Annotated in this window: 183 protein-coding genes, 6 tRNA genes, 1 other RNA gene and 1 pseudogene (1 of these 191 only partly in view); 90 read left to right on the top strand and 101 right to left on the bottom strand. The window is 57.4% G+C overall.

The genetic code is table 11. The annotated features are described in order from the left end of the window. Positions 1 to 2,014, bottom strand: a 2,014-nt coding sequence (locus E8K88_RS03940) for an Ig-like domain-containing protein (RefSeq protein ID WP_136405339.1), incomplete at its 3' end; no start/stop codon positions are given. A 473-nt stretch (positions 2,015 to 2,487) separates the two neighbouring features. On the opposite strand from E8K88_RS03940, the pseudogene E8K88_RS18560 reads away from it, so the two are divergent. After that, positions 2,488 to 2,744, top strand: a pseudogene (locus E8K88_RS18560) (IS481 family transposase); the annotation flags it as partial. A gap of 562 nt (positions 2,745 to 3,306) precedes the next feature. Here the strand turns inward: E8K88_RS18560 and E8K88_RS03935 are convergent. Next, positions 3,307 to 4,242 (bottom strand): DMT family transporter, encoded by a 936-nt coding sequence (locus E8K88_RS03935; RefSeq protein ID WP_136405338.1) that lies wholly within the window; start codon positions 4,240 to 4,242, stop codon positions 3,307 to 3,309. 133 nt (positions 4,243 to 4,375) lie between these two features. Here E8K88_RS03935 and E8K88_RS03930 point away from each other — a divergent pair, with 133 nt between their 5' ends. Next, positions 4,376 to 4,855, top strand: a complete 480-nt coding sequence (locus E8K88_RS03930) for an Lrp/AsnC family transcriptional regulator (RefSeq protein WP_276606648.1) — start codon at positions 4,376 to 4,378, stop codon at positions 4,853 to 4,855. 58 nt (positions 4,856 to 4,913) lie between these two features. Here E8K88_RS03930 and E8K88_RS03925 read toward each other — a convergent pair whose 3' ends face one another. Continuing rightward, positions 4,914 to 5,978 carry a helix-turn-helix domain-containing protein gene (locus E8K88_RS03925; protein ID WP_205880017.1) on the bottom strand — a complete coding sequence of 355 codons (1,065 nt, stop codon included), beginning with the start codon at positions 5,976 to 5,978 and terminating at the stop codon, positions 4,914 to 4,916. Between the two features lie 338 nt (positions 5,979 to 6,316). Between E8K88_RS03925 and E8K88_RS03920 the strand changes: the two genes are divergently transcribed. Then, positions 6,317 to 7,120, top strand: coding sequence for a crotonase/enoyl-CoA hydratase family protein (locus E8K88_RS03920; protein ID WP_136405337.1), 804 nt, complete (start codon positions 6,317 to 6,319; stop codon positions 7,118 to 7,120). A gap of 288 nt (positions 7,121 to 7,408) precedes the next feature. On the opposite strand, the gene ccsB is transcribed toward E8K88_RS03920, so the two are convergent. From ccsB to E8K88_RS03885, 7 genes are all read right to left on the bottom strand, one after another. After that, positions 7,409 to 8,752 carry a c-type cytochrome biogenesis protein CcsB gene (gene ccsB, locus E8K88_RS03915; protein ID WP_136405359.1) on the bottom strand — a complete coding sequence of 448 codons (1,344 nt, stop codon included), beginning with the start codon at positions 8,750 to 8,752 and terminating at the stop codon, positions 7,409 to 7,411. Positions 8,753 to 8,789: 37 nt separating this feature from the next. Further along, positions 8,790 to 11,024 carry a cytochrome c biogenesis protein ResB gene (locus tag E8K88_RS03910; protein ID WP_136405336.1) on the bottom strand — a complete coding sequence of 745 codons (2,235 nt, stop codon included), beginning with the start codon at positions 11,022 to 11,024 and terminating at the stop codon, positions 8,790 to 8,792. 623 nt (positions 11,025 to 11,647) lie between these two features. Beyond that, a complete protein-coding gene (locus E8K88_RS03905) occupies positions 11,648 to 12,811 on the bottom strand; it encodes a CaiB/BaiF CoA transferase family protein (protein WP_136405335.1) in 1,164 nt (387 codons plus the stop codon). 58 nt (positions 12,812 to 12,869) lie between these two features. Next, positions 12,870 to 13,298: a PaaI family thioesterase gene (locus E8K88_RS03900; RefSeq protein WP_136405334.1), complete on the bottom strand. Its 429-nt coding sequence runs from the start codon at positions 13,296 to 13,298 to the stop codon at positions 12,870 to 12,872. A 111-nt stretch (positions 13,299 to 13,409) separates the two neighbouring features. After that, on the bottom strand, positions 13,410 to 14,432 hold the full coding sequence (locus tag E8K88_RS03895) for a tripartite tricarboxylate transporter substrate binding protein (protein ID WP_136405333.1): 1,023 nt from the start codon (positions 14,430 to 14,432) through the stop codon (positions 13,410 to 13,412). 40 nt (positions 14,433 to 14,472) lie between these two features. Next, positions 14,473 to 15,459 carry a Bug family tripartite tricarboxylate transporter substrate binding protein gene (locus tag E8K88_RS03890; protein WP_136405332.1) on the bottom strand — a complete coding sequence of 329 codons (987 nt, stop codon included), beginning with the start codon at positions 15,457 to 15,459 and terminating at the stop codon, positions 14,473 to 14,475. A 30-nt stretch (positions 15,460 to 15,489) separates the two neighbouring features. Further along, positions 15,490 to 17,214, bottom strand: coding sequence for an acyl-CoA dehydrogenase family protein (locus E8K88_RS03885; RefSeq protein ID WP_136405331.1), 1,725 nt, complete (start codon positions 17,212 to 17,214; stop codon positions 15,490 to 15,492). A 162-nt stretch (positions 17,215 to 17,376) separates the two neighbouring features. Between E8K88_RS03885 and E8K88_RS03880 the strand changes: the two genes are divergently transcribed. Continuing rightward, complete coding sequence (locus E8K88_RS03880; protein WP_240754299.1) at positions 17,377 to 18,336, top strand: LysR family transcriptional regulator; 960 nt, start codon at positions 17,377 to 17,379, stop codon at positions 18,334 to 18,336. On the opposite strand, the gene E8K88_RS03875 is transcribed toward E8K88_RS03880, so the two are convergent. After that, complete coding sequence (locus tag E8K88_RS03875) at positions 18,305 to 18,706, bottom strand: RidA family protein (protein WP_136405330.1); 402 nt, start codon at positions 18,704 to 18,706, stop codon at positions 18,305 to 18,307. The genes E8K88_RS03880 and E8K88_RS03875 overlap by 32 nt on opposite strands. 166 nt (positions 18,707 to 18,872) lie before the next feature. Between E8K88_RS03875 and E8K88_RS03870 the strand changes: the two genes are divergently transcribed. Next, on the top strand, positions 18,873 to 19,796 hold the full coding sequence (locus tag E8K88_RS03870; protein ID WP_136405329.1) for a LysR family transcriptional regulator: 924 nt from the start codon (positions 18,873 to 18,875) through the stop codon (positions 19,794 to 19,796). A gap of 168 nt (positions 19,797 to 19,964) precedes the next feature. Here E8K88_RS03870 and E8K88_RS03865 read toward each other — a convergent pair whose 3' ends face one another. Beyond that, positions 19,965 to 20,960, bottom strand: a complete 996-nt coding sequence (locus tag E8K88_RS03865; RefSeq protein ID WP_136405328.1) for a Bug family tripartite tricarboxylate transporter substrate binding protein — start codon at positions 20,958 to 20,960, stop codon at positions 19,965 to 19,967. Positions 20,961 to 21,094: 134 nt separating this feature from the next. Further along, positions 21,095 to 22,093, bottom strand: a complete 999-nt coding sequence (locus E8K88_RS03860; protein WP_136405327.1) for a Bug family tripartite tricarboxylate transporter substrate binding protein — start codon at positions 22,091 to 22,093, stop codon at positions 21,095 to 21,097. A gap of 263 nt (positions 22,094 to 22,356) precedes the next feature. Here E8K88_RS03860 and E8K88_RS03855 point away from each other — a divergent pair, with 263 nt between their 5' ends. The 7 genes from E8K88_RS03855 to E8K88_RS03825 all read left to right on the top strand — a co-directional run bounded on the left by E8K88_RS03855 (position 22,357) and on the right by E8K88_RS03825 (position 27,958). Next, positions 22,357 to 23,280, top strand: coding sequence for a LysR family transcriptional regulator (locus E8K88_RS03855; protein ID WP_136405326.1), 924 nt, complete (start codon positions 22,357 to 22,359; stop codon positions 23,278 to 23,280). 148 nt (positions 23,281 to 23,428) lie between these two features. Beyond that, positions 23,429 to 23,938: a GNAT family N-acetyltransferase gene (locus tag E8K88_RS03850; protein ID WP_136405325.1), complete on the top strand. Its 510-nt coding sequence runs from the start codon at positions 23,429 to 23,431 to the stop codon at positions 23,936 to 23,938. Positions 23,939 to 24,050: 112 nt separating this feature from the next. Continuing rightward, positions 24,051 to 24,377 carry an ArsR/SmtB family transcription factor gene (locus E8K88_RS03845; RefSeq protein ID WP_136405324.1) on the top strand — a complete coding sequence of 109 codons (327 nt, stop codon included), beginning with the start codon at positions 24,051 to 24,053 and terminating at the stop codon, positions 24,375 to 24,377. Between the two features lie 118 nt (positions 24,378 to 24,495). Beyond that, positions 24,496 to 25,785 (top strand): arsenic transporter, encoded by a 1,290-nt coding sequence (locus E8K88_RS03840; protein WP_136405323.1) that lies wholly within the window; start codon positions 24,496 to 24,498, stop codon positions 25,783 to 25,785. Positions 25,786 to 25,810: 25 nt separating this feature from the next. Continuing rightward, entirely contained in the window at positions 25,811 to 26,242 is a 432-nt protein-coding gene (gene arsC / locus E8K88_RS03835) for an arsenate reductase (glutaredoxin) (RefSeq protein WP_136405322.1), read from the top strand. Next, entirely contained in the window at positions 26,229 to 26,945 is a 717-nt protein-coding gene (arsH, locus tag E8K88_RS03830) for an arsenical resistance protein ArsH (protein WP_136405321.1), read from the top strand. The genes arsC and arsH overlap by 14 nt, the downstream gene beginning before the upstream one ends. Before the next feature lie 551 nt (positions 26,946 to 27,496). Beyond that, a complete protein-coding gene (locus tag E8K88_RS03825; RefSeq protein WP_136405320.1) occupies positions 27,497 to 27,958 on the top strand; it encodes a hypothetical protein in 462 nt (153 codons plus the stop codon). 176 nt (positions 27,959 to 28,134) lie between these two features. Here the strand turns inward: E8K88_RS03825 and E8K88_RS03820 are convergent, their stop codons facing one another. The 8 genes from E8K88_RS03820 to E8K88_RS03785 all read right to left on the bottom strand — a co-directional run bounded on the left by E8K88_RS03820 (position 28,135) and on the right by E8K88_RS03785 (position 39,966). After that, positions 28,135 to 29,376, bottom strand: coding sequence for a CaiB/BaiF CoA transferase family protein (locus E8K88_RS03820; RefSeq protein WP_136405319.1), 1,242 nt, complete (start codon positions 29,374 to 29,376; stop codon positions 28,135 to 28,137). 42 nt (positions 29,377 to 29,418) lie between these two features. Next, positions 29,419 to 30,231 (bottom strand): oxepin-CoA hydrolase, alternative type, encoded by an 813-nt coding sequence (locus tag E8K88_RS03815; RefSeq protein ID WP_136405318.1) that lies wholly within the window; start codon positions 30,229 to 30,231, stop codon positions 29,419 to 29,421. Between the two features lie 74 nt (positions 30,232 to 30,305). Beyond that, positions 30,306 to 31,442 carry an acyl-CoA dehydrogenase family protein gene (locus E8K88_RS03810; protein ID WP_136405317.1) on the bottom strand — a complete coding sequence of 379 codons (1,137 nt, stop codon included), beginning with the start codon at positions 31,440 to 31,442 and terminating at the stop codon, positions 30,306 to 30,308. A gap of 21 nt (positions 31,443 to 31,463) precedes the next feature. Beyond that, positions 31,464 to 32,669: an acyl-CoA dehydrogenase family protein gene (locus tag E8K88_RS03805; protein WP_136405316.1), complete on the bottom strand. Its 1,206-nt coding sequence runs from the start codon at positions 32,667 to 32,669 to the stop codon at positions 31,464 to 31,466. Between the two features lie 68 nt (positions 32,670 to 32,737). Then, positions 32,738 to 33,922: an acetyl-CoA C-acyltransferase gene (locus tag E8K88_RS03800; RefSeq protein WP_136405315.1), complete on the bottom strand. Its 1,185-nt coding sequence runs from the start codon at positions 33,920 to 33,922 to the stop codon at positions 32,738 to 32,740. 243 nt (positions 33,923 to 34,165) lie between these two features. Further along, positions 34,166 to 36,238 (bottom strand): 3-hydroxyacyl-CoA dehydrogenase NAD-binding domain-containing protein, encoded by a 2,073-nt coding sequence (locus E8K88_RS03795; RefSeq protein ID WP_420813557.1) that lies wholly within the window; start codon positions 36,236 to 36,238, stop codon positions 34,166 to 34,168. Between the two features lie 359 nt (positions 36,239 to 36,597). Next, positions 36,598 to 39,747 (bottom strand): efflux RND transporter permease subunit, encoded by a 3,150-nt coding sequence (locus E8K88_RS03790; RefSeq protein ID WP_136405313.1) that lies wholly within the window; start codon positions 39,745 to 39,747, stop codon positions 36,598 to 36,600. A gap of 9 nt (positions 39,748 to 39,756) precedes the next feature. Next, complete coding sequence (locus tag E8K88_RS03785) at positions 39,757 to 39,966, bottom strand: hypothetical protein (RefSeq protein ID WP_136405312.1); 210 nt, start codon at positions 39,964 to 39,966, stop codon at positions 39,757 to 39,759. 396 nt (positions 39,967 to 40,362) lie between these two features. Between E8K88_RS03785 and E8K88_RS03780 the strand changes: the two genes are divergently transcribed. The 4 genes from E8K88_RS03780 to tpx all read left to right on the top strand — a co-directional run bounded on the left by E8K88_RS03780 (position 40,363) and on the right by tpx (position 44,425). Continuing rightward, positions 40,363 to 41,016, top strand: a complete 654-nt coding sequence (locus tag E8K88_RS03780) for a TetR/AcrR family transcriptional regulator (RefSeq protein WP_136405311.1) — start codon at positions 40,363 to 40,365, stop codon at positions 41,014 to 41,016. 414 nt (positions 41,017 to 41,430) lie between these two features. Further along, positions 41,431 to 42,228: a response regulator gene (locus E8K88_RS03775; protein ID WP_136405310.1), complete on the top strand. Its 798-nt coding sequence runs from the start codon at positions 41,431 to 41,433 to the stop codon at positions 42,226 to 42,228. A gap of 29 nt (positions 42,229 to 42,257) precedes the next feature. After that, positions 42,258 to 43,715 (top strand): ATP-binding protein, encoded by a 1,458-nt coding sequence (locus E8K88_RS03770; protein ID WP_136405309.1) that lies wholly within the window; start codon positions 42,258 to 42,260, stop codon positions 43,713 to 43,715. Positions 43,716 to 43,924: 209 nt separating this feature from the next. Further along, positions 43,925 to 44,425 (top strand): thiol peroxidase, encoded by a 501-nt coding sequence (gene tpx / locus E8K88_RS03765; protein WP_136405308.1) that lies wholly within the window; start codon positions 43,925 to 43,927, stop codon positions 44,423 to 44,425. Between the two features lie 266 nt (positions 44,426 to 44,691). Here the strand turns inward: tpx and E8K88_RS03760 are convergent, their stop codons facing one another. The 5 genes from E8K88_RS03760 to trhP all read right to left on the bottom strand — a co-directional run bounded on the left by E8K88_RS03760 (position 44,692) and on the right by trhP (position 50,408). Next, the gene (locus E8K88_RS03760; RefSeq protein WP_136405307.1) at positions 44,692 to 45,333 is read right to left on the bottom strand and encodes a DUF2239 family protein; all 642 of its coding nucleotides are present in this window, start codon (positions 45,331 to 45,333) and stop codon (positions 44,692 to 44,694) included. Positions 45,334 to 45,722: 389 nt separating this feature from the next. After that, positions 45,723 to 46,916: a deoxyguanosinetriphosphate triphosphohydrolase gene (locus E8K88_RS03755; protein ID WP_136405306.1), complete on the bottom strand. Its 1,194-nt coding sequence runs from the start codon at positions 46,914 to 46,916 to the stop codon at positions 45,723 to 45,725. Between the two features lies 1 nt (position 46,917). Continuing rightward, a complete protein-coding gene (gene aroB / locus E8K88_RS03750) occupies positions 46,918 to 48,051 on the bottom strand; it encodes a 3-dehydroquinate synthase (RefSeq protein ID WP_136405305.1) in 1,134 nt (377 codons plus the stop codon). Position 48,052: 1 nt separating this feature from the next. Continuing rightward, positions 48,053 to 48,640: a shikimate kinase gene (locus E8K88_RS03745; protein ID WP_136405304.1), complete on the bottom strand. Its 588-nt coding sequence runs from the start codon at positions 48,638 to 48,640 to the stop codon at positions 48,053 to 48,055. A gap of 361 nt (positions 48,641 to 49,001) precedes the next feature. Beyond that, positions 49,002 to 50,408 carry a prephenate-dependent tRNA uridine(34) hydroxylase TrhP gene (trhP, locus tag E8K88_RS03740; RefSeq protein WP_136405303.1) on the bottom strand — a complete coding sequence of 469 codons (1,407 nt, stop codon included), beginning with the start codon at positions 50,406 to 50,408 and terminating at the stop codon, positions 49,002 to 49,004. Between the two features lie 433 nt (positions 50,409 to 50,841). Here trhP and E8K88_RS03735 point away from each other — a divergent pair. Next, a tRNA-Val gene (locus E8K88_RS03735) sits at positions 50,842 to 50,918 on the top strand. A gap of 287 nt (positions 50,919 to 51,205) precedes the next feature. Here E8K88_RS03735 and E8K88_RS03730 read toward each other — a convergent pair. The 7 genes from E8K88_RS03730 to E8K88_RS03700 all read right to left on the bottom strand — a co-directional run bounded on the left by E8K88_RS03730 (position 51,206) and on the right by E8K88_RS03700 (position 59,924). Next, entirely contained in the window at positions 51,206 to 51,805 is a 600-nt protein-coding gene (locus tag E8K88_RS03730; RefSeq protein ID WP_136405302.1) for an SOS response-associated peptidase, read from the bottom strand. 296 nt (positions 51,806 to 52,101) lie between these two features. After that, complete coding sequence (gene ppsA, locus E8K88_RS03725; protein ID WP_136405301.1) at positions 52,102 to 54,498, bottom strand: phosphoenolpyruvate synthase; 2,397 nt, start codon at positions 54,496 to 54,498, stop codon at positions 52,102 to 52,104. A 537-nt stretch (positions 54,499 to 55,035) separates the two neighbouring features. Beyond that, entirely contained in the window at positions 55,036 to 56,175 is a 1,140-nt protein-coding gene (locus E8K88_RS03720; RefSeq protein WP_240754298.1) for an EI24 domain-containing protein, read from the bottom strand. A 439-nt stretch (positions 56,176 to 56,614) separates the two neighbouring features. Next, positions 56,615 to 58,036 (bottom strand): NAD(P)(+) transhydrogenase (Re/Si-specific) subunit beta, encoded by a 1,422-nt coding sequence (locus tag E8K88_RS03715; protein ID WP_136405299.1) that lies wholly within the window; start codon positions 58,034 to 58,036, stop codon positions 56,615 to 56,617. Next, positions 58,033 to 58,362, bottom strand: a complete 330-nt coding sequence (locus E8K88_RS03710) for an NAD(P) transhydrogenase subunit alpha part 2 (protein ID WP_136405298.1) — start codon at positions 58,360 to 58,362, stop codon at positions 58,033 to 58,035. Before E8K88_RS03710 ends, E8K88_RS03715 begins: the two co-directional genes overlap by 4 nt. 63 nt (positions 58,363 to 58,425) lie before the next feature. Beyond that, positions 58,426 to 58,797, bottom strand: a complete 372-nt coding sequence (gene panD, locus E8K88_RS03705; RefSeq protein WP_136405297.1) for an aspartate 1-decarboxylase — start codon at positions 58,795 to 58,797, stop codon at positions 58,426 to 58,428. Continuing rightward, positions 58,794 to 59,924, bottom strand: a complete 1,131-nt coding sequence (locus E8K88_RS03700; RefSeq protein ID WP_136405296.1) for a Re/Si-specific NAD(P)(+) transhydrogenase subunit alpha — start codon at positions 59,922 to 59,924, stop codon at positions 58,794 to 58,796. The genes panD and E8K88_RS03700 overlap by 4 nt, the downstream gene beginning before the upstream one ends. A 673-nt stretch (positions 59,925 to 60,597) precedes the next feature. Between E8K88_RS03700 and gspF the strand changes: the two genes are divergently transcribed. From gspF to E8K88_RS03685, 3 genes are all read left to right on the top strand, one after another. Then, complete coding sequence (gspF, locus tag E8K88_RS03695) at positions 60,598 to 61,815, top strand: type II secretion system inner membrane protein GspF (protein ID WP_136405295.1); 1,218 nt, start codon at positions 60,598 to 60,600, stop codon at positions 61,813 to 61,815. Between the two features lie 3 nt (positions 61,816 to 61,818). Continuing rightward, positions 61,819 to 62,766, top strand: coding sequence for a purine nucleoside phosphorylase YfiH/LACC1 family protein (locus E8K88_RS03690; protein WP_136405294.1), 948 nt, complete (start codon positions 61,819 to 61,821; stop codon positions 62,764 to 62,766). A gap of 292 nt (positions 62,767 to 63,058) precedes the next feature. Continuing rightward, a complete protein-coding gene (locus E8K88_RS03685) occupies positions 63,059 to 63,802 on the top strand; it encodes an SDR family NAD(P)-dependent oxidoreductase (protein WP_136405293.1) in 744 nt (247 codons plus the stop codon). 187 nt (positions 63,803 to 63,989) lie between these two features. Here E8K88_RS03685 and E8K88_RS03680 read toward each other — a convergent pair whose 3' ends face one another. The 3 genes from E8K88_RS03680 to E8K88_RS03670 form a co-directional block, all read right to left on the bottom strand. Next, positions 63,990 to 64,481: a hypothetical protein gene (locus E8K88_RS03680; protein WP_136405292.1), complete on the bottom strand. Its 492-nt coding sequence runs from the start codon at positions 64,479 to 64,481 to the stop codon at positions 63,990 to 63,992. Positions 64,482 to 64,688: 207 nt separating this feature from the next. Further along, entirely contained in the window at positions 64,689 to 66,269 is a 1,581-nt protein-coding gene (locus E8K88_RS03675) for an aldehyde dehydrogenase (NADP(+)) (RefSeq protein ID WP_136405291.1), read from the bottom strand. A gap of 170 nt (positions 66,270 to 66,439) precedes the next feature. After that, the gene (locus E8K88_RS03670) at positions 66,440 to 67,312 is read right to left on the bottom strand and encodes an IclR family transcriptional regulator (RefSeq protein WP_136405290.1); all 873 of its coding nucleotides are present in this window, start codon (positions 67,310 to 67,312) and stop codon (positions 66,440 to 66,442) included. Between the two features lie 351 nt (positions 67,313 to 67,663). Here E8K88_RS03670 and E8K88_RS03665 point away from each other — a divergent pair, with 351 nt between their 5' ends. The 6 genes from E8K88_RS03665 to E8K88_RS03640 all read left to right on the top strand — a co-directional run bounded on the left by E8K88_RS03665 (position 67,664) and on the right by E8K88_RS03640 (position 72,571). Next, the gene (locus tag E8K88_RS03665) at positions 67,664 to 68,410 is read left to right on the top strand and encodes an SDR family oxidoreductase (protein ID WP_136405289.1); all 747 of its coding nucleotides are present in this window, start codon (positions 67,664 to 67,666) and stop codon (positions 68,408 to 68,410) included. A 24-nt stretch (positions 68,411 to 68,434) separates the two neighbouring features. Next, positions 68,435 to 69,292 (top strand): fumarylacetoacetate hydrolase family protein, encoded by an 858-nt coding sequence (locus tag E8K88_RS03660; protein WP_136405288.1) that lies wholly within the window; start codon positions 68,435 to 68,437, stop codon positions 69,290 to 69,292. 221 nt (positions 69,293 to 69,513) lie between these two features. Further along, positions 69,514 to 70,185: an amino acid ABC transporter permease gene (locus E8K88_RS03655; RefSeq protein ID WP_136405287.1), complete on the top strand. Its 672-nt coding sequence runs from the start codon at positions 69,514 to 69,516 to the stop codon at positions 70,183 to 70,185. Further along, the gene (locus tag E8K88_RS03650; RefSeq protein WP_136405286.1) at positions 70,186 to 70,836 is read left to right on the top strand and encodes an amino acid ABC transporter permease; all 651 of its coding nucleotides are present in this window, start codon (positions 70,186 to 70,188) and stop codon (positions 70,834 to 70,836) included. Positions 70,837 to 70,891: 55 nt separating this feature from the next. Then, a complete protein-coding gene (locus E8K88_RS03645; protein WP_136405285.1) occupies positions 70,892 to 71,716 on the top strand; it encodes a transporter substrate-binding domain-containing protein in 825 nt (274 codons plus the stop codon). Between the two features lie 108 nt (positions 71,717 to 71,824). Further along, positions 71,825 to 72,571 carry an amino acid ABC transporter ATP-binding protein gene (locus E8K88_RS03640; protein ID WP_136405284.1) on the top strand — a complete coding sequence of 249 codons (747 nt, stop codon included), beginning with the start codon at positions 71,825 to 71,827 and terminating at the stop codon, positions 72,569 to 72,571. 214 nt (positions 72,572 to 72,785) lie between these two features. Here E8K88_RS03640 and E8K88_RS03635 read toward each other — a convergent pair whose 3' ends face one another. From E8K88_RS03635 to E8K88_RS03605, 7 genes are all read right to left on the bottom strand, one after another. Continuing rightward, positions 72,786 to 73,601 (bottom strand): SDR family oxidoreductase, encoded by an 816-nt coding sequence (locus tag E8K88_RS03635; protein WP_420813555.1) that lies wholly within the window; start codon positions 73,599 to 73,601, stop codon positions 72,786 to 72,788. A gap of 91 nt (positions 73,602 to 73,692) precedes the next feature. Further along, complete coding sequence (locus E8K88_RS03630) at positions 73,693 to 74,709, bottom strand: TRAP transporter substrate-binding protein (RefSeq protein WP_136405283.1); 1,017 nt, start codon at positions 74,707 to 74,709, stop codon at positions 73,693 to 73,695. A gap of 86 nt (positions 74,710 to 74,795) precedes the next feature. After that, positions 74,796 to 76,073: a TRAP transporter large permease subunit gene (locus tag E8K88_RS03625; protein ID WP_136405282.1), complete on the bottom strand. Its 1,278-nt coding sequence runs from the start codon at positions 76,071 to 76,073 to the stop codon at positions 74,796 to 74,798. Next, complete coding sequence (locus tag E8K88_RS03620) at positions 76,070 to 76,615, bottom strand: TRAP transporter small permease (protein WP_136405281.1); 546 nt, start codon at positions 76,613 to 76,615, stop codon at positions 76,070 to 76,072. Before E8K88_RS03620 ends, E8K88_RS03625 begins: the two co-directional genes overlap by 4 nt. 136 nt (positions 76,616 to 76,751) lie before the next feature. Then, on the bottom strand, positions 76,752 to 77,963 hold the full coding sequence (locus E8K88_RS03615; RefSeq protein WP_136405280.1) for a fumarylacetoacetate hydrolase family protein: 1,212 nt from the start codon (positions 77,961 to 77,963) through the stop codon (positions 76,752 to 76,754). Between the two features lie 118 nt (positions 77,964 to 78,081). Next, positions 78,082 to 78,810: a FadR/GntR family transcriptional regulator gene (locus E8K88_RS03610; protein WP_136405279.1), complete on the bottom strand. Its 729-nt coding sequence runs from the start codon at positions 78,808 to 78,810 to the stop codon at positions 78,082 to 78,084. A gap of 37 nt (positions 78,811 to 78,847) precedes the next feature. After that, positions 78,848 to 80,317: an FAD-binding oxidoreductase gene (locus E8K88_RS03605; protein WP_205880015.1), complete on the bottom strand. Its 1,470-nt coding sequence runs from the start codon at positions 80,315 to 80,317 to the stop codon at positions 78,848 to 78,850. 523 nt (positions 80,318 to 80,840) lie between these two features. Between E8K88_RS03605 and E8K88_RS03600 the strand changes: the two genes are divergently transcribed. Then, positions 80,841 to 82,625: an IlvD/Edd family dehydratase gene (locus E8K88_RS03600; RefSeq protein WP_136405278.1), complete on the top strand. Its 1,785-nt coding sequence runs from the start codon at positions 80,841 to 80,843 to the stop codon at positions 82,623 to 82,625. 138 nt (positions 82,626 to 82,763) lie between these two features. Here the strand turns inward: E8K88_RS03600 and E8K88_RS03595 are convergent, their stop codons facing one another. Beyond that, on the bottom strand, positions 82,764 to 83,510 hold the full coding sequence (locus tag E8K88_RS03595) for a sulfite exporter TauE/SafE family protein (RefSeq protein ID WP_136405277.1): 747 nt from the start codon (positions 83,508 to 83,510) through the stop codon (positions 82,764 to 82,766). Between the two features lie 93 nt (positions 83,511 to 83,603). On the opposite strand from E8K88_RS03595, the gene E8K88_RS03590 reads away from it, so the two are divergent. Together E8K88_RS03590 and E8K88_RS03585 are read left to right on the top strand one after the other, a co-directional pair. Continuing rightward, positions 83,604 to 84,518, top strand: coding sequence for a LysR family transcriptional regulator (locus tag E8K88_RS03590; RefSeq protein ID WP_136405276.1), 915 nt, complete (start codon positions 83,604 to 83,606; stop codon positions 84,516 to 84,518). 246 nt (positions 84,519 to 84,764) lie between these two features. After that, positions 84,765 to 85,778 (top strand): hypothetical protein, encoded by a 1,014-nt coding sequence (locus E8K88_RS03585; RefSeq protein ID WP_136405275.1) that lies wholly within the window; start codon positions 84,765 to 84,767, stop codon positions 85,776 to 85,778. Between the two features lie 243 nt (positions 85,779 to 86,021). Here the strand turns inward: E8K88_RS03585 and E8K88_RS03580 are convergent, their stop codons facing one another. Both E8K88_RS03580 and E8K88_RS03575 read right to left on the bottom strand, forming a co-directional pair. Then, positions 86,022 to 86,771 carry an SDR family oxidoreductase gene (locus E8K88_RS03580; protein WP_136405274.1) on the bottom strand — a complete coding sequence of 250 codons (750 nt, stop codon included), beginning with the start codon at positions 86,769 to 86,771 and terminating at the stop codon, positions 86,022 to 86,024. A gap of 229 nt (positions 86,772 to 87,000) precedes the next feature. After that, positions 87,001 to 88,941, bottom strand: a complete 1,941-nt coding sequence (locus E8K88_RS03575) for a choice-of-anchor I family protein (RefSeq protein WP_136405273.1) — start codon at positions 88,939 to 88,941, stop codon at positions 87,001 to 87,003. Positions 88,942 to 89,128: 187 nt separating this feature from the next. Here E8K88_RS03575 and recJ point away from each other — a divergent pair, with 187 nt between their 5' ends. The 7 genes from recJ (at position 89,129) to E8K88_RS03540 (ending at position 98,136) form a co-directional block, all read left to right on the top strand. After that, the gene (gene recJ, locus E8K88_RS03570) at positions 89,129 to 90,835 is read left to right on the top strand and encodes a single-stranded-DNA-specific exonuclease RecJ (RefSeq protein WP_420813554.1); all 1,707 of its coding nucleotides are present in this window, start codon (positions 89,129 to 89,131) and stop codon (positions 90,833 to 90,835) included. 209 nt (positions 90,836 to 91,044) lie between these two features. After that, positions 91,045 to 91,911 (top strand): tryptophan 2,3-dioxygenase, encoded by an 867-nt coding sequence (gene kynA / locus E8K88_RS03565; protein ID WP_136405272.1) that lies wholly within the window; start codon positions 91,045 to 91,047, stop codon positions 91,909 to 91,911. 151 nt (positions 91,912 to 92,062) lie between these two features. Then, the gene (locus E8K88_RS03560; protein ID WP_136405271.1) at positions 92,063 to 92,830 is read left to right on the top strand and encodes an SDR family oxidoreductase; all 768 of its coding nucleotides are present in this window, start codon (positions 92,063 to 92,065) and stop codon (positions 92,828 to 92,830) included. 112 nt (positions 92,831 to 92,942) lie between these two features. Further along, positions 92,943 to 94,196, top strand: a complete 1,254-nt coding sequence (locus E8K88_RS03555) for an MFS transporter (RefSeq protein ID WP_136405270.1) — start codon at positions 92,943 to 92,945, stop codon at positions 94,194 to 94,196. A 450-nt stretch (positions 94,197 to 94,646) separates the two neighbouring features. Continuing rightward, complete coding sequence (locus E8K88_RS03550; RefSeq protein ID WP_136405269.1) at positions 94,647 to 95,768, top strand: acyltransferase family protein; 1,122 nt, start codon at positions 94,647 to 94,649, stop codon at positions 95,766 to 95,768. A 442-nt stretch (positions 95,769 to 96,210) separates the two neighbouring features. Further along, the gene (locus E8K88_RS03545; RefSeq protein ID WP_136405268.1) at positions 96,211 to 97,491 is read left to right on the top strand and encodes an MFS transporter; all 1,281 of its coding nucleotides are present in this window, start codon (positions 96,211 to 96,213) and stop codon (positions 97,489 to 97,491) included. A gap of 312 nt (positions 97,492 to 97,803) precedes the next feature. Further along, on the top strand, positions 97,804 to 98,136 hold the full coding sequence (locus tag E8K88_RS03540; protein WP_136405267.1) for an SMR family transporter: 333 nt from the start codon (positions 97,804 to 97,806) through the stop codon (positions 98,134 to 98,136). Between the two features lie 20 nt (positions 98,137 to 98,156). Here the strand turns inward: E8K88_RS03540 and E8K88_RS03535 are convergent, their stop codons facing one another. The 4 genes from E8K88_RS03535 to tadA form a co-directional block, all read right to left on the bottom strand. Then, positions 98,157 to 99,506 (bottom strand): nucleoside recognition domain-containing protein, encoded by a 1,350-nt coding sequence (locus E8K88_RS03535; protein WP_136405266.1) that lies wholly within the window; start codon positions 99,504 to 99,506, stop codon positions 98,157 to 98,159. 50 nt (positions 99,507 to 99,556) lie between these two features. Beyond that, positions 99,557 to 100,624, bottom strand: a complete 1,068-nt coding sequence (gene aroC / locus E8K88_RS03530) for a chorismate synthase (protein WP_136405265.1) — start codon at positions 100,622 to 100,624, stop codon at positions 99,557 to 99,559. 226 nt (positions 100,625 to 100,850) lie between these two features. Then, positions 100,851 to 102,293, bottom strand: a complete 1,443-nt coding sequence (gene cls, locus E8K88_RS03525; RefSeq protein ID WP_136405264.1) for a cardiolipin synthase — start codon at positions 102,291 to 102,293, stop codon at positions 100,851 to 100,853. Positions 102,294 to 102,376: 83 nt separating this feature from the next. Beyond that, positions 102,377 to 103,633, bottom strand: a complete 1,257-nt coding sequence (gene tadA / locus E8K88_RS03520) for a tRNA adenosine(34) deaminase TadA (RefSeq protein WP_136405263.1) — start codon at positions 103,631 to 103,633, stop codon at positions 102,377 to 102,379. Positions 103,634 to 103,813: 180 nt separating this feature from the next. On the opposite strand from tadA, the gene E8K88_RS03515 reads away from it, so the two are divergent. Next, the gene (locus E8K88_RS03515; RefSeq protein WP_136405262.1) at positions 103,814 to 105,094 is read left to right on the top strand and encodes a mechanosensitive ion channel family protein; all 1,281 of its coding nucleotides are present in this window, start codon (positions 103,814 to 103,816) and stop codon (positions 105,092 to 105,094) included. 137 nt (positions 105,095 to 105,231) lie between these two features. Here E8K88_RS03515 and E8K88_RS03510 read toward each other — a convergent pair whose 3' ends face one another. Continuing rightward, a complete protein-coding gene (locus E8K88_RS03510; protein ID WP_136405261.1) occupies positions 105,232 to 106,476 on the bottom strand; it encodes a branched-chain amino acid ABC transporter substrate-binding protein in 1,245 nt (414 codons plus the stop codon). A gap of 300 nt (positions 106,477 to 106,776) precedes the next feature. Here E8K88_RS03510 and bktB point away from each other — a divergent pair, with 300 nt between their 5' ends. The 6 genes from bktB to E8K88_RS03480 all read left to right on the top strand — a co-directional run bounded on the left by bktB (position 106,777) and on the right by E8K88_RS03480 (position 112,512). Next, positions 106,777 to 107,961 (top strand): beta-ketothiolase BktB, encoded by a 1,185-nt coding sequence (bktB, locus tag E8K88_RS03505; protein ID WP_136405260.1) that lies wholly within the window; start codon positions 106,777 to 106,779, stop codon positions 107,959 to 107,961. Between the two features lie 426 nt (positions 107,962 to 108,387). Next, positions 108,388 to 109,320 (top strand): ABC transporter substrate-binding protein, encoded by a 933-nt coding sequence (locus tag E8K88_RS03500; RefSeq protein WP_136405354.1) that lies wholly within the window; start codon positions 108,388 to 108,390, stop codon positions 109,318 to 109,320. A 175-nt stretch (positions 109,321 to 109,495) separates the two neighbouring features. Further along, complete coding sequence (locus E8K88_RS03495; RefSeq protein ID WP_136405259.1) at positions 109,496 to 110,383, top strand: ABC transporter permease; 888 nt, start codon at positions 109,496 to 109,498, stop codon at positions 110,381 to 110,383. A 22-nt stretch (positions 110,384 to 110,405) separates the two neighbouring features. Beyond that, a complete protein-coding gene (locus E8K88_RS03490; protein WP_136405258.1) occupies positions 110,406 to 111,200 on the top strand; it encodes an ABC transporter ATP-binding protein in 795 nt (264 codons plus the stop codon). Between the two features lie 394 nt (positions 111,201 to 111,594). Continuing rightward, an RNA gene (gene ffs, locus E8K88_RS03485) (signal recognition particle sRNA small type) lies at positions 111,595 to 111,690 on the top strand. Between the two features lie 414 nt (positions 111,691 to 112,104). Continuing rightward, positions 112,105 to 112,512, top strand: coding sequence for a PaaI family thioesterase (locus E8K88_RS03480; RefSeq protein WP_136405257.1), 408 nt, complete (start codon positions 112,105 to 112,107; stop codon positions 112,510 to 112,512). A gap of 22 nt (positions 112,513 to 112,534) precedes the next feature. On the opposite strand, the gene E8K88_RS03475 is transcribed toward E8K88_RS03480, so the two are convergent. The 3 genes from E8K88_RS03475 to E8K88_RS03465 form a co-directional block, all read right to left on the bottom strand. Beyond that, positions 112,535 to 113,365: a sulfite exporter TauE/SafE family protein gene (locus E8K88_RS03475; RefSeq protein WP_136405256.1), complete on the bottom strand. Its 831-nt coding sequence runs from the start codon at positions 113,363 to 113,365 to the stop codon at positions 112,535 to 112,537. A gap of 124 nt (positions 113,366 to 113,489) precedes the next feature. Beyond that, on the bottom strand, positions 113,490 to 114,608 hold the full coding sequence (locus tag E8K88_RS03470; protein ID WP_240754296.1) for an HPP family protein: 1,119 nt from the start codon (positions 114,606 to 114,608) through the stop codon (positions 113,490 to 113,492). A gap of 144 nt (positions 114,609 to 114,752) precedes the next feature. Further along, positions 114,753 to 115,967 (bottom strand): SAM-dependent methyltransferase, encoded by a 1,215-nt coding sequence (locus tag E8K88_RS03465; protein WP_136405254.1) that lies wholly within the window; start codon positions 115,965 to 115,967, stop codon positions 114,753 to 114,755. 338 nt (positions 115,968 to 116,305) lie between these two features. Between E8K88_RS03465 and E8K88_RS03460 the strand changes: the two genes are divergently transcribed. Together E8K88_RS03460 and E8K88_RS03455 are read left to right on the top strand one after the other, a co-directional pair. Further along, positions 116,306 to 116,638, top strand: coding sequence for a hypothetical protein (locus tag E8K88_RS03460; RefSeq protein WP_136405253.1), 333 nt, complete (start codon positions 116,306 to 116,308; stop codon positions 116,636 to 116,638). A 667-nt stretch (positions 116,639 to 117,305) separates the two neighbouring features. Continuing rightward, positions 117,306 to 118,643: a GntP family permease gene (locus E8K88_RS03455; RefSeq protein WP_168797238.1), complete on the top strand. Its 1,338-nt coding sequence runs from the start codon at positions 117,306 to 117,308 to the stop codon at positions 118,641 to 118,643. A 111-nt stretch (positions 118,644 to 118,754) separates the two neighbouring features. Here E8K88_RS03455 and E8K88_RS03450 read toward each other — a convergent pair whose 3' ends face one another. Then, positions 118,755 to 119,666, bottom strand: coding sequence for a plasmid replication/partition related protein (locus tag E8K88_RS03450; RefSeq protein ID WP_136405251.1), 912 nt, complete (start codon positions 119,664 to 119,666; stop codon positions 118,755 to 118,757). A 222-nt stretch (positions 119,667 to 119,888) separates the two neighbouring features. On the opposite strand from E8K88_RS03450, the gene rarD reads away from it, so the two are divergent. Both rarD and E8K88_RS03440 read left to right on the top strand, forming a co-directional pair. Further along, entirely contained in the window at positions 119,889 to 120,818 is a 930-nt protein-coding gene (rarD, locus tag E8K88_RS03445; protein ID WP_136405250.1) for an EamA family transporter RarD, read from the top strand. A gap of 153 nt (positions 120,819 to 120,971) precedes the next feature. Then, positions 120,972 to 121,688, top strand: coding sequence for an SDR family NAD(P)-dependent oxidoreductase (locus E8K88_RS03440; RefSeq protein WP_136405249.1), 717 nt, complete (start codon positions 120,972 to 120,974; stop codon positions 121,686 to 121,688). 23 nt (positions 121,689 to 121,711) lie between these two features. Here the strand turns inward: E8K88_RS03440 and earP are convergent, their stop codons facing one another. Continuing rightward, a complete protein-coding gene (gene earP / locus E8K88_RS03435; protein WP_136405248.1) occupies positions 121,712 to 123,037 on the bottom strand; it encodes an elongation factor P maturation arginine rhamnosyltransferase EarP in 1,326 nt (441 codons plus the stop codon). A 206-nt stretch (positions 123,038 to 123,243) separates the two neighbouring features. Between earP and uvrC the strand changes: the two genes are divergently transcribed. Together uvrC and E8K88_RS03425 are read left to right on the top strand one after the other, a co-directional pair. Further along, complete coding sequence (gene uvrC, locus E8K88_RS03430) at positions 123,244 to 125,379, top strand: excinuclease ABC subunit UvrC (RefSeq protein WP_240754294.1); 2,136 nt, start codon at positions 123,244 to 123,246, stop codon at positions 125,377 to 125,379. A gap of 105 nt (positions 125,380 to 125,484) precedes the next feature. Further along, positions 125,485 to 126,663 (top strand): phospholipase A, encoded by a 1,179-nt coding sequence (locus E8K88_RS03425; protein ID WP_136405247.1) that lies wholly within the window; start codon positions 125,485 to 125,487, stop codon positions 126,661 to 126,663. A 90-nt stretch (positions 126,664 to 126,753) separates the two neighbouring features. On the opposite strand, the gene E8K88_RS03420 is transcribed toward E8K88_RS03425, so the two are convergent. From E8K88_RS03420 to E8K88_RS03375, 10 genes are all read right to left on the bottom strand, one after another. After that, positions 126,754 to 128,004, bottom strand: coding sequence for a D-amino acid dehydrogenase (locus tag E8K88_RS03420; protein ID WP_136405246.1), 1,251 nt, complete (start codon positions 128,002 to 128,004; stop codon positions 126,754 to 126,756). 178 nt (positions 128,005 to 128,182) lie between these two features. Next, positions 128,183 to 128,599: a F0F1 ATP synthase subunit epsilon gene (locus tag E8K88_RS03415; RefSeq protein ID WP_136405245.1), complete on the bottom strand. Its 417-nt coding sequence runs from the start codon at positions 128,597 to 128,599 to the stop codon at positions 128,183 to 128,185. A gap of 82 nt (positions 128,600 to 128,681) precedes the next feature. Then, on the bottom strand, positions 128,682 to 130,088 hold the full coding sequence (gene atpD, locus E8K88_RS03410; protein WP_136405244.1) for a F0F1 ATP synthase subunit beta: 1,407 nt from the start codon (positions 130,086 to 130,088) through the stop codon (positions 128,682 to 128,684). Between the two features lie 21 nt (positions 130,089 to 130,109). Continuing rightward, positions 130,110 to 130,982, bottom strand: coding sequence for a F0F1 ATP synthase subunit gamma (gene atpG / locus E8K88_RS03405; RefSeq protein ID WP_136405243.1), 873 nt, complete (start codon positions 130,980 to 130,982; stop codon positions 130,110 to 130,112). Between the two features lie 34 nt (positions 130,983 to 131,016). Further along, positions 131,017 to 132,570: a F0F1 ATP synthase subunit alpha gene (gene atpA, locus E8K88_RS03400; RefSeq protein ID WP_136405242.1), complete on the bottom strand. Its 1,554-nt coding sequence runs from the start codon at positions 132,568 to 132,570 to the stop codon at positions 131,017 to 131,019. A 47-nt stretch (positions 132,571 to 132,617) separates the two neighbouring features. Next, on the bottom strand, positions 132,618 to 133,151 hold the full coding sequence (locus E8K88_RS03395; protein ID WP_136405241.1) for a F0F1 ATP synthase subunit delta: 534 nt from the start codon (positions 133,149 to 133,151) through the stop codon (positions 132,618 to 132,620). Positions 133,152 to 133,162: 11 nt separating this feature from the next. Beyond that, positions 133,163 to 133,633, bottom strand: a complete 471-nt coding sequence (locus tag E8K88_RS03390) for a F0F1 ATP synthase subunit B (protein ID WP_136405240.1) — start codon at positions 133,631 to 133,633, stop codon at positions 133,163 to 133,165. A gap of 33 nt (positions 133,634 to 133,666) precedes the next feature. Beyond that, positions 133,667 to 133,918 carry a F0F1 ATP synthase subunit C gene (gene atpE / locus E8K88_RS03385; protein ID WP_136405352.1) on the bottom strand — a complete coding sequence of 84 codons (252 nt, stop codon included), beginning with the start codon at positions 133,916 to 133,918 and terminating at the stop codon, positions 133,667 to 133,669. Between the two features lie 106 nt (positions 133,919 to 134,024). Beyond that, positions 134,025 to 134,903: a F0F1 ATP synthase subunit A gene (gene atpB, locus E8K88_RS03380; protein ID WP_136405239.1), complete on the bottom strand. Its 879-nt coding sequence runs from the start codon at positions 134,901 to 134,903 to the stop codon at positions 134,025 to 134,027. 21 nt (positions 134,904 to 134,924) lie between these two features. Beyond that, the gene (locus E8K88_RS03375; protein ID WP_136405238.1) at positions 134,925 to 135,389 is read right to left on the bottom strand and encodes a hypothetical protein; all 465 of its coding nucleotides are present in this window, start codon (positions 135,387 to 135,389) and stop codon (positions 134,925 to 134,927) included. A 710-nt stretch (positions 135,390 to 136,099) separates the two neighbouring features. On the opposite strand from E8K88_RS03375, the gene E8K88_RS03370 reads away from it, so the two are divergent. Together E8K88_RS03370 and E8K88_RS03365 are read left to right on the top strand one after the other, a co-directional pair. Next, entirely contained in the window at positions 136,100 to 137,002 is a 903-nt protein-coding gene (locus E8K88_RS03370; RefSeq protein WP_240754293.1) for a Bug family tripartite tricarboxylate transporter substrate binding protein, read from the top strand. 25 nt (positions 137,003 to 137,027) lie between these two features. Beyond that, positions 137,028 to 138,221 (top strand): isochorismate synthase, encoded by a 1,194-nt coding sequence (locus tag E8K88_RS03365; protein WP_136405236.1) that lies wholly within the window; start codon positions 137,028 to 137,030, stop codon positions 138,219 to 138,221. A 67-nt stretch (positions 138,222 to 138,288) separates the two neighbouring features. Here E8K88_RS03365 and E8K88_RS03360 read toward each other — a convergent pair whose 3' ends face one another. Then, the gene (locus E8K88_RS03360; protein ID WP_168797237.1) at positions 138,289 to 139,281 is read right to left on the bottom strand and encodes a LysR substrate-binding domain-containing protein; all 993 of its coding nucleotides are present in this window, start codon (positions 139,279 to 139,281) and stop codon (positions 138,289 to 138,291) included. 149 nt (positions 139,282 to 139,430) lie between these two features. On the opposite strand from E8K88_RS03360, the gene hmgA reads away from it, so the two are divergent. From hmgA to E8K88_RS03330, 6 genes are all read left to right on the top strand, one after another. Continuing rightward, complete coding sequence (gene hmgA / locus E8K88_RS03355) at positions 139,431 to 140,750, top strand: homogentisate 1,2-dioxygenase (RefSeq protein ID WP_136405234.1); 1,320 nt, start codon at positions 139,431 to 139,433, stop codon at positions 140,748 to 140,750. A 17-nt stretch (positions 140,751 to 140,767) separates the two neighbouring features. Continuing rightward, a complete protein-coding gene (gene fahA, locus E8K88_RS03350) occupies positions 140,768 to 142,051 on the top strand; it encodes a fumarylacetoacetase (RefSeq protein WP_136405233.1) in 1,284 nt (427 codons plus the stop codon). Between the two features lie 258 nt (positions 142,052 to 142,309). Further along, on the top strand, positions 142,310 to 143,038 hold the full coding sequence (locus tag E8K88_RS03345) for a ZrgA family zinc uptake protein (RefSeq protein WP_168797236.1): 729 nt from the start codon (positions 142,310 to 142,312) through the stop codon (positions 143,036 to 143,038). A gap of 18 nt (positions 143,039 to 143,056) precedes the next feature. Beyond that, a complete protein-coding gene (locus E8K88_RS03340) occupies positions 143,057 to 143,671 on the top strand; it encodes an ATP-binding cassette domain-containing protein (RefSeq protein WP_338092863.1) in 615 nt (204 codons plus the stop codon). Between the two features lie 165 nt (positions 143,672 to 143,836). Continuing rightward, positions 143,837 to 145,102 carry an ABC transporter permease gene (locus E8K88_RS03335; protein ID WP_136405231.1) on the top strand — a complete coding sequence of 422 codons (1,266 nt, stop codon included), beginning with the start codon at positions 143,837 to 143,839 and terminating at the stop codon, positions 145,100 to 145,102. A 101-nt stretch (positions 145,103 to 145,203) separates the two neighbouring features. Continuing rightward, positions 145,204 to 145,806: a DUF3299 domain-containing protein gene (locus E8K88_RS03330; RefSeq protein ID WP_240754292.1), complete on the top strand. Its 603-nt coding sequence runs from the start codon at positions 145,204 to 145,206 to the stop codon at positions 145,804 to 145,806. 91 nt (positions 145,807 to 145,897) lie between these two features. On the opposite strand, the gene E8K88_RS03325 is transcribed toward E8K88_RS03330, so the two are convergent. After that, positions 145,898 to 146,338, bottom strand: a complete 441-nt coding sequence (locus E8K88_RS03325; protein ID WP_240754306.1) for a nuclear transport factor 2 family protein — start codon at positions 146,336 to 146,338, stop codon at positions 145,898 to 145,900. A 336-nt stretch (positions 146,339 to 146,674) separates the two neighbouring features. On the opposite strand from E8K88_RS03325, the gene pncA reads away from it, so the two are divergent. The 4 genes from pncA to E8K88_RS03305 all read left to right on the top strand — a co-directional run bounded on the left by pncA (position 146,675) and on the right by E8K88_RS03305 (position 151,473). Then, entirely contained in the window at positions 146,675 to 147,319 is a 645-nt protein-coding gene (gene pncA, locus E8K88_RS03320) for a bifunctional nicotinamidase/pyrazinamidase (RefSeq protein ID WP_136405229.1), read from the top strand. A 314-nt stretch (positions 147,320 to 147,633) separates the two neighbouring features. Beyond that, the gene (adhP, locus tag E8K88_RS03315) at positions 147,634 to 148,674 is read left to right on the top strand and encodes an alcohol dehydrogenase AdhP (protein WP_136405228.1); all 1,041 of its coding nucleotides are present in this window, start codon (positions 147,634 to 147,636) and stop codon (positions 148,672 to 148,674) included. A gap of 1,088 nt (positions 148,675 to 149,762) precedes the next feature. Next, positions 149,763 to 150,317, top strand: coding sequence for a regulatory sequestration protein YfiR (gene yfiR, locus E8K88_RS03310; RefSeq protein WP_136405227.1), 555 nt, complete (start codon positions 149,763 to 149,765; stop codon positions 150,315 to 150,317). A gap of 43 nt (positions 150,318 to 150,360) precedes the next feature. Further along, complete coding sequence (locus E8K88_RS03305) at positions 150,361 to 151,473, top strand: hypothetical protein (RefSeq protein ID WP_136405226.1); 1,113 nt, start codon at positions 150,361 to 150,363, stop codon at positions 151,471 to 151,473. A 236-nt stretch (positions 151,474 to 151,709) separates the two neighbouring features. On the opposite strand, the gene E8K88_RS03300 is transcribed toward E8K88_RS03305, so the two are convergent. Further along, on the bottom strand, positions 151,710 to 152,804 hold the full coding sequence (locus E8K88_RS03300; protein ID WP_136405225.1) for a linear amide C-N hydrolase: 1,095 nt from the start codon (positions 152,802 to 152,804) through the stop codon (positions 151,710 to 151,712). 491 nt (positions 152,805 to 153,295) lie between these two features. Here E8K88_RS03300 and E8K88_RS03295 point away from each other — a divergent pair, with 491 nt between their 5' ends. Continuing rightward, the gene (locus E8K88_RS03295) at positions 153,296 to 154,273 is read left to right on the top strand and encodes an NADPH:quinone oxidoreductase family protein (protein ID WP_136405224.1); all 978 of its coding nucleotides are present in this window, start codon (positions 153,296 to 153,298) and stop codon (positions 154,271 to 154,273) included. Positions 154,274 to 154,470: 197 nt separating this feature from the next. Here E8K88_RS03295 and thiC read toward each other — a convergent pair whose 3' ends face one another. The 3 genes from thiC to folE form a co-directional block, all read right to left on the bottom strand. Further along, positions 154,471 to 156,447, bottom strand: coding sequence for a phosphomethylpyrimidine synthase ThiC (thiC, locus tag E8K88_RS03290; protein ID WP_136405223.1), 1,977 nt, complete (start codon positions 156,445 to 156,447; stop codon positions 154,471 to 154,473). A gap of 806 nt (positions 156,448 to 157,253) precedes the next feature. After that, positions 157,254 to 157,673: a BLUF domain-containing protein gene (locus E8K88_RS03285; RefSeq protein WP_136405222.1), complete on the bottom strand. Its 420-nt coding sequence runs from the start codon at positions 157,671 to 157,673 to the stop codon at positions 157,254 to 157,256. A gap of 19 nt (positions 157,674 to 157,692) precedes the next feature. Further along, complete coding sequence (gene folE / locus E8K88_RS03280; RefSeq protein ID WP_205880012.1) at positions 157,693 to 158,424, bottom strand: GTP cyclohydrolase I; 732 nt, start codon at positions 158,422 to 158,424, stop codon at positions 157,693 to 157,695. An 84-nt stretch (positions 158,425 to 158,508) separates the two neighbouring features. Here folE and E8K88_RS03275 point away from each other — a divergent pair, with 84 nt between their 5' ends. The 3 genes from E8K88_RS03275 to E8K88_RS03270 are packed head-to-tail and all read left to right on the top strand — an operon-like array spanning position 158,509 to position 161,765. Next, positions 158,509 to 160,014, top strand: a complete 1,506-nt coding sequence (locus E8K88_RS03275; RefSeq protein WP_136405221.1) for a DUF2868 domain-containing protein — start codon at positions 158,509 to 158,511, stop codon at positions 160,012 to 160,014. Positions 160,015 to 160,064: 50 nt separating this feature from the next. After that, entirely contained in the window at positions 160,065 to 160,211 is a 147-nt protein-coding gene (locus E8K88_RS17985) for a hypothetical protein (RefSeq protein ID WP_168797235.1), read from the top strand. A gap of 21 nt (positions 160,212 to 160,232) precedes the next feature. Further along, on the top strand, positions 160,233 to 161,765 hold the full coding sequence (locus E8K88_RS03270; protein ID WP_136405220.1) for a DUF3482 domain-containing protein: 1,533 nt from the start codon (positions 160,233 to 160,235) through the stop codon (positions 161,763 to 161,765). A 159-nt stretch (positions 161,766 to 161,924) separates the two neighbouring features. On the opposite strand, the gene dxs is transcribed toward E8K88_RS03270, so the two are convergent. The 3 genes from dxs to xseB all read right to left on the bottom strand — a co-directional run bounded on the left by dxs (position 161,925) and on the right by xseB (position 165,353). Next, a complete protein-coding gene (gene dxs, locus E8K88_RS03265) occupies positions 161,925 to 163,847 on the bottom strand; it encodes a 1-deoxy-D-xylulose-5-phosphate synthase (protein WP_136405219.1) in 1,923 nt (640 codons plus the stop codon). A 109-nt stretch (positions 163,848 to 163,956) separates the two neighbouring features. Further along, entirely contained in the window at positions 163,957 to 164,997 is a 1,041-nt protein-coding gene (locus E8K88_RS03260; protein ID WP_136405218.1) for a polyprenyl synthetase family protein, read from the bottom strand. Between the two features lie 128 nt (positions 164,998 to 165,125). Further along, positions 165,126 to 165,353 carry an exodeoxyribonuclease VII small subunit gene (xseB, locus tag E8K88_RS03255; RefSeq protein ID WP_136405217.1) on the bottom strand — a complete coding sequence of 76 codons (228 nt, stop codon included), beginning with the start codon at positions 165,351 to 165,353 and terminating at the stop codon, positions 165,126 to 165,128. 368 nt (positions 165,354 to 165,721) lie between these two features. Here xseB and E8K88_RS03250 point away from each other — a divergent pair, with 368 nt between their 5' ends. Continuing rightward, positions 165,722 to 166,852: an aromatic ring-hydroxylating oxygenase subunit alpha gene (locus tag E8K88_RS03250; protein ID WP_136405216.1), complete on the top strand. Its 1,131-nt coding sequence runs from the start codon at positions 165,722 to 165,724 to the stop codon at positions 166,850 to 166,852. 60 nt (positions 166,853 to 166,912) lie between these two features. Here the strand turns inward: E8K88_RS03250 and E8K88_RS03245 are convergent, their stop codons facing one another. Then, positions 166,913 to 167,881, bottom strand: a complete 969-nt coding sequence (locus E8K88_RS03245) for a DNA ligase (protein ID WP_240754290.1) — start codon at positions 167,879 to 167,881, stop codon at positions 166,913 to 166,915. Between the two features lie 188 nt (positions 167,882 to 168,069). Here E8K88_RS03245 and E8K88_RS03240 point away from each other — a divergent pair, with 188 nt between their 5' ends. Further along, positions 168,070 to 169,797, top strand: a complete 1,728-nt coding sequence (locus E8K88_RS03240; RefSeq protein ID WP_136405215.1) for an alkaline phosphatase D family protein — start codon at positions 168,070 to 168,072, stop codon at positions 169,795 to 169,797. A 75-nt stretch (positions 169,798 to 169,872) separates the two neighbouring features. Here E8K88_RS03240 and hisC read toward each other — a convergent pair whose 3' ends face one another. The 11 genes from hisC to E8K88_RS03185 all read right to left on the bottom strand — a co-directional run bounded on the left by hisC (position 169,873) and on the right by E8K88_RS03185 (position 180,252). Next, positions 169,873 to 170,961: a histidinol-phosphate transaminase gene (hisC, locus tag E8K88_RS03235; protein ID WP_136405214.1), complete on the bottom strand. Its 1,089-nt coding sequence runs from the start codon at positions 170,959 to 170,961 to the stop codon at positions 169,873 to 169,875. Positions 170,962 to 171,078: 117 nt separating this feature from the next. Next, positions 171,079 to 172,095 (bottom strand): CobD/CbiB family protein, encoded by a 1,017-nt coding sequence (locus E8K88_RS03230; protein WP_136405213.1) that lies wholly within the window; start codon positions 172,093 to 172,095, stop codon positions 171,079 to 171,081. After that, on the bottom strand, positions 172,092 to 172,862 hold the full coding sequence (locus E8K88_RS03225; RefSeq protein WP_240754289.1) for a CoA pyrophosphatase: 771 nt from the start codon (positions 172,860 to 172,862) through the stop codon (positions 172,092 to 172,094). Before E8K88_RS03225 ends, E8K88_RS03230 begins: the two co-directional genes overlap by 4 nt. Positions 172,863 to 173,165: 303 nt before the next feature. Continuing rightward, positions 173,166 to 173,546, bottom strand: a complete 381-nt coding sequence (gene rplS, locus E8K88_RS03220; protein WP_136405212.1) for a 50S ribosomal protein L19 — start codon at positions 173,544 to 173,546, stop codon at positions 173,166 to 173,168. A 192-nt stretch (positions 173,547 to 173,738) separates the two neighbouring features. Beyond that, entirely contained in the window at positions 173,739 to 174,533 is a 795-nt protein-coding gene (gene trmD, locus E8K88_RS03215; RefSeq protein WP_136405211.1) for a tRNA (guanosine(37)-N1)-methyltransferase TrmD, read from the bottom strand. A 58-nt stretch (positions 174,534 to 174,591) separates the two neighbouring features. Then, the gene (gene rimM / locus E8K88_RS03210) at positions 174,592 to 175,272 is read right to left on the bottom strand and encodes a ribosome maturation factor RimM (RefSeq protein ID WP_136405210.1); all 681 of its coding nucleotides are present in this window, start codon (positions 175,270 to 175,272) and stop codon (positions 174,592 to 174,594) included. 168 nt (positions 175,273 to 175,440) lie between these two features. Beyond that, entirely contained in the window at positions 175,441 to 175,698 is a 258-nt protein-coding gene (gene rpsP, locus E8K88_RS03205) for a 30S ribosomal protein S16 (RefSeq protein WP_136405209.1), read from the bottom strand. 339 nt (positions 175,699 to 176,037) lie between these two features. After that, complete coding sequence (locus tag E8K88_RS03200; protein ID WP_136405208.1) at positions 176,038 to 177,432, bottom strand: GntP family permease; 1,395 nt, start codon at positions 177,430 to 177,432, stop codon at positions 176,038 to 176,040. Between the two features lie 639 nt (positions 177,433 to 178,071). Continuing rightward, the gene (locus E8K88_RS03195; protein WP_168797234.1) at positions 178,072 to 178,959 is read right to left on the bottom strand and encodes an NAD-dependent epimerase/dehydratase family protein; all 888 of its coding nucleotides are present in this window, start codon (positions 178,957 to 178,959) and stop codon (positions 178,072 to 178,074) included. Between the two features lie 25 nt (positions 178,960 to 178,984). Beyond that, entirely contained in the window at positions 178,985 to 179,578 is a 594-nt protein-coding gene (locus E8K88_RS03190; protein ID WP_168797233.1) for a thiol-disulfide oxidoreductase DCC family protein, read from the bottom strand. Positions 179,579 to 179,715: 137 nt separating this feature from the next. Further along, positions 179,716 to 180,252 (bottom strand): GbsR/MarR family transcriptional regulator, encoded by a 537-nt coding sequence (locus E8K88_RS03185; protein ID WP_136405205.1) that lies wholly within the window; start codon positions 180,250 to 180,252, stop codon positions 179,716 to 179,718. 100 nt (positions 180,253 to 180,352) lie between these two features. Here E8K88_RS03185 and E8K88_RS03180 point away from each other — a divergent pair, with 100 nt between their 5' ends. The 5 genes from E8K88_RS03180 to E8K88_RS03160 all read left to right on the top strand — a co-directional run bounded on the left by E8K88_RS03180 (position 180,353) and on the right by E8K88_RS03160 (position 183,766). Continuing rightward, complete coding sequence (locus E8K88_RS03180) at positions 180,353 to 181,204, top strand: TatD family hydrolase (RefSeq protein ID WP_136405204.1); 852 nt, start codon at positions 180,353 to 180,355, stop codon at positions 181,202 to 181,204. Further along, the gene (locus E8K88_RS03175; protein WP_240754288.1) at positions 181,201 to 181,725 is read left to right on the top strand and encodes a DNA-deoxyinosine glycosylase; all 525 of its coding nucleotides are present in this window, start codon (positions 181,201 to 181,203) and stop codon (positions 181,723 to 181,725) included. The genes E8K88_RS03180 and E8K88_RS03175 overlap by 4 nt, the downstream gene beginning before the upstream one ends. A 126-nt stretch (positions 181,726 to 181,851) precedes the next feature. Further along, positions 181,852 to 182,613: a class I SAM-dependent methyltransferase gene (locus tag E8K88_RS03170; RefSeq protein WP_136405202.1), complete on the top strand. Its 762-nt coding sequence runs from the start codon at positions 181,852 to 181,854 to the stop codon at positions 182,611 to 182,613. Between the two features lie 84 nt (positions 182,614 to 182,697). Further along, positions 182,698 to 183,087 carry a HEAT repeat domain-containing protein gene (locus E8K88_RS03165; RefSeq protein ID WP_136405201.1) on the top strand — a complete coding sequence of 130 codons (390 nt, stop codon included), beginning with the start codon at positions 182,698 to 182,700 and terminating at the stop codon, positions 183,085 to 183,087. A gap of 253 nt (positions 183,088 to 183,340) precedes the next feature. Next, positions 183,341 to 183,766 carry a PaaI family thioesterase gene (locus E8K88_RS03160; protein ID WP_136405200.1) on the top strand — a complete coding sequence of 142 codons (426 nt, stop codon included), beginning with the start codon at positions 183,341 to 183,343 and terminating at the stop codon, positions 183,764 to 183,766. Between the two features lie 304 nt (positions 183,767 to 184,070). Here the strand turns inward: E8K88_RS03160 and ilvC are convergent, their stop codons facing one another. The 3 genes from ilvC to E8K88_RS03145 form a co-directional block, all read right to left on the bottom strand. Next, on the bottom strand, positions 184,071 to 185,123 hold the full coding sequence (gene ilvC / locus E8K88_RS03155) for a ketol-acid reductoisomerase (RefSeq protein WP_276606647.1): 1,053 nt from the start codon (positions 185,121 to 185,123) through the stop codon (positions 184,071 to 184,073). A gap of 80 nt (positions 185,124 to 185,203) precedes the next feature. Further along, complete coding sequence (gene ilvN, locus E8K88_RS03150; protein WP_136405198.1) at positions 185,204 to 185,695, bottom strand: acetolactate synthase small subunit; 492 nt, start codon at positions 185,693 to 185,695, stop codon at positions 185,204 to 185,206. Between the two features lie 195 nt (positions 185,696 to 185,890). Further along, complete coding sequence (locus E8K88_RS03145) at positions 185,891 to 187,684, bottom strand: acetolactate synthase 3 catalytic subunit (RefSeq protein ID WP_136405197.1); 1,794 nt, start codon at positions 187,682 to 187,684, stop codon at positions 185,891 to 185,893. 427 nt (positions 187,685 to 188,111) lie between these two features. Here E8K88_RS03145 and E8K88_RS03140 point away from each other — a divergent pair, with 427 nt between their 5' ends. The 5 genes from E8K88_RS03140 to E8K88_RS03120 all read left to right on the top strand — a co-directional run bounded on the left by E8K88_RS03140 (position 188,112) and on the right by E8K88_RS03120 (position 191,283). After that, positions 188,112 to 188,681: an RNA polymerase sigma factor gene (locus E8K88_RS03140; protein WP_136405347.1), complete on the top strand. Its 570-nt coding sequence runs from the start codon at positions 188,112 to 188,114 to the stop codon at positions 188,679 to 188,681. Continuing rightward, positions 188,678 to 189,139 carry a DUF3619 family protein gene (locus E8K88_RS03135; protein WP_136405196.1) on the top strand — a complete coding sequence of 154 codons (462 nt, stop codon included), beginning with the start codon at positions 188,678 to 188,680 and terminating at the stop codon, positions 189,137 to 189,139. Before E8K88_RS03140 ends, E8K88_RS03135 begins: the two co-directional genes overlap by 4 nt. Positions 189,140 to 189,219: 80 nt before the next feature. Next, positions 189,220 to 190,146, top strand: a complete 927-nt coding sequence (locus E8K88_RS03130; RefSeq protein WP_136405195.1) for a DUF3106 domain-containing protein — start codon at positions 189,220 to 189,222, stop codon at positions 190,144 to 190,146. Between the two features lie 163 nt (positions 190,147 to 190,309). After that, positions 190,310 to 190,690 carry a diacylglycerol kinase gene (locus E8K88_RS03125; protein ID WP_205880011.1) on the top strand — a complete coding sequence of 127 codons (381 nt, stop codon included), beginning with the start codon at positions 190,310 to 190,312 and terminating at the stop codon, positions 190,688 to 190,690. Beyond that, positions 190,687 to 191,283, top strand: a complete 597-nt coding sequence (locus E8K88_RS03120) for an LOG family protein (protein ID WP_136405193.1) — start codon at positions 190,687 to 190,689, stop codon at positions 191,281 to 191,283. Before E8K88_RS03125 ends, E8K88_RS03120 begins: the two co-directional genes overlap by 4 nt. A 295-nt stretch (positions 191,284 to 191,578) precedes the next feature. Here E8K88_RS03120 and E8K88_RS03115 read toward each other — a convergent pair whose 3' ends face one another. The 3 genes from E8K88_RS03115 to E8K88_RS03105 form a co-directional block, all read right to left on the bottom strand. After that, entirely contained in the window at positions 191,579 to 194,125 is a 2,547-nt protein-coding gene (locus tag E8K88_RS03115; protein WP_136405192.1) for an ABC transporter permease, read from the bottom strand. A 266-nt stretch (positions 194,126 to 194,391) separates the two neighbouring features. Beyond that, entirely contained in the window at positions 194,392 to 196,623 is a 2,232-nt protein-coding gene (locus tag E8K88_RS03110; protein ID WP_136405191.1) for an NADP-dependent isocitrate dehydrogenase, read from the bottom strand. Between the two features lie 454 nt (positions 196,624 to 197,077). Then, the gene (locus tag E8K88_RS03105; RefSeq protein WP_136405346.1) at positions 197,078 to 197,788 is read right to left on the bottom strand and encodes a pirin family protein; all 711 of its coding nucleotides are present in this window, start codon (positions 197,786 to 197,788) and stop codon (positions 197,078 to 197,080) included. A gap of 396 nt (positions 197,789 to 198,184) precedes the next feature. Here E8K88_RS03105 and pgsA point away from each other — a divergent pair, with 396 nt between their 5' ends. The 8 genes from pgsA to E8K88_RS03065 all read left to right on the top strand — a co-directional run bounded on the left by pgsA (position 198,185) and on the right by E8K88_RS03065 (position 200,282). Next, the gene (gene pgsA, locus E8K88_RS03100; protein WP_136405190.1) at positions 198,185 to 198,754 is read left to right on the top strand and encodes a CDP-diacylglycerol--glycerol-3-phosphate 3-phosphatidyltransferase; all 570 of its coding nucleotides are present in this window, start codon (positions 198,185 to 198,187) and stop codon (positions 198,752 to 198,754) included. Between the two features lie 178 nt (positions 198,755 to 198,932). Then, entirely contained in the window at positions 198,933 to 199,205 is a 273-nt protein-coding gene (locus E8K88_RS03095; RefSeq protein WP_136405189.1) for an HU family DNA-binding protein, read from the top strand. Between the two features lie 13 nt (positions 199,206 to 199,218). Continuing rightward, positions 199,219 to 199,294: transfer RNA gene (locus E8K88_RS03090), tRNA-Val, on the top strand. Between the two features lie 93 nt (positions 199,295 to 199,387). Then, positions 199,388 to 199,463 (top strand) — tRNA-Val (locus E8K88_RS03085). 88 nt (positions 199,464 to 199,551) lie between these two features. Continuing rightward, a tRNA-Val gene (locus tag E8K88_RS03080) sits at positions 199,552 to 199,627 on the top strand. A 93-nt stretch (positions 199,628 to 199,720) separates the two neighbouring features. Then, a tRNA-Val gene (locus E8K88_RS03075) sits at positions 199,721 to 199,796 on the top strand. Positions 199,797 to 199,884: 88 nt separating this feature from the next. After that, positions 199,885 to 199,960, top strand: a tRNA-Val gene (locus E8K88_RS03070). A 139-nt stretch (positions 199,961 to 200,099) separates the two neighbouring features. After that, positions 200,100 to 200,282 carry a hypothetical protein gene (locus E8K88_RS03065; RefSeq protein WP_136405188.1) on the top strand — a complete coding sequence of 61 codons (183 nt, stop codon included), beginning with the start codon at positions 200,100 to 200,102 and terminating at the stop codon, positions 200,280 to 200,282. A gap of 12 nt (positions 200,283 to 200,294) precedes the next feature. Here the strand turns inward: E8K88_RS03065 and E8K88_RS03060 are convergent, their stop codons facing one another. The 5 genes from E8K88_RS03060 to aceE form a co-directional block, all read right to left on the bottom strand. Then, the gene (locus E8K88_RS03060; RefSeq protein ID WP_136405187.1) at positions 200,295 to 201,512 is read right to left on the bottom strand and encodes an MFS transporter; all 1,218 of its coding nucleotides are present in this window, start codon (positions 201,510 to 201,512) and stop codon (positions 200,295 to 200,297) included. Further along, positions 201,509 to 202,183 carry a cupin domain-containing protein gene (locus tag E8K88_RS03055; protein ID WP_136405186.1) on the bottom strand — a complete coding sequence of 225 codons (675 nt, stop codon included), beginning with the start codon at positions 202,181 to 202,183 and terminating at the stop codon, positions 201,509 to 201,511. Before E8K88_RS03055 ends, E8K88_RS03060 begins: the two co-directional genes overlap by 4 nt. Before the next feature lie 467 nt (positions 202,184 to 202,650). Then, positions 202,651 to 204,462, bottom strand: a complete 1,812-nt coding sequence (gene lpdA, locus E8K88_RS03050; RefSeq protein ID WP_136405185.1) for a dihydrolipoyl dehydrogenase — start codon at positions 204,460 to 204,462, stop codon at positions 202,651 to 202,653. Positions 204,463 to 204,479: 17 nt separating this feature from the next. After that, complete coding sequence (gene aceF / locus E8K88_RS03045; protein ID WP_136405184.1) at positions 204,480 to 206,177, bottom strand: dihydrolipoyllysine-residue acetyltransferase; 1,698 nt, start codon at positions 206,175 to 206,177, stop codon at positions 204,480 to 204,482. A 34-nt stretch (positions 206,178 to 206,211) separates the two neighbouring features. Next, the gene (gene aceE / locus E8K88_RS03040; RefSeq protein ID WP_136405183.1) at positions 206,212 to 208,923 is read right to left on the bottom strand and encodes a pyruvate dehydrogenase (acetyl-transferring), homodimeric type; all 2,712 of its coding nucleotides are present in this window, start codon (positions 208,921 to 208,923) and stop codon (positions 206,212 to 206,214) included. Between the two features lie 672 nt (positions 208,924 to 209,595). On the opposite strand from aceE, the gene E8K88_RS03035 reads away from it, so the two are divergent. The 5 genes from E8K88_RS03035 to E8K88_RS03015 all read left to right on the top strand — a co-directional run bounded on the left by E8K88_RS03035 (position 209,596) and on the right by E8K88_RS03015 (position 217,167). Further along, a complete protein-coding gene (locus E8K88_RS03035) occupies positions 209,596 to 212,139 on the top strand; it encodes a PAS domain S-box protein (RefSeq protein ID WP_136405182.1) in 2,544 nt (847 codons plus the stop codon). Positions 212,140 to 212,217: 78 nt separating this feature from the next. After that, entirely contained in the window at positions 212,218 to 212,853 is a 636-nt protein-coding gene (locus E8K88_RS03030) for a response regulator transcription factor (RefSeq protein WP_136405181.1), read from the top strand. A gap of 197 nt (positions 212,854 to 213,050) precedes the next feature. Continuing rightward, positions 213,051 to 213,896, top strand: a complete 846-nt coding sequence (gene folD, locus E8K88_RS03025; protein WP_136405180.1) for a bifunctional methylenetetrahydrofolate dehydrogenase/methenyltetrahydrofolate cyclohydrolase FolD — start codon at positions 213,051 to 213,053, stop codon at positions 213,894 to 213,896. Positions 213,897 to 214,043: 147 nt separating this feature from the next. Then, positions 214,044 to 216,089 carry a M3 family metallopeptidase gene (locus E8K88_RS03020; protein WP_136405179.1) on the top strand — a complete coding sequence of 682 codons (2,046 nt, stop codon included), beginning with the start codon at positions 214,044 to 214,046 and terminating at the stop codon, positions 216,087 to 216,089. A gap of 454 nt (positions 216,090 to 216,543) precedes the next feature. Continuing rightward, entirely contained in the window at positions 216,544 to 217,167 is a 624-nt protein-coding gene (locus E8K88_RS03015; RefSeq protein WP_168797232.1) for a glutaredoxin family protein, read from the top strand. A gap of 335 nt (positions 217,168 to 217,502) precedes the next feature. Here E8K88_RS03015 and E8K88_RS03010 read toward each other — a convergent pair whose 3' ends face one another. The 3 genes from E8K88_RS03010 to E8K88_RS03000 form a co-directional block, all read right to left on the bottom strand. After that, positions 217,503 to 218,459: an alpha-E domain-containing protein gene (locus E8K88_RS03010; RefSeq protein ID WP_136405177.1), complete on the bottom strand. Its 957-nt coding sequence runs from the start codon at positions 218,457 to 218,459 to the stop codon at positions 217,503 to 217,505. A gap of 15 nt (positions 218,460 to 218,474) precedes the next feature. Then, positions 218,475 to 219,965 (bottom strand): circularly permuted type 2 ATP-grasp protein, encoded by a 1,491-nt coding sequence (locus E8K88_RS03005; protein WP_136405176.1) that lies wholly within the window; start codon positions 219,963 to 219,965, stop codon positions 218,475 to 218,477. 500 nt (positions 219,966 to 220,465) lie between these two features. Continuing rightward, positions 220,466 to 222,521, bottom strand: partial view of a DNA internalization-related competence protein ComEC/Rec2 gene (locus E8K88_RS03000; RefSeq protein ID WP_136405175.1) — the 3' portion only. The gene runs 665 nt beyond the window's last position; the window shows 2,056 of its 2,721 coding nt (coding positions 666–2,721); its start codon lies off the right edge, out of view — the gene reads right to left on this strand; its stop codon occupies positions 220,466 to 220,468.

The following is a 222,521-nucleotide window of genomic DNA, read 5'->3' as shown; positions in this document are numbered from 1 at the left end:
CGCCATCGAGCACGCTACCTGCTGGTGTGTCTTGTGGACTTGCAGTCGTTGTCATCACTGGCGCTGGCAAGGCCAGGTCACCTGCGCTGACATGCACCGTCACGGTCTTGGTTTCGCAGTTGCTCGGATCATTGATCTCGCACACTTCGTATTCCAAGGTGTGCTCACCTGGAGGCGTACCACCAGCGACGATCACATCACCCGTTGTCGGATCCACCGTCAGCGCTGGGCTGTTGTTTGGATTGTTCGTCGGAGTAATCGTCACGTCACCTGGGGTGACTGGATTGGGACCCAAAGTACCATCAATGAGCACGTTGCCCACTGTCGTGTCTTGATCGCCCACCGGAGTGGTAATCACTGGATCGACCAGAACCAGATCACCAACGCCCACCTTCACCGTTACAGTCTGTGTCTTGCAGTTTGTAGGTGCATTGATCTCGCACACCTGGTACTCCATGGTGTATGAACCAGGAGGCGTGCCACCAGCCACTGTCACTACACCCGTTGTTGGATCCACCGTCAGCGCTGGGCTGTTGTTTGGCTTGTTCGTCGCAGTAACCGTCACATCACCTGGGTTAATTGGATTGCCACCCAGTGTGACGTCATTGAGCACGCTACCTGCAGGTGTGTCTTGAGGACTTGCAGTCGTTCTCTGTAAAGGAGGCGCTGGCACGACCAGATCCCCCGCACTCACATAGGTTGTTGCTACTGCACGATCGCAGTTGGTAGGCACTGCAGCCTCACAGAGTTCGTATTCGACAGAATACACACCAGGAGGAGTTCCAGCCGCAAGAACGAGTGCACCCGTGCTGGTGTTAAGGGTCAGCTCGGGACTATTATTAGGATTGGACACCACCGTCATGCGAGTATTCTGCGCGGTCGCGGCACTGCTTCCCAGCATGTCACCTTGCAACACGTTCTTGACTGTCTGCGCAGTGGCACTTGTCTTGACAGTGACAAAATCATCATTTGCCACAACCACGCCTGCACTGACATCCACAGTTACAATTGCTGTATCGCAAACAGGGTTAGGGGCATCATTACAAACTTGATAGCTAAAGGTGTCTCGACCCGTAAGGCCGGGTTTCGGCGTATAAGCGATTACCCCTGTAGTCCTGTCAATTGTAATAGATCCACGAGCTGGTGCGGCTACCTGGGCCAAAGAGGGCAAATGGATTTCATTACCAGGTGAGCCCAGGCCCAAAATGGTGGAATCATTCGCTGTAACAGGAATCAAGACTTGCGTATCGCGCAGTGTGGTAGCACTATCGTCCCGGGCATCTACGGCAAACTCACGTTCCGTTGGGCACTCCACTATAGTTCCAGGAGTGCCGGATACGGTAACGGAAAAGTCATCGATATAGATGTCGTTGCCATCTCTCTCAGCAGTGAGGTTACGCAGAGCAATCACAGACTGCAAAACGCCACCATCCGGCGCGACGCAATTATCCGGAATGGTGAAGACCCAGGACGATTGCTCCCAATTTAATAATCCTTTGCTTGCAATTTTTGGCGACGTAGCCAGCTTATGTTCGCTATTGACGTTTTGCAGCTCAAAACCCCAATGAACAGGACCTTGTGGCGACGTGGCTTTACTGGCGTTGACAAGATAGCGCCATACGCTGACTTTATAACTTTTGCCTGCTTCAACCGGAAACGCGCGGCGGTATAACTGGTTGAGTCTGTCTCCAACGTTGAACACCGCCACTGCCCCGTTTGTACTGCCCGAGTGATCCGTGCTAAGGGGTTTCCAGAAATCTTGCTGCGTATTAGCCATCGTCAATTGCGACGGCCGCATGAGCGCGTACGTATAGATTGGAATCTTGCCAGAGGCTGCATATTTATAGAACGCGTCCGGCCCTAAAGAGCTGTCCGCTCCCTTCGAGGGAACGTAGGGGGATGACCGCCGCCCAGTCCCCGAGCCGAAATCATCGAAAAAAACAGTTTGTCCGATTGCGTCTTTGGCGCCTATAACCGCGCCAAGGGCAACGACCGACAAATGTATCAAATGCAATTTTTTTCATACTATTTTTAACAAAATGAAACGAATGTAAATAATACTTCAAAAAGAAACTTTTCTCCATCTTTTCGATCAGGCTTTTTTTCTATGCATGAAAGGCGTTGCTGCATCAATGATCGATGCGACCTTGCCGCCAACAATGCCGCTCTCAGCTTCGCTTAAAATATAGGCAAAAGTTCAGCGCCAATTCACCATCAGCAGGCAGCCGCGGTCAAGCCCAAATGGATGCAATGCGCGGCAAAACCGCAGTCGGGCTACTTGCCCGGCGAGGACGTTGAACAAAAAAGTGCGCCTTGTGGGCTTCAACACCAAGGGCCAGGCCCACAAAAGCGCATTGCGGCGCTGCCCGTTGAGCTCATGCAGACGCATGCGCTGCAACAGGCGCCTTGCACTGACTCTTTGTTGTGTTGTGCGCGACTGCGTGGAAATGATGAACAGGCTCTCACGTTCTTACACGCAATGAAGCGGCCTCTATCGTGGCCTTTCGCAAACATACATTGCGGCCACTGGATGCTTGTCTGTATGCGCTACAGCCAAGGATCCCAGTCCTGGCACGCTCATCGCTGCACCCATGCGTGCGGCGCCGTGGGATTTCTGGACTGCCCGAAGTTCAGGGCAGTAACCCGATCATGAAAAATTCAAAAGTTATCCGGTTGGCCACTTCCACATCGACATTGCAGAGGTGCAAACAGCCCAGGGCGGGCCTTACCTCCTGGCGCCAATCATTTGATCCTGTTCATCACCTCGGCGCATTTTTTACGCAATTCGATTGCTGCTACGCCCGATGGCATCCATACCGTCTAAACTGACAGCGGCATCCAGTTCAGCACGGCTGGCATGAAACAATTACACACTTACACACGCTTTTTCTCGGTTCTGTGCTGATAGTGGTGTTCGGCATCACCACACCGAAGCCAAGCTCAGCACCCATCGACCAAAAGCCAGGTTGAGCGAATGAATCTCACCACCGAGGATGGCCACAGTCAAACACTTGCATTACGACGATCATGCTCAGTTGCGTCAACACCAGGCTGACTGCATCAACGTCGACAACTGTGGGCAAAGGTACACAAAAATCTCAAGGGCCTGACACCAGTCGAATTCGTCTATGCGCAGTAGACAACTGACCCTGATCGATTCAGAGTAGCCCGCCCCAGCAAATGCTTGGACCAAACATCAAAGCACCAAAGCACCAAAGCACCAAAGCACCAAATGGTGTTGCGGTCAGGCTGCGAGCTTTTGTCAAGCATTGCTCGGCCTGCTCACTTGGAGGTATGCGACAGCAATCAGCGCGCGCGCACCATCGCCGTCGCAGCCAGCACCATGCCAGCGACAACCAAACCCAAACCGGCGGCGAACAGCACGGTGAGTTGGTTCCCCAGAAACAGCACGGAAGCCAAAATGCCAATCAAGGGCACGCCCAAGGTGAAGTTCGACATCGCGAAGGTGCTGACGCGCCGGCCGTGTTCGGCCGAAATCACAAAACAGGCCGACGTGGCAATCGGCCCGATGAACACCAACAGCTCAACCAGGCGCAAATCCCATGCAATCTCGGTGGGCGCGCCCTCTAGCCCGTAGGCAATCGCCGCCAGCGGCACCGTAGCGAGCAGCATCTGCCAAGGTGCCAATGCCAAGGGCGAAGCACTCCAGCGATGGCGCTTGATGTGCAAGATCACCACCGACCAACTGATTGCGCCTACCAGCAAGAATGCCGCGCCCATCACAGCGCCGGGCGCCGACCAATCCATCTCCCAGGGTGAGCAGATCAAACCAATGCCAGCCAAGCCCAGCAGCAACGCGGCCAACTGCCAGCGCGTAGGCGTTTGGCGCAAGGCCAACCACCCAACCACCACGCCCCACAACGGGGTCGTGTAGGCCAACAGCACGGCACGGCTGGTATCTACATGCACCATCGCAATCATGCCCAAGCCGGTGAACACCATCATCTGCAAGAAACCGATGCTGGCCACAATCGGCCAATCGACTCTCGTTGGCAGCACCAGCTTACCGCGCACGGCCAGCAGCCCAAACAAACACAGTGCTGCGCTACCAAAGCGAATTGCAGCCAGCCACAAAGGCGGCACGGTGTTCAAGGCCAGCTTGGTCGCGGGCCAGCTCAGACCCCATAACAGCACCATCAGCGCCAGCCACAACAGGCTTTTAAACCCAGTCATCTGGGCGGGTTGGGCACGCAATGCTGCGGCAGCTTGAGAGGCGGTCATGGCGTCATTCGGAACAATTTTGGCCAGCAATGGTACTCATGGGTGGCGGAAATAGGTCTTCTACTTTTCCTCTATTTCGCGATAAAATGACCAATTCAAACCGCCATTTAACAAAAACCAGGAAATTCTCACCTTGAGCACGATTGAGATGGATGAAGCCAGCTTGCGCATCCTCGATGAGCTGCAAAAAAACTCCGAGCTGAGCAACGCAGAACTGGCTGAGCGCGTGGGCCTGTCGGCCTCGCCGTGCTGGCGCCGAGTCGCCGATTTAAAGCACAGTGGCGTGCTGCGGGGTTCGGTTGCGCTGGTCGATCCACTCAAACTAGGCCTGGCGGTCAACGTGTTTGTGCACGTCACACTGAAACAGCAGGACAAGGATTCGCTGGAAGTGTTCACGCGCGCCATTGCGATCCGGCCTGAGGTCATGGAATGCTATTTAATGAGTGGCGAGGCCGACTTCATGCTGCGAGTGGTCATCGAGGACTTGATCAAATACCAAACCCTGCTGCTGGAGTGTTTGACACAAATCCCTAGCGTAGCCAGCATCCGCTCGAGCTTTGCGCTCAGCCAAGTCAAATACACAACCGCACTGCCAACCGACCATTTGCGTTGAGATCGCAAACAGGCTCTAAGGGGAAAGGCTCCAAACCGACACCCCGATTACTGCCGCCTCACTCGCAACGCCCAATCGTTTGTTGCGCAGCTCGGTACGCGCCCGGCGTCATGCCCATCCAATGCTTAAACGCGCGCTGGAACACGGCGGTTGAGCTAAAGCCCAATGCTTCTGCAATGGCAGTCAAAGATACCGCATTGCGCGCCAAATACAGCAGTGCCAAATCGCGGCGCAATTCATCCTTGATGCCCTGAAATGACTGGCCTTCTGCCTGCAACTTGCGAATCAGGGTGCGCGGCGACATGTGCAGCCTGGCGGATACATCGTCCAGGCCGCGCCCCAGATCGGTCGACAATAATTCACGCACCCTCAGCGGCATGGCGTGCGCATGCGATGCGGTAAAAATCCAGTCACGCGGTGCACGAGTCAAAAACGCCTGTACTTGCGCGGCATTGCGGCTAGAGCGCAGCTTGCCCAATTCGGCAGGAAAAACAATATGCGAGTGCGCACAAGCAAAGGCCACTGGCGCTGGGAACAAAACCGGGTAATCCGCTGCAAAATGCGGGCGCGCAAACGCAAAGCCCACGCTGGTCACTGGCACCTCACGCCCTACCAGCCAAGAGACAATCCCGTGCGTGAGCTTGAGCAGCAATGCATGGCCAAAGCGGTTCAGGCTCTGTGCGCGTGTGCGTGGTATCAAAGCCATCTGCAAGACCTGCTCGCTGTGTGTGAACTCGAGGCGGTAATCGTCCAGCAGCAAGTTCCAAAACTGCATAAAGCGGTACAAGGCCACCTGAATCGATGGCGCGCCCATCACCGCACGCATGATGTACTTCAAGGAACCAGTGCGAATCGGGCGACTCCACAGCCCCATCATTTCATCGCCAGTGGCCCGGGCACTGTGTTGGTACAAACCAACCAACTGGTCGTGCGTCACGCGTGCGCCGGGCTTGGCAATGAAGTCCTTGACTATCCCAGCCTGCTGCAGACATTGGTCCAGCACCGCCTCTGTGCACAAGCGACTGAGGCTTTGCAGCAGCTCTTGCACCAAATCCACCGACACCGTGGCGGTCAAGCCATCAACTGGCGTCGTAGCAGGGGAAACAGAAATTGCAGATGTCATCAATCAATGTCAGTTTTTGCAAATTACAGGTCGGTATTGGCTATTGAGAGCAGTGCCGGGACTGGCTATTCTAAGCACCTAGAACCCAACACCGTATGCGCAAGTGCGTGAAGGATTGTCTCAATTCAAACCAGCAGCCCTGCAGCCCAGAAACGGTAGAGAGCGCAGCCTATTCAGTTTTTCCTGATGCGCTGTCCAGGTACCTCACTGTAACGCATGGGCTTGCCAACCAGCGCATACGGCGAAGCCGGTAGTTGGCAGTTTTTGCATGTTCGCATGCCCAAGCCTTGCCAATTGCCTTCGTTCCAATCGTCTCTTATTTCCCACCATTTCAAGCCATGAATACCTCCCCCATTTTGCTGACCTCAGAACAAGACCATGTTGGCATCGTCACGCTGAACCTCGCGCACAAGCGCAATGCGCTCAATGAAGAAGCAATTGCTGCGATTGACCATTATTTCTCCCACATTCCCAGCCACATCCGTGCGATTGTGCTGAAGGCCGAAGGCGACCACTTCTGCGCCGGGCTGGATTTGAAAGAGCACCATGACAAGGAACGCAGCGGCGTCGAGTTCATGCGTGTCTGTCAAGGCTGGCACCGGGCGTTTGACAAAATCCAGCACGGCGGCATTCCGGTCGTTGCCTGCCTGCAAGGCGCTGTCGTAGGCGGTGGCCTGGAGCTGGCCAGCGCAGCCCATGTGCGGGTGGCTGACAGCGGCACCTTTTTTGCGTTGCCAGAAGGCACACGCGGTATTTTTACTGGCGGTGGTGCAACGGTACGCACCGCCCGCATCATTTCTGCTCCACGAATGGTGGAGATGATGCTGACAGGCCGCGTCGTACAGGCACAGGAAGGCCTGCAACTGGGTCTGGCACACTATGTCTGCGACACAGCCAAAGGCGATACTCCAGCACCCGAGCTGGCCTTGTCTTTAGCCCACAAAATCGCCAGCAATGCCGCGCTGTCAAACTACGCAATTGTCACTGCGATCAGCCGCATAGCCGATATGTCAGCCACCGACGGGCTCTACACCGAAGGCCTGGTGATGGCAATGATCCAGCAAGGCCATGATGTGCAGCAGCGCCTGGGCGAATTTGTGCAAAAAAAGGCGCACAAGGTCATGCCTGGCCAGGCCAGTTGATGAGCACCAGTGCCGCCGCTCAATAACAGCTAAGCCGCAAAGCCCACCAGGACAGGCGCTCGGCTGCACCAAAGGCACAGGCGCGTCTGTGCCTTTTTTGCGCAAATGCACATGTGCCGCCTCTGCTTTTTACCTAGTCGTTTGCCTGGCCTTTTGCCTGGCCTTTAACCAGGCAAGCCGGCGACCTCGACCGGCGGGGTGCTTCACCCAACGTGTTTGCGCAGCCATATTGGTGGGGCCCACGCGGCTGCATGGTCAGGAGCACTCCAGGAGCTGGCCAAGCCATTTTTACAGCTCGCCATAACTGTGCAAACCAGATAGAAACAGATTCACGCCGACAAAGGCAAACGTCGTCACCACCAGGCCCAGCACCGCCCACCACGCCAGCCATGCACCACGCATGCCCTTGATCAGGCGCATATGCAACCAGGCCGCGTAGTTCAACCAGACAATCAGTGCCCAGCTTTCTTTTGGGTCCCAACTCCAGTAACCGCCCCAGGCCTCGGCAGCCCACAAAGCGCCCAGCACGGTGGCAATGGTGAAAAACGCAAAGCCCATCGCAATGGTTTTGTACATCCAGTCATCGAGCACAGCCATGCTGGGCAGCTGCTGCGCCAGCGGCTTGCGCAAGGCCACAAGCAGTGACACCAGCAAGATGACCACGCCGCCATACACCATCCAGTACGGGCTCACCGCCAGCCCACTGCCCTGGGGGCTTGCGCTGCGCAATAACCAGGGCTCCAAACACAGCACCAGGCCCAGCAGCCACAAAGGCGCCAATTGCCACCACCGCCCAGCTTGCGCGTAATGCTGCAGCAGCCATGCGAATGCCACCATTGCGGCAATTGCAAAGCAGCCATAGCCGATGAAATTGGCCGGCACATGCACTTTCATCCACCAGCTTTGCAAGGCCGGCACCAGCGGCTCAATCACCTGGCCTTGGCGGGCCACGACATACCAGAGCAAGAAGCCCACGGCGGCGCTGACCAGCAGCATCACAAAACCACCCAGGCTGCGGGTTTGGTAGCGCTGCTCGTAGTACAGGTAGAACAAGGCGGTGACCCAGCAAAACAGCACAAACACTTCGTACAAATTGCTGATGGGGATGTAGCCAATGTCCGCGCCCAACAAATAGCTTTCATACCAGCGCACCAGTGTTCCAGCCAAGGCCAGCGTGCTGGCCGCCCAGGCCAGGCGTCTACCCAAACCTGCCAAGCTATGCGGACTGCGCGGGCTCAGCAGGTCCAGCCAGTAAAACACCGTGCTGAGCACATACAACACACACATCCACAAAATCGCGGCCTGACTGGACAAGGCGTATTTCAAGACAAACTGCGTTTGTGCACGCGCCAAATCCGCACCAGCGGGCCCCTGGTACAGGCCAATGGCCAGCGCGGCCAACAGGGCCGCCGAGATGCTAAACCACTGCAGCGGCCGCCAGTACCAGCCCACCGCGATCAAGGCCAGCGCAGCGCCAATTGCAATGGCCTGTTCATAGACATCCATATGCGCAGGCAAGCCCAGCAACGCCACCAGACAGGCCAAGGCCACCACGGCAGCGAATCCATAATCGGTCCATGGCCGCGCGCAAGCACGGCGCGGTGTGCTGGCAGGCACAGGCGCTGCAGGCATAAGCCTGCGCACAGGCGGCTGGTTCATCATCATGTCCTTATTTCTGCTCCCGGTCGCCCGCATGGTGCGTAGCCCCCGTCTGGTTCACACCGAACAAAGTCCGGGCCAAGTCGTGGAATTCTTGCTCGGCATCGATGGTTTTGCGGTTGCTGGACAAGGCCATCAAGACCACGTTCTGCGGTGCTTGTTCAGTGCCGCTGTGCCCCAGCCAAATCCATAATCTGCGCTCACGAATAAACAGCATCGCAAACACCCCAACAATCAAAGCCAATGCGCCACTGTATACAAGCAAGCGCCCAGGTGCTTTGCTGACCTCGAACACACTGGCCTGCACCTGCTCAAAGCCCGTCAAGATGAAAGTGAGTGGCACCGGGTAATAAAAAGCCTGGTCCAGTGCCACCAGCGTTTGCTGCGCAAAGGCCTGGGCACTGGCATCGCCCGCATCCAGCGCAGGCCAACCTTGCAAGGCCAGTTGCTGCTCAATCAGTGCCCAGACAATGCCTTGCAGAATGCGGGTGACGGCTTCGCTGGCCTGGGACTGCTGCGCAGCGCTGAATTGCTGCTCAATAAACGCTTGCACAGCGGCCAAGCCCACGGGCACCGGCTCAAGCGCATCCGCTGTTTGGGCCAAGGTTTGGGCGCCCTGGCCTAAAAAAATCGCCATGATATGGGCGGCAAACTGCTGGGTTTGCTGCTGCACATCGGCTGTGCCGGCCTTGGCACTGGCTGCGGCGTAGCTGTCGATGGCCGCTTGCAGGCGTGCGGGTTCATTGATGGCATGCAGCACCTCGACAAAGGTCTGCATGCTGCCTTGCGCATCTTGCGGCACGCGCCAATAAGCAAACTCCTGGCCTTGCTGGCCGCGCATGCCCAGCAAATACACCGGCACGCCATCGCCTACGTCCACCGGCTGCATGAAATTGCGAAATTGCTGCGTCTGGCCAGCGGGGTCGCGCAGCAGGTAGTCCACGCTGGGGCCAACATTGCGCAAATCCAGCTCGCGGCGAATGCGCTGTGCGTCTTGCCACTGGTTGTGCCATTGGCTGCCAAGGCCTGCTGGGCGCACATCGGCCACAACAGCCAGCCGACTGTCTGCCGTTTGCGTCAAATCCTCGACATTGAGCACACGTAAATCAAGCACCTCCAACTCGTAACCAGGCAGGCCCAAAGCAGCTGGCAAAACCACGGTGTCCCTCACCTTGGCTTGCAGCTGGGCAGGTGCTGCGCTTTGCCCATCAAAACGTCCCAAACGCTGGGGCAGCAATTGCAGCATGGAGCCGCCATCGGCAAAGCTCGACTGGTAAATATCCACACCATGCACGCGCAACGGGTGGTTGACTGCAATGCGCTGCTCGGTGCTCTCACCTGTGGCGCGGTCATGAACAATGACCTCACTGGCAAACAGCTTGGGCATGCCGGTGGAATAGTAGTCCACCTCAAAACGCAGCAACTCCAGCGTAAACGGCAGCGTTTGCAGCAAAAAACCGCTGCTTTGCGGCAGAATCGCCGTGCCTGTTTGCGCGCCTTCTGAGACGATCACACTGCCACGGTAGGCAGGCGTGGCTGCAGACAGCGTATTGCCCGCTTGCGCATCCGCCAGCTGGGCAGCCGAGATGGCCGGCAGCGGCGTTTTCCAGCCCAGCCAGACTGGCACACGCGCCCAGATCCCGCTGTCGAGCAAACCACCCAGACAAATCAAGACAATCGCGCAGTGCGAGGCGATGTAGCCAAGTTTATTGCTGCCACCTTTGCGAGCGGCCAGCATCGTGCCGCCCCTATCTGCCTGGGCGTGCGCCTGTGGCGCAACCGCGTCCACTGCCGCACCCTGCCCGCGCTGCTGCACGCGCACGCGCCAGTGCTGGGCCTGCAAATCGTGCTGCAGGCGCGCTATGCCAGCTTGTGGCTCCTCTTGCAGCGGCAGCTCCATATGCAAAGGCATGGCGCGTAAATGGCCCAGGCGCACATGCTCTTTGTAACGCCGCATCTCACGCAGGTATTTGGGCGCATTGCGCGCCACACATATGCTGGTGCTGAGCACCAGGAACGCCAGGATCAGCACAAACCACCAGGCGCTGTAGACCGCATTGAGCTGCAAGGCCAGTGCCAGCTCGGCCCCCCACGCACCCAAGCGCTCGACATACACGGCCTTGGTCTCGTTTTGCGGCAGCAAAGTGCCCACCATTGCCGCCAACGCGACCACCAGCAGCAAGCCAATGGCAAAGCGCATCGACGACAGCAGTGCATAGCCGTCTCTTAGAGCCTGTTCACTCACTTCACGCAGCCGCGTTGAAGCCCAAAAGGATGCAATGCGCGGCAAAAACCGCAGTCGGGCTAGCTGCCTGGCGAGGATTTTTAACAAAGCAGTGCGCCTTTTGGGCTCCAACCCGAAGGGCAAGGCACAAAAAAGCGCATTGCGGCGTTGCCCGTTTTGCTCATACAGACGTATGAGCGGCAACAGGCGCCTTGCACTGCCTCTTTTTTGTGCCTTGCGCGGCGGCGTGAAGTGAGTGAACAGGCTCTTAAATGGGCGCGAAAGCGTTCAGCAAACATGGGAGAAAAAAAGATCAACGAACGGGAGGACGTTTCAATGGTGCTTGGATTGCAAAGCGTTGAAAGATACCACCAGTTCCTTTGCCCCTGTCTCAGCCAGGCTGTTTATGTGCATTCGTAGAAATCACACGATGCACAAATAATGCGCCGCAAAACTTCCTATTGCGGCCTGAACGCAGTCTGCGGCGATCGGCTGCGCACGCCTTAGAGCCTGTTCATAATCTTCACGCAGTCGCGTTGCAGCCCTCCTCGTTGCGGGCTGCCCCCCACAAAGTTCGAAGTATTGCAGTGCCAAACCCACTGGAAACACCAGCACCAGCCGCACTGCAAGTGCACCCAAGCGTTTTAAGCGCTGCTCTCTGGGCCCATGTCATCCGCGCCAGCCTCTAAAAACTGCTCGCCTGGGTGCAAGGGGGCATAGCGGTAGCTCGCGGGGGTTTTGCTGAGTTTGACTGGCGCGCCCAAGCCACGGTAGCTGCCCATGCTGACGACCATTGCACGGTGGGCTGTATGCGGGTGCGACAGCGCCTGCGGCACGTCCTGCACCGGTGCAGCGGGCACGCCATGGTCCATCAGGGTTTGTGCCATCTGCTGGGCATCGGCGTTTGCCAAAGCCTCACTGAGCAGCGCTTTGAGTTGCACGCGGTGGGTGGAGCGGGCGCCATTGGTGGCAAATTCTGCCTGCTCTGCCCATTCGGGATGGCCTAGCACGGTGCACAGCGTGGCAAACTGCCGGTCGTTGCCAACGGCCAGAAAAATCGGGCCGTTGGCGGTATTCACCGTGTCATAGGGGTAGATATTCGGGTGGGCATTGCCCGTGCGCTGCGGTGTTTTGCCACTCATGAACCAGTTGGCCGCATGCGGGTGCAGCAGCGACAGGCCGCTGTCGTAGAGCGCCGCTTCTACCAACTGGCCCTGGCCAGTGCGCTCCCGCGCTTGCAGCGCCAGCAACACGCCAATCACTGCATTCAAACCGGTGACCATGTCCACCACCGGCAAGCCCACACGCAGCGGCTCGCCATCGGCCTGGCCATTGATGCTCATCAAACCGGACATGGCCTGAATGGCAGCGTCATAACCGGGCTGCGCACCCAAGGGGCCATCGCTGCCAAAGCCGCTGACGCGGCACCAGATCAGACGCGGAAACCGCGCTGCCATTTGCTCGTAGCCAATGCCCCATTTCTCCATCGTGCCTGTTTTGAAGTTCTCCACCAGCACATCGGCCTGCCCCATCAAGGCCAGCAACTGCGCACGCCCAGCCTCGCTGGCAAAGTCCAGCCGCTGCACGCGCTTGTTGCGGTTCAGGCCCATGTAGTAGGACGCCACGCCATCTTGAAACGGTGGCCCCCAGGTGCGCGTGTCATCGCCTTGCGGTGGCTCAATTTTCAGCACGTCTGCGCCGTGGTCGCCCAGCACCTGGCCGCAAAACGGACCGCCCAAAATGCGTGATATATCCAAGACCCGAATACCGGCCAAGGCCGAGGGGTTCACTACACGGTTGTCCATCATCACCTACTCTCTGATAAAAAAAGCCTGGCATCACGCGGCAGACTGTGCGTGTGCCAGCCTATGCCGCTGGCTTTTGCCGCTCGACCAACTTGAATGTGCCGGTCGCCAGCGCCAGCAACTGGCCTTGCGTGTCATGGATTTCACCGCGGGCGAAACACATCGCCCGGCCACGGCGCTCGCACACGGCAGTCGCAATCACATCGCCCTTACCGGGCGCCAAAAAATGCACGGTCAAATCCAGGGTCACGACCCCATACACATTCGGATCGTGGGCACGGCAGGCGCTGGCAAGCGCGCAATCAAACAAAACCGACAGCGAGCCACCATGCACTTCGCCTCGGCTATTGGTAAACGCCGGCGCATACGGCATCAGCACTTTGGCCCGCATGCCGCCAATCTCCAGGCCTTGCAAGGCATATGCGCCAGCCATCGGCATGGGCAGTTGAAACAGTTCGCCAGGATGGGTTGGTGTGGTCTGAGAATTCATGACTTCAATGAAGAAAATAACAAAAACCGCAAGCATAACTGGCTTGGTGTCATAAGCCGCTTGCCACACTTGATGGCTGTTTGAGCACCTGCGGTCTGTTCTTCCATGCTTTCAATTCAATACCCCCACCGCCTTGAGCTGCTCAATGCGTGACCTTTCATGCGCCAAGGCCTGTTTGGCGTAGGCGGCAAAATCTGCTGCGCTGCGGTAGTTCACTGGTTGGTTGAGCTGGTCCAGCACTTTGCGGCCGGGCTCTGACTCCAGCGCCGTTTTGAACGCATCGTGCAGCACTTGCAGGCGTTCAGGCGCCAGGCCTTGTGGCGCCGCAATGCCATAGGGCGACTCAATCACGGCATTCACGCCCAGTTCGCGCAAGGTCGGCACATCAGCAAACTGCGGCACCCGCTCGGGCGTGAACATGACCAGGTAGCGCAAGCACCCAGAGTGGATATAGGGCGAGGCCACGCCCGACAAAATACCTGCATCCACATGCCCGCCAAGCAAATCGGCGGCCAAGTCCGAATCGCCTTTGTACGGAATCGGGTTGAATGGCAGCCGCTCCATCTCCATCACCTCGCGCAGCACGATGCTGGGTGTTTGCACTGGCCCAGCTGCGCCAATCGTGACGGTATCTGGCGCGGCCTTGGCTGCTGCCACCACGTCCTGCCAGCTTGTCCATGGCGAGTCCTGTGGCACTGCCAAGCCAAAGCTGTAATCGGTCAGGCCAATGATGTAGCTCAGCGTCAACGGGTCGTAGCTGACCTTGTTGAGCAGCGGTTCGCGGTACACACTGGCAGGCAATACCGCCAGCGTGTACCCATCGGGCTGCGCGCGCGCCAGGGCTGCTGCGCCAAAGGTGCCATTGGCACCGGGCTTGTTATCAAGCACCACGCTTTGCCCCAGTATCTGCGACGCTTGCTGGGCCAGTACACGCAGATGCGTATCAGTAGGACCGCCAGCGCCATAAGGCACGATCAACTGAATGGGCTTATTGGGAAAGTCGCCGCTTTGGGCATGGGCCAGCGCCAGCGGCCCTGCGATGCACGCACCAGCCAAAGACATGGCCAATGTGCGCAGTACGCGTCGCCAGTCCAGCACCGGTGCTGGTCCCAAAATGCTTGTTTGCTCGGTCATGGTTTGTCTCCTGCATGGTTTTCGTTTTTAATCCTACGGCCTAGTCAAGCTGGGCGCCTGCCGCTTTGACCACCGCTGCCCACTTGCTGACCTCCGACCCAATGATTTGGCTCAGGTACGCAGCGCTGGTGTCGTCGGTCATCTCCAGGCCTTGCGCCTCGAGCTTGGCACGCACTTCTTCGTTGTTCAGCACTGTGGCAAATGCCTGGTTCAGCCGCGTCAAGCGGTCTTGCGGCACGTCTTTGGGGGCGACCACGCCAAAGAACACGCTGACGTCATAATCAGGCAAGCCTTGCGATGCAATGGTTGGCACGCTCGGCACTGCTTGCGATGGCTTGGCGGTCGCCACGCCCAGTGGCTTGACCTTGCCCGACTGGATATATGGCAGGGCCGTGAGCACGTCGGTAAACGTCATATCGACCTGGCTGCCCAGCAAATCCGCCAGTGCTGGACCGGTGCCACGGTACGGCACGTGCTGCAATGTGGTGCCTGCCATGCCGTTGAACAGCACACCGGCCAGGTGCGACGATGCGCCATTGCCAGAAGATGCAAAATTCATGTGGCCTGGGTCTTTTTTGTCCAGCGCAATCAGCTCTTGCACATTGCTGGCAGGCAATTCATTGCGCACCAGCAGGATGTTGGGCAAATAACCGACATAGGCAATGGGCGCAAAGCTGGTGCGTGGGTCGTAGTCGAGTTTGGAGTACAGGCTTTGGTTGATCGCCAATGGCCCCGAGGTACCAAACATGATGGTGTAGCCATCGGGTGCGGCACGCGCCACCATCGATGCGCCAATATTGCCGCCTGCGCCGTTTCGGTTGTCGACCACAATGGTTTGCCCCAATTCTGCGCTGACCTCGCTGGCCAGCAAACGTGCCATGGCGTCCGTAGGGCCACCCGGAGGGAATGGCACTACAAAGGTGATGGGCTTGGCCGGATAAGTCTCGGCCAGGGCCACACCGTGCTGGCTCAGGCCCCAGGTCAGGGCCAATGCCACGGCGATAGAGGTGCGTCTGGTCATCTGCATGCTTGTCTCCTGTTTTTGTCGTCCATCGTCTCAAACGGCTGCTGGGGCGGCGGCCCGCAGCGCGGCCTGCTGCTGGCGATTGAGCCACTCCTCAGGAATAACCTGCTGCTGCAGCGGATCGCGTGGCAGTACCCGGTGCACTAGCACCAGCTGGGCCAGGCGCATGCGCTCTTGCGCTGCCGCACCCTCCATGTGGCAAGCCTCCCAGGCCATGGCAATTGCGCTGGTGCAGTGGTAGAGGCCTGAGGCAACCTGGCGGGCCAGCACTTCGCTGCTGTGTTCGGTGGTTTGCCCGGCCCATTCGGCCGCGCGGGTAAAGGCCTTGCGCAATGCCGCGGCAAAACCGGGGCTGATGCCGTGGGCATCGTCCAGCAACGCCATGCAGTGCTCGCTCAACACCGGCAGCGAGCCTTCACGACGGATGGCGCGCAGCACATCAAGGGCGACGATATTGCTGGTGCCTTCCCAGATCGAGCCCAAATGTGCATCACGCAGCAAACGCGGATCACTCCACTCTTCGATGTAACCGCAGCCGCCGCGCACTTCCATGGCATCACCTGTGACTTTGCGCGCATCACGGCAGGCGCGGAACTTGATCATCGGCGTCAAAATGCGCAGCAAGGCATAGGCGTTTGGCTCACCCGCGTCAGAGCGCTGCAGCGCAGATGCGGTCTGAAACACCATCGTGCGCGCCTGCTCGGTGGGCACGCGCAGCTTGTCGAGCTGGCGCTGCATCAGCGGCATGTCTTGCAGGGCTTTGCCAAATGCATGGCGCTCTTGGGCGATGTATTCGGCCTCGGCGACTGCGCGGCGCATCATGCCCGATGAGCGCACGCCGTTGGACAGACGCGAGTTATTGACCATATCTGCCATTTGCACAAAACCGCGCCCAGGCTCGCCAACCAAATAAGCGATCGCGCCTTCCAGGCGGATTTCGCCACTGGCCATCGAGCGCGTGCCCAGCTTGTCTTTCAGACGCACAATGCGGTAGTGGTTGTGGCTGCCATCGTCCAAGTCGCGTGGCAGCAAGAACAGCGACACGCCCTTCATACCGGCCGCGCCGCCTTCCATGCGTGCCAGCACCATGGCAAACTCGGCATCGGGGTTGGAGCAAAACCATTTGTCGCCATACAAACGCCATTGCCCATTGGCGTCTTGGCTGGCATGGGTTTCGGTGTTGGCAATGTCAGAGCCAGCCGCCTGCTCGGTCATGAACATCGCGCCCTGGGCCATGTGGTCCACATCCGTGTCGATCAGGCGTGGCAAATAGCGCTCGACCAACTCTTTGGAGCCGAATTTCTTCAGCGTTCTGGTTAAAGAATCGGTCATGGACAGCGGGCAGCACAAGCCAAACTCGGCCTGCACAAACAAATAGGTCAGTGCATATTTGACCAACGGCGGCAGCTGGCCTTGCCAGCCCAGCACGTCCTGGCGGTGCGATAGCACCGACAGGCCAAAGCGGTTCCAGGCAATCTGCTCCATCTCGACATAGGCTGGGTGCTTGAGGATTCGCTGCGCATCCTGACCGCTGCGGCTGCGGTACTGCAACTCGGGCGGGTTGCGGTCTGCCAGCGCCGCCAACTCATCAAGACGGCCACCAGCGAGCTGCCCCATCTCCTGCAGCAACGGCTCAATGTGCTTGCACACGGCCGCGGGTAAATACAGTTGCAGCAACTGCTGCAGTTGCACATCATCGCTGTAGAGGCTGCGGCCCTGGCGGTCGGGCACTGGGTGGGATTTGCGAAGCTCTGTCATCCATTGTCTCCTTCGTGCAGCACGTACTGCTGCTTCAGCACCTATTGTGCTCACCCATCAATTCATGTCCAATATCGTTTAAGTCATATCTGATACTTTAAAAATATCATTTATCAGCACTTTCCCTGAGAAAATACGGCCAAAAACAGGCAAAGAGGGCCATTGCTACAACCCCACGACGACGATCACACCATGGAACTCAGACAGCTGCGTTACTTCACCATACTCGCGCAAGAGCTGCACTTTGGCCGTGCAGCACAGCGCCTGGCCATTTCACAGCCGCCACTGTCGGTGGCCATCAAACAGCTAGAAGAAGAGCTGGGTGCACAATTGTTCGAGCGCAATAGCAAGGAAGTGCGCATCACACCGGCTGGTGAGCATTTGTTGCCACGCGCTTTGCAATTGCTGGAGCAATCGCAGCAATTAGCAGGCGAAGTACAAGGCGTTGCCAAAGGACAATTTGGCCATTTGCGCATTGGCTTTGTGGCCTCGTCCATCTACCGTGGCCTGCCCCAGGCGCTGTTGGAAATGCAGGCCAAGCTGCCGCAAGTGCAGTTGGAGATCAGCGAGCTCAACACCAGCGAGCAAGTCACGGCTGTCTCGGCCGGGCGTCTGGATTTGGGCTTGATTCACGGCCAACCCTTGCCCAGCAACCTCTCTAGCCGCGAGCTGCAGAGAGAGCCGTTTGTCTGCTGCATGTCCAACCAGCACCGCCTGGCCAAACAAAGCACGCTGGAGCTGGGCCAATTAGAGGGCGAGACATTGCTGCTGTTCTCGCGCCAGGCCTCGCCTGCCTACCACGAACAGATTTTGGGTTTGCTGCGCAATGCCAAAGTCGAACCCCAGCATGTACACGAGGTGCGCCACTGGTTAACCGTGGTCGCGCTAGCCTCCAAAGGCATTGGCGTGGCCTTGGTGCCTGCGGCCATGCAACGCACCAAATTGCCCGGGACAGTCTTTTTGCCCTTGGCGGGCAAGCACCCGGCGTCCACCACGCTGGCTATTTGGCGCAAAGCACCTGCCAATCCGGTAAAACGGCTGTTTTTGCAATGCCTTGGCAATGCCTTGCGCACCATGGAAGAAGCAGAATCTAAGAGCCTGGCAGCTTGGCCACCACCTTGATCTCAAACTGAAAGCCGTATAGCCAAGTGACCCCCACGCCAGTCAAGGTCGGGTGTGGTGCCTCACCCCAATAATCAGGCAGCACCTTCCAGAACGTGTCCAACATGGCCTCTGGGTTGACCAGGTACACCGTCACATCCACGACATCGTCAAACGTGCAGTGGGCCGCGGCCAACACCGCATTGAGGTTCTCAAAAGCCAGCCGCACCTGGGCCTCTGGATCGGGTTCAGGTGAGCCATCCTCGCGGCTGCCAACCTGGCCTGAGACAAACAAAAAGCCATTCGACGCAACAGCGGGTGAATAGCGGTTTTGTTCATACAAGGCCTGGCGTCCTGCAGGAAATACGGCGTGCCGAACAACTGCGTTCATACAATTTCTTCCAAAAAAACAAGGGAAGTGGCACTATGCGGGAAAGTTGTTGCGGCATCATCCCCCAAAACGCTGCAACACTGTTTGCGCTGCGCAAACAATCAACGCGCACCAAAGCCAGTACGCTGCGCCACGCTCTCAAAAACTACTAGCCAAAGGACTTTTCTTGGACCGCATCGACGCCATGCACGCGTTTGTCAAAGTCGTGGAAACAGGCAGCTTCACCAAAGCCGCCGATGCGCTGCACATCAGCCGCACCTCGGCCACCCAACTGGTGCAACAGCTCGAAGCGCATTTGCGCGTGAGCTTGCTGCACCGCACGACACGCACAATCACCCTTACCCAGGCCGGCAGCCTGTATTACGAGCAGGCGGTGCAATGGCTCGATGGCCTGCACCGCATTGAGAGCGACCTACCCCATCTGCAAGGCACCCCCAAAGGCCGCCTGCGCGTCGATGTGCCTGCGCCTTTGGCCAGCATGGTGCTGGTGCCCGCACTGGGCGATTTCTTTGCGCGCTATCCTGGCGTTGAATTGCACATGGGGGTGAGCGACCGGATTGTGAATTTGCTCCATGAAGGCATCGATTGCGTGGTGCGTGGCGGCCCGATTGAGGACCAATCCCTGACCGCAAAAAAACTCGGCCACTTGCAACTGGCAGCCTACGCCGCACCCGCCTATGTCGCCCGCCAGGGACTACCCGAGCACCCACGCGATCTTGAAGGGCCAACGCATTCGATGGTGGGCTTTTTATGGGAATACCGCAACCAGCCGCAGCCTTATGCAATGCACCGCCAGACCGGGCCAACCGGGCAAACAGCCGAAGTGCAGCAGGTGCTTGGCCATTACACACTGGCCCTGAACGACGGCAACGCCTATCTGGCTGCAGCCCAAGCCGGTTTGGGTGTGGTGCTGCTGCCGCACTATATGGCCCGCGAGGCGCTGGCCGCTGGCCGCCTACAACCGGTGCTGACCGACTGGCAGGTCGCACCGATGCCTATGCATATAGCCTTTCATCGCACCAAGCACCATAACGCAGTGCTGCGCGCCTTTATCGACTGGCTGGCGGAGTTGCTCACAGACATTCGCTGATACAGCCACAACGGCGCCTTGGCCAGTCACACCCCACATGAAAATGGCCTCAACCTGCACGCCTCGCACCTGGTGCGCGAGTGCGCAAGTGAACGAGTGCGACTGAGGCCGGACTGAGGCCGGACTGAGGCCGTTTACGCCGATGGCAGCTGTGGCACAGCGGCGGACTCAATCCACCAAGCCTTTTGAGCGCAGATATTCCACGCGGCCCTTCTCACGCTCCAGGCTTTGCGCTGCATAGTCTTGGTAGGTTTTAGAGTCCATGTAGTTGACCGGCTGGTTCAGGCCATTGAGCACTTCCAGCACCTGTGGTTGCTCCAGCGCCATCTTGAACGCGTCGTGCACCAGCTGGACATGCTCGGTCGGCATATTTGGAGGGCCGGCAATGCCAAACGGCGAATCGACCCAGGACGCAAAACCCAGCTCTTTGAAAGTCGGCACCTGTGCTGAACGTGCGGCACGCTCTTCCGTCAGCATGACCAGGTAACGCATACGGCCAGAATCAATGTACTGCACGGCTGTGCCAGTCAATGCCGCAGCATCAACGTGGCCGCCCAGCAAATCAGGCGTCAGCTCACTGTCGCCTTTGTAGGGAATAAAGTTCAAATCGATCTTGGCCGCGTCGGCGATCTCGCCCATCACAATGCGCGCCGTGCCAGTGGCGCCAGCCAATCCGACCGAGATCTGTCCTGGCCGCTTGGCCGCATCAGCAGCAAACTCGGCCCAGGTTTGCCAAGGCGCGTCCTGGCGCACTGCCAGACCAAACACATAATCAGTCAGCCCAATGATGTAGGTCAGCTTGTTGGCGTCATAAGCGACCTTGGTCAGGTACGGCTCACGGAACACCGTGGCAGGAAGCATTGCAATCGTGTAGCTGTCACGTGCACGGGCCAGGTTGGCAGCACCAAAGGTGCCATTGGCGCCTGCGCGATTCTCAACCACAATGGTTTGCCCCAGTTTTTCACTGGCATGCGTGGCCAAGGCACGCATGAACGTATCCGTAGGACCGCCAGCGCCGTACGGCACGACCAGCGTGATGGGCTTGTTCGGGAAATTGTCGGCTGCCATTGCAGCAGGTGCCAGCCCCAAACCCAGCACCGCAGCGCCAACAGCGGCCACACCCTTGCCCAGCAGGCCACGGCGGCTCATCAATGAAAATAGCATGTACTCAATCCTCTTTCTATCCTCAACAGGAACAATAGTTGCCCAGGCTTTGTTCATTGCGGCCCGACCCAGGCTGCGAGCCTGCACACGAGCGAGACAGCACTGGGCAGACCTCGCGCTTGATGCCATGGCATTCAATCCAAACGGATATTGGCTTGCTGGATCACCTGCGCCCACTTGGCAGTTTCGTCGGCTATAAACGCATCGGTCTGGGCTGGGTTGCGGCCTTCAGGAAAGGTGCCCATGCGCTGCAAGGTGGCCTGCGCAGCTTCGCTCTGCACAATTTCAGCAGCCACTTGCGAGACCTTGTTCATGATCTCTGGCGGCACGCCTTTGGGTGCAATCAAGGCCGCCCAGGTGCTGCCATCGGCCCCTTCAATGCCCTGCTCAGCAAAGGTCGGCACATCAGGAATAGCGGGCAGGCGCGTTGGGCCAGCCACGCCAATCAATTGCACACGCCCTTTGGGCCCGCTTTGCTCAATCAAGGTGGTCGGCGCATCCAGCGCCAGTTGGATATGGCCACCCATCAAATCAGCCAAGGCCAGCGCCGCACCTTTGTATGGCACATGCACCATGTCCACGCCCGTGCGCAGCTTGAGCAACTCGGTGGTCAAATGCACCGACGAGCCATTGCCCGAAGAGCCATAGCTGAGCTCACCCGGATGGGCTTTGGCATACTCAAGCACTGCGGGCAACGTTTGGTAAGGCGCGTTTTTGCCAACGCCCGCGACCAGCGGCGAAATACCCAGCAAGGACACGCCAGCAATCGAGTTGGCAGGGTCATAAGGCAGCTTGTCATACAGGCTGGTATTGGCCGCGTAGGCCGCAATCACCACTGCAAACGTATAGCCATCGGGCGCAGCGCGGGCCATCTCGCCCACACCAATCAGGCTGTTACCACCTGGGCGGTTGTCCACCACCACCGGTGTGCCCAAGGCTTGTTGCAAGCCCGGCTGAATCAGCCTGGCCATCTGGTCGGTAAAGCCACCAGGTGCATACGGCACGATAATGCGGATCGGTTTGGCCGGCCAATCCTGGGCTTGGCCGGCCAGCGGCCATGCGGCAGCGGCCAGCAATGCGGCGCTGGCCAGTGTCAATTGCAACCAGTTGCGGCGTGGGAATGGGCTTGGCATGTCTGTTTTGTCTCCTGTACTGGCAAAGACGGGGCTTTGCAGATTCGGCCCGTGACTGGGCCATTTGCTTGAGAGCCTGTTCACCATCTTCGTGCAGTCGCCTTGCACTGCCTCTTTTGTGCGCCTTGCGCGACTGTGTGGAGATTTTGAACAGGTTCTTAGTACACCGGAGTCTAGGTGCGCAAACAAAACTTGACAATCCACGCCCATATTGACATGGTGTCAATATTTTTTTTACATCGAACAATAAGGAAAGCGACGTTATGGATCCCGCCTCACTGGTATTGCTGGCCGACATCATCGAAGCCGGCAACTTGAGCCGTGCGGCCCGCAAATTGAAAATGACGCGCGCCAATGTCAGCTACCGGCTCGGCCAACTGGAAAAAGAGGTCGGCTCGCAACTGCTGCGCCGCACCACGGTGCAGGTCGAACCCACCGAAATTGGCAAACGCCTGCTGGAGCACGGCAGCGCCATCCGCAATGAAATGCTGCAAGCACAGGAAAGCGTGCAACGCCTGGGCCAAGGCCTGCATGGCCGCGTGGGTCTTGGCGTGCCCAGCGGCTATGGCCAGATGGTGATGACACCCTGGCTGCTGGCCTTTAAACGCCAGTACCCGGACATTGTGCTCGATGTGGTGTTTGAAAACCGCGTCGACAACCTGATTCGGGACGAGATCGACATTGCGATCCGCATCATGCCAGAGCCACCAATGCAATTGGTGGCACGCGACATGGGCCGCGTGCGCTATGTGGCCTGCGCCACCCGAGCATGGGCCACTGCCCATGGCATGCCCAAGGCCCCACAGGCGCTGAGCCAGTTGCCGGTGATCACCTCGTCAGTTGTGGGCGAACAAGTGCGCCTGCGCGCCTACCGCAGCGACGACAGCTTTGAAGATGTACCGCTCTACCCCACGGTGATTTCTGAGCATTTCCCTTTTTTGCGTGAAGCGATTCTGGCTGAGCTGGGCATTGGCATCGTGCCCGATTATGTGGTGCAGGCGGAGATCAATGGCGGCTCAGTCGTCACTGCATTGGATGATTACCGCTTGAGTATTTTTGGCGGCCAGATGTTTATGCTGTATATGCCAGGGCGGCACCAAACCAAGGCGATGCGCACTTGTATTGAATTTTTGCTGGAGTGCAGCGCTGCAGCGCGGCAAGAGCAAGCGAGCAGCAGCCGTGCATAAAAATTGAAAAGCGGGGTTTCGATTCCTCCAGCCAAGTCGCATAAGAGCCCACATATGCATGCATATTGCTTCACCACCATGCAGGTCGTTGATGCCTGATCAGGCCCTGCTGCATACCGAAGATGCAACAACCTATCGGAGCTGATGTTTGATTTCAACCCACACCATTTCGCCTCAGCAATGGGCTGTTTATAAAGAAGCTCGCCTAAAAGCACTCAAAGATTCGCCAGATGCATTTGGCAGCACTTGGCAGGCGGAGTCCGCGCGGTCGGACGAAAGCTGGTTTAACCAGGTCAGTGGTGCCTTTTCTGGCAGTACCGACCGTGGCATATTCGCCTTCAAAGATGCGCATGTGTGCGGCCTGGTTTGGTGCCAACTGTCAATGGCGCAGCCCGGCATTGCCAATCTCTACCAAATGTGGGTCGACCCACAGGCCCGTGGCTGTGGCATTGGTCGGACATTGCTGAACGAAGCGACAGCTTGGGCGCAAAACAAAGGCGCAACGCATATACGGCTTACAGTCACGGTCGCGCAATCTCCTGCAATGCAACTGTATAGATCATATGGCTTCTATCCTGTTGGTGAGCCCACAGCCATGCGCGATGGCTCAGAGCTCATGGTCCAAACCATGGAAGTGGCACTAGTGCATGGCGTTTAAGCGCCAAACCCCCTGCAAAAACCTGGTTTTTTCGCAAGCATTTTCAGTTCGATGCACATGGAGTGGGTTGCAAAATAATTCATTAATTCAATAATTGTTGTATTATTGAGTTATGCAAGAAACCCAAGTCATACGCTCCCTCTCCGCACTGGCACATGAAGCGCGCTTGCGTATTTTTCGTGCCTTGGTCGTCGCCGGACCTGAAGGACTCACACCCACGGCATTGGCACAGCAGCTGAGCATCGCGGCAAATGCGCTGTCGTTTCACCTGAAAGAGCTCAGCCATGCGGAGCTCGTCAGCCAGGAGAAACAGGGTCGCCATGTTCTGTACCGAGCGGAATTTCCTGCGATGCATGGACTGCTGAGCTACCTCAGCGACAACTGCTGCCAAGGCGCAGCCTGCGCGGTGGAGCCCAACACGCAGCCCTGCAAGTGCTGACCAAACAGCCCCCGCCCCGTTCACAGTGAAAGACGCGCCAGCTTGGCGCACCCAGTTCAGCCACACACGCAGTGGGCCGCAGAAGTGCCCAATCACGGTTTTATAGGATGTATTTGCCATGTTGACGGCCCTTTCGATTTTCATCTTCACGCTGGCACTGGTGATCTGGCAACCGCGCGGCCTAGGTATCGGTTGGAGCGCATCTATTGGAGCGGCTCTCGCGTTGCTTGTCGGAGCCGTCCATTGGAGCGACATTCCGGTAGTTTGGGCGATTGTCTGGAACGCCACTGCAACCTTCGTGGCCATCATCATCATCAGCCTTGTATTGGACGAGGCTGGTTTCTTCGAGTGGGCGGCACTGCATGTTGCCCGCTGGGGTGGTGGCAGCGGCATCAGGCTGTTTGCGCTAATCGTGCTGCTTGGCGCGGCGGTATCAGCCATTTTTGCCAATGACGGCGCAGCCCTGATCCTCACGCCCATCGTGATGGCCATGCTGGTGGCGCTGGGCTTTACTGCGGCGGCAACGCTGGCGTTTGTGATGGCCGCCGGTTTTATTGCAGACACGGCCAGCCTGCCGCTGATTGTCTCCAATCTGGTCAATATCGTCTCTGCCGACTTCTTCCAAATTGGCTTCAACGACTATGCGTCTGTCATGGTGCCTGTGAACTTGGCAGCCGTCCTCACCAGTCTTGCTGTGCTGGTGTTGTTCTTTCGGCGCGGTATCCCAAAAGCGTACGACCCAGCCCAGCTCAAACGGCCAGCGCGGGCCATCAAGGACGCTGCGACCTTCCGCGCTGGCTGGGTGGTTTTGCTGTTGCTGCTGGCCGGTTTTTTCGCGCTTGAACCGCTGGGTGTGCCAGTCAGTGCAGTCGCCGCTACAGGGGCTGCGGTCTTGCTGGCAGTGGCCGCGCGTGGGCGTGTGATCAGTACGCGCAAGGTCTTGCAGGGCGCGCCCTGGCAGATCGTGGTGTTCTCGCTGGGCATGTACCTGGTGGTGTATGGACTGCGCAACGCCGGCCTGACAGACCACATCGCGGTCTTGCTGAATCAATTGGCCGCAGGTGGTGTCTGGAGTGCCGCTTTGGGCACAGGCATTCTCTCGGCCTTGCTGTCCTCGGTCATGAACAACATGCCCACCGTGCTGATTGGCGCCCTGTCCATTGATGCCTCGTCTGCCAGCGGCGCAGTCAAGGAGGCCATGGTGTATGCGAATGTGATTGGCTGCGACCTCGGGCCCAAGATCACGCCAATCGGCAGTCTAGCCACCCTGCTGTGGCTGCATGTACTGAGCCAAAAGGGTCTGCGCATTGGCTGGGGCTACTATTTCAAAGTCGGCGCAGTCCTGACCATGCCTGTGCTGCTGGTCACGCTGGCTGCACTGGCCCTTCGCCTCAGCGTAGCGGCATGACTTTTCACAACATCAATCAAACGCTATGAGCGACATCACGATCTACCACAACCCTGCTTGCGGCACATCGCGCAACGTACTGGCCATGATTCGAAACAGTGGCGCAGAGCCCACCGTCATCGAGTACCTCAAGACGCCCCCAGATCGCGCAACGCTGCTGGGCTTGATTCAAGCGATGGCCATCCCCGTGCGCGATGTGTTGCGCCAACAAGGCACGCCCTATGAGGCGCTCGGTTTGGCAGACCCCAAATGGACAGACCAGCAGTTGATTGACTGCATGCTAGCGCATCCGATATTGATCAACCGGCCGATTGTGCAAACACCTCTGGGCACGCGCTTGTGCCGCCCTTCTGAAACCGTGCTGGACATCCTGGCGCAGCCGCAACAGACCGCGTTCTTCAAAGAAGATGGCGACGCGGTCATTGACCCGAAAGGACACCGCATTGAGCCACTCTGAACTGCCCAACCTGGACGAACAAGCCTTTGCAAAACCCAGCCTGGAAGGCTTATTGCCTGCACATCGCACGGTGCATGCACCTCGCATACTGCTGCTCTATGGCTCGGTGCGTGAGCGCTCCTACAGCCGCCTTCAGACTGAGGAAGCCGCACGGCTGCTGCGCAGGATGGGGGCCGAAACCAGAATCTTCGATCCCCACGGCCTGCCGCTGCCAGATGGCGCGCCAGACGAACACCCCAAAGTCATGGAGCTGCGCGAGCTGGCCCAATGGGCCGAAGGCATGGTCTGGACCTCGCCAGAACGCCACGGCGCAATGAGCGGCATTCTCAAGGCGCAGATCGACTGGATTCCGCTGTCCGTCGGCGCTGTGCGGCCGACCCAGGGCAAGACGCTGGCGCTGATGCAAGTCTCGGGCGGCTCTCAGTCCTTCAATGCCGTCAACCAGATGCGCGTACTGGGGCGCTGGATGCGCATGCTCACCATCCCCAACCAATCCTCTGTTGCCAAGGCATTTGCAGAGTTTGATGAGGCGGGCCGCATGAAGCCCTCCTCCTACTACGACCGGGTGGTCGACGTGATGGAGGAGCTGGTGAAATTCACGCTGCTGACCAGAGACTGTGCAGATTATCTGGTAGATCGCTATAGCGAGCGCCGTGAAAGCGCAGAAGCGCTCTCCAAACGGGTCAATCAACGGAGCATTTAAGCGGTCTGCCCACAACCACGCCGCAGACGGAGTTGGCACTCAAAAGGCGACTGTGCGGGGCCAACTCGTGTGCGAACTACCACCATTGTTGTGATGGACGCCTTGCCGGGTCAGCATCTGGATGCTGTGATGGCGTCCATGCTGCCCCCTATTCAGAATGCAGGAAAACTCTTGCAATAAACGCTTGCAACGCTGCATTTGCGAACGGCAACTGGCGTGGGCAGCAAAGCTGCGCCACCCTGGCTTGGCGCCACTGGCGCTTATACTTGCACGGCGAGCTGCTGGGCAAATCGCCGTGTAAAGGCTTGCTTGGCACCTTCAGCAGCCCATGGTCTTGCCTGCCAACTGACCGCCCAGCCATCTACAACGCCCAGACAGCCGACAGCCACAGGCTTTCCAGCTCGCCTAAAACCGAATTCCAAACCTCAACGTTCACCGCACAGACTCCGTTCGTCTGAGCCAGACAAGCCCCTTACTGCCTCACTCGCTTGGATGATTAGGCTGGCACTGCGCAGCCAACGGCGGCCCCATACCATGCCCCCATGCCTACAATGAATGACGAACAAAAATCTCTTATTCAACAATACTTCGCTTGTACTGCACGCCTTCTAGACATGGAAATGATCCGCTCGGACAAAGTTCTTGGAGACCTTGCGGAATGGATTTGCGTGCAAAGTTATGGATTGGAACTTGAGGCAAGTGGCCGTCATCCTGGCTATGACGGGGTGATCGACAACCGCAAGGTGCAAGTGAAAGCTCACAACTCACCGAAAGGGACAAATTTGAGCGTGGGCAACCCAGAACAGTACGATGAGCTCTTCGTGCTGATCGGGCCGCGAAGCCGTCTGCGCGTTGGTCCTGCAGGACAGAGCTTCCACGTATACCGATTCACGAGTGACCAAGTGGACTTAAGATTCCGACGTGCCTCTGGATACTATTGCGCAAAGAAGACCTTGGCTAAGGAGCCATACGAAGTAATCAGCATAGACCAAGAACCAGTTTGTTGTCAGTAAGCTAGGGTGGGCAGGTGGCCTGCCCACGCGCATGGAGCAAGCACAAAACAGCCAATGGTTTTTCTCAGATGCACCTAGCAACGCTGCATCTCTGAACACCCGCTGGCGTGAGCAGCAAAGCTGCGCCACCCTACGCCCCAACGCCTCAACATTTGCGGTAGGTTGATTGCGGATGATTAGAACTTCAATTCAGGCAAGGTCAGCACCCCGCCTTGCTGCAGGACTTGCAGTTGCTCGTCGCTCATGTTCAGCAGTTGCTGCAAAACTTCGCGGGTGCCTTCGCCCAAGGTTGGAGGGGCGTTGCGGATGGGCAGGCGTTGGCCGTCCAGGCGGTATGGCGGGGCGAATACCGGTGTTGTGCCTACTACTGGGTGGGGCATGTCTTGGATCAGGCCGCTGCGTTGGGTGCGGTCGCTGGTCAGGGCTTCGTGCAAGCCTGCTACGTGGCCGCAGGGGATGCCAGCAGCTGTCAGGCGCTCTAGCAGCACGTTGCGCTCAAAGGTGCTGATCAGGTCTTTGAGCATCGGGCCCAATTCCAGGCGGTTTTTGGCGCGCTCGACGTTGGTGGCAAAGCGTGGGTCTTCGACGATGTCGGGGCGTTCGATCACTTGGCGGCAGAATTTGTCGAACTGCGCGTTGTTGCCTACGGCAATGATCAGTGGTCCATCGGCGGCTTCGTACATGCCGTAGGGCACGATGGACGGGTGGGCATTGCCATAGCGGGCCGGGTCGTGGCCCAGTTGCAAGGCATCCAGGCCGTAGTAGCCGGTCACCATCAGGCCGCAGTCGTACAAGGCCATTTCAATCAAACGGCCCTTGCCGCTGCGCTCGCGGCGCAGCAAGGCGGCCAGCACGGCCTGGGCGGCGTACATGCCGGTCATCATGTCGACTACGGCCACGCCAAATTTCAATGGCGGTGTGTTGGCTTCGCCGTTCAAAGCCATCAGGCCGGCTTCGCCCTGTATGACCAGGTCATAACCTGGCCGGGTCGCTTCCGGGCCGCTGCTGTCGTAGCCGGCCACGGCGCAGTAGATCAGATCGGGTTTGATGGCCTTGAGCTGCTCGTAGCCCAGGCCCAGTTTTTCCGCACCGCCGGTTTTGAAGTTGTGGATTACCACATCGAACTGCGGCAGCAGCTCGCGCACGATTTGCACGCCCTGCTCGCTTTGCAAGTCCAGCGTGATCGAGCGCTTGTTGCGGTTCATGCTGTTGTAGTAGGTCGTCTCGGTCTTGCCGATGCGCAGGCCCCAGTCGCGCGTGTCGTCGCCGCGTTTGGGGTGCTCGACCTTGATCACTTCGGCACCAAAGTCAGCCAGCACCTGGCCACACAAAGGGCCAGCAAATACACGCGAAAGATCAAGCACGCGAACGCCCTGCAAGGGCAGGTCCACATCTTGGCCGGTGGTCTGGTTGGTCATTCAATGTCTCCTAGCTGTTACATGGGGTTGTGATGCCGTGCCTCACAGTGGCCCTGTTGTCGGCTTGCGCAGCCGCACAAAGTCGGCTGGACGTTTTTCTAAAAAGGCGGCAATGCCTTCACGCGATTCCTCACTGGCTTGGGCTTGCACCATCAAGGCCGCTTCCATCGCCATTTGGTCAGCGACGCTTTGGTGCGGCGCTTGCAGGCACAGGGCTTTGATCGCTGCCATTGCCTGGTGCGGGCCCCCGCTGCATTGTGCGGCCAGCTCCAGCGCCTGTGCCAGGGCCTGGCCCGGTTCTGCCAAGCGGTTGACTGCGCCAAAGCCATGCAATTGGGCGCCGCTGATGCGCTCACCGGTCAGGCACCACTGTGTCATCAACTGGCGCGAGACGCGCTCGGCCAGAAATGCCGTCGCGCCACCATCGGGCGACAAGCCGACTTTGACATAGGCTGCGGAAAACACCGCGTTCGTTGCTACCACCAGCATATCGCAAGCCAGGGCCAGCGACATGCCCGCGCCTGCGGCTGCGCCCTCCACGGCGGCAATCACCGGCTTGGGGCAGGCTTGCACGCTGCGAATCGTTGCATGCAGGGCTTCAATTTTCTGCAGGCGTTCGGCTTCGCTGAGTGTGCGGCGCAGTGCCAGTTGGCGCAGGTCGCCGCCGGAACAAAAATGGCCGCCCTCACCAGTCAAAATGATGGCATCGATCGCATCGTCTTGCGCGGCGGCTTGCAAAGCCTGTTGCAAAGCGGCGTAAAACGCTGGCGATAAGGCATTGCGGCTGGCCGGGTTGTTGTGCGTGAGCACCAGCACCGGGCCTTGGCGGCGTTGCAGCACAATGGATTCGGTCATGCGCTATTCCTTTTCTGGGTGGTCAAGCCAAACGACTGCACTTGCATCAGATCGCTTGGCACGTGGCACGGAACTCAAGCCGCTTGGCTCAAGGCAATAAAGCGCTGCAAGTGGTGGTCTTCATCGCCAAATTGGTGGTCAATCATCACCAGGCGCTTGGCGTAGTGGGCCAGTGGCAGCTCCCAGGTCATACCAATGCCGCCATGCAACTGGATGCTGTCTTCGGCCACCAGCGCGCCAATGCGCCCGACCGTGACTTTGGCCGCCGACAAGGCTTTTTGGCGCGTGAGCGCATCTTCGTCGTCAATCGCCGCAGCAGCGTTGATGACTGAGGAGCGGGCTTGTTCGACCTCCAGCAGTAAATCGGCCATGCGGTGCTGCAAGGCCTGGAAGCTGCCAATGGCCACGCCAAACTGTTTGCGGGTGCGCAGGTATTCCAGCGTTTGGTCTTTGGCCACATCCATGGCGCCTACGCTTTCAGCGGCCAGTGCCAGCAGTGCGTAGCCGCTGATGCGTTCCAGCAAAGCCAAACCCTCGCCAACTGGGCCCAGCAAGGCGTCAGGGCCGACGCGCACTTGCTGCAAATGCAGCTCGGCCGCGTGGCCACCATCGACCAATGGGTAGCTGCGCGCCTCAATGCCTGCGCTTTTGCCAGGCACCAGGAACAGGCTGATGCCAGCTGCATCGAAAGTCTCACCGGCTGTGCGGGCACTGACCAGCAACCAGTCGGCCTGCGTACCAAAGGCCACAACGGCTTTGGCACCGCTGAGCAGCCAGTCCTGACCATCACGCTCGGCGCGTGTGGCCACGCGTTGCAGCTCGTAGTGGCTGCCGGGCTCGTCGTGTGCCAGTGCAGCGACGGCGCTGCCAGCGATCAAGGCCTCCAACAATTCGCGCTGCGTAGCATTGCCCCCTGCGATCAGGGCCTGGCCCACGACCAAGGCGCCCAGCAATGGCTCGGCAACCAGGCCACGGCCCAGGCACTCAAACACCACGCTGATGTCAAAACCTCGCCCGCCAAAGCCGCCTGCGTCTTCGGGGAATAAGGCGCCAATCACGCCCAGTTCGGCCAGTTGCGCATACAGCTGGGCGCTATGGCCTTCGGCACCGTAAGCAGTGTGGTTGCGTTGCTCAATCGGGTACTGCTCAGCGATACAACGGTTGAGCGTGTCGGCCAGCATGCGGCGGTCTTCGGTGTGTTCAAAATTCATGGCTTGCTCCTTGCGCGCGCTTTACAGGCCCAAGATCATCTTGGAGATGATGTTTTTCTGGATTTCATTGGAGCCGCCAAAAATCGACAGCTTGCGGTAATTGAAGTAGTTGGTTGCCGCTGTGGCCGCCTCTGGCAGACCCACCGGCTCTTCGACTGGGCCGTATTGCGCCTCTTCAATAAAGGGCGCGGCATACGGGCCCATGGCACGGCGAATCAGCGAATGGATTTCCTGGCGGATCTCCGTGCCCTTGATTTTGAGCATCGAGCTTTCGGCGCCCGGCACGCCGCCACCAGCCACCGCTGCAATCACGCGCAGGTTGGTGGTTTTCATGTTCTCCAGCTCGATCTCAACCTGGGCGATGCGGGCGGCAAACAGCGGGTCACGGTCCAGCGGCTGGCCGTTTTTGCTGACTTTGGCAGCGATGACTTTGAGCTTGGCCAGCGCGGCAATGCAAAAGCCCACGCCCGCAATGCCAGTGCGCTCGTAGGTCAGCAGGTATTTGGCGTAAGTCCAGCCCTTGTTTTCTTCACCCACCAGGTTCTCAACCGGCACTTTGACATCGGTGAAAAACACTTCGTTGACTTCGCTGTCGCCATCGAGCGTTTTGATTGGGCGCAGCTCGACACCGGGGGTGTTCATGTCGACCAGAATAAAGCTGATACCTGACTGGGCCTTGACTTCCTTGTTGGTGCGCACCAGGCAGAAAATCATATTCGCGTGCTGGCCTTGCGTCGTCCAGGTTTTTTGGCCATTGACCAGGTAGTAGTCGCCCGCCGGGTCGGCCACACGCACGGCCGTGGTTTTGACCGAGGCCAAATCCGAGCCTGCGCCCGGCTCGGAGTAGCCCTGGCACCACCAGTCCTGACCACTCAAAATGCGCGGCAACCAGTACGATTTTTGCGCCTCACTGCCGTATTTGATCAGCACAGGCCCCAGCATATTGACGCCAAACGGCACAATGCGCGGCCCACCGGCCAGTGCGCATTCGGTATCGAAAATGAATTTTTGCACCGCGCCCCAGCCCGGCCCGCCATACTGCTCTGGCCAGTGGTTGGCCAGCCAGCCTTGCCCATTCAAAATGGCGTGCCATTGCTCTTGGTCTGCTTTGGTCAGGCGCTGACCGGCTTTGGTTTTTGCCGCAATTTCTGCAGGCAGCTTGGCTTGCAAGAATGCGCGAACCTCATCGCGAAAGGCCAGCTCTTCGCTGGTGAAATTCAAATCCATATCGTCCGTCCTTGTGGGCCGGTGCCTGTGCAGCGCAGCCCCGAAAATACCGCTCATGCGCGGCGTGATCAATAAATTTCAAACAAGCCAGCCGCGCCCATGCCTGCGGCAATGCACATCGAGACCACCGCGTACTTGGCCTTGCGGCGGCGGCCTTCGAGCAGCACATGGCCAGCCAGGCGCGCACCGGTCATGCCAAACGGGTGGCCAATCGAGATCGCGCCACCGTTGACGTTGAGCTTTTCATGCGCAATGCCCAGCTGCTGCTGGCAGTACAGCGCCTGCGAGGCAAAGGCTTCATTGAGCTCCCACAGATCAATGTCATCAACCGTCAGGCCATGGCGCGCCAGCAGCTTGGGCACGGCGTAGACCGGGCCAATGCCCATTTCATCGGGCTCGCAGCCAGCGACGGCAAAGCCACGGAACGCACCCAGAGGGCTCAAACCCAGGCGCTCGGCTTCCTTGGCTTCCATCAGCACGCAGGCCGACGCACCGTCTGACAATTGCGAGGCATTGCCTGCAGTAATGCAATGGCCAGGGCCGCGCACCGGGTCCAGCTTGGCCAGACCTTCATAGGTCGTGCCGGGACGGTTGCAGTTGTCGACCGTGGCCGTGACTTCACGGTAGGTGACTTCCTTGGTTTCTTTGTTGGTGATGGCCATGGTTGTCGTGCAAGGCACGATTTCATCGGCATAGAGGCCCTCTTTTTGTGCACGCTCGGTACGCAGCTGGCTCTCCAGCGAGAAGCGGTCCTGCGCTTCGCGGCTGATGCCGTAGCGGCTGGCCACGATGTCGGCCGTCTCAATCATCGGCATGTACAGTGCCGGCTTGTGCTCCAGCAGCCAAGGGTCGATGGTCGGGTCTGCGCCCTCACCTGCGCGTTGGCGAATCTGTGAAATGCTCTCGACCCCACCGGCGACCACCACTGGCGCGCCAGCGACAATCGCGCCCGCCGCACTGGCGATCGCTTGCAAACCAGACGCGCAAAAGCGGCTCACGGTCTGCCCGGCCACGGTAATGGGCAGGCCAGCGCGCAATGCCACCTGGCGGCCAATATTGCGCCCGGTAGTGCCCTCTGGATAGCCGCAGCCCAGCACCACGTCTTCGATCAGGCCGGGGTCGACTTTGGCGCGCTCAACAGCGGCCTGCACGGCAAACGCCGCCAATTGCGCGCCTGGCGTGATGTTGAATTCACCACGGTGGGATTTGGTCAGTGGCGTACGGGCGGTTGAAACGATGACGGCTTCACGCATACAAATGTCTCCTTCATTGTGGGGGTTGCAATGGCCAGCCATCGCGCCCTAGGGCGCACTAGGTCGCACCAGGGCGCAGCCCAGCTGGCAGTGCGCGCTTGCGCCTGCCGCATTGCAGTTTTAGGATTTGCCGCTGGCCGCTCAGCCTGGTAGAGCAGGTTGGCAGATCAGCGGCGGTGTTCTATACAAAGGACTGCGCGGACACCGGTTGAGTTTGGCGCAGACCGCAGCTCAATCAGCGACTCAGGCGCGGTTGAGGCTGCTGAAGTTCTTGCCTTCTGCAACCAATTGCTTGAGCAGTGGTGCAGGCTGCCAGAACAGCGCGTCTTCCTTGGCAAACTCTTCGATATCGGCCAGCAGCTTGTCCAGGCCGACCATATCAGCCCATTGCATTGGGCCACCGCGCCAGCGTGGGAAGCCGTAGCCGTACAAGAAGGTCACGTCCACATCCAGCGGGCGCAGTGCAATGCCTTCGGCAACCACCTTGGCGCCCTCATTGACCATTGCGGCCATGTAGCGGCGCATGATCTCGTCGGCGCTGAAGCTGCGTGTCTTGATGCCTTTTTTCTGGCGTTCGGCATCGACAATGGCCAGCACTTCAGGATCAGGCTGGCCTACGCGTGCACCTTCGGGGTACAGGTACCAACCTCGGCCGGTTTTTTGGCCAAACCAGCCGCGCTCGCAAATGCGGTCGGCGATCTCTACGTAACGCGCCTGGGGGTCGCGCGTGGCAGCGCGGCGCTTGCGCGTGGCCCAGCCGATGTCGCCGCCTGCCAAGTCCGTGACCTGGAACGGCCCCATCGGGTAGCCAAACTGGCGCACGGCTTCGTCGACTTCGTAAGGGCTGGCACCGTCTTCGACCAAAAAGTCGGCCACTTGCTTGTAGACTGCCAAAATGCGGTTGCCAATAAAGCCGTCGCAAACGCCTGCGCGCACGGGGACCTTCTTCAGGCGCTTGGCCAGTTCAAAAGCGGTGACGACCACATCCGGCGACACCTTGGCGGGCACCACAATTTCCAGCAGCTTCATGATGTTGGCTGGGCTGAAGAAGTGCAGGCCGATCACGTCTTGTGGGCGTTTGGTCGCCGCAGCAATCGCATCGATATCCAGGTAGGAGGTGTTGGTGGCCAGCACTGCGCCTGCTTTGCAAACACGGTCCAGTTCAACGAAAACGGCTTTTTTGACTTCCAGATCTTCGAACACGGCCTCGATCACCAGGTCGACATCGGCAATCGCCTCGTACGAAGTGCTGGGCGTGTAGCGCGCCATCGTTGCCGCCTTGGCCTCTGGCGTCAGGCGGCCTTTGGCGATCAGGCCGTCGTAGACTTTTTCGACATTGGCCTGACCGCGCTGGATCGAGGCTTCATCGCGCTCAACCATCACCACGGGCAGGCCCGCATCCAAAGCGGCCACGGCAATGCCTGCGCCCATCGTGCCACCACCGATGATGGCAATGCGGCTCAAGGCACGCGGCTTGGCGCTTTGCAGCTCGGGAATTTTGGTCGTTTCGCGCTCGGCAAAAAACGCATGGACCAGGCCTTCGCGCTGCGGGCTGCTCAGGCATTCAACGAACAGGCTGCGCTCAAGCGCCAGGCCCTGGTCGAATGGCAGCTCAATCGCAGCACGCACACATTCAATGATCTTGGCTGGCGAGAACAGGCCGCGTGTTTTCTTGGCAGTCGCTGCGGCCAAGGCGTCGAGCTCGGCCAGTGCCGCGGCTTTTTGCGTGGCATCGCTGGCGACGGTGAAGTCACGCGTGCGGCGCACTGCTGCGCCTTGGGCCAATAAGGCCTTGGCATAGGCCAGGCCTGCGGCAGTCGGGTCTTCACCCTGCTCCAATTGGTCAACCAGACCTGCGGCCTGTGCGGCTTTGGCAGAGATATGTTTGCCGCTGAGCATCAAGTCCGCGGCAGCGGCAGCGCCCATCAAGCGCGGTGCGCGTTGTGTACCGCCGGCGCCGGGCAGCAGGCCCAGGTTGACTTCTGGCAGGCCAAACTTGGCCATTGGCAAGGCCAGGCGGTAGTGCGCGGCCATCGCAACCTCCAAACCACCGCCCAAAGCCGCGCCATGAATCGCTGCGATGACGATCTTGCGCGAGGCTTCAATGCGGTTGCACACGTCAGGCAAGGCAGGCGCCTGGGGCGGCTTGCCGAACTCGCGGATGTCAGCACCGGCAATAAACGTCTTACCTTGGCCTACCAGCAGCACGGCAGTCACGGCCGGGTCTTGCTCGGCCTGCTCCAACGCAGCCAACAACCCCGCGCGCACGGCTTGACTCAAGGCATTCACTGGCGGATTGTCAATACGCACCACCATCACATTCTCTTGCACTGCAGTGACCACTGCAGGCGCTGAACTCTCGGTCAACATCTTTCGGCTCCATACATACACGTGGGTGTCTATTCTCAATCCGCCAAGGAAACTTTACAATCGCATTGCGACTGGACAATTTGTCAAATGGAACTTGACACACCTACCACCACCCTGCTCAGAGCCTGTTGAATCGCGTTAGGCATAAGCAGCACTTCTGTGCTGAGGCGCATTGCACGTGCACTTCCACCTCTTTTTGCTGCCGTCACAGCCTGCAGCAATGCGGCACGGTCAAAAGCGTGCGAGCACGGCTCGCACGCGGGCTTTACACGGCCTTTGAAAGGGCGCGCAGATGCGCCAGTCAGCTAGACGCTGCCTGCAGTCTGGCCACCGGAAGACTGCGGGTTTTTTTGCTGCGCCGACGCGCCAGAAAAGATGCGCCGCACCAATAAGAAAAACAGCGGCACAAAAAATATAGAGAACAAGGTGCCAGAGACCATGCCGCCAGTCACGGCCACACCGATCTCACGCTGGCTGACTGCCCCAGCCCCAGTCGCGATCGCCAATGGAAAAACCCCGGCCACAAAGGCCAATGAAGTCATCACAATCGGGCGCAAGCGCAGGGTGGCGCCTTCGATCACGGCCTGCATCAGAGGCGTTCCAGCCGCTTGCTTGGCAGCGGCAAACTCAACGATCAAGATCGCATTTCTGGCAGACAGACCAATCGTGGTCAGCATCGCAACCTGAAAGAAGATGTCATTCGCAAAACCAGCAAGCCCCGCTGCAGTGACCGCCCCGATCAAGCCCAGCGGAATCACCAGCAACACAGAAAACGGAATCGACCAGCTTTCATACAAAGCAGCCAGACACAGGAAGATGAAGGCAATCGAGATCAAATACAGCCACAGCGTCTGACCGCCTGCCAACTGCTCCTGGTAGGACAGGCCACTCCAGAGCAAATTAAAACCCGGTTGTTGGTCGACCAGGTTCTGCATCACATCCATTGCCACGCCTGAGCTCACGCCCTGCACCGCCGAGCCTTGCAATTGAAGTGCGGGCAAGCCATTGAAGCGCTGCAGCATTTGCGGCCCCATTTGCCAATCGCTGGAGGCAAAACTAGAGAAAGGGGCCATCGATCCAGACGCACCCCGAACATACCAATTGTCCAGATCTTGCGGCACTGAGCGATAAGGGGCATCGGCTTGCAAATACACCCGTTTGACACGGCCTCGGTCAATGAAATCATTGACATAAGAGCCTCCCCATGCAATGGAGACTGTGCTGTTGATATCGGCTTGCTCCAACCCCAATGCACTGGCTTTGCGCTGGTCAATGTTAATTTGCAGCTGCGCCTTGTCTTCCAAGCCGTTCAAACGCACTGCCGTAAGCCGTGCATCGGCATTGGCGCTGCTCAGGACCTCGCGTTGGGCATTGAGCAATGCCTCCCGTCCTGCGTTGGTGCTGTCTTGCAGCCACATCTCAAAGCCACTGGACTGCCCCAGCCCGCGCACCGTTGCAGGCGCGATCACTTGCACCCGGCCCTCACGCATCGATCGAAAATGCGCATTCGCACGTGCGATGATGCTTTGGGCCGTGTTGTCCGAGCCTTTGCGCAAATCCCAATGTTTGAGATCCACAAACGCCATGCCAACGTTTTGACCGTTGCCAGCGTTGTTGCGGCCCATGATCATGAAAACCACATTCAGATTGTCTTTTTCTTCCGTCATGAAGTAGTCGGCAATGGCGTTGCCAACACGCGTGGTCTCAGACAAAGGGATGCCAACGGGCGTGGAGAACTGCACAAGCACTGCGCCCTGGTCTTCGGTGGGAAGAAAGCCGGTGTTCATGCGCATGTATTGCCAGCTCAGCAGCGTTGTAATACCCGCAAAAATCAGCATGAACACCACTGGCCTGCCAAGCACGACCGACAAACCACGCTGATAGCGCGCCTGACTGCGCTCAACGCCGCGGTTGAACCAGCGAAAGAAACGCCCTTTGGGGCGCTCTTGGTTGGCCGGCTTCAACAGTGTTGCACACAGCGCTGGTGTCAGTGTCAACGCCACCAGAACGGACAGCACCATTGCCGAGACCAGGGTCACCGAGAACTGGCGGTAAATCATGCCGACCGAGCCACCAAAAAAGGCCATCGGCAAGAACACCACCGAGAGCACCATAGCGATGCCCACCAAGGCACTGGAAATCTCGCGCATCGAGATCAAGGTCGCCTCCTTGGGACTCACGCCTTGCTCGTGCATGACTCGCTCCACGTTTTCAACCACCACAATGGCATCATCAACCAGCAAGCCGATTGCCAGCACCATCGCAAACAGCGTCAGTGTGTTGATGCTGTAACCCAGCGCTGCCAACACTCCAAAAGTGCCCAGCAACACCACTGGCACGGCAATCGTTGGGATCAGCGTGGCGCGCCAGCTTTGCAGGAACAAAAACATCACGATAACGACCAGCACAATTGCCTCTGCCAAGGTGGTTATCACGCTTTGAACAGAGGCTTCGACAAACGGTGTACTGTCGCGCGGAAAGGCCACGTTCAAGCCAGCGGGCATATCGCTGCGCAGGCGTTCGATTTCGGCTTTGACGCGCTCGGCTGTCGCCAGTGCATTCGCTCCGGATGCCAGCTGGATCGACATACCCATGGCAGGCTTGCCATTGAGCTGGGCAAAAGTCTGGTAGCTCTCCGCCCCCATCGCCACTCGCGCCACATCACGCAGCAACACCACGGCGCCACTGGGATCACTGCGCAAAATGATATTTTCAAACTGCTCGACTGTCTGCAGGCGCGACTGCACAGTCACGGTGGCATTGAGCACCTGGTCGTCCAAGGTCGGCAGCCCGCCCAATTCACCGGCTGTGACCTGGATGTTTTGCGCCAGGATGGCGCTGCGCACATCGCTGGGCATCATCGCGAAGCTATTGAGCTTGAAAGGATCAAGCCAGATGCGCATCGCATACTGCGAGCCATAAACCGTGATCTCGCCCACCCCATCGATGCGGCTGATCGGGTCTTGCATGTTACTGGCCAGGTAATCTGCGATGTCCGTCCCTGACATGGTGGCAGTCTCATCGTACAAAGCCACCACCATCAGGCTATCGCCTTGCGACTTGGTCACCGTCAGGCCCTGCTGCTGGACTTCTTGTGGCAAGCGACTGATGGCCTGGTTGACCGCATTCTGGACCTGGACCTGTGCGGTATCCGGATTGGTGCTCTGTTCAAAACTGAGGCTGATGCGTGCCTGGCCGTTGGAGCTGCTGGTTGAAGAAAAATACAGCAAACCATCAATGCCTTTGATTTGCTGCTCCAGCACCTGTATCACGCTGTCTTCTACCGTTTTCGCTGAAGCACCAGGATAAGTCGCAGAGATATTGACGCCTGGCGGGGCAATATCCGGATACTGTTCAACCGGCAGTGTGAAGATCGACAAAGCGCCTATGGCCATCACGCAAATGGACAACACCCAGGCAAAAATGGGGCGAGCGACAAAAAAACGAGCAAGCATGGCAAATCCTTAGCGCTGGGCAATGGGTTGAATGAACACACCTGCGCACAGACCTTGCACGGTCGTTTGATTCTGTCGTAGCAACGTATGCGGCCATTCGCCGTTGCTTGCCACTGGCCAAGGCGACACATGGGAGCCATGTGGCGCCTGCATCGCGTAGCGCAACCAATCGGGTGTGAGCCGCCACGCCATCGCATATACAAATTGATTATTTGACATTTTTAATAACTGCTGATTAATAAGTTGACACAGACAGTGGCCACGGATTGTTGCTACATGGCGCAAAGCGATCCATAGGCAAAGTCCAGCCAGAAAGTAGATAGATTGGTGACGCAGTGGCAAGAATTGGTGCTGCATACGATACAGATGGCCGCCATACACAATTGCAAATCCACGCGATAGCTACCGTTATCGCGTGGATTCACGCCTTGCCTGGCGCTGATTGTGGTCATGCTGATCTGTTCAATGAACCTCTTTATTCATCACACCAACGAGCTTGTGTAGGCCGCTCTAAAACGCCTTACCCCAAGCCCTATGCCTCAAGTCTGAGGTATGCCTGCTTTTATTTAACGATTAATTGATATTTTTTTTACTTTACAGTAAAGTAAAAATACTATGAGTCGAGTTTATCAAAAAAAATTCCATAAGCACCCTGGCCGTCCGATGCATGCGCGCGCAGAATTAGTAGCCTGTGCACGTGAGCTATTCATTGAACAGGGTTTGGACATTAGCCTGGACACCATTGCCAGCAAAGCGGGGACTACGCGCCAAACACTCTATAACCACTTCACCAGTAAAACGCTGTTGTTAGCAGAAGCCTTGGAAAGCATCCAAGGCGACTTGGAGGCCCCATTTATAAATGCTTACAAGCACCACTTGGCGCTGGATCAACGCCTGCTGGAAATGGGCCGTGCCATCCAGCTGCACTTCTACGATCCACGCGTGATCCAATTGCAGCGCCTGCTGATTCTTGCATTGGTACAAATGCCTGAGGTCCTGCCCGACTGGCAGCAACGCCGCACCGGCCATGCCAGTGCCATGCTCACAAGCGCCTTGGCGCAGGAGCAGGCACGAGGCACGATCCATATTGAGCAGCCCGAACACGCAGCCAACGCCTTTCTTGGTGCGGTAATGGGCCCGATGTACCCCGGCGTGCTGCTTGGAGACAAAGTGCCAAGCGCGCCAGAGCTGGAGCGTTTGAATCAGGAGGTGTGCAGAACGTTCATGCGCGCCTGGTCAGCCCAAACCAGCACTGCATGCGCTGTCTGATAAAGACCCTCCTCAAGCCACACGCGAACAGACAGCCAATAGGAGTTCGGCCTGAACACGCCAGCACCGCAGCCCCATCACCGGCGAACACAACAGACACCGGCAAACGACTGCGCAACTCTTGAGCCGCCAGTCATTGCACGATCTTTGTCATAATGCCTACTGACAAAAAAGGCACGGAAAAAAGTACCAACAGGATGTAAGAGCCTGATCATCCATGGGCTGCAACAAGCGCCTTGTGCGGCCTCGTTGAAGCCTTGCGCGACTGCAGTGAACATGCACGAAAGAGCGACAAGGTGGGCATCGCGCCAACAGCGCACCATCCAAGGCAGGTCCACTTATCCAATTTTTTCAGGGCATTGCAAGGGCTCTCAACCGCATCTTTTTTCTTTTCACACCACAGCACTCCAACCCATGTCTTTGCGCCACCATATTCTTGTTGTTGAAGATGACTTCGACATGCGTCAACTCATCGCGACGTTTTTACAGAACGCGCAATTCAATGTCAGAGTCGCAGACAACGGCCAAGCCATGCGTGAGGCCTTGCTACAGGGTCCGACCGATTTGATCGTCATGGACTTGATGCTGCCCGGCGTCGATGGACTGGACCTGTGCAAAGAGCTGCGCAGCCATGCCAGCTACGCCCATATTCCCATCATCATGCTAACGGCTCGCAGCAGCACCCTTGATCGCGTGCTGGGACTGGAGCTGGGGGCGGACGATTACCTGGCCAAGCCTTTTGAGCCGGTGGAGTTGCTGGCGCGCATCAAGGCGGTGCTGCGCCGTAGCCCACAAGAGCAGCTCCATGCGTTGCCAAGCGGCGCAGCAACGGACGCCGATGAGACGCCAGCGACCTATTACTTCGAGGGGTGGCAGCTCAATACCAGGGCCAGGCAAATGCACTCACCCGATGGCGTGGTCATCAGCCTGGCCAACTCGGACTACCAGATCCTGCAATTGCTGCTCAGCCGTCCACACCGCCCAATCAGCCGCGATGAGCTGCTGGAGCACGCCTTTGGCCGAGAGCGCTCGCCCAATGACCGCACGGTCGATGTCTGCGTATCCAGGCTGCGCGGCCACTTAGAGTCCGATAGCCGCCAGCCCCGCATGATTCGCACCATTCGCCACGAAGGCTATATGTACAACGGCGAATTGCCACGTGCCACCAGCCACACGCCTTCGCCCCTGCCGCTGCATCCGCCAACGCCTTGAATCCAGCGCGCGTGTAGCACCTAAGCGCCATGACTACCCATCCCAATTTTTCGGCCCTGCAGCACCGCTTCTCGTGGCTGTGGCCCGACTCGATTTTTGGACGCATGGTGCTGGTCTTGGTCGCCGGCATGTTGGCCGCGCAATTTCTCACCAGCAGTATTTGGCTCGGTGTGCGCCATGCGCAGTTGCTTGAAGCGCCAACACGCCTGGCGGGCCAGCGCATCGCAGATATTGTGGAGCTGCTCGACGGCGGCTACCCTTATGACGAAGCGATGGAGCTGGCCTCATACCTTGGCCAGGATGCCGAAATCCGCCATCAGCCCGAGCCCGAGCCACCGCGACGCTCACAACGGGCACAATCGACTGCCAAATTGCTCGAGCGGGTCTTCCATGAACGTATCCCGGATGCGAGGCAAGTGCAGCTGCTGGATATGGCCTTACTCGACAGTCGAGGACGCAATGCCGACTGGTTCACGCTCTCGGGCTTTAACCCCTTGACCGTGGTCTACACCATGCAGCTGGAATATGCGCCTGGCACGTGGCTGCATGTCACCTCGCAAGTGCGTCCAGGCTGGCAAGAAGGCAATCCACTGCAAGTCATAGGCGATTTGATTTGGCGTGTGTATGCAATCCGCATTCTGATTGTCGTGGCTCTGGTGGTGCTGGCCGTCAGGTGGGTGGCCGAGCCTTTATCGCGGCTGGCCAAAGCGGCTCAGGGTCTGGAGCGCAATGTGACAATGGCCACCCCCCTGAGCGAACAAGGCCCGACTGAAGTGCGCCATGCCGCCCATGCGTTCAACCAGATGCAAAAACGCATCGTCATGCAGCTGGAAGAGCGCGACCGTTTTCTGGCCGCAGTCTCACATGACCTGCGCACACCGATGGCACGCATGCGCTTGCGACTAGCCCTGCTGGATGCCAGCAACCATGCCAGCAGCATTGAAAAGCTGCGCGCCGATCTGGATGATATGCAGTCCTTGGTGGAGAGCACGCTGAGCTATCTCCAGGCTGAGCAACATGCGACTGCACTGCAAAAAATTGACCTGGACTCCTTGGTCAGCAGCCTGTGTCAGGACCTGCAAGAGCTTGGCCACGACATTGCGATCAGCGGCAGCACCGGCGCCCCGATTGAAGCCGATAGCCTCAGCCTTAAACGCGCATTGGGCAATCTACTGGAGAATGCGCTGCGCTATGGCCACCACGTTGAAGTGGTGCTGGAAGGCACGCCAACGCACGCCAGTGTGACGGTGCTCAACCAGGGCCCTGGCATCCCTGAGGCGCTGCTCAACTGCATAACCCAGCCGTTCATACGGGGCGAGCCCTCGCGCAACCACAGCACTGGAGGCTACGGTTTGGGACTGAGCATAGTGGAGGCAATCGCCCGCAGCCACCAAGGCCGATTGCGCATGAGCAACCGCCCCAATGCGGGCGGCGTCAGTGCCTGCTTGCAACTGCCGCGCCGCCGCAAGCCCCCACCCAAGGCATAGGGGTGAAGCCAAGGCCCCCAAGCGCAAGCGGCCTCAATAGCCCTGACCGTTGCACGACACTGCAACGCCAGGCAGCGCAAGCCAGAGGCCAATGCGACAATGGCGCGCTTGCACATCGCCTTGGCACAACTGCCTTTGAACAGGCTCTTAGAACCGTGCGCACAGGCGAGCAAGATGATGAGCAACCCATTAACCCATAAGGAGCACCCATGTCACAAGTCACCCTCAAAGGCAACCCCGTTGAAGTCGCCGGCAATTTCCCACAAGTTGGCCAAAAAGCCCCTGCGTTCTCGCTGGTCGCCAAAGACCTGGCCGACACCACGCTGGAGCAATTTGCTGGCAAACGCAAAGTGCTGAACATTTTCCCAAGTGTGGACACGCCTACGTGCGCCACGTCTGTGCGCACATTCAACCAGGAAGCCAATGACTTGAACAACACCGTAGTACTGTGCATTTCGGCCGACCTGCCATTCGCGCAAAACCGCTTTTGCGGCGCTGAAGGCCTGAGCAATGTGGTCAGCCTGTCGACCATGCGCGGCGCGCAATTCCTGCAAGACTACGGCGTCGCCTTGCGTTCTGGCCCACTGGCTGGTCTGGCCGCTCGCGCAGTCATCGTGCTGGATGAAAACAACACCGTATTGCACAGCGAATTGGTCAGCGAAATCGCCCAGGAGCCGAACTACGCTGCTGCCAAAGCCAGCCTGGCTTAAGCGCAAGCGCACCCTGGCTTTGCAACAAGCCAGGGGCGACAACAACCGGTGAAGCAGGCAGTGCCAAGCGGCATAGCGCACATTGCACACCCGCTCTGCCCTGCAAGGCCCAGCGCCCTGATGGGCCCCACCTCAGTCCACGCCAGCCAACGCGCAAAGCCTTGCCGCGGCTGGCACCGCCTGGCAACGCAGCAGACAGGTTCGCTCGCTGACAGCCCCCTTTTACAGTGCAAACGGCGGTGGCCACCTCTGGTGTTGGCGTATGTCTACGCCGCCTCGTGCTGCGCCAGCAGCAGCGCATGCGAGCGCACATCAGCCGGCCATGACGCCATGCATTGCTGTAGCCGATCAAGATCATTGGCAAACAGCGCCCGACTGGCCTCTTCAAACCCTGGCAAATCACCCGCAATGGTTTGCATGAAGTAGTAGCTGCGCTCTTGCGCCTTGCGTTGGCGATCCTTGTCGCTGCCGGCGCGGCGCGCCTCTTCGACCAATTTTCTCAACGCCACCGAAGCGCCACCAGGCTGCATTGCCAGCCATTCCCAGTGGCGAGGCAACAAGGTCACCTCGCGGGGCACCACGCCTAATTTGGGTCGCCCTCGCCCGCGGGGTTCGGCATCCTGTGCCGTTTGTTCTGCTGGGCTTGCTTGGACGCGAGTCTTGGCCTGCACCATGCCCGCTGCGAGCAATCGCTCCAGCACGGCCTCATCAGAGCCGCGCGTGTCGATATCGAGCGTACGCCCCGTCGCATCATCAAAGACCAGGACCGCATCCGCATCGCGGCTCTCACGGGCGTGTTTGACTGCAAGCGCATTCGCTTGCAGGCTGCCTGTTGCAATGCGCTGGTACCCCGCAAAGCTGGTGTAGGTGGGCGGATATATTTCTGTTGAATCACTGGTGGTGATCATGGCTATCTTTCAAAAAATGGTTGGTTTGTGCAATCTGCAATACCACGCGTTGTCTGCCTGCTTGGCCTGCGCCAATGACACCGCTGCAACCCATACCGGCGGTTCGCAGAAGAATTCGCGTGAACAAACAAATAATACCCGGATAAAATTAACTCGTCAATTTAATCCGGGTAAAATATCCGAACAGCCATATACACCACCAGGCTTAGCGCCTGTTCACCATCTCCACGCAGTCACCCAACGCACAAAAAGAGGCAGTGAAAGCCCCTGTTGCCGCTCGTACCTCTTTGTGATCAGCCTGCTAGGCATAGGCCCATGAAAAAAGCCCTGTTGAGCGGCAGCGCAACAGGGCTTGGCAATCGCACAGCGACCATGCGCTGGGCAGTGACTCACTGGTAAACAGTCAAAGCCCCGTCCATGATGTGCACGCCTGTCAAGCGCTGGTGCGCGCGCAAGGCGTAGCGGTCGGTCATGCCTGCAATGAAATCCGCAACGACTCGCGCCTGTTCATCCTGACTTTGTGCCTGGGCAGCGCGCACTGCAAAATCAGCGGGCATGTCCTGCTGCGCTGCAAAGTAATACGTAAACAGCGCTTGAATGACTTGCTTGGCACGCCCCGTGGTGTCTTCAACCACCGGGTGGCGGTAGAGATTGGCAAACAAAGCACGTTTGAGCTCGACGGCCTGCTGGTGCATGGCGTCACTGAAGCGCACCAGCAGCGGCAGACGGCGCACGGCGTCGGCACTGTCCGGTGCATGCGCACGCAACTGCGCTTGCGTGGTCTCAATCACATCGTAGATTTGCGCGCTGAGCATTTCACGCAAGGTCGCATACAACCAGCGCTTGGGCGCGGCTTGCAAGTGCGGGTGTTGCGCCAGTGTGGCGCGGCGGTACACAGAAAACAGCGGCACCTCTTCAAGCTGGGCCTCGGTCAACAAACCCGAGCGCACGCCATCATCAATGTCGTGGGCGTTGTAGGCAATCGAGTCGGCCAAATTGCACAGCTGGGCTTCCAAGCTCGGGCTGGGTTGCGAGGGGTCGAGAAAGCGCCGCGCAATGCCGCCGGGCTCACGGGCTTCAATCAAGCGGGCATTGGTTGCCGAGGAGTGCTTGAGAATCCCTTCGCGGGTTTCGTAAGTGAGGTTCAAGCCATCGAAATCGGCATAGCGCTGCTCCAGCACATCGACCACACGCAGGCTTTGCATATTGTGCTCAAAGCCGCCGTAGTGGCGCATGCAGTCGTGCAAAGCGTCCTGCCCCGCATGGCCAAATGGCGTGTGACCCAAATCATGGGCCAGTGCAATGGCCTCGACCAGGTCTTCATCCAAGCCCAGTGGCCGCGCGATGGAACGGGCCACTTGCGCGACCTCCAGCGAGTGCGTCAGCCGGGTGCGGAACATGTCCCCTTCGTGGTTGAGGAACACCTGGGTTTTATAGACCAAACGCCGAAACGCCGAGGAGTGCACGATGCGGTCGCGGTCGCGCTGAAACTCACTGCGCGTCGGCGCTGGTGGCTCAAACACGCGCCTGCCACGGGTGTGTGAGGCATCGCTGGCATAGACCGCCAAAGCAGACTTGCGCATCTCAGAGATGGGCGTTGAGTAGCTCGGCCACCGTCGCATCATCGACCTTCTCGGTGACGGCCTTGCCTGCGGGCTTGAGCACGACAAAGCGGATCGCGCCACCCTGGGATTTTTTGTCCACACGCATCAAATCCAGGTAGCGCTGCGCGTTGTTGTGGGTGTCCAGTACCGGCGCTTGCACCGGCAGGCCTGCACGCTGCAGCAAAGTGACCAGGCGTGGATGGAATTGTGCGTCCTGCACATAGCCGAGTTTGGTTGACAGCAAGCTGGCCAGCACCATGCCGGCAGCAACCGCGTGGCCGTGCAACCATGCACCATAGCCTTTGCCGGCCTCGATCGCATGGCCAAAAGTGTGTCCAAAGTTGAGAATTTCACGCAGGCCACTCTCTGTCTCATCCGCACTGACAACGGCGGCTTTGATCTCGCAACTGCGGCGCACTGCATAACGCAACGCATCCACATCCTGGGCAACCAAGCGCTCTACGTTGGCTTCCAGCCAATCAAAAAACGCCATATCATAAATTGGGCCGTATTTAATGACCTCGCCCAAGCCTGCGCTCAACTCAGCAGGCGGCAGGGTTTTGAGCGTATCCAGATCACAAACGACCAGCTTGGGCTGGTAGAACGCGCCAATCATGTTTTTGCCCAGCGGGTGGTTGATCGCTGTTTTGCCACCGACCGACGAATCGACCTGCGCCAGCAAAGTCGTTGGCACCTGCACAAACGGCACGCCCCGCATATAGGAGGCAGCAGCAAAGCCGGTCATATCCCCAATCACCCCGCCACCCAAGGCGAACAACACGGTTTTGCGGTCGGCCGCATGGGCCAGCAGTACATCAAAAACCTGGTTCAGCGTTTCCCAGTTTTTGTACTGTTCGCCATCGGGCAACACCACTTCCAGCACTCTGGGGTAATGCGCCAGCAAACGTTGGCGCAGAGCTTGCGAATACAGCGGCGCAACGGTCTCGTTGGTCACAATCACGGCACTCGTGCCTTTGGGCAAGAGGGTCAGGGCTTGCTGCCACAGGCTCTCGCCTTGGCCAATCAAAATCGGGTAGGAGCGCTCGGCCAGGTCAATCTTGACGACATCAAGAGCGTGGAGATCAGTGGCTTGTTCAGGAGAGGCGATGGTCATATTAGAAGGAAGATGGGCAATTCAAATGCGAGGATTCGCTGCTGCTCATGGGCACTTGAGGCTCAATGCCATGTCCCTGCAAGGCTTGCTGGATGCTTTGCAGCACTGCACGCATGCCGGTATCAGCGGCAATGCGGTGGTCGGCCACGCCGCAGTAGAGCGGATGGCGCACTTCATACAGCTCCTGCAAGCGCTTGAGCGGATCGGCGACCTGCAACAGCGGCCGCGTGCGGTCGTTGCGCACACGCTTGAGCAGCATTTCAGGCTTGGCCGTCAAATACAGCACATGGCAGTGGGTGCGCAACTGGGCGCGGTTTTCCTCGCGCAACACAATGCCACCGCCGGTGGAGAGAATCAAGGGCTCAGTGCGCGCGACTTGCTGGGCCAGCACACGCGCTTCCATGTCCCGAAAAGCGGCTTCGCCCATGCGCTCAAAATACTCGGCAATGCTGCAGCCAATAAACTCTTCAATCGCATGGTCCAAATCGACAAAAGGCCGAGCATAGACTCTTGCCAACTTGCGCCCAATCGTGGTCTTGCCGATCGCGGGCATACCAATCAGGGCAATGTGCGGCGTTGCTGTTCTCATTCAACTGGTTCTTTTTTCTTGAATTGATGTATGCAGCCATCATGCCATGGCTTGGAGCCTGTTCAGAATCTCTGCGCAGTCGCGCAAGGCACTCAATGAGGCAATGCAAGGCACCTGTTGTCGCACTTTCGTCTGTATGAGCAAAACGGGCAACGCAGTCATGCGCTTTTTTGCGCCTTGTCTTTTGGGCTTCAACACGGCTGCACAGAGATTTTTGAACAGGCAACTTAGATGCCCGTTCATCATCTCCGCGCTGGCATTGGCCCCAAGCCACACTCGCATCAACACAAGCAACACACAACGCACATCCACCAGGCCCGCGTGTGCAATGCGGCCGCAGGCCTGGCCAGCGCAAGCGCGCTTAGGCAGGCACGGCTTCAACGCTGGCGGCCGCCTCAGGCAGCAGGCGTGCCACCAAGGCCCCTTCAACCGGCCCCTGCACAGGAATCCAGACACGCAGCGGATTGCCCGAAGCCACATCGATGGCTGCGCCGTCTTGGTTTTGCATGTTTTCCAGTTTCACGTAGCGGTTGCCTGTGGGGTGGATGATCTCCAGCGTATCGCCAACCGCAAAGCGGTTTTTGGTTTCCACCTCGACCCAACCATCGGCGCGCACGCCACGCACCTCGCCCACGAACTGGCTGCGGCTGGCCACCGAGTGGCCGGTTTCGTAGTTTTGGTAGTCATTGGCCGGACGGCGCTCCAGCAAGCCGCCGGTGTAGCCGCGGTTGGCCAAGCCTTCGAGCTCGGTGATCAGTGCAGGATTGAACGGGCGGCCCGCGACAGCATCGTCAATCGCGCGGCGGTACGCCTGTGCGGTGCGCGCAACGTAATACAAGCTCTTGGTGCGGCCTTCAATTTTGAGCGAGTCAACACCAATTTTGGTCAGCTTCTCGATATGCTCAATCGCGCGCAAGTCCTTGCTGTTCATGATGTAGGTGCCATGCTCATCTTCCATGATCGGCATCAAGGAGCCTGGGCGACCGATCTCTTCAATCATGTAGACCTGGTCGGCCTTGGGATGGCGCTGGCCATCGCCGCAGGCAGAAAACGCCTTATCGCTCTCTTCTTGCTGGTGCTGGAAGTTAAAGCCTGAGTCCATCTTCTCCACGGCCAGCGCTTCACCGGTATTGGGGTCGACTGCCGCATCATGGGTTTTGTAGTCCCAGCGGCAGGCATTGGTGCATGTGCCCTGGTTGGGGTCGCGGTGGTTAAAGTAGCCCGAGAGCAAGCAGCGGCCCGAGTAGGCAATGCACAAAGCGCCATGCACAAACACTTCGATTTCCATGTCTGGACAATCCTGGCGAATTTGCTCAATTTCTTTCAGGCTCAATTCGCGCGACAAAATAATGCGCGAGACACCGACTTTTTGCCAAAACTTGACGGTGGCCGAGTTGGTCGTATTGGCTTGCACCGACAGGTGGATTGGGATGTGCGGCCATTTTTCATGCACTTGCATGATCAAACCAGGGTCGGCCATGATCAGGGCGTCGGGATTGAGGTTGATCACCGGCTCAATATCGCGCAAGTAGGTGCGCACTTTGTCGTTGTGGGCCAGCAAGTTGCTGGTGACAAAGAATTTTTTGCCCCGCGCATGCGCCTCTTCCACACCTTGCTTGAGTTGCTCAATCCCAAAAGCATTGTTGCGCGCACGCAAGGAGTAGCGTGGCTGGCCTGCATAGACCGCGTCGGCGCCAAAGTCGTAGGCAGCGCGCATTTTTTCCAGCGAGCCCGCTGGCAATAAGAGTTCGGGGCTAAAAGTCGTCATGATTTATCTCGTAGTGGCATGCTTTGGCAGGCACGGGGTTGCCAGACACACCGCATGAGCGGCCTGATCAAGCAACAAGCCATCGAAGTGGCTACAGCATCAAAAACCGCAATTATCCCAGTCTGGCGCCAACCTTTCCAGCCCCTTGTCAAAAAGCCCGCGATTCGCATCGCCTACGCCCAAGCTATATACACAACACATATGACATGAGAGCACGCCAGAGCAGATAACGCCAGGCTGCAACGGCAATCAGCCAGGCTTGCCTCAGAGCCTGCTCAACACAGCCACAGCCGCTGTCAATACCGCTGATACGCTCTGCCAATCAATGCTTGCGCGGCGCCCCGCCCTATGGACGATCAAATATTTTGCAAATAACGCAGCATTCTGCCAAAACTCGCCCAAAAGTCCTATACAATGCGGCCTTCGCTTCTTCAGGCGCGTAGCTCAGTTGGTTAGAGCACCACCTTGACATGGTGGGGGTCGTTGGTTCGAATCCAATCGCGCCTACCAATGAATTGTGTGATTTTTCGGAAAATGTCCAAAAACACGCACACATTGGTACATGCAAAGCCGCACATGCACAGTGCGGCTTTTTTGTTGCCGCATTGCTTTCGCCCCTAGGCCATTCAAGCCTCCGGCTTTGCAATGTGCAGCTGGTCGATGCACAGGCATGACCAGCCCACATCTCAAAAACCTGGGTAGGCACCCTCCATGGGGCCAGCCGATCGGCTACACGGGCCCGGTGACACCCACTTCCTGAACGCGACTGCCGGCAAGGCCAGAGTCGCACCACTTGCTCAGACCTGAACCTGCAACCGCTCAGCTGGATATTGCAGCATGAATGCCTGCGCATCGGTAGCAGGATTCAACCAGTCACGGTAAGCCCCCATCGGCAAAATCACCACCATGCGCTTCTCATCTTGGGGCTTGTGAAAATGGCGCATGAATGCATGGTCGTCCGCATTCACGGTCAGCATCGTAAAACTCAGCTTGTCCTGCCATTGCGACCACAGGCCCGCAATGCCCATCGGGTAGCCATCGGCCCTGGCAATCGCTGTTGATTGGGCTTTGCCGCCTTGCCACTGCGGTTCGTAAATGGCTTCGGCGGGAATAATACAGCGCTGGCCACGCAACCAGGCATCGCGGAATGAGGGCCTCTCGGCCACGGTTTCGCTGCGAGCGTTGTAGGTATGGCGCCCAAATGTGCTGTCCTTGGCCCAGTGCGGCAGCAGGCCAAATTGCCCCAGCTGCACCCGCCGCGAGCCTGCGCCATCGGCGACGATGTAAGCACTCTCATAGGTCGGCCAAATATCTGCACGCACACCATCGGGCATGGCGGCCTTGAAAAACTGGGCCATCCGGTTGGCATCGGTGACCGACTTAAAGCGACTGCACACGCGAACACCCTCCTTCACACAACAATGCAGCTTATCAGCCACTGGAGTACGGCGTTCAACCGCACCAGCACCCTTAAAGCCTGTTCAAAGTCTCGACGCAGTCGCGCAAGGCACACAAAAGAGGCCGTGCAAGGCGCCTGCTGCGCGCATACGTCTGTATGAGCAAAACGGGCAATGCGGTCTGCGTAAAGAATCGCAAACAGGTTCTTGAATGCAAAAAGACCACTGTAGGGTGGTCTTTTTGCTGTGCAGTGCGGCGTGTACGCCGCACCCTGCCCTTTAATCGGGCGCAGGTATTAGGCTTTTTCGGCCAGCTTCTGCCAAGTCGCCACCACGCTGTCCGGGTTCAGCGAGATCGAAGAAATGCCTTCTTGGGCCAGCCATTCGGCAAAGTCTGGATGGTCGCTAGGGCCTTGGCCGCAGATACCCACGTATTTGCCCTTGGCCAAGCAGGCAGCAATGGCGCGTGACAGCATGAATTTCAATGCCGGATCACGTTCGTCAAAGTCAGCTGCCAGCAATTCCAAACCGGAGTCACGGTCCAGACCCAAAGTCAGCTGGGTCAAGTCGTTGGAGCCGATAGAGAAGCCGTCAAAATACTCCAGGAATTGCTCAGCCAAGATCGCATTCGATGGCACTTCGCACATCATGATCAGGCGCAAGCCATTCTCACCGCGCTTCAAGCCATTTTTCGCCAGCAGCTTCTCCACCGCAGCGGCCTGGCCCAAGGTACGCACAAATGGCACCATGATTTCGACGTTGGTCAGGCCCATGTCTTCACGCACACGCTTCAAGGCTGCGCATTCCATCTCAAAGGCTTCACCGAAGTCTTCGCTGATGTAACGGGTCGCACCACGGAAGCCCAGCATGGGGTTTTCTTCTTCTGGCTCATAACGGCTGCCACCAATGAGTTTGCGGTACTCGTTGGATTTGAAGTCTGACAAACGCACGATGACTGGTTTTGGCCAGAACGCGGCAGCAATAGTGGCCACGCCTTCGGTGACCTTGTCGACGTAGAACGCGCGTGGTGACGCATGGCCACGGGCCACGGACTCAACCGCCTTCTTCAGATCAGCATCGATATTCGGGTAGTCCAAAATCGCTTTTGGATGCACACCGATATTGTTGTTGATGATGAACTCCAAACGCGCCAGGCCCACGCCTTCGTTCGGCAATTGCGCAAAATCAAAGGCGAGCTGGGGGTTGCCCACGTTCATCATGATTTTGGTGTCAATTTTGGGCATTGTGCCGCGCTGCACTTCGGTCACTTCGGTTTCCAGCAGACCGTCGTAGATCTTGCCGGTATCGCCTTCCGCGCAGCTAACGGTCACCAAGGCGCCGTCTTTCAGACGGGCGGTGGCGTCGCCTGTACCGACCACGGCAGGAATACCCAATTCACGCGCGATGATCGCAGCGTGGCAGGTACGGCCACCACGGTTGGTGACGATGGCGCTGGCGCGCTTCATCACCGGCTCCCAGTTCGGGTCGGTCATGTCGGTCACCAGCACGTCACCGGGCTGGACTTTGTCCATCTCGGCAATGTCAGACACCAAGCGCACTGGGCCTGTGCCAATTTTCTGGCCAATCGCACGGCCTTCGGACAGCACATTGCCAGAACCCAGCAGCTTGTAGCGCTGCTCGGCCTTGCCTTTTTGCTGGCTTTTCACGGTTTCTGGACGCGCTTGCAAGATGTACAGCTTGCCATCAGTGCCATCACGGCCCCATTCAACGTCCATCGGACGGCCATAATGCTCTTCGATCACCAAGGCGTAGCGGGCCAATTCGGCAATGTCTTCGTCGCTCAGCGCGTAGCGGTTGCGCAGCTCGGCTGGCACATCGACGGTTTGCACCAGCTTGCCAGTGGCCGCTTTTTCTTCAGGTGTCGCAAACACCATCTGAATCAGCTTGGAGCCCAGATTGCGGCGAATAATCGATTTCTTGCCGGCTTTGAGCGCTGGCTTGTGCACGTAGTACTCGTCAGGGTTCACTGCGCCTTGCACGACCGTCTCGCCCAGGCCATAGCTGGCGGTGATGAACACCACATCTTCAAAACCGGATTCGGTATCGATCGTGAACAGCACGCCTGCAGCGCCTGTATCAGAGCGCACCATGCGCTGCACACCCACGGACAAGGCCACGACGTCGTGCGCAAAGCCTTTGTGTACGCGGTAGCTGATCGCGCGGTCGTTGTAGAGCGATGCAAACACTTCTTTGGCCTTGGCCAAAATGTCGTCGATACCGACCACGTTCAGGAAAGTCTCTTGCTGACCGGCAAACGATGCGTCTGGCAGATCTTCAGCGGTAGCAGACGAGCGCACCGCAAACGAGGCCTGGTCATTGCCTTCGGACAGCGTCGCAAACGCTTCACGAATGGCTTTTTCCAGCTCTGGTGGGAATGGCTGGGATTCAACCATATGGCGAATCTCGGCACCGGCTTCAACCAGCGCGCGCACATCGTCCACATCCAAAGCGGCCAGGCGTTGGCTGATTTTCTCGGCCAAGCCGTTGTGCTTGAGGAATTCACGGAACGCATGGGCGGTGGTGGCAAAGCCGGTTGGCACACGCACGCCTTGCGGCAATTGGGAGATCATTTCGCCGAGCGAGGCGTTCTTGCCGCCTACGACCTCGACGTCGCTCATTCTCAGATTTTCAAACGGTACGACCAGGGCGGTCGCATCAAAACGTTCAGACATGGGAAGACTCCAGAAGTAAAAAACCGGCATCGACTCCAAGCACTCCAGACCGCCTGCGTGGGCCTGCAAATGTGTGGGTCGCGTCTTCCCCGCTTCGCTATAAATAGCAAGCTGCGCTTTGGTTGTTCTTGAATGTGATCAGCAAGCCACATATCGAGGGGGGAAGCAAATATTGGTGCAGAAGGAGGTAAAGGACGGCTCACACCAGTCTGGCGCAGGCCGTGGTACTGCTCTCTCATGCTGACTACAAGGTGTTTTGACACTCACATGAGCGCCCATTCCAAACGGGCCCGGCAGACAGCTGGCAGATTATATCCCTCGATCTGAGCGCTTGCAGCAGCGCATACATTTCATCAAAAAAAGAAACAATTGACGATTGAGCGGTCCACCAACAAAGCCCACGGCAGGATCTCCATGGGCTGCACCAAGCGGCAACAGGCGGCAACAGGCGCCTTGCCTTGCCGCTTTTTTGTGCCTTGCGCGACTGCGAAAGGATCGTAAACACGCTCTTAGCGAGATTGCGAAGCGTCAGCGCCTTCACTCCCGTGGGCTTGGACTGTCGCTGGAGCTGGTGTTGGGGCCAGTGCTGGAAGCATCGGCCGCACTGTGCGAGGACGCATCCTGCGATGTGTTGGTGCCTGCATCGGGCGCCGGTGTATCCACAGGTACATCCGTCGCAATCAGCCGCTGCGAAGAGCCTTTAACCACAGATTTTTCATCTACGGCTTGCACAGCATCGACCACCTCCACAGCAACCACACTGGCTTTTGCAGCACTGGCCACCTCATCGCTACTGCTGCTGGAAGTTGCCGCAGCAGGAGATGCTACGGCATCAGCGACAGGCGCCACACCAGAGGCTGGCGCGCTGGGCACTTCTGGCTCAGCCACCAAAGCCTGCGCGCCCCTGCGCTCTGCGACCACGGCCAGGCAATAATGGGCATACCACAGCGACGTCAGTGCAAAGACCCACGTGAACAGCCAGACCGCCGCCGGGATCAGCACAAAAAAGGCCAGCGCAAAAATCAGCCCGGAAGCCCAGACAATGCTGGGCATTGCCCCTAAAAAGCCGCAAATGATGCCAATTACCAGCAAGGGCCAGCGGTGCTGCTCCAAAATGGCTTTGCGCTCTGCGCTGCTGGTGTATTCGACCAGCGCATCAAAGCTCATCACGCGGTAAGCCAGCCAGCCCCAAATCAGCGGTGGCAGGATCAAGGCCATCGGCGGGATGAGCCACAGCGGCAAGGTCACGACCAAAGCCAGCAGCGCCATCACAGTAGACGACAGCGACCAGCCCAGGCTGCGCCAAAACGTCGAGCCGGCTTGCGGCTTCAGGCCGGGAAAACGCTTGGTCGCCACTTGCTTGGCCATTGCAGGGGTCATCAGCATCGTGACCAGCAGCAAGCTGAGGATCACCAAAATCGGGCTGACCAGCAGCACGACCAGCAAAGGCGCAAAAATAGCGGTGACGTTTTGCGCGCCCAGCTCGCTGAGGCGGCCATCCACCCAAGTCCAGATGACGCTGGCATGCATCCAGTCTGTCACCGTCATCACGGCAGCACCCCAATAGAAATAGCCAAGCACCAGCGCAGCCACCACAATCAACAGCAGCGGCAGAAATGACAGACCAATGATTTTGGGGCGAAAGCTGTCAAGCAGCGCGCGCCAAAACGATTCCATGATCAGTTGCATCGGGTTCCTTTCTTTGTCTTCGACAGCCCTCTTGCTTCGCACTGCCGTGCACGGCAGGCAAGTGCCCGGTGCATGGCCCACGCGCAAAGCGCTCTGGCTGCAGGCACCTATTTTAGTGAGGGCCTGCAAAGCTTGTGCAATTTCAAGCAAGAGGCCTTGAGCAAACGCTGCAAAACTCCCGGCTGTGGCCTGAGCGCAGCCTCAAACTGCCTTTTGACAATTTTTTCGCAGTGCAAGTCCTTTTCGCCGATAGCGGTCGACTATGGCTTTCAAATAACGCCTTGCTGCCCATGCTGATGCCGCATTCTTGCCAACAACGAAGGTGGTGCAGAGCGTTCTTGAAATTGGCAACACACAGCAATAAAAAAAGCCCTGATTGACACCAGGGCCTGTAGGCAATGATGACGCAACTGGGCAAGCAGTGCGTTTACTCAACCGCCTTGGTCATGTCTTCAACGACTTTCTTGGCATCGCCAAAGACCATCATGGTTTTGTCCATGTAAAACAACTCATTGTCCAGACCGGCATAGCCCGCTGCCATCGAGCGTTTGTTGACGATCACCGTTTTGGCCTTATAGGCCTCCAAGATCGGCATGCCATAAATCGCCGTGCCTTTGACGTGCGCTGCCGGGTTGACCACGTCGTTGGCGCCCAAAATGATCGCCACATCCACCTGGCCAAACTCGCCGTTGATGTCCTCCATCTCGAACACCTGGTCGTAGGGCACCTCGGCTTCGGCCAGCAACACGTTCATATGGCCTGGCATGCGCCCGGCCACCGGGTGAATCGCATACTTCACATCAATGCCTTTTTCAGTCAGCTTCGCAGCCAACTCTTTGACCGCATGCTGGGCGCGCGCCACAGCCAAGCCGTAACCGGGCACGATCACCACGCTTTCGGCATTGCCCAGAACAAAGGCCGCATCATCGGCACTGCCGCTTTTGACGTTGCGCTGCTCTTGCGCACCGGCTGCCGCGGTCGCTGCATCGCCACCAAAGCCGCCCAGGATCACGTTGAAGAAACTGCGGTTCATGGCTTTGCACATGATGTAGCTCAGGATCGCCCCCGAGCTGCCCACCAGCGAACCGGCAATAATCAGCATCGCATTGTTCAGAGAGAAACCAATGCCCGCAGCGGCCCAGCCCGAATAGCTGTTGAGCATCGAGACCACCACCGGCATATCAGCGCCACCAATCGGGATGATCAGCAGCACGCCCAGCGCAAAGCCCAGGGCAATGACCAAGATAATGTCCAACCAGCTCTGGCTGTGCCAGAAACCGACAATAAAGAACACCGCCAGCAAGCCCAGGCCCAGATTGAGCCAATGCTGGCCAGCGAACTGCACCGGACGGCCCTGGAACAAGCGGAACTTGTATTTGCCAGAGAGTTTGCCAAAGGCAATCACAGAGCCCGTGAAGGTAATTGCGCCAATGAAAGCGCCCAAAGCCAGCTCAACACGGTTGCCGCCAGGGATCGGCTGGCCATGGCCAGAGATGCTGAATGCCCAAGGCTCTGCCACAGCAGCCACGGCAATGAACACCGCAGCCAAGCCGATCATGCTGTGCATGAAGGCCACCAGCTCGGGCATTTTGGTCATTTCCACGCGCTGCGCCATCACCGAGCCAGCGGTGCCACCCACCAGCAAGCCCAGCAAGACCCAGCCCAAACCCAGCGCACCACCGGCAAGCTGCACAATCAGTGCGGCCGTGGTCAGCACCGCAATCAGCATGCCGACCATGCCAAACACATTGCCGCGAATCGAGGTGGTCGGGTGCGACAAACCCTTGAGTGCCTGGATAAAGCAAACACTGGCGACCAAATACAAAATGGTGACGAGATCCATGCTCATGGCGCACTGCTCCCTTGTGCTTTAGGCGCGGCTTTGCGCTCTTTTTTCTTGAACATCTCCAACATGCGGCGCGTGACCAAAAAGCCACCGAACACATTCACTGCCGCCAAGGCCACCGCAAGCACGCCCATGACCTTGCCCAGCGGCGTCTCAGTCAGGGCAGCAGCGAGCATCGCGCCGACAATCACAATCGCAGAAATCGCATTGGTCACGGCCATCAACGGCGTGTGCAGCGCTGGCGTGACAGTCCATACGACGTGGTAGCCGACATAAATGGCCAACACAAAAATAATCAAATTGGTCACGATGGGGGATATGAATTCCATCTGAGTCTCCTTATTTCCTGATGAAGAGGAAAACTTACTTGTTATGGAGGCCGATGCATTGCATCAACGCCCCGCTGGTGGCTTGATCGAGCTGATCCGGTTGTTCTCCCCCAAGAGCACAATCTTGGGCTCATACACGGCAGCGGCCTCTTCGCTCATAGGCGCGTAGGTGCAAATGATCAGCAAATCGCCGACATGGGCGCGGCGCGCGGCTGCCCCGTTCAGGGAAATCGCCCCCGAGCCACGCGCGGCCTTGATGATGTAGGTCGAAAAACGCTCGCCGTTGTTGACGTTGTAGAGTTCGATCTTTTCAAACTCCCGCATATCGGCAGCATCCATCAGGTCTTCGTCGATTCCGCACGAGCCTTCGTAGTGCAAATCGGCTTCGGTGACTGTGGCGCGGTGCAACTTGGCACGCAACATGACGCGGTTCATGGTTTTGTTACCTTTCCATCTCGGGTGACCAAGCAGGCGGCCACAATATCGTCTTCCAAATCGATTTTTAAGCCTTCGTCCTTGGGCAGAATCAGCTTCAAAAAATCCAGCACATTGCGCGCATACAGCTGCGAGGCGTCCGCCGCCACCAAGGCAGGCAAATTGCTGTGGCCAATCAGGGTCACGCCGTGTTTTTGCACCACCTGATCGGTCTCGGTCAGCGGGCAGTTGCCGCCTACGCCATTGGCACCGCGACCGGCTGCCAAGTCAACAATCACCGAGCCGGGCTTCATCGCTGCGACCATTTCTTCGGTCACCAGCGTTGGCGCGGCACGGCCAGGAATCAACGCGGTAGTGATCACCACATCGGCAGCGGCCACACGCTTGGCCACTTCGACTTTTTGGCGCTCCAGCCAGCTCGCTGGCATCGGTCGTGCATAGCCTCCCACGCCTTCGGCCGCTTCCTTTTCTTCTGCGGTCTCGTATGGCACGTCAATGAACTTGGCCCCCAGGGACTCCACCTGCTCTTTGACGCTGGGGCGCACATCACTGGCTTCAATCGTCGCCCCCAGGCGTTTGGCAGTCGCAATCGCCTGCAAGCCCGCCACGCCCACGCCCAAGACCACGACCTTGGCGGCCTTGACGGTACCGGCGGCTGTCATCAGCATCGGAAAAAAACGTTGGTACGCATTGGCAGCCATCACCACCGCTTTGTAGCCGGCGATGTTGGCCTGAGAAGACAGCACGTCCATGCTTTGCGCACGTGTCGTGCGTGGCGCAGCCTCCAGGGCAAAACCCGTTACATTGGCCGCAGCCATACGCTGCAGGCCCTCGGCATCGAACGGGTTGAGCATGCCGACCACCACTGCGCCAGCGCGCACATGGGCCAGCTCGGCCTCAGAAGGTGGGCGCACCTTCAGCACCAGCTCAGCGCCCAGCGCGCCCGCTGCGTCCACCACGTCCACGCCTACAGCCTGGTAGGCCGCATCTGTGACCGAGGCGGCCAGGCCCGCACCGCTTTGCACGCGCAGCGTATGGCCTTGCGCAATCAATTTTTTGGCCGTCTCGGGCGTCAGCGCGACACGGCTCTCACCTTGGCTGGTTTCCAGCGGAACACCAATCAACATAGTTGTCTCCTCGTCATCTGTTCGCGATCCTTTGGGAAGTGCAATGCAATAGGGTCATTCAAGTGCGCGAATATAGTGCAAGTTGAATGGGGTTAAATAAATATTTATTGAACTATTTTTGACGGCAGGCCAGCTCAACACCTGAGCACTGCCATGGCCTCAAGGCATCAAACCCTGTAAAAACACACTCACTGCATCTGCGCCGCAGGCTGTCAGCGCAGACACCAAACACGCGCCACCTTACGCAAGCCCCTATTCAGCAACCAATTGAGGCCCAGGCCATATGGTCTGCCATCACACCATTACTCCCCAATAAATGCCAGTCGCATGTGATTCCAATGCGACAAACAATGGCAGCGCAATAGCAGCGCATTGCATGATCCATCTTCAATCAAGACGCCAAACATCGCCACCCATCATGGCTGAATGCCGATTTTCAGCCGCGCATCGCAGCAGTGCATGGCAATTGCTTGTCACCCGCAAGCAACACCCGCTGCCGCACTGACCAGCCTAAGAACGTGTTTACGATCTTAGGCACTGGGAACTGACACCACGCCACACACACGAAAGTCACAGTGGGCGTGCACAATCATGCACAATGCCACAGGCGATTGCCACGATGGGCCACTGGCCTGACCGCCCCGTTTCTTTCCGAAAATCCAACGACCACTTCATGCCAGCCTATTCTTTTGACGCGATTGATGCCCAAGGCCAATCCCGCAAAGGCACTCTCGAAGCCGACTCCGCCCGCTCAGCCAGAACCCAATTGCGCGGCCAAGGACTTGTTCCGCTCAGCGTCGAAGCCGTCTCACAAGGCAATGCCAGCGCCAGCAACACTGGCCGTTTTGGCCGCCGCGTCTTCAACTCCACCAACCTGACGATCTGGACACGCCAAATGGCGGGCCTGGTCAACTCCGGCCTGACCCTGGAGCGGGCACTGGCCATGCTGGCTCAGGAAGCCGAAGACGACAAGCAGCAGCGCCTGGTTGCCAGCCTGCGCGCAGAAATCAATGGTGGCACCAGTTTTGCACGCGCCTTGAGTGCCTGGCCCAATGAATTCTCAGACGTCTATGTGGCCGTCGTTGGCGCTGGCGAGCAAAGCGGCGAACTGGGCCAGGTACTGGAGCGTTTGGCCGACGAGCTGGAAAACCGCCAGGCACTGCAATCGCAAATCGTAGGAGCGGCACTCTACCCGGCCATCGTGACCCTGGTCGGCATCGTGATCGTCACCTTCTTGCTCAGCTACGTCGTACCGCAAGTGGCCAATGTGTTCTCTGGCGGCAACCGCCAACTGCCGATGCTGACTGAAATACTGATGCAAATCAGCGGCATGATCCGTGACTACGGCGTGTGGATACTGGTGACTCTGGTGGTGTTTGCCTTTGGTTTTACGCGCTGGCTGCGCATTCCCTCGCAGCGCGAAAAATTCGATGCTGCCTGGCTGCGTATGCCCATCATTGGCAAACTCAGCGCGCAATTCAATGCCGCGCAGTTTGCCTCGACACTGGCCATGCTCAGCGGCGCAGGCGTGCCCATTTTGAAGGCCTTGCAGGCAGCGGCTGAGACCGTCAGCAACCGCTCCATGCGCAGCGACGCGATGGATGCACTGGTGCTGGTGCGCGAAGGTGCGCCACTGGCCGCCGCAATGGGCCAGAAAAAACGCTTTCCCGCGCTGCTGGCCATGTTTGCCCGGCTGGGCGAGCAAACCGGCGACCTGCCCCTGATGCTGGAGCGCGCCTCCAAGCAAATGCAAAGCGAAGTGCAGCGCCGCTCAGTGCGCCTGGCCACGATGCTGGAGCCCCTGCTGATTGTGGCCATGGGCGTGGCCGTGATGGTCATTGTGCTGGCCGTGTTGCTGCCAATCATTCAAATGAACACCTGGGTGCAATAAGCGATGTCCGAAGCGCAGCCACAAGCCCTCCCATTACAAGACCGGCAAGTCTGGATTCTGCAGCCGCAATGGCCTGCCCCCTCGTCGGTCAAAGCCTTGTTCACCACCCGCCAAGGCGGCGACAGCGCCGCACCTTGGGACAGCTGGAATATGGGCGAATTCGTCGGCGATGCGCCCCAACATGTGGCCGCCAACCGCGCCTTGCTACAAGCGAGCATCACCGCACTGAGCAGCCACAAGAACCAGACCCAGCCGGTGTACTTGAAACAAGTGCATGGCTGTGAAGTGGCACCACTGAACCACAGCGCACTGCAAGCCCAAGCCGAGGGCGCAGCACTGCCCCATGCCGATGCTGCCATCAGCACCGAGCCAGGCGTGGCCTGCACCATCATGGTCGGTGATTGCCTGCCTGTGCTGTTTGCCCACAAACGCGCACCCGTCGTAGCAGCCGCCCATGCCGGTTGGCGTGGCTTGGCTGGTGAAGATGGCACAGGTGTGCTGGAGGCGGCATTTACCCAGTTCAAACGGGAAGTGAAAAAATGGTACCAACGGCAAAGCCAAACGCTGACAGACGCCGAGCTGGCGCAAGAGTGCCTGGCTTGGCTAGGTCCGTGTATCGGGCCTGATGCGTTTGAAGTGGGCGACGAGGTGCGGGCTGCTTTTTTAGGCCAGCCTGCAGCGGGTGCTGCGCCATTGAGCCGAACTGACATTCAAACTTGCTTTTTGCCACACCCTCAGCAGCGTGCTGGGCATTGGATGGCGAATTTGAGTGGCTTGGCGCGGCTGCGTTTGCGGCAAATGGGCTTGGAGCGGGTTTATGGCAATGATGGGGGCATGGACTGGTGCACGGTGACGAACGCGCAGTGGTATTACTCGCATCGGCGGGATGCTCGGGTGTTGGGGACGAGTGGGCGGATGGCCGCTTGTGTTTGGTTGGATTTGCCGGGGTGAGAGGCTCAGGACATATTTACGATCTTTGAGTAAACCGCGCTGGAATCCCGAATGAAGCGATGCGCGGCTAAAAGCTGCTCCCCTGCTATCAATCCTGCAAGGATTTTTAACAAAATAACGTGCCTTTTGCCTAATAGTCCCACTCGGCCAACGCAAAACGTGCAGGCTGACTTCAAGCTCGTTGACTCAAATCCGTTATTTGAGCTGCATCATTGACGATGCACTGCTTGCCGAGAGACAAACTATGGCTGCCACCTCATACTGCATGCCTATTCAATTTTTTTGACTCTTTATGCTTCAACTCCAACGCGTCGCCCTTGTTACTGGATCCACATCTGGTATTGGAGAAACAATAGCCAAGCGGCTTTCGAAGGATGGATACGCAGTAGTTTTACACTCGCGCAGCTCAGTGGACATTGGTATGTCCATGGCGCGAGAATTGGGGGCAGCTACTTATGTGCAAGCGGACCTCGCGGTCGATGCAGACAGAGTCAAGCTGGTGCAAGAAGCTGTTGCGTACAGAGGCCGTCTAGACGTCATTGTGAATAATGCGGGAATCAGCCATGTGATCCCACACGCCAATATGCAAGCAGCAACGCCTGACATATGGCGTGCTTTGCATGAAGTCAATGTCATTGCTCCATTTCGCATCGTTGCAGAAGCGGAAGCCGCACTGAGGGCATCAGCATCAGACGGGGTCCCCGCTTGTGTGATTAATGTGAGTTCGCATGCAGGGGTACGCCCCAAAGGGGCTTCTATCCCTTATGCAGCAACGAAGGCGGCGATCAATCACATCACCCGCTTATTGGCGCTTTCACTAGCGCCACATATTCGTGTGAACGCGGTCGCCCCTGGGCTTGTGGATACACCGTTGACGGCCAACTGGACTCAAGCACAGCAATTGTGGCGAGAGCATGCGCCCATGCGCCGAGCAGCAAGCCCGCAAGATATTGCACAGGCCGTTTCCTTGCTCATTGAGTCCAATTATCTGACCGGAGAAATCCTTCTTTCGGATGGCGGCCTCAACCTTACTTAAAACGTGTTGACGTTCTAACATTCTGCACAGCGACTTTGAGTCACGAGCCAGCGAGGTAGGGTGGGCAGATGTCTGCCCACGCGGATGGCATCTGCTCAAAACAACCAACTAATTTAAAAAAACCGTTTGCAACGCTGCATGTCTCTGCGCAACTGGCGTGGGCAGCACAGCTGCGCCATCCTACGCTTTAATCCTCGCTGGCACGTGGATAGCCTGCGTCAGCCCATTGCTGTGCAGAGCGGCGGGTGAGGTTGAAGTCGGGGCGAGCAGCTACTTTGGCCAACTCGCTGCCGTCTTCTGCCGTGGCTGTCAGAGTCGCAGTGGGCATTTCTTCATCGGGCTCAATATCCAGTGCCACGGTCACGCGCTCGCCGCGCACTTCAATCTCGACCTCTTTGTGCAGCAGCGCAGCCAGGTGCTGCTCATGCCGGCGGATGATTTCGCTGGCAGTTTTCACCAGCGTATTGAAGGCCGACATATCCAGTGGCTTGGGATTTTTCTTATCGCGGCCCATGGTCCAGGGGCCGACCAAGGCGGGTTCGGCTTGGCCATCCAGGGTCATGGCCACAGCCCAGCCATCGTCGTCTTCGTTCTTGATGACGCGGGCTTCCCAGCCCTTATGGTGCCACAGGCGATCTTCAAAAATAGACGGGATTTCTTGTTCGAACTCTTCAGACATGCTTGGTTGTGTTGACAGATACAAAGTCCGAGTCTACTGGGTTTTGGGCGGGGAGGTAGGGTGGCGCAGCTGTGCTGCCCACCCTCCCCTTTAAACGACTGCTGCAGACGCAAAAAAGCCACTCGCACAAAGTGAGTGGCTTGAATGGAACATTGATTCAGTGCCATGCCTTGCGGGGAGCGAGGCATGGCCTGAGAGCTATCCCAATTAAGGCAATGTGATCACGCCATCAACCAAACGCGCAATCGCATCTGGGTTGGCTTGTTGCAAAGCCGTTGGCAGCAATGCATCTGGGAAGTCCTGGTAGCAGACTGGGCGCAAGAAGCGGTCAATCGCCGATGTGCCAACCGATGTGAATGCACCGTTCGATGTCGCTGGGAATGGGCCGCCATGCACCATCGCATGCGACACCTCAACCCCTGTTGGAAAGCCATTGACCAGAATACGGCCCACTTTGCGCTCCAGTACGGGCACCAAGGCAGCAGCGGCTGCATAGTCGGCGTGGTCCAGTTGCAAGGTGGCGGTCAGTTGGCCTTCGAGTTTTTCGGCAAATGCCACAAACTCCTGCACATCACGCACGGTGACGACCACCGAGGCTGGGCCAAACACTTCAGCTTGCAGCGCGTGGTTGGCCAGGTAATTCTCAGCGGTGGTGACGTACAAATTGGCTTGTGCGGTATTGGGCTGGCCTTCGGTTGTGCCTTGCGCTACGCGCTCTAGCTCAGCCGCACTGTCCAAAGCGGCAATACCACTGGTGTAGGCCTTGTGGATGCCAGGCGTCAGCATGACCGACGCAGGTTTTGTCTCCAGCGCAGCGCTGGCTGCTTGCAAGAAGCTGTCAAAACCTGGGCCTTCAACGGCCACGACCAGACCGGGGTTGGTACAGAATTGGCCTGCACCCATGGTCAAAGAATCGGCAAAACCTTTGCCAATGGCTTCGCCACGTGCTTGCAGCGCTGCCGGAAACAGGAACACCGGGTTCACTGCGCTCATTTCCGCGTAAACAGGAATCGGCTCAGGGCGTGCATTGGCAGCAGCCACCAGCGCCAAACCGCCATTGCGTGAGCCGGTAAAGCCCACGGCTTTGATCGCTGGGTGTTTGACCAAGGCGTCACCGACTTTGCCACCGGCACCAAAAATCAGCGAGAACACACCTTCAGGCAAACCGCTGGCCGCAACGGCTTTTTGAATCGCTTGACCGACCAATTCGGAGGTGCCCAAATGCGCGCTGTGGCCTTTGACGACCACCGGGCAGCCAGCTGCCAAAGCAGAAGCGGTGTCGCCACCAGCGACCGAGAACGCCAATGGGAAGTTGCTGGCACCAAACACGGCGACCGGGCCCAGCGCCACTTTGGCCAGGCGCAAGTCAGAGCGTGGCAGTGGCTGGCGTTGCGGTTGGGCCGGATCAATCGTGGCAGTCAGAAAACGGCCCGAGCGCACCAGCTCAGCAAACAAACGCAACTGGCCCACTGTGCGGCCGCGCTCGCCAGTCAAACGCGCCAATGGCAGACCGGTTTCAGCGTGCGCGCGCTCAAGCAAGACATCGCCAATGGCCATGATCTCGTCGGCAATGCGCTCCAAAAATGCAGCACGATCGGCCAGCGAGGTGGCACGGTAGCGATCAAACGCCTGCTCAGCCAGCGCTGCAGCTTGGTTGACTTCTGCAGCGCCGCCAAAACCAAAGCTCGGCTCCAGCTCAGCATTGGTGCTGGGGTTGAATGCCTTTTGGCTGCCTGCAGTGCCTTTGATGGCTTGCTGCCCAATCAGCATTTCGCCTCGAATTGTCATGACCTGGTATCTCCTGTGGTGATCTGAAAAAAAGCCATTGCTGCCCAGGCTGCGCTAGAGAGGCACAGACAGCGGCAATGGCAGTGTGAAAACGGCAGCTTCTTAGAACGTGTTTACGATCTTACAAAGTGCCGCTGGTAAACAATGCAGTCCATCAACGGCGCACGGGCTCAAGGCGCCAGCCAAGTCGCAATGTCTGGCTGGGCGCTGCCCTCTGCAGCCTCTTCGTCAAAACCCAGCTTGATCGACAAGCGCCTGCAAATATCGGCTTGCATCTGGCGCACCTCTTCAATCGACGGCCCCGGGGCTTTGTCAATCCGCGCGATATACGGAATATTGATGGCCGCAACCACGCGCGCGCCACTGCCACGCACCGGCTGGGCAATATTGGTCACGCCATGGATTTGGATGCTGGGCATCACTGAGCCACCATCGCGGCGCACCTCGGCCAGCAATTCCAGCAAATGGCCGGGGTCCATGTCCTGCTCGCCATCGACCTTGACACGGCTGTTGAGCATGCGCGTGCGCCCTACTTCATCCTGGTAGGCCAGCAGCACATGGCCCGAAGAGGTATCGGTCAAACCCATCACCGCACCGACCTTCAGGCCCAGTGACCAGCGCTCTGGGCTGTCGGCCTGGCTGACCACGACCATGCGCCCTTGTTCATATACCGCCAAATGGCAGGATTGCTTGGAGCGTTCGGCCAGCTCACGCAGCAGTGGCTGGGCCAACTCAATCATCAGCTTGAGGGGCGGCTGGCGGTGGGCCAGTCTGAAAATTTTCAGCGTCAGCGAATAGCGGTCATCGCTGCCTGTCTGGATGTAGCCGCGCTGGTGCAAGGTCGCAACCATGCGAAAGATCTGGTTGACGTTGCGCCCCAGCATGCCAGCGAGCTGGTTGAGCGTCACGCCTTCAGTGGTGGTGGCGAGCGCCTCCAGAATGTCCAGGCCTTTTTCCAGCGCTGGCGCGCTGTAGCGATTGCCTGCGGATTCATCTTCGGCAACCTCGGCCACTTCCGCCATTTTTTCAGGACTCAATTTCATACAGCAATAGATGGAATGGATTGGATGTATTTAGAACGTGTTCCACGCCCCCTGCACGCATGGCAGTGGCAAGGCCTTCTCTACAGGCAAGCAATTGCACCCGGGCTATCACTTGAATTTAGCTTGAATATGGCTTGAAACGCTTAGATAGGCAAATTTTTCAAGCTTTTATTTTATATACGAAATTAGTTTTTTCAAAAATTAGATGGTTTTTTGCGCAAATCAAGGGAAAGCACCTAGAAATTTGTCTGACAAGTCATTGAAAACTGCAAAAAATCGCGTCAAAATCACTTCGAAATTTATGAAATTAATTTTCATATATAAAACAATTTCAAACCACTGGAGATTCACATGACAGGTCGCTTAGCAGGAAAAATCGCATTGATCACCGCCGCCGGCAACGGGATTGGTCGGGCCTCTGCGGAGCTTTTCCTCAAAGAAGGCGCACGCGTCATCGCCACCGACATTGACACCAAAGCCTTGGCAGAACTGCAAGGCATGGAGACACGGCAGCTGGACGTCACCGACTCTGCGGCCATTGCCGCGATTGCCGCAGAATTCCCACACATCGATGTGCTACTCAACTGCGCCGGCTTTGTTGACAGCGGCTCAATCCTGGAGTGCAGCCGCCAGTCGTGGGACCGCTCGTTCGCCATCAACGTCACCGCCATGTACGAGCTGAGCAAAGCCGTGCTGCCCGGCATGCTTGAGCGCGGCAAGGGCTCGATCATCAATGTGGCCTCGGTAGCGTCCAGCATCAAAGGCGTGCCAAACCGCTTCGTCTACGGTGCCAGCAAGGCCGCCGTGATTGGCATGACCAAAGCGATTGCCGCCGACTACGTCAACCGTGGCATTCGCTGCAATGCCATTTGCCCAGGCACGATTGAGTCGCCTTCGCTGCGCCAACGCATTGAAGACCAGGCCGCTCAGCAAAACGCCTCTTTGGACGATGTGCGCAAAGCCTTTATCGCACGCCAGCCGGTCGGCCGCCTTGGCACCCCAGAAGAAGTTGCCGCACTGGCGCTGTATTTGGGCAGCGACGAATCGAACTTCACCACTGGCCAGACCCACATCATCGATGGCGGCTGGCTCAATTAATCCCACACATTTCAGGAGAATCCCATGAAATTATTCCGCCATGGCCCAGTCGGCCAAGAGCGCCCCGCCTTGCTGGATGCGCAAGGCCAGGCCCGCGATTTGTCGGGCGTTATCAGCGACATCACAGCTGACACACTGACCCCAGAGAACCTGCAAAAACTGCGCGCACTGGACACCAACACGCTGCCAGTGATCGAGCCGGTCGGACGCATTGGCACGCCGTTGCAAAATCCTGGCAAATTCCTGTGTGTGGGCCTGAACTACAGCGACCACGCGGCTGAGACCAACTCACCCGTGCCTGCCGAGCCAATTCTGTTCACCAAATGGTCCAAGCCCAGCGGCCCGAATGACCCCATCGTGCTCCCACAGAACTCGGTCAAAACCGACTGGGAGGTGGAGTTGGGCATCATCATCGGCAGCAAAGCCCGTTATGTGGAGAAAGACGATGCGCTGTCTTATGTCGCCGGTTACGCCGTCATCAACGACGTCTCTGAACGTGAATACCAACTGGAGCGCAGCGGCACCTGGGACAAGGGCAAGGGTTGCGACACTTTCGGCCCGATCGGTCCTTGGTTGGTGACTGGCGACGAAATCGCCGATCCGCAAAACCTGGGCATGTGGCTGGAAGTCAACGGCAAGCGTTTTCAAAACGGCAGCACCAAAACCATGATTTTTGATGTGGCGACTCTGGTGTCCTACATCAGCCAATTCACCACGCTGTACCCAGGCGACATCATCTCGACCGGCACGCCACCAGGCGTGGGTCTGGGCCAAACGCCTCATGTGTTTCTCAAAGCGGGTGACACCGTCAAGCTGGGCATTGAAGGCCTGGGCGAGCAAACCCAACAGGTGTTTGCCTGGGACCCAGCGCTGCTGGACTAATCCCCGGTCCACCACTTTCTGACAGAACGCACTCTGATGAAGAGCCGTTCTGTGGCCCTTGACATGGCGGGCGTCGCCTTGGCGCAGCACACGGTGCTGCTGCCTATGCGGCCTCGGTCAATCGGCCTATCGGGTGCGAGGAGACATACGCAACCGGTCCATGCAAAAGACTCTTAGAACGCCCAGACGTTCTTGTTTATTTGAGCCGCAAAGCGACCTTCATGAATTACGATTTTCAATTTGATGCGGTGTACGCAGCATGGCCCATGCTGCTAGAAGGCACGCTGCGCACCATCGAGCTGTCGATGGCCGCGATGGTGATTGGCTTGCTGATCGCCATTGTCTGCGCCTGGGGCAAAACCAGTGGCATCGCGCCACTGCGCTGGGCCATCGATGCCTATATCGAGATCATCCGCAACACCCCGTTTCTGGTGCAGTTGTTCTTCTTTTATTTCGCCCTGCCCTCACTGGGCGTGCAATGGTCAGCGACCACTGCGGCCTTGGTGGCGATGTTTGTGAACCTGGGCGCATTCTCGACCGAGATTTTGCGCGCAGGCATTGAGTCCATTCCCAAAGGCCAGGTTGAAGCCGGTCTGGCGCTGAACCTCAAACGCTACCAGGTGTTCATGCACGTGGTGCTGCGCCCGGCCCTGAAAACCATTTTCCCGGCGCTGTCGAGCCAGTTCATTCTGATGATGCTGACCTCCAGCGTAGTGTCTGCGATCTCTGCCGATGACCTGGCCTCTGTGGCGGCCAACATCCAGTCCGACACCTTCCGCAGCTTTGAGATCTACATCGTCGTCACCGTCATTTACTTCCTGCTGTCACTGGCGTTCATGGGCCTGTTCAAGCTGCTGTGGCAACGTTTTCTTTACTATCCAGAGGGTCGATAAATGCGTGAATTTACCTATATCGACGTGATCCTGCTGGTCGAAGCGGCCCGCTGGACCCTGGCACTCGCAGCCATTGCATTGGTAGGCGGCAGCATTGGCGGCCTGATCATCGCGCTGATGCGTACTGCGACTTCGGCCTGGCTGGTGCGCCCTGCACAAGCCTTCATCGTGGTGTTCCAAGGCACGCCACTGCTGATGCAGCTGTTCCTGATCTTCTTTGGCGCGCCAGTCATGGGCCTGCATATCAATCCGTGGATTGCTGCCAGCATTGCCTTGATTCTGAACACCAGTGCGTTTTTGGGCGACATCTGGCGCGGTTGCATCCAAGCCATTCCCAAAGGCCAGACCGAAGCGGCATTGGCGCTGAACCTGAGCACCTTCCACCGCATTAAAGAGGTGATCCTGCCGCAGGCTTTCAAGGTCGCCGTGCCGCCCACTGTGGGCTTCATGGTGCAAATCATCAAGGGCACGTCGCTGACCGCAATCATTGGTTTTACCGAGCTGACCCGCACAGGCCAGATCATCAACAACGCTACGTTTGAGCCGGTGTTGGTGTTCTCCCTGGTGGCCGCTTTGTACTTTTGCATGTGCTGGCCACTGTCACGGCTGGCCACCCATATGGAGCGGCGCCTGGCGCGCTCCGCACGGTAAGTTTTTTTTCAATCACAGACAACGTGATGTCCACGTTCAACAACAGGAGACGAGCATGCGCACCCCTTTCCAATTAGGCAAATTCCTCAGCACCAATCTGGCCCTGTTTGGCGCCGCTTTGGCAATGGCAGCAGCTGCTGCACCGGCGATGGCCGACAACGCCTTGCAAGCCATCAAAGACCGTGGCACGCTGCGTGTGGGCATCATGGTCGACTGGCCACCATACGCAACCTCGAACGCCCGCAATGAGCCAGCCGGCTACGACGCCGATGTCGCGCAATTGTTGGCCGACCATTTGGGCACTAAACTCGAATACGTGGTCATGACTGGCCCAAACCGCATTCCGTTCTTGTTGACAGACAAGGCCGACGTGCTGATTGCTTCGCTGGCCATCACGCCAGAGCGCCAAAAGCAGGTTGACTTCTCCAACCCTTACTCGGCAGCCAGCATGGTCTTGCTCGGTCCTGAGAAAAACACCATCGAGAGCCCACAAGACTTCCTCAAATACAACATTGGTGTACCACGCGCCAGCACGACCGATCTGGGTGTGACCAAGGTCGCACCAGAAGGCACACGCCTGCGCCGCTTTGACGACGATGCATCCGCACTGCAAGCGATGTTGGTGGGCCAGGTCGATGTGGCTGGCACCTCTTCGGTGATTGCCGCTGACACGCAAAAACGCTTCCCAGGCAAGTACAAGGTGCAATACATCATCAACGAGCAGGCGATGGGCATCACGATCCAGAAAGACCGTCCGGAACTGCTGGCTGAGCTCAACGAGTTCATCGCCACCAACGTGGCCAACGGCAAGCTCAATGAGATCTTTGAAAAGCGCGTAGGCATGAGCCTGCCACCTTCTGTGACCAACCCACAAAAATAATTGACCCAATAGAACGTGACTGCGGTCTTCTCACAGGCCGCAATCACGTTCTTAGACATCAGCGGCCAACTCACCAGCTTAGGCCCCGCACTGTAAGAATGGACAAGCATGACCGAGACGAACCACCTCATCACCTTCTCACAAGTAGAGAAATGGTATGGCACTTTCAAAGTGCTCAACGGCATCGACCTGCAGGTGCGCAAGGGCGAACGCATTGTGATTTGCGGCCCGTCCGGTTCTGGTAAATCCACGCTGATTCGCTGCATCAACGGGCTCGAAAGTATCCAAGGCGGCCATATTCACGTCGCTGGTATTGACATGACGGCGAATAAACACAACGCCGAAAAAATCCGCCAGCACGTGGGCATGGTGTTCCAGCAGTTCAACCTGTTTCCGCACCTCACGGTGTTGCAAAACTGCACTTTGGCGCCCATCAAAACGCTGGGCCTGAGTAAGGCAGAAGCCGAAGCCACGGCGATGCAGTTTCTGGGCAAAGTCCGCATCCCCGACCAGGCCCACAAATACCCCAGCCAATTGTCTGGCGGCCAGCAGCAACGGGTGGCGATTGCACGCGCGCTGTGCATGAAGCCCGAGATCATGCTGTTTGACGAGCCGACCTCGGCACTCGACCCCGAGATGGTCAAGGAAGTGCTGGACACGATGATTTCGCTGGCCAATGATGGCATCACGATGCTGTGCGTCACGCACGAAATGGGCTTTGCGCGCAGCGTGGCCGACCGCGTGATTTTCATGGCAGATGGCAACATCGTCGAGCAAGCCGCGCCCGATCTGTTCTTTGACTCGCCGCAGCACCCCAAAACACGCAGTTTCCTGGGCCAGATTCTGAACCATTAAATGCACAAGCGCTGTTGATACAGCCGCCTAGCACCCACCCCCTGCACACCCCAGGGGGTGTTGGCATTGGCAGCATGCAATGCCAACGTTTGCCGCGTTGCGACCTTGCCCCCCAGTTGCAAGCCACAACACAGCGCTGATGTTTTAAGAACATGTTTACGCTCTTATAAAAAAACCGCTCGGCCGAGCGGTTTTGGTGTGGCTAGTGCATGCCTTAAACGCTGATCGTCATGCCGCCGTCAACATGGATCAACTGGCCATTGACGAAGCTCGATGCATCGCTGGATAGAAACACTGCAGCGCCTACCAGCTCATGCACATCGCCCCAGCGCCCAGCCGGTGTGCGCTTGGCCAACCAGGCCGAGAAATCGGCGTCATTGACCAACTGCTCAGTCATCTCGGTGCGGAAATAACCCGGTGCAATGCCATTGACTTGCAGGCCTTTGCGGGCCCAGTCGGTGGCCATGCCGCGCGTGAGGTTGCGCACCGCGCCTTTGCTGGTCACATACGGTGCAATACCGGGTCTGGCCAGCTCGCTTTGCACCGAAGCGATATTGATGATCTTGCCCTTGCCACGTGCCAGCATGTGCTTGGCAGCGGCTTGGCTGACGTAAAAAATGCTCGACACATTGAGCTGCATCAATTGCTCCCAGCGCTCAATGGGAAACTCTTCCAAGGGTGCGCGAAACTGCATGCCGGCGTTGTTGATCAGGATGTCAATGGGCTGGCCATTGGCCTCAATCGCATCAATCGCTGCTTGCGCGGTCTGGGCATCGGCGACATCAAAGCAGCTGCCGCTGACGCTCAAGCCTTCTTGCTGCAATTGGGCAATGGCCGCTGCCAAGCGCGTTGCATTGCGGCCATTGAGAATCACATGCGCGCCATGCTCGGCCAGACCGCGTGCCAGAGCCAAGCCAATGCCTTGGGTGGAGCCAGTCACCAAGGCATGGCGGCCTGTCAAATCAAACAGTGCAGCGCCCTTTGGGTGGGCGGTTGGCGCAGCTGCCTGCGCTATAGAAGGGTTTGTCACATCCCACTCCTTGTGGTGTTGCTAATCTGAAAACAAAAAAACCCATAACCCAAGGCGAGTCGGCCTTGCGCTATGGGTTGTGGGGACGTGATTACTTGGCTGCTTCTCTGGACGCGCGGATACTTTCCTGCACGCGGGCAACGACATCAGCACCAATGGTGGGGGTGTGCTTGTCATACACGACTTGCGCTTTTTCACGCATTCTTTGTTTTTCTTCAGTACTCAGCTCATTGACCTCCAAGCCAGCGGCCTTGATGGCGGCCAGCGAGCGCACCGACAGGTCACGCTGCACTTCACGCTGCTTGGCGCCGCCCACTTGTGCGCATTCGCGCAATGCGGCCTGCTCTTCTGGGCTGTAGCGGTCAAAAATGCGCTTGGAGAACAGCACCAGGAATGGCGTGTACGCATGGTTGGTGGCCGAGACGTATTTTTGCACTTCGTAGAACTTGGAGGTGTCGATCGTCACGTACGGGTTCTCTTGCGCATCAATGGCCTTGGTTTCCAGCGCCGAGAAGATTTCGCTAAAGGCCATGGGTGATGCGTTTGCACCCATGTTCTGGAAGGTGTCCAGGAAGATGTTGTTTTGCATCACACGGATTTTCAGGCCTTCCATGTCTTCCCATTTGGTCACTGGGTGCTTGGAGTTGCTGACCTGGCGGAAACCGTTTTCCCAGTATGCCAGGTTGATGATGCCCACTTCTTCAAACTTTTTGTTGATGAACTCGCCAAACTCGCCGTCCAGCACTGCATCGGCCTGGGCTTCGCTCTCAAACAGGAATGGCAGGTCAAACACGCCAAGCGCTGGCACCAGGCCCACCAGCGGCGAAGACGATGGAATCACCGCCTCTTGCACACCCGATCGCAGCGCTTGCACGGCTTGGATGTCATCGCCCAGCGAGCCGCTCCAATACGCTGTGATCTTGGTTTTCCCGCCGGATTTTTCGCTCAGGCAGGCATTGAAGGCTTTGACACCATCGGCTACCGGATGGTCGGGTGCCAGGCCGTTGGAGAGGCGGATGTTGCGGGTTTTGAAGTCCGCCATTGCAGGAGTGGACAAGAGCGCCAGGCCCACAGAGGCGAGCAACGCGGCAATCAGTGTTTTTTTCATAGTTGTCTCCTAGGAAGGGAATGTAGAAATACGAAAGGAAAAATAGCAGCCTGACCTCAGGGAGATCAGCCAGGCTGCTGCGAAACTCAATACAGCCAGCCCAGTGGCACCATGACCAGTTGTGGGAACAGCACCAGCAGGAACATCACAAAAATCTGTGCGAACAGGAACGGGGCAACACCCCAGATCACCTTGCCCAGCGGCACTTTGGCCACCCCACTGACCACGTTGAGCACGACCCCGACTGGCGGCGTCAACAAGCTGATGCAGGTGTTCATCACAAACATCACGCCGAAGTAGATTGGGTCAATGCCAGCTTGCATGACCACAGGCATCAGCACAGGCGTCAGAATCAGAATCGTTGGCGCCAAGTCCAAGGCCGTACCGATGATCAAAACCAGCACCATGATGGTGAACATCAACAGTTTTGGACGCTCAATCAGTGGCGAGATCAGCTCACCCAATTCACCTGGAATGTCGGCAGCGGTAATCAGCCAGGCAGTCACCAGCGCAGCGGCCACCAGGAACATCACAACCGAGGTGGTCTTGGCTGCTTTGAGCAGCACATGGTAGAGATCCTTGAGCTTCAACTCGCGGTACACACACACGCCAACAAACAAGGCGTAGACCGCAGCCACAACAGCAGCTTCAGTTGGTGTCACGATGCCAAAACGGATACCACCCAGGATAATCACCGGCATACCCAATGCCCAGGCCGCACGGCCAGAGGCACGCAGACGGGTTTTCATATCCGCACGTGGCAGTGGTTTGACATCCATCTTGCCGCACAGAATCAGCCAGGTGATCAGCAAGGCAATGGCCATCATCAGGCCAGGTGCAATACCGGCCATGAACAGTTTGCTGATCGAGACGTTCGCAGCCACACCAAAGATGATGAAGGCCAGCGAAGGCGGCAGCACGGGCGCAATCACGCCACCAGCAGCCATCAAACCGGCTGCGCGCGGCACGTTGTAGCCCGCTTCACGCATCATCGGAATCAAAATCGCGGCCAGTGCGGCCGAATCCGCTGCGGCGGAGCCGGACAAGCTGGCCATGATGACAGCTGCCAAAATCGCCACAATGCCCAAACCACCACGGATGTGACCGACGCAGGCCAGCGCAAAATCAATGATGCGGCGCGACAAGCCCCCGGCATTCATCAATTCCCCGGCCAGCAAGAAAAACGGAATCGCCAGCAAGGTGAAGGTGTTGGCGCCTGTGACCATTTGCTGGGCCACGATTTGCGTGTCGAACATGTCCAGATGGAACATCAGGACCAGCGAGCAGAACATCAGCGAGAACGCCACCGGTGTGCCAATGGCCATGGCCGCCAACAGGGCCACGATAAAAATCAACAAGGTCATTTGCTCACCTCACGCACGGCATCCATGATTTCTTCATTGTGGTACTCGCCTGCAAAACGGGCGATTTCTTCTTCAGTCACTTTGCCTGTGACGACATCCCAGACGCGCCCCAACGCAATCAGGAACACACCAGCGCCGGTGAACATGCCAATGCCGTACACCCAGGCCAGCGACAAGCCGGTCACTGGGGCAAACATCGTGGCGTTGATGTCGTGCTGCTCCCAGGCACCCATTGCAAACACCGCGCCGCACACCATCACCACGATATTGGCCATGAACATGCACACCAGTCGCCCTTTGCGCGAGAGACGCTGCACCAGTGTTTCAATGCCAATGTGGGCGTTTTCACGGAACGTCAGCACGGCCCCCACAAAGGTCATCCAGACAAAGAAAAAGCGCGCCATTTCCTCGGAGACGACCAGGCTCTGGTTAAAGCCGTAGCGCAGCACCACGTTGCCAAACACCATCACGCACATGGCTGCCAAGGCAAACACCAGCAAAAAGCCGAGCAGCCGGTAAAAAAGATCTTGTAGGGCTTTCATCCCATCTGTCTCCTAACGCATTTTTGAAAGTTTTGGGGTAGGCTGCGCCCACAGCAAAGCTTCATCTGTGATGAAAAGGCTTTGCCGTAGGTCACAGCCCGCAGGCTGTGGAATCAATCAGTCAGTAGTTGCGGTGTTAGGCCGCTTGTGCCGTTTTCGCGCGTTGCAACAGATGGGCAAACAAGTCACCGAGGCCGTATTCCCATGGTGGGCACACATCGGTGCGTGCAACCCAGTTCACCAGCGCACCGACGGTGGGCGTGGCAATCACCACCCGGTCGTCGATCGCATGGGTAAAGCCCAGACCTGGGCCATGGCGGTCTTTGACGGGCGCGAACATCGTGCCCAAAAAGAACAAAACGCCATCAGGGTATTGGTGGTTGCGGTTGAGCAGTTGGCCCACCAAATTCTCTGGGCTGCGGCTGATCGCAGCCATCGGGCTCACGCCCTGCATCTCAAAACCGTCCGTGCCTTCAACCAGCAAGGACACTTCCAGAGAGGCGACCTGTTCAAGACCAAAATGGCCATCGAGCAAGCGAATGAAAGGACCAATCGCGCAAGAGGCGTTGTTGTCCTTGGCTTTGCCCAGCAGCAAGGCCGAGCGCCCTTCAATATCACGCAGGTTCACGTCATTGCCCAGCGTCATGCCGATGATGCGGCCACGCGAGTTGACCGCCAGCACGACCTCAGGCTCGGGGTTGTTCCACTGCGAGTTGGGGTGGATGCCAATTTGCTCGCCGCAACCAACGGCCGACATCGGCTGGGACTTGGTGAAGATCTCCGCATCGGGGCCGATGCCCACTTCCAGGTACTGCGACCACAGGCCCATGTCCTGCAGCAGACGCTTGACTTCGGCGGCTTTCTCTGAGCCAGCTTCGACGCCACGCAAGCTGTCACCCAGCACTGGGGCCAAGCGCTCACGAATGGCCTGGGCACGTTGCGGATCGCCCTTGGCCTGCTCCTCAATCACGCGCTCAAGCATGCTGTCAGCAAAAGTCACGCCAGCGGCCTTGATCGATTGCAAATCGGCAGGGGCCAGCAAGCGGCCTTTGGCGCCGCTGAGGTAGTCATCGACCGAGCCAATGTCTTGCAGATTGGCGCGGCTGGCACAAATGGCCAGCAGGTCTTCGCGCTCGAGCAGCGCCGACAGCGTCCACTCCACGGCCGAGGCGTCATACACCACGCCACCTAGCACCAGCACAGGCACTGGGCCATTCACGTCATTGCGCCACACGCGTCCGGCGAGTTGTGCGCGCTGCCAATCGGTTGGCAGAATTTCAGCGGCTGTTAACCGTCTTTGTGCCGCTTGATTGCTTGCGGCCTTGTTGTCGATGTTTGTCTCCGACATCTCGTCTCCTAAATTGCACTGTCATGTGATGCATGCGCTGCCAGCTGTGTCGCTGCGGCTAGCGCTGCCAATTGTCATCTTTACCCGTTGGCCCGCACTCTGGCGGCACCCTTGCTTTTCATTTGCGGTTCACACCCTCCAGCTCCAGATTCAAACGGCTGGCGGCATTGGCGATGTGCACCCCCATGGCTGCACGGGCCGCCTGGGGATCACGCGCTGCCACTGCATCGCGAATGGCCGCATGTTCGGCAATCGTCAACTCGACAATCTGCTCCAGCTTGGACTCTGTGCGCCCGGCGCTGATCGACTGGCTCAAATGCCCGCCAATAAAACCCAAGAAGGTGCTGAAATACTCATTGCCTGTGGCCCTGGCCAAAATGGTGTGAAACAACAGATCGGCTTCAATCCACTCGTCGGCCCAGTACGGACAGCCCTCCATACGCAGCTGCGCCTGGTCCATTTGGCGCAGTTGCTCGGCATCGTGGTGCAGCGCAGCCAGACCAGCCGCTTCAATCTCCAGCGGCACGCGCAGCTGGAACAGGCTGCGGAAATGGTCGGGGCGATTCAAGGCTTCGGCACCAATCTGAATCAAGCGGCGCTTGTCAGGGTCGATCACAAACGCGCCCACGCCTTGTTTGGACTCGACCAGCCCTTCATTGCGCAGCTGCGCAATCGCCTCGCGCACCACGCTGCGACTCACACCAAACATGTCCGAGAGCTTGAGCTCAGTGGGCAAACGGCTGCCGGGCACGAGCTTTCCGAGCGCAATCTCATGGCGGATCTGGTCCGCGATGCGCGACGGAAAGTGCTCCGATCTGGCCATTTGCTTGAATTCAGGGGCTGTCATTCATTGATCTCGCATATAAAAACCGAATGCAACCACACTACACAGCCGACTCTGGGCTGCTGGCATCGCTCAGAATGCAGCGGGGGTTCATCAGCCCTGCGGGATTGATGACCTGTCGCAAACCTTCGAGTACACGGCGTTGCGCAGCTGGCAGGCGCGCCTCAAAATCGGCGAGTTTCAAACGCCCAATACCGTGCTCTGCACTGATGCTGCCGTCGTAACGGTCGATCCATTCGTTGATAATTTTCTTGCCAGTCGCAATCACGCGCTGGCGCTCTTGCAGCCCATAGGATGCAGGCGGCAGCACGTTCAAATGCACATTGCCATCGCCCACATGGCCATAGGCCAGCGACTCACATTCTGGCAGGGCCAGTGTCAGCGCAGCCGAAGTATCGTGCACAAATGCCGCCAGTTTGGACAAAGGCACCGATACATCGGTGCGCAAATGCAGGCCGCGTTTGGCCTGGCCTTCGTTCATGCCTTCGCGAAAACTCCACAACTGCGCGCTTTGTGCCTTGGTGCTGGCCATCGTGCCATCGATCACCAGGCCCTCTTCCATCACTGCTTCCAAAAAGCCTTCAAGCAAGGCACGCACATCGACGCGTCCGGAACCCGAGACCTCCATCAGCACATATGCGGGCGCGCCGGCTTCGAGCGGCATGACCAATTCGGGCATGGCCTCAATCGCCAGATCAAAAGCCAACGGCGGCATGAATTCAAAGGCCGAGAGCAAATCGCAGCACTCATAGCGGGCGCGGCGGTACAAAGCAATCGCATCATCGAGCGAATGCAAGCCGAGCAGCGCGGTCTCTACCTGCAATGGCTGCGGAAACAGCTTGATTGCAACGGCCGTCACAATGCCCAGCGTGCCTTCAGCGCCAATGAACAACTGCTTCAAATCAATGCCGCGGTTGTCCTTGCGCAAGGTGCGCAACAGGTTTAGCACTGAGCCATCGGGCAGCACCACTTCCAGGCCCAGCACCAAATCACGTGTCATGCCATAACGCAGCACATTGATGCCCCCCGCATTGGTGCTGACATTGCCGCCAATGTGGCAGCTGCCTTGCGCCCCCAGCGACAGCGGGAAAAACAGGCCTTGCTCGGCCACGGCGTCTTTGAGCACTTCCAGAATGCAGCCGGCATCCACGACGGCGGAAAAATCCTCCGCATCGATGTGGCGAATGCGGCTCATGCGCTCCAGGCTCAGCACAACCTGGCTGGCTGGCGCATCGGGAATGCCGCCCAGCACCAGGCCCGTATTGCCGCCTTGCGGCACGATGGACAGGCCCAGCTGCGAGCAGGTTTTCACGCAGTGCGCAACTTCTTCGGTATTGGCTGGACGCAGCACGGCAATTGCGCTTGCCTCTACATCGCCATGCCAATCGCGGCAGTAACTGGCCATATCGGCTTCTTGCATCAAGGCATTGATGCCACCCAAGGCTTTGTGCAGCGCTTGGCGCAGTGATTCGATGGATGGACTGGCCTCAACCAGATCAGCGGTATTCACCACAGGTCTCCTTGTTGTTGTGATCTATGTGCAGAAGTGCTTTAGCGCCCTGTTGTGAGGCCTTCAGCTTATCTGCTCATCATGCTGTCATATTGTCAGACAAGTTATGATACAGTATCCAAACTGCCTGGCTACACAACATCAGGCAAACACCTAGAAAAAAAATCAGGAGACAAACATGCACATCAGCGCCACACACAGCGCAAGCATGGGCCGCGCATGGCAACCAACGTTGGCAACACGTTGGCATCGAGCCATGGTGAGGTCCTGCCCCTTCAGCGCACCAACAGCACAAGCAAACAGCCGCCGCACAGGCATCGTCCTGCGCGGCATGCCTTTGCGCAGCTAACACCGCCAGCGCTTGGCAAGCCATTGCGTGCCTGCCAAACACAGCGATTCGTTTTAGAACGTGTTTACGATCTAAGAGCCCAAGCTGCGCCAGGCCAAGACGGGTGCCTGCCCAACTGAGCCCAACGCATGCCGCAGGCAGACCAGCCCCCCTCCCCTTCCGATGAGTCACACCATGGATCAAAAAACCAACGCCCCTCGCCGTCTGCGCTCGCTCGACTGGTTCGACAACCCAGACCACATCGACATGACCGCGCTGTATTTGGAGCGCTTCATGAACTACGGCATCACGCCCGAGGAACTGCGCTCAGGCAAACCCATCATCGGCATTGCCCAAAGCGGCAGCGATTTGACGCCATGCAACCGCGTGCACGTCGATTTGGTGCGCCGCGTCCGCGACGGCATCCGTGACGCCGGTGGCATCCCCATCGAATTCCCAACCCACCCAATCTTCGAAAACTGCAAACGCCCCACAGCCGCATTGGACCGCAATCTCGCCTATTTGGGCCTAGTGGAAATTCTGTACGGCTACCCGATTGATGGCGTGGTGCTGACCACCGGCTGTGACAAAACCACGCCGTTTGCCTTGATGGCCGCTGCGACCGTGAATATTCCGGCGATTGTGCTCTCAGGCGGCCCGATGCTCGATGGCTGGCACGAGAATGAGCTGGCGGGCTCTGGCACAGTGATCTGGCGCTCACGCCGCAAACTGGCAGCTGGGGAAATCAACGAAGAACAATTCATGGATGCGGCGCTCGGCTCGGCACCCTCAGTGGGCCACTGCAACACCATGGGCACCGCCTCGACAATGAATGCGATGGCCGAAGCACTGGGCATGTCGCTGACAGGTTGCGCTGCCATTCCTGCACCATACCGCGAGCGCGGCCAAATGGCCTACCGCACGGGCCGCCGCGCAGTCGAGATCGTGCACGAAGACATCAAGCCCTCAGACATTCTCACCCGCGACGCCTTCATCAACGCGATCCGCGTCAACACCTTGATCGGCGGCTCGACCAATGCCCCCCCGCACCTGATGGCGATGGCCCGCCACGCTGGTGTCGATCTGCACCTGAATGACTGGCGCGAGCATGGCTACAAGCTGCCATTGCTGGCCAATGTGCAGCCCGCTGGCGCGTACCTGGGCGAGCGCTTTCACCGCGCCGGTGGCGTACCGGCGATCCAGTGGGAATTGCTGCAACAAGGCCTGCTCAACGAAAACTGTCTGACCGTCACTGGCCGCACCGTGGCTGAGAACGTCGAGGGCCGCGAATCCACCGACCGCGAAGTGATTCGCCCGTTTGCAGAGCCACTTAAAGAGAATGCGGGCTTTAGCGTGATGCGTGGCAATTTGTTCGATGCCGCAATCATGAAAACCAGCGTGATTTCGGAAGAATTCCACAACCGCTACCTGCGCCAGCCTGGCAAGGAAGGCGTGTTTGAAGGCCGCGCGATTGTGTTCGATGGCTCGGAAGACTACCACCACCGCATCAATGACCCAGCGCTGAACATCGACGAACACTGTGTGCTGGTCATTCGCGGTGCGGGCCCAGTGGGCTGGCCAGGCTCTGCCGAGGTCGTCAATATGCAACCACCAGACGCTTTGCTGAAAAAAGGCATCACCAGTCTGCCCACCATCGGCGACGGCCGCCAATCGGGCACTGCCGACAGCCCATCGATTCTGAATGCCTCGCCTGAAAGCGCCGTCGGCGGCGGTCTGGCCTGGATCCGCACTGGCGACATCGTGCGCATCGACCTCAACGAAGGCCGCTGCGACATGCTGGTCGATGATGCCGAGATCGAGCTGCGCAAAAAAGACGGTATTCCAGCCGTGCCTGCCAGCGCCACCCCATGGCAGCAAATCTACCGCGCCACTGTCGGCCACCTGTCAGAAGGCGCTGTGATTGAGCAGGCCGTGCAGTTCAAAAACGTCGCAGCAACGATGCCGCGCCACAACCATTGAGCTGGACATACAAGCCCAAGGCCTCAGCGCAGCGACTGGCGCGCTGAGGCCTTGGCTGGCACGAAAGCAGCAAATGACATGCCTTTGCTGCTTTTTTTGTCTCTGCGATACAGCGCCCCATTGGCTGCCAGCCTGCATTTACAACCAAGGGCCCAATGCCAATTGCAAGCCCAGCAAACTCAGAAAGACCAGAAAAATCTGCTTGAAGCGCTTGGCACTGATGCGCGCGCGAAGCAGCTGCCCCAGCCACATGCCAGCCAAAGCCGGCGCAATGGCCCAACTCGAGACGCCGAACAGCCCCAGCTGCCATGCGCCTTGCCAGTACAGGCCAGCCCCCAGGGCCAGGGTCGAGATCGTGAATGACAAGCCCAGCATTTGCACCAACGCGTCTTTGTCCAAATTCAAAGCCTGCAAGTACGGCACAGCCGGCATCACAAACACCCCTGTCGCACCAGTAATCAAGCCAGTCAGCAAGCCAATCACGGGTGACAACAGCCGCTCCCAACGCGCCGGCACCTGCACACTGGGCGCCAGCAAGGCGTACAAAGCGTACAGCAGCAAAGCCACGCCCAGCGCAAAGCCAGTTTTCGTGGGGTCGGCATACACCAATACGCCCATGCCAAAGGTGGTGGCCAAGGCAATGGCCAGCAGCATGGGCCAAAAACGCCGCAGCAATGGCAGCGCATGCCCGCCCGACGCGCATTGCCAGACATTGGTCACCAGCGAAGGCATCAACAACATCGCCACAGCCTCTGCGGGCGACATCAGCAGGCCCATCAAACCCATCGCGACCGTGGGCAAGCCCATGCCAGTGACGCCTTTAACCAGGCCAGCCAACAGAAACACCAGGACCAGGACAGTCCAAAAGAAGAAAGAATCATACATGCCGCTATTGGAGCCTGGCCAGAGAATGTGCACAATGCGGATTTGTCCACCAGCCTTCGGATTTGCCGAAGGCCATCACCAAAAGCAGACACCATGCATTTTGATTTCACCGACCTGCATTTATTCATCAACGTCGTCGATGCTGGCAGCATCACACAAGGTGCAGCGCGCGTGCATCTGGCACTGGCCTCTGCCAGCGAACGTCTGCGTAATATGGAGAGCAAGGCCGGCCTTCCCTTGTTGGTGCGCCATGCACGCGGCGTCACCACCACCGAAGCAGGTGAAGCCCTGGCCCACCATGCACGCCTGATTGGTCAGCAGCAAAGCCTGCTCAAAGCGCAACTGCATGACTATGCGAATGGTGCATGCGGCCGCTTGCACTTGCACGCCAACACAGCCGCTTTAGCCCATTTTTTGCCGCCACGCCTGGCACCTTGGCTGGCCCAGCGCCCGCGTTTGCAACTGGATCTGCAAGAGCGCACCAGCAGCGATATTGTGCGCAGTGTGCGCAGCGGCTTGGTCGAGGCCGGCATTGCCTCAGACGCTGTGCAAGCGCCTGACCTGGTCATGCAGCCAGTCGCGCCAGACCAATTGGTGCTTATTGTGCCTGCCAGCCACGCACTGGTTGGCAGCAAACAGGTGCGCCTGGCGCAGCTGCAACAGGAACAACTGGTCGGGCTCTCGCTCGGCAGTGCGCTGCAAAACCATATCGATGAGCAGGCACGCGCAGGCGGCCAGGTACTGCGCTGGCGTATCCACATGACCAGCTTTGAAGGCCTGAGCGAAATGGTCGCACACGGCGTTGGCCTGGCCATCGTGCCGCATGCGATTGCCAAACTCTACCGCCGCCGTCTGGGCTTGCGCACCGTCCGCCTCAACGAGCCCTGGGCCCAGCGCCAGCTGTGCCTGTGCTTTCAATCCTGGACATCCTTGAGCGCGCCGATGCAATCCTTGCTGCAGCACTTGGGAGGCAGTCCAGAAGTTCATTCAAGCCAACCCTGTATCTAAATGATGCGGCCATTGGACAGCAATGAAAGCTGCATTGAGCGCTCACAGCGCAAGCGCATTTACAATGCGCTGTTGCCCATGTGCATGCGCACGGCCATTGTCCACACCAGCATGCTACGCCATGCATTCCCCACAATAACGACTGGCCGATCTTCTCGCACAACGTGCACAATTCGCCCATCTGTTTTGCACCACCGACGCTGTCTGGCAGATTCATAGCAGCGGTCTTTCAGGCGATCTTTTGTCATGCTCAGCTCTTCCCACATCGTCCCCTTTGCTGCCATTAACGGCATGCAAGACTTCTTACAGGCCACCAAGACCACTCTGGCTTTACCTGCCTTGCAGTCTTGGCTGACCTCGCAAACACTTGCGCCCAGCCATTGGCTGCGCCTGCCTGAAGACAGTTTCAGCGCCCCCCATGAGTTGGCCTTACTCAACACCGCCTGGCCAAGCACCGCATTCAACGGCTCGCAAGACAGCCACACACAAGCGCCACCCTCTCTGGCAGCCTGGGTTGCCGCCCAGCACGGCCATACGCTACAAGCTGGCCAGGGCTGGGCCTTGATGGCACCGGCCCACCTGCACATCACCACCGACGCAATTACCCTACTCAACCCGGCCGCGCTGGCAGTGAGCAGCACGCACAACCAGCAACTGCGTGATGCCGTGCTCAGCCTGTGGGCCGAAGACGGCCTAGAAATTCATTTGCTGCCAAACGGCATCTGGTTGGCCAAAGCCGATTGGTTGCATGGCCTGGCTCTACCCTCGCTTGACAAAGCCATCAACCGCGATGTTCGCGCCTGGATGCCTAATTTTCGGCAAACGCAAACACTGCAGCGCCTGCAAACCGAAGCACAAATGCTGCTCTACAACCATGCGGTCAACGATGAGCGCGAAGCGCAAAGACAACCCGCCGTGAATGCACTCTGGGTGTGGGGCACAGGCACCACACCTGCAAGCCCAGCAGCCCAGGCCGGTGCACCTGCCAACACCATTGTCGTGCACGACGCACTCAGAATTGCCGCGCTACAAGGCGATTACTACGCCTGGTACAGCGCATGGCAGGTGCTGGACCAAGCGCTGGACAAGATCTTGCGTCATGCCTCGCAACAAGGCCAAGCGGTGCAGCTGATTCTGTGCGGTGACCAGCAAGCGGTCACGTTAGAGTTTCACAAGCCTTCCCTGTGGCGTCGCCTTTCTCAGACTGCGACCCACTGGCGCAGAAAAGACCCATTGCTTGCGTTGTTACAGCAACTTTGAACATCCCTACATGGCAGAGATTAAGCAGGTTTTCCACAACCACCTTCCAAAGCAGGCAGTGACAAGCATGTCGATATGAACGGGCATCCAAAACAGACATGGGCAAACAGACTGGATCTGATCATTCGTTGCCTTGGCTGTGCAGATGTCCGGATGTATTGAAGAAAAAATCAACGAAAGCACGAACCTGCTCATTAAGGGCTACTGGCAAACCACTCCAAATCCATCAGACGCCACGCTGCGTCACTTCACTGCTGCGTTACCACCATCTGCATACAAGGCTGACCCTGTCACAAAACTCGACATAGGGCTTGCAAGAAAAAGCGCAGCGGACGCAATCTCTTCTGGTCGAGCGAGCCGCTTCATGGCGTGCAACCCTGCAGCCCAGTCCTTGGCGCTCTTGTCCCCTGCTATCTCGGTATCGGTTCCGCCTGGCAAAAGCGCATTCGCCCGTATGCCTTGAACTGCATATTCAGCAGTGATCCCCTTTACCAAGCCCATTAACCCCGCTTTCGAGGCGCCATAGGCCGTCATACCGGGGAGTCCTGCGCTGGTGCCCACGAAGCTCGATATAAAGACAATCGAACCGCCACCGCGATTGAGCATGGCCGGAATCTGGCTGCGAGCGCCAAGGAAGGCCGCCGTAAGATTGGTCTCCATTGTCTGCTGCCATTCCTCTGGCGTTATCTCGGTCAGCGGTTTGAAGGCACCGACAATACCGGCGTTGTTGACCGCAATGTCCAGTCCTCCAAACTTGCTGATTGCAGCGTCCATCACTTGCTCGTGGGTCTCAGGACGACCAATATCCCCCACCACAACCTCGGCGCGACCACCGTTTTGCCCAATCATGCCCGCGACTTCGTTGAGCAGTGCTTCGCGCCTTGCGGTGAGAATGACCGCCGCGCCGTGCGCGGCAAACAGCGTTGCGATGGCGCGTCCAATACCGGAAGATGCGCCAGTGACAACAGCAACTTTTCCATCAAGCAAAACCATAAATGCAATTTCCTTCGTGTTTCATTAAGGATTCGCATCGTATTTGTTCCTGCATCGCCCAGAACTCCGTTTCTTGCCCTCAAATCAGCGCAGAAGCATTCAATGGTGGCAAGGGTGCAGGAGCGCTTGCTCAAACGGGCATGTCTTGATGGGCCAGTGGCTGATTTCAGCACCATCTGCCGCAGACAAAAAAACTTACAGATGTGCTGGCAATCGCAGCGGGCATGACTCAGTACGCGAGGTTCAACTGAAATACTGTTGTCGTGCCGCTGACTTCATTGCCAACCAGCAACAACGGCTTGCCATTGGGCGAATCGGCGGCAGACACAAATGCCAAACCTTCTGGGCCCAGGTCGCCCACAGCCGCCAGATTCGTCTCAGGGTCGCTGGCCCATTCGGTGCGGGTGTTCAGATAGTCTTCCAGCGTAGGTTGTTTCGGGTCGGTGATGTCATACACAACCACGCCACCAAAGCGCTCAAGACCTATGAAGGCAAAAGTTTTCTCGCCAATCGTGCCCACCGTCAGGCCTTCAGGCTCGGGGCCTTTGGCATCGCTGCGGCTGTCAAAGGCATCGCCCTCGTCATGGCCGGAGTTGAAGTAGCTTGCGCAGTTGACCGTAGCGGCACCGTCTGTGATCGTGCAGGATTTACCTGTGCGGGTTGTGATTTGGTTGGCAATGAATTGCTCCAACTGCGCGCCTGAATCCCATACTTGCGCGCCGTTCTCGTCCCAGATCGAGATCGAGCGTGCCCCATAGGAATGCAGCGTGTCGTACATCAGGCGGTCGCCATTGGCATCCACCACACCGGCTGCGTTGTAGAGCCTTGGCGTGCCGTCGGCGTTCTTTTGGAAGCCTTCGGTCCAGCTGATGTTCAAGCGGCCCAGCACAGCGTCTGAGCGGCAATCGCCCGGTTCACCGGCAGTGGCGCCGCAGTAATTGAAAATGCTGGGATTGAGCAATGCGCCAGCGGCCAGGTCGCGCAATTGCGGCGGCAGGTCGTCATTGGCTCGGCGGTCAAAGCCGCCCTTGTGCACCAGGTGCTTGACGCGGAATTCTTCGACAAAGCCTTTGCTGCGGTCCCCCGCCCAGTACGCGTCATCGTCCTCGCCCCAGGCGCGTGAGTCGCCTTCGTTGGCCGTCACCAAATAGGTTGTACTGCCAGCGGCGAAAGACGCAATGGTGTCGGGGTGGTACATGCCCACCACACCTGGCCAAGTCTTGATATGGATGCCCGCTGGGTTATCAGAGGCATCGATTTCGTTGCCCACTTGGCCGTAATCCTTGTAGCCCAGCGGCAGAATCGCTGTCACAGTCGCGCTGGCGATGTCGATCTTGGCCAATGCATTGTTTTCCTGCAGCGTGGCCCAGGCAGTCTTGCTGTCCGAGGAAACGGCTATGTACTCTGGCTCAAAATCCTTGGCTGCGCTGCTGAGGTTGCCTGCGCCATAGGTTTGCTGGTTGCTCGCCGGGCCAAAAATACGCACGCCCTGGGCGCGCAAAGCGCGCTCTTGGCCATTAAAAGCGGTGAAGGCGGCCGTGCGAACTACAGGCTTGGTCGGATCGGCCACGGCGATGATGCTGATCGAGCCTTCAGGATCGACCGAGTAATCGTTGTTGGGCTCGCCTTCATTGGGCGTCAGTACATGCTTGCCATCGGGTGTGAAGACGATGCTGTCAGGCTGCGCGCCCACTTGCACGTCAGCCAGCTTGGCCAGGCTATTGGCGTTGAGCAAGGCTACGCGACCAGGATCGGTTTTGGGATTGGCCTCGATAGCCAGCGCCACCACATCGCCATGCACAGCCACGCTGTTGATTTGCGCGCCGGCCATGTCGACTGCCACCACGTCCTTGGTGCTGAGCGTCTGGATTTTGCGTGGCTGGCTTGGGTTACTCAGGTCCAGCACATCCAGGGCGCCGGCTTCGGCATTCACAACGAACGCGCGCTTGCTGGTTTTGTGGAAAGCGACGATTTCCGCTGCGCTTTGCCCAAACACACCGGCTGAATAGGAGCCGATTTTTTCCAGTGACACCGTGGCAGGGGTCACAGGCAAGCTGGCATCATCGCTGTCACTGCCGCCGCATGCGGCCAGCACCGCAGCGGTAAGCACCACCGTCAGGCTGCGCAGTTGGAACGGAAAAGGTGCTTTTTTCGCAGAGAAAGTCGTCATGGAAATATTTCGTTATATTGTAAAAAGTGCTTTTATAGACAGCAAAAGTGACGAAGAGATGACAATTGACTTCAGCCCCACAGGCAGCCGAACCTATGCGCGCAAAGCCCTTTGGCTGCATCTCCAAACGAAGCGTCTATCATTGGCGCGCAGGCCTTGCCCCTACCGTTTTGAATTTGATTGATCCGTGAAATTTCGCCAACGCTCCCCTCTCCCTGACGCAATGCAAACGCTGGTGCAAACCGGCACCCATCCTTTTTTGGCTCAGCTATTTGCCGCCAGAGGCATTGATTCCCCCCAGCAGCTCGACGCCCGCCTGCAAGCCTTGATCCCGCCCAACCAGCTCAAAGGCACGGAGCAAGCCGCTCACTTGCTGGCCGATGCGATTGCCAGCCAAGCGCGTATTTGTGTGGTGGCCGATTACGACTGCGATGGCGCAACGGCCTGCACCGTCGCTCTACGCGGTCTGCGCATGCTGGGCGCGACCAACCTCGATTATTTGGTGCCCAACCGGATTGAAGACGGCTATGGTTTGACCCCCAAATTGGCCGAGCGCGTCAAACAAACAGGCGCTGAACTGCTGGTCACGGTGGACAACGGCATTGCCAGCATTGAGGGAGTGGCCCACGCGCAGGCGCTGGGCATGAAGGTGCTGGTCACCGACCACCATTTGCCCGGCGCGGTCTTGCCAGCGGCTGACGCCCTGATCAACCCAAACCAGCCGGGCTGCAACTTCCCGAGTAAAAACCTGGCCGGTGTGGGCGTGATCTTCTACGCCTTGCTGGCGCTGCGCAGCCTGCTGCGCGAGCGCGGCGTGTTCACCCCCCAATCGCAACCCCGCCTTGATGCGCTGCTGCCGTTGGTGGCGTTGGGCACAGTGGCCGATGTGGTGCCGCTGGATGCGAACAACCGGCTGCTGGCCAGCCAAGGGTTGGCACGCATTCGTGCGGGCCAATTGCCGCCTGGCATGGCGGCCTTGTTCGAGATCAGCCGCCGCAACCATGCCCGCGCGCACGCCAATGACCTGGGCTTCGCCCTGGCACCGCGCCTCAATGCGGCAGGCCGTTTGACCGACATGACGTTGGGCATTGAGTGCCTGCTGACCGACGATCCACACAAAGCCGAGGAACTGGCCCAGGCGCTGGACGACATCAACAAGCTGCGGCGTGACCTCGAAGCCGATATGAAGCAGGTCGCGATTGGCAGCGTGTTGCAGAAACTCGCCCGTAATACCCGCATGCCAGCGGCCATCACGGTATCGGACGAAGGCTTTCACGAAGGCGTGGTCGGCATTGTCGCAGCCCGCATCAAAGAGCAGTTCCACCGCCCCACGTTCGTATTCGCGCCAGGCGCCAGCAGCGACAACGCCGGCTTGCTCAAGGGCTCAGGCCGCTCGATTGCGGGCTTCCATTTGCGCGATGCGCTGGACCTGCTGGCCAAACGCCACCCCGAGGTGCTGGAAAAATTTGGCGGCCACGCCATGGCTGCAGGCTGCACGATTCGCGCCGAGCATTTACCGCTGTTCCAGCAAGCCATGCAAACGATTGCGCAAGAGTGGCTCGATGATGCGGCGCTGCAAGGCGAGGTTTGGGTGGATGGCCCTTTGCCCGCGCAGTTTCGCTCGATAGAAACCGCCGAGGCGCTGCAAATGCAGGTTTGGGGCCAGGGCTTCGCTGCGCCGCTGTTCATGGAGTCGCTGCACGTGCTGGAGCAGCGTGTCGTCGCCGGCAAGCACCTGGCCATCAAAGTGCTGCACCATGGCCAGGTGGTCGAAGGCATTTGGTTTGGCCGCACCGAGCGCGTGGCCGCGCAAACCGAGCTGGCCTACCGGCTCGAAACCGACGAGTGGATGGGCCGTAAACGCCTGCGTTTTCTGGTGGAAGCACAGGCTTAACAACGCATCAGGACTGGCGCTGGCTATGGCGCTGGCGATGCCATTGGCAGTCCATGCCTGCCTCGGACTTTTCCTCATCTGTTAGAAAAAACCGACACCACTGGCCGTTTGGCGGTGATAACTTCTGCGCACTCTTGAAAGAGCCTGTCGCTAGCGCATTGCACTGACGCTCGACTCCTTCGCTCCATTGATCGCAAAAGATTACCGCCATGACTTGCCCCCACCACACGCCCGCGGCTGGCCGCACCGAGACCATTGTTCATCAAGAAGGGGCGCAGCTCGACTTCAGCAAAGACATGAGCTATGGCGACTACCTGCAGCTCGACTCGATTCTGAATGCGCAAAAGCCGCTCTCACCCAACCACAATGAACTGCTGTTCATCGTGCAGCACCAAACCAGCGAGCTGTGGATGAAGCTGATGCTGCACGAGCTGCATGGCGCCATGCAGGACTTGCGCAGTGATGGTTTTGCCCCGGCGTTCAAAAAGCTCGCCCGCGCCTCGCGCATCATGGAGCAATTGGTGTCCGCCTGGGACGTGCTGGCCACCATGACCCCCCCGGAGTACACCGCGATTCGCCCGTATTTGGGTTATTCCAGCGGCTTCCAAAGTTACCAGTACCGCTGCATCGAGTTCAGCCTGGGCAATAAAAACGCGGCGATGCTCAGGCCCCATGAACACCGCGCAGATTTGCTCGCCATGGTGCAGGCCAGCTATGAGGCGCCCTCACTGTACGACCTTGCCATTGCAGCACTCGCCAAAAACGGCCTGCCGATTGACGCCGCGCATTTGCAGCGCGATTGGCGCGCACCGTATGAGGCCAGCGCCGAGGTAGAAGCTGCCTGGTTGGCGGTCTACCGCAACTCCGAGCAATACTGGAATCTCTACCAATTGGGCGAAAAACTGGTGGACCTGGAAGACGCGTTCCGCCTATGGCGCTTTCGCCATGTGACCACCGTCGAGCGTGTGATTGGCTTTCGCCGTGGCACGGGCGGCACCGGCGGCGTCAGCTATTTGCGCAAGATGCTCGATACCGTTCTGTTCCCTGAGTTGTGGAGTTTGCGCACGGCGCAGTAAGCGCCGACTGGCAGACCCAGTCTGAATCTCGCATGGGACAGGGCCCCTTGGCCGTTCATGGTATTTCTACATCTTGGCACAGCCAGCGCTGGTTGCAACCGGTCGCTGCGCTGCCCGTCACTGGTAGACATGAACAACTCCGAGGAGACTTATGAGCTTATTTTCCCTGACCGGCAAAGTCGCACTGATCACCGGCTCCACGCGTGGCATTGGCCGCGCGATTGCCGAGCGCATGGCCGAGCAAGGCGCGCGCGTAGTGATTTCTTCGCGCAAGCAAGACGCCTGCGACACCGCTGCCGCTGAGATCAACGAACGCTATGGTGCAGGTCGCGCCATAGCGATTGCCGCCAATATTTCCTCCAAAGAAGGCTTGACCGCGCTGGTGCAGCGCACCCAAGAGGAATGGGGCAGCATCGACATTCTGGTCTGCAATGCTGCATCAAACCCTTATTACGGCCCAATGGCCGGCATCAGCGACGAGCAGTTTCGCAAAATTTTCGACAACAACGTGCTGTCCAACCATTGGCTGATCAGCCTGGTCTCACCAGACATGGTCAAGCGCAAAGCCGGTGTAATCATCATTGTCTCGTCGATTGGTGGCCTGCACGGCTCGCCCATCATCGGAGCCTACAACGTCTCCAAAGCCGCTGACTTCCAACTGGCGCGCAATATGGCCGTCGAATTAGGCCCCCACAATGTCCGCGTCAACTGCATTGCTCCCGGTCTGATCCAAACCGACTTTGCCCGCGCGCTGTGGGAAAACCCAGACACATTGGCCCAGGCGACCTCGACCACGCCGCTGGGCCGCATCGGCCAGCCCGATGAAATTGCTGGTGCTGCGGTTTTCCTGGCCTCCGATGCCGGATCTTTTATGACAGGACAGGCCATGGTGATCGATGGCGGTGTCACAATCGCATAACACACGACGTCGACACACCCTGCGGCGCATCTGCATCCTCGCCCGGATGCGCCCTAGCGGCCTGCGCCACAGTGCCACTGGCCGCTGACCGCCTTTTAAAGAACCACTCCTGATGACTGCTGCCCCCTCCTCCATCACGCTGCGCACGGCCTGGGTCATGCTGCTGACTTTGATTCTTGGCTTTGCTCTGAGTCAGGCCTACCGCACGGTGGCGGGTATTTTGTCCGTACCACTGATTGCCCAGTTTGGCCTGAGCCCGCAAGAAATGGGCGCGGTAGCGGCCGCTTTTCACTTCGCGTTTGGCGGCATGCAATTGATCATGGGCGTGGGCATTGACGTCTACGGCATACGGCGCACGATTTTGGCGGGCTTTCCAATGACGGTGCTGGGCAGCCTCGTCTCGGCCATTGCGCCCAACGCGGGCGTATTGATCTTTGGCCAGGCGCTGATTGGCATTGGCTGCGCGCCGGCCTTTTTGGTCTGCACGGTGTTCATTGCCCGCTATTTTCCCGCCCACCGTTTTGCGGCCATTTCTGGTCTGGCCCTGGGCATGGGCGGGCTGGGCCTGATTTTCACTGGCACGCCGCTGGCCTGGCTGGTCGAGCAATCGAATTGGCGCGCGGCTTTTTGGATTCTGTCGGCGCTGAGTCTGGCCGCCTGGCTGGCCATTTTTGCCAAAGTGCATGAACCCGCCAGCCCCACGCCTGCAAGCCCCCGCTGGACCATGCTGTGGCCCGCCCTCAAAGGCTACGGCGCACTGCTGCGCCTGCCCCACACCGCAGGTATTTTGTGCCTGGCCTTTGTCTGCTATGCCTCGTTCATCACGCTGCGCGGCTTGTGGCTGGCACCATACCTGGTCGACCGCTTTGGCGAAAGTCTGATTTTCAGCGGCAATATTGCGCTGGTTTTGTCTATTATTTCGCTGTTTTCACCCTCATTGTTTGGCCGACTTGACCCGGGCAATGCCAAGCGCCGCCTGGGTTTGATTCTGCTGCCCTGGACCCTGGTGCTGTTTTTCACCACGATGGCTCTGACCCACCAGCTGTGGCTGGCCGTCACCTGCCTGCTGCTGATTGCGATTTTCATGGGCTGTGCGGTGTGGCAATACTCGGATGTGCGCAATGCCTACCCGAACCACATGACCGGCCGCGCAATGGCCTTGTTCACGATGTCGATGTTTTTGGGCGTGGCCGTCATGCAATCGCTCTCTGGCTTTGTGGCGCAGTGGGCATTGGCCTCTGGTTATGACAAATACAGCGCGGTGTTTATTAGCGTGGCCATGATGCTGGCCCTGGGCTCAATCGCCTTCATGGTCCTGCCCAGTCCGCCCAAAGATGCAGCGCAAACACCTGAGGCGGCAGACTGACATTCATTGGCTTTGCCTTATCACCCAGTTGTCACAAAAACGGCTCAATGCCTAGGTGCTATTTGCCACCACTGGCGTCGGCACTAAATGTTGTACTTCTTGGTTTCTTCACTCATCTGCGCACTAAAAAAATGCCCGCGGAGTCGGCCAGTATGTGCTGGCTTCATAGTACAACGACAAACCAGACTCTTTTTCCACATCTGAAAATGTGTGGTTACTCCCACGTTTTACCAGTGAGCGAATCCAGCTATTGCTTGATTTTATTCAGCCTAAGACGCAAATTTTCCACGCACCTTCAATGCTGACAATTACGCCTTTCAGTTCGTCGCCCGATAGTTCATGAAATTTTACTGACATTCCTCGCTTTACTCACCTTCCAATACCTACCTGCTATCGGAGGGCATTGACACAAAAACACTTTATAATTTTAAAAAAACAATTTTTAACCATATGTCAAATACAAGTCAGAAAAAAATTGAATTAATCGAATGCATTCGAGGAATTGCAGCCTTGGCCGTTGTACTGTGTCACACCAGATATTACGTCAAAGACTTACCAAGCGGATACATAGCCGAGGCATTATTCTATCCAGGCGCCATGGGTGTTGATATTTTCTTCATTATCAGCGGATTCATAATAACTCACACAACAATCAATTCGCCCGGCGGAACTAACAGCGCCCTATCATTTATCACCAAGAGAATCATAAGAGTTTGGCCGTCTTACACGTTGGCAACCCTTGCCTTTCTTATTATCCTCTACAACGGCTTCAGTTTTTTTAGTACATCCGAAAACATTAAATCGTTTATCAAGTCCATATTCTTTCTCCCTGTAGACGTCAGCAACTCTCCATTTTATTTCGGCATGCCATTTGGCATTGCATGGACATTGATTTTTGAATTTTACTTTTACAGTATATTTGCAATTTCACTTTTATTTGGCAGATTCCGTTATTTAGCATTGGCAAGCTGGATCACTGTATCGCTCATACTAATCCCACTCTACAGAAACAATTTTTCCTTTGATGCATTCAATCAAGCTGCATCAATTAAATACCCTTATATTAGCGTCATGACAAGCCCAATGGTATGGGAGTTCATTGCAGGAATAATCATTGCACTCATCTACCACTCAACAATAAGAATAAAAAGCACCGTGGTTCTCTACAATATTGTCTTCCTCTCTTTTGGTCTAGCTCTATGGGCTTTTTCATCTGGACTCTCTTGGAACCATGGCCCTGCCAATTGGGGCTGGCCTTTAATAATTTTATTTTTAAGTTTAATCTTCTTAATTAAAGAGGTAGACATCAAAACACCAGCCGCATTAGTATGGATGGGAAAAATATCCTTCTCCTTATATTTAACGCATATGATTGTACTGACAATCACCCAAAGGCTAATGACCAGCCTGGGAAGTTCCTTTTACAACTCTTGGTCACATATCGTGATAGCCACCACCTTGTCTATCACTTTTGCAGCCCTATGGTATTACCACATAGAAACCCCTTCATCAAAATTAATGCAAAAATTTCTATGGAAAATATCAGACAGACTCAGTCACACACCAAAATAGTTGCACCATCAAAACAGCACTCACCGATAAAAAAGCACTTTTTGGCCTGAGTACAACCTCAATGTGCCAAATCGCATAAGCGTTTGGAAAGTTGGTTTTTTTGGGTATTGATAGTGCAATCGATTGATTTAGAACTGCTAACACCACCCAGCAAACCGAAAATTTGTGGTTGAGACCAGGCGTAAAACCGCTGGCAGTGCAGCAGCGACGGCCAGGCTTCACTATGAAGTAACAAAAGCGTTTTTAGGGGCCCTTAAAGGCGTATAGCTGCAACTGCAAGACACGGCTAGATTTTGAACAGGCTTTAAGGGAGTGACCCATTCGCCCATCGCTACCGGTCAAGCCAATCTTGTCCATTTTTTATTGCGCTCCCCGTGCCTGATGAAGCCAAGAGCAGGCCCAACGCAATATAATTGAGAATCAATCTCATAATGAACATGCCATGCCCAGTCTCAGCTCTTCCACTCCAGCACTTGTGAGTGTGCCCAACCAGCAGCGCACGCGATGGTGGGTGGTTGCCTTGTGCGCAGCGATCATGATGGTCGAAGGCTTCGATCTGCTCATTTACAGCAACGCCATTCCGTCGCTGTTGATGGATGCTTCAATGGCCATGGACAAGGCGCAGGCCGGCAATATTGGCAGCATGATTTTCATTGGCATGTTGCTGGGCGGCGTCGCAGCCGGACTGGTCACCCAGTCTTTGGGCCTGGCACGCAGCATGGGTTTTGGCTTCGTGTTGTTCACACTGGCCACCGCCGGCATTGCCTGGGTCGCCAATGGCTGGCAGCTCGGTGCATTGCGCTTTGTTGCCGGTCTTGGTTTGGGTGTGGTCTTGCCAGCGGGCCTGTCTTTGGCGCGTAAAAACAGCCGCCAGGAACATGGCGCGCTGGTCATCAGCCTGGTCATGTCGGGCATTCCGCTGGGCGGCATGCTAGCGGCGGTGGTCTCACAATGGGTCATTCCCCACTGGGGCTGGCGGCCGCTGTTTCTCATTGGCGGCGCGCTGGGCTTGCTGGAGTTGGTGTTCATGGCCCCGGTCATTGCCCGTTATGAAAAACAGGCGGCAGCTGAAGCACCCAGCCACACGGCCAACACCAAAGCACCATGGCGCAATGTCTTGCGCGGTGCCAGCCGCACAGTCTTAATCATTGGCACCTTGGCTACCCTGGCCGATTTGCTGACCTGGTACGGCGTGGCGGTGTGGCTGACCCAGCTGATGCGAGAGTTCGATGTGCCCTTTAATGGCGCGATGCAGATGATGTTCACGCTCAATACTGGCGCGATTGTGGGCTCAATTTTCACGGCCAGCATCGCCATGCGTTTGGGCACCCGTGCTGTCGCAATGGGTGCAGGGGTGCTGGCTGCGCTGTGTTTGCTGGCGATTGCCTCGCGCCAATTCACAGGCGAGCTGCTGTTTGTTTGCATTGCGCTGCTGGGCATGAGTGCCATCAGCGCGCAAAACCTGGTCAATGCACTGGTGGCAGATGCCTTCCCCGCCAACTACCGCGCCGCGGCCATCGGCATTAGTCTCGGCCTGGGCCGCTTGGGCGCGGTGATTGCGCCGTCGCTGGGTGGCTATATTCTGGCCGCGGGACACGGCCCGTCGTGGGTCCTGCAGGTGTTTGCGATTGCTGCGCTTGTCGGCGCTGGCTTGCTATTGCTGTTCACCCCTGGGCTGAGTCAGCGTTCTGTGCACGCATTGCAAGCCACTGAAACGCCGTAAGTTCACCTTTTCGCACTGCCCAGCACCACCCATGCTGCGCCTCACAGCTTGATGCCTTGTGCTGTGCAGATTGGAGGTGTATGTGCTTTGCTTGAATGCCCATACAAGACACTAGGCGCGGTGCGCTTTGGCACGAACGGCATTGTGAACAGCATATTTTTGCACCGCTGGCAAGGCTGTGATCTGGTGGATTAGCACCAATGTGCGCTATAGCCTGCGTCCTTTAGCTGCGACAATCGCGCAGATACGCCGCATCGTAAGCACAGCGCCTAGCGGCAATTGATCTCTTTTACGTTGACTAAAAAAACCACCATGTCTCCCTACGTCCCCCTCGGCATCGCCATTGTCTGCGAAGTGATTGCCACCACAGCCCTGAAGTCATCTGAGGGGTTTAGCCGCTTGGTGCCCACCACCATCGTGGTCATCGGTTACGCGATGGCTTTTTACTGCCTGTCGCTGACGCTCAAATCCATTCCCACTGGCGTTGCCTATGCGATTTGGTCGGGAGTTGGGATTGTGCTGATTTCGCTGGTCGGCTGGCTACTTCACAAACAGACGCTGGACCTGCCTGCGATATTGGGCATTGGCTTGATCATGGCTGGCGTGCTGGTTATCAATGTGTTTTCCAGCAGCGCGCCGCACTGAGACGGGCCTGCAAAAAGCGCTCAAGCTTGGCCAAACAAATAGCTGCAAATGGCCACCGAGGCCATGACGGCAACCACATCTGCGATCAAAGCCGCAATCAAGGTATGGCGAATGCGCCGCACTTGCACCGCACCAAAGTAAACCGCCAGCACGTAAAACGTGGTCTCTGACGAGCCCATGATGGTTGAGACCAGGTAGCCGACATAGCTGTCTGGGCCAATCGCAGGGTCGGTCAGAATCGAGGACATCACGCCGTACGAGCCCGAGCCTGACAAGGGCCGCAGCAAGGCCATTGGCAGGGCTTCGGCAGGCAGGCCCAGCGGGGCGGTGAAGATCGCCAAAAAACCCACCATCACATCCAGAGCGCCGCTGCTGCGCAGCATGCCGACGGCCACCAGAATGGCGACAAGATAGGGCATGATGCGCAAAGCCACGTCGAAACCGTCTTTGGCACCGGCGATGAAGGACTCGTAAATACGTACTCCGCGCAGCCAGCCAAATAGCAAAAAGCCCAGCATCATGCCCGGCACAATCCAGGGCGCAATCGCCTTGCCCCACACAATCGTGGCCGGAATCGCCAGCACCATGCAGCCAAGCGCCAGCATGCTGACCCACAGCGGATACGCACTGTGGTCTTGCGCTTGGTTCTGCCGAATGTCATCGACTTGGAATTCCTTGACCCAGGGCCGCTCCATTGCCAACTCTTGGGAGGTCGGCTGGCCGACTGGGAAATAGCGCTGGAACAGCAAGGCCGCGACAATTGCCGCCACAGTGGAGACAATCGTCGCAAACAAGGTCGTGGGCAAAATGCCGGCCGGGTCCATCGAGCCAGAAGCTGCGCGAATCGCAATGACCTTGGCCGGCAGCAAAGTCACGCCCGAAGTATTGATCGCCAGGAATAAGGCCATTGCATTGGTGGCCGTGCCGGGCCGTGCGTTCAAGGCGTCAAGAGCCTGCATCGCCCTGATCCCGAATGGCGTGGCGGCATTGCCCAGCCCCAGCGCGGTGGCTGACATGTTCAGAATCATCGCGCCCATCGCTGGGTGGTTGGGCGGCACTTGTGGAAACAGCCGCACCATCAAGGGCCGAATCAGCTTGGCAATGACTGTGAGCAAACCGCCCTCTTCGGCCACTTTCATCAAGCCCAGGAACAAGGCCATGATACCGACCAGGCCAATGGCCAGTTCAACCGCACCTGCCGCCGACGCGATCATGCCAGCGGACAGCTGCTCCATGGGACTGGCACCAGCAGTTGCTGCGGCATTGGCCCAGTCAGCGCCCGCTTGTGGCGCACTGGCCTGCCATTGCAGTTGCTTGTAACCTGCCGTCAAACAGGCAATGAGCACAATGGCAAGAAAAAGAACGTTCATGCCGCGGCTCTGGCTTTAGTTCAACAGCGAAATAGCGATCTGGATTTGGCTTAACGCACGGCGTCGCCGTTTTGTGCGCGGTGCAGCAAGGCGTGGTCGATCAGCACCAAAGCCAGCAAGGCCTCGGCAATCGGCGCGGCGCGAATGCCTACGCACGGGTCGTGGCGGCCTTTGGTGACGACTTCAACCGGGTTGCCGTCGATATCAATCGATTGGCGTGGCGAGAGGATCGAACTGGTGGGCTTAATCGCCAGCTTGACATCAATGTCTTGACCCGTGCTGATACCGCCCAGAATCCCGCCAGCGTTGTTGGTCAGGAAGCCATCGGGCGTGATCGAGTCGCCATGCTCGGTGCCGAGTTGGCGGGCACTGGCAAAGCCGGCGCCAATTTCCACGCCCTTGACCGCATTGAGGCCCATCATCGCATACGCAATATCGGCATCGAGCTTGTCGTACAAAGGCTCACCCAGGCCCACCGGCACGCCACTGGCGATCACGCGAATCACCGCACCACAGGAGTCGTGCTGCTTGCGCAGCGCGTCCATGTACTGCTCCAAGGCCACGGTGTTTTCAACAGGGGCAAAAAATGGATTTTGCCCAATGTAGTCCATGGATTCAAATGGAATGTCGATGCTGCCCAGCTGCGACATGAAGCCACGAATTTCCGTGCCAAAACGCGCTTGCAACCATTTTTTAGCGACCGCGCCAGCAGCCACCGTCGGTGCCGTCAAACGGGCCGATGAGCGGCCTCCGCCGCGAGGATCGCGGATGCCGAATTTGTGCCAGTAGCTGTAGTCGGCATGGCCCGGGCGAAACTGCTTGAGAATGTCGCCGTAGTCCTTGCTGCGCTGGTCGGTGTTGCGAATCAAGAGGCCGATCGGGGTGCCGGTGGTTTTGCCTTCGTACACACCCGAGAGAATCTCGACCGCATCAGGCTCGTTGCGCTGCGTAACAAAACGGCTGGTGCCTGGGCGGCGGCGATCGAGCTCCAGTTGGATGTCGGCTTCGCTCAGGTCCATGCCTGGCGGACAGCCGTCGATCACGCAGCCAATGGCTGGGCCGTGGGATTCACCAAAGTTGGTGACGCGAAATAAGGTTCCAAAGGTGCTGCCGCTCATAGTGGGGGCAATTATCGCAGCTTGCGCGGCAGGCACAAGCCAGCAGCTCAGATTCCTGATAAAACAACAGCAGGGTTTAGAGCCTGTTGATCATCTCCACGCAGCCGCGTTGAAACCCAAAAAGATGTAATGCGCGGCAAAAACCGCAGTCGGGCTAGCTGCCCGGCGAGGATTTTTAACAAAACATAGTGCCTTGCGCGACCGCGAAAAGATCGTAAAAAGGTTCCTAGAGCATCGGCGAGAACAAACGCATTACCGCTTCGGCCAAACGAGGCCAAAAAGGGATATGCCGGTGCGATGGCACGCGGCGTGAATGGCGCAAGTCGCGCTGGAACTGGGCACTCAAGGCCTCGTTGAAGTGGCTGCCCATCACCGCCACCCCGACCTCGTAGTTAAGACGAAAGCTGCGCAAGTCAAAATTGGCCGTGCCTATAAAGCCGAAGTTGTCATCAATCACCAGGGTTTTGGAATGCAGCATGCCTGCCTTGTACTCCCAGACCTTGACACCAGCGGCAACCAACTCATCGTAGTACGAGCGTGCGGCCAATGTCACCATCAGCGAGTCCGAGCGCTCTGGCACCAGTACATGCACATCGATTCCGGCCAAGGCCGCATTGGTCAAGGCCATCATCGCCGTTTCAGAGGGCACAAAATAGGGCGTGGTGAGCAGCACCCTGCTTCTGGCTGCATGGATGGCCTGCACATAAGTGCGGTGAATGGGCTCTGCCGGATTGTTGGGCCCCGAGGTCAGCACCTGTACATCGAATGGCCCGGTCTCACTGACTGGCAAATAATCCTGTACATGTGCGACGCATGCCGCCAACGGCATGTGGTTGGCGTAGGCCCAGTCTTCCAAAAACACCATTTGCAACCAAAACGCCGGGTTGCCTTCTAGCCGCACATGCACATCGTGGTAGGCATCGGGGCGCACGCGTGTGTCTTCTTCATCGGTCACGTTGACACCACCGGTAAACGCCACCCGCCCATCACAGACGACAATCTTGCGGTGGCTGCGGTAGTTGATCACCGGGCGCCAACGCCGACCAAAACGCGTGTCGTGAAAACGCGCAAACTCGACGCCCGCATCGAGCAAAGGCTGCAAAAAAGCCTTGCTGAGTTTTTTCGAACCCAGCGCATCGACCAGCAAGCGCACTTGCACGCCTTGGTAGGCTTTTTGAATCAGCGCGTCGCGGATACGCGTGCCGGTGTGGTCAGGCTCATAAATGTAGTACTCCAAGTGCACATGGTGCCTGGCCTGGAAAATCGCGCGCTCAATCGCATCGAAAGTTTCGGCACCGCTGGTTAGCAAATCCACGGCCAAACCAGTGCAAGGGTATATGCCGGTTGTGCTGGTGCCCAGCTGGGCCAGTTGGCGCAGCACTTGGGGCGCCTCAGCGGCACGGTCTTTGAGCGCTTGCAAGTCATCACTGACGTGCATCGCAACCCGGTTGCTCAAACGCTTTGACTGCTGCTTGCGCAAGCGCTGCGGGCCTAGGAAATAAAAAATGAAAAAACCTACATAGGGCAGCAAGCCCAGCACCAGGATCCAACTGATCGTGGCCTCGGGTGGGCGCTTTTGCAACAGTACCCATATCCCCAGCACCACCACATACACCCCCCAGGCAAAGGCCAGGAAGGCGATCAAAGAATCTGTCCAGTCGATTGGCATCGTATGCGGCTTGGTTGAAAACGCTCGGTGAGTGTGTCTGCCTGCGACTCAAGGAAAGTGCAGTTTGCAGACCCTTTGCTGTATCAGGCCTGGGGCGGACTATGTGCTGCACTCCAAGCCTGCGCCATTATGCGCAATTGCTGTGCCAGTTTGATGGCATCACGCTGGGCATGTGCGTCCAATTGGTACAAGTTGGCTTCTGCCAGCACAGGCGCTGGCGCTGCAAAACAACCGCTGGCCCAGTTGCGCGCGTGTCCGGCATCGGGATAAGGGGCCGTCGCTTGTTGCCAAACCACCCCATCTGAATGCAAGTGCGCGCGCAGATACGCATCGAGCCGCCATGTTTTTTGAGCCGCTTGCTTTAGCGGCGCGGGCCAAATGCCATCAGTGCCATTGCAGTGCAATTGCAGCACCGCCGCTACGTCGAGCTTGGCAGCGCTACGCGCAAGTATGGCCTGCGCCAGTGCATCGCCGCCGTCTTGCCCAACCAGTACACAACGCCGCACACCCAATGATTGGAGCAGCTCAAGCACTAGCTGGGCATGGCCCGCTTCACTGTGCCAATCGGCTCGCTTGGGTTTGTCACTGCGGCCCCAACCGATTAAGTCGGGGGCCAGGGCGCTGTCACCTTGCGCGCCCAAGGCGTGCAGCAAGGGCTGCCACCAGGCCGACCAATGCCATAACGGGTGTAGCAGCACCCAAACGCAGTGATCTGGCCCTGGTATGGCGCCTTGCTGCACATAGTGCATGCGCAAACCCTGCGCCGAGGGCAAGCTGTTCGTATAAGCGCCTTCAGGCGCTTGGCCGTCCAATGCACGCGCCGGTGTGCGCAGCGCTAAATCGCTCAGGCGCTGCGGTGCGTGCTGGCTGGCTGCAGCGGCGCGGCGTCGGGCAAAAAAATGCGCCAGCAATGCGCTAGCGGGTCCGGCCATCACGCCGCCGGTAATGGCCGTGTGGTGGTTGAGTTGCAGATTGGCAAACAAGTCCACGACCGAGCCTGCGGCGCCGGTTTTAGGTTCTTGCGCTCCATAGACCACGGCTTTGAGGCGGGCTTGAAACACGGCACCACTGCACATGGCACAAGGCTCCAGCGTCACATACAGTATGCATTCGTTGAGGCGGTGGTTGCCCATCACCTGCGCGGCCATGCGCAAGGCCAGCACCTCGGCATGTGCTGTCGGGTCGGCCAGTTGCACTGTCTGGTTATGCGCCTTGGCAATGACCTGGCCTGCGCAGACGACTACCGCGCCAACCGGTACCTCGCCAGCAGCAGCGGCCAGTTCGGCCTGCTCAAGTGCCAAGGCCATCCAGTGGTTGTGAACCTCATTACTGTCCGTCATGGCAACGCGATTGTTTAGCAAGCATAGATAAGAAAACCAAGTCCGCAGCCCAAGATTGGCAAGGCTTCGTAGAATAATCTGTTAATGGCCAGCTGCGCCAAAGCATGTAGGCCGCTGAAAAGTCACATACACCAGCTGCAGTGAGCCGCATTATTTTCACGACAAAAGAAAGGTTTATGCATGGAGTGGGCAAGCCGCTACTTTGAGAGTCAAACTGAAGCAATCCAAATGGGCGTGGGACTGGTGGTCCTGGTGGCCATCGCACTGATCGCTCGGTATGTATTCGCCGTCATCGTACGCCGCGCGCTTGCGTCGGTGCGAGATTATTCACAAATCAACATTGCCAAAACCTTGCTCGATGAGCGGGTGCTGGATCGGCTAATCCGGATTGTGCCCTCTTTGGTCATCCAGCTGGGCATTGGTTTGGTGCCATTTTTACCAGTTACGCCAGCCTTGGTGATCCGCAACGTCGCCTTTGCATTGACGATCATCTATTCGGTGCGTGCCGTCAGTATGCTGCTCAAAGTCATCACCGAGCGCAGTGTACAGTTCGATACCACGCACCGCAGCACGGCCCTCAAAAGCGTTACGCAACTGCTGACCATCGTTTTGTACTGCGGTGCGGCCATCATCATCATTGCGACCTTGATTGGCCGCTCACCGGTGGTGATTCTCTCCAGTTTGGGCGCTTTGTCTGCGGTCTTGATGCTGGTCTTCAAAGACACCATTCTGTCCTTTACCGCCGGCATTCTGATCTCGTCGAACGACATGCTGCGCGATGGCGACTGGATTGAAATGCCCCAAGCCGGCGCCGACGGCGCGGTGGTCGAGATCTCGCTGCACACGATCAAAGTGCAAAACTGGGACAACACGATCACCACCATCCCGACCTGGAAGCTGGTGTCTGAGAGCTATAAAAACTGGCGCGGCATGTCCGAATCGGGCGGGCGTCGTATCAAGCGCTCGCTGTGGATCGATGCCAGCACGGTGCGTTTTTTGAACGACGAGGAAATCGACAGACTCGATGACATTGCGTTGATTCACGACTACCTGCAAAGCAAGCAGGACGAGATCCACCGCACCAACAAAGCACGCCAGCAAGTGCTGGGTGAGGTCGCTGAGCTGCCTGCCAACCAGCGCCGCCTGACCAATATCGGCACGTTCCGCGCCTATGCACAAGCCTACCTGAATGCCCGCGAGGACATCCATAAGAACATGACACTGCTGGTGCGTCAAATGGAGTCCAATGCCAACGGCATCCCGATTGAGATCTACTGCTTTACCACCACCACTGCCTGGGCCAACTACGAAGCGATTCAAGGCGACATCTTCGACCACCTGATTGCGATCTTGCCTGAGCTGGGCCTGCGCCAATTCCAGGCCCCAACCGGCGCTGACATGCGTAGCATGCTCGACACCATGGTGCAAAACGATCGATCCAGACAACTGCCACAGGCATAAACAACCATTGCAGCGTTAAGGTCGTAAACAGGCTCTAAGACTACATCTAGTTCACACAAGCACAAGGCCGACAATGTCGGCCTTGTGCTTGTGTGAAGACTAATTCCATGCCATAGCCAATGCCATTGGCTGCGGACTTAGCCTGGGCGCTTCATATCGCAAGTAGTTGGGGTACTGGCCTCCTCCAGTGAGTAATACTTGACCGGATGGAACGAATAGCCGGTGTTTTCAGACGAGTAAGGCAGCTCTGGCGTAGCTTTGGCCCATCGTCCGATGTAGAGGCCTTGCTGCAGCTGGTGATCGGTTTTGCGCATCTCCACATCTTTGTCAAAGCCTTTGACTTTCAAGCCTTCCATCGCTGCGGCGACTTTACTAGGCTCGGTCGATTTGGCCTGCGCCATGGCATTGCTCAGCAAGGCATATGCGTTGTAGATCGACGCAGTGAACATATCGTCATTGACGCGTTCCTTAAAGCCTTTGGTGATTTCACCAATCGGGCCAGGCAGGTTCATGTGGTTGTAGGACACCATATACACATTGCCTTCAGCGCCGGCGCCCAGTGCAGAAGGTGTGCCGGTCACGCCGCCGTAATAGGTGAAGAACTTCACGTTGCTCAGTCCCGCATCATTGGCGGCCTTGATCAGCAACGACAAGTCTGAGCCCCAGTTGCCGGTGATCACAGCATCCGCACCTGAGGCACGAATTTTGGCGATGTAAGGTGCGAAATCGCGTACCTGGGCCAGAGGGTGCAGGTCTTCGCCGACGATCTCAATATCTGGGCGTTTTTCGTTCAGGTTGTCTTTGGCGTACTTGGCCACCTGGTGGCCGTGCGCGTAGTTCTGATTGAGCAAGAAAACCTTTTTGACCTCAGGCAAATCCTTGATGTAGTCGGTCATGGCCTTCATCTTCATCGAGGTGTCGGCATCGAGCCTGAAGTGCCAATAATTGCATTTGGAGTTCGTCAGGTCCGGGTCCACACCCGCGTAGTTCAGAAACATCACTTCTTTGCCAGGATTGCGTGCGTTATGGCGCTCAAGCGCTTCGATGATGGCCAGCGAAGCGCCCGAGCCATTGCCCTGCACCACATAGCGAATGTCCTGGTCAATCACACCTCTGAGCAAACTGGCTGTCTCTTGTGGACTGAGCTTGTTGTCCATGCCGATCACTTCGAATTTCACGCCCGCAGGATTGATATCAGGGTGGCTGTTGAAATAGTCTGCGATGTATTGGTAACTTTTGAGCTGGTTCGAGCCCAGCGCAGCCATCAGGCCTGAGAGCGGATCCAGCCAAGCGATCTTGACGGTCTCGCCCTGCTGAGCAAACGATGCGCCACTGAAAGCGACCAATGCGGCCAAAGCCGTTGCACGAAATGCGATTTTCATACAGGTTGTCTCCATTTGAATTGATTACACCCACCATCCGAGGCCATGCACGTTGACCTCGGTGCAGCGTAAGCGGCCACCTGCACAGGCCCAATGGGGCAAGCCCTAGGAGTTGACTCCAGCTTGTCACCAAGATGACTCATTTATGCTGCACCGCAACGAATCCACATGCACTTTGTCATTCGTCCGTGTCATGATAGGGGCGTGTTCAAAAGGCATCATGGCGCTAGCTGCGCCTTGCCATACGCAAAAGCGTCTGGCCGCCCTTGCAACCCCGATTAGTCAAAAGGAGTACACCGCATGAGTCGTGAAGTCGTTGTTGTCAGCGCTGTTCGAACCGCCATTGGTACCTACGGCGGCAGTTTAAAAGACATGGCCCCTACCGCCCTGGGCGGTCTGGTTGTCAAGGAGGCACTCGCGCGTGCCAACGTAGAAGGCAAAGATGTCGGTCACGTCGTGTTTGGCCACGTCGTCAACAGCGAGCCGCGCGACATGTACTTGTCCCGCGTAGCAGCGATCGAAGGCGGCTGCCCCATTGAAACCCCGGCTTACAACGTCAACCGTTTGTGCGGATCTGGTCTGCAAGCCATTGTCTCGGCCAGCCAAAGCATTTTGCTGGGTGATGCCGATGTCGCAATCGGCGCAGGCGCCGAAAGCATGAGTCGTGCACCATACGCCAGCCTGAATACCCGCTGGGGCGCACGCATGGGCGATGTGACCTTGGTCGACATGATGGTGGGTGCCTTGCACGACCCGTTCAAAACCATCCACATGGGCGTGACAGCAGAGAACATTGCAGCCAAATGGGGCGTTACCCGTGAGCAGCAAGACCAGCTTGCTTTGGAGAGCCACCAACGTGCAGAAAAAGCCACTGCCAGCGGCTATTTCAAAGACCAGATCGTGCCGGTCACACTCAAGTCGCGCAAAGGTGATGTGGTGTTTGATACCGATGAGCATTTCCGCGCTGGCGCAAAAATTGAAGACTTCGCCAAACTCAAACCCGTATTCCAGAAAGAAAACGGCTCAGTGACCGCAGGCAATGCCTCGGGTCTGAATGATGCGGCTGCTGCGGTGGTCTTGGTCGAAGCCAAAACCGCCCAGGCCCAAGGCCTCAAACCGATCGCGCGCCTGGTGTCATACGCCCATGCAGGTGTCGATCCGAACTACATGGGCATTGGCCCAGTGCCTGCAACCCAGCTGGCATTGAAAAAAGCCGGTCTGCGTATTGAAGACCTGGACGTCATCGAGGCCAACGAAGCATTTGCCGCCCAAGCCTGCGCGGTGACACGCGACCTGGGGCTGGATCCGGCCAAAGTCAACCCGAATGGCTCAGGCATTTCACTGGGCCACCCAATCGGTGCAACAGGCACGCTGATCACCGTCAAAGCCCTGCATGAACTGCAGCGTGTGCAAGGCCGTTATGCGCTGGTGACGATGTGCATTGGCGGCGGCCAGGGCATTGCGGCTATTTTTGAACGGATCTAAGCACGCTTGAGGCACGGCCAGCTCTCAACAGCACCATGACGCCCTGCTAGGCAGCCTTGCCTTGCAGGGCGTTGTTCTTGCGGGGCGTTGTTGTTTGCACGCGGCGTCAATCGCCGAGCAGCACCGCACTGGCCTTCCCATCCATGGCATATTTTCTGCTTAATGCCTGACCATAAGCGCGACGCCGCCGCGTTAACATTTTCAACAGACTCTTAGTGAATCTCCCGATACGCCCAACCCCATGCAGCGCTTTATGGGCAGACTTTTTAAGTTACGATTCAGGCTGACAAGCTGACTGCCATCCAGCAGCTCTATGGCCAGACCCAACCAGCGCCAAACCGGCTGATTTTTTTGATTGAAGGACATCCCATGAAAACACAAACAAGTGCTGCGCGTCGTCAGTTGCTCCAAATCGCCGCTGCGGCCATGCTCGGCCTGGGCATTGTGGCCAGCCCTGCTGTGTACGCGCAAACCAAATCGGTGGCTGTGACCGCCATCGTTGAGCATCCTGCGCTGGACTCCGTGCGCGATGGCGTCAAGGAAGAGCTGGAAGCGAATGGTTTCACTGGCGACAAACTCAAATGGCAATACCAAAGCGCCCAGGGCAACCCAGGCACGGCCGCGCAAATCGCCCGCAAATTCATCGGTGAAAAAGCCGATGTAATCGTCGCGATTGCCACCCCATCGGCCCAAGCCGTGGTTGCCGCCAGCAAGGAAATTCCAACCGTCTACTCCGCAGTCACCGACCCTGTGGCGGCCCAACTGGTCAAAAGCATGGATGCCACTGGCACCAACGTCACAGGCGTGTCCGATGCCTTGTCGCTGGAAGAGCAAGTCAATTTGATCAAAAAAGTGGTGCCTGACGTCAAGCGCATCGGCATGGTTTACAACCCAGGCGAGGCGAACTCGGTCGTGGTCGTTGAAGAATTCAAACGCATTCTGCCGGCCATGGGCATTGAGCTGGTCGAGTCCACTGCGCCCCGCACGGTCGACATCACCGCCGCGGCACGCAACCTGGTGGGCAAGGTCGATGTGATCTACACCAACACCGACAACAACGTGGTGTCGGCCTACGAATCACTGGTCAAAGTGGCCACCGATGCCAAAATCCCATTGATCGCCTCGGATACAGACAGCGTCAAGCGCGGCGCAATTGCAGCTCTGGGCATTGACTACAAAGACCTGGGTCGCCAGACCGGTAAAATCGTGGTGCGCATCCTCAATGGTGAAAAGCCTGGCGCAATTCCATCCGAGTACAGCACCAACCTGGAGCTGTACGTGAATCCGAAGGCAGCGGCAGCGCAAGGCGTTACACTCTCGCCTGAGTTCATTGCCTCGGCCAAAGAAGTGATTGAATAAGCACTTTTGCTCAGCCAGACTCTGGAGAGTCTGCCCCACATACTGGGCAGACTCTCCATTTTGTTTTTTAGCTTTTCAACTGCAGGCGCCGCCAGCCAAGCCAAACTCCCAGCCAGTGGAGCTTGCTAAAGCGGGGCCGTTTGCGCATTTATAACGATCCAGAAAGCCATTTGCCATGACGTTTTACGCTTTCATGGGCTCCATGGAGATCGGTCTGATTTTCGGCCTGGTCGCCCTAGGGGTGCTCATTTCCTTTCGCATCTTGAACTTCCCGGACTTGACGGTCGACGGTTCTTTTCCACTCGGTGGAGCGGTCGCAGCGACCCTCATTTCCACTGGCACCAACCCCTTCCTGGCGACAGCCATTGCCACATTTGCTGGCGCCATGGCCGGCTTTGTGACCGGCTGGCTCAACGTCAAGCTCAAGATCATGGACTTGCTGGCCGGTATTTTGATGATGACCGCGCTGTACTCGATCAACCTGCGCATCATGGGCAAACCCAATGTGCCGCTGATTTTTGAGCCAACAGTATTCACCACCCTGATGCCGGGCATCTGGGCCGACTACATTGAAAAGCCACTGATTCTGCTGGTCATTGTGCTGATTGCCAAAATCGTGCTCGACTGGTATTTCTCATCCGAGCGCGGCCTGGCCATGCGCGCCACCGGCGCCAATTCCCGCATGGCCAACGCCCAAGGCGTGGCAACCAACCGCGCGAAATTAGCGGGTCTGGCGATCTCAAACGCCCTGGTGGCACTGGGCGGTGCCTTGTTTGCACAAAGCCAGGGCGGCGCAGACATCTCAATGGGCATTGGCACGATTGTCATCGGTTTGGCTGCCGTGATCATTGGTGAGAGTGTGCTGCCTTCGCGCAAAATTCTCTGGGCCACACTGGCGGTGGTCATTGGCGCCCTGCTCTACCGCTTCTTTATTGCGCTGGCTTTGAACAGCAGCTGGATTGGTCTGAAGTCGCAAGACTTGAACCTGATTGCATCGGTGCTGGTGGTACTGGTCTTGGTGTTCCCGATCTTGAAACGCCAGCTCAAATCGCTGGCCAAGTAACCGAATTTGGAAGAGACCGCATATGCTCAAAGCACAAGACCTGCGCATCACCTTCAACCCAGGCACACCAATTGAGAATCCGGCGCTGCGCGGCGCCAGCCTGGAAATTCCATCAGGCCAATTTGTCTCGGTGATCGGCTCCAATGGCGCTGGCAAGTCCACCTTCCTCAACGCCATCTCGGGCGACTTGATCATGGACTCCGGCACGATTGAGATCGACGGCATCGATGTCAGCAAAAAACAAGCCTGGGAGCGTGCCAACCTGGTCGCGCGCGTGTTCCAAGATCCGATGGCTGGCACCTGCGAGGCTTTGACGATCGAAGAAAACATGGCGCTGGCGATGGCGCGCGGGCGCAAGCGCCGCTTTGGCTTTGCGCTGAATAAAGGTAACCGTGAGATCTTTCGGGAAAAGCTCGCAATCCTGAACCTGGGCCTGGAGAACCGCCTGACCGACCGCATCGGCCTGCTCTCAGGCGGCCAGCGCCAAGCCGTCAGCTTGCTGATGGCTTCGCTGCAACCCTCGCGCATCTTGCTACTGGACGAACACACCGCAGCACTCGACCCTAAAACGGCCGCGTTTGTACTGGAGCTGACCGCCCGCATCATCGAAGAAAGCCAGCTCACAGCGATGATGGTCACGCACAGCATGCGCCAGGCACTGGACTACGGCAGTCGCACCGTGATGCTGCACCAAGGCAAAGTGGTGCTGGACGTCAGCGGCCCCGAGCGCCAAGGCATGGATGTGACCGATTTGCTGCAAATGTTTGAGCGCACACGCGGCGAAAAAATCTCTGATGACGCCTTGCTGCTGGGCTAAGAGCCTGTTCAAAGTCTCCACGCAGACCGCGTTGGAGCCCAAAAGGATACGATGCGCGGCAAAAACCGCTGTCGGGCTATCTGCCCGGCGAGGATTTTTAACAAAGCAGCGTGCCTTTTGGACTCCAACCCCGCATACCAAAAGGAGCTGCAAGGCACAAAAAAACGCATGACTGCGTTGCCCGTTTTGCTCATACAGACGTATGAGCGGCAACAGGCGTCTTGTACAGCCTCTTTTTTGTGCCTTGCGCGACTGCGTCGAGACTTTGAACAGGCTCTTAGACAGGACCGCCTGCACGTGCAGGCGGATTAATCGGGCATTCTTTTACGTTTGTATGCAGTGATTGTGGCCTGGCTGGACTTTAAGGCCCGCTGAATCGATTACAATAGCCAGCGACGGGCCTCCCCGCATGGTGAAACAGCCAACCGGGTCAGGTGGGGAACCAAGCAGCCCTAACTGCGTAGCCAGTGCCGGGGTAAGGCTCGTCACCCTCTCATTTCAAGCAACTCTTTCAGGCTCAGTGGCAGGGCGCTGCAAAGAGGCTTTATCACACTCCCCCACAAAAATATTCTATTGCTTAATGCCACGCGGCAATATGGATGGCATCTCTGCGACCATTCGAAGCACAGCGGCTTTGTCACGCACGCCATCCAACAGTGCATGCGTCTCATCCGTCAAAACCTCTTTTACCGTGCAATCGGCACCAGTAATGCGCCAACCTACATCCCCTCAGAACCATGCTCGGGTATGAAGCCTCGGCTAGCTTCAATGCACCATGCGTCCTTACCTGAGAAACCTGAACACCTGGCCACTGCACCATCTCTACAATTGAATCAGTAAGGCTACAGCCTTCTCCCTCAACGGTATAAGAGCCTGTTCACAGGCTCTAGGAAAGGCCAAAGAAATGGACACTATTCGGGCATTTGCACAGCAAGTATTCAACAGCCAGCCCTTCAGCCAATGGATTGGTGCCGAGTTGACCACTTGTGGTCCTGACAGCATAGAGTTGACCTTGGCCATTGCAGACCACCACAAGCAGCAGCATGGCTTTGTGCATGGCGGCGTCATCAGCTATCTTGCAGACAATGCCATCACGTTTGCTGGCGGACTGGCGCTCAATGGCAATGCGCTCACTGCAGAGTTCAAGATCAACTACATTCGCCCAGGCGTGGGCACGCATTTGATTGCCAGAGCCCAGGCCCGCCACGCGGGCAAACGCCAGGCCGTGTGCCAATGCGAGGTATTTGCGGTCGATGGTGGCGAAGAAAAACTCTGTGCTTTAGCGCAAGGCACCATCGTTGCGGCGGGCTAAAGGGGCGCTCTTTGTGCGCAGATCAAGCCCCTTGCACGCTTTTATACAGCATATAAGCGGCCAAACTGGCCAGCAACAGCGCAAAGACTTTCTTCAACGCTGCCACATTCAGGCCATGCGCCACCTTGGCACCCAACGGCGCGGTCATCACACTACACATGGCAATCAGCACCAGGGCTGGCAGGTAAAAATAGCCCCAGCTGCCAGGTGTGGTGTTGGCAATGCTCCAGCCTGAAACGGTGTAACCCAGCACATTGGCAATGGCAATCGGAAAACCCAACGCAGCACTGGTTGCCACAGCCTGGTGAATAGGCACGTTGCAGCGGCTCATATAAGGCACGGACAAGAAGCCACCGCCCGCCCCTACCAACCCAGAAATAAACCCAATGCCTGTGCCAACTGCGCTCAAACCCCAGAAGCCATGCACGCCATTGCGCACACCGGCTGTCTTGGTTGCGCCCTTGAACATGCGCCAGGCCGAATAACCGACAAACACCGCAAAGAAAAGGCCAATCGCCTGGCCTTTGAGCATCGCAAATGCGCCAGCACCAGCGAGCAGGCCCCCCACGACAATGCCCGGTGCAATGCCGCGCACAATAGGCCAACGGATCGCGCCTCGTTTGTGGTGTGCCCTCACGCTGGAGAGCGAGGTGAACAAAATCGTCGCCATCGCCGTGGCAATGCCCATTTTGATCGCGAGATCACCGCTGACACCCTGTTTTCCCAATATAAACACCAAGCATGGCACCAAGACCATACCGCCACCAATCCCGAGCAGGCCGGCCAAAAATCCTGCCCCCAAGCCAATTGCCATCAGCGTCACGATCAACGCAGCGTCCAAACCAAAAAACATAGTCTCTTTCTAGTTGTATTTCAAGGGCAAGCCTGCAGTTACTGCTGCGCGCAGAGCCTGCTGAGCGCCAGCTTCCCAACAAAACTAATATAGCCTGAAACCATTAGCACTGAAGCAACAACCATTAGGCGATAGGCACAGCACAGGCCCGGTATAAGGCGTTGATCAGGTCCGACTGGGTCAGAATCCCTAGCACATGCTGCTGCTCATCAATAATCGGCAAATGGCGGTGCTGGTGCTGGGTGAAGATCGGAATAGCATCGACCAGGGCTTGCTCAGGCCTGGCTGTCAGTACCTGCCGGCTCATGATCTCGCCAACCGTTTGCGGCTTGCGCCCGCGCATGCCGCGCAGCAAACCACGCAGTCGCCAGGCGATGCCTTCATGCGCATCGAGATCGATTTGTTTCATGAAATCTGCGGTGGTGACAATACCCACCAGGCACTGCTGCTGGTCAACCACCGGCAGTGCTTTGATGCTGTGCTGGCGCATCAATGCCCAGGCCTGGTGCAGTGGCAGATTCTCGGGCACCAGGTGTGGCTCGGCGGTCATGATGTCGGCACAGCGCAATTCACCCATATTGCGTTGGTAGGCATTGGCCTCGGCCTGGCGCAACAGGCGGGTCAAATCGTTTTCATTCATGTCCACGACCTGGTTGTAGCGCAGCAAAGCGGCATCCAAGTCGGCCTGGGTAAAACGCGCAGACGCACTGGCAGGCTCAGGGCTGGCCCCAAGTGCTTGGGGCCAGGGCCTGCCGCTGAGGTTGTTGTAGACCAAGCCCGCGAGCACCAAGAGCAAGGAGTCGACAAACACCGGTGTGAATGCGTAACTGAACTGGTCAACACCGGCCAGCAGCATCAGCAACGCCGAGGCGCCGCCTGGCGGGTGCAGGCAGCGTAAGGCAAACATCAGAGCAATCGCACCAGCCACCGCAATGGCCGCCCCTAGCATTGGATCAGGCACCCAACGCACGCAGGCAATGCCAACCAAGGCCGATAAGGTGTTGCCACCAATCACCGACCAAGGCTGTGCCAAGGGGCTGCTGGGCACAGCAAATACCAGGACTGCGCTGGCTCCCAATGGCGCTATCAGCCAGGCCATGCTCTGGCCATCCAAACCCAACACGTTGTGGCTCAAATGGTAGGCGCCCAAGCCCGCAATACAAATGCCCAAGAATGCGCCAATGCAAATTCGCCATTTCTCTTTGGCATCGACGCGCTGGGCTTTGGGCCAAAAGGCGTTCAAAAATGTCCTCGGGCTGATTTGAGGGCTTGCTCCATTACTCATGCACTGGGACTCACTTCACGGCCTTTTGACTGACCACGTCAACACGCAAAGGGCTCTACTATGCCACTTTTGCTTTTTTTATGCAGGCGCTTGCGCCAACACTCAGCGGGGGCTGCTGTACATATAGCGGCGTGACCACGGCAGCGTGCTGGCAGCGCGCCCTGCCTTGCGCAGCACACTTTGGTAGATGGACACATCGTCGTTTTCAAACGCATAAGCGCAACCTGCCAGATACACCCGCCAAATGCGGAATTTCTCCTCATCCACTTGCTGGCGAATGGTCGCGGCATGGGCTTCGAAGTTCTGCGACCACAGCTGCAAAGTGCGGGCGTAATGGCGCCGCAGGTTTTCTACATCGACAACCTCAAAACTGCCACGTTGCGCTGCCTCAAGCGTCATGCCGATATGCGCCAGCTCGCCATTAGGAAACACATACTTGTCGATGAACTCGCCAGCGCCCAAAGCCGTATCGCCACTATCCGCATCGGACGAGGTGATGCCATGGTTCATCACAACGCCATCCTCAACTAACAGCTCGCTGATACAGGCAAAGTACGCAGGCAAATGTTTGCGCCCAACATGCTCGACCATGCCTACGCTGGTGATGCGGTCAAATTGGCCTTGTATGTCGCGGTAGTCCTCCAGGCGAATCTCAACGCGCCCGTCCAAGCCCGCAGCTTTCACACGCTCTTTGGCCAAATCGTACTGGTTTTGCGACAGGGTAATGCCCACGCACTGGGCATCGAAGCGGCTGGCTGCTCGTAGCACCAAAGCACCCCAGCCGCAGCCAATATCCAGCAACCGCTGGCCGGGTTGGAGGTCAATTTTTGTCAGAATGTGGTCGATTTTTTTAATTTGGGCTGTGGCCAAATCTTCATCGCCTTGCTCGAAGTATGCACAGGAATACACCATGTTCCCATCGAGCCACTGCTGGTAGAACGCGTTGGAGACGTCGTAGTGGTACTGAATGGCTTTGCGGTCACTGGCTTTGGTGTGTGTGAAGTAATGCGCTACACGGGCAGACAGCGAGTTGCCGACTGCCGCATTGCGCGCCATCGCGTAACCAGTTTGAATGATGTCGGCCAGCGGCCCCTCCAGGTCAATCCGGCCACGGATATAAGCTTCAGCCAAATTGGCCAAACTCGGGTTGAGCAGCAAAGGCAAGGCCGACGCGTGGTTGACCTTCAAGGTCACGCGGGGCGAGGCGAAATCGCCCAAATCCCATTGCTGCCCGCTCCAGAGTGTGACCCGCAATGGCAAATTGACTTGCGAACGCACATCCGCAGCCCAGTGCTCTAACTTGTCTTCCAACAACATCTCAACTCCCTTCGCAATACGACGTACAAATCAATGACGTGGACTGGATGGAGGATGGTCCCTTCGATGGATGTTCTGTCTGCCGCAACATCGAACAGAGCATCCGTTCAGTCAGCTGGCGCCTGGCTGATTTCCAGTGCCATGCGCCAGCAGGCCAGGAAATACTTCAGGTCGGGCCATTCTAACGACATGTCAACGATTGTTGCAACGCTGCGCGCTCTGTGCATCCCAACCCGCGAACGGCGCAGCAAAGCCCGCTTTGCTGGCTGTGCCTTGGTTGGCAGCGGTCTATACGGATGCTATAAAAGCTGTTTGCCACCAACTACAAGGAGTTCAGCATGACCCAAACGATTGAGCCGCGTGAATTACTCACTAGCGCAGAACTGGCGCTCTACAACGACAGCCTCTCTGAAGCAACATTGCGCAAGCGCACATCGGCACAATTGCGCCGTGATTTGCAGCGCGCGCGCCAGTTGCGTGACAAAGCCCAAGACACTTATCGCCGCCAAGTGGGCGAGACGCGCCAGCGCACCGGCACCAAGCGCGGAGTGCATGGCACTTCCAACCAGAGAACCCGCGAGAAAGCACAGATTCTTAGTGCCACCGTCGTGCGCCTGAGCGAAGCAGCGCAGCAGGTAGCTAAGGCGGAACAGGAACAAGCAAAAGCATAAAGTTATACCTAGCCCAAGCGGCGACTGTGCGGACCTCATCTGGGCCCAGCCAATCGCCGTTATCTGGCCGGTCATAGCATGGACCGACACTTGCGCGCGGAGCCTAAGAACGTGTTTACGATCTTTTTGCAGTCGCGCAAAGCACAAAAAAGAGGCAACGCAGCTATGCGTTTTGTACCTTGCCCTTCGGGTTGGAGTCCCAAAGGCACGCTGTTTTGTTAAAAACCCTCGCCGGGCAGATTGCCCAACTGCTGTTTTAGCCGCGCATTACCCCCTTACTGGTTTCAGCGCAGCTGCGTAGAAATGATGCATAGGCTCTCAACACCATGCAAATGCTTCGCACGGCCACTGCTGCAGCGTGACCTGGCCAACCGAGATGGCGATGACCCCAAACATCATGCGTGTTACATCCCGCTCGACACCATCGCGTTATCGCCAAGTCACCCAAGCCATCAGCGTCGACCACGCCAGCCATGGCAGAGGTACAAACATTTGGGTTTTATAATTTGACACCATTTGCCCAAGGCAAATGCTTGTGCGTTTGAACGGGCTGATTGATGCGCGCGCAATGTGTGCTCAATGGCCTCGTCTCTTCAAGACCCATGCGGTCTTGAGCCTTTTTGCTGCAGTGCCCGGATCGGCCAGCAGCTCTCCTACCAGACCCATCATGAGCAATCTTGCCCTCACCTCTTCGCTGGTGGCCCTCAGCATCGTGGCCATCATTTTTCTCACTGCCAAACTCAAAGCCAATGTATTTGGTGCCTTGTTTGCCGTCTCGCTGGCCTTGGCCATGCTGGGCACAGACCTGCCGCTGGCCAAGGTGATTGACACGCTCAAAACGGGCTTTGGCAGCACGCTGGGCAATATCTCCTTCATCATCATTTTTGGTGCGGCCATTGCTGTCTGCATGCAAAAAAGTGGCGGTGCGCTGAGCATTGCTAGCCATATTCTGAATTTTTCCGGCAAGAAAAATGCCAAACCGGCGATGGCCTGGACTGGTTTTATTCCTGGCTTGACGATTTTTTGTGACACCGGCTACATAATCTTGAGCGGCATTGCCCGCAGCATCAGTGCCAATGCCAAAGTACCGATGCCGCTGATCGCCTCAATTCTGGGCTCCGCCCTGTTTGCCGTGCATTGCCTGGTGCCGACGCACCCTGGCGCATTGGCCGCAGCGAGCACTTTGAGCGCCAATATTGGCTGGATGGTGCTGGCAGGCATCGCCTTCTCAATCCCGGGCTTGCTTGCCGCTTACTTCTGGTCGGCATGGATGTGCAAAGGCCAAAACTACGCCCCTGCTGAACTGACGGAGGACGAGACAATCTCTACCGAAAAACTGCCTTCTTTTGGCTTTTCACTGGTGCCAATCGTGCTGCCTTTGGTGTTGATCTCCATCTCTACCTTACTGACCACACTGGGCTTTAAAGATGGCTTTGCCACTCCCTTGCACTTTTTGGGCAACCCTGTGATCGCCTTGCTGGTCGGCATGCTTTGTGCGATGTGGCTATTGGCGGCGAATGGCGGCAAAAAAGGCGACTTCAACCATGTGCTGGAAGACGCGATCATGAAAGCCGGCCCGATTCTGATCATCACTGGCGCTGGCGGCATGTTTGGTGCAATCATCAAGGAGACCGGCGTTGGCACGGCATTAGGTGACGTGTTGGGCGGCGCGTCGGTGGGCCTGCTGGTGCCATTCATCATTGCGGCCTTGCTCAAAACCGCTCAAGGCTCGTCGACTGTGGCAGCATTGACTTCGGCTGCGATCATTGCGCCTAGCTTGGCGACCTTTGGTCTTGATTCGGACATGGGCCGAATTTTTGCTGTACTGGCCGTGTGCGCTGGCTCGATGGTGGCCTCACACGCCAACGACTCGTACTTCTGGGTCGTCACCAAGATGTCGAATATCGAAATGAAGGATTCGCTGCGCGTCTTTACTTCGGCCACGATTGTGATGGGCGTGGTCAGTTTTGCCTGTATCTGGGGCGTTAGCCTCTTTGTTTTGTAAGACGATGACAGGGCCAGGCGCAATAGCCTGGCTTGCAAGCCGATTGCGCAGCAGTTGCTCAATGCGGCAATGGCCAAAGCACAGAGGCATGCCCTGCACTTGTGGGGTGCATCAACCAGCTAAGGCCTGCTCCAACTGCTGCTTGAGCATGGCATTCTCAGCCAACAGCTCTTTGACGCGTTGGCGCAGCTGCAACAACTCAAGCTGTGGCTCTTGCTGACCGGCCTCGGCATTCTCGCCCCCTGCTGCATCGCCTTCATGGGCTGCGCGCTCGTCAGCTTTGGCTTTGCGCTTGGCCTCACGCACGCGCTTGGCCGCTTGTTTCAGCTCATCCGTGCCGGCTTGCGCCGCGGCGATTTGCTCATGCTCCGGCAAGCTGGCTACGGTTGCTGCTGCGCTCAAGGAAATACCACCCGAGCGCAAGGCCGCAACAACCTCGGTGGCTGCGTGCTTTTGAATTTTTTCGATCATTTGCACTTGGCTGCTGCTCAGGCGAGCGGCTTTGGCCAGCGCCTCGCGGCTGTTAAAGGCCTGCGCTTCTAACAGTTGCTCCTGCGCGGCCACAGGCGCCATCGTGTTCTCGCCTTCCCAAGGCGCATCGCCAGAAGAAGCGTCCGCTGCCACAGCCGCATCGCTACCTGCAACCTGCAATGGTGCTGTGGGCACCTTGGCCACCACAGCCTCGCGAATTTGCTGGCTGCGGCCTTGCAAAATCTCGCGCTTGCGCAGCGCCAGCACACCGCGTTGGTAGTCAGAAACGCTGCGGCGGCCCAAATGCTGCTCAATCATCCACAGGTACACATCTTCCATCGATTGGAAGCGGGTGTTCTGCACGGTTTGAAACGGCAGGCCATGCTTTTGGCAAATGCTGTAGCGGTTATGGCCATCGATCAGCACATTGCCCCATAGCACCAAGGCATCGCGGCAGCCTTCGGCCAGAATACTGCGCTCCAGGGCGGCGTACTCGTCCTCACTCAAAGGATCGATGTAGGCCTTCAACTCTTCCTTGACTTCGATTTCCATAGCCAGCTGACTCCAAACACATGCAAAGGCGGGCATTGTAGCCAATGCCCCCACCCGCGCATGGACTGGCGCAATGGCAACTGCGGTGCGAAGCCAGTGGCGTCCATACCGGTGATGCGTGGCGCCACTCAGCATCTGCCCCAAACGCCGCACCTGGTTCCATGAAAGCGCGTATGATCGACCAATTGAGCACTGCACGCTGATTCCATCGACTGCCCCTCCATGCCACTGCCACCGTCCGCACGCTCGGAAACACACGCCGGTCTTCTGTATGCTTTACTGGCATACAGCGTTTGGGGCCTGATGACCGTTTACTGGAAAGCAGTGATTTGGGTGCCAAGTGTGGAGTTGATATCGCACCGGGTTCTGTGGACGCTGGTGTTGATTCTGCCCTTGGTGCTGTTGATGCAACAAGGCCAAGCACTGCAAGCTGTTTTGCGCAGGCCCCGTCTGCTTGGCGTGCTGGCCATCACCGCCACGCTGGTATCGATCAATTGGCTAGGCTTTGTATGGGCGGTGAATAACGACCGTGTGGTGCAAGCCAGCCTGGGCTATTTCATCAACCCTTTGTTCAGTGTACTGCTAGGCGTGATCTGCCTGCGCGAGCGCCTACGAAAATGGCAGTGGCTGGCGGTGTGCATGGCTGCTGCCGGTGTGGTTTGGATGGCCATCCGCTTGGGTGAAGTGCCTTGGATTTCCTTGCTCTTGGCATCTTCATTTGCACTCTATGGGCTGCTGCGCAAATTCACCCCAGTCACAGCGACCGTGGGCTTGACGGTTGAAACTTTGATCATCACTCCAGTCGCCTGTGCCTATTTGGTCTACCAGTCAATCTCAGGTTCAGGCCTGGCGTTTGCCAGCCATGGCTGGACAGGGATGCTCCTGGTAGCTGCCTCTGGCATTACCACCGCTTTGCCACTGCTGTGGTTTGCGAATGCCGCCCGGCGGCTGCCACTGTCGACCCTGGGTTTAATGCAATACTTAGCGCCCAGCTTGCAACTGGCCTTAGGCGTCTTTGTCTACCATGAATCCTTCACGCGCGACCACCTGGTTGCTTTTGGGCTGATCTGGTCAGGGCTGCTGGTGTTCTCCTTGGATACCTTGCATATCCAATGGCGTCAGCGCCAAACGGCCAAAGCGCTCAGCATCTGATTGTGGTGCTATCCAGAGCGACCTTGCAGAGCAAGGCGGATATACCGCTTTGTTTACAATTTTGGCCACGCATAGGCCAACAGCGGCTGCGACCGCCTTTGTAGTGTTCCACTCGGCATGACAAGGCATCCTCAATCGGTAATGAGCAACACAATGAACTTCTTAATCGTCGGTGCCAGCAAAGGGCTGGGCAAAGCCTTTGTAGAGGGTTTGGGCCAGCCAGGCGACCGGGTGATTGGCATCTCGCGCCAACGCCCCAGCGAGATCACCCTGCCCACCTCAGTCACACTGGATTGGATTGAGGTCGATATGCGTCAGCCGCTGGCGGCTGCACAAACCATTGACGCGCAAACCCCAGACACACTGGATGTGCTGATCTACAACCTCGGTATCTGGGAGGAAGCGGCTTTTACCGACGCCTACCGCTTTGAAGACGATGCCGATGCGCAGATTATGGCCATGGTCAACACCAATATCGCCGCCGCCTTGCTTTTGATCAAACGCCTGCTGCCCAAGCTGCTGCGCGCACCCAAAGCCCAGCTGATCCTGACCGGATCAACCTCGGGCCTGCGCCAAAGCGGTCGGCCAGAAGTGACGTTTGCGGCCTCCAAATTCGCCTTGACAGGCATGGCCGACGCGCTGCGTGAAAGCTACCGCGATGCAGGTCTGGCCGTTACCAGCTTGCAATTGGGTTATTTGAATACCGAAGATGCCTTGGCCACACCGGTCACCACTGCCGCCGCACGTGGCGATGGCAGCCTGATTCCAGTGCACGATGTGGTCACGATGGTGCGTGCGCTGCTCCATCTCTCGAGTGCTTCGTTTGTCCGCGAGTTGGTCTTGCCAGCCATCGCTGACCAGCGGTTTTAAAAGCCCCTTTGAGCGCCGAGGCCTCAGCGCGGGGCAACGCGAGCTTGCACGTACCCGCGCAGCGTCGAAGCCAAATCCTCACGTTCAAGCAGCTTGCTCTTGGCTTGCTGCGCGCAGGTTTGCCACTGCGCCAAAGCCTTGGCACTGGGCCAATCTCCGGGCGACTGCCGACTTGCTTCATGCAAAGCACCAGACGTCGTTGCAGGCGTGATGCCATTGAGTTGGTACATGGCATCACGCCAAGCACCAGGCACTTGCAGCCAATCTAAAAATGCATCAAGCTTCGCATGGTGGGCGTGGTCATCTTGTGGGTAAATATGCCAGAGAAAAGGCTGACCGGCCCATAGCGCCCGCACGAGCGAGTCTTCACCTCGCACAATATTGCAATCGCTTGCCCACAGCACTTGGTCAAACTCCGCCTGACTCACGTGCGCCAGCGTGAATACCGTCAACTGGCCATGTTGCAGCTGCTGGGTTGCCAAACCGCTTGTGGGCTGCATCGCCCCAGCCCAACCCAGAGCCGCCCAACAGGCTTGCAAATGCTCCTGTGAACGCCCGGCCATGGCCAGCAGCACGACTGGCTGCGCCCCTGCGGCCCATTGCTGCAGCCAGTCTTGCAGGCACTCGGGCTCATACGCAAACAAGCTGATCCACAGGGCTTCTGTGCCTGCCTGGCCTGCCTTGGCCTGCACTGCAGGCAAGACTGGAAAGTGCTGGCTGCGCCACTGCTGGCGGTCAAACTGCGCTTGAGCTTGCAGCAGCTGCGGCTCGCGCAGCAGCCCCCCGGTTTTAGCCGTAAAGCCGGGGTAGAAAAAAGTTTTGCTTTGGCCTTGCGCAGGCCCGAACATGACGGGCGATTGCAGCAAATGCATGCGCTCAACATAGGACTCGGCCGACAGGTACTCCAGATTCAGCCACTGCGGCCATGGCTGAGCCGGGGGGGCTGCGCCAGCCTCAGCAGAGGCTGCAGATTCGGCCAGGGCCTCCAAGTACGCATGGGGAATCTCGCAGCCAAATGCCTCGACCACCACATCCGGGCGCGGCATGGCCTGCAAAAACTGCCGTAGATCAGACCGCTGCGCTGAGGCCCACGGCATAATCTGAATGGCCCGCTGGGCGCCAACCGTGACACCAGCTCCATCCAGCCAGTCGCCTGCGATGGCGGGCTGCAGGTTGAGCGCCTGCTGTTTGGCCTGATTGATCTCAGCGCTCATCCAGCACAAGGGCGCAGGGTCATCGATCCACAAACGCACGCGCTCACCGCGCTGCGCCAGATTGTCCGCCAAGCGCCAGCAGACACCGGCATCGCCATAGTTGTCAATCACCTGACAAAATACATCCCATTGCATCCGCCTGAACTCCCTCTCTCTGGCTTGGTTCACACTATGATTGTGTCGCTTGAATTGTGCACGCAGTCTGCCCATAGGGCCGCGCGCCGCGATGCACTTGCACCACAAGCACGACAGCGATTGTGCCCGCCTGGGTGGCACAGCGCACGACACGATGAGACCGCATTGACCCGATTGAATGGCCAAGCCCAGCTTGCCTTTGCACAATGAACGCTGAAACAGCTCCACCTTCCACGATGTTGCAACAAGCCTTGCAACTGCCCATTTTGCCTGGGGTCTACCGTTACTTTGATGCGGCCGACCAGCTTTTGTACGTCGGTAAAGCCAAAAACCTCAAACGCCGGGTCTGCAGCTATTTTCAAAAAGACCACGGCGGCTCACGCATTGGCCACATGGTCAGCAAGATTGTGCGCATGGAAACCACCGTGGTGCGCTCTGAAGCAGAGGCTTTGCTGCTTGAAAACAACCTGATCAAAACACAGAATCCGAAATACAACATCCTGTTTCGGGATGACAAAAGCTATCCCTACCTGAAAATTTCCGCCGCCAGCGCAGCACCGGCCAAAGCGACAAGTGGCGCGGGTGCGGTGCCACAAGCCCACAGCTTTCCGCGCATCAGCTATTACCGGGGTGCCACCGATCGCAAACACCATTACTTTGGACCCTATCCCAACGCCTGGGCCGTGAAAGAAACCATCCAGCTATTGCAGCGGGTATTCTTGCTGCGTACCTGTGAAGACACGGTCTTCAACAACCGCACACGACCTTGTTTGCTGCACCAAATCAAGCGCTGCACCGCGCCGTGTGTGGGCCTGATCTCCCATGCCGATTACCTGGCTGATACCGAGCAGGCCGAGGCGCTGCTGCGCGGTCAAACCGACACCTTGGTGCGCAAGTTGGAAGCGCGCATGATGGACTTGGCCGAACAAATGGAATATGAGCAGGCCGCCCAGGTGCGTGACCGCATTGCCTCGCTGTCCACAGTGTTGCAGCAGCAGTCGGTAGAGACCGTCGGTGATGCTGATGTAGACATCATCTCCATTGTTCGGCAAGGCGGTAAAGCCTGTGTCAATCTGGCGATGGTGCGTGGTGGCCGCCATTTGGGTGACCGCCCGTACTTTCCCAGCCAGCTCGAAGCGGCGCTGGCCATGCAGACTGAAGACAGTGGCAGCGACGATGCTGCAGTAGCCGATGCTTCTGTTGCACAGGCCACGCCAGATACCGCCGATGGCGGCAACATGGCGCAGACAAGCGCGCTCAGCGATGCCCAGGCGCAAAAGCAAATTCTCACGGCTTTTGTCGCCCAGCATTACCTGAGTTACCCAGCCCCCCCTTTGCTGATTACCAGCCACGCAATCGACAAAAGCCTATTGGCCGTACTGGCCGAAGGCACAGGCAAAACCATTCGCAACCAGACCCAGCCTCGTGGCGAGCGCAAAACCTGGCTAGAAATGGCACATAAAAATGCCCAATTGCAATTGGCGCGCCTGCTGTCAGAGGAAGGCTCGCAAAAAGCCCGCACGCAAGCTCTGGCGCAAGCCTTGCAGCTGGATCTGGATGAAGCCGCTTTGAATGAGTGGCGCATCGAGTGCTTTGACATTTCACACACTGCTGGCGAGGCCACACAGGCCTCTTGCGTCGTGTTTGAGCAACACACCATGCAAAGCAGCGAATACCGCCGCTACAACATCACCGGCATCACCGGCGGCGACGATTACGCCGCGATGCGCCAGGTGCTGACACGCCGCTACAGCAAGATCATTGAAGCCCTTGCGCAGCAATCCGTACAGGGCCAACACGAGTTGGAGGGCACCAGCGTGTCCCCCCCAGCAGAAGCTGGATCGGAAGCAACCGCCCTAAATACAGCAGTAGAGAAAAAAACGCGTTTGCGCATGCCCGATCTGGTGTTGATAGATGGCGGCAAAGGCCAGATTTCGACGGCACGCGAAGTGTTTGAACAATTGGGCCTGGACATTGGCCTGCTGGTCGGTGTTGAAAAAGGCGAAGGCCGCAAAGTGGGCCTGGAAGAGTTGGTGTTTGCCGATGGCCGCGCCAAGATCAGCCTGCCCCCCACCAGCGCCGCCTTGATGCTGGTGGCGCAGATACGCGATGAAGCCCACCGCTTTGCGATTACCGGCATGCGCGCAAAGCGTTCGCGCATTCGCACCGGCGGCAGCCGTTTGGAGGACATAGCAGGCATTGGCCCGAAACGACGCGCACGCCTGCTGCAGCGCTTTGGTGGCGTACAAGGTGTAGCCAATGCCAGCGTACAAGACCTGATGACGGTTGATGGCATTTCCAGTGACTTGGCCGAAAACATATACCATGCGCTGCGTGGCTGAATACAGGCCACTGTGAACCTTCAAAGGACACATGGCTGACCCCGCCCCCATGCAGTTTTTATTGCTCTGCAGATATTGACTCAATCCATTCATTCGACTCAATTTATGGCTACGACCACTTCTTACACTGCCTGGGCCTGTCTGTCTGTGGGCGTGGCGCTGTGCGCTACCACTGCGGCTCAAGCACAAGCGCCCATCACGCCAAATACCAGCAGCCTACAAAGCTGCGCTGCTGTTGTTAGCGACAACGAGCGCCTGGCCTGTTTTGATGCTTTGGTTAGCCCCCCCTCCCCCATGACTCGCAGTGGCAATGGCGCCTGGTATGGCACGGCACCTGAAAGCACGGCTGTGCCACCAGCAACGGCAGCACAATTGACACTGCCGGTGGCCGCAGCGCCAGCCGATACCGACAATGGGGAGGGCTGCCGCAACCACGACTACGACACCACATCGCGCATGTGGGAGCTGACCAGCGAGACCGATTGTGGCAACTTCCGCTTTCGCGGCTACCGCCCCATGATTTTTGCGCTCAGCACCAGCAATCGAATCAACCGCCAGCCCTACTCGCCTGGACTTGACAATGGGCTGGCCGAATACCAGGACTACCAACGCCCTGAAACGCGCATCCAACTCTCGATCCGCACCAAACTCGCCAGCAACATTTTCACCAGCGACGCCAGCAACAAGCGTGACTCGCTGTGGTTTGGTTTTACCTCCAACTCCTATTGGCAAGCCTTTAACGGCACGCTCTCTCGGCCATTTCGCAATACCGATTACCAGCCTGAGCTGATGTACGTCTATCCGCTGGAATGGAAACTGCTGGGGCAAGCCAAGCTGCGCTATGCAGGCCTTGGCATCAACCACCAATCAAACGGACAAAGCAACCCCTTGTCACGCAGCTGGAACCGCTACTACATGATGCTGGGCTTGGACGTAAACCCCGAGGTGCGCCTGCAAGCGCGCTTGTGGCATCGCATCAAGGAAGATGCTGCCAAAGACGACAACCCGAACATCAGTGACTACATTGGTCGCGGCGAATTCACAGCCGCTTGGGATGTGAACAAAACCAATACCTTGGTCATGACTGCCCGCAGCTCCTTGCGCAGCAATTCCAGAGGATCAACACAGCTGGAGTGGTTCCACACCCTGGGTGAGCAGCTCACTGGCGGCAAAAGCAATTTGCGTCTTTACACCAGCCTGTTCAGTGGTTATGGCGATAGCTTGATTGACTACAACTTTCGCCGCACCGTATTCTCAGTGGGTGTGAGTTTATTGGACTTTTAAGAGCCTGCTTACTGCTTGTGCCGTTCAACGGCACTGCAGCGCATACGCCCTACCCAGGGTGCGAAGGCCTGGCTGAGTCCAGTGGCAGGCTCAGAGTACCGCCGCATCACTGGCAATCAAAGCGGTGACCAACTCGGCCGTGGCCGCCGAGAGCGTCCAGCCCAGATGGCCATGGCCGGTGTTGTAGTAAACCCGCCGGCGCTGACCGCGCTGGATGACCGGCATCATATTCGGCATCATCGGACGCAGCCCAGCCCATGGCACGGCATTGGCCGTTTCAAGATCGAAATTCTCACGCACCCATTGCAGCAAGGGCGCGATTCTATCGGCTCGTATATCGCGATTCTCGCCATTGAACTCAGCCGTCCCGGCCACGCGCAAGCGGCTCTCTCCCAGTCGACTGGTGACGATCTTGGCATGCTCATCCAACAAACTCACCCATGGTGCATTGGCGCGGCTGCGCGCATCGTCCAAATGCAGGGTAATTGAGTAGCCCTTCACAGGGTAGACATTGACGCGGTCGCCCAGCATCTGCGCCAAAGAACGGCTTCCCACACCGGCGCAAACCAGCACCGCATCACAGGCCAACACCTCTGGAGGCGCGGCTGCAGCGAATTCGCCCAGTTCATTGACCGCACGCCAGTGCAATGCCACCCCTGTCTCACTGGCCTCGGCCTGCACGACCTGGACATCCTGGTAGAACGTGACCCCTTTGCGCTCGCAAGCGCGCGCCAACCCCCGCGTGAATTGATGGATATCTCCGGTCGAATCGGATTCAGTAAAAAATCCACCAGCATACTGGCCCGTGAGCGTTGGCTCCAACTGGTGAATTTCTTCATTGGTCACTGCCACACGCTCTAGGCCGCCTTGCTTGAGCAAGCGTGTCGCCGCCGCCGCTTCTGCCAATGTGTGTGCATCGTGGTAGAGGTGCAGGATGCCTCGTTTTTCCAAATCAAAGGCAATGCCCTCGGCCTCGGCCATCGCAAACAGGTACTGGCGCGCCTCAATGGCCATACGCGTGGTCGCGACCGAATTGGCATCGTGGTGGCGAATCTGGGCAATGAACTCGGCAATCCAGCTGTATTTATGCCACGAAGGTGCTGGGTTCAGCAGCAGTGGCGCGTCGCTGTGCCACATCCAACGCAGGGCTTTTTGCAATGTGGCCACGCTGTTCCACACCTCGGTGTGGCTGGCCGATAGCTGGCCGCCATTGGCAAACGAGGTTTCCATAGCCGGATAGCGGTGCCGGTCAAGCACACTGACTTCAAAGCCTGCTCGTGCCAAGCAATACGCACTGGTCACTCCGGTGATGCCGGCTCCAATAACGGCGATATGGGTCATAAATCTAGCTGCATATGCATAAACCAATATCATCGCACTGACTGGCCACCGCACTGCCAAAGAAAATGCGCACAATTGCAGCAAAACCATCGCAGATATAAAAAAAACCGCTGCAGATGCAGCGGTTGTGTAGGGCAAACGATTGTATTCGCATGGACGAATACAATATTCGCTATTTTCAGCGTTTGTTCTGAAACTTGCGCAAAGCAGCCAGCTCAGCGGCCAGAATGGCCAGCTCAGACTGGGCGCTGGCCAGATCGATATCGCTCTTGGCATTGCGCATCGAGTCTTCAGCAGCTTGTTTGGCTTTGTTGAGTTTCTCTTCATCCAGATCAGCACCACGCACAGCTGTGTCAGACAACACAGTGACGCGATCGGGCTGAACTTCTAAGATACCACCAGCAACAAAAACAAATTCCTCTTTGCCATCAGGCAATTCGATACGCACAGAACCCGGCTTGATACGTGTGATCAAGGGGACGTGACGCGGCAGAATACCCAATTCACCGGATTCGCCCGGCAGCGCGACGAACTTGGCTTCGCCCGAAAAAATGGATTCTTCGGCGCTGACCACGTCGACATGAATGGTGTTCATTGGCATTCCTTGCAACGGTTGGGATTGAGATTGGCCAAGCTATTCAGTCAATGAAAGGCTTGGCCGCCTGGGGCTTTGGAGATCAAGCGACCTTCTTAGCCTTCTCAATCGCTTCGTCGATCGTACCAACCATGTAGAACGCTTGCTCAGGCAAGTGGTCCACTTCACCGTTGGTGATCATCTTGAAGCCACGAATGGTTTCGGCCAAAGGCACGTACTTACCAGGGGCGCCAGTAAACACTTCAGCAACGTGGAATGGCTGCGACAGGAAACGCTGAATCTTACGTGCACGTGCAACCAGCAGTTTGTCTTCAGGAGCCAATTCGTCCATACCCAGAATCGCGATGATGTCACGCAATTCTTTGTAGCGCTGCAGCGTACCTTGAACGGCGCGAGCGACTTGGTAGTGCTCTTCGCCCACCACTTGTGGGTCCAGCTGACGGCTGGTGGAGTCCAGTGGATCAACCGCTGGATAAATACCCAAAGCAGCGATGTCACGTGACAGAACCACGGTGGAGTCCAAGTGAGCAAACGTTGTAGCAGGCGATGGGTCAGTCAAGTCATCGGCTGGCACGTACACGGCTTGGATCGATGTAATCGAGCCCACTTTAGTGGACGTGATACGCTCTTGCAGACGGCCCATTTCTTCGGCCAATGTAGGCTGGTAACCCACAGCAGAAGGCATACGACCGAGCAAAGCGGATACTTCGGTACCGGCCAAGGTGTAACGGTAGATGTTGTCCACGAAGAACAACACGTCACGGCCTTCGTCACGGAAGGCTTCAGCCATGGTCAAACCAGTCAGGGCCACGCGCAAACGGTTTCCTGGTGGTTCGTTCATCTGGCCATACACCATCGCCACTTTGGATTCAGCCAGGTTTTCCTGGTTCACCACTTTGGCGTCTGACATCTCGTGGTAGAAGTCGTTACCTTCACGAGTGCGCTCACCCACACCAGCAAACACGGACAAACCGCTGTGTGCTTTGGCGATGTTGTTGATGAGCTCCATCATGTTCACGGTCTTGCCCACACCGGCGCCACCGAACAGACCCACTTTACCGCCTTTGGCGAACGGGCACACCAAGTCAATCACTTTGATGCCGGTTTCCAGCAGTTCTTGCGATGGTGACAGTTCGTCGTAAGCCGGGGCTTTACGGTGAATCACGGCAGAGTGCGTGCTGTCCACAGGACCGCGCTCGTCGATTGGATTACCCAATACGTCCATGATACGGCCCAGCGTCGCTGTACCGACTGGAACGGTGATTGGGCTGCCAGTGTTGACAACCATCAAACCGCGACGCAGACCGTCAGAAGAACCCAGCGCAATGGTACGAACCACGCCATCGCCGAGCTGTTGTTGCACTTCCAGCGTCAGGGCAGAGCCTTCGAGCTTGAGTGCGTCATACACGTTCGGTACGGAACCTTGTGCGAACTCCACGTCCACCACGGCGCCAATACATTGAACAATTTTTCCTTGAGCTTGAGCCATTACTATTCCCAATAAAAATGTTTAGACGGCTGCCGCGCCGGCAACGATCTCGGACAACTCGGTCGTGATCGCCGCCTGGCGTGTTTTGTTGTAGACGAGCTTGAGATCTTTGATCACTGTGCCTGCGTTGTCGGTTGCAGCCTTCATCGCCACCATCCGCGCAGATTGCTCAGAAGCCATGTTGTCGGCCACTGCTGCATAGATCAAGGATTCCACATAACGCACCAGCAGCTCGTCAATGACGGTCTGTGCATCTGGTTCGTAGATATAGTCCCAATCACCACTTTTTTGAGCGTCTTTGTTATCCAGACGTTCTGGTTGAAGCGGCAACAGCTGCTCAATCACAGACTCTTGACGCATGGTGTTGATGAACTTGGTATAGCTCAAATACACGGCATTGATCTCACCAGCCACATAAGCGTCCAACAGCGCCTTGACGGGGCCAATCAAAGCCTCCAGACGTGGTGTATCGCCCAAGCCCGTGGCTTCCGCCACGACTGGTGCGCCAATACGGTTGAGAAAACCCAAACCCTTGCCGCCGATGGCCACAGCGCGGACAGACTGTCCACTCTTTTGCAGCTCACCGATCTTATTTGTCACTGCGCGCAACACGTTGGTGTTCATACCACCGCACAGGCCCTTGTCGGTCGTCACGACGATTACGCCAGCGGCCTTTGCATCGTTGGCCACCATGAATGGGTGACGATACTCAGGGTTGGCTGCTGCCAGGTGGGCAGCAATCGTGCGGATTTTCTCGCTATAAGGGCGTGCAGCCAGCATGCGCTCTTGTGCTTTGCGCATTTTGGACGCGGCCACCATTTCCATGGCCTTGGTGATCTTTTTGGTGTTTTCCACCGATTTGATCTTGCCGCGTATTTCCTTGCCACTTGCCATAGAAAACTCCTTTCAATGAGGTTGACACGCCGACTTAGGCGAACGATCTCTTGAAGGATTCAATGGCAGAGGCCAGTTCCGCTTCTGCGTCCTTGTCCAGCGCTTTTTTAGCCAGCAGCTTCTCAATCAGCGGGCCTTGCGACGCTTGCAGGTACTGGTGCAGACCTTTTTCAAAGTCCAGCACGCGCTTGACTTCGATATCGTCCAGGTAACCTTTGTTGGCAGCAAACAGCGATGCAGCCATCAAAGCGATGTTCAATGGCGAGTACTGGGCTTGCTTGAGCAATTCAGTCACACGCGCACCACGGTCGAGCTGCTTGCGGGTCGCTTCGTCCAGGTCAGAGGCGAACTGCGCAAACGCGGCCAATTCACGGTACTGGGCCAAGTCGGTACGGATACCGCCAGACAGGTTTTTCACCAGTTTGGTTTGCGCTGCACCACCTACGCGAGACACCGAAATACCGGCGTTAATCGCAGGACGGATACCAGCGTTGAACAGGTTGGACTCCAGGAAGATCTGACCGTCAGTGATCGAGATCACGTTGGTTGGAACGAATGCGGAGACGTCACCAGCTTGGGTTTCAATGATTGGCAGAGCTGTCAAAGAACCGGTTTTGCCAGTCACTTCACCTTTGGTGAATTCGGCCACATAATCGGCATTCACGCGCGCTGCACGCTCGAGCAAACGGCTGTGCAGATAGAACACGTCGCCAGGATATGCTTCACGGCCTGGTGGACGGCGCAGCAGCAGGGACACTTGACGGTAAGCCACGGCTTGTTTGGACAAGTCGTCATACACGATCAACGCATCTTGGCCACGGTCACGGAAGTATTCGCCCATGGTGCAACCGGAGTATGCAGACACGTACTGCATAGCGGCAGACTCAGAGGCAGTCGCAGCGACGACGATGGTGAATTCCATCGCACCAGCTTGCTCCAACGCGCGCACCACGTTTTTGACGGAAGAGGCTTTTTGGCCAATCGCCACGTAGATACAAGTAACGCCTTGGCCTTTTTGGTTGATGATCGCGTCGATGGCCACAGCTGTTTTACCAGTCTGACGGTCACCAATGATCAATTCACGTTGACCGCGGCCCACTGGGACCATCGCGTCAATCGCTTTCAAACCGGTTTGCAAAGGTTGGTCCACGGATTGACGAGCAATCACGCCTGGAGCCACTTTTTCGATCACGTCGGTTTCTTTGGCGTTGATCGGGCCTTTGCCATCAATGGGCTGACCCAAAGCGTTCACCACGCGACCGATCAGTTCTGGACCTACTGGCACTTCCAAAATACGGCCAGTTGTTTTCACAACGTCGCCTTCGGAGATGTGCTCGTACTCACCCAAAATCACGGAACCCACGGAGTCGCGCTCCAGGTTCAATGCGAGGCCGTATGTGGCATTGCCATTTTTATCGGCTGGGAATTCCAACATCTCGCCCTGCATCACCTCAGAGAGGCCATGAACACGGACGATACCATCTGTCACGGAAACCACAGTACCTTGGTTTCTGACGTCGGCACTGGATTCCAAGCCTTCAATACGGCTCTTAATCAGCTCAGAAATTTCTGCTGGATTGAGTTGCATGACTCGTTCCTTGTTGCTTGATTGATCACAAACACTGAAAACGGCCATCAAGCCGTCAGTGCCGCTTTCATTTGTTCCAAACGGGCTTTGACGGAGGTATCAAACTCCTCGTCACCCACGACTACCCGAACGCCTCCGATGAGCGACTCATCAATCTTGACAGACAGATTGAGTTTGCGCTCGAAACGCTTCTCCAGCGTTGGCCTGAGCACTTCGAGCTCAGCCTCAGAGATCGGGAACGCGCTAAATACATCCGCATCGGCAGCGCCTTCTTTGTCGTTGACCAAGTCACGAAACTGCACAGCCACTTGAGGCAAGGCAGCCAAACGGTCATTGTCAACCACAGCACCTAAAAAGTTTTTCACCAAAACTGGCAATTCGCCATTGGCAACACCGGCGAACAGGGACAGCACCTGTTCGCGATTGACTTTAGGGCTTTGCGCTACACGCAGCACATCTTCATTGGAAGCAACAGTAGCGAATGCATCCAACCATTGCTGGATTTGCTCAACCCCTGCCCCAGCGGCTGCCTTGAACAGCGCCTCAGCGTAAGGACGGGCAATAGTGGCCAATTCCGCCATAGAGCCCCCTTTTACAGTTCAGCCTTGAGGCGATTGAGCAAATCAGCATGCACGGAGGCATTGACTTCTTTGCGCAAAATCTGCTCCGCACCTTTGACAGCCAAAGTAGCAACTTGGTCACGCAGCACTTCACGCGCTTGCAAAACTTGCTGATCCGCATCGGCTTTTGCTTGCGCAACAATCTTGTCAGCCTCTACGGACGCACGAGCACGAGCCTCATCGATGATGGCTTGAGCACGACGCTCAGCATCAGCCAACAAGGAAGTCGTTTCGTTTCTGGAGGCAGCCAACTGTTGCTCAACTCGGGTATTGGCAGATGCCAATTCAGTTTTTGCTTTATCCGCTGCAGCCAGCCCTTCGGCAATTTTTAGCGCTCTTTCATCCAAAGCTTTTGCAATTGGGGGCCACACGAACTTCATCGTGAACCACACCAAAATCAAAAAGACAATGGCTTGAAAGAACAGTGTCGAATTAATATTCATTGCAACACCTCTCCTTCGTGGCGTTGAATGAAATTAGATTGCTGGAATGAACGGGTTAGCGAATGCGAACAGCAAAGCAATAGCCACACCGATCAGGAACGCAGCGTCGATCAGACCAGCCAAGATGAACATCTTGGTTTGCAGTTCGTTGATCAGTTCTGGTTGACGAGCAGAAGACTCCAGGAATTTACCGCCCATCAGAGCAATACCGATCGAAGCACCGATAGCACCCAAGCCTACGATCAAGCCACAAGCCAGAGCAACCAGACCGTTGATGTTGCCGATGATTTCCATGATTTATCCTTCAGTTAGTGGAGATGAAAAAAGAAAACGAAACAAACAGGGCGCGCTCAATTAAGAAGACGAGAACACCCATTTAAAAAACCAAGTCTTAGTGAGCGTTGTGCGCCTGACCCAGATAAATGAGCGCCAACATCATGAAAATGAACGCTTGCAGCGTAATGATCAAAATGTGGAAAACAGCCCAAATCGTACCTGCAATGATGTGGCCAATGCCCATCATCGCGCCGCCCATTGACAGTGCTGCGTAGCCGCCAAGCAATGCAATCAGCATAAATACCAACTCACCAGCGTACATGTTGCCGAAGAGTCGCATACCGTGAGAGACGGTTTTGGAGACGTACTCAATGATTTGCATCAGCAAGTTCACCACACCCAAAATCACCGCAAAAATAGGATTTTTGGAGGTACCAAATGGGGCAGTCACCAGCTCGTGGGCAAAACCACCCACACCCTTGACTTTCACCGAGTAGTACAAGCACAACAGCAGCACAGCGATCGACAGACCAAAGGTAGTCGACAAGTCAGCCGTTGGCACCACGCGCAAGTAGGCATGCGCAGGATCGCCACCTGTAGCTTCATAACCCTTTGCCCACATATGCGGCAGCATATCCACAGGCAGCAAGTCCATGGCGTTCATCAGGAAAATCCAGACAAAGACAGTCAGCGCCAAAGGAGCAATGAACTTGCGGCTTTCAGCGTTGTGGATGTTGGCTTTGGTTTGGCTATCCACCATTTCAACTAAAAGTTCAACAGCCGCTTGAAATCTGCCAGGCACCCCCGATGTAGCCTTACGTGCAGCAAGCGCCAGCACAAATACACCAATCAGGCCCAATACCAATGCAACCACAATGGAGTCAATGTTGACCACTTTGAAATCAACAATAAAACCTTGCTTCAGGTTAGTCAAATGCTCCAAGTGGTGAACAATGTACTCACTTGGGGTCGGTGCTCCAGCGTTTGCAGCCATAGGTCAATTCTTTCAATCGTTCTACACACGCCTGTATCGCGCCATCACAATGGGCGCAATCCAGTACATATTCACAGTTATTACGACGGCGCCCAGAAGATAAGCCCAGGCCACCTTGTCAAGCAGCAATGGCGCCATTAGTAACAACACCACATTCAGCAGCAATTTCAGCATCTCGAACATGACCAAGACGCCTAATTCTGGCTTGCTGACAACGACCTTGGCAAACATGCAGGCTGGCAGCCAAATGGCCAAGGTTCCGTAAAGCCACGAGATTATAGCCGCAGAATCCCTGCTAACCCCCCAAATTACCAGTCCCAAAGCAATAGAAACAATTGCCTGCCACTGCACGACTTTCCAAGGCGACGGCTGCCAATGCGTGCGGCGCCATTGCTCAGCCTGCTCAGCAGTCAAAGGCTCGACACCATCCCATTGGCTGTCGTTACTGTCATCGGCATCAAAAGCTGCTTCCTGAAGGCGCTTCATAGAATCCCGTTCTGAATCTGAATGCGCTGTCATGATGTTCACCAATTGATACAAGCGCGAAATTATAGAAAACTAACATTTGCCAGGCGCTTATCACCCGCACACTCTGGGCTTATTTGACGCCAAATTACTTTGACGCTTTAGCACCACATGCACGTGCCATACAGGCTTAAGGCCTGCGCCTCCTTGCAAGCAGCGCTCCAAACGTCCCATTTGCCAAGCCATGCGAAGGCTTGGCAAACACTATTAATTAGCAAAAAAGCAACATTTCTGCAAAGATTTCATTCTGATCCAATTTCTTAAGGATCGCCAACCCGATCTGACAGACATCAGGCTTGTAGTTGTGACTACGGCGTACAACGCAGGCGTAGAACTGGTAGGGCACGCTTGTATCCCGGTCTACCAAGGATTGTGCCAACAGTTCCTAACTGCCAAACCAGCCGACCTCGTGGCCAGCACAGTGCGCAATATGTGACTATCATGCATGCCGCGTGGCTAGCGACATGCCAACAAGCTGCCAAGAGCCATGCACAGCGCCTTTCATCACAAGCATGCCTAGCCAAGGCATGCATGCGCAGGCAGGCACACACCGATTCGCATTCCATCGCTCCTTGGAGACTACTATGACACCGCAGCACTGGCTCACACGCCTTTGTTTCATCGTTTGCGCCGCAAGCCTTTGCGCGCCCACATTTGCACAAAGTACAGATGTGCAGTGGCCCAGTAAAAACCTGTCCTTGATCGTGCCATTTGGGCCAGGCTCCAGCCCCGACACCATGGCGCGCATTATCGCCGATGAAGCAGGCAAAACCTTGGGCAAGCCCATCATCATCGTCAACAAGCCTGGTGCAAGCGGCAATATTGGCACCAACGAAATCGCCAAAGCCAAACCCGATGGCTACACCTTTGGCGTCTCCATCACCGGGCCACTGGTCAATAACCCTGTGATTGAAAAAAACCTGCCCTATAACCCCAGCACAGACATCGCGCCAATTGCTCTGGCCGTTCACCAATACAACGTGCTTGTCGTGCCCAAAGACTCACCCATCAATTCCCTGCAGGATTTGATTGCGGCAGCCAAAACACCCGATGCGCAACTCAACTTCCCGTCCACTGGTGCGGGCACAGTCTCACACCTGGCAGTTGAGCTGTTACTTGAGCGCACCGGCGGCGAAGCCCTGCACGTGCCCTACCCTTCGTCGCCAGCTGCGGTGACATCTTTGCTGACGGGCGAGACCCATTTCGCCGCCTTGCCTCCAGTGGCTGTGATGCCCTTGATCAAGGACGGCCGGATCAAGCCAATTGCCGCAGTTTCAGCCGAGCGACTGAGCTTCTTGCCCGAGGTACCCACCGTTGCCGAACTAGGCTATGCAGGCATTGAAGGCTCTGGCTGGATTGGCTTTATTGCGCCGGTCGGTATTGACGCACAGATACAAAGCCAACTCAATCAAGCCTTGACAGCCGCGCTGCAAAACGAAGCTGTACAAACCCGCTTGCACACGATGTTCATGGAACCCGCTGCCTCCACACCAGAAGCTTTTGCCGCTTATATGCAAGAAGAGGCAGCCCGCTGGACACCGCTGATCAAACGCCTGAACCTGGCAGAAAAGTAATCCCTTAGCGTCTATTGGTTTGATAATGTCTACAGCCACTTCCCCCGATCTGCCAGCCTCCAACGAATGGTTGCTGGATGCTTTTGCCAACCGTGATGCGTTTTTCGCATCCCCTGCCCACCAACTGCGCAGCCAGCATGGCAGTGCCGATCTGCACGCTTATGCGCCCATCAGTGCCAGCCTGGTTGAGCAACTGTTCGCGCAAGCCAACGCGCAGGGCCAGCACAACGCCGTACTGTTTGGCTTGATCCCGTTTGATGTCACGCAAGCTGCCAGCCTGACCATCCCCCAAAAAGTACAGCATGTGGCCAGCCCGGCCAACGCCAATGCCATCACGCCCACTCCAAGTACAGCAAACACAGCAAGTCCTGCTGTCACTAGCAAGCAGCCGGTCCCTGCGCCTGAACTCTATGGCCAAATGGTCGAGCAGGCCTTGGATTTGTTCGCACAAGGTGATGTGAAAAAAATCGTCCTCGCGCGCGCGATGGATGTCACCCTCTCTGGCACGATTGACCAGGCGCACATCCTGCGCGACCTGCTCGCTCGCAATCGCCACGGCTATACCTTCAGTCTACCGATCTGGAATGACGGCGCCGCCTCGCAAGCAGCGATGATGGGCGCCAGCCCCGAATTGCTGGTTCGCCGCGAAGGCGATATGGTGTTCATCAACCCATTGGCTGGCTCGATTCCGCGCCACAGCGACCCTGCGCTTGACCAAGAGCGCAAAGACGGCTTGGCAGTTTCGGAAAAAGACCTGCGTGAGCACGGCTATGTGGTCAGCGACATTACACGCATTCTGGCCGAGCACTGCACCGATCTGCAAATCCCGGAGCGCCCCAGCGTGATCGGCACAGATGCGCTGTGGCATTTGTCGACCTTCATCACCGCACGCCTGAAAAACCCAGCCATGACTGCTCTGGATTTGGGCCTGGCACTGCATCCCACGCCTGCCATGTGCGGTTTTCCAACTGCTAGCGCCTTTGCGCATATTCAAGCACTGGAGCCGTTTGAGCGTGATTACTTTGCGGGCCTTGTCGGGTGGCAAAAAGAGAACGGCGACGGCGAATGGGCTTTGACAATTCGCTGTGGGCAGTATGACGGCAAGCAGGTCTTCCGCCTCTACGCCGGCGCCGGCACAGTGGCAGGCTCTGACCCAGCCAGTGAAATCCGCGAAACCGAAACCAAAATGGCGACGTTTTTGCGGGCGATTGCCAAATAAATACCAAATAAGCCATTGGCATTTACGCATTGAGTGGCGCAGCCCTGCTGCGCCACAATAAAAAATATCAAACCCCACCAAACAGCTGCAACAAGCTGCTGCGCAACCAACGGCTGGCCTGGTCCTGGTGGAATTGCGGGTGCCAAAAGCAATACGTCTTCAGGCGCGCCTCCAGCCCATCGACCGGGGCCATGCGCAAACCCAATAATGCCGTGTATGTCTGCGCCAATTGGGCAGGCACCAAAGCCACTGCGTCTGACTGCGCCACCACAAACGGCACGGTGACCAGACTGCTGCAATAGTGGTGTGCTATTTGGCTACCCGCTGCGTCCAGCAACCAGCGCTGCGCGTGGGCATAGCTGCCCTGCGGCTGGTGCTGCAAGACACAGCGCAAGCCTGTCAGTGCAGCTGGTGGCACCTTGGGCACAGCCACAGGCTTGGTTTTAGCCGCTGTACTGGCCTGCGGGCCCTCGGGCAGCTGCAATTGCGGGTGCCCCTGCCTGGCGATCAGCACAAAGTCCTGCTCGAACAGGAGTTGCTGCATCGCGCCTTGCGGCATGTCTTCAAATGCACCAATGGCCAGATCAACCGCCCCCTGGCGCAAAGCCTCTTGCACGCTGCCAAGGCCGCTGACTGCTGCATGGCTGGCATGGGGTGCATGCGCAGCAATGCGCACATGGGGCGCGACCTGGCTGCAATAAGCCACCAATTGCGGCATGAAATACAACTCGGCCACATCCAGCATGGCCAGCGTGAACTGTTTGCTGCTGGTGCTCGCATCAAACACATCCGAGGTGCGCAGGCGCTGCGAAATACTGCCCAATGCTTGCGCCACTGGCTGGGCCAATTGCAGCGCAAACGGCGTCGGCTGCATGCCACTACGCCCTGCACGCACAAACAGGGCATCACCTGTCGCCTGGCGCAAGCGCGCCAATGCGCCACTGAGTGCCGGTTGCGACATATTCAATGCCAATGCTGCCCGCGAAACGCTGCGCTCTTGCATCACACAATGAAAAACCAATAGCAAATTCAAGTCGAACTGCCGCAAATGCTGCTCCATCACCATCGCATTCCTTGTGCTGCACTGCAGCTTGCTGGGTCAATGGCCGACCCAACTATCCACCAATCAAATAATTACTATATTAATATCTTTATTGATAATAGTTTTCAGATGCGCACAATAGTCCAAAAACACCCAAGGAGATACCAATGGCGCATACCACCTCAGCCGCTTTGCAATACATGAGCGGTTTTGCCAATGAATGGGCAACAGAGTCCCTTCCTGGCGCCTTGCCCGTCGGGCAAAACTCGCCCCAGCTCTGCCCCTACGGCCTGTATGCCGAGCAGATTTCAGGCACGGCCTTTACCGCACCACGCCACGCCAACCGCCGCAGCTGGTTCTACCGCATCCGCCCCGGCGCCGCCCACACGCCCTTCGAGCAGATTGGCAACGGCCATCTGAGTCAGGACTACCTCGACATTCCCACGACGCCCAACCAACTGCGCTGGGACCCAATGCCATTGCCTGGCGAGCAAGAGTCAGTCGACTTCATCGATGGCCTGCGCACCATGGCAGGCAACGGCGACCCGCACGCACAAAGCGGCACCGCCATTCACTTGTATGCCATCAACCGCTCCATGCAAGGGCGCTTTTTCTACAGCGCCGATGGCGAGTTGCTGATTGTGTTGCAGCAAGGCCGACTGCGCTTTGCCACGGAATGCGGCGTGATTGAGGCCGAGCCACAGGAGATCGTGGTGATTCCGCGCGGCATTCGTTTCCGTGTCGAGCTGCTCGATGCAGATGCACGTGGCTATATTTGCGAAAACTATGGCGCGCCTTTCCAGCTGCCGGATTTGGGCGTGATTGGCTCCAACGGCCTGGCCAACCCACGCGACTTCCAAACGCCTGTGGCCTGGTATGAAGATGTCGAGGGCCAATTTGACTTGATTGCCAAGTTCGGCGGCAACCTGTGGCGTGCCCAGTTGGACCATTCGCCGCTGGATGTGGTCGCCTGGCATGGCAACTACGCACCATACAAGTACGATTTGCGCCGCTTCAACACCATTGGCTCAATCAGCTACGACCATCCAGACCCATCGATTTTCCTGGTGCTGCAATCACCGTCTGACACCCCAGGCGTGGACACGATTGATTTTGTGATCTTCCCTCCACGCTGGTTGGCGGCTGAAAACACCTTCCGCCCACCATGGTTTCACCGCAATATCGCCAGCGAATTCATGGGCTTGATTGTGGGCCAGTACGATGCCAAGGCCGATGGCTTCCGCCCAGGGGGTGCCAGCTTGCACAATTGCATGAGTGGCCACGGCCCGGATGCGGCTACATTTGAGAAAGCCAGCCAAAGCGATACCAGCAAGCCGCACAAGGTCGATGCGACGATGGCCTTCATGTTTGAAACTCGCCATGTGATTCGCCCAACCCAAGCGGCGCTGGCCAGCGCACAACTGCAAGCCCATTACCACCAGTGCTGGCTCGATGTGAAAAAGCACTTCAATCCGAACAAAAAATAAACCATTACAAAGCATTTATGAGCCAACTCCTCACACGCAATGCCAGCCATGACCCCAGCCGCACCAGCTGGGTCGAGTCCGCCAACCAGCCAGGCTGCGACTTTCCGATTCAAAACCTGCCCTGGGGCCGCTACCGCCTCAAAACCGCCAACACAAACGATTGGCATTTGGGCGTGGCCATTGGCGACCAGATCCTGGACGCCCGCGCTGCCGACGTGATCGACACCGATGACCTCAATGCAGTGATGGCCCTGTCGCCCCAGCAGCGCCTGGCCATCCGCAACCAGCTCAGCGAAGGCCTGCAAACCGGCAGCGCCAAGCAAGCCCAATGGCAGGCTTTGCTGACGCCCCAGGCCGATGTGGAAATGGGCCTGCCATGCCGCATTGGCGACTACACGGACTTCTACACTGGCATTCACCACGCCACTGCCGTAGGCAAACTCTTTCGCCCGGATCAACCATTGATGCCCAACTATCAGTGGGTGCCAATTGGCTACCATGGCCGCAGCTCCTCGATTGGCGTCAGCGGCAGCGACTTCAAACGCCCGCAAGGCCAGACCAAAGCGCCCGACGCTGCTGCGCCGAGCTTTGGCCCCAGCAAACGCCTGGACTATGAGCTGGAGCTGGGTTTTTTCATGGCCCAAGGCAATGCCCAAGGCGAGCCGATTGCGATTGACGACGCCGAAGACCATTTGTTTGGTGTGGTACTGCTCAACGACTGGTCGGCGCGCGACATCCAAGCCTGGGAATACCAGCCACTTGGACCATTCCTGGCGAAAAACTTTGCCACCACCATCTCCCCGTGGGTGGTCACCAACGAAGCCTTGGCACCGTTTCGTGCACCGTTCACACGTCCAGCAAGCGACCCACAACCGCTGCCCTATTTGGATAGCGCCAACAACAAGGCGCAAGGGCAGCTGGCCATCAGCCTTGAAGTGCTGCTCCAGACCGCTCAAATGCACGCAGCCGGGCTTGCACCGGTTCGCCTGAGCCTGGGCCGCGCTGACCAAGCCGCGTACTGGACAGCGGCCCAATTGATTGCCCACCACACCGTCAACGGCTGTAATTTGCAGCCTGGTGATTTGCTGGGATCAGGCACACTCTCCGGCGAACTGCCCACAGAAGCCGGCTCCTTGCTGGAAATGACCCAAGGCGGCAAGCAGCCCATCACACTGCCCAATGGCGAGCAGCGCACGTTCTTGCAAGACGGCGATACGCTGATTCTGCGCGGCTGGTGTGAAGCAGAAGGTGCAGCACGCATTGGCTTGGGCCAAGTGCAAGCGACCGTCTTACCCGCCTAATCACCCCCGCTTTTGCGTCACAACCCAGCCTGCGTGCTGGGTTTTTTTATGGCTATGCACTGAAGCACCGCCCCAAGTTGTGGACCATGCTTGATGACACAGTGATGAAACCACACGATACCTGAGTTACAACAAACACTAATGATCTATTGTTATCATTTATGATGGTGGACAAGTATTCATGAATAGATGCTCGTCCAAAGCGAGTCAGTATTCTCGAATGTGGCTCACCATGCTTCTAACTTCAGTACCTTGACCATGACGCATTTGATTTCTTTCGCAAACACCAGCCTTGTCCAGCGCAGTCTGCGCGCAGTAGGCACGGCCGCTTCTTTGGCGGTGATCAGCTATGCAAGCAGCGCACTGGCGCATGAGCACGATCAGAATACACACAACCAAGCACAACACGCCCATGTGCATGGCGTGGTGCAGCTCGATGTCGCCGCCGATGGCAAGGAATTGCTGCTGCAACTGACTGCGCCGCAAGCCGATATCACCGGCTTTGAACACGCGGCCAATACGGCTGCCGAAAAGCAAACCGTGGCCGAGGCGATCAATCGATTGAAGCTCCCCAGCCTATTTGCACTCAACGCCAAAGCAGCGTGCAAGCTAGAGAGCGTTGATATTGACGGTTTAGAAGCAGACAGCCACAGCGCACACGCCAAAGCCAGCGTCCACAGTCATGAAACTGACACAAAAGCAAAGGATCATGGCCACCCTGAACACAGCAGCGATGCCCAACAGGCCGCAGACCATGGCCCTGAAGGCGACCACGAACACGATGATGCAAAACATGCGCATGGCCACAACGACGTCAGCGTCACTTGGCAATGGCATTGCGACAGCATCCAGCAGCTCGATGCGATCGATGTGCAGCTGGCCAAACAGTTCAGCAGCATCCACACCATCAACGTACAAATGGCCATGCCGCAAGGCCAAGCCAGCCGCACGCTCACATCAGGCCAAACCCGCTTGAGCTGGAAATAACCAGCCACATTCGCACCAATGACTTCAGCCATTTTGCAGATTCAGCAACTCTCGTTTCGCTGGCCCACTCAAACCGCCCCCTGTTTGCTGATTGATGATTTCAGCGTTGCCAAAGGGGAAACCGTGTTCTTGCATGGCCCCAGTGGCAGTGGCAAGAGCACGTTGCTGTCTTTGATGGCTGGGGTCTTCTTACCCCAGCAAGGACAGGTGCGCGTTGACGGCCATGCCTGGTCCGACTGGCGCGCCTCAGCCCGCGATGGCTACCGCGCGCGCAAGCTCGGCTATATTTTTCAGCAGTTCAACCTGCTGCCGTATTTGAGTGTGCAGGACAACGTGCTGCTGCCTTGCCGCTTATCTGCGCCCAGAGCGCAAGCAGCGCTGCTGCAACATGCCAGCCTGGAGGCCGCAGCCCAACATTGGCTGGCAGCCATGGACCTGCCGCACACCAGCTGGCAACTGCCTGCGCGCGCGCTGTCTGTGGGCCAGCAACAGCGCGTGGCTGCAGCCCGCGCGCTGATTGGCTCGCCCGCTTTGATCATTGCCGATGAACCGACCTCTGCACTGGATGAAACCGCCGCGATGCCTTCATGGACTTGCTGCTCTCGGCCTGTGCAGCAGCGCATAGCTCGGTGATTTTCGTCAGCCACGACCAGCGGCTGGCTGAGCGCTTTCAGCGCCAAGTGAGTCTGACCGAGATCAACCGCGCGGTGGCCGTGCCCGCCACGGCCTGACATCGTCTGCTGTTTGTATTGCGACCTGCGCTTACGCGCTGCGCGCTAGAACCTCTCTCTTCGAGCTATGACCGCCTTGATTCGCCTTGCTTGGCAAAGTGCCTGGAACCGCCGCTTCACTTTGTCCCTGACTGTTTTCTCCATTGCCTTGTCGGCGTTCATGCTGATGGGCGTAGAGCGCATCCGCACCGATGTGCGCGAAGGCTTCACCTCTGCCGTATCCGGCACGGACTTGATCGTCGGTGCCCGCACGGGCCCAGTGCAGCTGCTGCTGTATTCGGTGTTTCGCATCGGGGCGGCGACCAACAACATCCGCTGGAGCAGCGTCGAAGACATTGAAAACATGCGCGGCGTCCAATGGGTGATTCCGATGTCGCTGGGCGATTCGCACCACGGCTACTCAGTACTGGGCACATCGGGGGCATATTTCGAGCACTTCCGCTATGGCGACCAGCAAGGCCTGGAGTTGGCGCAAGGCAAGCCCTTTGAAGACCTGTTTGACACCATGCTGGGCGCTGAAGTGGCGCGCCAGCTCGGCTACCAACTGGGCGACCGCATCACCCTGACCCATGGCGCAGGCGGGCCCATCAACGCGATTGAACACGATGACAAACCGTTTGTCGTCACCGGCATTTTGGCCGCCACTGGCACCCCGGTAGATCGCACGGTGCATATCAGCCTGCAAGCCATGCAAGCCTTGCACGTCGATTGGCGCGCAGGCGTGCGCCTGCCCGGCCAGAGTGTCGATGCCCAAGCAGTGCGTGCATTGGACCTGCAACCTAAAAATGTCACTGCCGTGTTGGTGGGCCTGCAGTCGCGTGCACAGGTCTTTTCAGTGCAACGACAAATCAATCATTTCCGCGCTGAGCCCTTGATGGCCGTGCTTCCCGGTGTCGCCATGGACGAATTGTGGCGCTTGATTGGCACTGGTGAACAATCGCTGCTGCTGATGTCTGGCATGGTGGCCTTTGTCAGCCTGCTGGGTATGGTGGCTGTCGTACTGGCTGGACTGAACGAGCGCCGCCGTGAACTGGCAGTGCTGCGCGCTGTGGGCGCCAGGCCACTGCATATCATTGGTTTGTTGAGCCTGGAAGGCGCGCTGGCAACCTTTGCCGGTGTCTTCATCGGCTGCTTAACACTATGGGCTGCAGGCCTGGCCCTGTCGCCGTGGCTGCTGAGCCAATTTGGCCTGGCCTTGCACTTTGCCTCGATCACGGCATTGCAGTGGTGGATTCTGGCCGGTTTGCTAGGCACAGGTTTTTTGGCCTGCCTGATTCCAGGCTGGCGTGCCTACCGTTTGTCGCTGGTCGATGGTCTCTCGCCTCCGGCCTGATGCACGGAATACAAACGCTTTTAAACAGGTCCCAGTTCAGCGTTGGTAGTCAACGCTACACTCATCCCATTGACTCTCACTTAGCTAATTGCTCTCACACCATGACCTTTTTGAGCCAGACCCCGCAACGCCTTGGGCGCAGCCTCAAGCGCCAGAGCGCCTACCTCCTCATGGCCTTGTCACTGGGCACTGGCCTGAGCCTGCTGCCCCAGTTGCCCGCTGCAGCCAACAGCGCAGCCAAAGCCCAAACCATTATTTGGGACGATTTGGTGCCCGCCAACTGGGATCCAAGTACAGAATTTCTGGACCTGATGGAGCAAGGTGCAGAGGACTGGGAAGACTCTGATCCACGCGCGACCCAGTTGTACGAGCGCATGCGCAAAGTCTGGGACTCAGCCCCCACGGTTGCCACCTTCAGTGGCAAAAACATCCGTCTGCCCGGTTATGTCGTGGCACTCGAAGAAGGCAAACAAGGCCTGACCGAGCTGCTTCTGGTGCCCAATTTTGGCGCCTGCATCCACACCCCGCCACCGCCTGCCAATCAAATCATCCACATCAAACTGGACAAGCCAGTCAAAGGTTTTGTCTCACTCGATGCCGTATGGGTGACCGGTGAGCTGGTCGTGAACCGCACCGACTCTGACATGGGCGTGAGCGGCTACAGCCTTAAAAATGCCCGCCTAGAAACATATAAGCCAGAGTAAACGCAAGCAAAAACGCAATAAAGCCCCTGACTCAAGGGGCTTTGTTTTTACTTTGCTGTGAGTTGGCAGGCAGCGCTCAAACGGGCTGCATTCAAAACATCGTATTCGTGTTGACAGGACGCTCAGGCACCTCCTGAATCACATCCCAATGCTCGGTGATGCGGCCGTCCTTGACGCGGAAAATATCAACTACTGCCTCGCCTCGATGGCCTGGGCCACTGGTCGAATGCACATGCAAATACACCAAATCTCCGTCAGTTGCACTGCGCATGACTTGGGCACGTGACTCTGGAAACTCTTTGAAGTACCCCCTGAAATACTCGACAAAAGCCGCCTTGCCATTGGGCACAAAAGGATTGTGCTGGATGTAGTCATCGGCCACTACAGCTGCTGCTGCATCCACTTGGTGCTGGTTAAAAAAACCTTCGTAAAAAGCCAAAACCAATGCGCGATTGGCCTCCTCCTGCGCAAGATCACGTGCAGCACCATTGACCGCAACCTGGGCCGGTCCAGCCGCCACCTGCGCTGGCACACTAGCTTGCTTTTTGTCCGATTTGCTGAAAAAGTTCAAGCTCGAGCAACCGCTCAGGCCAATCACCAACGGCACCACCAGCAAGGCAGGCCAACGCAGAGACAATGAGCGTATAGGGCTGGCGGGCAATTGCGTGTGCGAAGATTGTGCATTCATACTGTTGTTTCATCCCATCAGAAAGTCAAAATCATGCAGATTGCACAGTGGCATGGCTTGCTAGGCAAGCGCTGCAACAGCCCAGCGGCCATGCATGCACAAGTACAGCAAGGCATTATGGCAAAGCAGGCGATGGCATGCAGACAACCGCCTGATTGACACCCCACCTGGAGCCTCCCCATGCCCGCAACAGACACCCTCTCCTCTTTAGCCAGCAGCGTGCTGATCGTCGTCGATGTGCAATATGATTTTTTGCCGGGCGGCGCGTTAGCAGTCGCCAATGGCGATCAGATTATTCCAACCATCAACCGACTAGCGGCCCTATTTCCGCACACGATTGCCACGCAGGATTGGCATCCCAGCGGACATATTTCATTTGCCAGCACCCATGCTGGCCATCAACCCTTCGACGTCATTGAACTCCCCTATGGGCCGCAGGTGCTCTGGCCTGAGCATTGTGTGCAAGAGTCCCATGGCGCAGCCCTGTCTGGCCAGCTGCATTTGCCCCGTACTGAGCTGGTGATACGCAAGGGCTACCACCGACAAATTGACAGCTACTCCGCCTTCATGGAGGCCGATCGCCGCACCCCGACTGGTCTGGCAGGCTATTTGCGCGAGCGCGGCTTCACGGATTGCTATGTATGCGGCTTGGCCACTGATTTCTGTGTGGCCTGGACTGCACTGGATGCCCGCCAGGCTGGCTTTGGGGTGTGCGTGGTAGAAGACGCCTGCAAAGGCATTGACATGAATGGCTCTGTAGCCAAGGCGTGGGCCGATATGGCTGCCGCAGGTGTGCGCCGCATCCACTCCTGTGAGATCTGCTAAACAAACCAGCCCCATCTGCGGCAATGCGCCAGTACACCTGCGGCTGGTAGCAGTGCGCCGACAGCATCGCCCTCCCGCATCCAATCTGCACGCGGGCTTGACTGGCCCTTCAATCGCCACGCCACACACGTCAACAATCTGGCTCTGTTTTCTCCAACAAGCCGAAACCAAGTGACGCATTAGGGCTATTGGCAGGGCGTTTTTTTTCATCGCTATAGTCAAGCCAGACCTAAGAGCCTGTTCATGACTACTCGGCGTGTGATCGCATGCAGACGCCGACGTATCCATTGCTAGCATGCGACGAGGAGATGTTAATGGCTACCACCATGAAAGCGGCAGTTGTCAGAGAATTTGGCAAGCCGCTGCAAATTGAGGAAGTACCAATCCCAACGCCCAATGACGACCAGGTCTTGGTGCACATTGCCGCATCAGGCGTATGCCATACCGACTTGCACGCCGCTGAAGGCGACTGGCCAGTCAAGCCCAATCCACCGTTTATTCCGGGCCATGAGGGCGCGGGCATCGTCGCCGCCGTTGGCAAAAACGTCAAACATGTCAAGGAAGGTGACCGCGTGGGCGTGCCTTGGCTGCACACGGCCTGCGGCTATTGCGTACACTGTCTGGGAGGCTGGGAAACCTTGTGTGAAAAACAAGAAAACACCGGCTACTCAGTCAACGGCGGCTTTGCGGACTATGCGCTGGCCGACCCCAATTACGTTGGCCACATTCCAAAAGGCTTGGATTTCATTGAAGTTGCACCCATTTTGTGTGCTGGCGTGACGGTCTATAAAGGCCTCAAGGTACTCAATGCCAAACCGGGCGATTGGGTGGCGATCTCTGGCATTGGCGGGCTAGGCCATCTGGCGGTGCAATATGCCAAAGCGATGGGCTACAACGTTGCAGCCATTGATGTCGAAGACAGCAAGCTGGAACTGGCCAAAACACTGGGCGCCAGTCTGGTGGTCAATGCCCGCACCACGAACCCAGCCGACTTCCTGCAACAAGAAGTCGATGGCGTACACGGCATTCTCGTCACGGCCGTATCGAATAAAGCGTTCGAGCAAGCGATTGGCGCGGTGCGCCGTGGCGGCACAATCTCCTTGAACGGCCTGCCACCAGGCGACTTCCCATTGCCTATTTTCTCTACCGTGCTCAAAGGCATCACGATTCGCGGCTCGATCGTTGGCACCCGGTTGGATTTGCAAGAATCGCTGGAGTTTGCCGCGCAGGGCAAGGTCAAAGCCACTGTCAGCGCTGACAAGCTCGAAAACATCAACGAGATCTTTGCGCGCATGCACAAAGGCCAAATTGATGGCCGCATCGTGCTGGACATCAACGCCAGCGCTATGAGTTGAGCTGTGCCAACACAGGCCACGCAACCTGCCTGGGCCCACTTCTACAAAGCAAGGCCTGTGTTGGCTGCTCACAAAACACACCAGTGCCATCAAGGCATACAACTGTGCGATCAAAGGCTGTGAAACTATAGGAGCGCATGGAAGCATTGGTCGTTTGCCCCTCAGGAAGGACATTCGCAGGCAATGGCCTTCGATTTTAAATTGCAAAAAATTGCAAACAATGAGAAATTAACATTAATTAACATCTACTAATGTCAATCAAAGTCAAAGGAGCACTGGCAGGCTTCACAACTTAGGCACGTGAAGCGCAAAATCAAAACTTTTACGCAGTCTTATCTTCGCCAACCAAGTTGCGTGCAGCCACAGCAAAAATGGCAGCAATGGAGCAAGACTTGCAGGCCCTTGCTGCGGCAATGCCTGCTGCTTGTATTTGCTGTTATTTGAGCATGCAGCAACACGCTGGAAAAAACGTGCTTTTCATTGCCATTTCGACTACGAACTGCTGGCAAAAGTACTGCGGATAGCCCTTACGTATCCTTCCTTTGTTTTATGCACTTGCTGCCAATGGCGTTTTCTTCGCTAGGCCATTTACCGATGGCAATTGATCGCACGGCTCAGCACCCGATGGCATGGCCTCGTTGCTACGGACAGGCGTGCCCCATCGCAAGCAATACATTGGATGTGTCAGCCAGTAAAGCGCTGCAAAGCCCTGGCTGCAAGGATGGGGACAGTATCGAGATGCGCTGCGAGGCGTTGTTTGAAGACCAGAGCCGTCGTAATGGTCCCAAAAAACAACAAGGCAAATCGCTCAAGACCGCGCCCAGGCCATTACAGGCAGTTGCGCAAAGCTGTCCTCGCCGCTTGGCCAGTGCTGGGCATCTGGCGCTGCGGTTCGCCTCATGCCCGTTCGCCTCATACCCATTCGCCACACATCACACACGCGGCCATTGCACCCCAGCCACACAGGCCAATAGCAGCCACGCAGGGAGCAGCACGTGAGAAGCCGCCTACTGTCCTTGCTGGCTTCTTCGTTGCCCAAAAAGGCTATTGCGGGCCTGCTCCTGTCGCTAGGGTCCATAGGCAGCAGCATGGGCAGCCAAACTGACTCTGGCTCCGTCAACAGCTTGCACACTCCTCCACCAGTCGCAGCGGCAGCCGCCTCTCACAATACGCGTGTGCTGCGCTATCTTGTCAATGGCATCATCGAGAATGCGCGATGGCCATCGTCCAACGCTGATCTCAAGCTGTGCGTTGCAGGCAGCCCTGCCCTCGCAGACAACCTGCAATACACGCCGCTGCAAAACCGATACGGCACGGTGGTCAGCCAATCGATTAATCCACAAGAGCTGGCGGCCACACTCCAGAGCTGCTCGGTGCTGTTTATCGGTCAGGACACACCACAGGAGATTGCATCACAATGGGTTGTGTCACTGCACAAGTGGGCGATTGTCACAATCTGGGAAAATCCATACGAATGCAGCAGCGGCACCATGATTTGCCTATACACATCGCCGGCGAAAATACCGACTTTCGATGTCAATCTGGACTCCGTCTCGCGCAGTGGGGTAGTGCTCAACCCCATGGTCCTGACCCTCACCAATCAGATGCCCAGTGATTTGTTGCCCGCCACCAACTCGCCATAACTGACGGCATCCAGTCACTGAGCCTGGTCACTATTGCTCTGACATGTTCCTATTGCTTCGCTTATTCTGTATTGGCATCAGCGTGCTGGCTGCCATGGTCTGGTGGCAAAAAGCGCAAATGCAAGTCTGGGCTACTGCGCGCATAGATCCACTGCCCGAAGTGCGGCAAATGGTCGAGCGCCAAGAGCTCGCACAAGCCGACCAGTACCTGGACTTCTTCATGGAGTACGACTATGTCAAGCACAACCCCCAGGCACAACAGCTGCAGCAACACATCAAAGATACGCGCAGCAGCTACCTGTACCAACTCAAAAGCATTGGTCAAGGCCTGGCCTTAGGCCAAAGCGATGAAGATCTGGGACAGATTGCGGCTGTGGTCAGTGATTTGATGGTGGTAGGTGATCTGCGCGATCTGGGCGTGCAAGGCTGGCGCTGGGCCAACGATGAGGCAACCGATCCGGTGCTGATCGCTTTAGCCAGCATTGGCGTGGCCGCTACTGCCGCCCAAATCGGCGGCGCTGCGGCCACCGTGCCGACTGCAGGGGCCTCGACCGCAGTCACGGTCTCGGCCAGCACGGTCAAAACGGCCACGACCACCCTCAAATCCATGCGTCGTCTGAATAAATTGCCCAACTGGCTCAGCACATCTTTGGTCAGCACTGCGCAGCAAATGCGCCGCCAACGATCGCTGGCAGGCATGCAGGAAGCGCAAGCCATGCTGAACAACGTGGCCACACTCTCGCAAGTGCCTGGTGGCGCACGTTTGCTGGCCCGCACCCACGATGCAGCCTCACTGGCCAGCGCCGCGCGGTTTGCTCGCATCCATGGCAAAAACACCTTGGCCTTGGAGCGCATCAGCGGCAAAAACCTGAATCAAACCATGCAGTTGAGCCAACAGTATGGCGCCCAAGCCGTTGAGCTGGCTGCCACCTATGGCCAGCGCGGCTTGCAGATTTTGCAGCGCACAGGTGCGACCAACTTCATCAAGTATTCCGCCCGCGCCAGCAAAATCGCCTACAAAGGCGATGCCGCACGCTTGCTGCTGCGTTGGATGAGCGCTTTGCCAAATGCCTTACTGGCCTTGCTGACCATCCCTGGCCTACTGGCCTTGTGGCCACGCCGACGAAAAAAACGCTACTCGGTCAGAGCACAGTAAGCGCGTTGCCAAGCACGCGTCCAATCATGCAAGCCGCAAACGACTGCAATCTGCATAATCGTGCGCCTCTCTTGCACACGCATGCGAACGCGCTGTCCAATTGGCGCTCCAATAGCTTGGTGCCAGACTCGGCGTAGATGTCCGGCACAACCAGCCTGCTAGGGCTGCGACCCTAGCGACGGCCATCCAGCACCATTAGAGACAACGGCTCAAAGTGCTGGCTGTTGAAGGACTGATCATGCAAAAGCAGCAGTGAGGTCAGCGGGTTGGGGAGCCAGTGCCGCCAATGCCATCACTCGTGGAGCTCGCACAGTTTTAGCCAACTGCTCCAGATCGATTGAGACATAGTTCATACCGCCGGTATCGCGCACATACAAACGTTTGCGGCTCAAATCGGTGATGCTGGTCCAGCAGGTGAATTCGGTCGGCACTGCATCCAAGGCTTGTCCCTGCAAATGCATGTGGCTGCTGCCCTCGTTGGGTGGATCCACGGCGATGCCACGTGGCCTGTCAAAATTGTTCATGATGTGGGCCACCATTTGCACGGCCTTGTCCGGGGTGTCTTGCTTTTCTGCATACTGCGCATAGAACGCTGCCCGCACAAAACGCGCCACCGATGTATCGGACGAAGGCAGGCCGGCCTTGGCAATGCCTGCCCCCGGTTGCTCGGCTTCGTACTGGCCAAAAGTCGCCTTCGAATGGTCGACATTCGACAAAAAGGTGTAATTGTTCAAATTCGTCAAGTGCCAAGCAAACTGCGGCGCATTCGTCATCACGCCAACCGGGTTGTCGTAGACGGTACGCACGCCCTGGTGGAACTCAATCACGATGCTCGCACCACTTGCATCATGCAGGCTGTAGTGGAACGGCGTCTTCAAGCCCCCCAAAGGCGCGAGCGCGGTGAGGAAAACGGCTTGGGTCTCCAACGCCTGCTTGACCTCTGCAACGGTTGTGAACTGGCCCAAAGCCCAAGCGCCCAGATCTGCAGCACGCAGCATCGCGACATGGGCATCCGCGACAGGGTCCTGCCCCCCTGCTTGCGGGTAGGCTTGCAAACTAAAAGTCAAACCGGCTTGGTTGATGCCGCCAATCACGCTCATTGCTTTGGCCTCAAATGGCTTGCCTGGCTCTGGCAGCGACGAGGGCATGGCAATGCCCAAGTAAGCCTGGCTAGAGCGCCATTGCAGTGTGGCAAAACCCTCCACCGAGGAGCTGAAGTCCTCGCCCTGGGGCACGAAAGCCACTTGAAAATCCTCGTTGATCGCAAACTCCAGCGTCTGGCCCAAATACGCATGGTTTGCAGCATCAAAATACAGCAGCGAAGTACACATAATCTCTCCTTATAGGGCAAATGCCTTGTATCGCCGTGGCACCTCCACAGTGGAATGCCACCTGGCAATGAAACGGTGCGCAACGTTGTGGCCGTGCCTGTCGTGGCACCGCCGCAGACGGTATCGCGTGCGCCGCAATCGCAATGCAGGATCGACCAGCAGGCAGTGATGGCAGAGGTAAAACAGCGCCCACGCAATGGCTTTCAAATGGTTTTCTGACCCACGCCTGCTGGGGCCGAGCCGATCCAAAAAGCTTAGCACACGGATACCGCGCCTCTCATGCATTTGCGTCTGTATGCATACAAAAAACAGCCGCCAGAAACACCATCAGCATGCCATCGCCCAACACAGTGCCGCCCACGCATACGGTGATGCATAGGTTACTGCCCTAACACGCAAATTGCGGTTCAATCGATGGTGGAGACACGCAGCCGTACAACGCCTGTCAATGGCTTGGTTGCGCCCTTAACCACTACCTATCAGGAGCAACCATGCACGCTTGGCTTTGCACAAACCCCACTGGGGTCGAGAATCTTCAATGGCAAGAACTGCCCACCCCGCAACCGGCCAAAGGCGAAGTGCTGGTGCGCATCCATGCTGCGAGTCTGAACTTTCCAGACTTGCTGATTGTGCAAAACAAATACCAGATGAAGCCCGATTTGCCGTTTGTGCCCGGCTCTGAATACGCGGGCGTAGTTGAAGCCGTGGGCGAAGGCGTCACGCATTTGCAAGTGGGCCAGCGTGTGGCCGCCTTGAATGGCACTGGTGGTTTTGGCACGCACACGACCGTGGCGGCCAAGCTGTGCATGCCCTTGCCCGATGCCTTCAGCTACGAAGATGCCGCTGCCTTCATCATGACCTACGCCACCTCTCACCACGCACTGATTGACCGCGGTGCCCTGCAAGCCGGTGAAACCGTGTTGGTGCTGGGCGCGGCAGGCGGTGTAGGCACAGCAGCCATTCAAATCGCCAAGGCCCAAGGCGCCAAAGTGATTGCCGCCGCCTCCAGCGACGACAAATGCGCGCTGTGCAAGGAAATCGGCGCCGATGAAACCATCAACTACCAAACGCAAGATCTGCGTGAAGCGCTCAAAGCGCTCACAAACGGCAAAGGCCCGGACGTGGTGTACGACCCGGTCGGCGGCGACTACACCGAGGCAGCCTTCCGCTCGATTGCCTGGCGCGGTCGCTATCTGGTGATTGGCTTTGCGGCCGGCCCGATACCGGCCCTGCCCTTGAATTTGCCGCTGCTCAAAGGCGCATCGATTGTCGGCGTGTTCTGGGGCGCGTTCAGCCAGAAGGAGCCTGCCGCCAACGCCGCGATGCTGCAAGAACTCGCCACCTGGTACGCCGAGGGCAAAATCAAACCGGTGATGGACGGCACGATGCCGATGCGTGATCTGCACAAGGCTTACGAGCGCATGGGCCAACGTGCGGTACGAGGCAAGCTGGTCTTGGTCAACGCCTGAACCATCTCTGAAAATTCTGTTCAAAGGCTGGATGGGCTACGTCCTCCAGCCGCAGTGACAAGTCATTGGGCAAAGGCTACAAGCCAGCACCCTTCAGCGCATGGCATTCTTGCACTTCCTTAAGCCTAAGTTCAGGCACCAAGCCAGGCCCATTGGCATGCCGCATGCCTTGGATAGCAAGCGGCACACCAGTGCCATCACTCGGCGTGGTAGAGCTGCGAGCCTTTTTTACGGAACTCGATGGCCTTTTCCTGCATGCCATTTTGCAGCGCCGATTGCTCGTTCAAACCCTTTTCCTTGGCGTACGCGCGCACGTCTTGCGTGATTTTCATGCTGCAAAAATGGGGCCCGCACATTGAGCAAAAGTGCGCGACTTTCATCGAGTCCTTGGGTAAGGTTTCGTCGTGGTAGGCACGCGCCGTATCGGGGTCCAGGCCAATATTGAACTGGTCTTCCCAGCGGAATTCAAAGCGTGCCTTGGACATCGCATTGTCGCGAATCGCCGCACCCGGATGGCCTTTGGCCAAGTCGGCCGCGTGGGCTGCGATTTTGTAGGTGATGATGCCCTCTTTCACATCGTCCTTATTGGGCAAGCCCAAATGCTCCTTGGGCGTCACATAGCACAGCATGGCCGTGCCATACCAGCCAATCAAGGCCGCGCCAATGCCGGAGGTGATGTGGTCATAGCCCGGTGCAATGTCGGTGGTCAATGGGCCCAGCGTGTAGAACGGCGCTTCCTGGCAGTGGTCGAGCTGCAGGTCCATGTTCTCCTTGATCATCTGCATCGGCACGTGGCCAGGGCCTTCGATGATGACTTGCACATCGTGCTTCCAGGCCACTTGGGTCAATTCGCCCAGGGTTTTCAGCTCGGCAAACTGGGCCTCGTCATTGGCATCCCAGATCGAGCCGGGGCGCAGGCCATCGCCCAGCGAGAAGCTGACATCGTAGGCCTTCATGATCTCGCAAATGTCTTCAAAATGCTCGTAAATAAAGCTCTCGCGGTGGTGCGCCAAGCACCACTTGGCAATGATCGAGCCGCCGCGCGAGACAATGCCGGTCATGCGGTCGGCCGTCATCGGGATGTAGGGCAGACGCACACCGGCGTGGATGGTGAAGTAATCCACGCCTTGCTCGGCCTGCTCGATCAAGGTGTCGCGGAAAATCTCCCAGGTCAAATCCTCGGCCTTGCCGCCCACCTTCTCCAGCGCCTGGTACAAAGGCACGGTGCCAATCGGCACGGGCGAGTTGCGCACAATCCATTCGCGGGTTTCGTGGATGTGTTTGCCAGTCGACAAATCCATCACCGTATCGCCGCCCCAGCGCACGGCCCAGGTCATTTTTTCGACCTCGTCATTGATGTCCGAGCTGATCGCCGAGTTGCCAATATTGGCGTTGATTTTGGTCAAAAAGTTGCGGCCAATAATCATCGGCTCGCACTCAGGATGGTTGATGTTGGCCGGAATAATCGCCCGCCCACGCGCGACCTCAGAGCGCACAAACTCCGGCGTGATCACCGCCGGAATCGCCGCACCAAACGACTGGCCAGGATGCTGGCGTGACATGCGCTTGGCCCACTTTTCGCCCTCAGGGCCGGTGTCGCGCAGGGATTGCAAGTACTCGTCACGGCGCAGATTTTCGCGGATTGCCACGTACTCCATCTCAGGCGTGATGATGCCTTGGCGGGCATAGTGCATTTGCGTCACATTGGCGCCATTGCGCGCACGGCGCGGCTGGCGCACCAGGCCAAAGCGCATCGCCGTTAGCTGCGGATCTTGCAGGCGTTGCTGGCCAAACTGGCTGCTGGGGCCATTCAAGGCCTCGGTATCACCGCGCTCCTCAATCCAAGCGGCGCGCACTGCTGGCAAGCCTTTGCGGATGTCAATGGCAACATCAGGATCGGTATACGGGCCACTGGTGTCGTACACCGTAATGGGGGGATTGGTCTCGCCACCAAACGTCGTCGGCGTGCTGCTGAGGGTGATTTCGCGAAACGGCACGCGCAGGTCGGCCCGTGAGCCGGTTTGGTAGATCTTGCGCGAGCCGCTCAAAGGCGCGATGGCGGCGCGGTCAACGGCCGCGTTGGCGGCCACAAAACCAGTGCGCGCAGCTGTGCCTTGCAGCTCAGCAGAAGTGCTGGCCGTGCTCGAGGAGGACTGTGGGGAAGTGGGGTTCATGAAAGCTCCAAAGGGTGAAAAAATTGGAGCCGAACGGGAATGGATACCAGCACCCACCACGGGCGTAGTAGTCCCTTGGTAAGTAGCGGTACGCGCTTCCAGCGTCGGCATTATCCGTACTGGTGCAAAGGGACTCTCTCAACCCACTGGCTTTGGCTGTGAACAACCGTAGCTCGTGAGTACCCCTGCGTAGTACGCGCATTATGACCCAAACTGGCAGTCGCGCTGGCTATCCTTTTCCCTAACAGCCTGTTCAAAGTCTCCACGCAGACCGCGTTGGAGCCCAAAAGGATACGATGCGCGGCAAAAACCGCAGTCGGGCTATCTGCCCGGCGAGGATTTTTAACAAAGCAGCGTGCCTTTTGGGCTCCAACCCGAAGGGCAAGGCACAAAAAAGCGCATTACTGCGTTGCCCGTTTTGCTCATACAGACGTATGAGCTACAACAGGCGTCTTGTACTGCCTCTTTTTTGTGCCTTGCGCGACTGCGTCGAGACTTTGAACAGGCTCTAAGAACCTGTTCATAATCTCCGCGCAGTCGCATGGAGAATGGTATTGCTGCCAAATCCATGTACAGGCGCAGTGCAAGTCTTTGCCAAACAGTGCGTACCCAACCATTGTTTTCAGTGACTGCCGCCATGGCCGGATGGTTTTGGTGGTGCATGCCACGCCTCTGGCGGGGCGGCTACTGGAGCGCTTTGGCTCCTTGCAGGCCACCTGGGTGCGCAGGCCTGTTGATCAATACCTTGGCTGGATCAGCGATCAACGGGCTGGACGTAACAGCAGCCCAGCCACATTTCCTCTATATTAACGATGGCCCACAGCCGCTGTAGCCACCAAATCCAGCACCATCGCCTTAGCCGATGCGCCCGAAATTTGCGAAGGAGTCAGCGGCAGGCGCTCCACATATTTGAGCACAAACGGCGCATTGAGTTTTTCCAGCTTGACGTGGCCCAGCGCCCAGTTCGAGAAGCTGCGCTCACTCACTTCAGCAAAGTACAGCAGTTGAGCATCTGAATGGCGCTCGTCTTGCAAGACCTCGGCATAGGTCTGGTTGACCACCGCCCGCTCACCTTCAATCGCCTGCAAAAAAATACCATAGCCGTGGCAGAGCACGCCGGTGATGCCGCGCTCCAGATTGTGCTTGCGCCCCTGAGCCACAATGGTGTTGATGGCAGCAGCACCCATGTTGTTGCCGACGCTGGCATAAATCAATTGAACTAGCATCGTGATGACCTCCGATCGCTTAGGCTTTGCGGCCTGGAATCAAAGACAAGAACTCACGGCGCAAGTTGGCATCTTTCAAGAACACGCCACGCATGACCGAGTTGAGCATTTTGCTGTCCATCTCTTTGACACCGCGCCAGGACATGCAGAAATGGCTGGCCTCCATCACAATCGCCAGGCCATCTGGCTTGGTACGGTCCATGATCAAGTCAGCCAGCTGCACCACCGCTTCTTCCTGAATCTGCGGGCGGCCCATGACCCAATCGATCAAGCGCGCGTACTTCGAGAGCCCAATCACATTGGTGTTTTGATTGGGCAGCACGCCAACCCAAATCTTGCCAATCACTGGGCACAAATGGTGGCTGCAAGCGCTGCGCACGGTAATGGGGCCCACGATCATCAATTCGTTGAGGTGCTCGGCATTGGGAAACTCGGTGATCTCTGGCGGCGGTACATAACGGCCACGAAACACTTCATTCAGATACATTTTGGCCACGCGCCGGGCCGTATTGAGTGTATTGTGGTCGGTCGCAGTGTCGATGACCATGCTGTCGAGCACGCCCTGCATTTTGCTTTCGACCTCGTCAAGCAAAATCGCAAGCTCACCGGGCTCAATACAGTCGGCAATATTGTCGTTGGCATTGAAGCGGCGATTCTGCGCTTTCAAACGTTCGCGAATTTTCACGGAGACCGGCACACCTTCGTCGGCCATGCTGACAGATTCAAGGGCGCTGGGGGAAGCTTTAGGCATAGTCGTCTCATTATCCAAAGAGCGATTATCATAAGCCACAACTTTATTCTTGGCTGGCACCTGATCGCCAAGCCTGACATACACATGAATGAACAACAGTACCGCGACGTATTGTTGGCCAAAGCCATCGAAACACCCGCCTCACCTGCAGCGGGTTTATTGAGTCAGCATGATGTGCGAATGGCCACAGAAAAAGCCCTGCATGAACTGCGGGGTAAAAAAAGCAACCACCAACGCCAGTTTGAGAGGCTGGTGGCCAGACGCGCTGATTTGCTGCTGCAACTGAGTGGCCAGCGCGAGGCGCGCCTGCTTGCCATACGCAAGCCTGCGCAGCGCTGGAGTGTCTGGCTATGGGCCTTGCCACTGCTGGCCCTGGCGCTGGGATTTGCCAGCGAAAAAATCTCTGAGCCACACCGCCTGAGTCTGATCGCCCTGCCCCTGCTGGCCATCTTGGGCTGGAATGTGCTGATGTATGTGGTCTTGCTAGTGCGCAGCATGATGGCCATCGCGTCCTCCAAGCGCCCCCTCAACACAGAGGACGCCAGCGGGCTCACCCCCACTGCAAGCGTCGGTCTGTGGTGGTCGCGCTCATCGGCCAAATTCAAGGACCCGGCACTCAGCGCCATCTACCAAGCCTTTTTGCAGGACTGGAGTCCGTATCTGCAGCGCAAGCAATCGCGCCAGCTCCAAGCCCTGCTGCATGTCTGTGCGGCCATGCTGGCCTTGGGTGTGATTGGCGCCCTGTGGGTCACCGGCATGTTCACCGAGTACCGCGTTGGCTGGGAAAGCACCTGGTTGAATGCAGGTCAAATGCAATCGTTGGTAAATTTTTTAACTTGGCCAGCGCAAAAAATACTGGGCATGCCACCTTGGAGTGAGGCCCAAATGCAATTGCTGCAAACCTGGCCTGCAGGCAATCAGCAAGGCGGGCAGCAGTGGATTCTCGCCTACAGCTTGTTGCTGGGCCTGGTCGTGGTCGTGCCGCGCATGCTGCTGGCCTTGTTCAATGGCCTGCTCATCCTGCGTTTGCAACGCAGCCTGCATCTGCCGCTGGCCAACCCGTATTTCCAAAAACTCATGCGGGACTTCTCCAGCGACACCACCACGGTGCTCGTGCACCCATTCAGCATGGCGATGAATGCCCAGCGCCAGCAAGTGCTGCAGTCCTACCTGCAAGAGCACTTTGGCTCTGCCGCGCACTTGCAATTCGCCCCCAATCTCGAATATGGCGAGACCAGCGGCCACAGCGGTTATTTCCGCAATACCTTGCAAGACAATGCACCTAGCCTGCAAGTGCTGTTATTCAACTTGGCGGCTACCCCTGAAGAAGAAACCCAAGGCACGGTGATGGCCCAGTTTGAAGCCACCACCCAAGGCCCTACCGGGGTCTGGGTGTATTGCGCTGAATTCGCAGAGCGGCTGGGCACCGGCGCTGCTGCACAGCAGCGCCTGCAAGAGCGCAAGCAGCTGTGGCAGCAATGTGCCCAAGGCCATGGCATGCATGTGGCGTTCATTGACAAAGCCAGTACAGCACAAAGCCAAAGCACCACCAGTGAACCAATGGCGCTCAACCCGATCAAGCAGCAGTAGGAACACCAGGCTATTGAAGCCAGACCACCAGTTCCAGCCCGCTTGACCCAATGGACCACAGGGCCAGGCCCGGTACCGCCGCCCCTGCAACCAGCATCGCCCCACCTGTGCAGCATGTGGAGGCGATTGAACAACTCGATCTGCGCAGCCAATGCATGGGCATTGGTGTCCATATACGCTACTATCGCATCCATTGATTCCCCATTTTTGTTTTGGCCATGTCTCAAGAGCTCAGCACACTTCCCCAAGCCATTCTTGTTCAATGGTGCTTGATCTCGCACACCAATATTGGCAAAACCAGCTTAACGCGCACGCTGCTGGGGCAAGACGTTGGTGATATCCGCGATGCCCCGCACGTCACCGACACAGCGGAGGGCCACACCCTGGTGCAAACCGCTGAAGGCGATGTGCTGACGTTGTGGGACACGCCCGGATTTGGCGACTCCGTGCGGCTCTACCAGCGCCTGCGCCAGCACAGCAATCCGATGGGCTGGTTTCTCACAAACTTGTGGGACCGCTGGCGCGATAAGCCCTTTTGGATGAGCCAGCGCGCTATGCAAGCCGCGCGCGACAGCGCCGACGTGGTGCTGTATCTGGTCAACGCGGCCGAAGACCCGGCCGACGCGGGCTACCTGGATGCCGAAATGCATTTGCTGCAATGGCTGGGCAAGCCCGTTGTGGTGCTGCTAAACCAAACCGGCATGCCACAAACCACCGAACAACAAGCGCGTGATTTGCGCGCTTGGAGCACGGCGCTGGCCCCGTACACCCCGATGGTGCGCAATGTTGTCGCGCTCGATGCCTTCACCCGCAGCTGGATTCATGAGCAGCGCTTATTCCAGGTTGTGCAGCCCACCATTGCGGCCGACAAACAAGCGGGCTACCAGCGCCTTGTGCAAGCATGGGAGAGCAGCAACCAGGCACGCTTTGAAGCCAGCATGCAGGCTGTGGCGAACTTGTTGGTCGAGGCTGCACAATGGAGTGAGCCAATTGATGCACCAGGCGGCGCCTTGAACTGGAATACGCTGAAAAGCGCCATCAGCGCCAGCCCGAGCACCCCCGACAACACGCCCGAGAGCTTGGCGATGCAACGGCTACTCAAACATTTGCAGCAACAGGACTTGCGCACGACCCAAACGCTGCTGCAATTGCACCAGCTCGATGGCAAGGTCGCTGGCCATATCCATGCGCAGTTGCGCGAGTATTTCACCATTCACCAGCCCTTGGACTCACGCCAAATGGGTTTGTGGGGCGCACTGACCACAGGCGCAGCAGGCGGTCTGGGCGCGGACCTGGCCGCCGGCGGTTTAACGATGGGAGCCGGTGCCTTACTGGGTGCTTTGGCAGGCGCTGTGACTTTTGCCAGCGCAGCCTTTGGCATCAACAAGCTGCGCGGCCAAGCGAAACACCAGGTCAACCTCAACGACGAATTTCTCGACACTGCGCTGCACACCAGTTTGCTCAAGTATTTGGCCATCGCCCACTTTGGCCGTGGCCAAGGCACTTTCAGCGAGTCGGACACGCCTGCGCACTGGGCCACGCAAGTCACCGAGCAGACAGCACCACACCGCCAAGCCTTGCATGCGCTGTGGGCGCAGTTGCGCGAAGCAGCCGCCAGCACCAGCAGTGACGCAGCGCAGACCACGACAGAAGCGACTGAAAAGCTACAACGCCTGCTAGCCCACATCATGCTCAGCACGCTGCAAAGCCTGTATCCTGCGCCTGAGCAGCTCAGCCTGGATCACGCCTAAGAGCCTGTTCACAACCTCCACGCAGTCGCGCTAGGCACAAAAGGCAGTGTAAGGCGCCTGTTGCAGCCCATACGATCTGTATAGGCAAAACGAGCAACGCCGCCATGCGTTTTTTGTGCCTTGCCCTTCGGATTGAAGTCCAAAAGGCGCACTGCTTGGTTAAGCTTGCTGCGCCCAGAAGCGGCGCACGCTGGCCTCAATGCCAGCCGCATCCAAGCCTTGTAGCGCCAGCAAATGGGCTGGGTCGCCATGGGCAATGAACACATCGTCCAAGCCCAGTTGCAGCACCGGGCGGGGCAGGCCTTCTTGCTGCAGGGCTTCGAGCACGGCACTGCCAGCACCGCCTTGAATCGCCCCCTCTTCCACGGTCACCAGCACATCGTGCTGCAGTGCGATCTCGCGCAGCAAGGCGACATCCAACGGTTTAACCCAGCGCATATTGGCCACCGTCGCATTCAAGGCCTCACCTGCGGTGAGCGCTGGATACAGCAAGGTACCAAAGGCCAGAATGGCCGTGCGCGGCGGCTGCGTGCCGGTCTGCTCAGCCTGCGCCACATCGTGTCGCTGGCGGCGGATTTCACCCTTGCCATAAGGCAAGGCATCCAGGCTGGCCAAGGGCTCAACCCCTGCACCTGCGCCACGCGGGTAACGCACGCACACTGGGTGATTTTGCGCATACGCGCTGGAGAGCAATTGGCGGCATTCGCGCTCATCGGCCGGGCAAGCCATCGCCATATTGGGAATACAGCGCACAAAAGGAATATCGTAGGCCCCAGCGTGGGTCGCACCGTCAGCACCAACCAGACCCGCACGGTCGAGCGCAAACACCACCGGCAAATTTTGCAAAGCCACGTCATGGATCAACTGGTCGTACGCACGCTGCAAAAAGGTCGAATAAATCGCCACCACCGGCTTTAAGCCCTCAGTCGCCATGCCACCTGCAAAGGTCACCGCATGCTGCTCAGCAATGCCTACATCGTAGTAACGCGTTGGAAAGCGCTGGTGAAACTCGACCATGCCCGAGCCTTCGCGCATCGCCGGGGTAATGCCAATCAATTTCTGGTCTTGTTCGGCCATATCACACAACCAACGTCCAAATACCTGCGTGAAGGTTTGTTTGGGCGGCGTGCTGGGCTTGACAATGCCCACCGCTGGATCGAACTTGGACGGTCCGTGGTAGGCAATCGGGTCTGCCTCCGCACGCTTATAGCCATGCCCTTTTTTGGTCACGACGTGCAAGAACTGCGGGCCTTCGAGATGGCGTAAATTCTCCAAGGTTGGGATCAGCGAATCCAGGTCATGGCCGTCAATCGGTCCGACGTAATTAAAGCCAAATTTCTCAAACAAAGTGGCTGGAACGACCATGCCCTTGGCTTGCTGCTCAAAACGTTTGGCCAACTCGAACAAAGGCGGCACCGGTTTGAGCACGGTCTTGCCGACATTTTTTGCCGCGGCATAAAACTGCCCACTCATCAGCTGTGCCAGATAGCGGTTGAGCGCGCCCACGGGCGGGCTGATGCTCATGTCGTTGTCATTGAGAATGACCAGCAAGCGCCCCTTGTCGGCCACACCCGCATTGTTCAGCGCTTCAAAGGCCATGCCGGCGGTCATGGCGCCGTCGCCAATAATGGCCACCGCCCAACGGTTCTCGCCTTTGATCGCCGCGGCCTGGGCCATGCCAAATGCCGCAGAAATACTGGTGCTGGAATGGGCGGTGCCAAAAGTGTCGTACTCGCTCTCGCTGCGCAGCGGAAAGCCAGAGATACCGCCAAACTGGCGCAGGCTGTGCATTTGGTCACGGCGGCCAGTCAAAATCTTGTGGGGATAGGTTTGGTGGCCCACATCCCAAACCAGGCGATCTTGCGGGGTATTGAACACATAGTGCAAAGCAACGGTGAGCTCAACCGTGCCCAGATTGGAGCTCAGATGCCCGCCCGTTTTCGACACGCTGTCCAGCACGTAGGCACGCAGTTGATCGGCCAAGGTTTTGAGCCGCTCGCGCGGCAGTTTGCGCAAGTCGCTTGGGCTATCGATTGTTTTGAGCAGACCGTACTGATCGTTTGTGGAGGCAGTGCTTGTCATGATGGATGCTTTTGTCTTTATATCGGGAACGTGGCGGGATTGAATGGCTGAAACCTCAGCGACTCCTTGCGCCACCCTGGCCTGCCATTGGGGTTCAGGCCAAAGAGACTCAGTACGAGCGGTTGATGACCAGGTTCGCCAGGCCATGCAGCGCCATGCAGCGCTCGTGCGGCAAGCCACTATTGGCCAGCGCCGCGCAGGCTTGTTGCTGCAGTTGCCGAGCGAATTGACGCGCCGCCTCAACGCCCATCGTGGAGACATAGGTCGGCTTATTATCGGCCTCGTCTTTGCCTGCGGTTTTACCCAAGGTCGCAGAGTCGGCTGTCGCATCCAAAATGTCATCTACTACCTGGAATGCCAGCCCCAGCGCCTGGCCGTACTCGGCCAGAGCGGCAATCGTCTGCGGCGCAACGCCAGGCAAACAGTATGCGCCCATCAGCACACTGCCCTTGAGCAAAGCCCCTGTTTTCAATTCATGCATGCGCTGCAATTGTTGTTGCGTCATGCTTTTGCCCACATGGTCAAGGTCAATCGCCTGGCCACCAGCCATGCCGGCAGGGCCTGAGGCCTGCGCGAGCAAACGGCATAAACGTGCCTGCACAATAGGCGGCACGACCGGCGCAGCGGTATCAACGGGCACTCCGGCGTGATCGCTGTCTGGCAGCGCACTGCCCTGCTCCTGGGTCAGCAACTCAAACGCCAGCGCCTGCATCGCATCGCCTGCCAACAAGGCACGTGCTTCGCCAAACTGCACATGCACGGTAGGCTTGCCGCGGCGCAGCACATCGTTGTCCATGCACGGCATGTCATCGTGTACCAGCGAATACGCATGGATCAGCTCGACCGCGCTGGCCGCGCGAATCGCCGCTTCCTGGGCCGATGCACCTAGCGGCCCAGCCTCAGACACCACAGCTTGCTGGGCAGCCAACACCAGCAAACCCCGCAAGCGCTTGCCGCCACCCAACACGGCGTATTGCATTGCCTGCACGAGGCCTTGCAAATCGGCAGGAGCCTGCGGCACGACAAAACGCTCCAAAGCCGCCTCAATGCGTTGTAGATGCTCTCCAAGCCAAGTTGAAAACTCGGCTTCATCAGGTTGAACAAAGGCGGCATCTAAAGGCGCGTTCGGGGTGGCAACAGAGAGAGTCAAAGCAGTCTTTCTAATTCAATGGGTATTCAGGCCAAACGCTCAAGCGCTTTGGCCTTGCCTTGTCTTTAAGGCACGACACAGCCAATCCTGGGAAGGCTTTGGCGTAGTACGCCTGGCTGGCGCTGCGCTTATTCAGGCACAGGCTGGCTCATGTGTTGATCCAGCACCTGGATTTGCTCTTGCACCGATTGCAAACGGTTGCGACAAAAAGCCAGCAGCTCTGCACCCCGTTGGTAGCCGGCCAGCAACTGGTCCAGCGGAAGTGCGCCACTTTCGATGTGTGCAAGCAATTGCTCCAATTCTTGCAAAGCCGCCTCGTAATCAGCGGGCTCATTTTTTTTCGGTTTGGTGGCCATATCAAAACAAGATGCACGTAACTGGATGCACGTGTATGGCAGGCCAAACACGCCCAAACGATTTATGTGATTCAAATAAAACACGGCATTTTACGGGAAGCGGCGCCTTCAGTGCAGCCAACAAGCCCACTGCATGGCAGTCCATTGACCGCCAGCACAGCAACCGACCTGGACCAATATGTCAATTCTCACAATCGGGACTCAACAATCCCAACTGCTGGCTGGGCAATTCAAACCCAAGCTGTTAAAATGGCCCCTCCTTATTTTGGTAGCCGGCAGGTTCTTCAACCCAAGCCGGCTTATTTTTTCATAGCGCACTCGATAACAACAGCGCGCGCCCCTGTGGGGGGTCTTTAGGTCAGGATGAAATGTCTGATTTAAGTCTTCAACTGCAGCAGGCCAAAAGCCAACTACCAGTTTCTAGCTATTTTGACGAAGCGCTGTTGCAGCGCGAGCTCGCGACCATCTTCCAGCATGGGCCCCGCTATGTGGGGCACCAATTGGCCGTGCCTGAGGTGGGTGATTACGCTGCCTTGGCTCAGGAACATCAAGGCCGCGCCTTGGTGCGCCAGCGCGATGGCTCCATCAAGCTGATCTCGAACGTCTGCCGCCACCGCCAAGCGATTATGCTGAACGGCCGCGGCAACCTGCAGCGCAGCCAAAAAGGCAGCGCTGCAGGCAACATCGTCTGCCCACTGCACCGCTGGACATACAGCGAAGCAGGTGATCTGCTGGGCGCGCCGCATTTCTCGCACGACCCTTGCCTGAACCTCAACCAGTACCCCTTGCAAGAGTGGAATGGCCTGCTGTTTGAAGATAACGGCCGCAATATTGCCGCCGACCTGGCGCAATTAGGCCCCAAACATGCATTGAATTTTGATGGCTTTGCGCTTGACCATGTCGAGATGCATGTGTGCAACTACAACTGGAAGACCTTTATTGAGGTGTATCTAGAGGACTACCACGTAGGCCCATTTCATCCAGGCTTGGGCAACTTTGTCACCTGTGACGATCTGGAGTGGGAGTTTGGCCAGGACTACTCGGTGCAAACCGTCGGCGTGGCCAATGCCTTGCAGCAATCGGGCAGTGACGCTTACCGACGCTGGCACGAAGTGCTGCTCAAATACAACGATGGCCAAGTGCCGTCGCATGGCGCGATCTGGTTGACCTACTACCCGCACATCATGATCGAGTGGTACCCGCATGTGCTGACGGTCTCAACCTTGCACCCGATGGGCGTGAACAAAACCATGAATGTGGTCGAGTTTTACTACCCAGAGGAGATTGTCGCGTTTGAACGCGAGTTCGTCGAAGCCCAGCGCGCCGCCTATATGGAAACCGCGATTGAAGACGACGAGATTGGCGAGCGCATGGATGCAGGCCGCCGTGCCTTATTCGAGCGAGGCGACAACGAGGCAGGCCCCTACCAAAGCCCGATGGAAGACGGCATGCAGCACTTCCATGAGTGGTACAGGCGCGCGATGGACTTTGGTGCATGAGCCAAGGCAGTTGCTAACCAGCAGACTGATTCAGAACTTACTTTGTTGAGGCCTGCGGCATCATGGGCTGCATGGCAGCGACAAGGCAGTGGAGCCATCAGTTGCTGGCTGCTGTGGCAACTCTGACCGCACGCGCCAAAACCGTGCAAAGCGTGGCAGACCGCTGGCATGCCAGCCGTTGTGGCGGTAACTGACCACGCTGCCCAGCGCTGGCGGCTGGGCCCGTAGGGCATTGGACATACCACTGCCCAAACGAAACTGCTGTCCGCAAGGCATTTGCACAACCAAAGCCCCTGTCATGCCTTGGTACTTGCCGCGACCAGGCACATAGCCGACAACCACAGCCTCGGCGTCATCCACCGTTTTAAGCTTGATTAAATCATCGCTGCGGCCACTGCGGTACGGTGCGTTGGCGCGGCGCAGCATCAGTCCTTCGGCGCCCTGCGCTGTGAGCTGTTGCAATTGCGCTTGCAGCTGGGCATGGCTGGCTAACTGCCACTGCGGCACCTGCTGCAACCATGCTTGGTCCGCATCCGCAACCAGCTGCTTCAGCAAGGCTTGGCGCTGGGGCCATAAACCAGCACTACTTGGCAGATCAAACACCATATAGCGCAACTGCCGCCATTGCGCGTCTTGCGTCGTGCCGCTGGCCACTGCTGACTGCACGGCATCAAACAAACCCCGCCCAGCCCATAACTCGCCATCCATCGCCACGGCTGGCCAGTTGGCGGTAAACCAAGCAGGCGCTGCGATCGGGATGCCTTGGCGGCTGGTCAAACGCTGGCCATCCCAGAGTGCGCGAACGCCATCGTATTTCTCACTGATCCAATACTCAGACAGATTCAAGCCTGGGTGGTAATTGTTGGCCAATACAGGAGCGGGCATGGCCTGCAGCTGCTCACGAACCTGGGTGCTGGCTTGCACTGGCTGCAGCACTGCCAAATGGCCGCCGCAGACCAAGAACAAAGACAGTGTCACACGCCGTACAGGCCAAGACCAACGGCGCGCGCGTGGCAAATACATAGGCATAGCGCAATCCCTCACAGTGCATCACGGACCCACAACAAGACCACCAACCAAACTGGCGGCGTTGTGCTGATCCATCAGCTTGCCCAATTTTCTTGACCAATCAGAGCCAATGTCAAATGTCTGACATCTGGTGCCTCTAAATTGGTGCGCTTCAGTGCATAGAAAACACCGCCACAAAGGAAGCCACCATGTCTTTGCCCCCATCCAATCGCCGCAGTTTTATCATTCGACTCAGCTCGATTTCAGCCGTGCTGTCTACCGGCGGCGTGCTGTCCGCCTGCGGTGGCGGCTCGGACGACGGCAGTCCAGTCCAGCGCAGTGTCAGCTTCAATTACGGCGTTGCCAGTGGCGACCCTCTGGCTGATCGCGTGGTGTTGTGGACCCATGCCAAATACGGCGACTTTGATGCCAACTCCGACGACGTCACGCTGACCTGGGAGGTGGCAAGCGATGCCGCATTTAGCCACATTGTCAGCCAAGGCCAGGTCACAGCCACAGCCAGCCAAAGCCATACAGCCAAAGTGGATGCTGGCGGTTTACAGGCCGGCATGCAGTATTTTTTCCGTTTTCGCAGTGGCTCAGACATCTCGCCGGTTGGGCAGACCAAAACCTTGCCAGCCAGCGGCGTGCAGAACGTCAAGCTGGCCGTACTCAGCTGCTCCAATTACCCAGCGGGCTACTTCCACGTCTACGCCGAAGCCCGCCGCAGCGGGGCCGAGTACGCCTTGCACCTGGGCGACTATTTGTATGAATACGCTGCCGGCGGCTATGCATCGCAAGATGCGCAAGCGCTGGACCGTGTCGTCGAGCCAACACATGCCATCCTCAACCTGGACGACTACCGCCGCCGCTACGCGCAGTACCGCACCGACCCCGACTTGAAGCAATTGCATGCCAGTATGCCGATGATTGCCATTTGGGACGACCATGAAATTGCCAACGACGCCTGGACAGATGGCGCAGAAAACCACGATGACGCCACCGAAGGCCCATACGCCCAGCGCGTGGCCGCCGCGCTGCAGGCCTACCATGAGTGGATGCCAATTCGCCTGGACAGCAGCGGTGAGCAAAGCAAAATCTGGCGCAGCTTTGATTTTGGCAACCTGCTGTCGCTGCACATGTTGGAGACCCGCATCACGGGCCGCAACGAGCCGGTGTCCATCGCAGACCTGACCAACCCAGCCACAGCCGGTCAAGCACTGGCGGAGTTGCTCTCTCCTACCCGCCAAATGATTGGCCAAGAGCAGCAAGCGTGGTTAACGCAGCAGCTGCACGGCTCCAGCGCCACTTGGCAAGTGCTGGGCCAGCAGGTTTTGATGGCGCGCATGGAGTTCCCTGTCTCGATCCTGCAGCACCTGAATGCCGAGAACATGGATGCCCAAGCCCAGCAAGCGGCCATCGCCTCCATTGAGGCTTATTTAACAGCCAAAGCCACCGCGGCCCAAGCACCCCATCTTTTGACGCCAGAGCAAGCGGCTTTGCTTGATCTGCGGCTAAACCCCAAGATTGGCTACAACCTGGATGCCTGGGACGGCTATCCAGCTGCACGCGAGGCCATTTTGCAGACAGCACACCAGCTGGGCAAAAAACTGCTGGTATTGGCTGGCGACACACACAACGCCTGGCACAGTGATTTGATGCTGCTGGACGGCACGACCAAGGTTGGCGAAGAATTTGCCACCAGCAGCGTCAGCTCGCCAGGCTTTGAGGACTACCTCAGCGGCATTGAGCCGGCTTTGATTCAGCAAGCATTTTTGGGTGTCATCGACAGCTTGAAATTCCTCGACACGCAAAGCCGAGGCTTCTTGCTGATGGAGTTCACCCCAGAAGCTGCAACCGGCTCCTGGCACGCGGTCGATACCGTCAAATCACGCAGCTACCGAGCGCAGCAGCTGCACACGGCCAGCATGGTGTAAAGCCTGCTCACGCTCACCTGACAGGGCTAGGCACTGGCCTGTCAGGCATCGCCGCGGTCGCAATAATGCAAGCACTCAAGCGCTGGGCGCCAACACCTGATCGAAGGCCTCAAGCAAGGCTTGCGCCTGGGCATCGGTGCCAATCGTGATGCGCAAATGGTTTTGCAAACGGGGCGTGGCAAAATGTCTGACCAAAACATTGCGTGCGCGCAAGCCCGCCATCAGATCTGCACCTGCGTGATCTGGGTGGCGCGCAAAAATGAAATTGGCTTTGGAGGGCAGCACCTCGAATCCACGTTGGGCCAATTGCACAATCAAGTACTCCCGTGTGTTCACGACTTGGGCCAGCGTAGCTTGGTAATAAGCGAAATCTTCAAATGCCGCTTTGGCACCGGCTTGTGCCGCACGCCCCAGGGGGTAGGAGTTGAAGCTGTCTTTGACGCGCGTCAAGCCGTCAATCAAACCCTCTTGCGCAAATGCCACGCCAACGCGCAATCCTGCCAGCGCCCATGCTTTAGAGAGCGTGTGCACGACCAAGGCATTCGGGTAGCGCTGCACCAGCGACACTGCTGATTCGGCGCCAAAATCCACATAAGCCTCGTCGATCAACACCACTTGCTGGCTAAAGTGCTGCAGCAAACGCTCGATGTCTGCCAGTGGCAAGGCCATGCCGGTAGGGGCATTGGGGTTGGCAATGACCAACCCAGCACATTGCTTGGGATCAATGGCCAAGTAGTCGTCTATGCCAATCGACCAATCATCGCGCAGAGTCACTTGCTGCGTCTCAATGCCAAACAAGCTGCAATAGACCTTGTAGAAGCTATAGCTGATATCGGGCATGACCAGCGGTTTGCCAGCCTTGACAAAAAAAGCCCGAAAAGCATGCGCCAATACCTCATCGGAGCCATTACCAACAAACACCTGCGCGCTGGTAATGCCATGCTGGCCGTGGTGCAAGGCGGCGGCTTCACGCAGCGCCAGAGACAGCGGATCGGGGTAGAGTTCCAGCCCATGCTGGGCGGCCTGGGCCACGGCCTCAACCACCTTCGGCGATGGGCCGTAGGGATTCTCGTTGGTATTGAGTTTGATCAGCTGGCGCACACGCGGCTGCTCGCCAGGGACATAGGGCTCTAATTGGTCGAGACCATCACTCCAGTAATTCATGGTGTTGTGCTTGCGTTTGAGATTGCGACCTCTGCATGCGCTGGCATGCAGGCAAGCCAGTATTATCCCGCCTCTGACGAGCCGATCACTGGAATGGGCCCAAACAAGTCAATGCCATCAGATCACGGCGTCAATCAAGCCAGCGAGCAAACAAACAAACAACCACAGCACCAACACGCGCCAGATCATCGTGGCCAAGGTGTGCAACATGCCGGCAGCGGCCTCGGCCAACTCGCGTTGCTCATCTTCGGACAGTGGCGGCTCTTCAAACGGCTCACTATCGGGCTGCCAATCCACCACTTGCTGCACCATCGATTGCGGCATGCCCATCGAGGACACAGCCGAGGCCAAGACCAGCGCGTCAGCATCACCAGGCCGACTGGCCGAATAGGCGCGCCAAGCACCAATGGCCTCGTCATAACGCCCAACCAGCGCAAACATCACGGCCGAAATACGCGCTGGCAACCAATTGACCACTTGCCAGCCGCTGCGCGCGACATCCGCCAGGGCTGGGCTTGGACAATCAGGCCAGGCCAGGTTGTCACTGCCACGCTCGGCCCAAAAACGGTAGGCATAACAGGCACTGCGAAACAGCACCGCCCCCATCGGCCCAAAGCCCAGCGCGGCCAGCAACAGAAAGGACGCAAATACGCCAAACACATAACGATGCATGTGTTCTAGCGAAGTTTTGATGGTGCCGACCGCCAACTCGCGGCCGCTTTGTGCTGGCGTGGGCTCTGACTCCTGCTGGCGCCGCTCCAAGGCGTCGCTCCACAGCCCCAGCGCCTCACCAGCTTGCTCCATATCGCCGGTGTTGACTGCATTTCGCACTTCAGTGAAATGCAAGCCAAACGCCCGAAAGTCCAAGCAGGTATAGAGCACCAGCAAAGTACACAAAAACGCGAAAAAGCCCCCCAAAAAGTGGTCCAGCAGCCAATAGACCAACCAGACCAGCACGGCAGGAACTGCCACAACCAAAGCCCAAACCAGCCAGGCTTGTGCTGGTGTGTCGGCATCGAGCTGCTGGCGCAAGCGGTGCGCGCCTGCTCGCATCATGCCGTACAGGCGGTGGTGGGGCTGCAAGGGCCGAAATTGGTCCAGCAGCAAGGCAAAGAAAAGCGCGAAAAAACTCATAGGGACTGCGGCGTCTGAAGAAAGCGGTAAAGGTTGCGGATGATACTGGCGGTGACGCCCCAAATATAGTGCTCCCGACCGGCCACAGCGTAAGGCATGGACAGCCATTTGCGCTCGTCTTGCCCCGAGCGAAAGAGGTGGTGGCGATGGTTGGCAGGGTTGAGCAAGAAACTCAAAGGTACCTCAAACACCTCGTCCACTTCGCTTGGATTGGGCTGGAACACCAGCCCTGGCGGAATCAAGCCAACCACGGGCGTGATCTCAAAGCCAGTGGCTGTGACATAGGACGGAAACTGCCCCAACACCTCGACACGGCTTGCCGGAATAGCAATCTCTTCGGCCGCCTCACGCAGCGCAGCTGCCACTGGACTGGCATCGCTTGGATCGAGCTTGCCACCAGGAAAAGCCACCTGTCCCGAGTGCGACCTGAGCTTGGTTGAGCGGCGCGTCAGCACCACGGTCGGCTCAGGCCGAATAACAATCGGAATCAGCACCGCGGCCTGAACCGGCAGCAGCAACCCACCATGGCTCTCGCTGACCCATTCGGGCGTCCAGACCGGGCGCTCTTCAAAGCGCTGGCGCAGCGCGGCAATGCTTTGCTGCGCCGTAGGGATCGCAGGCAAGCCATCGTCAATGGCAATGATGGGCACATCCTCAGGACGAACACCATGCGGCAGCCGCATGCGCGGCTTTTGCCCTTCGAGCGCCTGAACAGCAGGCAGCGCCATGGTGGCTGGGGCTAAATCGTGCGTTTGCTCGTCTTGCATAGTGTGGGTTTGCCTTAGAACCAGTGATTGCCTGTTCAATGTCTTTTTGCAGCCGCGCCTCAATCCATACCAGCCGAGTGCAACAACAGCCTAGAGCCTAACAAATTCCAAGTGCCTGCGTGTCACGGATGTGTTTTCGATTGCTGGCACTGCAGCACCTGCACGCCCCCAAGCTACCGCTTCAACACGGCCAGTGTCGCTTGCGCAATAAAAAAACCGCCAGTGGCTGCGCGCAGCCATTGGCGGTTTGTTTCAAGCGCCAATCCCAAACGTAGCTCGGGACTGTGGCAGCTGAAGCGTTGATTACGCTTTGTCAGCCACTTTAACGCGTGAAGGCAATTTTTCTTTGATACGTGCAGATTTACCGCTGCGCTCACGCAGGTAGTACAGTTTGGCACGACGCACATCACCACGGCGCTTGACTTCGATCTTGGCGATCAATGGGCTGTAGCTTTGGAAAGTACGCTCAACGCCTTCACCGCTGGAGATCTTGCGCACTGTGAAGCTGCTGTTCAGGCCACGGTTACGCTTAGCGATCACCACACCTTCATAGGCCTGCACACGCTTGCGTGTACCTTCAACCACGTTCACGCTCACAATGACGGTGTCACCAGGCGCGAAGTCAGGAATATCTTTGTTCAGGCGCGCAATTTCTTCGGCCTCAAGGGTTTGAATCAGGTTCATCTCTGTCCTTCTCGATCATGCTTGGAAAATCATTTATACGCCATGATTGGCCCAAATTATTGGCCCAAATAGCCTGCTAGCAGGCTGGCGCAACGCCAACCAAGCACCACGCTTAAAAAGCGCTTAGCCAATCTACCAGTGTATTTGGTGTATTTAACCCAAGCAGAGGATCAAAACCCAGCATTATAGCGGCTATTTTGCTTTTGAGGCCAGCAGTTTTTCATCGGCCTTGCTAATCAAGCCCTGCTGCCTGGCTTTTGCCAGCAAATCCGGGCGCAAATCCTGACTCAACTGCAGGCTTTGCTGGCGCCGCCAAGCCTCAATGCGCGCATGGTCGCCACTGAGCAATACGGCTGGCACGCCCTGCTCGCGCCACACATCTGGGCGCGTGTAATGCGGGCAGTCGAGCAAGCCTGATAAGCTGGGGTTGAAGCTGTCTTGCATATGGCTTTGGGCATCATGCAAAACTTCAGGCTGCAAACGCAGCACCGCATCGAGCAAGGCCGCTGCCGCGACCTCACCGCCTGAGAGCACAAAATCCCCAAGGCTGAGCTGGCAGTCCACATAGGCATCGATAAAGCGCTGGTCCACGCCCTCGTAACGCCCGCAGAGCAAAATCATACCGCTGCTTTGCGCCAACTCAGACACCACCGCATGCACGATCGGGCGCCCCAGCGGTGAGAAATACACCACAGGTGCGCGTGCTGGCCCCACCTCACTGTGCGCTTGCGAGCCCTTGGGCCCCTGGGCTTCACCACGCTCAGCACGAATGGCTTCCACACAAGCAGCCAAAGGCTCGGCCTGCATGACCATGCCAGGGCCGCCACCAAACGGCCGGTCATCAATGCGCCGGTAGGCGCCTGCAGCAAAATCGCGTGGATTCCAAAAATGGACAGCCACACCCGCCTGTGCGGCGCGGCGGTTGACGCCGTGCTCCAGATACGGCGCAATCAGCTCCGGGAACAGCGTAATGACATCAATGCGCATACGCACCACACAGTAGAGCTGCGGACTGCAGCATTGGCATGCTCAGCATCATTGGCGCTCAGTAATCGGGCTGCCAATCGACCAGAATCAAACGGTCTGACAGCAGCACCTCATCCACATAGGCATCGACAAAAGGAATCAGACGCTCAACAGGCTTGCCGCCCTCTTCCGCAGCTTGCTGCACAACGATGACCGATTGCGGCCCGTTGGAGAGCAACTCCGAGACCTCACCCAGCTCAACACCTTCGCGGTTACGCACAGTCAAGCCGATCAAATCGAGCCAGTAAAACTCGCCCTCAGGCAACTCTGGAAAAGCCGAGCGTGGCATCGCAATGGTTGCGCCTCGCATGGCCTGCGCCCAATCACGGTCATCCACGCCTTCCAATCGCGCCACCAGGCCATCGCCTTGCGGCTTGACCTGCAGCACCTTGCATTGCAACACCTGCGAGAACAGGCTTGGGCCTGCCTGCTTGCGCGTGCCGGGCGTGATGTACCACAACTCTGCCTCTTGCAGCGCATCGGCATCAGCACTGAATGGCGCCAGCTTAATCCAGCCCTTGACACCAAAAGCCCCGGTGATGCGCGCCAAGTCCACCAAGGGCTCTTGCGGCAGTTGCGTGGCAACAAACTGCGCCAAACCCTGGCGAACGCCTTGTGCAATGCGCTCAGCAGTGCTGCCAGACTCAATGGCTGGGTTCTGCGCCTTGGCAGGCGGGGTGTTTTTGGAAGAAGTGACCATAGATGGAGAAAGCGATGGAGTGGCTCAAGCACCGCAAGCGCGGCACATCAGCACACAAAAAGACATAAAAAAACAGGTATTGTGCCAGCAATGCCAGCAACCAATACCTGTGTTTTCCGACCAGCACTTGCGCATTTGCGCCTGTGCCCGCCGTGCAAGCGTCAATGCTTAAGCAGCCACTTGTGCTTTAGCAGATTGCTTGACCAAACGCGCAACGGTGTCAGAAGTCTGAGCACCTACGCCTGTCCAGTAAGCCAGACGGTCGTGAGCGATGTGCAGACCTTGCTCAGCGCCACGTGCGTTAGGGTTGTAGTAACCAATGCGCTCGATGAAGCGGCCATCACGACGCACGCGCTTGTCAGCAACAACGATATTGAAGAAAGGACGTGCTTTAGAGCCGCCACGGGAGAGTCTGATTACGACCATTGCGAAATTTTCCTTGGAATTGCGAGGTACTGGTTTTGAAACATATTCAAATCCGCTGCTGCGCCTAGATCCAACGCAGCAGCATCTATCTTTGAATAAGGTCCTAAAACCAGATCAATGCGAAAAATCCACAGCGTTTGAGACACGCGACATGACCACCCGGCCAGCGACTACGCTGCAAAACGAAAGATTATAGCAAGGCTTAAAGCAATGTCCATCACTTGCGCGCGCATTTTGGCAAGAAAATGGCCTATTTGCAGATGCTTGCGACGCCCGCATTCATTTTCCGGCAAACCAAGCCTGCAAGCAGGACTTGGCTTACCACACCAAACACGCGGTTTAGAAGCTGCCAAACACCGTACCCAACGCAATCACCACCACCAAGGCGGTCATTGGGAACAACATCGTCACTGCCGCAATATTGGCGTAAGACTGGCGGTGCGTGAGTTTGCAAATCGCCAGCAGCGTGATGATGGCGCCGCAATGCGGCAAGGTGTCCATGCCACCAGCGGCCAACACTGCCACGCGGTGCAGCAGATCGGGGCTGATGCCGGCCTGCTCGGCCATGCGCAGGTAATCTGGCCCCAGCGCTTCGAGCGCAATACTCAAGCCACCCGATGATGAACCTGTGATGCCCGAGAGCACGTTCATCGCAATCGCCTCAGAAATCAGGGGATTGTTTGGAGACACATTCAAGACGGCATTTTTAATCAGTGTAAAGCCCGCCAAACTCGCCACCACGGCGCCATACCCCACTTCAGAAGCGGTATTGAACAAAGGCAGCATGAAGCCAAACACGCCTTTGTTCACGGTCGCCTTCAAATCCGCCCAATGCCTCAAACGCATGACCACCAGCATCAGACAGGCCACCGCCAAAGCCACAATCAGCGACCACAAGCCCACGCTGGTTGCAAGATTGAGTTTGGGAAAGGCTTCTTGCATAAAGCCCAAATCGACATTCGGAAACACCGCATAGGTGAACAAGGCATTCACGCCCACCACCATCAGCAAAGGCAGCAGCGCCTGCCATACCGGCAACTCCGTGGTGTTGACCACCTCACCCGGATTGGCATCCTCATCGTCCACATGGTGGCCATAGCCCTCGCCTGACTTGCGGGCAGCAGCTACGCGCGTTTGCAACCACCACAGGCCACCGCCGGCCATGATCAGCGCGGCAATAATGCCCAAGCCAGGCGCAGCAAATGAGTTCGTGCCGAAGTACTTGATCGGAATCGCATTGACAATCGCAGGCGTGCCAGGCAAGGCCGTCATCGTGAATGTGAATGACCCCAAGGCAATCGAAGCCGGAATCAACCGTTTGGGCACATTGGCCGACTGGAACAAGTCCTTGGCAATCGGGTAGACCGCAAAGGCCACGACAAACAGCGACACCCCGCCGTAAGTCAGCAAGGCACACGCAGTGACCACCACGACCACGGCGTGCTTTTCTCCCACAACGCGAACAATCCATTTAGACAGCGTGTGCGCCGCACCCGAATCTGCTATCAAGCGCCCAAACAAGGCCCCCAATAAAAAGATCGGCAGAAAATTCATCGCATAACCGGCCAGCGCAGGCATGAACGTGCTGGTGTAGAACGGCAGCAGCAAACTCATTTCACCCGACAAAATCACTGCCAAGGCCGCCATAATTGGCGCCAGCAGCAGCACCGTCACCCCCCGATAGGCGAAAAACATCAGCAACAGCAACGACACCACAATCGCTACAACTCCCATCGCGACTCCCTTTTGATTGTAAAAAACCGTGCACTCTACCAGCTGCAGGGAATTCTCCAAAAATGGCTGAGCACGCCAGTGGTCATACCAGTGAAGAACAAGTGTGCTATATGCGATGGCCTATGGCCGGGCGAAACACCACACCCAAAAAAACACCTCAATGCCTGCGGCCGTTGGCAATAAGCACGACCAACAGGACCACCGCAGCCAATGCACTACCGGTAGATCCGGCCCTGCAAATTGCTGGTGATTGGCGCAACGGGCAGCTCAGTTTTGCTTTCTTCTTTTCTCTTAAAACGTGTTTACGATCTTTTTGCAGTCGCGCAAGGCACTAAAAAGAGGCTGTGCAAGGCGCCTGTTGCCGCTCATACGTCTGCACGGNTCCGGCCCTGCAAATTGCTGGTGATTGGCGCAACGGGCAGCTCAGTTTTGCTTTCTTCTTTTCTCTTAAAACGTGTTTACGATCTTTTTGCAGTCGCGCAAGGCACTAAAAAGAGGCTGTGCAAGGCGCCTGTTGCCGCTCATACGTCTGCACGGGCAAAACGGGCAACGCCGCAATGCGTTTTTTTGTGTTTCAACACGGCTGCGTCGAGATTTTGAACAGGCGCTTCGATGCCTGCGTGCGCCAAGCCTGTTGCATTAGGCCTGTTGCACTAACTGGCTGTAATGCGTAGGCGCACGCCCCAGCAAAGCGGTAATGCCTGCCGCATCGGCGATGTTGTCATGGCTGAGCAAGCCCAAGGCTTCGCTGCCCCAAGGGGTGAGAGGGAGTGCATCGCCCAATTTCGCCGAGGCCTTGGTCAACCCATCGGGCAGCTTCAGCATCAACGCGGGCCTGCTGCCGTTTTGCGCGCGCAAGCTGGCAATAAAACCCGCCAACGGCACTGCCGCAGCACCAACCGCATCCAAACTGCTGGGCCGCTGAGCCTGCGGCAAGGACAAGATGCGGGCAACGCATTGCGCCAACTCCAGCACATGGACTGGCTGAATCTGCGTGCGCCAGGCCACTGCAGGCAATACGCAGACCGGCAGGCGCGCCAGATTCAGAAACAAGTTGGAGCTATCCCCCCCCTTGCCAAACACCACACTGGGCCGCACCAGGGTCGCAGACAAACCGGCCTGCATCTGCGTTTGCAGTGCCTGTTCAGCAGCCCGTTTTGTGATGCCATACGGCGTGGTGTTCTGGCCAATGCCCAGCGAGCTCACCTGCACCAGGTGCGCCAGCTGCATGCGCCTGGCGGCCTCAAACACCGCAGCCGGCGTATCGGTGTGTACCGCCTGCATTGGGCGTTTGGCGGTATCACGCAACACCCCGACCGCATTCACCACGGCATCAACACCCTCCAAACGTGGCATCCAGGTATCGGCTTGCGTGTCGCGCCCATAGTCAACCACGGTATCGCCCGGCTGCATCGCCTGGGCATGGCGGGCTGACACCCCGTGAATGACCTGGTGGCCTTGCTGCGCAAGCGCAGCGCTGATGTGCCGCCCGATGAATCCTTTACCGCCCAATACAAGTACTCGCATGGTCATGCTCCTTTATGCTGTCGATTCAAATGGACTCACGCTGCTGTGGCTGCTGCGCAGTCCCACTTGCACGCACAGGCCCTGCAGCTTGCTCAGCAGCTGCGTTGCCATCTTCTGCATACGCGCCCAACTCGCAGCGGCCTGCCTGGCAACGATTGGCTTGCCAATGCGCATTTTGCGCTGCGGCTTGCACCTGACGACGTTTGGCCCGCTGCCGCGACGCCTCGAAGAACCCCGATAGGAGTCGGCTGGGTAGCCGATAGCGGTTGCGTGCTACGCTGGGGTAGAGCGCCTTGGCCAGCGCATGCACCCCCGGCCAATTCAACACGCGCCCTACCCAGCCCATGTCAGTGGCCTGGTAAATCACAACGAATGCATCGACCCCGACATACCACACACCCGCCGCATCGCGCGCATGCAGCAACGCCATCAAGTCCTTCTGAAGTTTGTCCGCTGAATGCCGCGCCAGTGCAGTGGCATCCGAAGCATCAACCAAACGCAGCACATCCGCATGGTCACGCGCTTTGATATTGTGCATTTCACTGCGGCACAGTTGACAACTGTGGTCATAAAACACCGTCAACGGCCACTGGATACTTGTTTGAATACCTGCTTGCATAAGGCTTCCTTTTTGCATGGCCTGGCGGCCATGGAATACACTGCATTTCTGTTCATTCGTTTATTTCTGTCAAAACAGAAATAATTAACCAAATAAAAAGGATGTCACCCCATCCTTTGCCGATCTCCCCGCAATTTCTATTTCTCGGCACTATCACCACGCACAAACTTTTGCACCTTCGCGCCCAAATTCAGCACCTTCACCAAGGTACTTGGCGATAAGCGCAGCATCTCGTCTGCCCACACCCCCAACGAATCCATCAAAGCCAGGGTTTCGCGCACCCGGTCCTGTGTATCGGGCGCTTCGTGCTCAAAATCGGGCGAGGCCACCAAGTCGCGCAGCATTTGCACTGTGGGCTGAAACTCCCGTTCCTTGCGCTCGCGCACGACGGTGCGAAACAGCTCCCACACATCGTGCGAGGTTTCGTAGTAATCGCGCCGATCGCCCAACACCTGGGTCAACCGCACCAAACGCAGGCTTTGCAACTCACGCAGGCTGTTGCTGACGTTGGAGCGCGCCACATTCAGGGTTTGGGCAATCTCTTCGCCATTGAGCGGTTTGCCATGAAAGAACAGCAAGGCATGGATTTGGGCTACGGTTCGGTTGACCCCCCATGCCACTCCCATCTCACCCCAATGGAGAACAAATTTGTGTGCGCTTTGACTCAGTTCCATGGTCGCGATTCTATTCCTTCTTTTATTTCTGTCAAGACAGAAATAAAAGAAATCAACCCGACTGAATGCAGGCATCTGCGCGCCGCCGTATCATCGCCGCATGATCTGGATTGACACCCACTGCCATTTGGATGCCCCCGAGTTTGCCTCCGACCGTTCGCAAGAGCGCGAACGTGCCCGTGCGCTGGGCGTGGCCTGCTGCGTGATCCCCGCAGTCGCACAGCGCACCTGGGCCGATGCCAAACAAGATGCCCACCGCTTTGGCGATGCCTACGCGCTGGGCATTCACCCGCTCTACACGCCCGAGAGCCAAGCCAATGATCTCCAACTGCTGGATACGATGCTCAGCGCCAACCACAGCGATACGCGTCTGGTTGCAGTCGGTGAAATTGGCCTTGATTATTTCGTTGACCTGGACCCGGTCTGGCAAGAACGCGTCCTCCATGAACAATTAGTGCTGGCCAAAACTCAGCAACTGCCAGTCATTTTGCATGTACGCAAATCGGTGGACCGCGTGCTCAAGTACCTGCGCCAAACGCATTTCGCGCACGGCGGCATTGCCCACGCCTTCAATGGCAGCATGCAGCAAGCCCATGCGTTTTTAGACATGGGCTTCAAGCTCGGCTTTGGCGGCGCGATGACCTATGAACGCGCCAGACAATTGCGCCAATTGGCCACCACCCTTCCCTGTGATGCCATAGTGATGGAAACCGATGCCCCGGACATCCCGCCGCACTGGCTGTATGTGGATGCCGAGGCCCGCGCACAAGGCCAGCGGCAAGGGCGCAATAGCCCCGCCGAACTGCCCCGCATTGCGGCACACATCGCCGAACTACGGGGCGTAGAGATTGAGGCCTGGGCCGCACAAACCACGCGTAATGCCTTGGCCGCACTCCCCAAGCTGGCGCACATCCTGCCCGAAGCACAAGTCCAAGCAGAGGCCACATCTTGAACGCAGCGCCAGCCCCGCCCACCGCTCTCACCCGATTACAAGGCCTGCCGCCGATTGCCAACGCCCACATAAGGGCCATTGTGCTGGGCAGCTTTCCCGGCGCAGCATCATTAGCCGCTGCGCAGTACTACGCGCATCCACGCAACCATTTCTGGCCCATCATGGCCGCGCTGTGGCCCGGCGATCCACAACCTAGTACTTATGCCGAGCGCTGCACTTGGCTGTTGGATCACGGCGTCGGCGTATGGGATGTATACGCCAGTTGCGAGCGCCAAGGCAGCTTGGACAGCGCCATTCGCGCAGCCGTTTGCAATGATTTTGAAGGCCTGCTAACCCAATGCCCCGAACTGGCTTTAATCGCCCACAACGGCCAGGAAAGTTACCGCCACCACAAACGCTTGCTGCATTTGGGCCTGCCCTGCGTGCGCCTGCCCTCGACCAGCCCGGCCAATGCCAGCATGCGGCTGGAGCACAAAATCGCCGCATGGCGTGCCGCTTTCGCCCCCATATTCGGACTTTGAGACCCAGCGCCTGGCGCGCAAGCCCGCAACGAACGCCAAGTCAGTGGACAATAAGCGCTTTGATCGCTCAGAGCCTGTTGGCGATCTATTTACAGACCGCCAACACGCCCGCATAAGGAAAACGCTTTGTCAGACTCCCACGAACTCCCCGATGTCAGCATCTCCGAGGAAGATGGCGTGCGCCATTTACACCTGGATTCCCCCTGGATCCAAGGCTCGATGCGCATTGCCAAGCCGATTGAAATCGAGCTGGAATACGTGCAGCGCATGATGGCCTGGCTGCTGTTTGTGGAGCCCGAAGAAGTTGCTGACTTGCAAGCCATGCAGCTGGGCCTGGGCGCGGCCGCCCTGACCAAGTTTTGCTACAAGCGCTTGGGCATGCGCACCACGACCATTGAGCTGAACCCACAAGTGGTCGCCGCCTGCATGCGCTGGTTTCGCCTTCCTGATAATGACGAGCGCTTGCAAGTGCTGGTCGCCAACGCGGCTGATGCGGTGCAAGACCCGGATTGGCAAAGCAGCATCGACGCCCTGCAAATCGACCTGTACGACCACGACGCAGCCGGCCCCGTGCTGGAAAGCGCCGAGTTTTATGCCGACTGTTTTGGCATGCTGGCTCCCAATGGCTGCATGACCGTCAACCTGTTTGGCCGCACCTCCAGCTTTGAGCGCAATATGCGCAATATCGCGGCTGCGTTTGGTGATGCCAATGTCTGGCATTTCAAACCGACCCGGGAAGGCAATACCGTGATTCTGGCGCGCAAAGCGCCAGTTGAGGTGAGCACGGCGGTGTTGCGCCAGCGGGCGGAGACTATTGAGGCGAAGTGGAAGTTGCCTGCGCGCTTGTGGGTGCATGCTTTACAGAGTTGGGGGAAAGTGGCTGGGTAAGGATCGGTTTGTATATGCACAACAGCAATGCATCTTGAATGTGATCCGCAGCATAGGTGAAAACACCAAACAATTGGAAGAACAATGATCGATAGTCAGACATGGATTGAAATCACCAGGGATCTTGCCAGCAAAGACGTTGACATTGCAGTTGCAGCTTGCGAAGCTCTGCACGCGCTGGCTGATCAAGATGACGTTCCACGTCTTCTTGGCTTACTGGCTGATCCTGATTTCTTTATTCGAGAGGCCGCAGCTTGGCCGCTCACCGAATTAGCAGGGGCTGATGCATTACCTCAATTGCTGATCGCATTCCAACGCGGCTATGACGAAGGGCATGATAACGATGGCTTCAGCACCGCTTTACTTCAAATCCCAGCGCTTTTTCCGGAGTCCAAAACACAGGTGGCTAAATTATTGGACACCGCTGAAGGCAGTCAACGCGAGCATCTAATCTGGCTGATGGATTTCTATTAAAACGCTAAATGACACGAATAGGATGCTCTGAAAAAAGAGCCATGACATTTCCACATCCCTATTGCAACGCCGCAATTCTAAGACGTGGCTGGCGTGGTCAGCAAAGCTGCACCACAGCGCGCGCCCTGTCCCCAAGCCGACGCCATCATGTGCCCTATCGCCTATAAAGTTATACCTTGAAGAAAGAGCTACCAGATTGCCAAGTGCACAATGCGCTGGCGAAGGAAGAGCATCAATAACAAAGGACGACTCGATGGACGATATTCAACAACGCATTGCAAGCAGCTTTGCCGCGCAGGGCTTGATGGAGACCTTGAACGCAAAGCTGGTCTTGGTGGCCGATGGCGAAGTGCAGATCGCCTTGCCATTTTCCAAGCACTTATCGCAACAGCACGGCTACATCCATGCTGGCGCAGTCACCAGTGTGGTGGATAGTGCTTGCGGCTATGCGGCCTTGACCACAGCACCACCGGGCAGCGAGGTGGTGACTGCGGAGTTCAAGATCAACTTCATGCGCCCAGCGCTGGGCGAGCGTTTTCTGGCAGTTGGCAAGGTGCAAAGCGCTGGCAAATCACTGTGTGTTTGTACCGGCGAAGTGCGTGCCTTTGCCAGCGATGATGCGCAGTACAAGGTGGTGGCGTTGATGCAGGCCACAGTTGTGTATGTTGCGCCGCGCTAGTGGTGGGCGGATTCGGCGGGCTTGGCCAGGCTAGCCAATCACATGCACTGAAAACCGCTTGCAGCTCTTACAAAGTGCTTCGCAACGCCGCATTTCTAGGCGGCAGCTGGCGTGGGCAGCCTAGCTGCGCCACCCAATGCCCACTCTGCACGCCTTGCAGTCAACAGCCAATAAAACAATCACTGAGCGCGCTCAACATACCGCGTAATTGACTGACTCGCGGGCATAAAAAAACCATCCAGTGCACGCGGCATGGATGGTTTTTGATCGTCACGCCAGACAGCGCTGGCATGTGCCCAATTGCTTAGTTGCGTGTTTTGTCAACCAGCTTGTTCTTGGCAATCCAAGGCATCATCGAGCGCAGTTGGCTGCCCACGACTTCGATCTGGTGATCGGCGGTATTGCGACGACGGGCTGTCATCGATGGGTAGTTCAGGCGGCCTTCCTGGATGAACATCTTCGCGTATTCGCCGTCCTGGATGCGCTTGAGTGCATTGCGCATGGCGATGCGGGACTCGTTGTTGATCACTTCAGGACCGGTCACGTACTCACCGTACTCGGCGTTGTTCGAGATCGAGTAGTTCATGTTGCCGATACCACCTTCGTAGATCAGGTCCACGATCAGCTTCAGCTCGTGCAAGCACTCGAAGTAAGCCATTTCTGGAGCGTAACCGGCTTCAACCAGGGTTTCGAAGCCCATTTTGATCAGCTCAACAGCACCGCCGCACAGCACTGCTTGTTCGCCGAACAAGTCAGTTTCTGTTTCTTCTTTGAACGATGTTTCGATGATGCCAGCTTTGCCACCGCCGTTGGCTGTCGCGTACGACAAGGCCAGGTCACGGGCTTTGCCGGATTTATCTTGGTGTACAGCAACCAGGTGTGGCACGCCGCCGCCTTGGGTGTAGGTGTTGCGCACGGTATGGCCTGGGGCTTTAGGAGCCACCATCCAGACGTCCAGGTCTTCGCGTGGCACGACTTGGTTGTAGTGCACGTTGAAGCCGTGGGCAAATGCCAGCGACGCGCCTTTTTTGATGTTTGGCTCGACGTGCTCTTTGTAGACAGCACCGATGTCTTCGTCTGGCAGCAAGATCATGACGACGTCGGCTTTTTTCACAGCAGCGCCAATTTCCATGACTTTCAGGCCGGCTTTCTCAGCCTTTTCCCAGGATGCGCCGTTTTTGCGCACGCCCACAATGACTTTGACTTTGCTGTCGTTCAGGTTTTGAGCGTGGGCATGGCCCTGGCTACCGTAACCGATGATGGCGACCGTTTTGCCTTTGATCAAGCTCAGATCACAGTCCTTGTCGTAAAACACTTTCATTGTTTGCTCCTGCTTTTGGGGGGGGGTTGTTCTCAACCGGTAAAAAAACAAAAAACCAATTTCTCTCTGCACTGGCTCAATCCATGGCGCTGAACCAATGCGATTGAAACAGGGGATCAGAGACGCAAAATGCGCTCACCTCGACCGATGCCATTGGGGCCTGTGCGAACAGTCTCCAAAATGGCTGTGCGGTCGATGGCATTGAGAAAGGCATCGATTTTGCCTTGATCGCCGGTCAATTCAATGGTGTAACTTTTGTCAGTCACATCAATGATGCGGCCACGGAAAATATCCGTTGTACGTTTGATCTCTTCACGCTCCTTGCCTGAAGCACGTACTTTCACGATCATCAATTCACGCTCTGTATAAGCGCCATCGGTCAAATCCACCACCTTGACCACTTCAATCAAGCGATTCAAGTGCTTGGTGATTTGCTCGATGGTGTCATCTGAGCCCACTGTCTGGATCGTCATGCGCGACAGCGATGGATCCTCCGTCGGGGCGACGGTCAGTGATTCAATGTTGTAGCCGCGTGCAGAAAACAAACCCACCACGCGGGATAAGGCGCCTGGCTCGTTTTCGAGCAGGACTGCGATGATATGTCGCATTTAAAGACTCCTCTTTTCGTTGCCCTCACCCCGCAGCGGTCACTGCTGGACTTGGCAAACAATTGATTCATCGAACAATAAAAGGGAAAAGGAACCGTGTTGTCGCAAGCAGCCCACCTGGCAGATCATGGTGAATCTGGCCGGTGGCTGCCACTCGAACACGCATTCAAAAAGTGGCGGCCGAATCGATGCGTTTTACAGATCGTCTGCGCCCAGCAGCATCTCTGTAATCCCTTTACCGGCTTGCACCATAGGGAATACGTTTTCAGTCGGATCGGTGCGGAAGTCCAAAAACACCGTGCGGTTTTTGAGCTTGCGCGCCTCGCGCAAGGCGCCTTCGACGTCTTGTGGACGCTCAATCAGCATGCCCACATGGCCATACGCTTCAGCCAATTTGACGAAGTCTGGCAGTGCATCCATGTAGCTGTTGCTGTAGCGGCCAGAGTATTCAATCTCTTGCCACTGGCGCACCATGCCCAGGTAGCGGTTGTTCAAAGCACAAATGATGATCGGTGTGTCGTACTGCTTGCACGTCGACAGCTCCTGGATACACATTTGCACCGAGCCTTCACCGGTAATGGTGAACACTTCGCTTTGGGGTTTGGCCAGCTTGATGCCCATCGCATACGGAATGCCCACGCCCATCGTCCCCAGACCACCGGAGTTGATCCAGCGGCGCGGCTCGTCAAAGCGGTAATACTGCGCCGCCCACATCTGGTGCTGACCTACGTCAGAGGTGATGTAAACGTCGTCGTTCTTGGTCATATTCCACAGGGTCTCAACGACGTACTGCGGCTTGATCACATCCTGGTTGCCACGGTCGTAATCAAGGCATTTGCGCTCGCGCCAAGTATTGATTTGCGCCCACCATTGCTGCAAGGCTTCGGCATCGGGCTTCTCGTTGCTCTCCTCGAGCATATTGAGCAACTCGACCAGCACATCTTTGCAGTCACCCACAATCGGCACCTGCACTTTGACGCGCTTGGAGATCACTGATGGGTCGACATCGATGTGGATGATCTTGCGCTCGTTTTGCATGAAGTGCTTGACGTTGCCGATCACGCGGTCATCAAAACGCGCGCCAATCGCAATCAGCACATCGCAGTTTTGCATGGCGTTGTTGGCTTCCACCGTACCATGCATGCCGAGCATGCCCAAAAATTTGGGGTCAGAGGCTGGGAAGGAACCCAAACCCATCAAGGTATTCGTGACTGGATAACCCAGTTTATTGGCCAGTGCGCGCACTTCATTGCTGGCATCGGCCAGCACCGCGCCACCGCCAACATAGATGTAGGGGCGCTTGGCGGCCAGCAGGTACTGCATGGCTTTGCGGATTTGACCGGAATGGCCTTTGCGCACCGGGTTGTAGGAGCGCATTTCCACTGTCTCGGGGTAGCCGCTGAATGGCACCTTTTTGAACGAGACGTCTTTGGGAATGTCAATCACCACGGGGCCAGGACGGCCTGATCGGGCAATATGAAACGCTTTTTTGACCGTAATCGCAATGTCTTCGGCATTTTTAACCAAGAAGTTATGCTTGACCACAGGGCGGGTGATGCCGACCGTGTCGCACTCTTGGAATGCATCGAACCCGATCGCAGGCGTGGGCACTTGCCCAGAAATCACCACCATCGGAATACTGTCCATATAGGCAGTGGCCAAACCAGTAATGGCATTGGTCAGGCCAGGCCCAGAAGTCACCAAAGCCACACCGACCTCGCCTGTCGCACGGGCATAGCCATCGGCAGCGTGCACAGCCGCTTGCTCATGGCGCACCAAAACATGCTCAACCGTTTCTTGGCGGTACAAGGCATCGTAAATGTACAAAACAGCGCCACCAGGGTAACCCCAGAGGTGTTTGACATTTTCTGCAGCGAGGGATTTGATAAGAATGTCAGCGCCCATCAACTCTGTGGGGGCTGTTGCGGAGGTATTAGCGCGCTGCGCAGCGTCGGCAGCGGACTTGTACTCGGCTTTGGAGATTTCCATGATGAACCTTCTGATTTTCTAAACTGAAAACTTTCGGTGCCCCTTGCCCAGCTCTTGTGAAGCGGACTCAGAACTTAAGAACGTGAATACGGGTCTGATACAGGGCCCTATGCCCAACCCCATCACGCCCCGTTTGCATTGAGATGCGAAGTAATAGCGGATAATTATCGCATCATTTTTCAGTCAGCAACACGCCTGCGCGCATTTTTTTGCAACAATGCCTGATAATTGCAGGCTTGAATGGTCAAGCAACATGTTCTGCAACGCTCGGCAGCCAAGGTCTTGAGGGCAAATTCGCCAACCACTCTCTGACAGTCTCATGCGCGCATCCCTAGGGAAACTCCGTAGAGTCCACCTAGGCATTCGCACTGTTGAGCAACTGTTCCTGACACTCCATCCTTTCCACCCTCTCACATTAGAGCTTGCTTTGGCATCCGAAAAAGAATTCGCAGAATTTCTCCAAGACGTGGAAAAGCGCGCCTTTAAACGGGCACTGTTTCACGTCAAGGACGAGCATGCTGCGCTAGATATCGTGCAAGACAGCATGATGCGCTTGGCAGAAAACTATGCAGACAAGCCCATTGATGAGGTCCGCATGCTGTTTAACCGCATTCTGGCCAACACCACACTGGACTGGTTTCGCAGGCAAAAAACCCGCAATGCTTTATTTAGTAACTTCAGTGATTTTGAAAGCAATAGCAGTGAAGATGACACTTTCTCATTGCTAGAGCACTATGCTGGCCCGGATGGCACAGACATGGTCGAGAGCGCAGAAATCACAACTGAACGTAAGCAAGTGTTTGAACAGATAGAAGATGCATTAAAAAAACTGCCTGCGCGTCAACGCGAGGCATTCATCATGCGTTACTGGGAGGACATGGATGTTGCAGAGACGGCCGCAGCGATGGGTTGCTCAGAAGGGAGCGTCAAAACCCATTGTTTTCGTGCTGTTCAGGCCTTGAGTACCACACTCAGTGCATTAGGGGTGAAATTATGAATGAAACAAAATCGGAAATGAGCGAGCATGACATAGACCGGTTGGGTCAATTGCTTGCCAAGCCGCTGCGTCAAAATGAGAGTCATGTCGCCAAAGACATCTCGGAGCGGCTTCGCGTGGCGCGCATGCAGGCCATGGATGCGCACCGCATTGTCTTGGCCCATCGCACCGCTGAGACAGCTGCGCCCAGCAGCAGTGCTGTGAAAAAACAGCTGGCATGGTGGAAAAAACTGCTTGCTGCCATTCCAGTGGCCGCCGCAGGTGCAGGCATTGTATTTATGCAAGGTGCAGTCAGTGACGATGGCACGGGTGAAATGATCGAGACCGATCTGCAAATTCTCTCAAGCCCAGTGCCCCCATCGGCGTTGTCAGACCCGGCGTTCCTACAATACCTGAAGACGCAAAATATCGATATGGCCAAACCAGCGCCATCGACAGCGGCGACACAATCGCGCTGATTCAAACCGTGCTAACCTGCTGCCACTCCTTCTGGCAGCAGGTTTTTCTGCTTGATTTGCCATCCATTCATTGAAGTTTCGTGCAGACACCCACTAACGCCAACACCCCTCATACACCTCGCTGGACAGCCGCACTCAGCTGCTTCGTGCTAGCGGGCTTGCTTGCTTCGTGGCAGCAACTGCAGCTGCCCCTGCTGACCCCCTCATTGCCGATAGGCCTGAATTACGCAGGCCCGTTGATGCTCGCAGGCGATCCACAGTTGCCTCTGGAGCTGCGCTTGCATTTGCTGCCAGAGCAAAACCAGGCCGATGTCGACAAAGCGCCCCGTCAATCGCCATCGGGTGTGCACATCACACGGCCGGTGTGGAGTGACCTCTCCAGCGACAATCAAGCCACCCTCGCAGGGCTGGAGGCCGTCTGGCCATTCATCAGCAATGCAGAAAAGCGCCGCTGGCTGGCCATTGCCAAAGAAGCCAAAGGCATGAGCGACATTGACCGCGAGCGCCTGAGTCTGAACATCACCAATTGGGGTTATTTCAATGAAAACCAGCGCCAGGCACTGCGCCAGCAATACCGCGGCTGGGATGACTCGGACTTAGGCGCACTCAACCAGGCCTGGGAAAGTTACAGGGCCCTCGCCCCAGATGTTCGCGCCCAACTGGCCAAAGCAGCCGAGCAAGCCAAGGCCCCTGCCAAACCTGCAGCACGGCGCAAAAATTTGGTGCGCATTCCTGCCGCCAATCAAGCCCGACCAGGCGTGAGTAACCTGCCAAAAATTCCGCTGCAGCCCGTGGATTTTGCACACCCAACCCCCAAAAAACAACCGTCACAAGACGCGCCAAGCAGCCCACCGGAAGCCGAGCAACGCCCGGTGACGGCAGTGGCAACGGTCAGCATTCCTGAGCCGGAAAAGCGCCCCGCCCCTCAGACCAGCGCGCCGCGTGTGATTTACTGGTACGGTATTCCGATCACGCCACCAGAGCCGGTGCCGCTGTACACGGACTGATGGGCATCTGATGCGCCTGGGGCAGTGTTACTCGTGACGCCACGCGTCACGACGCAGGCATATGCAAGACATATGCAAGCGCCATAATGCAGGGCTTTTATCTGCTAGCATGAATGCTTTGTGCTCATGCCGCATGACGCTCTTCATCCCCCACACACTGACTATGTCAACTGATCATCAAACCAAGAAAACTGGTCTTGGCCGCGTGCTGTCTGCTTTCAAAAACTCCTGCAACGGTTTGCGCGCGGCCTGCAAAGAGGCCGCTTTTCGGCAAGAGCTGGTATTGGCAGTCATTTTGACACCAGCGGCGTTCTGGGTTGGTCAAAGCTGGCTGGAGGTGTGCTTCTTGATTGGCACTGTGCTGTTCGTCTTGGTGACCGAAATACTCAACTCAGCGATCGAGGCAGTGGTCGATCGTGTCGGTCCCGAGTGGCATGTGCTCTCCAAAAATGCCAAGGACTTGGGCAGTGCCGCCGTTTTATTAGCTCTGGCCTTTTGCCTGCTGACATGGGCATGGGCTCTGCATGAAAGGTTTTTTGCGTGACAACTCCCTCTTTTTCGATTTGTGTTTACTGCGGCTCGCGTGATGGCATCAATGCACGCATGAGTCAGGCAGCCGAGCAAGTGGGACGCTGGATTGGCGAGCACGGCGGCCAACTGGTCTATGGCGGCGGCAAGACAGGCCTGATGGGCACCGTAGCCAGAGCCACCAAAGAAGCCGGAGGGCGCGTGGTCGGCATCATCCCTACAGCCCTGGTCAACAAGGAGCTGGCCAACGACGCCTGCGATGAATTGCATGTGGTGGACACAATGCACCAGCGCAAAGCCATGATGGCCGAGCGCAGCGACGCATTCCTGACCCTGCCAGGCGGCATCGGCACGTTTGAAGAATTGTTCGAGATCTGGACTTGGCGCCAACTCGGCTACCACGACAAGCCCATTGGCATTCTGAACACCGAGAACTACTACGGCCAGCTGCAAAGCTTCTTAGACAGTTGTGTGCACAGCGGCTTCATGAACGACTGGCAAATGGAGCTGGTCACCATTGGCGATGACATTCCACGCCTGTTGAAGCAACTGGTAGAAAACGCCGGCGTGCCTCAGCGTTCGCCAGAGGACTTGACGCAACACCTCTGAGAACGTGTTTACGATCTTTTCGCAGACCGCGTTGGAGCCCAAAAGGCAAGGCGCAAAAAGCGCATTACGGCGTTGCCCGTTTTGCTCATACAGACGTATGAGCGGCAACAGGCGCCTTGCACTGCCTCTTTTTTGTGCCTTGCGGGACTGTGAAAAGATCGTAAAAACGTTCTGAGAGCTGCCCCTAGAGACAGCTTGCTGCGCCAATCACCTGCCACGAGGTGCTTGCCACGCACCTTAACAGCGCTGGAAGTCGCCAAGGCGCCCACCTTGGCCCAGCATGCAAAAGGCGCGCTTATATCGACGACAAGCTGCGCAAGCTGTCAGCGACTGGGCGACTCAATACCTCACGCAGCCCCCACCAGCCAGCCAACAAGGCCAGCACAGCGCCGGCCAAGGCACTGAGCACCGGCGCCCACAGCGGAAAACTCCAGCTAAAGTCAAACACAAAACGCGCCAGGCCCCAGCCAATGCCGATGGCGGCCAGCGACGCCAGCACGCCCGCCAAGGCCCCAACGCCAGCCAACTCGGCACGTTGCACATGCGCCAACAGGCGGCTGCTCGCACCGATGGCCCGCATCAGCGTGTACTCGCGGGCGCGCTCTTCACGCGTCGCACTGACTGCTGCAAACAACACCACCAGACCGGCAGCCAAGGCAAACGCAAACAGCAATTCCACCGCCCTGCTGACCTGGCCGAGCACACGCTGGATTTGCAGCAAGGTCACCGACAAGTCTACATTCGTGATGTTCGGAAACTGCCGCACCAAAGCATTGTCAAAGCCCGGCGTTTCTGGCGCGCGGTAAGCACTCAGGTAGCTGACTGGCAAATCGGGCATGGCTGCGACGGGAAATAGCACAAAAAAATTGGCATTCATGCTGCTCCAGTCGAGCTTGCGGATCGAGGTCACTGCCGCCTCATGCGGCAGGCCGCCAATATCAAACAGCAGCCGGTCGCCCATGGTGATGCCCAGCCGCTCGGCAATGCCTTCTTCGATGCTCAGGCCATCGGTCTGGCCTGCTACCCACTGGCCAGCCACAACACGGTTGCCATCCGGCAAAGCCTCGTCAAAGCTGAGGTTGAACTCGCGGTCGACCTGGCGCTTGGCATCATCATTCTCATAGTCGTTGGGGCTGACCACATGGTCATTGATTTGCACCAAACGACCGCGAACCATCGGGTACCACTGGTAATGGCTGACACCGCCAGCCTTGAGGGCCTGCTGAAAGTCATCAGCCTGGTCGGGCTGGATATTGATGACAAAACGGTTATTGGCATCGACTGGCGTCGCCTGCTGCCAGCTGCCAATCAGATCCGTGCGCAGCAAGACCAGCAAGACCAAGGCCAGCAGGCCAATCGCCAAAGAGCTGATTTGAATCACCGCAAACACAGGCCGAGCCGCCAGCTGGCGTGTCGCCAGCAATAGCCAGCGCGGCGCCGTGGCCTCGTTCACCGCCATACGCAAAATCCGAATAGCCAATGCCGCCATGCCCGCAAACAACAATACCGCCATGGCAAAGCCCCCGACCGAAATCGCGCCCAGGGTGGCATTGCCACTGACCACAAACAACAAAATGGCAAAGCCCAAAAGTCCGGCCAGCACGACCGTGCGCGATGCGGGCTTGAGCTGGCCGATATCGCGGCGCATGACCCGCAGCGGCGGCACCTGGGCCAATTGCAACACCGGCGCCAAGCCAAATGCGAGCAGCAGCGTCAAGCCCATACCCAGGCCCAACACCACCGGCCACCAGCCCGCTGGCGGCAGCTGCACCTGCAAAAGACCGGCCAGCATGTTGACAAACACCACATGGACGCCAAATCCGATCAAGACCCCTACCCCAATGGCAAGTAGGCCCACGGTCAAAAACTCGACCAAATACGCACCGATGATAGCGCGCTGGCTCAAACCCAGCACGCGCCACATCGCCGCGCCGTCAATATGGCGCGCTGCAAATGAACGTGCTGCCAAAGCCACACCCACCGCAGACAGCAAGGCTGCGAGCAAGGCCACCAGGCGCAAAAAGGACTCGGCACGCTCCAAGGTACGCTGCATTTGCGGGCTGCCACTCTCCAGCGTCATCAAGCGCAAGCCGCGCTCAGTACCGGCATCAATCACGGCCTGCACTTGCTGACCAAAGGCGGCAAGGGCGGCTGTATCCTCACCAGCGACCAGCAGGCGCCAATTCAAGCGGCTGGCCGGCTGCACCAGCTGGGTGGACTCCAGCTCGTCCAAGTTCACCATCACGCGTGGCGAAAAGCTCATAAAGCCTGCACCACGGTCAGGCTCGTTGGTGATAACGCGGCTGATCGTGAAGCTGCGCTCTCCCAGGTGCATGGTATCGCCCAGCCCAATTTCCAGGCCCGCAAGCAATGCTGCATCGACCCACACCTGGCCTTTGTCGGGCCCGCCTGTGGTCGGCTGGCCTTGGGCGGCCAAATCGCTGGCCGTCAGTTGTTCATTCCACTCTGTAGTGGTTTGAATCGCGCCGCGCAGCGGGTAGGCAGGCTCAACGGCTTTGAGCGAGACCAGCCGGCTATTGCCGCCTTGCGCATCATCGGCACGCGCCATGGTCGGGAACACCACCGTCACGGCGGTATGCAGACCCGCCGCCTGCGCTTGCGCACGCAATGCGCTGGATATGCCATGGTCGCTGGCAACCACCACATCGGCAGCCAGGAGCTGGCGGGCATCGCGCTGGATTCCGCCTTGCAAACGGTCAGCAAAGAACGCCACAGCAGTGAGCGCTGCCACGGCCAATGCCACGGCCAGCAGCAACACCGTCAGCTCACCTGCGCGCAGGTCGCGGCGCAGTGTTTTCCATCCGAGCGAGAGCAATTGCATGCGAGAAATCCATTTGTCAATCAAGGTCAGTGGCCATGGCTGCCACTCGTACAGCCCCTGCGGGGCATGGCATTGCACGAGGGCCGAGCCAGGACAATTTTGTATTGTGTCATTGACACGAATGTGCTTGCTGCAAAGGGCTTTTTACTGCCGCCCTGGTGCTGGTTGAATGAGCCAAACAGGCATAAAAAAACCGCATGGCCGGGCCATGCGGTTTTTTTATGAAGTAGCCAAAGCGCCAATCCTGGCGCTCTGCTGGTGCGCGCTTAGGCCAAGGCTGCGATAGCGGCGTTGAATGTGCTGCTTGGGCGCATCACCACATCCAGCTTGGCCACGTCAGGCTGGAAGTAACCACCAATGTCGGCGGCCTTGCCTTGCACGGCTTTGAATTCGGCCACGATCGCGGCTTCGTTCTCAGCCAGCTGCTTGGCCACTGGGGCGAACTTCGCGGCCAGCTCAGCATCCTGGGTTTGCTCGGCCAGGGCTTGGGCCCAGTACAGCGCAATATAGAACTGGCTGCCACGGTTGTCCAACTCACCGGTGCGGCGCGATGGGGACTTGTTCTCGTCCAGCAGTTTGCCTGTGGCTTCGTCCAAGGTTTTGGCCAACAGCTTGGCGCGCTCGTTGTTGTTCTTGATGCCCAGCTCCTCAAAAGAAACGGCCAATGCCAAGAACTCACCCAGCGAATCCCAGCGCAGGTGGTTTTCTTCCACCAATTGCTGCACATGCTTAGGTGCAGAGCCGCCTGCACCGGTTTCGTACAAACCGCCGCCGTTCATCAAAGGCACGATGGAGAGCATTTTGGCCGAGGTGCCCAGTTCCATGATTGGGAACAAGTCAGTCAGATAGTCGCGCAGGATGTTGCCGGTCACCGAGATCGTGTCCAGACCGCGGGCGACGCGCTCCAGGGTGTAGCGCATCGCGCGCACTTGGGACATGATGAAGATGTCCAGACCGTTGGTGTCGTGGTCTTTCAGGTACAGCTTGACCTTTTTGATCAGCTCGGCCTCGTGAGGACGGTACGGATCCAGCCAGAACACCGCAGGCGTGTTGGAGTTGCGGGCGCGTGTGACAGCCAGTTTGACCCAGTCGCGGATTGGTGCGTCCTTGACCTGGCACATGCGCCAGATGTCGCCCGCTTCCACTTCTTGGGTCAGCAGCACTTCACCGGTGGCCAGGTCAACGATGTTGGCGGTGCCGGCTTCTGCCAGTTCGAAGGTTTTGTCGTGCGAGCCGTACTCTTCGGCTTTTTGCGCCATCAAACCGACGTTTGGCACAGTGCCCATGGTGCGTGGGTCGAAGTTGCCGTGCCATTTGCAGAAATTGATCATTTCCTGGTAGATACGGGCAAAGGTCGACTCTGGCATCACGGCCTTGCAGTCGTATGGCTTGCCGTCCGCTCCCCACATTTTGCCGCCGCTGCGGATCATCGCTGGCATGGATGCATCAACGATCACATCGTTAGGCGAGTGGAAGTTGGTAATGCCTTTGGCCGAATCAACCATCGCCAATGCAGGGCGGTCTTCTTGGCACTTGTGCAAATCGCGCTCGATTTCTTCGCGCAGCGAATTGGGCAGCGTAGCGATTTTGGCGTACAGATCGGCCATGCCGTTGTTCACGTTCACGCCCAGCTCATCAAACAGTTTGGCGTGTTTCTCGAACGCTTCTTTGTAGAAGATTTTGACGCAGTGGCCAAATACGATCGGGTGGGAAACCTTCATCATCGTGGCCTTGACGTGCAAGGAGAACAAGATGCCGGCTTCTTTACAGTCTTCGATCTCACGCTCATAAAAGTCGCACAGCGCTTTTTTGCTCATGAACATCGAATCGATCACTTCGCCTTCTTGCAGCGCGACTTTGGGCTTGAGCACCACGGTTTTACCGTCTTTGGTGATCAGCTCCATTTTCACGTCGCGGGCTTTGTCCAAAGTCAGCGATTTTTCACCGTGGTAGAAATCGCCTTCGTGCATGTGCGACACATGAGTTTGCGACCACTGCTTCCACTCGCCCATGGAGTGCGGGTGTTTTTTCGCGTAGTTTTTGACGGCGGCAGGCGCGCGGCGGTCAGAGTTGCCCTCACGCAGCACTGGGTTCACCGCCGAGCCCAGGCATTTGGAGTAACGCGCTTTGATGTCTTTTTCTGCGTCAGTGCTTGGGTTCTCTGGGAAATCAGGAATGGCATAGCCTTTGTCTTGCAACTCTTTGATCGCGGCTTTGAGCTGGCCCACGGAAGCGCTGATGTTGGGCAGTTTGATGATGTTGGCTTCAGGAGTCAGCGTCAAGACGCCCAAATCGGCCAAGTTGTTTGGCACTTGTTGCTCAGCGGTCAGGTGATCAGGGAATTCACCCAAGATCCTTGCTGCCAGCGAAATATCGCTCTCTGCCACATTGATGCCGGCAGCACTGGCAAAGCCGCGCACCACAGGCAAAAACGCTGCAGTTGCCAAGCGAGGGGCTTCGTCGGTCAGGGTGTAGATGATAGTAGGTTGGGTGGTCATCTGAGCTTTCTTTAGCAAGTATTCGGATGGGGACTGTCACTGATGACAGCCAGTTTAAGAAGCCTTGTAGAGCCTTCCTGACGCTGGCTGTCTGTCGATATGCAACGCAATGTCATATTGCGGAAACGAACACCACTGATTGTCGTCGTTTTTAAAGTCTTATACAAGACCTGTCCCACCGCTGTAGGGGGAAAAAAGCAATTTATGCATCGTGCAGTGCAGCATTGCAGCCATGTTATAGGGCAAGTGCCCATGCATGACTGGCCTGCCTGTCTACCTGCCTGCTGTGTGTTGCTGCACTTGTCCAAAAACCCCTATACAAGCCCTGCGCAAGACCGCCCTATGCATAAAAAATGGCTGGCACTTCCCAGTTGTGCCAGCCATCACATGCGCGTACAGCTCAAGTGCCTGAGGCTGCGCAAGCCCAGGCGCTCAGATTCACAATCTCAGTGCTTTAGTGCAAATCAGCGGTATCGACCAACACCAGTTCCGAATCTTCCAGTGCCTCGATGCGCAGCACCGCCTCATCCTTGATCGCAATCCCGTCACGGGCATTGGCTTCGACGCCATTGACTTTGATGCGACCAGTTGCTGGCACCAAATACCCCAGGCGCGAAGCATCATCAAACGCATATTCCACCGTTTGGCCCGCTTGCACAGTCGCCCCTACCACACGGGCGTTGGTGCGAATCGGCAAGGCATTGTCATCGCCCTCGATGCCACTGGCCAAGACCACAAACTGGCCAGAGCGCTCGCCTTTTGGAAAAGGCTGGCTGCCCCAAGCCGGTGCATCGCCTTTTTTATTAGGGAAAATCCAAATTTGGAAAATCTGCGTTGCCTCAGATTCCAAGTTGTATTCCGAGTGGCGAATACCCGTGCCCGCACTCATCACCTGCACATCACCGGCCTCGGTACGCCCCACATTGCCCAAGCTGTCTTTGTGGGTGATCGCACCTTTGCGTACATAGGTAATGATCTCCATGTCATTGTGCGGATGTGGCGGAAAGCCTGTACCGGCTTCAATCGTGTCGTCATTCCAGACCCGCAATGCTCCCCAGTTGTGGCGCTCTGGATCGTGGTAATTGGCAAATGAGAAATGGTGTTTGGCGTTGAGCCAGCCATGGTTTTCACCACCGAGCGAGTCAAAAGCACGTTTTTCAATCATCATCAGCTCCTTCTAAATGGGTTGTTGGCATGGGCATCAACACAATGGTGTTGCACACATCCTGTTCGTCATGGAGGGCCAGTTTAGGCTTTTGGGCTGCTGCTGAGAATGCCTAAAAAGGAATAGCTGGCATGCGAAAAATGCGCACAACGGGCAAGCCGCATTGCGCTAGTGTGCGCTTGGCCCTGCGTGTCGAGATGGTGAACAGGCTCTTAGATTACAAGCGCCCCAAACCCCTTGATAATAGATGCAGTTGTATTACAGCTTGTCCACAGCATTGGCGCTCACACCAGTCCAATATGGTTGCAACTGGCTTTTGCCTTTGCCCAGCCATGCAGTGCCCACGACAGCCAGCTTGGCGTTGCCTGCCCTACTCACTCCAGCATTGTGAACACCATGCAATTGAATCTGCCCACCTTACTCACGCTCAGTCGTATCGTTGCCATTCCATTGATCGTGGTGTTGTATTACGTGCCAATCACGACTGAATTGGCCAACTGGACGGCAGCCATTTTGTTCATTGTGTTTGCCATCACCGATTGGCTGGACGGTTATTTGGCTCGCAAACTGGGGCAGGCTTCGGCATTCGGGGCATTTTTAGACCCTGTAGCCGATAAGTTTCTGGTATGCGCAGCCCTGTTGCTATTGGTACATTTGCAACGAATTGATGTGTTCGTGGCCTTAATCATCATCGGCAGGGAAATTGCCATTTCAGCACTGCGTGAATGGATGGCCCGAATCGGCGCCTCCAAAAGCGTTGCCGTGCACATGATTGGCAAAGTCAAAACCACGGTGCAAATGGTAGCAATCCCCTTCTTATTGTTTGATGGCGTACTTTTGAACCTGTTCCACACGCTCGTCGTCGGTCAGGTTTTACTGTGGATCGCCGCCGTCCTCACAGTATGGTCCATGGTTTTTTACATCAACCAAGCCTCAACCGCCATCAAGGCACAGTTGCAAAAGTAGAAATTGAGAGCGGCAGGCACGCCCAAACCCCCTTGACAGTACGATGGGGCCACTATTTAATCTGCCACTTGTGGTTTTCTTTATTCAATCGTTTGTCAGGGTTTGGAACCAAGCCAGCAGAGGGATTTCTTCTTAGCTTGTTGCAGCCTAGAATTTTTCATTTGAGAAGAGGCATATCGTGAACAAAACAGAACTTGTTGAGCACATCGCAGCCAATGCAGATATTTCCAAAGCCGCCGCAGCTCGCGCCTTGGATGCCACTATTGAAGCGATTAAAACGACTCTGAAAAAAGGCGGCAGCGTCGCTGTTGTAGGTTTTGGTACATTTGAAGTGTCCAAGCGCGCAGCACGAAAAGGCCGCAATCCGCAAACTGGCGCTGAAATTAAGATCAAAGCAGCCAAAGTTCCTAAGTTTCGTGCCGGTAAAGCACTCAAAGATGCTGTAAAATAACTTTTTTCCGGTGGGGTGCTTAGCTCAGTTGGTAGAGCGGCGCCCTTACAAGGCGTAGGTCAGCGGTTCGACCCCGTTAGCACCCACCACCCACCGTTTTCAAGAAAAAAGCAATTAAGGCCATCGAGCCGCTTTTTTTATGTTCTAATGGCGGCCTCTTCAAAGAGACCACATTACAGGTGGGGTGCTTAGCTCAGTTGGTAGAGCGGCGCCCTTACAAGGCGTAGGTCAGCGGTTCGACCCCGTTAGCACCCACCACCCACCTTTTCAAAAGCATTTAGATGCGTATCTGATTGCTTTTTGCGTTTTAAATGACAGGGCATTGATTGCCATGCCATTGCCGGTGGGGTGCTTAGCTCAGTTGGTAGAGCGGCGCCCTTACAAGGCGTAGGTCAGCGGTTCGACCCCGTTAGCACCCACCACCCACCGTTTTCAAGAAAAAAGCAATTAAGGCCATCGAGCCGCTTTTTTTATGTTCTAATGGCGGCCTCTTCAAAGAGACCACATGACAGGTGGGGTGCTTAGCTCAGTTGGTAGAGCGGCGCCCTTACAAGGCGTAGGTCAGCGGTTCGACCCCGTTAGCACCCACCACCCACCTTTTCAAAAGCATTTAGATGCGTATCTGATTGCTTTTTGCGTTTTAAATGACAGGGCATTGATTGCCATGCCATTGCAGGTGGGGTGCTTAGCTCAGTTGGTAGAGCGGCGCCCTTACAAGGCGTAGGTCAGCGGTTCGACCCCGTTAGCACCCACCACCCACCTATTTAAAAAGCACCTGCACGATTAGCAGGTGCTTTTTTTATTGGCCAGCGCCAAAGCAAGCCAACGCCACCGCACAGAATGGCAAATGCCTTACATAGTGGCATGTAACCGGGCTGCACCAGCAGTACAAACATGGTCAACAGCAGCGCACGCACGCATTGCGGTGCTGCGCCAGGCAAGTCACTGCCGCCCCTCCCCAACAATGTATTGGCCGCAATGGCCTACATGGCCGCGCAGCTCAACACCCATACCTTGGTGCACGCGCTGGAACTCGCTGGTGCAACAAGATCAGATGCAGCGCATGAGCTGCCTTGACGCATGCAATACCTATGGTGCTACAGCCATGCTGCGGCCTTTGCGAACCGTCCATACCAAGGCCACAGCAGCAACCGCCAAAGGAATAAACGACACCCAAAGCACCGCAGCCCAACCATAAGCGGACAGCAGGCCTCCAGAAGAGAATGAGCCGATGGCCATCAGACCAAACACAATGAAGTCATTGAGCGACTGCACACGGTTTTTCTCTTCCGGCCGGTGACACTCCAGCACCAGCGCAGACGCGCCTAAAAAACCAAAATTCCAGCCGAGCCCGAGCACCAACAACGAGCCATGGAAATGCCACTCCTGCATGCCACTGAGGCCGATCACAGCAGACAAGCCGGTCAAAACCAGCCCACAGGTCGCGACACGCACCGCGCCGAAGCGGCTGATCAGTTGACCGGTAAAAAAACTGGGCGCATACATGGCAATGACATGCCATTGCAAGCCCAGATTGGCAGATGCTTGCGAATGCCCGCACATATGCATTGCCAAGGGTGCAGCGGTCATCAAAAAATTCATCAGCATGTACGACACCGCACCGCAAATCACTGCCGCAATAAACCGCGGCTGCAAGGCAATTTCTGCCAGTGGTCGCCCTTGCGGCATCGCCTGGGTCTTGGCTGGCATCGGCAACTGCACGCCCAGCAAGACCCAGGCCGAGGCCACGGCCACGGCCGCCTGTACGACAAAGGTCGCAGCAAATACATGCAGAGGCCACCATGCCATGGTCCAGGTCACCAACTGAGGCCCCACCACGCCAGCGGCAACTCCTCCGGCCATCACCAGTGACAAGGCCCGTGCACGCCGCTGTGGCGCCACACCGTCAGCAGCGGCAAAACGGAATGACAAAACCACCGCAGCATAACTGCCTGCCAAAAAGGTGCTGAGGCAAAACAACCAAAATGAAGCCCACAACAGGGCCGCCATGGCCAATAGCCCAGCCAGAACCCCTGCTGCGGTGCCAACCAAAAAAGCCGCCCGCCGACCGTGGCGCTGGGCCAGCGCGCCCAATGGGAAAATACAGGCAGCCATGCCCACAACGAAAATCGAAATCGGCAAGGTCGCCAAGGCTGGTGCAGGCGCGAGCTGGTTGCCCACGATCGCCCCAGTGGCAAAAACCACCACACCATTGGCCCCGGCCAAAGCCTGGGCCAGTGATAAACGCCAAATATTGGCACGCTGCACCGACTCTGGCAGCGCATCCAGGTAGTCTGCACCACTCATGCCATCGGCTCCATTGGGGGCAAATGCCCGCTTTTGAGGTAGATCGTTGCGCCATCTGCGCCGGCGCACAGGCGCTGCATTTGCACAGCGGTGGCGGGTAAACGCAGCCAGCTGCTAGCTCCATAGTCCTGTGCCTGCCAGCGCACACTGCCAGCCAGCACCAGTAACTCAGCACCATTCGGTGGTGCATCCCACAGCGGCTCCAGCGCAGCGCAACGCAATATGCGCACCTGCTCGTGGCCATCGTCAAACAGCTCACAGACACTGCGGCGCCCCTGCTGCTGCCAAGTGGCAGGATCTGCTGTATTGACTTGCACAACATCCGCCTCGCTGGCGGACATCTGGCGCAGCTTGACAAAAATCACAGCGCCCTCAGCGCTGTAGGGTTGGTGGCTGGAGCCGGGAGGATTGCGCAAATACCAGCCTGCGGGAAAGTCTTGGCGCTCATCCGAGAAAGTCCCGCAAAGCACCAGAATTTCCTCACCGCCAGGATGCGCGTGGCGTGGAAAATAGGCGCCTGGTGCATAGCGCACAATGCTGGTTGCACGGGCTTGTTCGGCCCCGATACGGTCGAGCATCACACGCTCAACCCCATTCTGCGGCGATGCCTGCCACTGGTATTGCTCGGCCGCCACAATCGCTGGGCGGCTGAAGTCGGCATGGATATGCATGCACAGTCCTCTTAAAAATTACTGCTTTTTTGGCGCTCAAGTTGCTGATTATCGCCCCCGAATATGCGTGATCAAGCCCGAATCACCAAATGAAAAACGTTATCGCCATGCATACCCTGATCCATGCATGCCTTGCGTGCGTTTAAGACCAGCGCATCGCCCCCACGTTGCTGCTGCATCTCTGCAAAGCGGCATATGAAACCTGCAGCAGCTGCAGTTGCAGTTGCGCGATGCGTCAATGGACTGCCACAGCAACTTTGCCTGCTGGAAGGCTTGGCTGCACAACGCTGGCGTTCACACGCCTTCGGCGTGGCACTGGCTGCAGCGTGATCGCACTCGGCCACGTCAGAGTTTGCTTATTGGCCGAGGCGGTCGCACTGGCACAGGCATAAAAAAACCGCCTCGGCTAAGAGGCGGTTGGGTGCGCAACGGCTGGACCACAGCCGGATCGCAGCGCTGGCGACGGCTTAGCGTTTTTTCACCGGAGGCAAATCGGTGCACACGCCTTCGTAGGCTTCAGCGGCCATACCAATCGATTCACCCAAGGTCGGGTGAGGATGGATGGTTTTACCAATGTCCACGCCATCAGCACCCATTTCAATGGCCAGCGCAATCTCGCCAATCATGTCGCCCGCATGCGTGCCGACAATGCCGCCACCGACGATTTGGTGCGTTTCCTCGCTGAACAGCAGCTTGGTAAAGCCTTCGTCGCGGGTATTGGCAATCGCGCGGCCCGAGGCCGACCAAGGGAACAGGCCTTTTTTGACCTTGATGCCTTGGGCCTTGGCCTGGTCTTCGGTCAAACCCACCCATGCCACTTCCGGATCGGTGTAGGCCACCGATGGAATCACACGGGCGTTGAACGCGGCCTTGGCCAGTTTCTCGTCATTCAGCAACTCACCAGCAATCACTTCTGCGGCCACATGGGCTTCGTGCACGGCTTTGTGCGCCAGCATCGGCTGGCCGACGATGTCGCCAATCGCGAAGATGTGCGGCACGTTGGTGCGCATCTGGATGTCGACGTCGATGAAACCGCGCTCGCCCACCGCCACTCCGGCCTTGTCCGCACCAATGCGCTTGCCGTTCGGCACGCGGCCCACGGCTTGCAGCACCAGATCGTAGGTTTGTGGCTCGGGCGCGCCCTCGCCTTCAAAGCTGACCTTGATGCCTTCTGGCGTAGCCTCGGCACCGACGGTTTTGGTTTTCAACAGGATGTTGTCGAAACGGTCGGCATTCATTTTTTGCCAGACTTTGACCAGATCGCGGTCAGCGCCTTGCATCAGACCGTCGAGCATTTCAACCACATCGAGGCGCGTGCCCATGGTGCTGGAGTAGACGGTACCCATCTCCAGACCGATGATGCCGCCGCCAATCAGCAGCATGCGCTTGGGTTTCTGACGCAACTGCAAAGCGCCTGTGGAGGTCACCACGCGTGGATCGTCCGGCAGGAATGGCAGTTTCACGGCTTCAGACCCGGCCGCAATGATCGCACGCTTGAACTGGATGGTTTGTGCCTTGCCGTCATCTCCAGTCACGGTCAAATGGTTGGCACCGGCAAATTCGCCCTTACCTTGCACCACAGTGACTTTGCGCATTTTGGCCATCGCAGCCAAACCGCCTGTCAGCTTGCCAATGACTTTTTCTTTGTGGGCGCGGAGTTTGTCCACGTCCACTTCCGGCTTGGCAAAGCTCACGCCCAGATCGGCCAGGTGGCTGGCTTCGTCCATCACAGCGGCCACGTGCAGCAGCGCTTTGGAGGGGATGCAGCCCACGTTCAGGCACACGCCACCCAGGGTTGGGAAGCGCTCGACCAGCACGGTTTTCAGACCCAGGTCAGCAGCGCGGAAGGCCGCAGAGTAACCGCCAGGGCCTGCGCCCAAAACGATCACATCGCAATCCAGATCCACAGTGCCGCTGAACGCAGCCGCCTGTGGCGCTGGTGCAGCCGTTGGTGCAGGAGCCGCAGCCACTGGCGCGGCGGCGGGTGTTGCTGCAGGAGCGGCAGCCGGTGTTGGGGCTGCGGCAGGTGCTTCTGCGCCCGCTTCGGCTTCCAGCACGAGCAGGACCGAGCCCTGCTTGACCTTGTCGCCCAGTTGCACTTTCAGCTCTTTGACGGTGCCCGCATGGCTCGATGGTATTTCCATCGAGGCCTTGTCGGATTCGACCGTGATCAGGCTTTGGTCGGCCTTGACCTTGTCGCCGACCTTGACCAGCAGCTCAATCACCGCGACTTCATCGAAGTCGCCAATATCAGGAACTTGGACATCTATGTTTGCCATCTTGTCTTCCTCCCTGATCAGAGCATCACGCGGCGGAAGTCCGCCAGCACTTGCGCCAAGTAGGCGTTGAAACGCGCAGCCGAAGCCCCGTCAATGACGCGGTGGTCATACGACAGCGACAGCGGGCAGATCAGGCGTGGCTCGAATTCCTTGCCGTTCCAGACCGGCTTCATCGCCGCGCGGCTAACGCCCAAAATGGCCACTTCTGGTGCGTTGATGATCGGCGTAAAGCTGGTGCCGCCAATGCCGCCCAGGGACGAGATCGAGAAGCAACCACCGGTCATCTCCGCGGGGCTCAGCTTGCCTGCACGGGCTTTGCCGGACAACTCGGTCATCTCCAGCGCAATCTCGGACAAGCTCTTTTGATCGGCGTTTTTGATCACCGGCACGACCAGGCCATTGGGCGTATCGGCGGCAAAGCCGATGTGGTAGTACTTCTTGTAGACGAGGTTATCGCCATCCAGGCTGGTGTTGAACTCAGGGAATTTCTTGAGCGCGGCCACCGAGGCTTTGATCAGGAACGCCAGCATCGTGAACTTCACATCGCTCTTGGCTTTGGCGTTTTCTGCGTTCAGTTGTACGCGCAGCGCTTCCAGCTCGGTGATGTCGGCATCCTCGTTGTTGGTCACGTGCGGAATCATCACCCAGTTGCGCAGCAGGTTGGCACCCGAGATTTTCTTGATGCGCGACAGCGGCTTGGCCTCCACTTCACCGAACTTGGTGAAATCGACTTTGGGCCATGGCAACAAGTCCAGACCCACGCCAGAACCACCGGCTGCAGGCGCTGCACCTTGAGCGGCAGTACGCAGGCTGCCAGCCATCACGGCTTTGACAAAACCTTGCAGGTCTTCCTGAGTGATACGGCCTTTGGGGCCTGTGCCTTTGACTTCTGTCAGCGGCACACCCAATTCACGCGCCATCTTGCGAATCGATGGCGATGCATGCGGCAATTGGCTGGTCGGTGGATTTTCAGCTGGCTTGTGCGCTGCAGCAGGTGCGGCAGCTACCGGAGCCGCAGCCGAAGCAGCAGGCGTTGGGCTGGCAGCAGCGGCTTGTGCGGCAGGAGCAGCAGCTGGTGCCGCTGCGGCGGCCGCAGGCGCAGCTGCGCCAGCTTCGCCCTTGAGAATCGCCACCAGATCGCCTTTGTTGATGGTGTCGCCCACTTGGACTTTGAGCGATTCGATCACGCCAGCAGCGCTCGATGGAATCTCCATCGAGGCTTTGTCGGATTCCACTGTGATCAGGCTTTGCTCGGCCTTGACGGTGTCACCGGCTTTGACCAGCAATTCGATCACGGCCACATCTTTGAAGTCGCCAATATCGGGCACACGCAGCTCAACCGAAGCACCGCCAGCAGCCGGGGCTGCTGCGGGTGCAGAGGCAGGTGCTGGTGCTTGTGCGGCCGGTGCCGGTGCAGCCGCCGGAGCGGGTGCAGATGCAGGTGCAGCTGCGCTGGCAGCTTCTGCTGCTGCAGCGCCTTCGGCTTCCACTTGCACGATCACCGAGCCTTGTTTGACCTTGTCGCCGAGCTTGACGGCAATGCTTTTGACCACGCCTGCATGGCTCGATGGAATCTCCATCGAGGCCTTGTCCGATTCCACGGTCAGCAGGCTTTGGTCGGCTTTGACCGTATCGCCTTCTTTGACCAGGATCTCAATCACCGCCACTTCATCGAAGTCGCCAATGTCTGGAACTTTCACGTCTATCAGAGCCATTGTGTTATCTCCTTCTCACGTTCGTTGCGCTGATTTACGCGTACAGGGGGTTGATTTTGTCGGTCTTGATGCCGTATTTTTTGATGGCTTCGGCCACTTTTTCGGCTGGGATTGCGCCTTCATCGGCCAGCGACTTGAGCGCCGCAATCACGATGTAGTGGCGGTTGATCTCGAAGTGCTCACGCAGTTTGTAGCGGAAATCGCTGCGGCCAAAACCGTCAGTGCCCAGCACTTTGTAGCTGCGGCCTTTAGGGATGAACGGGCGAATTTGCTCGGCGTAGTTTTTCATGTAATCGGTCGAGGCGATCACAGGGCCGGAGGTTTTGGAGAGTTGCTCTTCCACGAACGACACTTTGGCCTTGTCAGTGGGGTGCAGCAGGTTCCAGCGCTCGACGTCCTGGCCATCGCGCGTCAATTCGTTGAAGCTTGGGCAGCTCCACACGTCGGCACCCACGTTCCATTCAGACTCCAGCAGCTCTTTGGCAGCCATGGATTCACGCAGGATCGTGCCCGAGCCCAGCAGGTTGACGCGGTGGTTTTTGCCATCGGCTGCAGGCTGCAGCAAATACATGCCTTTGAGGATTTGCTCCTCAGAACCAGGGTTCAAGCCAGGCATTGCGTAGTTTTCGTTCAGCAAGGTGATGTAGTAGAACACGTTCTCTTGCTTCTCGACCATGCGCTTCAAACCATCTTGCATGATCACCGCCACTTCGTGGGCGAAGGTCGGGTCGTAGCTGATGCAGTTCGGGATGGTGCCGGCCAGGATGTGGCTGTGGCCGTCTTCGTGCTGCAAGCCTTCGCCGTTGAGCGTGGTGCGGCCCGAAGTGCCGCCCAGCAAGAAGCCGCGCGCCTGCATATCGCCCGCCGCCCAGGCAAAGTCGCCAATGCGCTGGAAGCCAAACATAGAGTAGTAAACATAGAACGGGATCATGATGCGGTTGTTCGTCGAGTACGACGTGGCCGCAGCAATCCAGCTGGCAATACCGCCGGCTTCGTTGATGCCTTCTTGCAGGATTTGACCGGCTTTGTCTTCCTTGTAGTACATCACCTGGTCTTTATCGACTGGCGTATACAGCTGGCCTTTGGGGTTGTAAATACCGATTTGACGGAACAGGCCTTCCATACCAAAGGTACGGGCCTCGTCCACCAGGATTGGCACCACACGTGGGCCCAGATCCTGATCACGCAACAACTGGTTCAAAAAGCGCACGTACGCTTGTGTCGTGGAGATTTCACGGCCTTCGGCAGTGGGCTCCAAAATCGCTTTGAAGGTCTCCAGCGCAGGCACGGTGAAGCGCTCGTCCGATTGCGGCAGGCGCTTAGGCAGGTAACCACCCAGGGCCTGACGACGCTCGTGCAGATAACGCATTTCAGGCGTGTCATCGGCAGGCTTGTAATAAGGAATTTTGTCCAGCTCGCTGTCTGGAATAGGAATGCTGAAGCGGTCGCGGATGTATTTGATATCCTCGTCGCTGAGCTTTTTGGTCTGGTGAACGGTGTTTTTACCTTCACCGGCCTTGCCCATGCCATAGCCCTTGACGGTTTTGACCAGCAACACCGTCGGTTGGCCTGTGGTGTTGTTATGGGCGGCATGGAATGCGGCATACACCTTGGCGGGCTCGTGACCACCACGGCGCAGCTCGAAAATCTCCTCGTCGCTCATGTGCTCGACCAGCTTGGCCGTCTCTGGGTACTTGCCAAAGAAGTTCTTGCGCACAAACGCCCCGTCATTGGCCTTCATCGCTTGGTAGTCGCCGTCCAGCGTCTCCATCATCAACTGCTTGAGCTTGCCGCTCTTGTCGCGGGCCAGCAGCTCATCCCAGCCATAGCCCCACAGCAGCTTGATGACGTTCCAGCCGGAGCCACGGAACTCGCCTTCGAGTTCCTGCACGATTTTGCCGTTGCCACGCACAGGGCCATCGAGGCGTTGCAAGTTGCAGTTGATCACGAACACCAGGTTGTCCAGGTTTTCCCGTGCAGCCAGACCGATTGCACCCAGCGATTCTGGCTCATCCATCTCGCCGTCGCCGCAGAACACCCAAACCTTGCGGTTTTCGGTATTGGCAATGCCACGGGCGTGCAAATACTTCAGGAAACGGGCCTGGTAGATCGCCATCAATGGGCCCAGGCCCATTGATACCGTCGGGAACTGCCAGAATTCTGGCATCAGTTTTGGATGCGGGTAGCTCGAGAGGCCATTGCCGTCGACTTCCTGGCGGAAATTGTCGAGCTGCTCTTCGGTCAGGCGGCCTTCCAGATACGCGCGGGCGTAAATACCAGGCGCGCTATGGCCCTGGATGTACAGCAAATCACCGCCGTGCTCTTCATTGGCCGCGTGCCAGAAGTGGTTGAAACCAGCACCAAACATGCTGGCCACCGAGGCGAAAGAGCCAATATGGCCGCCCAGATCGCCGCCATCGGCTGGATTGATGCGGTTGGCACGCACCACCATCGCCATCGCGTTCCAGCGCATGTAGGCACGCAGGCGCTTTTCAATCGCGATATTGCCAGGGCAACGCGCCTCTTGGGTAGGCTCAATCGTATTGACGTAGCCAGTCGTGGCAGAAAACGGCAAGTCAATGCTGTTTTGTCGCGCCAACTCCAGCATTTGCTCAATCAGGTAATGCGCGCGCTCGGCACCTTCACGATCAATCACGGCGGACAAAGCGTCCAGCCACTCGCGGGTTTCTTGGTTGTCGATATCCGCAGCCTGGCTAGCGGCTGCTTGGTTGTCAGTCGTACTCATTGATCAGTCTCCAAGGGATTGAACCATTGTCTACAAACACCATGCAAAGAATCAGACGGTCCATTCTCCGTCCTTTCAGCCCCATACACCGATAGGGCCTACCTTCTAGCGCAGTGTCTGCCTTGCGTCTATTCCGTTATTGCACAGTAGCACGAAGCCCAAAAACCATTCGGCAGTTGTTGCTCAACCAGGCCTTGCAGAACCCTCTTCGGTTCATCTGCACCGCTGCCGTAGCCTTGGGCCTCAAGTGAAGCTCAAAGCGCGATTTGCCCTGTACTTTTTAAGAACACCCGAAGTGTCGCATGAGATTTGATTTTTTTCAAATTAAGATTATTGTTTTTATAATATGAAATTTACAAACTTTCGACAAGCAGGAATCGCAGCCATTCGCACAAGTTGCACTACACAACAGACAAGAAGGTCACAATCTGCACTATGAACCGCTCTCCAATCATTTGTTCGCCATTTCAGCGCAAACCGCGTTGAAACTGTGGCTCAGTTCTAAGATCGTGTTGATGCTCTCGACGCAAACAGCGTCAGAGCGCAACACAACGCATTGCGCGCCTTGTCTGTTTTTTTATGTCTTGCATGACTGCATAGAGAAGATAAACAGGGTGTAATGCCCCCATCCAAGCCCGCTAATAACTGCAGCCCTCAGCCGCTTCAAACTGCATGACGCAAAGTCCTGAATCCGAGTCCAGCAACATCAAACGCGCAACACGCCGCCCTTTTGTGGCGGTTTGGCGCAAATGGTCTGCCTTGCCAGTACGCACCCAAGAGCGACTGGCTTTTCTTATACCGCTGCTTACGGTCGCCTTGTTCATGATGGTTGTGCTGGGCGCCTATTGGTTTATCCGCACGGAGGAAAAAGCCCGCGAAGAACAAATGCTGGAGCAGCAAAGCCATTTCTTGGCGCTGCGCATGAACGAGCAGCTGTTCAAAAAGCAGGAAGAGGTGCAGCGGCTGGTGTATGGCATGGTCACGCCTGCGACCGGTATCGGCTTTGACAAAGGCGCGAGAGCCTTGATGGCACAGGATTTATCGCTGTACTCTTTGACATGGTTTGACACGCATGAGCGCGTCATCAGCACCCACCAATCGGCCATGCTGCCCAGCCGTCTGCGTCGCCTCGTTGGCCAGGTTTGGGATGAGGGCGAGCTCGAAGAAATGCCCCAAGGCCACTGGGCGGTGATCGGCCAAAACACTACCACCTCAGACAACACGGTGGTGAGCGAGCCACCGGTGCTGCGCCTGTTTGTGCCCATTCGCATCAACGGCGTCTACCTGGGCACCGTGGTGGCCGAATATGCGCCGCAAATGCTGCTCAATGAGGTGCTGAGCCAAAACACCGACCCCAATCTGGCAGTCGCACTGATCAACCAATCGGGTCGGCTGATCGCAGGCTCAGCCACCCTGGAGCGCTTTGTGGGCGGTGAGCGCGCTCGTGCCTCTTCCACGCTGCTGGCGCCCACCCACTTGGTGCTACCGATTGGCTCATTGGGTGACCAATTGCAATTGAGCACGGCCGTCTACCGCTCTGACCGCAGCATCACCCGCCGAGCACTGCTGGCCTTGCTGACTTTGCTGGGACTGAGCACCGCAGGCATGCTGCTGATGAACTGGCGCCTGAGCCGTCGGCGCTTGCAGGCGCAGCGTCGCTTAGAGCAAGAGTCGAGCTTCCGCCTGGCCATTGAGAACTCGCTGACCACCGGTATCCGTGTGCTGGATTTAGAAGGCGTCACCACCTATACCAATGCCGCCTTTAGCCGCATGGTCGGGTGGACGCAGGCTGAGATGGTCGGCATGAAGGCGCCCTTTCCTTATTGGCCACGCAAGGACCGCGAAATTCTCACCGAACGCTTTCAGTCCGAGCTCTCAGGCAAGCACTACCCAGGCGGCTTGCAATTGCGCATGCGCCGCAAAAATGGCACCACGTTTGATGCGCGCATTTTCCTCTCGCCTTTAATGAATGAGCGGGGCATGCAAACCGGCTGGCTCACCACCATCAACGACATCACCGAACCCAACCGGATTCGCCAGCAACTGGCAGCCGCCCATGACCGTTTCACGCTGGTGCTGGAGTCGTTGGATGCCTCCATCACCGTCGCACCACTAGGCAGCAACGAATTGGTATTTGCCAACCGCCTCTACCGTCAATGGTTTGGCTCGCAAAGCCAAGGCCATATGCTGATGCTGGCACAAGCGGGCGCCAGCAATAACCAGCGCTCGGGCGACGATACCAATGAAGAGGATGCGTTGATGGGCCTGCCCACTGATGTCATCACCACAGCCAACTCCGAGCATGCAGAAATCTATATCGAGTCGCTGGGCAAATGGCTGGAAATTCGCTCACGCTACCTCGACTGGGTCGATGGCCGCTTGGCACAAATGCTGATTGCCACCGACATCACCAAACGCAAGCAAGCCGAAGAGCAAGCGGCAAGACAAGTCGAGAAAATGGAAGCCGTCAGCCGCCTGATGACCATGGGTGAGATGGCTTCAAGCGTCGCGCATGAACTCAACCAGCCGCTGGCCGCGATCAGCAATTACACCAACGGCATGATCACACGCATCAAGGCCGGCAAAATCACGCTGGAGCAAATGGTTGAGCCGCTGGAGAAAACAGCCCACCAGGCACTGCGTGCAGGCCAAGTGATCCACCGCATCCGCTCATTCGTCAAACGCAGCGCGTCCAACCAAGAGCCCTGCGCGCCTCAGCGCCTGGTCGCGGAAGCCATTGAGTTGGCCAATATTGAAATTCGCAAGCACAACGCGCGCCTGAATGTGCATTTGGCCCCCAATCTGCCAGCAGTCGAGGTCGATGCCATTTTGATTGAACAGGTATTAATCAATTTGTTGAAGAATGCAGCCGAAGCGATCAACGCTGCCAATCGTCCTGTAGGGCAAAGAAGCATCGATTTGGATGTACGCAAAGACAATGCTGGCGTATTATTTACCATCACGGACCAAGGCACGGGCATGCCCGAGGATGCACTCCAGCAATTGTTTGATGCGTTTTATTCGACCAAAAAAGATGGCATGGGCATAGGCTTGAATTTGTGCCGCAGCATCGTCGAATCGCATCAAGGCAAAATGCAAGTGCGCAACCTCTACAATGAGGACTTGGTAATAGGTTGTGAATTTTCATTTTGGCTGCCGGCCTCTTCCCACAAAGATGACTCAGCCGATGGATTGCCGGGACCTATTTTGGGTTGAGGCCTTCACCCTTTTTTCGTGGCTCTGCCCTTTTGCAGGCTTTTTGCGGCTTAACCTTGAAGACAACTTGAGAGACTTATGACCATTGGCAATAAAAAAGGTACCGTATACATCGTTGATGACGATGAAGCGATTCGCGACTCACTGCAGTGGTTGCTGGAAGGCCGTGATTTTCACGTGCGTTGTTTTGACAGTGCTGAAGCGTTCTTGAGCCACTACGACGCCCGCGAAGTCGCCTGCCTGATCACCGACATCCGCATGAATGGCATGTCGGGCCTGGAATTGCAAGAAAAGCTCGTGGCCCGCGGCTCGGCCTTGCCAATTGCCATCATCACAGGCCATGGCGATGTGCCAATGGCAGTTGACACAATGAAAAAAGGCGCGATCGACTTCATTCAAAAACCCTTTGATGAAGAGGCCATTACGTCGCTGGTCGCGCGCATGCTTGAGCAAGCGCAGAGCAACTTCTCCGACCAGCAACAAGCGGCCACACGCGATGCCTTGCTGGCCAAACTCACAGCCCGAGAGTCACAGGTGCTAGAGCGCATTGTTGCAGGCCGTTTGAACAAGCAAATTGCCGATGACCTGAATATCAGCATCAAAACCGTCGAAGCGCACCGCGCCAACATCATGGAGAAGCTGGGCGCCAACACCGTAGCCGATTTGCTCAAAGTAGCGCTTGGCAACAACCCGGCTGGTGCCAAAGCAGGCTGAGCCGACACAAGCCTGGCGCACGGTGTAAGCTTGGCACAGAGACTGCTCGATCAGCGTGCTGCCTGCCTTGTTTGTTGACATCGCTGAAGCGGCCTGAGGGCCGCTTTTACCATTGTGCAGACCAGCCTCAGGCCTTGCACAACCACTTAGAACGTGTTTACTCACCTTTACATGAGTCCTGGACTCTCTAGTTTGTTATGACAGCTCAAATCATTGACGGCCTTGCCCTTTCCAAAAAACTCCGCGCCAGCTTCAAGGAAGAAGTAGGTGCCCTCACCGCACAAGGCAAACGCCCTGGCTTGGCCGTGATCCTGGTTGGTGAGGACTCGGCCTCGCAAGTCTATGTGCGCAACAAAATCAAGGCCTGCGAAGACACTGGCATCCACTCGGTGCTGGAAAAACTCGATGCCAGCACCACCCAGGCTGAACTGCTAACGCACATTGACAAGCTCAACCAGGACCCCGCCATTCACGGCATCCTGGTGCAATTGCCCCTGCCCAAACACATCGATGCCGACACCGTCATCGAAGCCATTGCGCCAGAAAAAGACGTGGACGGCTTCCATATCTCCAGCGCTGGCGCCTTGATGACCGGCCTGCCACACGGCTTCTGGCCTTGCACGCCGCATGGCTGCCTGAAGATGCTCGATGACATTGGCTACGACTTGCGCGGCAAACACGCCGTCGTGGTCGGTCGCAGCAACATCGTCGGCAAACCAATGGCCATGATGCTGCTGGGGCGCAGTGCCACCGTGACCATTTGCCACAGCGCCACCGCCGATCTGGGCGCGATGACCCGCCAGGCCGATGTGATTGTTGCCGCCGTTGGCAAAGTCAACCTGATTACGGCTGACATGGTCAAGCCCGGCGCGGTCGTGCTGGATGTGGGCATGAACCGCAATGCCGAAGGCAAACTGTGCGGCGACGTGGACTTTGAGGGTGTCAAAGAAGTCGCCTCGTGGATCACCCCCGTGCCAGGCGGCGTCGGTCCCATGACCATCACCATGCTGCTGGCCAATACGATTGAATCGGCCAAACGCTAATCAAACGGCAAGCCATCGCGGGCTTGCGCAATGCAACAAGTCCGCCCCAGCGCCTGAGCTAGCAGGCCGATCCACCAAGCGCCTGCTTGAAACGCCTGGCTTTGGCTTTATCTACCATCTGGTACGCATCACGATTGGAGGTTTACTGTGTCGTCAAACAACCCGCTGCTCTCTATTACCGACTTGCCCGCATTCGACCAAATTCGGCCCGAGCATATCCAACCTGCAATCCAAACCCTGATTGAGCAAGCCGATGCGGCGCTCAACACCGTCACGGCAGCCGACTTTCCCGCCAACTGGAATGAACTGGCCAAAGTCCTGGACGTGGCTACCGAGCGCCTCTCCAAAGCCTGGGGCGTGGTCAACCATTTGAATGGCGTCGCTGACACCCCGGCTTTGCGCGCAGCCTACAACGAAGCCCTGCCTGTGGTCACCGATTTCTGGACACGTCTGGGTGCCAATGAAGGCCTGTACGCCAAGTACAAACAACTGGACGCCAGCACACTCAACGCCGAACAACGCCGTGCCTTGGATTTGTCACTGCGCGGCTTTGTGCTCTCTGGCGCCGAACTGCAAGGCCAGGACCGCGTGCGTTTTGCCGAAATCCAAGAACGCTTGGCCGCTGCGCAGCAAAAATTCAGCGAAAACGTGCTGGATGCGACCGATGCCTACTGCTACTACGCCAGCGAAGCAGAAGTCGCAGGCCTGCCTGAAGATGTGCTGCATGCGACCGCCGAAGCCGCCACCGAAGACGGCAAAGAAGGCCAATACAAACTTTCGCTGAAAATGCCAGTGTATTTGCCGGTGCTGCAATACGCCGAAGACCGCAACTTGCGTGAGCGCCTGTTCCATGCGAATGCGATCCGCGCCTCTGACCTGGCACCGCAAGAGCAGCAGGAATTGGACAACACGGCGGTGATTGCCGAGATCCTCAAGCTGCGTGCTGAAGAAGCCCAGTTGCTGGGCTTTGACAACTACGCCGAATTGTCGCTGGCGCCCAAAATGGCCGACTCGTCCACGCAAGTGGTCGACTTCCTGCGTGACCTGGCGGCGCGTGCGCGTCCGTTTGCTGAACAGGATGCAAAAGATCTGCGCGACTTTGCCAAGCAAGAATTGGGATTGGACGACCCCCAGCCCTGGGACTGGACCTATATTTCTGAAAAACTCAAAGAAGCGCGCTACAGCTTCAGCGACCAGGAAGTGCGCCAGTACTTTGCCGCCCCAAAAGTGATTGATGGCCTGTTTGCGATCATTCAGCAGCTCTTTAACGTGCAAATCAAGCCTGAATTGGCCGCTGTTTGGCACGGCGCAGTCGAGTTTTACCGCATTGAGCGCGACGGCCAACTCATCGGTCAGTTCTACCTCGACCAGCCCGCCCGCCCCGGCAAACGCGGTGGCGCCTGGATGGACGATATGCGCGGGCGTTGGTTGCGCCCAGACACGGGCCAGCTACAAACCCCTGTCGCTTACTTGGTGTGCAACTTCTCTTCTGGAGCCGACGGACAACCGGCTTTGCTGACGCACGACGATGTGATCACGCTGTTCCATGAATTTGGCCATGGCCTGCACCACTTGCTGACGCAAGTCAATGAACGCGACGTCTCTGGCATCAGCGGCGTTGAATGGGATGCGGTCGAGCTGCCCAGCCAGTTCATGGAGAACTTTTGCTGGGAATGGCCAGTGCTGCAGAAGATGACCGCCCACGTGAAAACCGGCGAGCCACTGCCACGCGCGCTGTATGACAAAATGCTGGCGGCCAAAAACTACCAAAGCGGCATGCAAACCCTGCGCCAAGTCGAATTTGCACTGTTTGACATGCTGCTGCACCGCGCTGCACAGCCCCAAGTGCTGGAGCTGCTCAAAGAAGTGCGCGCCGAAGTCAGTGTGTTGCCAGCAGCGCCATACAGCCGCACCCCGCATGCGTTCTCGCACATTTTCGCAGGCGGTTATGCAGCGGGTTACTACAGCTACAAATGGGCTGAAGTACTAAGCGCTGATGCCTATGCCGCTTTTGAAGAAGAAGCGATTGCGCCAGGAGTAGCCAATGCTGCAACTGGCGCACGCTATCTGCACAATATTCTTGAGGCAGGTGGCAGTCGCCCAGCGATGGAGTCTTTCAAGGCTTTCCGCGGCCGCGAGCCAGCGCTTGATGCATTGCTGCGCCACCAAGGCATGTCGCAGCAGGCGGCGTAAACCCGGCCCATGCGCACAAGGCCAGGGGCTTTGCAAATAGCCTGCAAACGCCCCTGCCCCTGCCCTCATTCACGCATATTCACGGCGCCCGCTTTCATGGGGAGGGCTTGCCCTGCCTGCTTGGGCTTGAGTGCAGCGCCATACAGCGCCATACAACGCCTACTGCAACGTGGACCATGATGTTGGCAACAGGCTCGAAAAGAGTTGCTTGGCCTGCAAGCCAGGCCTGGCCGCGCGCTTTCTGCATCCAAGCAGCTTCAATCGCAACAACTCACTGAGTGGATAGCGATTTTCACCGGCTTTGAGGCGCAAGCATTTGATCCGTCCATTGGCAGGCCACACCTGATCAAAACAGCCAATTGGCGATCGCATGCAGCGATGCAACAACTGCTGCGCAAGCTTTGCTATATTCGCGTGCAATACACCGTCTATTCCCCATACACAGGAGAGAGCCATGCAACACACTCTAGGAATGCCTGAAGCGGCCGGCCAAAGCGCACAGTCTTTGGCCGCAAGCTCCAGCGTGTTGCGCAATACAGCCTGGGTTGCGGCGCTGGTGCTGTCATCGCTGGTCTCCGCGGCCTCGGCGCAAGCGGTCGTGCGTAGCCAGACTGCTGCACCACATGCAGCAGCGGCCAAACTGCCTGCCGTGTTGCAGCAAAGCGTCTCGCGTTATCCAGTCACCTTGTACGCCAGCCCTGACTGCAATGGCTGCAAGCTAGGCCGGGCGTTGCTTGAGCGCCGCGGCATTCCATTTCAAGAGTACCGCATCGCCAGTCCAGAAGAGCAACGCGCAGCCAGCAATTTAGGCATTAGCACCTTGCCGCACCTGATGATAGGCACGCAAGCACTCAAAGGCTATGACTCACAAGACTGGGCCAATTACCTCAGCGCCGCCGGCTATCCAGAAAACAGCGTCCTGCCTGCCAATTACCAAGCCCCTGCAGTGAAAAGCGTATTACCCGACGCCCCAGCGACCCCGTCCAGCACAAACGCCCCCAGTGAAGCATCCAGTGCGGCTGACACCAGTGCGCCAAGCAACCTGGACGACGCATCCCCAGAGGGCTTCCGGTTCTAAGAGCCTGTTCAAAGTCTCCACGCAGACCGCGTTGGAGCCCAAAAGGATACGATGCGCGGCAAAAACCGCAGTCGGGCTATCTGACCGGCGAGGATTTTTAACAAAGCAGCGTGCCTTTTGGGCGCCAACCCGAAGGGCAAGGCACGACTGCGTTGCCCGTTTTGCTCATACAGACGTATGAGCTGCAACAGGCGTCTTGTACTGCCTCTTTTTTGTGCCTTGCGCGACTGCGTCGGACTTTGAACAGGCTCTAAAGCCTGTTGACGACCTTTTCGCAAACCACGTTGGCAGGCTTTGCTTTAGTGAGACTGGCCCTTGCGCCTAATGCGCCACGCTCAGTGCACCAGGAAGTCTTTGCTCACGCCCATTCCCAGGTCGTTGACGCGCTCCAAAAATTGCGTCAAAAAAGCATGCAGGCCATTGGTCAAGATTTCATCGATGGTTGCGTATTGCAAATCAGCCAACAAGCGACCGGCGCGGCGCTCGGTTTTGCCCGAATGGTCATTGGAGATACTGGACAGATTGGTCATCACCTCCAGCATGGACGCATGCAAAGAACGCGGCATATCGCGGCGCAAAATCAAGAGCTCAGCAATGCGTTTGGGGCTGACCACATCGCGGTAGACCTGGCGGTAGACCTCAAACGCAGACACACTGCGCAGCAGCGACACCCAGTGGTAGTACTCCTGGGTATGGCTGCGTGGCTCCAGTGTTTTTGTGCTGCTTGGAGCAGCTTCCAGTGCATGGAACTTGACATCCAGCAAACGCGCTGTGTTGTCGGCTCGCTCTAAGAACGTGCCCAAGCGCAGAAAATGAAAGGCTTCATTGTGCAGCATCGTGCCCAGGGCCACACCGCGCGAGAGGTGCGAGCGGTACTTGACCCACTCGAAAAAACGCCCTGGATCGCGCTCAAAAATGCCGCTGCGGTTAAAACGGTGCAGCTCCAGCCAGGTCATATTGTGCGTCTCCCAAACTTCGGTAGTCAGGGCACCACGCACTGCACGTGCATTTTCACGCGCGGCTTTGAGACAAGAGTAAATCGATGAAGGATTGAGCGGGTCCAGCGCCATGAAATGCAGCACTTGCTCGGGCGTGACCTTGCCATAACGGGCCATGTAATCTGGCTGCAACTCACTGATCGACAACACCCCTGTCCAGCCCTGCATCGCGGCATCACGCGACTCAGGCATCAAAGCCGTGTCATGGTTCACGCTCAGCATGCGCGCCGTATTCTCAGCGCGCTCCACATAGCGAGACATCCAAAAGATATGGTCTGCGGTACTCGATAACATGGTTTCTCCTCGCGCTTATTGCTGTTGTTGCATGTCCAGGTTGGCCCAACCCGGCTCATCATGGCCGCCCTGCCAGCCCTCCAGAACCCAGGTGTCTTTGGTGCCACCGCCTTGCGAGGAATTGACCACCAACGAGCCCTCTTTCAAGGCCACGCGGGTCAGACCACCGGGTGCAATGCGCACGGTTTTGCCGCTCAGCACAAAGGGTCGCAAGTCAATATGCCTTGGCGCAATGCCGCTCTCGACCAGCGTCGGGCAACTCGAGAGGCTCAAGGTTGGCTGGGCAATATAGCCGCTGGGGTTGGTTTGCAAGGCATTGCGGAAATACTCCAGCTCGGCTTTGGACGCTTGTGGGCCAATCAACATGCCATAGCCGCCCGCACCATGCACCTCTTTGACGACCAGCTCCTCCAAATGGGCTTGCACGTAGGCCAGATCATCGGGTTTGCGGCCCATGAAGGTCGGTACGTTTTTCAGGATGGGCTCCTCACCGAGGTAGAAGCGCACCATATCAGGTACATACGGATACACGGATTTGTCGTCAGCAACGCCAGTGCCAACTGCATTGCAAATCGTCACATTGCCGGCGCGGTATGCCTCCATCAAGCCCGCTGCGCCCAGTGTGGAGTTGGCGCGAAACACCTGCGGGTCCAAAAAGTCGTCATCCACGCGCCGATAAATCACATCAACGCGCTGCAGGCCACGTGTGGTGCGCATGTACACAAATTTGTCTTGCACCACCAAATCCTGGCCTTGCACCAGCTCCACACCCATTTGTTGGGCCAGGAACGCATGCTCAAAATACGCGCTGTTGTACATGCCTGGTGTGAGCACCACCACCGTCGGCTCATGGATGTTGTCGGGCGTGCAGTCGCGCAAGGTCTCCAGCAACAAATCAGGGTAATGGGCAACCGGTGCGACTGCATGGCTGCTGAACAGCTCGGGGTACAAGCGCATCATCATTTTGCGGTTCTCCAGCATATAGCTGACACCACTTGGCACGCGCAGATTGTCTTCAAGCACATAAAACTCGCCATCACCGGCACGCACAATGTCAATGCCGGAGATATGCGAATAGATTTGGCTGGCCACATCCACGCCCTGCATTTCGGGGCGGTACTGGGCGTTGTTGAGAATCAAGTCGCTGGGAATAATGCCAGCACGCAAGATGTCCTGGCCATGGTAGACATCGTGCAAGAACCGGTTGAGCGCCGTGACACGCTGAATCAGGCCCTGCTCCATGCTGCGCCACTCGTGGGCGGGGATGATGCGTGGAATCGAGTCAAATGGAATCAGCCGCTCTGTGCCAGCGCCGGCCTCGTCTTTCTCGCCATACACGGCAAAAGTGATCCCCACCTGGCGAAAAATGACCTCGGCCTCCTCTTGCCGCAACGCCAATTGATCGCGCGCCATGCCATCGAGCCACTTGGCATAAGTTTGATAGTGTGGCCGCTCTTTGCCTTGCCCAATCGGCAAGGCCTCATACATTTCATCGAACTTGTGCATTGGTCGTTTCCCGTTGTGATGCGCACCCCTCCATCCTCATGGAGTGCACTGTCTTTGTTCCGCAGAACATTGGACGATCTCTATGCAGTCGCACACAAACCACGTGCTGCAATATCCGGCCCCCTATCCTCTATCAAGGCACCGCTCTGACAAGCGCGGTACACCATGCGATTGCTGGCACGCCGCGCATAACTGCAGCAAGACCGTCTACCTGCTCTAAATGCTCTAAGCAATTAGCCAGCCAGTTTTACAAGGAGGCCTGTCAATCCATCCACCATGGCCTGCAATGGCCACCTCTGGCTATTGTTTGTTTGATCGATTGCATTCGAATAATGCAAACAATGAGTCGCGTCTTCATACTAGCCCAAGCGGCTGCGGGCGGACAATGAGTGTGAATCAATCGTCTTCAGCCCATTCATCCGACTCGGCCGTTTGTTGCCGCGCCAAGCCTCCTTCTCGCCCGCAGGGCAGACAGCGAGAACAGTGCCAACACACCACAATCAACCGGCACTTGGGCGCTGCCAATACCTGCGTCTTTGAGCGCGATCACACACGATGCTCTCTGGCTGCAGTGACTGCCAAAAACTCGCACCACATTGGGGAGACTCAATGACACGCGCACCAGCTAAAACGTAGCGCTGCACCACCTCGGGGCGGGGATGGTTGAACTGGTTGGCAAAACCGGTCTGCGCAATCGCATAACGTGGTGCGACAGCGGCCACAAATCGCTCGGACGATGAGCTGCGGCTGCCATGGTGCGGCAGCTGCAGCCAATCGGCCTTGAGCTGCTCGGCATTGGCCAATAACAACTCCAGCTCCTGCAAACGGCCAATATCACCCGTGAGCAATGCTGCCGCCTGAGCGGTACTGACCCGCATCACGCAACTGGTCGCATTGGCGTTTGGCGTCTGTGGAGTTCGATCGCCACTTGCACTCCACCATTGGGCCAATTGCAATGCGCTCGGGTACAGGAATTCAAACTCCACGCCATCCCAATTCCATTTCAGACCCTGCTGGCACCAAGACATTCTGCTGCTCAAGTCCAGCTCCTCAGACCGGCCAGGCACCAGCGCGCTGCTTGCGCGCAGCGGCAACAGGGCTTGCGGAAAAGGCGCTAACACACGCATGGCCGGAAATGCCCGCATCAAGGCCGCGGCTCCCCCGGTATGGTCGTTGTGGTTATGACTCAGCACCAATAACTCAGGCACCACACCCCAGCTTTGCAAGGCTGGCAAGACCACGCGCTCACCCGCATCACCTGCTCCAAGGTAGCCTGGCCCGGCATCAAAAAGCATCGCGTGCTGCCTGGTTTTTATCAACACACCGCCACCTTGCCCCACATCCAGCGCAACGACCTCAAACACCCCAAATGGCAAGGGAGCCGGGCGCCAAGCCAGCATCAAAGCGAACACCAAGGCCCCCAGCAGCCGCAACCATGCTGGCCAAGGCCCCAGCCAACACAAGGCCGCCAACAAACCCAACCCCGCCCAGTACCAAGGCACAATGGGCCAGAACACGGCGGAGTAAGGCCACTGCGCAATCCATGCCAACACCGCCAACAAAGCCGTCATAGTCCATTTCGCCAGCACAAGCGCGGGCTCAAACCAGACGCCCAACATTGCCAAGGGCGTCACAACCCATGAGACCACCGGTATCGCCAGCAAATTGGCCACTAAACCAGACCAGGATATCTGCCCAAATAAGCTCACCGTCAAGGGAATCAACAACACCGTCAAACGCCATTGCAATTGCCAGAATTGCTGCATTTTTCCCACCCCGCTCTGGTGCAAGGCGCGCCAGCTCAGCCAGGACTTGTGGCTGCTTACGAGGGTGGCTGCATCCGCTGCGGCGGCTGGCGCGCTTGCTATTGGTGTAGATGCCCTGCTTGGCTGCTGCGCTCCTTGCTGGCTAGCCAAATTCAGCAGCACGCCGACGGCAACAAAACTCAGCCAAAAACCGGGCTGCTGCAAGGCCCAGGGATCCAGCACCAGCACCACGGCGCCGGCCAAAGACAAACTTGCATACCAAGGCCAGCGCACCCCACGCGTGCTGATCACAACCCAAACGGCCAGCATCAGCACCGTTCTTTGCGCGGGCAATTGCCAGCCACTGAACAAGGCATAAGCCAGAGCCAGAACAAAACCACCCCAAGCAGCCGCTATAGCGGCCGGTCGCCACAGCATCAGCGGCAAGCAGCGGCGCCATAGCCAGCCCACGCACAGCATGGCCAGCCACGCAAACATCGTGATGTGCACACCAGAGATGGCCATCAAATGCGCCACCCCCGTGATACGAAAGACCTCCCAATCGGCCTGGTCGATGCTGCGCTGATCGCCTGTCACCAGCGCCGCCAAGATCCCCACGCTGCGCTGCTCAAGCGCAGTGGCTGCATGCTCTGAGTGTTGGAGCGAGCCCAAGAGCCGATCGCGCACTTGCTGGCGCAGGCGCTCGAGCCCATACCGGCCGGTATCACCCAGCCACACAGGAGCTGCGTCCCTGGCGCCATCGCGCACATACGCTGTAGCCTGAACGCCCTGCTGCCAAAGCCATTGCTCA

The sequence above is a fragment of the Lampropedia aestuarii genome (genome assembly GCF_004803635.1).
In the GTDB taxonomy this organism is placed as follows: Bacteria; Pseudomonadota; Gammaproteobacteria; order Burkholderiales; family Burkholderiaceae_C; genus Lampropedia; species Lampropedia aestuarii.
The sequence above is the reverse complement of the archived record's forward strand: the minus strand, read 5'-3'. Positions and strand labels throughout refer to the sequence as shown.

Excerpts from the sequence above, each read along its gene's own strand:
- E8K88_RS03230 (WP_136405213.1), bottom strand. The coding sequence starts at position 172,095 with ATGAGTTTTTTCGCGCTTTTCTTTGCCTTGCTGCTGGACCAATTTCGG.
- E8K88_RS03425 (WP_136405247.1), top strand. The coding sequence starts at position 125,485 with ATGGCTACGACCACTTCTTACACTGCCTGGGCCTGTCTGTCTGTGGGC.
- dxs (WP_136405219.1), bottom strand. The coding sequence starts at position 163,847 with ATGACAAGCACTGCCTCCACAAACGATCAGTACGGTCTGCTCAAAACA.
- E8K88_RS03550 (WP_136405269.1), top strand. The coding sequence starts at position 94,647 with ATGTCAAATACAAGTCAGAAAAAAATTGAATTAATCGAATGCATTCGA.
- E8K88_RS03700 (WP_136405296.1), bottom strand. The coding sequence starts at position 59,924 with ATGTTGATTGGTGTTCCGCTGGAAACCAGCCAAGGTGAGAGCCGTGTC.
- E8K88_RS03510 (WP_136405261.1), bottom strand. The coding sequence starts at position 106,476 with ATGAAAATCGCATTTCGTGCAACGGCTTTGGCCGCATTGGTCGCTTTC.
- E8K88_RS03330 (WP_240754292.1), top strand. The coding sequence starts at position 145,204 with ATGACCTTTTTGAGCCAGACCCCGCAACGCCTTGGGCGCAGCCTCAAG.
- E8K88_RS03920 (WP_136405337.1), top strand. The coding sequence starts at position 6,317 with ATGAATACCTCCCCCATTTTGCTGACCTCAGAACAAGACCATGTTGGC.
- E8K88_RS03465 (WP_136405254.1), bottom strand. The coding sequence starts at position 115,967 with ATGTTGTTGGAAGACAAGTTAGAGCACTGGGCTGCGGATGTGCGTTCG.
- E8K88_RS03440 (WP_136405249.1), top strand. The coding sequence starts at position 120,972 with ATGAACTTCTTAATCGTCGGTGCCAGCAAAGGGCTGGGCAAAGCCTTT.
- E8K88_RS03415 (WP_136405245.1), bottom strand. The coding sequence starts at position 128,599 with ATGAACACCATTCATGTCGACGTGGTCAGCGCCGAAGAATCCATTTTT.
- E8K88_RS03715 (WP_136405299.1), bottom strand. The coding sequence starts at position 58,036 with ATGAGCATGGATCTCGTCACCATTTTGTATTTGGTCGCCAGTGTTTGC.
- E8K88_RS03815 (WP_136405318.1), bottom strand. The coding sequence starts at position 30,231 with ATGACCGAATCCATTGTGCTGCAACGCCGCCAAGGCCCGGTGCTGGTG.
- panD (WP_136405297.1), bottom strand. The coding sequence starts at position 58,797 with ATGAACCGCGTCATGTTGCGTGCCAAGTTGCACCGCGCCACAGTCACC.
- E8K88_RS03180 (WP_136405204.1), top strand. The coding sequence starts at position 180,353 with ATGATCTGGATTGACACCCACTGCCATTTGGATGCCCCCGAGTTTGCC.
- E8K88_RS03755 (WP_136405306.1), bottom strand. The coding sequence starts at position 46,916 with ATGCGCAAGTCTGCTTTGGCGGTCTATGCCAGCGATGCCTCACACACC.
- atpG (WP_136405243.1), bottom strand. The coding sequence starts at position 130,982 with ATGGCAAGTGGCAAGGAAATACGCGGCAAGATCAAATCGGTGGAAAAC.
- E8K88_RS03115 (WP_136405192.1), bottom strand. The coding sequence starts at position 194,125 with ATGCAATTGCTCTCGCTCGGATGGAAAACACTGCGCCGCGACCTGCGC.
- E8K88_RS03200 (WP_136405208.1), bottom strand. The coding sequence starts at position 177,432 with ATGGGAGTTGTAGCGATTGTGGTGTCGTTGCTGTTGCTGATGTTTTTC.
- E8K88_RS03855 (WP_136405326.1), top strand. The coding sequence starts at position 22,357 with ATGGATCCCGCCTCACTGGTATTGCTGGCCGACATCATCGAAGCCGGC.
- E8K88_RS03935 (WP_136405338.1), bottom strand. The coding sequence starts at position 4,242 with ATGACCGCCTCTCAAGCTGCCGCAGCATTGCGTGCCCAACCCGCCCAG.
- E8K88_RS03875 (WP_136405330.1), bottom strand. The coding sequence starts at position 18,706 with ATGAACGCAGTTGTTCGGCACGCCGTATTTCCTGCAGGACGCCAGGCC.
- E8K88_RS03475 (WP_136405256.1), bottom strand. The coding sequence starts at position 113,365 with ATGTTTTTTGGTTTGGACGCTGCGTTGATCGTGACGCTGATGGCAATT.
- ppsA (WP_136405301.1), bottom strand. The coding sequence starts at position 54,498 with ATGTCTGAACGTTTTGATGCGACCGCCCTGGTCGTACCGTTTGAAAAT.
- E8K88_RS03450 (WP_136405251.1), bottom strand. The coding sequence starts at position 119,666 with ATGGAAATCGAAGTCAAGGAAGAGTTGAAGGCCTACATCGATCCTTTG.
- E8K88_RS03270 (WP_136405220.1), top strand. The coding sequence starts at position 160,233 with ATGTCTCAAGAGCTCAGCACACTTCCCCAAGCCATTCTTGTTCAATGG.
- bktB (WP_136405260.1), top strand. The coding sequence starts at position 106,777 with ATGAGTCGTGAAGTCGTTGTTGTCAGCGCTGTTCGAACCGCCATTGGT.
- E8K88_RS03785 (WP_136405312.1), bottom strand. The coding sequence starts at position 39,966 with ATGTCAAATAATCAATTTGTATATGCGATGGCGTGGCGGCTCACACCC.
- rpsP (WP_136405209.1), bottom strand. The coding sequence starts at position 175,698 with ATGGTCGTAATCAGACTCTCCCGTGGCGGCTCTAAAGCACGTCCTTTC.
- E8K88_RS03420 (WP_136405246.1), bottom strand. The coding sequence starts at position 128,004 with ATGACCCATATCGCCGTTATTGGAGCCGGCATCACCGGAGTGACCAGT.
- E8K88_RS17985 (WP_168797235.1), top strand. The coding sequence starts at position 160,065 with ATGGACCACAGGGCCAGGCCCGGTACCGCCGCCCCTGCAACCAGCATC.
- E8K88_RS03395 (WP_136405241.1), bottom strand. The coding sequence starts at position 133,151 with ATGGCGGAATTGGCCACTATTGCCCGTCCTTACGCTGAGGCGCTGTTC.
- adhP (WP_136405228.1), top strand. The coding sequence starts at position 147,634 with ATGGCTACCACCATGAAAGCGGCAGTTGTCAGAGAATTTGGCAAGCCG.
- E8K88_RS03145 (WP_136405197.1), bottom strand. The coding sequence starts at position 187,684 with ATGGAAATCTCCAAAGCCGAGTACAAGTCCGCTGCCGACGCTGCGCAG.
- E8K88_RS03460 (WP_136405253.1), top strand. The coding sequence starts at position 116,306 with ATGACCCAAACGATTGAGCCGCGTGAATTACTCACTAGCGCAGAACTG.
- E8K88_RS03160 (WP_136405200.1), top strand. The coding sequence starts at position 183,341 with ATGGACGATATTCAACAACGCATTGCAAGCAGCTTTGCCGCGCAGGGC.
- E8K88_RS03600 (WP_136405278.1), top strand. The coding sequence starts at position 80,841 with ATGGATCAAAAAACCAACGCCCCTCGCCGTCTGCGCTCGCTCGACTGG.
- E8K88_RS03165 (WP_136405201.1), top strand. The coding sequence starts at position 182,698 with ATGATCGATAGTCAGACATGGATTGAAATCACCAGGGATCTTGCCAGC.
- tadA (WP_136405263.1), bottom strand. The coding sequence starts at position 103,633 with ATGACGGACAGTAATGAGGTTCACAACCACTGGATGGCCTTGGCACTT.
- E8K88_RS03840 (WP_136405323.1), top strand. The coding sequence starts at position 24,496 with ATGTTGACGGCCCTTTCGATTTTCATCTTCACGCTGGCACTGGTGATC.
- ilvN (WP_136405198.1), bottom strand. The coding sequence starts at position 185,695 with ATGCGACATATCATCGCAGTCCTGCTCGAAAACGAGCCAGGCGCCTTA.
- E8K88_RS03805 (WP_136405316.1), bottom strand. The coding sequence starts at position 32,669 with ATGGATTTGAATTTCACCAGCGAAGAGCTGGCCTTTCGCGATGAGGTT.
- ccsB (WP_136405359.1), bottom strand. The coding sequence starts at position 8,752 with ATGCCTGCAGCGCCTGTGCCTGCCAGCACACCGCGCCGTGCTTGCGCG.
- E8K88_RS03495 (WP_136405259.1), top strand. The coding sequence starts at position 109,496 with ATGACGTTTTACGCTTTCATGGGCTCCATGGAGATCGGTCTGATTTTC.
- E8K88_RS03560 (WP_136405271.1), top strand. The coding sequence starts at position 92,063 with ATGAGCTTATTTTCCCTGACCGGCAAAGTCGCACTGATCACCGGCTCC.
- E8K88_RS03390 (WP_136405240.1), bottom strand. The coding sequence starts at position 133,633 with ATGAATATTAATTCGACACTGTTCTTTCAAGCCATTGTCTTTTTGATT.
- rimM (WP_136405210.1), bottom strand. The coding sequence starts at position 175,272 with ATGGTCACTTCTTCCAAAAACACCCCGCCTGCCAAGGCGCAGAACCCA.
- E8K88_RS03500 (WP_136405354.1), top strand. The coding sequence starts at position 108,388 with ATGCTCGGCCTGGGCATTGTGGCCAGCCCTGCTGTGTACGCGCAAACC.
- E8K88_RS03610 (WP_136405279.1), bottom strand. The coding sequence starts at position 78,810 with ATGACAGCCCCTGAATTCAAGCAAATGGCCAGATCGGAGCACTTTCCG.
- E8K88_RS03760 (WP_136405307.1), bottom strand. The coding sequence starts at position 45,333 with ATGATCACCACCAGTGATTCAACAGAAATATATCCGCCCACCTACACC.
- E8K88_RS03890 (WP_136405332.1), bottom strand. The coding sequence starts at position 15,459 with ATGCAGATGACCAGACGCACCTCTATCGCCGTGGCATTGGCCCTGACC.
- E8K88_RS03535 (WP_136405266.1), bottom strand. The coding sequence starts at position 99,506 with ATGAACGTTCTTTTTCTTGCCATTGTGCTCATTGCCTGTTTGACGGCA.
- kynA (WP_136405272.1), top strand. The coding sequence starts at position 91,045 with ATGACTTGCCCCCACCACACGCCCGCGGCTGGCCGCACCGAGACCATT.
- aroC (WP_136405265.1), bottom strand. The coding sequence starts at position 100,624 with ATGAGCGGCAGCACCTTTGGAACCTTATTTCGCGTCACCAACTTTGGT.
- E8K88_RS03680 (WP_136405292.1), bottom strand. The coding sequence starts at position 64,481 with ATGTCTGAAGAGTTCGAACAAGAAATCCCGTCTATTTTTGAAGATCGC.
- E8K88_RS03490 (WP_136405258.1), top strand. The coding sequence starts at position 110,406 with ATGCTCAAAGCACAAGACCTGCGCATCACCTTCAACCCAGGCACACCA.
- E8K88_RS03340 (WP_338092863.1), top strand. The coding sequence starts at position 143,057 with ATGACTTCAGCCATTTTGCAGATTCAGCAACTCTCGTTTCGCTGGCCC.
- E8K88_RS03125 (WP_205880011.1), top strand. The coding sequence starts at position 190,310 with ATGTCAACTGATCATCAAACCAAGAAAACTGGTCTTGGCCGCGTGCTG.
- E8K88_RS03655 (WP_136405287.1), top strand. The coding sequence starts at position 69,514 with ATGAATTACGATTTTCAATTTGATGCGGTGTACGCAGCATGGCCCATG.
- E8K88_RS03620 (WP_136405281.1), bottom strand. The coding sequence starts at position 76,615 with ATGAAAGCCCTACAAGATCTTTTTTACCGGCTGCTCGGCTTTTTGCTG.
- E8K88_RS03790 (WP_136405313.1), bottom strand. The coding sequence starts at position 39,747 with ATGCTTGCTCGTTTTTTTGTCGCTCGCCCCATTTTTGCCTGGGTGTTG.
- E8K88_RS03770 (WP_136405309.1), top strand. The coding sequence starts at position 42,258 with ATGACTACCCATCCCAATTTTTCGGCCCTGCAGCACCGCTTCTCGTGG.
- E8K88_RS03630 (WP_136405283.1), bottom strand. The coding sequence starts at position 74,709 with ATGAAAAAAACACTGATTGCCGCGTTGCTCGCCTCTGTGGGCCTGGCG.
- E8K88_RS03030 (WP_136405181.1), top strand. The coding sequence starts at position 212,218 with ATGACCATTGGCAATAAAAAAGGTACCGTATACATCGTTGATGACGAT.
- E8K88_RS03035 (WP_136405182.1), top strand. The coding sequence starts at position 209,596 with ATGACGCAAAGTCCTGAATCCGAGTCCAGCAACATCAAACGCGCAACA.
- E8K88_RS03185 (WP_136405205.1), bottom strand. The coding sequence starts at position 180,252 with ATGGAACTGAGTCAAAGCGCACACAAATTTGTTCTCCATTGGGGTGAG.
- E8K88_RS03555 (WP_136405270.1), top strand. The coding sequence starts at position 92,943 with ATGACTGCTGCCCCCTCCTCCATCACGCTGCGCACGGCCTGGGTCATG.
- E8K88_RS03480 (WP_136405257.1), top strand. The coding sequence starts at position 112,105 with ATGGACACTATTCGGGCATTTGCACAGCAAGTATTCAACAGCCAGCCC.
- folE (WP_205880012.1), bottom strand. The coding sequence starts at position 158,424 with ATGCCTAAAGCTTCCCCCAGCGCCCTTGAATCTGTCAGCATGGCCGAC.
- cls (WP_136405264.1), bottom strand. The coding sequence starts at position 102,293 with ATGCCAATCGACTGGACAGATTCTTTGATCGCCTTCCTGGCCTTTGCC.
- E8K88_RS03925 (WP_205880017.1), bottom strand. The coding sequence starts at position 5,978 with ATGACATCTGCAATTTCTGTTTCCCCTGCTACGACGCCAGTTGATGGC.
- aceF (WP_136405184.1), bottom strand. The coding sequence starts at position 206,177 with ATGGCTCTGATAGACGTGAAAGTTCCAGACATTGGCGACTTCGATGAA.
- E8K88_RS03360 (WP_168797237.1), bottom strand. The coding sequence starts at position 139,281 with ATGGAGCAGCATTTGCGGCAGTTCGACTTGAATTTGCTATTGGTTTTT.
- uvrC (WP_240754294.1), top strand. The coding sequence starts at position 123,244 with ATGAACGCTGAAACAGCTCCACCTTCCACGATGTTGCAACAAGCCTTG.
- aroB (WP_136405305.1), bottom strand. The coding sequence starts at position 48,051 with ATGACCATCGCCTCTCCTGAACAAGCCACTGATCTCCACGCTCTTGAT.
- lpdA (WP_136405185.1), bottom strand. The coding sequence starts at position 204,462 with ATGGCAAACATAGATGTCCAAGTTCCTGATATTGGCGACTTCGATGAA.
- trhP (WP_136405303.1), bottom strand. The coding sequence starts at position 50,408 with ATGACGACTTTTAGCCCCGAACTCTTATTGCCAGCGGGCTCGCTGGAA.
- E8K88_RS03575 (WP_136405273.1), bottom strand. The coding sequence starts at position 88,941 with ATGACGACTTTCTCTGCGAAAAAAGCACCTTTTCCGTTCCAACTGCGC.
- E8K88_RS03795 (WP_420813557.1), bottom strand. The coding sequence starts at position 36,238 with ATGGTGGTGCGTATTGACAATCCGCCAGTGAATGCCTTGAGTCAAGCC.
- E8K88_RS03135 (WP_136405196.1), top strand. The coding sequence starts at position 188,678 with ATGAATGAAACAAAATCGGAAATGAGCGAGCATGACATAGACCGGTTG.
- E8K88_RS03640 (WP_136405284.1), top strand. The coding sequence starts at position 71,825 with ATGACCGAGACGAACCACCTCATCACCTTCTCACAAGTAGAGAAATGG.
- rplS (WP_136405212.1), bottom strand. The coding sequence starts at position 173,546 with ATGAACCTGATTCAAACCCTTGAGGCCGAAGAAATTGCGCGCCTGAAC.
- E8K88_RS03865 (WP_136405328.1), bottom strand. The coding sequence starts at position 20,960 with ATGCTATTTTCATTGATGAGCCGCCGTGGCCTGCTGGGCAAGGGTGTG.
- E8K88_RS03335 (WP_136405231.1), top strand. The coding sequence starts at position 143,837 with ATGACCGCCTTGATTCGCCTTGCTTGGCAAAGTGCCTGGAACCGCCGC.
- E8K88_RS03240 (WP_136405215.1), top strand. The coding sequence starts at position 168,070 with ATGTCTTTGCCCCCATCCAATCGCCGCAGTTTTATCATTCGACTCAGC.
- E8K88_RS03860 (WP_136405327.1), bottom strand. The coding sequence starts at position 22,093 with ATGCCAAGCCCATTCCCACGCCGCAACTGGTTGCAATTGACACTGGCC.
- arsC (WP_136405322.1), top strand. The coding sequence starts at position 25,811 with ATGAGCGACATCACGATCTACCACAACCCTGCTTGCGGCACATCGCGC.
- E8K88_RS03190 (WP_168797233.1), bottom strand. The coding sequence starts at position 179,578 with ATGCAAGCAGGTATTCAAACAAGTATCCAGTGGCCGTTGACGGTGTTT.
- xseB (WP_136405217.1), bottom strand. The coding sequence starts at position 165,353 with ATGGCCACCAAACCGAAAAAAAATGAGCCCGCTGATTACGAGGCGGCT.
- yfiR (WP_136405227.1), top strand. The coding sequence starts at position 149,763 with ATGGGCAGCCAAACTGACTCTGGCTCCGTCAACAGCTTGCACACTCCT.
- earP (WP_136405248.1), bottom strand. The coding sequence starts at position 123,037 with ATGCAATGGGATGTATTTTGTCAGGTGATTGACAACTATGGCGATGCC.
- gspF (WP_136405295.1), top strand. The coding sequence starts at position 60,598 with ATGCCAGCCTATTCTTTTGACGCGATTGATGCCCAAGGCCAATCCCGC.
- E8K88_RS03775 (WP_136405310.1), top strand. The coding sequence starts at position 41,431 with ATGTCTTTGCGCCACCATATTCTTGTTGTTGAAGATGACTTCGACATG.
- E8K88_RS03845 (WP_136405324.1), top strand. The coding sequence starts at position 24,051 with ATGCAAGAAACCCAAGTCATACGCTCCCTCTCCGCACTGGCACATGAA.
- E8K88_RS03250 (WP_136405216.1), top strand. The coding sequence starts at position 165,722 with ATGTCTGATTTAAGTCTTCAACTGCAGCAGGCCAAAAGCCAACTACCA.
- E8K88_RS03275 (WP_136405221.1), top strand. The coding sequence starts at position 158,509 with ATGAATGAACAACAGTACCGCGACGTATTGTTGGCCAAAGCCATCGAA.
- E8K88_RS03820 (WP_136405319.1), bottom strand. The coding sequence starts at position 29,376 with ATGACCAACCAGACCACCGGCCAAGATGTGGACCTGCCCTTGCAGGGC.
- E8K88_RS03895 (WP_136405333.1), bottom strand. The coding sequence starts at position 14,432 with ATGACCGAGCAAACAAGCATTTTGGGACCAGCACCGGTGCTGGACTGG.
- E8K88_RS03015 (WP_168797232.1), top strand. The coding sequence starts at position 216,544 with ATGCAACACACTCTAGGAATGCCTGAAGCGGCCGGCCAAAGCGCACAG.
- E8K88_RS03685 (WP_136405293.1), top strand. The coding sequence starts at position 63,059 with ATGCTTCAACTCCAACGCGTCGCCCTTGTTACTGGATCCACATCTGGT.
- E8K88_RS03195 (WP_168797234.1), bottom strand. The coding sequence starts at position 178,959 with ATGCGAGTACTTGTATTGGGCGGTAAAGGATTCATCGGGCGGCACATC.
- atpD (WP_136405244.1), bottom strand. The coding sequence starts at position 130,088 with ATGGCTCAAGCTCAAGGAAAAATTGTTCAATGTATTGGCGCCGTGGTG.
- E8K88_RS03580 (WP_136405274.1), bottom strand. The coding sequence starts at position 86,771 with ATGGTTTTGCTTGATGGAAAAGTTGCTGTTGTCACTGGCGCATCTTCC.
- folD (WP_136405180.1), top strand. The coding sequence starts at position 213,051 with ATGACAGCTCAAATCATTGACGGCCTTGCCCTTTCCAAAAAACTCCGC.
- E8K88_RS03060 (WP_136405187.1), bottom strand. The coding sequence starts at position 201,512 with ATGAGTGGTGCAGACTACCTGGATGCGCTGCCAGAGTCGGTGCAGCGT.
- E8K88_RS03660 (WP_136405288.1), top strand. The coding sequence starts at position 68,435 with ATGAAATTATTCCGCCATGGCCCAGTCGGCCAAGAGCGCCCCGCCTTG.
- E8K88_RS03010 (WP_136405177.1), bottom strand. The coding sequence starts at position 218,459 with ATGTTATCGAGTACCGCAGACCATATCTTTTGGATGTCTCGCTATGTG.
- trmD (WP_136405211.1), bottom strand. The coding sequence starts at position 174,533 with ATGCGCATTGATGTCATTACGCTGTTCCCGGAGCTGATTGCGCCGTAT.
- E8K88_RS03675 (WP_136405291.1), bottom strand. The coding sequence starts at position 66,269 with ATGACAATTCGAGGCGAAATGCTGATTGGGCAGCAAGCCATCAAAGGC.
- pncA (WP_136405229.1), top strand. The coding sequence starts at position 146,675 with ATGCCCGCAACAGACACCCTCTCCTCTTTAGCCAGCAGCGTGCTGATC.
- E8K88_RS03295 (WP_136405224.1), top strand. The coding sequence starts at position 153,296 with ATGCACGCTTGGCTTTGCACAAACCCCACTGGGGTCGAGAATCTTCAA.
- E8K88_RS03825 (WP_136405320.1), top strand. The coding sequence starts at position 27,497 with ATGAATGACGAACAAAAATCTCTTATTCAACAATACTTCGCTTGTACT.
- E8K88_RS03515 (WP_136405262.1), top strand. The coding sequence starts at position 103,814 with ATGGAGTGGGCAAGCCGCTACTTTGAGAGTCAAACTGAAGCAATCCAA.
- E8K88_RS03645 (WP_136405285.1), top strand. The coding sequence starts at position 70,892 with ATGCGCACCCCTTTCCAATTAGGCAAATTCCTCAGCACCAATCTGGCC.
- rarD (WP_136405250.1), top strand. The coding sequence starts at position 119,889 with ATGCCACTGCCACCGTCCGCACGCTCGGAAACACACGCCGGTCTTCTG.
- atpB (WP_136405239.1), bottom strand. The coding sequence starts at position 134,903 with ATGGCTGCAAACGCTGGAGCACCGACCCCAAGTGAGTACATTGTTCAC.
- E8K88_RS03800 (WP_136405315.1), bottom strand. The coding sequence starts at position 33,922 with ATGCGTGAAGCCGTCATCGTTTCAACCGCCCGTACGCCACTGACCAAA.
- E8K88_RS03245 (WP_240754290.1), bottom strand. The coding sequence starts at position 167,881 with ATGCCTATGTATTTGCCACGCGCGCGCCGTTGGTCTTGGCCTGTACGG.
- E8K88_RS03345 (WP_168797236.1), top strand. The coding sequence starts at position 142,310 with ATGACGCATTTGATTTCTTTCGCAAACACCAGCCTTGTCCAGCGCAGT.
- E8K88_RS03690 (WP_136405294.1), top strand. The coding sequence starts at position 61,819 with ATGTCCGAAGCGCAGCCACAAGCCCTCCCATTACAAGACCGGCAAGTC.
- thiC (WP_136405223.1), bottom strand. The coding sequence starts at position 156,447 with ATGAACCCCACTTCCCCACAGTCCTCCTCGAGCACGGCCAGCACTTCT.
- E8K88_RS03780 (WP_136405311.1), top strand. The coding sequence starts at position 40,363 with ATGAGTCGAGTTTATCAAAAAAAATTCCATAAGCACCCTGGCCGTCCG.
- E8K88_RS03305 (WP_136405226.1), top strand. The coding sequence starts at position 150,361 with ATGTTCCTATTGCTTCGCTTATTCTGTATTGGCATCAGCGTGCTGGCT.
- E8K88_RS03710 (WP_136405298.1), bottom strand. The coding sequence starts at position 58,362 with ATGGAATTCATATCCCCCATCGTGACCAATTTGATTATTTTTGTGTTG.
- E8K88_RS03300 (WP_136405225.1), bottom strand. The coding sequence starts at position 152,804 with ATGTGTACTTCGCTGCTGTATTTTGATGCTGCAAACCATGCGTATTTG.
- pgsA (WP_136405190.1), top strand. The coding sequence starts at position 198,185 with ATGCAATTGAATCTGCCCACCTTACTCACGCTCAGTCGTATCGTTGCC.
- E8K88_RS03745 (WP_136405304.1), bottom strand. The coding sequence starts at position 48,640 with ATGAGAACAGCAACGCCGCACATTGCCCTGATTGGTATGCCCGCGATC.
- E8K88_RS03545 (WP_136405268.1), top strand. The coding sequence starts at position 96,211 with ATGCCCAGTCTCAGCTCTTCCACTCCAGCACTTGTGAGTGTGCCCAAC.
- E8K88_RS03885 (WP_136405331.1), bottom strand. The coding sequence starts at position 17,214 with ATGACAGAGCTTCGCAAATCCCACCCAGTGCCCGACCGCCAGGGCCGC.
- E8K88_RS03615 (WP_136405280.1), bottom strand. The coding sequence starts at position 77,963 with ATGTCGGAGACAAACATCGACAACAAGGCCGCAAGCAATCAAGCGGCA.
- E8K88_RS03055 (WP_136405186.1), bottom strand. The coding sequence starts at position 202,183 with ATGCATATCCATGCCGACTTCAGCCGCCCAGCGATTGTGGCGGCCGAG.
- E8K88_RS03375 (WP_136405238.1), bottom strand. The coding sequence starts at position 135,389 with ATGAAGCGCCTTCAGGAAGCAGCTTTTGATGCCGATGACAGTAACGAC.
- E8K88_RS03110 (WP_136405191.1), bottom strand. The coding sequence starts at position 196,623 with ATGACCACCCAACCTACTATCATCTACACCCTGACCGACGAAGCCCCT.
- E8K88_RS03285 (WP_136405222.1), bottom strand. The coding sequence starts at position 157,673 with ATGCTAGTTCAATTGATTTATGCCAGCGTCGGCAACAACATGGGTGCT.
- E8K88_RS03810 (WP_136405317.1), bottom strand. The coding sequence starts at position 31,442 with ATGAATTTTGAACACACCGAAGACCGCCGCATGCTGGCCGACACGCTC.
- fahA (WP_136405233.1), top strand. The coding sequence starts at position 140,768 with ATGAGCCAACTCCTCACACGCAATGCCAGCCATGACCCCAGCCGCACC.
- E8K88_RS03065 (WP_136405188.1), top strand. The coding sequence starts at position 200,100 with ATGGTCAACAGCAGCGCACGCACGCATTGCGGTGCTGCGCCAGGCAAG.
- E8K88_RS03585 (WP_136405275.1), top strand. The coding sequence starts at position 84,765 with ATGCTCAGCTCTTCCCACATCGTCCCCTTTGCTGCCATTAACGGCATG.
- E8K88_RS03595 (WP_136405277.1), bottom strand. The coding sequence starts at position 83,510 with ATGTATGATTCTTTCTTCTTTTGGACTGTCCTGGTCCTGGTGTTTCTG.
- E8K88_RS03455 (WP_168797238.1), top strand. The coding sequence starts at position 117,306 with ATGAGCAATCTTGCCCTCACCTCTTCGCTGGTGGCCCTCAGCATCGTG.
- atpA (WP_136405242.1), bottom strand. The coding sequence starts at position 132,570 with ATGCAACTCAATCCAGCAGAAATTTCTGAGCTGATTAAGAGCCGTATT.
- E8K88_RS03590 (WP_136405276.1), top strand. The coding sequence starts at position 83,604 with ATGCATTTTGATTTCACCGACCTGCATTTATTCATCAACGTCGTCGAT.
- E8K88_RS03650 (WP_136405286.1), top strand. The coding sequence starts at position 70,186 with ATGCGTGAATTTACCTATATCGACGTGATCCTGCTGGTCGAAGCGGCC.
- E8K88_RS03365 (WP_136405236.1), top strand. The coding sequence starts at position 137,028 with ATGTCTACAGCCACTTCCCCCGATCTGCCAGCCTCCAACGAATGGTTG.
- E8K88_RS03720 (WP_240754298.1), bottom strand. The coding sequence starts at position 56,175 with ATGGAATCGTTTTGGCGCGCGCTGCTTGACAGCTTTCGCCCCAAAATC.
- E8K88_RS03105 (WP_136405346.1), bottom strand. The coding sequence starts at position 197,788 with ATGATTGAAAAACGTGCTTTTGACTCGCTCGGTGGTGAAAACCATGGC.
- aceE (WP_136405183.1), bottom strand. The coding sequence starts at position 208,923 with ATGAGTACGACTGACAACCAAGCAGCCGCTAGCCAGGCTGCGGATATC.
- E8K88_RS03665 (WP_136405289.1), top strand. The coding sequence starts at position 67,664 with ATGACAGGTCGCTTAGCAGGAAAAATCGCATTGATCACCGCCGCCGGC.
- E8K88_RS03540 (WP_136405267.1), top strand. The coding sequence starts at position 97,804 with ATGTCTCCCTACGTCCCCCTCGGCATCGCCATTGTCTGCGAAGTGATT.
- E8K88_RS03225 (WP_240754289.1), bottom strand. The coding sequence starts at position 172,862 with ATGCAAGACGAGCAAACGCACGATTTAGCCCCAGCCACCATGGCGCTG.
- E8K88_RS03005 (WP_136405176.1), bottom strand. The coding sequence starts at position 219,965 with ATGCACAAGTTCGATGAAATGTATGAGGCCTTGCCGATTGGGCAAGGC.
- E8K88_RS03670 (WP_136405290.1), bottom strand. The coding sequence starts at position 67,312 with ATGAAATTGAGTCCTGAAAAAATGGCGGAAGTGGCCGAGGTTGCCGAA.
- hisC (WP_136405214.1), bottom strand. The coding sequence starts at position 170,961 with ATGAATTACTGGAGTGATGGTCTCGACCAATTAGAGCCCTATGTCCCT.
- hmgA (WP_136405234.1), top strand. The coding sequence starts at position 139,431 with ATGGCGCATACCACCTCAGCCGCTTTGCAATACATGAGCGGTTTTGCC.
- E8K88_RS03625 (WP_136405282.1), bottom strand. The coding sequence starts at position 76,073 with ATGACCTTGTTGATTTTTATCGTGGCCCTGTTGGCGGCCATGGCCATT.
- tpx (WP_136405308.1), top strand. The coding sequence starts at position 43,925 with ATGTCACAAGTCACCCTCAAAGGCAACCCCGTTGAAGTCGCCGGCAAT.
- E8K88_RS03905 (WP_136405335.1), bottom strand. The coding sequence starts at position 12,811 with ATGATGGACAACCGTGTAGTGAACCCCTCGGCCTTGGCCGGTATTCGG.
- E8K88_RS03900 (WP_136405334.1), bottom strand. The coding sequence starts at position 13,298 with ATGAATTCTCAGACCACACCAACCCATCCTGGCGAACTGTTTCAACTG.